The following is a 230,686-nucleotide window of genomic DNA, read 5'->3' as shown; positions in this document are numbered from 1 at the left end:
CCGGCGATGGTGCAGGCGCTTGCGCAGACGCCCGACGGATATCTATGGCTCGGCACCTATGATGGGCTCTACCGCTTCGACGGCGTGAGCTTCGATCCCATTCCCGTAGCCAAGGGGCATCCAGGCGGCTCGATCCCGGTCAGCGCGCTCCTTGTCACGCGCGCCGGCAGATTGTGGGTCGGCTACGCCGGCGGGGCTGGTGTCGAGGTCATGCACCAGGGGCGGCTCGAGCGCGCGGGGATGCCCGGCGCCCCCGGCGAAGTGACCGGGCTGGTCGAGGATCGTGAGGGTGCCATCTGGGTCGTCGGGGGGCGTGGGCGCAAGGCCCTGAAGCGCTACGCCGCTGGCAAGTGGCAGAGCATCAACGAGCGGTGGGGCGTACCCGACGACCAGGCCGTCTCCGCGGTGCTGTCGGCTCAGGACGGGACCGTCTGGCTCGCAACGCAGTCCCAGATCTTCTTCTTGCGTCCCGGAGCGCGGCGCTTCGAGGCGAGCGGGCTCATGATCAGCAACGGTGCCGGTCTCGCCCAGGACCGTGCCGGCCGCATCTGGCTGTCGGATGCGGCGGGGACGCGAGTGCTGCCCGACTTTCCAGGCGGCGCAAAGGCGCCAGCGGGTAGCGCATTGAAGGCCACCGATCGAACGGCGCGGCGGATCAGCTTGCTCTTCGACAGTCATGGCGATCTATGGGGATCGACGTACACCGACGGCGTTTTCCGCATCGATCGGCCTGACGGTGCCACAGCTGGGGCCCCGTCTTATTTTCGGAGCCCCGATGGGCTCACCTCGAACGAAGCGGTGGCACTCCTCGAGGACCGCGAAGGCAACGTCTGGGTCGCGACCGAGTTGGGGCTGGATCAGTTCCGGCGATCCAATATCGAGCGCATCCCCCTGCTCACCAGCGGCTCGGCTGAGAATTTCATGGTCATGCCCGACGAGCGCGGCGACATCTACCTGGCGAACGGGTCTCGCCTCTGGCGCGCGGTGCCCAACGACGAGCCGCGATTCCTGATCGATCTGCAGGACGACATCCAGGCGCTTTGCCGCTCCCGGGGGGGCATCTGGGTGGGGCAGAAGGGTCATGCCGCGCGGATCGAGGATGGCCGGATTACGGCACGGGTTTCGTGGCCGGACGGAAAGTCGGTCTCCAGCTGCGGCGAGGACCGGAGCGGGACATTCTGGCTGGCCAGACAGGCGGGCAATATCCTCTACCGTGACGGTCAGGGCTGGCGGAAGGTCGATCTACCCTCGCGCCGTACGCCGCTCGACATCTTCTTCGACTGGCGAGGCGCCATTGTGGGGTCGCTCAGGAGAAAATCCGTCGTCATTCTCGATGGGCCGCGGACTATCCATCTGTCGGAGGCGGATCTTGGCGTGGCCGGGATCACGACCGTTTTCGGCAATGCGAAGGCGCTGCTCGTCGGTGGCGGTACTGGACTGGCCCGATGGGACGGTCACCGGATCCAGCGTCTCTCGATCTCAGCCCAGCCGTGGCTGCGGGGCGTCCGCGGCATCGTCCAGACCGAGGCCGGCGACACCTGGATGCTCAATAACAAAGGCATCGCCCGGGTCGCCACCGCTGACCTGGACCGCGCCTTCGACCGACCGTCGGCGCCGATCGCGCATGATCTGTTCGACGAACAGGATGGATTCACCAGCCGGACCCAAAATTCCCAGAGCCTGCAGATCGCGCTGGGCGGGGACGATCGGCTCTGGTTCCTGACTCGCCAGGGCATTCTGCGCATGGATCCGAGCCGCCTCGAGCGTAATCAGATCGTGCCGTCGCTGGCGATCCGGTCCGTTGTCGCAGACGGAAAGTCCTATCCGGTGACAGCCGATCTTCGACTCCCACCCGGTACGCGCAACATCGCGATCCAGTATACCGCGCTCAGTCTCGCCATTCCGAGCCGCGTGCGTTTTCGTTATCGCCTGCAAGGGTTGGACAGCGACTGGATCGATCCGGGCCAGCGGCGGCAGGCATTTTACACCAACCTCGCACCGGGCACGTACACCTTCGCCGTCATTGCCGCAAACAACGATGGTGTTTGGAACCGGAAAGGGACGTCGTTCAGGCTCATCGTGCCGCCGACCTTCGTGCAATCGAAGACATTCATCGCGCTGTGCGTCGTCATCGCCCTTCTCTCTCTGTGGCTGCTCTACAGGCTGCGTCTGCACACCATTGCGCAGCGGCTTCGCGTGCGGCTCAGCGAACGCCTTGCCGAACGCGAGCGCGTTGCCCGCGAGATCCATGACACCCTCTTGCAGAGCATCCAGGCGCTCATTCTACGGTTTCAGCTCGCAGTCGATGATATCCCGGCTGAATTTCCCGTCCATCGAAGCCTGGAGAGCACGCTCGACCTTGCCGAAGAGGTTCTCGCGCAGGGGCGCAACCGGATTCGCGACCTGCGGATTACAGAGAGTGCCGACGACCTTGCGCGGATGATCCACGACATCGTCGAGCGCCTGGTATTCCCGCCGACCACCACGGTGCGGATCGTCACATCGGGCGAGGCGGTGTCGCTCAACCTGATCGCGGCCGACGAGATTGCGCGCATTGCCAACGAGGCGATCTTCAACGTCTGGCGCCACGCTCGAGCAACGCAGCTCGTCGTTCGTATCGTGTTTTCGCCGTCGAGGCTGACGGTCACCATTCTGGACGATGGTGTCGGCATCCCACCCGATATCCTGCAAGCCGGCTACCGGACCGGCCATTATGGCCTTCGCGGCATGCAGGAGCGGGCGAAGCGGCTCGATGCGGAGCTGAGCCTTTCCTCGTCCGCGGGAACCGGTACAGAACTAACGCTCACAATCCCCGCGCGGGTAGCTTATGCTGCGCAATCGAGACGATGGTTCCCACTCAGAGCGCGTCGGGGAGAGACTGTTGACTGAACCGATGACCATGGTTGAGCACCCTATCCGGGTGCTGGTGGTGGATGACCACCCCCTGCTCCGGGAAGGTCTCACGGCTACGATCCGCAAGCAGCCGGATATGGACGTCGTCGGCGAGGCGATTGACGGCGTTGCGGCGATCGAACAGTTCAACCTGCTCTCGCCCGATGTGACGTTGATGGACATTCAGATGCCCCAGATGGGCGGGATCGAGGCGATCGAGCGCATCCGGGACATCGATCCCAGCGCTGCAATCGTCGTTCTGACGACCTTCCCCGGCGATAGTCAGGCGATGCGCGCGCTGAAAGCCGGTGCCGCGGGGTATCTGCTCAAGAGTTGTATCCGTAAGGATCTCTCGCAGACCATCAGGGCGGTCCATGCTGGCGAGCGCGCGATCTCGGCAGAGGTCGCCCAAGCGATCGCCGTGCATGCGATGGAAGCGCGGTTGAGCGAACGCGAAGCGAGCATCCTCCGCCTTATCGCAGAAGGGCACCCCAACAAGCAGATCGCCTGGCAGCTCAATCTCGCTCAGGACACCATCAAGGGGCATTTGAAAAACATATTCGCCAAGCTCGACGTGACAGACCGCACGCACGCCGTGGTCGTCGCGGTTCGCCGGGGCTTCATCGATCTCTGAGTTGTCACAGGCGTGATTCCGGCGGCCGGTCTTATTCTTGTGTGCCTATCGCCCGTAACAGCCGACATTCCGCAGTTTTAAGCGGCCCCAAAGGGGCAATCTAGCCAGATGGCGAACATGGACCCAAGGCTAAGGTTGTCACGAAGGTTGCGGATCTGATCCACGTTTGCCACAAACGACAACACCGCCCGTGAGGGCGGCGTTGTAATAGTATAGCGTTTGGTTGTGGGTACCTGCTCGACTTCTGTTGGCCCTACGATGACCGGTTCCGGCGTAAGCTGACATTGCTGGCGCTTCGCCGGAACGGCTTGAGTAGGCTGAGAGCTGCCGCCGGTTAGCTACCGATCAAAATCTGAACCATTGATGGTTCAGATTTTGATCATCAAGTTTGGATCCTTTTGACCCGCAAGTGGACATTCAGGTGCCCTTCCCCGCCTTCCACCTTCGAACATTCGTTCATCTAGTTGGACGGCAGCTTTCCGGCACCCAATTCAGCCGCCTGTGCGACCTAAACTGGTGGTTAGTGGAATGGCAGCTTTCGGGAGGTCGGTTGGCAATAGCCGACATCGCGGGGCTGTCGCGTTCTCGAAAATGACGGTGTTCCGGGAACGACCGACTTTGGTGAGCGGCGGAGGTTCGCTACAAACGCATGGGAAGGTTGAAGCGGGCAAGACGGGGCGCGGGTTCCGTCATGGCCTCCATCCGCGACCAAGGCAGAGCGCCTGCGCGTAGTTCCGCATCATCATGCTGGAATCCTGATCCTAATTGCCGGATAGAGGCCTTCGCTTTGCCGTACATTTTTGCTGTGAAAGCGGGTGGCGTAGGAGAATAGGCCAATGGAATACTCAACCCTGGCCAGCATCGCGTCAATCGACTGGACCGTGCACGTCCTTGGGCCTCGTGCCTCTTGGTCGCCGGCGCTCAGGACCAACGTCTCCACCATCCTGGCCCTTCCCAGCGCGGCTTTTATGGTCTGGGGACCCGACCGAACCTTCTTCAACGATGCCTACATCCCCATCCTTGGTCCTCGAGTACCGCACGCGATGGGAGCGCGTTTGGAGGAGCTTTGGCCTGATGCGTGGCTATCGATCGCCGAGGACTTCGACCGAGCGATGGCAGGCGAAAGCATCTCGTATGCCGATCGCTACGTCCCACTGGCTCGCTACGGCTCGCCGGAAGATACGTGGTGGACGTTCTCCTTCTCGCCCCTGTTCAACGATGATGGAGTCGTTGCAGGCGTTCTATGTCTCACCAACGAAGTAACCGATGCCGTCCGTACGCGGGCCGGTGCCATATTGGACCAGCGCCGGCTCCATGCGGCCGTCAATCTCGCGCGTCTTGGCACCTACACCTGGGATCTCGCCTCCGGCAGCGTGACGATGGACGCACGTAGTCGTGAGATGTGGGGCTTCGATCCCGAAGAAGTTATCGACCAACAAAGGGTGTTCGACCGTATCGACCCGGCAGCGCTCGAAAGCGTGCAGAAGGAGGTCGCCTCTTCGATCGCAACGCATGACGCGCTGCTTGTCGAATATTCGATCACCAGGCCTGGTGGCACGACCCGACGCGTGGTGAGCGGAGGCGAAATCGTCTGTGATCGTCAAGACAATCCAGCGCAGCTCGTCGGCACGTTCGACGATGTGACAGACGAACGCGCCGGCCAACGGGCACTTGAGGAAGCTAACGAGGCGCTAGCCGATGAACTTGCCGAACAGAACGCCGCCCGCGAACGCGCTTGGCGGTACACGCCCGATCTGCTGTCGATCCTCGACCTTGAGACTGGTAAATTCGAGCGTCTAAACCCATCGTGGACGACAACCCTGGGCTGGGACACCTCGGAATTGGAGGGGCGCACCTACGCCGATTTCCTCCACCCCGATGATCTTGCTGTCAGTCAGGCCGCCTTTGACGTTGTTCGGCGCGGGGAGCCATTGCTGCAACTTGAAAACCGTTACCGCACCAAAGACGGCACTTGGCGGCGGATGTCGTGGGTGGCCTATCCTCAAGGCGACAAGCTTTACTCCAGCCGCCGCGATGTAACCGAGACACATGAACAGGCCATAAGGCTGGCTGAACGGACGCGAGAGCGCGACCGCTTATGGCGTAACACGCAAGATCTTCAGGTCGTCATCGATGAGAACGGCATCTTTCAGGCGGTCAATCCAGCTTTCACGGCCGTTCTAGGTTGGGCGCCCGAGGAGGTGATCGGCCGACCGGTATTCGATTTCATCGCGCCTGAAGATCAGGCCATCACCAATGACGCGCTGAGACACGCTCGATCTAGAAGTCTGCCCACAACGGAAAACCGGTACCGTCACAAGGAGGGTGGCTTTCGCTGGATCTCATGGCTCGCGACCCCGGACGCAGGCCTGATCTACGCCAGCGGACGCAACATCACCGCTGAGAAGGAGCATGCTCAGGCGCTGGAGGCGATCGCCGAAACGCTACGCCAAAGCCAGAAAATGGAGGCCGTCGGCCAGCTCACCGGCGGTCTCGCGCACGACTTCAACAACTTGCTCGCCGGCATGCTTGGCAACCTTGAGTTGTTGCAGATGCGCGTGGCCCGTGGTCGTATTGACGACCTCGACCGCTTCATCAACGCCGCGCAGGGCGCCGGTCGCCGGGCGGCCTCGTTGACGCAAAGACTTCTCGCCTTCTCGCGTAGGCAAACGCTCGATCCCCGCCCAACCGACGTGAACCGCCTCATTGCCGAGCTGTAAGAGCTGCTTCACCGAACAGTCGGTGCAACGGTCGACATCGAAGTCGTTCAGGCAGCCGGGCTCTGGACAACCGAGATCGACGCGCCGCAGCTTGAAAACGCTATCATAAACCTATGCGTGAACGGTCGCGACGCCATGCCGGAGGGAGGCAGGCTTACCATCGAGACCGCCAACAAGTGGATGGACGACCGTGCCGGCCGCGAGCGAGATCTGGCACCAGGCCAGTACATCTCGATCTGCGTGACGGACATCGGCACTGGTATGGCGGCAGAGACGATCCAGCGTGCATTCGAACCCTTCTACACGACCAAGCCACTCGGTCAGGGTACAGGCCTTGGGCTCTCCATGATCTACGGCTTTGCGCGCCAGTCGGGTGGGCAGGTCCGCATCTATTCGGAGGTCGGTCAGGGCACGACTGTCTGTATCTACCTACCCCGGTTCCACGGGGATGCGGACGTTGAGCCGGAAAATCTCAGTGCGCTCGCTGCTGAGAGTGCGACTGGACAAACGGTTTTGGTCGTTGAAGACGAGGCGACGATCCGACACGTGATCGACGAGGTGCTAGATGAGCTCGGCTACACCGTGATCGGTGCAGCAGACGGCGCATCGGGCGTCAAAGCGCTCTAATCGGGTGCCAGGATCGAGCTGCTGATCACCGACGTCGGGCTGCCCAACGGCATGAACGGGAGACAGGTCGCTGATGAAGCACGTCGCTTGAGGCCGGGTCTCAAAGTGCTCTTCATCACCGGATTTGCCGAGAATGCCGCAGTTGGTAACGGTCACCTCGAACCAGGCATGGAGCTGCTCACGAAGCCTTTCACGCTAGAGGCTTTGACCACGAAAGTGGCCGAAATGCTAATTCGCTCGGACTAACTACCTAGTTCGCGTGATACTGTGAACAATGGTCTGGCGCTCAACCGCGTCTCGGTTGGGAACCTATAGCTAGACAGTTGCCCGAAAACGGGAAGGACCGCGCTTAATGAATGGCTGTTAACGGGAAGCCTGATCGCTAACCTATACGTCCGGCTGTGGGCGTCAGCGGACTGGCAGCTGTACTGCCTGATAGCTGCCGATCGGCTTTCAGAAACGGTTGGCACGCCAGTAGCGCCCTAACGTCGCGACCTGGTGAAGAACGGAACGGCAGTTTTCGGGAAGACGGGTGTCGATAGCCGCCATTGTGGAGCTGCCGCTTTTCCTCAGAATGGATTGTGAATTAGGAACGGCTACCGCTAACGCCCTACGGACAGCCAGGCTTCGGCCGCATTGGGCATTCTCTGCGCTTATCCTCGGGCCGGCGACTGACGTTCCACTGCAATAAAATCGATCAGCGCTCGCAGTGGCGCAGGCACGAAGCGCCGAGAAAAATAAAGTCTTGGGCCTTCGAAGGAAGGCCACCACTCAGGCAGAACGGGATGAAGCGAGCCGTTTTCGATGTGCGGATCGAGCCAGTTCCTGAAGGTCCCAATAACGCCATGACCCGCACATGCGGCGTCGATCGCGGCAGGTGCGGCATCAACGCCGATGATCAGCCGGCCTGATGGATCGATCGTCATCACCTCAGATCCGCGCTCGAACTCCCATGCGACGAGCGCGCCGCTCGAAAAGCGGAGCCGGATCGCGTCATGGGCGAGCAGGTCACGCGGGCCGAGAGGCGTCGCGTTTCGCGCAAGATAGGAAGGAGAGGCGGCATAGGCCAAAACCTGAACGGGCGGCCCGACCGGCACCGCAATCATGTCTTTGGCGAGATGCTCTCCATACCGAATCCCGGCGTCGCAGCCGGCCGCTACGATATCCACGAGCCGATCTTCCACCACGATCTCGACCCGGACGTGCGGGTGCAGTGTCAGGAAGCGATGGATCAACGGCGGAAGGATATCCACCATGACCGCGCCGGTTACATTCAGCTTGAGAAGACCGCGCACCTCGGCTTGCGAATTTGCGGCGTCCTGAAGCGCTGCCCGAGCCTCGGCAAGGAGCGGCGCGAGCCGCGCGGCCAATGCGCTTCCGGCCTCGGTCGGCATGACGCTGCGCGTCGTCCGGGTGAGAAGCGGAACGCCCAGCTGCAGTTCGATCTCGGCAATCTTCTCGCTTACGGTCGAGGGAGAGAGGCCTAGTTGCTTTGACGCTGCCCGGAAGCCACGCGCCTCCACGACGGAGAGGAACACTTTCAGGTTATCGAGACTCGTCACCTCTGCATTGTTCGCCATGCCGATCAGCGTATCCGATCTTGTGCGGATTATCAAAACCGCCCGAACAGCCGATTGTGCTCCTCAAGACGTAGGGCTCGGGTGGCGCACCGTCGCCGACCGCTGCGCAGGAGCATAGCATGACCGACAGAACCGTCCTCATCACGGGTGCCAACAAGAGCATCGGCTACGAAACCGCGCGACAATTGGGCCAGCAGGGCTTTCGGATCTGGCTCGGCAGCCGCGACGCGGATCGCGGCGGGGCGGCCGCTGAGACCCTCGTCGCCGAGGGGATCAATGTCCGGGCACTGACGCTCGACGTGACCAGTGACGACAGCGTCCGATCCGCGGTTGCCCGCATCGAAGGGGACGACCGCAAACTCGACATTCTGATCAACAATGCCGGCATCCCTGGTCTTCAACCAATTCTACCGAGCGAGCAGCCGCTCAGTGACATCAAGACGATCTACGAAACGAACGTCTTTGCCCCGATCCGGGTGACGCAAGCCTTCCTTCCCCTTCTGAAGGCAGCGACCGATGCCAGCGTTATCATGGTCAGCAGTGGGCTTGGCTCGTTGGGCTGGCTATCGGACCGAAGCAACCCGCACTACGACGTCAACATCCTCGGATACAACAGCTCGAAAACCGCGCTCAACGCGGTGACGGTCGCGTTTGCGAGGGAGCTGGCCGCCTGCGGGATCACGGTAAACGCAGCGGACCCCGGCTATACCGCGACCGACTTCAACGGCCATACCGGATACCGCACGGTTGAGCAGGCAGCGACGGGCATCGTCTGGCTGGCGACCCAGAACGCTCAGGATATGACCGGCCGCTTCTACTTCGAGCAGAACGAGGTGCCTTGGTAAGGTGAGCAGCGCCGGGTCGGCACTCTGCGCTTTCCTCACGAGGTTAGTCAGTTTCAAAGTCTCATCATTTCGCGCTTCCCACCAATCCGACTTTCCCAATAAGGTACCCTTAGCGGGACAGCGGCCCCGCAAATTGGGCGGAGTTGTCCGACAGTGTGGGGCTGCAAAGACCACAAAGCGACGTCGGTCGCCAATGTCAGCTTCCCGAAACCTGCCATTCATTCAAGCGGCAGCAGGTCTTGCCGAAATTTAGCCGCTGCGGACTAGTAGTGCTCACCGATGCAGGCATTGTCGGGTGGGCCACGGAGGTTATCGATGACGGAAAGCGCGCGAGTAGGAATCGAGCAGCAATGGTTGGATCTCACCCGCATACGCCTTCCCAAGCGCGCGATCGAAGCGCAGTGGTCGTTGCGGCTTGATCACTGTTTCCAGCGTATTCTGCTCGACGATGCCTGTGGCGGGTGTTGGTACGACCATATTGTGGGTAGACCCGCTTACGCTAATGCGCCCGACGCGGTGCTGGCCCGTGCGATCGCCACCGGCGAGGCGCTGCTGGCCGGAAAGGCTGACTTAATTGCGCTTAACGCGCAGTCGCTGGCATGGAGGGGAAAGGGCGGTAGATCTGACGGTCGATTCCGGTTTAGCTGAAGTGCCCGCGGAACGAAAAAGGTGTCGAAGGTGCCAGATCACCGCTCTCGATTGCATCGCCTAATCGGCGCAGTACGGGAGGGTTCGGAGGTTAAATGCCAGAACAGAACCGGTCACGAATTAATAGAGGGCTCGCGCTGTTAACGGTAGGGTGGACCGGCGCGCTCGTGGTGTCGGGCTGGAACCCCTTTGATCGTGCGACGTGGTGGATGGAGATCGCGCCCGCCCTCATTGTTCTACCTGTTCTTTGGGCGACGCGTCGGCGCTTCCAGCCGACGAATTTGGCGCTCGCCCTCATCTTTGTGCACGGTCTCGTACTGATTGTGGGCGGCGCCTACACCTATGCGCGGGTGCCGATAGGCATTGACGTTGAGAGCTGGCTTGGTCTTTCGCGAAATCCATACGATCGATTTGGCCACCTAATGCAGGGGTTCGTACCAGCCATCGTCTTGCGCGAGTTGCTCATAAAGCTGGGCGGCATGCCGCCGGGCCGGCTACTCACTACTCTGGTCTTGGCGTGCTGCTTGGCCGTAAGCGCGTCCTACGAGTTGATCGAATTTGCGGCTGCCATGGCGTTAGGTCAGGGCGCAAATGAGTTTCTTGGCGCCCAAGGAGATGCATGGGACACACAATGGGACATGCTAACGTGTCTCATCGGCGCTGGTTTCGCCGCGGTCCTGCTCTCTCGCTTCCACGACAGGCGGTTAGGCCAGCAGATCGCATTACGTTCGGCTGAGTGACTGCCTCATGAGACGTTTAGCGTTCAAAACCGGTGGGACACGCCAGCGAAAACTTCGATATCGGGCACGGCTTGGTTCAGGCCCACATTGGTACCGAGATCAAGCTGCATATTGTGGCTTGGCTGCCAGGATAACGCGACACTGCTCAGAGCCGGCGAGCCACGAACTGTTGGATCGGGATCGTCGTCGCGCATCATCTGGGCACTGACGTCAGCCTTGACTGCCTCACTTAACGAATATTCGATTTCGAGCGCGCTGCCGTACAGGGCATGACGGCCGCGACCGTCATCGTCCACCGCCGCAGCCATGAGCGGGGTAACTTGCAGCGAGACTTTGTCCGACGCGCGGTAGGTGACGGGAAGCTGGAATGCCGCGCCCCAATCCCCGGCGCCGATCGGCCGCCGCCCGACCGGCAGGAGTGCCGTGGCGATGATGGACATTGCCAAGCCCGTGTCGCCTGTTCGTTCGACAATGGAGGTTTTCACGCCGACGGTTGCGTCACCAACGCGGCCGTTGCGCTCGACGCTGCCATCTGCGTGGCGGTCGCGTTCGAAGCCGTAGGGTGTCCAGCCGAGCCGCAGTTCCGTTTTGCCGCCCACACCGTAACGAATTAACGTGTCACCGACGAGGATCGTATCGGCACGCGCGCCGTCGCTCCGTTCGAGCGTCCAGTCGGTAAGCGCGGTCTCGCTCTGGAGTCGACCTGGCGCGGTGACGCACGCGCTTGTGGTAAGCCCCGGGCGCTCACTGCACAGTCGATCGGCATTACTGTCCTCGGCGTCCGCCGCCGCCGCGATGCATGCCACGCCGCAGGCCAGTACCGTCATGAACCCACGCATCTTTCCTCCTTGAACGGCTTGGCGCCAACACATTCGTCGAGGCTATGCTCCCGTAGGTGCGGCTAAAACGAGACCGGGGGCAAGCGCCTCTCAGGCATCTCAGGCATCTCACGCATTGCAGCGATTGCTGGCGGACCGCTTCGATGCGGCACCCCCAACCCATGAGCGGACGCTGAGAAGGCATCTCCCTCCACGACCGCAGGCGGTCATTCATGCCCGTGATGGTGTCCCAAACTTTCGGTCAACGGACATCTAGCGCATCGCATCTGTAGACGCAGTCGCATCGCTGCGCAGCCAAATGCGATTATGGCCGAGATCCAGCAGCACATCGCGTCCGGAGAACGTCTGCCAGCCAAGGACCGGGAGCGAACCCGCCATGTCTCGAATGTGTACCTTCCGCCCAATCGGTTGCGCCGTGCCAATGGTCGTTTGGACCACGGTACCGTCACCGATATGGGCGACGGAAGCGATCGCCGCGGGGAGCATCAACTCTGACTCACTGGAAAAATCGAGGATGCCGGTCTCGCTTGTCAGGCCCGCTACTCTGGTCGGAAGGGTCCAGCTGCCGTCCTTGCGCGGTGTCAGCACGATTGCGGTCAGGCCGCGCGTTGCCCTGGAATATTCCGACCGGAGAAATAGCCGGATCCGCTGATGCTTCAGATCCACATCTATAAGATGATCGAGCATATCGCGGCCGATCCGCAGGTCGATGTCGGCGGGAAGGGAGAGGTCGGATACGATCTTTGCATCGACGCGCATCTCTTCGGCACCAATCCCGATATCGACTTGGCGCCGGCTATGTTTGCTGGACGGCGAAGCCCCCTTGCCTGGCAATTGCAGCTTTCGTGAGAGCCGCGTACTAACGGCCGACACGGTCGCTTGCGGTGACAGCAACGCGCGGACATGCTCGAAATCCACCCGTGCCGTAAACGTCAAAGTGGCAGCGACCAAGATGATCTTGTTGCTGACCCCTCCTACTAGCCCGCCCATTACATACCCCCGTGATTTTCAAGGTTCGTCACACCTCCTCCGACCGCCTGATACAGGGCGACGGTGTCCGACAATCGCAGCGCTCGTGCCTGGATCAGCAAGGCGGTCGATTGAGCGCTTGCGGTCGTGGCATTGAAAACGGTCAGCGTGCCGACCCCGCCGAGCGACAGCTGGCGGCGGGTAAAGGTAAGGTTCTGCGACGCTGCGTCGTTTGCGCGGGTTGCAGCGTCGAGCGCAGCGGCATCGGTGCGAAGCCCGGACAGGCTGTCCGCGACATCTGCGAACGCCTGCAACGCGGCGCTGCGATACTGCGCCTTGGCGCTGTCGAGCGCCGCTTCGGCCGCGCGCTGTTGGCCACGCAGGGCCCCGGCGTGGAAGATCGGTTGCGTCACCCCGCCGAGCAGCGCCCAGAACGGATTCCCGCCTGCAAACAACCCACCGAAATCGAGCGCAGTGCTGCCCCCGGTCGCCGTGAGCAGGATGTTGGGTAGCCGCGCGGCGATTGCGACGCCGAGATCCGCGCCGGCACCGCGCATCTGCGCCTCGGCAGCGCGGACATCGGGACGCGCTGCGACAAGCTGCGCAGGCAAGCCGACGGGGAGCGACGACGGAAGCGTGAGCGCTTCCAGCCGCGGCAACTCGGGCAAGGGTGCGCCGGGCGCGACGCCAAGCAGCGATGCGATTACGGTACGTTGATGGTCGCGCTGCCGCATCAACGTTGGCAGTGCGGCCTCGGCGGTCGAAAGCACGGTCTGCTGCGCGGCGACGTCCGCCGCGCCGATATCGCCCAGCGCCTGCCGGCGTTGCAGCAGTTGCAGGATATCACGGTTGCCCGAAACGCTGTTGGTCGCGGCATCGATCTGGGCAGTGAGCGAGGCGTGCTGGATTACCGATAGCACAAGATTACCGACCACCGTCGTTCGTGCCGCGAGCAGATGATCCTGCGCAACCTCCGCCGCCGCGCGTGCGGAACGGGTGCGATTGCGCTGCAGCCCGAACAGATCGAGCGGATAGGTAACCGAAACCTGTGCAGTGTGCAGCGTGTAAAGGTTCTGGCTCGCGTCGGCGAGCGGGCTCTGCAACGCGTTCGACACGCGGGTCCGCTCGACCTGATAGGAGGCGTCGACCTGCGGCTTGCCGGCGGCAGAAGTCACGACCAACTGCGCACGAGCTTGTCGCAAATTGGCGTCCGCCACCGCCAAGTCATTGTTGGCGGCCAGCGCGCGCGTGACCAATGCGTCGAGCGCGGGGCTCTGGAAGCGCTGCCACCACTGCGCGTCAAGCGCCGTACCCGGCGTGATCGTCTGCGTCGGGCCATGTGTCGGCGCGATCTGTTCGGGCACGACCGCGGGTGCCATTGGCAGCCCGGTGGTGGGATGTTGCGGCCCGAGCGTGCAACCGATCAGGAGCAACGGAGCGGCAAGCGTGACGCGCTTCATGCCGGTTCTCCCAGCGGGATGACGGGATGCAGATGATGTCCGACGTCGCGCCCATGTGCACCGCGATCCTCTGGACCCACATGCCGCGAGAAGCGCCCGATCAGCACTGGCAGCACCAGCAGGATCAGGATCGGCGCAAGCCCCATCCCGCCGACCACGACGAGCGCGAGCGGCTTCTGCACCTGGCTCCCGATTCCCGAAGATACGGCGGCGGGAAGCAGCCCGATCGCAGCGGCGAGGCAAGTCATGACCACCGGACGCAGGCTGGTCTGGACAGTGCCCGCCAGCGCCGCGTCTCGGTCGAATCCCTGGTTGATATGCTGGTTGAAGGTCGTCACCATCAGGATGCCGTCCATCACCGCGATGCCGAACAGCGCCACGAAGCCGATCGCCGCCGAGATACTGAACGCCGTCCCGGTCAGCGCGAGTGCGAGTACGCCGCCGATGATCGCCATCGGGATCACGCTGAAGCTGAGCAGCGTGTCACGCACCGAGGAGAAGTTGGCGTAGAGCAGCACCAGGATCAGCGCGAGGCTGATCGGCACGACCACCTCGAGCCGGTTGACCGCGCTCGTCAGGCTGCCGAGCTCGCCCGCCCATTCGAGGCTGTAGCCGGGCGGAAGCGTGACGTTCCGGGCGATGCGCGCCTGCACCTCGTCCACCGTGCCGCCGAGATCGCGCCCGCGGACGCTGAACTTGATCGGAACGTAGCGTTCCTGATGCTCGCGGTAGATGAAGGAAGCGCCGGTAGTCAGGCGGACCTTGGCGACTTCGGACAACGGCACCTGGATCGACCCGGTGCCGGTCGGTGACGGCGCGCCGATCGTGATCCGGCGCAGCGCATCCAGGCTATCGCGCTGCGCGTCCTTGAGCCGAACGACGATCGGGAAGTGCCGGTCGGTGCCGCGCTCGTACAGGTCGCCGCTGCTTTGCCCGCCGATCGACGCGGCGACCGACGTGTTGATGTCGTCGGGGGTCAGGCCATAGCGCGCCGCCGCGCCGCGATCGATGTCGATCTGCACGGTCGGCTGGCCAAGCGAGTTGGAGATGCCGAGGTCGGCGACGCCACGCACCCTGGCCATCTGGTCGCGGATCTGCTCGGCGATATGCTGGAGCGTCGCGAGGTCGGGGCCGAACACCTTGACCGAATTGGCACCCTTCACGCCGGACGAGGCTTCCTCGACATTGTCCTGGATATATTGCGAGAATTCGAAGTCGACGCCCGGGAAACGCGCCTGCAACCGGTGTTGCAGCTCGGCAGTCAGCGTTTCCTTGGTCACGCCTGCGGGCCATTGGTCGGCGGGCTTGAGCGGGGTGTAGAATTCGGCGTTGAAGAAGCCGGTTGCGTCGGTCCCGTCATCGGGGCGGCCATGCGACGAGATAACCCGCTGGACTTCGGGATAGGCGGCGATCATGTCGCGGATAGCATTGACCGAGGGTTGCCCCGCCTCGAGCGAGATGGAACCCGGCAACGACGCGCGGATGTAGAGATTGCCTTCCTCCAGATGCGGCAGGAATTCGATCCCGAGCGAGCGCATTCCCACCAGCGCTGTGACGAGCAGTAGTGCCGCACCCCCGAGCGTGACGATCCGGTTGGACAAAGCGAAGGCGGCGGCGGGTTCGTAGACCGCGCGGAGCTTGCGCACGACCCAGGTTTCGACCTCGTCGAGCGAGTCCGGGAGGAGCAGCGCGGACAGCACCGGCGACACCGTGAAGGTCGCGACCAGCCCGCCCGCGATAGCGTACGCATAGGTCTTCGCCATCGGGCCGAAGATGTGCCCCTCGACCCCGGTCAGTGTGAACAGCGGGATGAAGCTTGCGATGATGATCGCGGCGGCGAAGAAGATCCCGCGGCTGACTTCGCTCGACCCGTGCATGATCGCGGAGAAGCGGCTCGCCGGGGTGGCGTGGGTATGTCCGCCCTCGATCGCGGCGGACCGTTCGACCATATGGCGGAAGATGTTCTCGACCATGATGACGCTGGCATCCACCACCAGCCCGAAGTCGAGCGCACCGAGCGACAGCAGGTTGGCGGATTCACCCTGCACCGTGAGGATCAACACCGCGAACGCAAGCGCGAACGGGATGGTCAACGCGACGATCACCGCGCTGCGCAAGTTTCCGAGGAACAGCCACTGGAGCACGAAGATCAGCAGGATCCCCTCGACCAGATTGTGCATCACGGTGTGGGTGGTGACACCGATCAGCTCGGACCGGTCGTAGATCCGCTCGAGCTTGACGCCCGGTGGCAGGATGCCGGTCGCGTTGATCGTCTCGACCTCTTTCTGGACCGCGTTGATCGTCGGCATCGATTGCGCGCCGCGCTGCATCAGCACGATGCCCATCACGATGTCGTCGTCAGCGCCCTCGCCCGCGATGCCGAGACGCGGGGCATTGCCGATCCGCAGCGTCGCGACGTCCTTGACCAAAACCGGGTTGCCCGCATTGGTCGCGATGAGCGCGTTGCGGATCGCATCGGTCGACTGGATCAGCCCGACGCCGCGGACGATCGCCGCCTGCGATCCGAAGTTGATCGTCTGCGCGCCGACGTTGCTGTCGCCCTTGCCGATCGCGGCGAGCACCTGTGACACGGTCACGCCGTGCGCGACCATCCGGTCGTTGTCGACCACCACCTCATAGGTGCGCAGCTTGCCGCCCCAGCCGGTCACGTCAGCGACGCCCGGGATTCGCTTGAACCGGCGTTGCAGCACCCAGTCCTGCAGCGTCTTGAGGTCCATCACCGAATAGCCCTTGGGCGCGGAGATGCGGTAGCGGTAGATTTCGCCGATCGGACTGGTTGGGGAGATCTGCGGCTGCGCGCCGCCGGGCAAGACGCCGAGCTGTGACAAGCGGCCGAGCACGCGTTGCTCCGCTTCGCCAAAGGTATAATCGTAGCTGAACTGGATCCGGATATCGGAGAGGCCGAACAGCGAGATCGATCGGACCGCAGTGATATGCGGCACGCCCGCCATCGCGACCTCGATTGGGATCGTGACGTTACGCTCCATCTCCTCGGCCGAGACGCCGTTGCTCTGTGTCAGCACCTCGACCATCGGCGGGACCGGGTCGGGATAGGCCTCGATGTTGAGGTTGTAGAAGGCAATGCCGCCGGCCAGGATAAGCCCGACCAGCAGCATAAGCACGAGGATGCGCTGGCGCAGCGCAAAGCCGACGATGCCGTTCACGTCAGAGCCCCGCTTCGTTCACGAACAAGGCGCCCGACGTGACGATCCGGTCGCCCGCCCTCAGCCCTGCGACGATATGGTCGACACCGTCGGTGCTGTCCGCGACCTGGACGGGGCGAGCGTAAAGATAGCCCTTGGCGCCCGCGATCCATACGACAGCCTTGTCGCCTTCATGGATAACCGCGTCCGACGGGACATAGATTCCGGTCGCCGCACCACTGCGCTTCTCGATCGTGAAGCTTGCGAACATCTGCGGCTTCAGTGCGCCGTCGTCGTTGCGGACGGTCGCGCGGACCGGGAGGCGATGCGTCGCCGGATCGAGTGCCGCGCCGACATTGTCGATCACCGCATCGAACACCCGGCCCGGATAGGCTGGCGTGGTGACGCGTGCATGGTCGCCGACATGGACGCTCGCGGCATCCCCTTCGGCAAGCTGCGCGATCAGCCAGACGCGGCTCGCATCCGCGATCGTCATGATTGGCTTGTCGCCGCCCGCAGTGACGTATTGGCCGGGCGCCACGTCGCGGCTCGCGACGACGCCCGAGACCGGCGCGCGATACACCGTCTGTGCGGAGATCGCATTGCCGCCCGCCTGCAACCCCCGGATTTCGGTCGCGCCCTTACCGAGCAGCGACAGCTTGTCGCGCGTTGCCGCCAGCGCGGCATCCGCCGACCGCAGGGCGGATTGCGCGGTCACCAGGTCGCTTTGCGCCTGACGGTAATCCTTCAGCGCGCCGCCTGCGCTCTGGTAGATCGCGGCCTGCCGGGTCGCGGTATCCTGTGCGATGCGGACCTGCGCGGCAGCGGTCGCGCGCTGAGCGCTTGCGGTGACGAACTGGTCGCGTGCCTCGACGAAATCGGGTGACGCGATCCGCAGCAGGGGTTGCCCGCGCGTCACCTTCTGCCCAGCCTGGACAAACACCGCGGCAACCTGCCCCGAGAAAGGCAGTAAAACGGGTGTGCTGCTGTCCCCGTTGACCGCAATCGTACCGGTCGCCTGGATGCCGCCGGTCACCGTGCCGTCACGGACCGTCTGCAGCTTCATCGCCGCGAGCTGGTCCTTCGTCGGGGCAAAGGATCCGGGCGGGGCGGTCGGTGTCACGGACTCCGCAGGCTTGGTCGCGGCGCGCATGACCGCGACTACAACGAAGAGCAGGACAATGATCAGCGCCGCAATCGCAAGCAGGCGCAATTGTGCGCGTCGGTCCATTTTGGTCGTGGCGGGGAGGCCAATGCCGTGGTCGGTCGTCGCCGTCATCTCAGTCTCGAACTCGTTTGCGAGGCAGGTAGAGGCGGCGCACTAGGCAGCGAGGCTTACAGCAGACTTACAGACCTATTTTTCCGCGGCGCCTTTCTGCAAGAGGGGCTTGAAGCAAGGGGGACCGGCGCGACGATGCGGCTGTTGATGGTAGAAGACGACCGGGAACTGGCCGAAGCGCTGGCAGCGGCGCTCGCGCGGCGCGGGATTTCCAGCGATCATGCCGACACCGCCGCAGACGCGCTACAGATGGCGGCGGCAGCCCAGTATAGCGCGGTCGTACTCGATCTTGGGCTTCCCGACGCGGACGGATTGACGGTCTTGCGCGCTCTTCGCGCGCGACGGGATCCGGTTCCCATCATCGTCCTTACCGCACGCGGCGATACGGCGGCGCGGATTGGCGGACTGGATCACGGTGCTGATGATTATCTTGCGAAGCCGTTCGACGTCGAGGAACTCGTCGCGCGGTTACGGGCAGTCCTGCGCCGTCAGGGCGGGTTCGCAGGCGCCGAACTCACCGTCGGCAACCTTCGTTTCGACTCCACGGCGCGTGCGGTAGACGTCGATGGGCGCGTGCTTCTTCTCTCTGCGCGGGAGCTCGAACTGGTCGACGTGCTTCTAAGACGACCGGGACGCGTCGTGGTAAAGGCGGTAATTGAGGATCAGTTATTCGGCTTGTCCGAGCCGCTCGGGTCCAACGCGATCGAAGTCTACGTCCATCGCCTGCGCCGCAAATTGGAGCATGCTGGCGCGACGATCGTCATCGAGACAATCCGTGGGGTTGGATACATGCTGCGCGCCTCAACGTGAGAATCCGCTGGCCGCGTTCGCTAATCGCGCGAATTCTGCTCCTCGAAGGGGCTGCGATCCTGTTCGCAATGGTCTTCATCCCGCTCCTGACCGCTTCCGTGCTCCAGCAGACCAAGGCTGTGTATCAGGAAAGACTGCTTATTACACAGGCGCAGGACATCGCTGCGGAGGTGACGTCAACGGCCTCTGCTCCCGGTCGCGTACTCCTGCCGCCGGCACTCGAAGCACTGTACGCGGGTACCTATGACGGGCGCGCATTCGCGATCGTCAACGCCGCGGGCCACGCAGTGACTTACAGCCCGCATGCCAACGGCGTGCCGTGGGATGCCGTAAGACGCGGGCGAAGCGAAGAGTCGTTCAGGCGCGGCAGCTACGTAGTGGTCAGCGTCCCAGCGCGGATCGCCGATATGACCTGGTGGATCCTCGTATCGCAGGACGAAACCCGCCCGGGTGCCATCACCGACGACATCACGCGCGGGTTCCTGACCCGGTATCTTGCATTGCTACTGCCGATCCTGTTGCTGCTACCGTTAGTCAACAGCGTGCTGATCGCGCTTCTGGTGCGCACCGTCCGCAAAGTATCGGACCATGCTGCGGCAATCGGTCCGCGAAGCCTGCATGTGCGGCTTGCGGACGCGGGATTGCCGACCGAAGTGCGCCCGCTGGTGCATGCAACCAACAGCCTGATCGAACGGCTGGAACAGAGCTTTACGGCGCAATCAGAGTTTGTCGGTAACGTCGTGCACGAATTGCGCACGCCGCTGGCAACTCTCCGCATCAGGCTCGACGCGGTGTCCGACGACGCCTTGCGCGCGACCTTGTTAGCGCAAGTCGACCGGGTCTCGCACGTCGTTTCCCAATTGCATGATCTCGCGCGCGCCGACGTGATCGAGGAGGAGGACCTGGTTGCCATCGATCTGGTGGCTGTAGCGCGGGACACGTTGACGGACTCTGCGCCGATGATCGCGGCAAGCGGACATCCTGTGACTCTGGACGTGCCGGCCGCGCCCGTATTGGTCCGCGGAAACCGGGTGCTGCTATCGATCGCGCTTTCGAACTTCATCAGCAATGCCGTGCGGCACACCCCGACCGGTACACTGATCGCAATCGCCGTCGATCCTCGAGGTACGGTAAGTGTTACCGATCGCGGACCGGGGGTTACCGTCATGGACCGCAGCTTGCTGACCCAGCGGTTCTGGCGCGCCGATCATCGGCGGTCCGACAGCGCCGGGATTGGCCTCTCCATCGTCCAGCGGATCGTCGCCTTGCACGACGGGTGCCTGGACATTTCCGACGGCCCCGTTGGTGGCACGCGCTTCGCAATGGTCATTCCCCTTGCGCGCCAATAGCGCCGATTGCAGCGGCGGCTGGCAAGGCGAATTGCAGTGTCGCCACGGTCGTGCCGGAGATCCGCGCATAGGCGATCGTGCCTTGTATCTGTTTCGCGAGCAAAACCAGAAGGCTGCGACCACGGCGATCTTTGCCGTCACCGCTGCTGAACCCGACGCCATTGTCGGTAACAATCAACTCGACGCAGTCCGGGCGGAAGGTGTGCCGGTGCAGGTACAGCAAGACTTCGCCGCCTTCCCCGTTAGGAAAAGCGTGTTTGCGGACATTGGTCAGCATTTCGTTTGCAACTAGACCAAGCAGGCTCAACGTGCGGATCGGCAGACGAAGGCTTTCGTCGATATCTGCACGCAACGAAATCGATCCGATACTCAAGGTGGTGAGTTGCAGGTCGCCGCAGAGATCGAGCAAAAACTGCCGGGCTGCGATCGCGTCCTGCGTATCGCGGTCGCGCACTTCGAGACGCTGGTACACGCGTCCCAGAACAACCAATCGGCTACCGATGTCGGTGAGAAGGTCCCGCGCCTCCAGGCTGGTCGCATCGCTCGCCTTGATCGACGCCATCGAGACCAAGATTGACAGATCGTTGGAGAGGCGGTGCGCGAGCTCCGCATGCGCCACGCTTCGCCATTCCGCCGCCTGCCGGCTGGCCGCCACGTCCGCAGCCAGAACCGCGGAAAGCGTATCGCGGCGGGCAACATACCAGGCCATCATTACCCCGGTGGTGATGACACCGATCAACCCGATGGCATGGTCCGGATCGCTGACCGCAAACCCTTCGCCCGGCAAGATCAGGGCAAGCTCAAGCGCGCCGGTTACCACCGCGGCAGCAGTGGGAATACGACCTCCAAGGAATGCCACGATGGCAAAGGCCAGACACGTCATGCCGAACGTCGGGGCAGCGTTGTCGGGTGTGGCAAGCGTGCACCCCACAATCACCGCTGTTTCGAAGAGAATTGCTAGAGCCGTCGCAACGATGATACGTACCAGGCGGGATGCCATAAGGAACCCTTCAAGCTCAGGCGAGATGCAAACACCGCCTTGGAATCATGGTCGCTACCGTCACGCCATCGAGGCCAGATGCGATCGGAGGCTTACATCGACCTTACAACGCGGCTTCCGAGATTGACGGCGACGGCTTGGGGGGGATGATTTTGGACGCGGGTTTGAGCGAGGCAACACGTCGCGCTGCGGTTCGCGGCCGGCATCAAGTCGTTTCTCTCGATGTTCCTGTCACGTCCACCACGAAGATCGGCAATCGATACCCGTATGGCTCCTTCCGCGCATCGGCGCGAAAAAGCTTCTTCCCTAGGCCGCAAGCCAATCGAGGACTACGCACAATTTGGAACAACGTCGTTTGTACGCCATTAACGACGCGCGCCTCTAACCGGTAGAACGCATGATCCGAAATCCCCATGCGACGGTTGACTTCGAGCACCGGCGTATCTGGCCATCAAAAGCGCGCTGACCACCGGCGACAGCTGATTGACACTGGCATGGGCATTCAACGGTACAGGTCTGACGTTCGGGCTTCAGCGGCTGTTTGCCGAGCATGGCGATGTTCACAATGTGCGGATGGTGCAAACCGATCGGCTAACGAGGGAGTCTGGCTTCTACCTCAGCTATTCCGAACGACGGCACCTACCCGCAAGATTGCGCGCTTTACTGATCATAGCGGGTGAACCAAAGCCACTTGGCTAGCGCATACGCATGTTTTCGGTTCTTCAGCTTAGTCGTCGCCGCCGTCGCGTCTTAGATCGCGCCTTTAGTGAGGTGACTGCAAGGGCGGATCGTTGCCATTACGCAACGCGGATGCAGCGTCCGCTTTCACCAATCCACCCCCAAAAGCGGCCATTCCGCTTTCTACCCAATATGACTACACAGCCCCCTGCATAGCTACCTGAACGAACGTTCGGTTACGCCGTTCGCCTCCCGAAAGCGGACGGGCCGCTATCCACCCTCAGCACCCCGACAGCGCCCCCATTAAAGCGCGACCGATGAAGTTGCCGCGCCACCGGCGCCGATTGCACGGACCAAGGACATGGCTCGGTTTAAATTGACCTGTCGCCCGCTACAATTAGGTGCTACAAATGCTACGAAATACCTGATCAGGCCTTTTGCCAGGCTATTGTTTTTATTGGATTATTCCTCACGATGACGCCTCTCGTAGGGGTCACCAGCACTACGCCGAGGCGTGACGCGCGATCATCAGCAGCATCGGCGATCCCGGCATCATAGTGCACGCTGCCGCCCGTGTTAGATCACGGCTTCACCCGCCGCGCCGTCAGCACCTTTACCGGATCCTCCGGCACTTGCCCCTTGAACGCCCCATGCTGCGTGGCGGTCGGGGAAACGGGTGCGTCCATGATGCCGACGATCACGTCCATCCCTTCGACGACGTGGCCGAACGCCGCATAGCCCAGATTGTCCGCGGGCTGCCCCTGCCCCGCATCGAGCGAGCGGGTCTGGTCTCCGACACTGATCGTGAACTCGCTGCGCCCGGTGCCCGGTGCGAGCCGGGCGAGCGAAACCTCGCCGTCGGTGTGGTGGAGGCCGGTCTGCGTCGTGGGCTCGTGCGCGATCGGCGGGAGCAAGCGCTTGGGCTCGCCATTGGCGCCGAACTGGACGAACCCGAAGTGATCCGCAGCCTTGACCGCACGGTAGAATTCCACGCCGTCGAGCTTCTTCTGGTCGACATATTTGAGGAAGTTGGTGGCGGAGATGGGGGCCTTCGTCGTCTCCACTTCGATCACGATCCGGCCCGCGCTCGTGTCCAGCACGACGCGCGGCAACGCCGGGGACGGCGTGGCAACGGGTGCAGGCGCTGCAACCGGCTCCTGCGCCAGAGCGGGGACGGCCAGCGCCAGAAACAGAGCGGACAGACAGACCTTCATCGCATTCCCTTCGATCCCGCAAGACCGTCGGCTATCCCCCTGCAGCCGAAAGCGAAGGGGCGTCGCCTGGCACGGCCAAAATCACCCTAGCCGCGCCCCTTCCCCGGTCAATGCCGGCCGACCTTATCGCGCGAGACCGAAATACCGGCGATCCTTCGCGAGAAGGACGGCCTTGAGCGAAGCGGCGTCGCGCTCCCATCGCCCCCATCCGTCAATTGCCGTTTTGCCGCGAAGGCGGGAATCCAGTGCCAAGCAAGACAACGGCTTACAGTTCGCTCGACTCCTGGACTCCCGCCTGCGCGGGAGAACACCTATGGCTTCGCGGAGACCATGCGGAGGCGGGAATTCGTTGTCGCAACGAATCATCCGCCCAGCCGGCAGGCCGTACGTTCAAACGATCGTCGCGCGGTCCCCCTCCAGCGCAAGCCGGAACGGCACCGCGGGTGTCCCCCCGAAATGACGGCGAGCTTCGTCCACATCGACCGGTTGTGCGACAAGACCGGGGCGGTCGACAAAACTCAGCACGCGCAGGTCGCCCAGCACCAGCCAGCTATACGCCTCTAGCGGAGACTCGGGCGGGTTGCCGCAAACGAGGCCGCTCCCGTTGAGCGGCCGCCACGGCCCCGCGAAGCGATCCGCGACCATCCCGTACAATCCAGTCGGACCCGTGGGACCGTCGCTCGCGAACACCTTTCGCTGGGTGACCCAGAAGCAATAATAAAGTCCGCCGTGGACGACGACGTGCGGGCGCTCGAGTTCGTTGTTGAGCCCGTCCGCGGTGATCAGCGGCGACTGGAGCCGCCATTCCCCCTGCTCGCGCCGCGCGACGCCGACCGCACCGTTCCACGGCGACATGGATTGCGCGAGCGATGCCGCGAACAGCAGATATTCCGCACCGTCGGCAGGATCGCGAAACCAGGCGGGATCACGAAACGCCTTGATCGTCCCAATCTCGCCGCCGCCGGTCATGTCGCGCGCATAGGTCACGCCGTCCGCCACCACCGACTCGATCGGCGTGGTCCAGCCCGACAGATGCGGCATGCCATCCTTGATCGTGAGGTCGGCGCTGGTCTCGAACAGGCGCTGGTCGAAACTGGGTTCCGCTTCGCCGCGGTGCCCCGCGGCGGTGAAGTACAGCGTCACCCGGTCGTGGTCGGGCGAGACGATCGCCGATCCCGACCATTCGCGACTGCCGGGGGCCAGACCATCGGGCAACAGGTCGCCGAGGTCGCGCCACCCGTCCGCGGTTTCATGCATCGCCCGAATCCGCGCGAGCGCATGGCGCGATTCGGGATCGGGAAGCACCGGCGCGGAGAGCAGCATCTGCAAGGCGCCCCCCGCTATGTCCGCGACACTTCCGTCACATTCCTGCACCGGCCAGTAGTCCCACAGGTCGAAACCTGGCAAAATCGGCGCCAAATCGGGCGTAAAACTGCTGGGAACTGTTGCAAATGGCTGGTGCGCGATCGAGGCGACCGCATCGCGGGACCAGATAGTCGTCATAAACTGCTACTCACTGGGGAGGAAGGCCAATCGGCCCGGACGCACACCCGGGCCGTCCGGTTCAGAAGTCGAGCCTGACCGCCGCCGACACGGTCCGCCCGTTGATCGACCGCGCCCGGACGATGCCGTTGGTCGGGATCGACGCTTCCTCCGCTTCTGTAAAGCCCTTGGTATCGAACAGGTTATTCGCATTGATCGAGACCTGAACGCGTTCGACCGGGCGCACGCTGAGGAAGGCGTTGACCTGGGTGAAGCCCGGCAGCTTCAACTGGTTGGTGTCCTGCGCATAGCTCGACGTGGTGCCGATCGCGCTCGCGCCGACCGTGAACAGCCCGGTCGTATATTGCGGGGTCACCTTGTAGACGAACTCCGCCTGCCGCCGCGGACGGTTGCCGATCACCGCGGGGGTGACGTTGTCGCTGATGATCTTCGCCTTAGTGAACGTCCCGTTGGCCGCGAGGCTGAACCCGCCGATGCGATAATTCCCCTCAAGCTCAACACCGTATGCGCGGTAGGTACGGTCGAAGAACGCCTGGCTGGTCGCCTCGAAATTCTGCTCCGCGGTCTTTGCCCAGAAGGCTGTGCCGTACAGGTTCAATCCGGCGTGGCTGTATTTCACCCCGCCTTCCGCCTGCCGGACGAAATCGACCGGACGCGCGCCGGGCTGGAGCCGGCCAGACAGCGGGCTGACGTTGTTCGAATTGAACAGGAACCGGTCCGCATTGGCGCGACCCCCGCGGCTGTAGCGCGCGAAGATCGAGAGGTCGCTCGCCAGGCGATAATTCGCGCCGAACGAATAGGATGCATAGTGGAAGTTGTAATTGACCGGCTGCGGGCTGTTGATCGGCAGGATCGTCGTCTGCGTCTCGGGATAGGAAATCGAGCCGTTGCCATCGACGTCGAAGCTCGCCACCGGACCATCGCCGATGACGAAGCCGCGCGCGCTCCCGGTGTCGTACCGGATGCTGGCATCGACGTTCAGGCCGCCGCCGGTATAGCCGATCGATGCGAACGGCGCGTTGGTGTCGTAATCGACATTGTAGCTGCGACGGCAGCAATTACCGAAATAGGACGCGCCGTACGCGACCAGTCCATTGTCGGTGCGCGACAGGCCGGTTGCGGTCTGCACGTTGAGCAGCGCGGCATTGTTGCCTTGCGCATCAAGCAGATAGGACGACCAGGTCCAGTCGATGTTGATCGTCTGGCGCGACTTGTAGAAGCCCGCCGAGAAGTCGACCGTCCCCGCCCCCGCGGCGAACCGGCGGTTGACGCGCAGGTCGTTGGTGATGTTGTTCAGGCTGTTGAGCTTGGAATTGAACAGCACGACCCCGATCGCGTTCGACGTCGTCGGGTTGGCGTAAAGCTGCCCTGCATTGGGTCCGTTGGCATAGCTCAGGATCGCGCCCGGGCCACCGATCGCATTGGCAAGGTTCTGCGCGGTGTCGACGCTCGCCGGGAACGGCGAGATGAAGCGGCCGGAAATGTCCGAATAGCGGAACTTGTCGCTGACCTTCCACCCGTCGGCGACCTCGAACTCGGTTTCGAAGCCGATCGCTTTAACGACCGGGTGCATCCCGTCGCGAATGTCGTCGACCTCGCGGTTGTTGGCCCCGTCTAGCGTGACCGCGCGGGTGAAATAGATGCTGTGGATCGTGTCGTTATTGGCGCTAAGGCCCGGCAGCGAGGTATATTTCGGGTCGCTGTTGCTCCCCGTCACACGGACCGGGCTCGGCAAATAGGCGATGGCGCGGTCGTCGAGATACTTGACGTTGAGGCGGAAGAAGCCGCGATCGAAGGTCTTTGTGATGTTGCCGCGGATCTGGCCGCCCTTGTTGCCGTCATAGCCCGCACGCCGCGGCCCTTCCCCGACGCGGTAAAAACCGCCGACGTTGAAGCGCAGCGTATCGCTCAGCTTGCCGCCGTAATCGGCGTCGATCCGGTATTCGCCATAATCGAGCCCGACCGTTCCCTGGATCGAGCCGCCCTCCTGCTCGCCGGTCTTGGAGATGAGGTTGATCACGCCGCCGGGCGAGTTGGAGGCGAAGGTCGAGGCCGAGCCGCCGCGAACCGCCTCCACCCGCGCGACGTTGAAGTCCGCACGCAGGAAGATGTCGGTGTTGGCGAAGGCGATGTCGCCATATTCAAGGATCGGCAGGCCGTCTTCCTGGAGTTGCAGGAACTTGGCACCACCCGAGGCGACCGGGAGGCCGCGCACTGCGATGTTGGCATTGCCCTCGCCGCCCGACGATTCCGAGCGAATGCCGGGCAGGCTGCGGAACAGTTCGGCGGCGGAGCGGGGTGCGGCGTTGGCGATCGCGTCGCTGTTGATCGAGCTGACCGAGACCGAACTGTCGAGCCGGTTCTGCCCACGCGCGACCGCGGTAACGATGATGTCGTCGCCGCCCGCTGCGGGGGTATCCGTGGAAGTATCGAGGGCAGTATCGGCGACCGGCTCGGCCGGCGGGCTGGCCGCTGGCGCTTGCTGGGCATAGGCTGGGGCGGCAACCATCAACGCGGTCGTCGCAAGGAAAAGGGTGCGCCCTTTAAACATATCACTCTCCTGGAACAGCATGGCCGTTTGTTCGGCTCGATCCGGACCTATTCCAATCTCGCAAACGATTGCAAGAGGAATTTGCAATCGTTTGCGTCGGCCGCTACAGCGCGTTGCAGGACGGCAACAGTTCGTCGATGGGGAGAGTGAGACGTGACCAGCGTATCGGTCGGCAAGGTACATTTGTCCTTCGCCCGTATCCTGCAGATGAACCTCGGTTTTCTCGGACTGCAATTCAGCTTCGGGCTGCAGCAGAGCAACATGGGGCCGATCTACAGCTACCTCGGCGCGGACGAGGGCAGCATGCCGCTGCTGTGGCTCGCGGGGCCGATGACCGGGCTGATCATCCAGCCGCTGATCGGCGCGATGAGCGATCGCACCCGCACCCGACTCGGGCGGCGCACCCCCTATTTCCTCGTCGGCGCAATCCTGTGCAGCCTTTGCCTCTTTGCGATGCCGTACAGCCGCACGTTGTGGATGGCGGCAAGCCTCCTCTGGGTGCTCGACGCCGCGAACAACGTCACGATGGAGCCGTATCGCGCCTACGTCAGCGACCGGCTCGACGAGACGCAACGCCCGCTCGGTTTCCTGACGCAAAGCGCGTTCACGGGGCTGGCGCAGACATTGTCCTATCTCGCGCCGTCCTTGCTGGTGTGGTGGGGGATCAACAAGGATGCGCTCGACAGCAACGGTATCCCGGAAATCACGCGGATCAGCTTTCTGATCGGCGCGGTGCTATCGATCACCACGATCCTCTGGTCGGTGTGGCGCGTCCCCGAATTGCCGCTGACGCCCGAGGAGGACGCCGCGATCACCGCCGACCCGTTGTCACTGCGGTCGACCCTGGGCGGACTTGCCGCAGCGATCCGCGACATGCCCCCGACGATGCGGCAGCTTGCGGTGGCGATGCTGTTCCAGTGGTTCGGAATGTTCTGCTACTGGCAATATGTCGTGCTCGCGCTCGCGCGTGGCGTCTTCGACACTAGCAACCCGACCAGCGTCGGCTTTCGCGATGCGGGGCTGCTCAACGGGCAGCTTGGCGCGTTCTACAATTTCGTCGCCTGCATCGCGGCGTTTGCGATGGTGCCGTTCGCACGGCGCTTTGGCGCGCGACCGATCCACGCCGTCGCGATGGTCGCGTCGGGTCTGGCGATGATGACGATCGCGTCGACCGGGTCGATCCCGTTGCTCGTGGTCGCGATGGTCGGGATCGGGATCGGCTGGGGCAGCCTGATGGGCAATCCCTATCTGATGCTCGCCAACGCCATCCCGGCTGAGCGGACCGGGGTGTATATGGGCATCTTCAACATGTTCATCGTCATCCCGATGATGGTCGAGATCCTGTTCGTGTGGCTCGCCTATCGTCCGCTGCTGGGGGGTGATCCGCGCAACGTGCTGCTGCTGGGCGGCGGGATGATGCTGGCGGCGGCGGTGGCGACCTGGTTCGTCCGTACGCCGGACCCCCGCCCCGCGCGCGCGTGATCAGGCGGAGGCGCGCAGGATCAGTTCGGGCTGCATCGCGACCGACTCCACGTCTTCGCCTGCGATCCGCCGGAACAACAGGTCGACCATCGTCACCGCGCCGCGTTCGACGTCTTGCCGCACCGTTGTCAGCGGGGGATTGGTGTGCATCGCGATCACCACGTCGTCATACCCCACGACGCCGACGTCCTGCGGCACGCGCTTTCCGCGCCCGGTCAGCGCGCGGAGCGCGCTCATCGCGATGACGTCTGACGCCGCGACGATCCCGTCCGGGGAGGCATGGCTCGCGAGATACTGCTCGATCGCGCTGAACGACGCTTCGCTGGTCAGGTGCACCGGCACCAGCGCCGCCTGCTCGCTTCCTGCCGCCGCCAGCGCCTGCTGGAACCCGGCGTAGCGCGCAGCGAATTCGGGAACGTCGGTGTTGCCGAAGAAGGCCAGCCGCCGCCGCCCTTGCGCAAGCAGATGCTCCGCCGCGATCCGCCCGCCCGCGATATTGTCGGTACCGACGGTAATCTGCGTCTTGTCGCGCATGTCCGCCCCCCACACGACGATCGGGCGATAGCGTTTGGCGACGCGCTCGATCGCGTCGATCTGATTGGACTGCCCCACCACGATCACGCCATCGACGCGTCCGGCATCGACGATCGCGTCGAGCCAACGGTCGTCCTTCGGAATCACCCGTGACAACAACAGGTCGAGACCGCGATCCGCAATGGCATCCGCGAGCGGACCCAGCAGGCTCATGAAGAACGGATCGGACAGATGCTGTTCGGCCTCGTGCCCAAGCGGCAGGACGACGCCGATCGCGCCGGTCCGCCCGAGGCGGAAATTGCGCGCGGCCTGATTGACCTGAAAGCCATGCTCGCTCGCCAGCGCGACGATGCGTTCGCGCGTGGCCTTGGCAATCACGGTGTTCCCGGCAAGCGACCGGGACACGGTGGCGACCGAAACGCCGGCCATTTCGGCAAGTTCGGCGAGAGTAGAGACGGTTGGGGTCACAGGCATTGCTGCCTTGTGCCGTGCGGAAAGCGAAACGCCAACACGTGTTGTTGCGGGCGTCGGACGCTTTCCCGGTTCGGGACTCCCGCCACTGAAATGGTGTCTTGCATTGGCCGGAAGCGAAAGGCTGCCGTCCGCTTCGGCGTGAACCATGGCGGGGAAGCGTTAGCCTCCCCGCCCGTTGGTCAGAAGGTGATGCGACCGCCCATCGACAGCACGACGGCATGCGCGTTTTTCAGCAGGCCGTTGGTGATGATCGGCATCTGTGCCGCCGTGCCGGCATAGGCCGCGGTGTTGCGGTCGATCGTCGTGTCGCTGAAGTCCACGTAGCTCGCCGCCGCGTCGAGCGCGATGTGTGGGGTCAACTGATAGCTGCCGCCCGCCGCATAGGTCCAGCGGTTGGCGTCGGGCACACGCGCATCACGCAAGCCGTCCTGCGTCGGGGTGATCGTGCGTTGCAGACCGGCACGGACCGTCGCCTTGGGGCCGAGCGCATAATCGACGCCGCCCGCGAGGCTCCAGCTGTCCCGGTAATTCTCAGGGATTGCGACGTTGAGCGGTGCGCCGAGCCGGATCGCATCGAACTTGCTCCAGTTATACGCCACGACCTGCGCGTTGAGCGTCAGCGCGTTGGTCGCTTTCAGGCGACCCGCGACCATCACCTGTCCCGGGGTGCGGAACTTCGCCTGCACGTCCGACAGCGACCGGTTCGACGCGGCAAGCGGGCCGGTGAGATTGTAGATGTTGAGCTCGCCAGTCACCGTATGCTCGATGCTCGACTTGTAGCTGATGCCGACAGTGGCAATGTCGTTGTGAAGCTGGACGCCCGCGGTCCAGCCGAAATCCCAGCCCTTGCCCTTCAACGTCTGCGTGCCGTCGGGCAGCGACGCGAGCACGTTGGGGAGTTGGTTGCTGAGGAAGGCATCGGTGAATTCGACGTTGAGCGCGCCACCCACGCGCAGCCAGTCGGTCAGCACGACACCGACCGACGGCTGGATGTCGATCGTACGCAACCGCGTCTTGTCCGCGCTGTAGCGCGTCCAGCTGTTCGCGTCGTAATCGGTGGTGAAGCTGAACGGCGAGGTGACCGCGAGACCGATCGCGATCCGGTCGGTGATCGGATAGGCGATCGCGCCGCTCGGCAGGACGCCACTGTTGATCGGATCGCGCGAGACCGAAGTGCCGCCAACTGGCGCGAACGCCTGTCCCGGGCGGCGGATCAGCGTGCCGTTGTCGATCACGTCGCCCTTGGGCAGGATCGCGGTCGCGCTGACCGCAGCTTCCGCGCTGGTGATGCCGGCGATTGCGGCGGGATTCCACCACAAGGATGCAGGGCCGGTATCGGCGGCTTCACCCGAGAACGCACGGCCGGCCCCGCGCGCAGACTGCGCCTCGAGGTAAAAAGCATCGGCGTGCGCGACACCGGCGAACCCGATTGACGAGACAAGCGCGGTCGCGCCCAGCAGCGGGGCTTTGAAACGAATTGGCATTGGGTAATCCTGTACTGATAAGCGGGGAGGAAAGCGTCAGCGCACTCGCGTCCACGTCTGTGTCTTGCACAGCGGGAAGAAGACGCAGCCGCGCAATTTCAACTGGTTGGCGCCGACGGGCGTGATCTTGCCATTGTAGGTCTTGCCGTCGTCGGCATTGTAGACCTGACCGTTGCTCCACACCCCGTCGGTGTCGGGCTTGAAACCAGTCAGGAACAGCATCCCTTCGATCGGGCGGCTGCGCAGCGTCACATTGGAGTTTCTGGCGTCCTTCATCCCCGGATTGGCGCGGAGCGCATCCGACGTCACGATCCGGCCACAGATCGACGCACCACACCGTGCGATTTCCACGATGGCATTGTGCGTTTCGGTCTTCCAGCGACCGATCACAGTATCGGTAGCCAGCGGTGCTCCGGCGAGCAGCGCGCTGATGATCAGCAGGGACATCCTCTATCCTCTCCAACTTGGCTGTCACCCGGTCGGGTGTACGGCCACGGACGTTTCCGGTTGGACGCCGCATGTGTGCGGTCATCCGTTCCTGTTCGACTCGCGTCTTATGCGCGAGACCGATGCCGTATACGGCATGTCCCTATTCGCCTATAAGGATGAGCAGCGGCGTCAAGGTTTCTTGAGGATTGCGAACAAGATAGACGTCAAACGTGATGTTTCGGCAACGCCGCACGGCCCAACCGAGCGGTCGGCCGATCCGCGTGCAGATGGCGTTTCCCTTATGGTCGCAAATCCGCAACAGTCTGATTCAAGACGCGAAGCGCGCTGCGATCCCCACCGGACCGGTGCGACATCACCCCCTGCGCGTCATCGGAGGAGCGGATTGGACGACCGGCAGGAACTGACGGGAATCAATGCGGTTGCGCGGATGCTGGACATCACGCCGCGGACGTTGCGCTTCTATGAGGACCGCGGGCTGATCACGCCCGGACGAGTGGGTACGATCCGTGTCTATACCAAGCGCGAAATCGCGCGGATGCAGTTGATCCTGCGCGGCAAGCGGCTTGGATTTACGCTCGCAGACATCACCGAATTCCTCGACCTGTACGACGCCGACCCACAGCACGTCGAACAGATGCGCGCGCTGGCGGAACGCTGTCGCGAACGGATCGACCGGCTGGACGCGCAGCGCGAGGCGATCGCCGAGACGCTGGGGGAATTGGAGAAGATAGAGGCGCAGGCGCTCGAACGGATCGCGGGGGCGACGCGCAAGTCGAAGCGCTCGGGTGGATAATGTGCTTCTTCGCATCTGCGATGCCCAGCCGCGGTGCGCGTGCCCTTCACCTGCCCTCGCTTGAACGCATCCCTTCCCCAGCAGGACGGTCGCGCCCCGTGAAGTAGGTTGCAATCGCTGCGATGTCGGCGGGCGGCAGCTTGGCAAGGCTGCGTGATACCGCAGCCATCGGTCCCGCTGCCGTACCGTGATGGTGGCTTTTCCCGGTCGACAGATAGGCGACAAACTCCGCATGCGCCCACGGGGCTTGACGCGTACCGGTCTTACGCAGTGGCGGCGCGGCCCATCCGTCGATTGATCCGCCCGCATAGGCGTGCGCACGTTGCTCCGTACCAAGCATGCCGCGCGGCGTGTGGCACGCGCCGCAGTGACCGAGCCCCTGGGCAAGATAGGCCCCGCGATTCCATTCGGCACCCTGCTTGGCGTCGGGGACGAAGCGTTCGGGCCGGAAGAACAGCAGTTTCCACCCCGCCTGCAACGCCCGGATGTTGAGCGGGAACGGGATCGTCGTGCTCTCTTCCTTGGCGACGACCGGCGGGCGCGTCATGACATAGGCGTACAGCGCGGTCACATCGGCGTCGGTCAGCTTGCTGAAATGATCATAGGGAAACGCGGGGAACAGATGCGCGCCGTCCCGCCGGACACCGCGCCGCATCGCGCGCTCGAATGCCCGCTCCGACCATCCGCCGATGCCGGTCTTGGGATCGGGCGTGATGTTGGTCGAATAGATCGTCCCGAATTGCGTCTTGATCGCGTAACCGCCCGCATAGGGCTGCCCGCCGCGCGCGGTGTGACAGCTCGCGCAATAGCCGGCATTGGCAAGCACCGCTCCCTTGGCAACGAGCGCGGGCGCGAAGCGAGAGACAGGCGGTGGCGGGATCTTGGCGATCGAGGGACGCCACGCGAAGACACCGAATCCGACCGTTGCGAGGACGACGAACGCCACAAGGACAATTACGAAACGTCTCAGCATATTGGCGACGCATCCATCGATATCCCCTTCGCGTGTGGCGTACGCTGGACGATGCATCTACCTGCAACGGACCAACGTCCAGCGATAGATGCCCGTCCTTTCGCGTCGATACGGACAGATTGCGGACCGGGACGTACAAGGATTTGAACGATTGACGACAGTGCATTGGAATACCCAGATAAAGCATGACGCCACTGACGTCGGACCAGTCTCGCCCGACGTGCGATCGTTTTGGGGCGAGCATCGTCAGGACCTCCGCTCGATCGACCAACGGGCGCGTCTGCGGCGACTCCAGCCGCGAACGGGCGTGGATTTTTCGTCCAACGACTATCTCGCCCTGTCGAGGTCGCAGCGATTGCGCGACGCGGTCGGCGCGGCGCTCGCGCGGGGGGTTTCGATCGGATCGGGCGGATCGCGGCTGCTGCGCGGCAACGATCCCGAGCATGAAGCGCTGGAAGCCGAAGCAGCGACGTTCTTCGGGAGCGAGACCGCGCTGTTCTTTGCCAGCGGGTTTGCGGCCAATGCGGCGTTGCTGGCGACCCTCCCGCAGCGGGGAGACCTGGTCGTCCACGACGCGCTGGTGCACGCCAGTGCGCATGAGGGGATGCGGCTCGGCCGCGCCGAAACGCGCTCGGCCGCGCATAACGACGCCGACGCAATCGAGTCGGTCATCGCGCAGTGGCGATCGACCGGCGGCACGGGACGACCATGGATTGCGGTCGAGAGCCTGTACAGCATGGACGGGGACCGCGCGCCGCTCGGCGACCTGCTGGACGTGGCGACGCGGCACGACGGGATACTGCTGATCGACGAAGCGCATGCGACCGGCGTGTTCGGCACCGACGGGCGCGGGCTTGCAGGAATTCTGGAGGGACGCGAGAACGTCGTCACCTTGCGGACGTGCGGCAAGGCGCTCGGTAGCGAAGGCGCATTGCTGTGCGGCCCTGCGATCGCGCGCGATTTCCTCGTCAACCGCGCGCGTGGCTTCATCTTCTCCACCGCCCCCTCTCCGCTCATGGCGAGCGCGGTGCGCGAAGGCTTACGGATGCTGGCCGACGAACCGGAACGGCGCACGCGTCTGGCGGCGTTGATCACACATGCAGAGCGCGTGCTTGCGCCGTGCGGCGTCACGCCGACCGGATCGCAGATCCTGCCGCTGATGATCGGCGACGACGCCGCGACGATGCGCGTGGCGGCAGCGGTCCAGGCGGCCGGGTTCGACATTCGCGGGATACGCCCGCCGACCGTCCCGGCGGGAACCGCACGTCTGCGCATTTCGCTGACGCTCAACGTGGACGAGGCCGACATCGACCGCCTCGCCGAAACCTTGCGGGAGATCCTGCCGTGACTGCCCCGACCTTCATCGTCACCGGGACCGACACCGATGTCGGCAAGACCGTCTTCGCCGCCGCGCTCGCGGGCGCTTTACGGGCGCACTACTGGAAGCCGGTGCAGGCCGGGCTCGACCCGCGCAGCGACGCCGACAGTGTAGCGGCCTTGTCCGGGTTGCCCGCATCGCAGATTCTGCCCGAAGCGTATCGGCTCGCCACGCCGTGCTCGCCGCATCGCGCAGCGGCGATCGACGGGGTGACGATCACGCTCGACCGGCTTGCGCTACCCGACGTCGCAGGGCCGCTGGTGGTCGAGGGTGCGGGCGGCGTGCTGGTGCCGGTCACCCCCGACCTGCTGTTTGCGGATCTGTTCGCGTATTGGGGTCGTCCCGTCGTGCTGGTCGCGCGGACCGGGCTGGGAACGATCAACCACAGCCTGTTGTCGATCGAGGCGCTGCGCGCGCGTGGCGTGGCCATCCATGGGATCGCGTTCATCGGTGATTCCGAACCCGACAGCGAAGCGACGATCGCGCGGATCGGCAAGGTCACGCGGTTGGGGCGGCTTCCGCGGCTCGAAACCCTGGATGCGACCACACTCGCCGCCGCGTTCGCCGAGCAGTTCGATGTGGCGGCGTTCCGGTGAGCGGCTCCCCGATCTGGCACCCGTTCACGCAGCACGGGCTGGGCGAGCCGATCCCGCGCGTTACCCATGCCGAGGGCGCGATCCTCTACACCGAGGATGGACGGCGGATCGTCGATGCGATCTCGTCCTGGTGGGTGACGACGCACGGCCATTGCCACCCGCGCATCATGGCCGCGATCGCCGAGCAGGCGCAGCGGCTCGACCAGATCATCTTCGCGGGCTGGACGCATGAACCTGCAGAGACGCTCGCGCGCGGGCTCGTCGCGATGATGCCGCCTGCGCTCAGTCGCGTGTTCTTCTCGGATTCGGGCTCCACTAGCGTCGAAGTCGCCCTCAAGATGGCGCTCGGCTTCTGGGCCAATCGCGGGACCCCACGCGACCGGATCTTGGTGCTAGAACATAGCTATCACGGCGATACGATCGGCGCGATGTCCGTCGGCGCACGCGGCGTGTTCAATCAGGCGTATGGCGCGCTGCTGTTCGACGTGGGGACGATCCCCTTCCCCGACGCCGGGCACGAACAGGCGACGCTGGACGCGCTGGAAACGGCCTGCCGTCACCATCCCGCCGCGTTCATCGTCGAGCCACTCGTGCTCGGCGCGGGCGGAATGCTGTTCTATCCGGCATGGGTGCTGGCGGAGATGCGCGCGATCTGCGCGCGGTACGACGTGCTCTTCATCGCGGACGAGGTGATGACCGGATGGGGCCGCACCGGCACGCTGCTGGCCTGCGAACAGGCTGGCGTCGTGCCCGATATCCTGTGCCTGTCGAAGGGATTGACCGGCGGCGCGGTACCGCTCGCGGTGACGCTGGCGACCGAGCCGATCTACGACGCACATTTCTCGACCGATCGGTCGAAGATGTTCTTTCACTCGTCGAGCTATACCGCCAACCCGATCGCCTGCGCCGCAGCCAATGCCAATCTCGCGGTATGGCGCGAAGAGCCGGTGCTCGACCGCGTCGCCGGTCTGGCTACACGGCAGGCGGCGAATCTCGCGTCGCTCGCCGACCATCGCAATGTTCGCGGTGCGCGCACGCTGGGGACGATCACCGCCGTCGATCTGGTCGATCCGGCGGGGGGCGGATATCTGTCCAACCTCGGCCCTGCCTTGCTCAAGCGGTTTCGCGATGCGGACCTTCTGCTGCGGCCGCTCGGCAATACGGTGTATGTCATGCCGCCCTATTCGATCGAGCAGGCCGATCTCGACCGGGTCCATACGGCGATCGGCGAGGCGGCGGACGCATTGGGGTTACGCGCCGATTGCTGCGCTAAACTGTTCCCCTTCCGTTCGTTATGACCTATCAGGCGCGCATGGAGCCCCCGCCCCGCAAGATCATCCACGTCGACATGGATGCCTTCTTCGCCTCGGTCGAACAGCGTGACGATCCGTCGCTGCGCGGAAAGCCGATCGCGGTGGGCCATGCCGCCGCACGCGGTGTGGTCGCAGCGGCCAGCTATGAGGCGCGCGTGTTCGGCGTGCGATCCGCGCTGCCATCGGTCACCGCGTTGCGGCGCTGCCCCGATCTGGTGTTCGTGCCGCCGCGCTTCGACGTCTACAAACAGGTCTCGCGACAGATCCAGGCGATCTTCCGCGAGTACACCCCGCTCGTCCAGCCGCTGTCGCTCGACGAGGCGTATCTCGACGTCACCGCGAACCTGCAGGGCCTGCCGACCGCCTGGGCGACCGCCAAGGCGATCCGCGCACGGATCCTGGAGGAGACGGGGCTCACGGCGTCCGCAGGCATTTCGTACAACAAGTTCCTCGCCAAGCTCGCATCCGACCAGCGCAAGCCCAATGGCCAGTTCGCGGTCACGCCCGACATGGGGGCGGCGTGGGTCGAGACCTTGCCGGTCGCGCGCTTCCATGGCGTCGGGCCGGTGACGGCCAAGAAGATGCACGCGCTTGGCATCACGACGGGGGCGGACCTGCGCGCCAAGTCGATCGACTTCCTGCGCGCCCATTTCGGCAATGCCGCCGACTGGTATCACGCGATCGCGCGCGGCGAGGATCAGCGGCCGGTCGATCCGGACCGGATCCGCAAATCCTCCGGCTCGGAAACGACCTTCAACCGCGACCTGCTCGACCCGGTCGAAATCCAGTCGGGGGTGCAGGAGATGGCGGACGACGTGTGGGGCTGGTGCGAAAAGGCGCAGGCCTATGGGCGGACCGTGACGGTGAAGGTCAAATACACCGACTTCCAACAGATCACGCGGAGCCGCACCTACCCGTACGCGATCGACACCGCCGAGAAGCTCAGCGCCGCCAGTCGGGACCTCATTCGCTCGGTCCTGCCGCCGACCAAGGGGATCCGATTGGTCGGCGTGACGGTATCGACCTTCGACACGCTGTCGGACGGTCCCGCCGCGCTACCCTTGTTTGGCGACGACGGCAGCTGATCCCGCTCAGAACAGCCAGTTGCTCCACTGCGCGACCGGGACCCAGTCCTTGTCGTGACGCTGAAACGCGTAGGTCGTGCCCCAATGTTCGATGTTGACCGTGACGAAGCCCAGGTCGTCCGACCAGACCGGGTCCGATACGACGTATTTCAGGTAACATTTGCGCGAAAGCCGCACGAACGGCCACCACCGTGCATCGACTCGCGGCACATTGAAGCCGCCGGGCAAGTCGACCGTCCTCGTTTGCCCGGTGCGGGACTGCACCATGGCGGCGTTGTTCAACCGTTGCTGGTCCAGATAGGCGAGCGTCGGGGTGGTGTTGGTAGGGTCGGGGATATGCGCGGGCTTGTTGACGATCGTATCCTGATAGATTTGCCGCGTCGTCAGCGCAGCACTCGACCGCAGCGGCGCAACCGTGTGCCACGCGAGCGGACGCCGTGATGGCGCTGGGGCAACCGCCATTGTCGCGAAGATCGCGAGCGGCTTGCCGTTGGTGCGATTGTCGACGCAGATCGCGTTGCCGTCGTCGGTCAGGATCTTGAGCGTGGCCCGCACGAGTTTCTGCGAATCGTCATACGGCGGCTGAGGCGTTCCGGCGCATCCGCCGATGCCGAACGCGATTCCGACTGCGATCCCCGCTGAAATCATCGCACGATGCGCGGTGCCAATACGGTGTCGATGCTGCTCAATCACAATCGGGTCGCCGCATATCTAAAGCTCCATTTCGCTACAGACACGCTGCTTTCTCCTCCGAAATCAGCGCATTGGTTGTCGGCTTACGCGAAACGAAACGCGTCCCACAGGGGGAATCGCTGCGATCAAATTTGTCGCAATCGAATACGCAATTGCATATAGGGGAAATATGGCTGAGCAAGTATCCGATTTCAAACGCGGCGAAAACAAGGCCCGCGCGCTTACGGTCGGCGTGTTGAGCGCGACCTTCCTGATCGCAGCGATGGCGCCGCAGAACACGCGTGCGGTGTTTATCACCGACGGCGGTCTGCCCAAGGCGTTTACCGCGACGCTCGCCTCGAACGGCGCCGGAATGCGTAGCGGTATCGGCCCCGGTAGCCTCTCCACGCGGAATGCCAGCTATCTCTCGGGTCTCGCCGACCCGCGCGCGCCCGGCGCCGATCGCGGAACACGCCGGTCGCAGGTGCCACCCGCCGGGTTCGTACTCGGCGCACGCCCATTGCCGCCGGTAGCGCCAGGCGGCGGTGCACCGGGGGCCGTCGGCCCGGTCGCAGAAACCCCCGCGCCGCTACCGCCAGTCGACGTCGCAAGCGTGGGAACCGGTGGCACAGGACCCACCGCCGGAGGCCAACCGTTTGCTCCCGTCATTCAGCAGCCGGGGTCGGGATCGTCGGGCTTCGCGGGCACCACGCCCGGCGGCGGAACACCCGGCACGCCGGGTTCGGGCACGCCCGGGGCGGGAAATTCCGGAACCGGTACCGATACGCCAACGCCTGCGCCGGCCGTACCGGAGCCTTCGACCTGGGTAATGCTGCTCAGCGGGTTCCTGGTGGTGGGGTCTGCGTTGCGGATGGCCCGTCGGACGCGCCGCACGACGATCTTGGCCTAACCCGAACCGCGTTTGGGCCTGGCGGAATCAGTTCAGTTCGAGCTGGTTACCCGAAATCGTGACCGGCCCCAGTTGCGACAGCAAGTCCTGGCCCAGCAACGAAACCTTCAGTCCCCGTCGCACCACCGCCGCATCGACGTCCGCGACGGTGTGGCCTGCAATTGCGACCCGATCGAGCGTGACGCGATCGATCGCCGATGGGCCGGCTGCGGTTTCCATGACGGAATGGCGCGACGTCGCACCGCGCGGCGCACCGACCCGAGCCGCATCGGCCGGGGTCAGCACGATCATTGTAGCGCCGGTATCCAGCAGGAAGCGCACCTTCACTCCGTTGACCCGCCCGATCACGTAGAAAAGCCCGTCGGGTGCGCGGCTGTAGCGATGGTTCAGCGTAGTTGCCGGATCAACCAATGCGCGGGGCGGTGCCGCGGCCACGATGCGTGCCGTACGCGCGGACGGCTTCACTTTGTGGGGGGGCGGGTGCGCACTGAACGACAAACCGACAAACGCCAGCACACCGACCAGGCCGGGCATCGCCAATACTGCCTTGAGTGCCAACATGACACTGCCATGCCCGCATTAGCCTCAACAGCGCGTGACGATCTGTGGTTAGTCCTGCGTTAAGCTCTCTGCCAATGCGGCATCAGCCTTGCGCTCCAGCGCAATCAGGCGGCGGCGGCGGAGCCATTGTACGAGGGCTGCGATGCCAAACAGCAACCCGGCGACCGCAAACTCCGTGATCCAGACCAGATAGGGCCAGCGCATCGACATCGCCGACCGGAACAGCACATAGTGTTTGGGGGTCATGCGGTAGCCGGCATAGCGATACAGGCGAAACAGTTCGCCCGGCAGCGCATCTGCGACCAGAATGCCCTCGCGCGCGCTGGCGGCGGCGGTGTCGGCGGATCCGTCGGTAGGCGCGAGTTCGATAAAATAGCGAATGTACGACGGGTCGGCTGCGGGATCGATCATCGGCGCGAAGCGCACGTTACGCCGCACGAACCACAGATCCTCGTCGAATGCGGACGTGCGCGTATAAATGATATTGCCGCGCAGTTCGGTCAGGCCCTGCGCCGGGACGGCGGGCGACGTCGTGCTCGCCGTCAGGCTTTGCATCGGCCCTTTCGCAGAAGGGAGTAGCAGGAGCATGAACGCGACAATCAGCGCCGCGATGAAACATCCTGCCGCCGTGTACACCAACACGTTGAGAAACCGCGATGCGGAGCGAATTGCACGAAAGAAATCGGGTCTGGCCGACACTGTATCGGTCGCCGGAACCGCAGCAGATGCTGCACGAGGGGATTTGCGGCGACGCCCGGTAAACAGGAATGGCAGCGGTGCGAGCAACAGCACGAACAACAGGAACGTCAACAGCGGGTGATAGACGCCGAATTCATTGAACTGCCATTCCGCGAGCAGCGCGACGACTCCGCGGTACGTACCGGATTGCCAGGTGAAATAGGCAACGACCAAAATGATCCACAACGGCAGCAATACGCGCGATGGATGCCGACGCACCGATTTGAACCGTACGCCCATTCTAAACCCTACTCATTCACGCCAGACGCTCGACGATAGCGCCATACGGCCATTGCGAACCGTGTCAAAACGGGATTGTCGCAATCGGTCCGTGGCTTGACACGGAAATTCGCCGACACCGACGACCGATCTGCGTTCACCAAGAAATGCATATTGCTCCCCGGATCATTCCCCTCGGTGCAATGCCCTGTCCGCTCTGCCGACGAGCGCGATGGCTTTTATGTTATCGCCCATACTGCATATATAACATCATATTGGCTCGTGATGTTGCTGATGTCGAATTAATTTCGTTGAAAGTTCGCAGCGAGCTCAGAAAACAACATCGCAAGTTCAGGGCGTTACCTACCCGCGAATGGTCAGCCGCTTTCACCATGGATTTAGCGAAGATCACAACTCGGCAACCGTCTGGACCGCATCAGAGTGCCGACACTGCCGACACTCTGCTGCACATCCGGCTTATCCTATTGTTGCCGGGGCAGGATCATCCGCCGCGATACGGACCGGCACCGATTTGCTTGCCGGGGTCTTCGACATTTCGTCGTGATGGCTCATCGGGACCAGCACGTTGCATTCGGGATAATAGCCCGCGATCGTTCCGCGCGGGATCTTGTACGCGGTCAGCGTGAGCCCCCCTAGGTGGCGGTCATGGCCGTCATCGACGTCGGTGGTCAGCTTGATCTTCTGGCCGTTGACGAGCCCGGCTGCCGCAATGTCATCGGGGTTCATCAGCAAAACGTCGCGGGTCCCCTCGATCCCGCGAAAACGATCCGAATAGCCGTAAATAGTTGTGTTGAACTGATCGTTCGAACGCATCGTGATCAGCCGGAACCGGCCGGGTGCATCTTTGAACCCGATCGACGTCAGTTCACCCGGCGTGGTGAACTCCGCCTTGCCCGATTCCGTCTTCCACACCCGCTCATGCGCGCCATTGCCGCGGTAGAACCCGCCGGCCTGATACATCCGCTGGTTATAGTCCCGGAAATCGTCAGGATAGGTCGCCTCGATCAGATTGCGGACCAGACTATAATCGGCAGTCCAGGCGTCCCACTTGAGATGCTCGCTCGGCGCAAGGGTCGCCTTGGCGATACCGGTGACGATCGCCAGTTCGCTCATCACCTTGTCCGACACGGGCGTGCGATGCCCGATCGACGCGTTGATCATCGAGAAGCTGTCTTCGGTGGTGATGGTCTGTGGACCGCTCGCTTGATCATCCTCCTCGAAGCGTCCGATGCACGGGAGGATATAGGCGAGCTTGCCAGGGAACAGATGGCTGCGGTTGAGCTTGGTCGACACCATGACGGTCAGGTCCTGAGTCGCCCACGCCTGCTCCATCCGCTTCTGGTCGGGCACCGCACGCACCAGATTGCCGCCGAGCGAAATGAACGCGCGCACCTTGCCCTCGAACAGCGCTTCGCTCGCCTCGACGATGTTCATGCCGTTCTCGGACGGCGGATCGAAGTGAAACAGCGCCTTCAGCTTGTCGACCGGGATCAGCTCGATCTTCTCGGCGATCCCGACGGTGCGCTGCCCCTGGACGTTGCTGTGCCCGCGGACCGGGCAGCACCCTGCCCCCGGTCGCCCGATGTTCCCGCGCAGCAGCAGCAGGTTGACGAGCATCGCGACATTGGTCGCGCCGTGTGCGTGCTGGGTCAGACCCATGCCGTAGACGCCGATGACGTTCTTGGCAGCGATATAGACCCTGGCAGCATCGCGCAGTGCGGCTTCGGTCAGTCCGCTCTCCTGCTCGATCTCGGACCAGGCCACGGTGCGGCAGCGGTCGATGAACGTATCGAAGCCGGTGGTATGTTGCGCGATGAAGGCATGGTCGATGACGTGCGCGGTACCGGCCGACTTCGCCGCGTCATCCGCCTCCACCACGACCTTGCACATCCCCAGCATCGCCGCGATGTCGCCGCCCGCCTTCAACTGGTGATATTGGTCGGAGATCTTGGTCTCCTTGCCCGTCAGCATTGCAGCCGGACTTTGCGGATCGACGAAGGAGACAAGCCCCTGCTCGATGATCGGGTTGAACGTGACGATCTTGGCGCCACGATCCTTCGCGTCCTTGAGCGGGTGGAGGAAGCGTGGGCTGTTGGTCCCCGGGTTCTGGCCGAAGAAGAAGAACGCGTCGGTTTCCGCGAGGTCGTCCCACACGATCGTCCCCACGGGGGAGCCGATCACCTTCTTCAGCGCAACCGATGTGGTCTCGTGGCACATGTTGGAGCTTTGCGGCAGATTGTTGGTGCCATAGACCCGCGCCAGCAGCGCAAAGAGATAGGACGCCTCCAGCCCGGCATGCCCCGACGAATAGAATACCGCACTGTCCGGATCGAGCGGCTTGAGCGCACCCGCGATCCCCGCAAACGCCTCGTCCCAGGTGGTTTCGACATAGCGATCAGTTTCGGCGTCGTAGCGCAGCGGGTGCGTCAGCCGACCGGTCTTCTCCAGATCGTGATCGCGCCAGCTTCGCAATTCGGTGACGCTGTGCGCGGGCTTGGTCCAGAAGTCGGGGCCGCACCGTGCGCTGGTCGATTCCCACAAGGTCGCCTTCGCCCCGTTCTCGCAGAATTCGAACGCGGAGTAGTTCACCGGCTTGGGCCAGGCGCATGACGCGCACATCACGCCCTTCGGCTTGTTCATCTTGGCCATGCTGGCAAGCGCGGGCGGCGTCGCCCAGGTTTCGCCGAAAATGCTCGCGATACCGCGAAGCGAGCCCCACCCGCCCGCCGGTCCCGGCGAGTGCGGCAGATCCTTGGGAAGATCGGAAAGGTCCGAGGGTGTATGCGACATCTGCTTGTCCGACATGATATTTCCCATTGTTCAGCGCGCGTCCTGGTCGTGCGAGACCCAAAACGGGCAAGCGACAGGCATAGAACAGGAAAGCGAGCGGCAACCACCGAGGTTCCGTATCGTCAGGCGCTTTGCGGCTGGGCGGCGGAATCCCGCGATGCTTCCACCCTGGCGTGCCGTGCGTTAGATCGACCAATGCCAAACCCATTCGCTGATCCCACCGGCTTGCCGTCGCACGCAACGTCCCTCCGCCCTGTCCTCGAAACCGTATCGATCGAGGGCGGACGCGAAACTTCCGGTCGCGGGATCGCAGAGGAAGTAGCGGTTGCGATCGAACTCGATGGCGTGGGGTTTGCCGTGATGATGGCGACCCCGCACGATCTGGAAGATTTCGTCGTGGGGTTGTTGCTTGCCGAAGGCGAGATCGCGGGCACCGACGACCTGTCGAGCATCGACGTCGCCGCGCTCGACATCGGGATGATCGTCCGGGTCGACCGGCTGCGACCGGATCCGGTCGCGGTGATGGAGCGGATGCGCCCGCGCACGACCGACTCGGCGTGTGGCCTGTGTGGGCGCGATAGCCTCGACCGGGCGCTCATGCCCTTGCCGCAGGTCACCGCCTGGAGCCTCGCCGATGCGGGGGCGTTGTTCGCGGCGGCGGGTACCCTGCGCGACCACCAGCCGCTCAACCGGGCAACCGGCGCGGTCCATGCGGCTGCGCTGGCGGCACCCGACGGAACGATCCTGCTGGTGCGCGAGGATGTCGGCCGCCACAATGCCTTCGACAAACTGATCGGCGCGATGGCGCGCGGCGGTTTTGGGTGGGACGGCGGGTTCGCACTGCTCAGCTCGCGTTGTTCGTTCGAACTGGTCGACAAGGCCGTGCGCGCCGACTGCCCGTTGCTCGCGACGATCTCCGCGCCGACTTCGCTCGCGCTCGAGCGCGCGGCGGCGGCGGGGCTGACGCTGGCGACGTTGGTGCGATCAGACACGCTGACCTTGCAGCTCTGTCCGGCTTCGGCACCGGGGCTGGTCGCGTGACGTTGCTTGGCGCGGTTCTGGCAGGCGGCGAATCGCGTCGCTTCGGCAGCGACAAGCTGGCGGCACGGCTGGGCGAGCGTACGCTGCTCGACCATGCGATCGCCTGGCTCGCTGCGCGGACCGACGCGGTGGTGGTATGCGGACGCGACGCTGCGGGCACCATGGGGCTAACCGACCTGCCCGCCCCCGGGCTAGGGCCGCTGGGCGGTCTCGCAGCCGCGCTGAATCATGCGCGTCGGCATGGCCATGCGACGGTGCTGACGATCCCGGGCGATACCCCTGACCTTCCGGTGGATCTGGCGGAACGTCTAGCGGAGATCGGCGCGCCCGTCTTCGTGCGCGGCTGCCCCGTCATCGGGCTGTGGCCGTCGTCGTGCGCGGACATGCTGATCGAGCATCTGATGCAGGCGGAAGATCGATCGATGCGCGGATGGGCGCAGACCATCGACGCGCGCGCGCTGACGCTTGCGGATCCGATCCCGAACGTCAATTTCCCGGACGATCTCGCGGCGCTACGGCGTACCGGGCGGTAGCGCCACGGCGATCAGAACCGCAAGGTCGGCACCGGCGTACCCGCCGCAAGCGCCGCCCCCTCGGCCGGACGCATTACCAGCCGATCCGCCGAGGCGAGCATCAACTGCCCCGTTGTCATGCGACGATCAAGGATGCGGACTCCGTAGCCCTCCGTCGCCGCGCAAAGGAACGCCTCGCGCGCTCCCGTCGGCGGAACCGCGGCGAGCAACGGCAGTGGCTCCCACGACAGCGCCGCCCCGACGTCCTCCCCGCCCAGCTGCGCGAGCAGCGGTGCGAGCAGCAACCGTGCGACCGTCATCGCCGCGGTCGGGTTCCCCGGGAGCGCGAGCACCGGTATCCCGCCGATACGTCCGCACCAGGTCGGCCGCCCCGGTCGGATCGCCAATCCGTCGAACCCGAGGTCCAACCCCTGCCCGGCGAGCGCCGCCTTGGCCGCATCCCGTGCGCCGTGTGCGGCGCCGCCGACCAGCACGATGACATCGACACCGTCGCGCATTGCCGCGACCGCCCCGACCAATGCCGCCGAATCTTCCGCGATCCGTACCGTTTCGCATGGCTGCCCGCCCCAGGTCGCAGCGAACAGCAACAGTGCCTCACCAAGCATGTCGGGGACCGCCTTGCTGTCGTTCGCCGCCTGGCCCGCCGCTGCCAGACCGTCGCCGCGGATCAGCACCCCGACCCGCGGCTTGCGCCTGACCGTGACGGTGGCGACGTCCGCGGCCGCCGCCGCGACCAGCGCGCGCGGATCGATCCGACGACCCGCAGCGAGTGCGATCTCCCCGCTTCGCAGATCGGAACCTCGTGCCCGGACGTAGGACCGCTCGGTAACCGCTTCGTCGGACGATACCCATCCGTCCGCGACGATCGCGCGCTCGATCGGCAGAACGCGTACCGCTCCCTGCGGAAGTGGTGCCCCGGTGGCAACGCGAAGTGCTTCGTCTGCCTTGATCGCGGTGTCTGCGTCGTCGTGCGGCTCGACGATCTTCCAACGCGGCGGCGTGCTGCCTATGGTCTCGCTGCCCAGCGCGTAGCCGTCCATCGCGGCTGAATCACGACGGGGCAGGTCGATTCGGGCCCGAATCGGCGTCGCGAGCATGCGTCCACCGGCATTGGCCAACGAAAGTTCTTCGATCCCAAGCGGTTCGACCCAATCAGCGAGATATTTCAGGGCGTCCGCTAAGATCGGCAGAACACGGCGCGAAGCGGATCGCGCGGGATGAACAGAAACGCGCATTGCGATGCAATAGCCGTCAATCGCTCATCCGGCGAGCATTCCTGACCGGGCCTGAACCATCCGTTCGAACACGGTTCACCTGCTATTAACGGAATTTGGGCATGTTTATCGCATATTACGCAAACGGACTGGCCGCAGGTCAGCCGCACATGGTCAATGGGGATTTCGCACATGCAATATCGGTAAGGTTCGGTTACACTATGCACCGTATGGGGGCCTTGCGCCCTACATTGGGTGCGTGCGTAAACCGATCGTCCCTTTCGAGGAACTATGCCGGAATGACATCCCGGGAGGCCCGCAACAACGCTGTTGAAGTTCCCCAACCGACCTATTAATCCAAGCGTCCGCCTGCCCCCAGGGCAGTGCGTGGCGCTGAAGAAAGCTCGCGAAAACAAGCAGTTCGCGAGATTTTTGTTTGTTCCACGCCTTGCTTGCACCGGAGTCTGCGAGAGACATGCTGCAAAAAGCAGACGGCGAAACTGAGTTCCAACGCCTTCATGCCGGGGCGACACCGATTTCCAAACAGACGCGTCGGTTCCAGCTGTACGTGCTGCTGGGCGTGTTCGACTTCGTCGCGATCCTGCTCGCCTTCCTGGCGGCGGGATTGCTGCGTCCCGAACCAACGTTCGGGTCGAACGGCCTGCGGCTGGCAATGCTGGTCGCGCCGATCTACGCGCTCGTCGCGCTGAACGGCAATGCGTACGGCTATCAGGTCCTGCTCAACTGGAAGAAGGGAATGGCCAAGGCGGTCGGCGCGCTAATCTTCGCGATGGCTGCGGTGCTGTTCGTGGCATTCTTCTCGCGCGCCTCGCTGGAATTCTCGCGGATCGTGTTTGCGACCGGGGCAGCCCTTGCCATCGTGCTGGTTGGACTCGGACGCTACAGTTTCAACAGCGTCGTCCGGCGCACTTTGGGCGCGGTGTTGCGCACCGAACTGATCATCCTCGACAATTGCGATCTCCCTCCGCTGGGCGATGCCTGGGTCATCGACGCGGCCGCCTACGGTCTGCGTCCCAACCTGCGCGATCCCAACATGCTCGACCGGCTCGGTACGGCCGTGCGCGGCGCCGATTTCGTATTGGTGTGCTGCGCGATCGAGGACCGCGCCGCCTGGTCGCTGCTGCTCAAAGGCACCGACGTCCAGGGGTTCGTCCTTGCCCCCGAATTCGATGAAGCGGGTGCGAACCGGATCATGCGGTACGAGGGCCAGAGCGTGATGCAGGTCGCGTCGGGTCCGCTCGACGTTCGCAGCCGCGCGATCAAGCGCGCGATGGATCTGGCGGTCACGGTGCCCGCGATCATCGCGCTCTCGCCGCTGCTGTTGACGGTGGCGCTCGCGATCAAGCTCGACAGCAAGGGGCCGATCCTGTTCCACCAGCAGCGGCTCGGCCGGTCGAACCGGTTGTTCTCGGTGTTCAAGTTCCGCTCGATGCACGTCGAGGATTGCGACGCCGACGGAAACCGTTCGATCACCCGCAACGATCGCCGCGTGACGCGTGTCGGCGGGCTGATCCGCGCAGTCAGCATCGATGAACTTCCGCAGTTGTTCAACGTGCTCCGCGGCGAGATGAGCCTGGTGGGCCCACGTCCGCATGCGCTCGGCTCACTTGCCGGCGAACAGCGTTTCTGGGAAGTCGACCAGCGCTACTGGCATCGTCATGCGCTCAAGCCCGGGATCACCGGTCTGGCGCAGGTCCGCGGATTGCGTGGCGAAACGCGCGAGCGCGACGATCTCGTCAAGCGGTTACAGGCGGATCTTGAGTATCTTAATGACTGGTCGCTCGGACGCGACATCGCGATCATGCTCGCGACATTCCGGGTAATCGTGCACGACAAAGCGTATTGAGACATTGTTTCGTTTCCGGACCAACCATCCGGTGTACGAAAAAAACCCGATGTATTCATCGCGGTTATGAGGCTATTTACCGCATGCGCCGTAACTAGCCGAATTGGCAGACGTCCTCCCCGCGCCGGTGACGACGTGGGGATTGGGAGGGAAACACTTGGAAACGCTTTACGATTGGCTGACGTTGGCCATTTTTGCCGGGCTGATCATCCTGTTCCTGCAACGCTCGACCGCCGAAACGCCGAGCGACAAGATGATCCATTATGCCCCCCCCGCGATTGGGTGCGCGGTCGCGAATTACCTTGGAAACCACGAACAGCATGCGCTGGCGGTCATCGCGATTGTCGCGATCCTTGTGTATATCTGGTACGTTCTCAAACCCTTGCAACGCAGCTGACGGTCGTGCGGTGAGGCACTGGGATCCCCTCATGCCGTCACGCCGTGACGATTGCCAAAACCCCATTGTCCTTCTCGGAGTCATCGAGTCGGACCCGTGGCTCCTACCTTGCTCCCGCCGAGGCCCCGTGTGATGTTGACGACGATTACCCCTCCAAAAGTCACGCCACAGTCCCGTGTCTGGACCCCGGCGCTGCTGTTTCTGATCGCCGCGGTGCTGGTTTTCCTTATTCCGACGATGCTTGACGTCGCCCGGGAGAGCTGGAGCACCGAACAGGGCGCGCACGGTCCGCTGGTACTGGCTACCGGGATTTGGCTGGTGCTGCGGGAACGGCACCGGGTCGCGGCGGTGGCCGCTCCGGGCAACGCGCTGATCGCCGCGGTCCTCCTCGTACCGTTGCTCGCGCTATTCACCGTCGCGCGGATCACCTCGGTGATCGAGGTCGAATCGATCGTGATGTACCTGTGCCTGATCGTTGTCTTCTATGCGGTCTACGGCGGTGCGGCGGTGCGCGCGATCTGGTTTCCGCTGGTCTATCTGCTGTTCGTCTTCCCGCCGCCCGACACGTTGTTCGCTGCGCTGACGCAGCCGCTCAAGATCGCCATCTCGCAGTGGTCGGTCGATATCCTGTATCTGCTGGGCTATCCCGTGGCGGGATCCGGTGTGACGATCCAGATCGGGCAATATGAAATGCTGGTGGCGGCCGCTTGCGCTGGCTTGAACTCGCTGATCAGCCTGACTGCGCTGGGGTTGTTCTACACTTATCTGCGGCATAGCTCGAACTGGCGCTACATGCTGCTGCTCGTCGCGTGCATCGTGCCGATCGCGGTGCTGGCGAATCTCGTGCGCGTGCTGATGCTGCTGCTCATCACCTATCACTTCGGTGAAGCGGCCGGACAGGGCTTCTTCCACGAACTGGCGGGTATGACGATGTTCGTTACTGCCTTGCTCGGCATTTTCGTGATCGACTGGATCTTCACGCCGCTGCGCCAGCGCTGGGCACCCGAAGGACACATCGCATGAGCCAATTCATCGCCGACCAGCACCTGCCGCCCGTCGGGCCGTCCAGCCCTGCCCTGCCCCGTCGCCAGGTTCTGGCGGGAGCAGGGTTGCTCGCTGCGGCGGGTGCCGCGCTCGCCTTCAAGCCACGGACGGTCTTGCGCACGCTCGGCACCGCCAAGCTCGATGCGCTGGTTCCGCACGATTTCGCCGGCTGGCATTTCCAGGCGGCCAGCGGTCTGGTGCTGCCGCCCGCCGACCAACTTCGCGACCGGATTTACAGCGAATTGCTCACCCGGGTGTACCAGCACCCCGACGGCGGCATGATGATGCTGCTGATCGCCTATGCCGGCTCGCAGGACGGGACGATCCAGGTTCATCGCCCGGAAGTCTGCTATCCCGCGGGTGGGTTCCGCCTGACCGACATCGAGGATCGCGACGTCAAGCTCGCCCCCGGGGTTGAGGTGCCGACTCGTTTCATCGTCGCAGAGACCGAACTGCGCACCGAACAGATGATCTACTGGACGCGGCTTGGGCATCTGTTCCCCCGCAAATGGTCGGATCAGAAACTCGCGGTGATTGAGGAAAACCTGCGCGGACTCATTCCCGATGGCGTGCTGGTGCGGATCTCGACGATCAATGCCGGCGACGCTCGTGCGAGCCTCGACCATTTCGCCGCCGCCCTGTTCGGCGCGGTCGGCCCCCGGATGAAGTCCGTGCTAATCGGCCCGGCCTGACGCTCACTTCCAGTAAAACGACACTTTCAGACATTTAAAGGGGTACCAAAAATGATGCGCAACAAGACGATGCTGATCACGGGCGCAGGCGCGCTGCTCCTGCTCGTTGGGGGCTGCGAGAAGAAGGTCGGCGGCCAGGTCGTCGCCGTCGTCAATGGCGAGGAAGTCACGCAGCAGGAGGTCAACGCCGAACTGCAGGCCGCAAACATCCCGGCGACCGCCGACAAGAAGGCGGTCATGGCGCAGGTCGTCCAGCAGATCGTCGATCGCAAGCTGCTCGTGCAGAAAGCCAAGGCCGAGGGCCTCGACAAGTCGCCCAACTATCTCGAACAGCTGCGCCGCGGTGAGGATGCGTTGATCATCAACCTGCTGACCACCAAGGCAGCGAAGGGCGTCGCCTTGCCCGACACCGCAGCGGTCGACAAGTTCATCGCCGAGAATCCAACGCTGTTCAGCGAGCGCAAGCGCTACACGCTCGACCAGATCTCGTTCCCGCAGCCGACCGACCAGACGGTGTTGCGTCAGCTCGAGCCTGCGCATTCGCTCGAGGCGGTTGCGGCGACTTTGTCCGCAGCGGGAATCCAGTTCACGCGCGGCAAGGCCGATCTCGACAGCGCGATGCTGCCGCCCCCGGTCGCGGCGAAGATCGCAGCCCTCCCCGCTGGCGAGCCGTTCGTCACGCCGGACAAGGGCCGCATCGTCGCAAGCGTGATCACATCGACCACGCCATCGCCGACGCCGGAAGCCCAGGCGCGCCCTGCGGCACTTGAATTGCTGCGTCGCCAGTCGCTTGGCACCGCTATGCAGAAGCAGCTGGATGCCGCACGTGCGGCCGCCAAGATCACGTATCAGCCGGGCTTCACCCCGCCGAAGACTCCGGCCCCCGGCGCAACCGCAACCGCGCCCTGACCCGTTGCGATCGGGGCCTTCCGAACGAAGGTCCCGGTCCGGTCAGCCCCGCCGCATCAACGTTGCAGCGGATCGCTGGACAGATGGAAGCTCGCGAGCACGGCTTGCGCCCGCGGGCTAATCTGCGCCGAACGCGCCATGTCGCGGAGTACGGTCGACGCTTCGTCGCTCCGCCCGCGGGCGACCAGCATCTTCGCCAGCCGCGCGGCAGCACGCGTTGACGCAGGCGCGACTCGCAAGGCTTCGCGCAAATTGGCTTCCGCCAGTTCGGGCTGGTTCTGCACCAGTAGAATATCGGTCAGCGCGAGACGCGCCGTGATGTTCGTGACGTCGTCGGTCACGAGTTGCCTGCCATCCGACAGGGCACCCTCATAATCATGCATTGCCGCGCGCAGCCGCGCGCGGGTCAGCAGCGCCCGTGGCTGCGACGGATCGACGTCGAGGACATCCTGGACACGGGCCAATGCATCCTGAACGCGGCCCTTCAACCCCACGGAAAACGCCAGCGCGGCCTTTGCGTTGGAATTGCCCGCGTCGGGCTCACCCGTCGGCACGGCATCGCCGAGCACCCGAAGCGCGAGATCGGGTTGACCGATCTCGTTGGCGAATTGCGCGAACGTGGCCTTTATCTCGATCGCATCCTCCTGCCCCCCAAGCAGGATCTGCTGTGTCGACAGGGCATCGCGGCCCGCGTCCAGCCACATCTCGAGAATCTTCGACGCAAGCGCGATGTCCTTGGGGTTCTTTCGCAATACCGGCAGGACGAAGTCGAAGGCCCCGTCGGGACGCCCGGTCTGGTACAACCAGTCCGCATAATCGAGCTGCATCTGCGTATCGGACGGATTGGCGTTGGCGAGGCGCGCGAGTGTCTTCTGATAGCCGTCGGCATTGCTGGTCTTCTGATAGAGATCGCGCAGGAACACGAGGCGCGAGGTGCCGTCACCAGGAGCCTTGAGCGATTCCTCGATCAACGCCGCAGCGGCAGCATTGTCGCCCTTATAGGCCAGCGCTTGGCCCTTCAGGATCAACGCCCCGACGTCGGCGGCATTGGCCCCCAGCACGCGATCCGCGAACACCAGCGCATTCTTCCAGTCGCCGCGTTGCAACGCAGCACCACCCTTCATCGTCAGTGGCAATGGATCATTGAGGTTGATGACGAGCAACTGGTCCGCATAGCGATCGACCTTGTCGGGCTGGCGCACGTTGAGCCCGAGCTGGCACAATTGCCGCAGCGCCTCGATGTTGCCGCGATCGAGCTGATAGACGTTCTCATAGGCGTCGAACGCCCCGGCGAAGTTCTTGGTCGCCAGGCTGATGTGCGCCGATGTCAGCCAATAGTCGCTGACATCGTCGCGAATGCCGAGCGCGGTCTGGATGTTGCGCCGCGCCACCGCGAAATTGCCCTGTTGCAACGCGGCTTCGGCCTCCGCTGCGGCCTGCGCGGCGCGGGTGTCCTTCGACGCACAGCCGCTGACCCCGCCGACTAGAAGAAGCGACGCGGCGAGGGCCGCTGCGAACCGTGCAGGCAAAGGCTTCATTGCGGGAAACGATCCGATAGCGCGTAAGGATGGGACAAGCCGACCGTGCCGGGGGCCGACGCGCATTGTCAATGTCTTCATCTGGGATGGCCGATACGGCTACAGGACAACACGATCCAATATCCGCAGCGTTAAGGCTGCTTTCACCTAGCGTGACATACTGCAGTTGCGCTAGGAACCAAAAAACCGGTCAACAGGGAAATTCATATGATCTTTTCGGTACGAGCCGCACGCCATTGTGCGGCGGTGGGACTTTTGGCGCTCGCGGTCCCGACCGTGGCACAATCCGCACCCAATGCGCCGGCACAGCTGCGCGCGTATCGGATCAACCCGGGCGACGAGATCGAGATCTACGTATGGGGTGAAGAACGCCTCCAGCGGATCGTCAAGGTCCTGCCGGACGGCACCTTCTCCTTCCCGCTGGTTGGGCAGATCGATGCGCTGGGCAAGCTGCCCGCGGATATCGAGACGCTCGTGTCCAAGGGACTGCGTTCGCAATATCGCGACACCGTCCCGCAGGTTACGGTCTCGGTCAAATCGCCGATGGGCTTGCAGTTCAGCGTCGCGGGCAAGGTGAAGGCAGCCGGTGCCTTCACTGCCGGCCGTTACGTCAACGTGCTCGAGGCGCTGGTCATGGCGGGCGGCCCCGCCGACTTCGCCGACGTCGGCAACGTCGCGATCCTGCGCAAGTCGGGAACCGGGCTCAACGTCATCAAGGTTCGCCTGACCGACATCCTGAAGGGCAACCCGAGCGGGCGCGATCTGGCCGGCCTGCCGCAGCTGGAAAGCGGCGACACGGTGATCGTACCGTGAAGACACGTTCCTGTCTCGCGCTGTGCGCGGTAACCCTGGCGGCTCCCGCGTTCGCGCAAACCACCGAAACGCGGTTAAGCGCGGACGTGTCGAGCTCGCTCGGTTATTCGAACAATCCCTTCGCGACGATAGGATCCGATACGGGTGCAGGATTCGTACAGGTCGATATCCGGCCGCAGCTGCGAATCCTGCGCGAACGCAGCGCGTTGACGATCAGCGCCGATGCAAACGTCCAGCAGTATTTCAACCGGTACAACCGGTCGGACAATTACTCCGGCGGCGTCGACTATAATTTCGTGCCTGCGGAATATGTCCGCGGGCATCTGAACGCGAGCGTCCAGAGCTCGCTGATCGGCTCGACCAACGATCTCGCCAACCGGTTCGCCACCGTCCAGCAGCCGGGGACGGTTCCGTCGACCGACATCGGACCGGCGCCGGTCGACCCGATCAACATGCTTCCGGTCAACACCGGGACCGATATCGGCTTGTTCGGCCTCGGCGCACGCCGTCGCACGATCAACGGGGGCGGCGACGTGTCCGCCACGCTGTCGGCGCGTGACGTCGTCACGGGCAGCGCGTTCGTCATCAATTCGAAGTTCTCCAATTCCGGCAGCACCGGCGTGATCGCGTCCGCCCTTGGGGATTATACCGGGTACGGCGGGACGGTCGGCTACAGCCGCCAGATCACGGGCTATGTCCAGGGCGGCCTTCAGGGGTCCGCCGCGAAGTACGACTATGAAATGGTCGGCGGCGACACGACGGTCTATTCGGTTCAGGCGACGACGACCGCGCGGATCAACGAATATTGGACGCTGAACGGCGCGCTCGGCGTGTCGTTCATCAACCGCGAGATCGGTGGTTCCACCGCGGCGCTCTCCGGCAGCCTGGCGATGTGCCGCCGCGGCATCCGCGTTAATTACTGCATCAACGCCAATCGCGCGGTACTGCCGACGGGGGCGATCGGTACGCAGGTGTCGACCTCGGTCGGCGGCAGCTATGCGTACCGCATTACCGAACGCAGCAACATCAATGCGTCGGCAGACTATAGCAAGAACAGCACGCCGAGCGGGGTCGGCGGGATCGTAACGCCAGTTGCGCTGAGCAACGAATATCTGCGCGCTACGATCGGTTACGACCGTCAGCTGCGTCAGCGCCTGCGCTTGATCAGCTCGGTCAACTACCGTAAGATTTTCGGTGGCAGCTTTATTGGTGGCAATGTCATCGGCACCAGCACCAGACGGCCAAGCGACTTTGGCGGATTGATCGGTGTCGCAGTGCGCCTCGGGGATATTCGATGAACGACGAACTCGATCTGGCACAGAGCCAGGAATCGGATACTTCCTCCAATTTCATCGGCAGCCTCCCCGTCATCCTGTGGGAACGGCGCTGGCTGATCATCGTCCCGTTCGTGATCCTGAGCATCGCCGGGATTGCGGCGGCCTTCCTGCTCCCGCGTTCGTATCGGTCGAGCGCGACGTTGCTGGTCGAATCGCAGAACCTGCCGAGCGACACTGCGGCATCGGGCCCCGGCGACACGGTGATCGACCGCCGCATGGCGAAGATCCGGCAACAGATTCTCAGCCGTCCCGATCTCGTTGGCTTGATCCAGGCGAACAACCTGTATGACGCGTCGGCGCGCAACGAACCGCTTTCCAAGCTGGTCGACCGGATGCGCGACGCGACCGCAATCAACGCGATCAATGCGGACGTCAACCGAGGCGGCAACGCCGGGTCGATCGCCTTCTCGCTGACGTTCGACTATCCGACCGCGCCGCAGGCGCAGCTGGTCGCGCAGACCTTCGTCGACCGCCTGCTGAAGCTCGATGCGTCGCAAACTCAGGCGGAGGCGCAGACCAACGCGCGCTTCCTCGAGGACCAGGAGGCCAATCTCCAAGCGCAGGTCAACGGGATCGAGACGCAGATCAACCGCATCACCGGCCAGAATGGCGCGGCGCTCGCGGCATCGAACATCGGCGTGAGCGTGATGGGCGCCGGTAGCGACTTTGAAGGCCAGATCGCCAACCTCCAGCGGCAGAACGCCGAGCTGCAGGCGCAGATGGGCAAGCCCGCGGTCGGTCGCGACCCCAACGTCATCGCCGCCGAGGCGCAACTGGCAGCAGCGCGCGCGCAGTTTTCGGACGATCACCCCGACGTGAAGCTCGCCGAGAGTCGTCTGGCGGCAGCGAAGTCGACCGCTTCGGCGTTCCAGACCAACAGCGTTTCGTCGGTCGTGCAACGCCAGATGGCCGCGAACAACAGCGCGATCGCGCAGTTGCGCAACGCCAAGGCGATGACGGAGAGCCGCGCGACGACGATGGCGGCGGCACAGGCCCGCGGGCCGGTGATCGCGCAACAGGTCGCGCAGTTGCAGTCGCGTGCGGACGTCCTGCGCGCCAATCTCGGGCGGATCCAGACCAACCTGCTTAACGCACGGTCGGTCGTGAAGATCTCGGACGAGCAGCGCGGCGAACGCCTGACGCTGATCGACCCCCCCGTCACGCCGGATACGCCCACCCAGCCCAACCGGCCGATGCTGATCCTCGGCGGCATCTTCGGCGGGCTTGCCGCGGGTATCGGTCTGGCATTGCTGTTCGAGCTGATTGCAAGCCCGATCCGGAGCGTGGGTACGCTGACGCGGCTCACCGGGGTTCCCCCGCTCGCGGTCATTCCGGTGATCTCGAAGAAGAAGGCACGCCGTCGCTCGAGTTCCCCCAAGGCCGCAGCTTAACCAGCGCCTTACCTCTTCGATCTAAGGTATCCTAATGTCGCGTTCCTGGAACTCCTCGACCACCGACGGTCCCGCGCCGGATCTGGTGCTGTCCCCCGACAGCATCGCCGACCCGATTGACCAGTTCGATTCCCCTCGCCGGGGCGTGTTCGGCTTCAACAGCCGTGATCGCCGGTCCCGTCCATTCAACCTGCTTCGGTCGCAGATCGTCAAGATCATGCGCGCCAACCAGTGGAAGGTGATTGGCATCACCTCGGCGACGCCGCGTGTCGGCAAGTCGTTCATGGCGGCTAACCTTGCGGCATCGCTGTCGCGCATTCCGGGGACGCACACGCTGCTGTTCGACCTCGATTTGCGGCGCGGGTCGATCGCGGAAATCTTCGAGATCCCCGAGGGCGTCGGCATCAACACCTTCCTTGCGGGCGAAGTCGACTCGCTTGATGCCGCCTCGCGCGAGATTGCCGGCACCGGACTGACCGTGTTCCCGTCCTTCCCGACCGACCACAGCTCGGCCGAGCTACTCGCAGGCGAACGGTTGCGCACGCTCGTTTCGGCAATGCGCAAGCTGCCCGACGACGTGATCTGCATCTGCGATCTGCCGCCCGCCTTCGCCAACGACGATGCCGCGATCGTCCTGCGCGAGATCGACGCGTATCTGATGATCGTCGAGGAGGGCAAGACGACCGCCCGTCAGGTCAAGGACACGCTCGAGATCCTGCGTCCGGCGCCGTGCATGGGCACCGTGCTCAACCGCTACAAGGGTGGGATCGGCGGCGACGATTATGGCTTCGGTTACGGCACGCAACGCTATTACGACGCTTATTACTCCTGAGTCCGCCGGCTGAGGCCGGTATCGGATCGGGACGTCGGCAACGGGGGACGGTCGTGCGCATTGCCAATCGGATCGACAAAGATCGAGCGTTCGCTTTCCAGCGGGAAATCGGGTGATGGGACCGTTCGACCTGATCGCAGGGCTTGCGCTGGCGCCGATCGCACTGATCGACGGGGCGTTCCTGCTGGAAACCGGTCTCGGGCTGCGCCCCGACCGCAGCCCCCCGCCCCCGGCCCGCGACAAGCAGGTCGTGGTGCTGGTCCCTGCGCATAATGAGGAACGTACGCTCGCCGCGTCGGGTGCCGGGCTGGTTCGGTTGCAAAGCGCGTCCACCCGTGTCGTTCTCATCGCTGACAATTGCAGCGACGCGACCGCTGCAGTGGCGCGCGGCATGGGCCTGGAAGTGATCGAGCGACAGGACGCGGTCCGTCGCGGCAAGGGCTATGCCCTCGCCTTCGGTCGCGACCATATCGCGGCGTCCCCGCCCGACGTTGTCGTCGTGGTGGATGCGGATTGCGAAATTGATCCGGCGGGCCTTGCCCGTCTGACCGACACGGTAATGGCAACCGGTCGTGCGGCGCAGGCGGCCTATCTGTTCCGCCCCGCCCCGTCGGCACCGCCGGTCGTGCAGATTTCGAACTTCGCGTTCTTCGTGAAGAACCGCATTCGTCAGCGTGGGATCCAGCGGCTTGGCGGCGCGGCGATCCTTACCGGGTCGGGTATGGCGTTCCCCTGGGCACCGTACGCCGCGCTCGATCTGGCGACCGGGAACGTCGTCGAGGATCTCGCGATCGGGATCGGACTGATCGAGCTCGGTCAGCCGGCTGGATATTTCGACGGGGCGACGGTCCGTTCCGATTGCAGCAGCGACGACGGGTCGAGCACGCAGCGCGCGCGCTGGGAAGGCGGGTTCCTCGCGATGGCACGGCGGCACGGGCTGGGGCTGCTCGGATCGGGGATCGCGCGCGGCAACTGGGCGCGGTTCTGGATGGGGGTGCACCTATGCGTCCCGCCGCTGTCGATGCTGCTCGCGGCGAACGTGGCGATCACGCTGCTGCTGGCCGTGGCGGCGTTGCTCGGGGTTTCGCTTGTGCCGCTGATCGTGGCGGTGGTCCTGCTGGGGCTGCTCGGCGCGGTCGTGGTGCTGGCGTGGGCCGGCGAAGGGCGGATGCATTTGCACCGTGATGCCGCGGTCCGGCTGCCGCGCTATCTGGTTTGGAAGCTCGCGATGTACGCGCGGTTGTTGACGGGGCGGCAGCGCGTGGCGTGGACGCGGACCGAACGGATCGATCCTTAACCGCACACTACGCTTCCCCGGCGAAGGCCGGGGCCCAGTCGTGATGGCCGAGATAACGACGCGCAGCTTCTCGCAATCTTCTGTTGCGCTACTGGGCCCCGGCCTTCGCCGGGGAAGCGATAGAAGAGAAAAGCGATCGGAGAGAAGAAAGGCTCCTTTCCGTCGCGGATCGGCAGGTCAGGCGCCCGGCTTCGCCATCCATGCAGGCGGCTGATCGATTGGATCGTCCCAACGCGCGACATGCGGTTGCAGATCGGCTTTGCTGGGCAGCATCCCGTGCCGCAACAGGTCGCGCGCTTCGTTCGCGACGGGCAGATGGCTGCCACCCAGCCCGACCGCGCGTCTCACCAGATACAGGCCGTGCCCCGCAACCCAGAACCCGTTCGCCAGCATCGCCCCGGTTCGTCCGTGCGTGCGCGCATACATGCGGCGGCGGGCTTCGTACCAATAGCGCGGTAGCGGCGGCAAGGTCTTTGCGGCCTTGCGCTCGTAATTGACCCCGGTCGACGCGCCGCCGATGTGGCGAACGCGGCTGGCGGGTTCGTGCCGGATCGTCCAGCCTGCTTTGACTAGCCGGAACATCAGCTCGACTTCCTCGAAATAGAGGAAGAAGCCCGTGTCGAACAATCCGGCCTGCTTGAGCGCGGATCCGCGGAACATCGTGCTCGCACCGGTCACCCAATCCGCCTCGCCCGGCTCGGTCACCAGCATCGGCTTGACCCCGAGCATACGGCCAAGCGCATTGACCCGCGACCCGCGGACAAGTTCGCGCAGCGGCGACATGTTGCCGAAGGCGGAGCCGGATTCGCTGCCGTCCGCGTTGAGCAGCAAGCTACCCACCGCAGCGCAGCGGGGATGGTTGTCGAGCACCTTGCGCAATGTCGTCACTGCGCCCGGTTCGACCTCGGTGTCGGGATTGAGCACGTGAAAATAGTCGGGCGCATCGACCGATTGCGACAGGCGCTGGATCGCCTGGTTGTTTGCCCAGCCGAACCCGCCGTTGATCGGCAGCGCGAGCAGCTCGACCCAATCCGACAAGGCGGGATCGGCCACGCCCGCGCGGATTGCTTCAGCGGAGGTGTCGCCCGAACCACCATCGACGATGACGACGCGCAACCCCGGATTATCCGCCCGGTCGGGCATCAGCGCGCGTGCCGCCGCCAGCGCGAGGTCCGGCGTCCGGTAATTGACAATGATGACGGCGACCCTGGTCGCAGCGGCGGCGTCGATCATCGGATTTCCCTCGTGCTGATAATCTTCGCGGGAATGCCGACCGCGACCGCGCCAGCGGGAATGTCCGCCAGCACCACCGCATTCGCGCCGATCGCCGCACGATCGCCAATCCGCACTGCGCCGAGGATCACCGCGCCCGCCCCCACGTCGACTCCCGATCCGAGGATCGGCGCGTCGGCGGGGGCGTCCATACGGCGGATGCCAAGCGTACAATTCTGCCGGATGATGCAATCGTCACCGATCACACTATTGCCGTGGATCACGATCCCGCCCTGATGCTCGATCACGACGCGACGCCCCAGCACGACCGAATACGGTAACTCAATGCCGTAGCCGTTGCGGCAGCGGCGGAACATCAGGCGGTACAACAGGCTGAACGGAATGCGCAGCGGCTTGGGGCGCACCCCCATTCGCCACACGCCGAAACGATGGATCGCGACCGCGCGGAAGCCTGGACGAGTCCAGTCGCGTCCATGCGCCACCCAATCCTCGCGGATTTGCGCCCATAGCGATGTCGGGCCGCTCATCCGCGCGCGGAGCCGCTGTTATATTCGATCAGGTCGGACCGGCGCCCGGTGAGCCGACCGATCTGGAAGCGGGCAAGTCCGATCATCTCGGCAAATTTTCCGATCATCAGGAACACACCCGTCAAGAACGCCTGACGCGGCGGCAGCGTTGCGCGGCGCTTGGCAGCGATCCGCAGCGCCTGCAACGGCCACACCGCTGCGAACGCCAAAGCGGGCAGCAGCCAGACGGGTCCGAACACGATCGCGAACAGCACCATCACCATCACCAGCGCGGGCAGGATTCCGCCCCACAGCACGATGCTGCGACACTGCCGCCGCCAGTCCGGCTCGCGCAAGCCGGGATGCCGGTCCGCGAGCTCGCCGAAGGCATGGCCAGCGCGCTCGGTCCGGCGCCACCATTGCCCGAACCGCAGGATCGCAGCGTCGTGGATCGTCATAGCATGATCGATCCGGTACAGCCGCCACCCGGTCTTGCGCAGGCGAACCGACATGTCGGGATCCTCGCCCGCGATCATTTCCGCGTCATAGCCATGGATCGCGGTCAGCGCGTCGACCCGGACCATCACGTCGCCACCCCCCGCCGCGGCTTCGCCGACGGGGACGTTCCATTCGTCGTCGCAGAATGCGTTGTAGATCGATCGCTCGGGAAAACGCTCGCGACGCCGTCCGAACACCAGCGCGAGTCCAGGGTCGCGCTCCAGCGCATCGCGCGCGGCATCGAGCCAACCCGGCGCGAGTTCGCAGTCGCCGTCGACCATCTGGACATAGACGAGTCCCGAATGGTCCTGCAGTAGCCGCTCAAGCCCGGCATTGCGCGCGCGGGCGGCGGTGAACTTGGGCGGAACCGCGAGCTCGACGACCGCCACGCCCTGCGACCGCGCCCACGCCACGCTGTCGTCGGTCGATCCCGAATCGACATAGACGCGCGCGGCGGTCCCGCTGGTCGAGGCGATGCAGCGCCGCAGCCGCTCGCCCTCATTGCGGCCGATCATCACGACGCCGACCTGCGCGCCCTGCGTCTCGCCGCGCAACTCCGGGCGCGGGTCCGTCAAAGGCGGCATGATTCGATCCATCCTTCGGGCTAGCCCCACGCGGCCCCTGCTTGTCAACCGCATGATGCTGGGCGCTTGACGCCGGGGTCGCCAAGCTGGCACCGGGAGCGCCGTTCATCAGCGGGGGAAATATTGCCGTGACGTCGACGCGACAACCGCCCGCGCAGGACTCTGCCGGGCAAAACCGGTTTCCCAGGACCAACTTCCTCGGCCTCGATTTTGATACGGCAGAGGCCGCCGAGGTCATCGCCTTCCTTGACACGCGACGGGCGGACGATCGCTTCGGCTATGTCGTCACCCCCAACGTCGACCATATGGTCCAGATTGATGCGCAGCCCGAACTGCGCCCGGTCTATCAGGGCGGATTGTTGTGCCTCAACGACAGCCGCGTACTGGCGCGGCTTGCGAAGCTGTACGGGATCGCTCTGACCGTCGTGCCAGGGAGCGACCTGATCGTCGCGCTGTTCGGTTCGGTGCTGAAGGATGGCGACCGGCTCTGCATCGTCGGCGCAAGCGCGCCGTTGGTCGCGCAGTTGCGCGCGCAATATCCGCGCATCACGATCATCCATCACGAACCACCGATGGGGTTGCGCCGCAACGCCGCCGCACGGAAGGCGGCAGTGGACGCGGCCGCCGCGGCGAACGCGCGCTTCACGCTGCTCGCGGTCGGCGCGCCGCAGCAGGAGATCCTGGCGTCCGAAATGGCGGCGGCGGGAACGGTCAAGGGAACGGCCTTCTGCATCGGCGCGGCGGTCGATTTCATCGTCGGAGCGCAGGTGCGCGCACCACGGATCGTCCAGCGGGCGGGGATGGAATGGTTCTGGCGGCTCGCGGGAAGCCCGCGGCGGCTGGGTCGACGCTATCTGGTCGAGGGGCCGAAGATTTTCCGGATCGCTTTGCGCTGGCAACGCGACCGGAAACGGAACGCAAGGGTCTGACGTAGCAGATCCGCGCCGGGGGTGATCCACCCCCGGCGCGGATCCGCCATCAGAACACGAAGTCGTTCGCCAGGATGCCGCTGGTCGACTTCACGGTCAGCACCATGTCGGCGACACCGTCGCCATTGGTGTCGGCGGACACGGTCCAGTCGCTGCCGCTCGCCTGCACGCGCAGCTCGCCTGCCTTCTTGGTGAAGTCCGCGGTGCCGACGAAGCGGAACGCGTCCCGCGTCGTCGTGGCGCTGTTCGCATCGATCGCGCTGAGGTCGATCTTGTCGCCCTGCCCTGCGCCCAGCACTACCGTCGCCGAAGTTGCGACCGTCTTGCCGAGGTCGCCCGGGAGGAAGCGATAGATGTCCGCGCCGGCGCCACCGTCGAGCAAGTCCTTGCCGCCGCCGCCGTACAGGATGTCGTTGCCGGCATCGCCGAACAGCTGGTCGTCCCCGGTGCCGCCGTACAGCGTATCGTTGCCACCACCCCCGCGCAGGGTGTCATTGCCGCCACCGCCACGCAGGATGTTCGCGGCATTGTTGCCAGTGATCGTGTTATTCCCGGCGTTGCCCGTCCCGTTGATCGCCGCATTGCCGTCCAGCCACAGCGTTTCGACATTGTCGGACAGCGTGTAACTGACGGTCGCGCGAACCACGTCATTGGTCCCTTCCCCGGGAAGTTCGATCACCTTGTCGTTGACGTCGTCGACCGTATAGGTGTCGTTCCCCGCGCCGCCGTACATCGTGTCCGCACCGATGCCGCCGTCGAGCACGTCGTCCCCGGCGTTGCCGTACAGCGTGTCGTTCCCAGCACCGCCCCACAGATAGTCGTTGCCCGAACCACCCGTCATGACGTTGGCGCTCGCGGTGCCCATGCCGATGAAGTTGGACGACCCCAGATACCGCAGGTTCTCGACGTTGGTGGACAGCATGTACATCGACAGCGTGGTGTTGACCGTGTCGTTCCCGCCGTTGGCAAGCTCGATCACCTGGTCGGCGTAGTTATCGACGACATAGGTGTCGTCGCCGGCACCACCGTTCATGCTGTCGGCCCCTGCCCCGCCATCGAGATAGTCGTTGCCGTCGCCGCCGAGCAGCGTGTCGTTACCGGCACCGCCGAGCAGCCGGTCATTCCCCGCGCCACCCGACAGCGTGTCGTTGCCAGCCCCACCGGTGATGACGTTGTCGAGCGCATTGCCCGTACCGATGAAGGCGGTGCTGCCGAGATAGGTGAGGTTCTCGAGATTGGCCCCGAGCGTGTAACTGCCGAGCGTGGTGCGAACCTCGTCGATCCCTTCGTTGGCGAGTTCGGTGACGAGGTCGCCCGCAGTGTCGACGACATAGGTGTCGTTGCCAGCCCCGCCGCGCATCGTGTCCGCGCCTCCTTTACCGTCGAGAAAGTCATCACCTTCCCCTCCGTCGAGCACATCCTTCCCCGCTCCGCCGATCAGCGTGTCGTTCCCCGCGCCACCCGACAAGGTGTTGCCGTACGCCCCGCCGGTGATGACGTTGTCGAGCGCATTGCCCGTGCCCGTGAACGCAGCGGCGCCGGCATAGGTCAGGTTCTCGACGTTATCGCCCAGCGCGTAAGTGCCGAGCGTGGTGCGCACCTCATCGACCCCGCCGTCGGCAAGTTCGGTGACGACATCGCCTGCGTCGTCGACGATATAGACATCGTTGCCCGCGCCGCCGATCATCGTGTCGGCGCCCGTGCCACCGTCGAGATAATCGTCGCTGCTACCACCGATCAACCGGTCCTGGCCGGCGCCGCCGCTGAGCGTGTTCTTGCCGTTGCCGCCGACGATCACATTGTCGAGCGCATTGCCCGTTCCGATGAACGCTCCGGTCCCGGCGAAGCCAAGGTTCCGCGTGGTCGCATCCATCGCATATTGGTTGAGCGTGGTTGCAGCATCCAACCGGTCCTTCGAGAAGACCGTATCTTCCTTGACCGGTGCGACGTTCCCCGCCTTGGCCAGCGCGATCAGCGCGTCATACTTGACGCTGCCGGTATCGTAGGTACTGGTCAACGCACCCCACTCGCCCCACTTCGACGGCCAGCCGACGTTGTTGAACGCGTTGATTTCGGTGCCGCCGGCAGCGGCAAAGCCTTCCGCCATCTGCTTGTACAAGTCCGCCATGCGCGGATCGGTGCTGATCTTCTCCAAGAATGCCTGGATCTCCGGCTGGGCCGCCGAAGAATAACGAAACGACGTCGTGCTGACGCCGCCTTCATAGGCTACCAGCTCCAACCCCAACTTCTTCGCGACGGCCGCCTGATACACGCTTTGAGCCTGGACGCGCGCCAGCGATGCCTTGAACGCTTCGATCCCCGAAACAAGTCCAGCTTCGCCGGCTCTTGCCCACGACAACAAATCGGCTTCGCTGACCTTGTCCAGATCAAAATACGTCGTGACCGCATAGTCGTCGAACAGCTTGGAGACATCGCCGACCCGCGCGACGCCCTTCAGGATACCGCCTTCGAGTCCAAGCCATGCGGTCTGGGTCGACAGAACGCTTTCCTGACGGCTCGGTGCATCCGCGAATATCGCCTTCGCGATCGTCGCGATCTGGGCTGAACGATAACCGTAGAACTGCGTGTACCCGTCCCCGACATGCTCGGCGGGATTCTTGGCATCGACGACGCCATCGCCGTTGACATCCTTGCCAAACAGCTTGTTGCCCATCTCCAGCGCATAATGCGCTTGCGAAAACTGCCAGTTCCAGACTTCGTTCGAATACTCGACCTTGACCTGCAGCGACGGATCGAGGTTGTCATGAACATATTGCAGCGTTTTTTTGACGTAATCGTCGTCTGCCTGCGCCGGAATGTTCAGCCACATGTTGTTCTTGGTCTTGTTTGCAAGCGCAACCATCACTTCGATGGGCACGTTGCCTGACCAGGACGCACTATCCAGCGTCCTGCGCGTGTCCCAACCCGTTACCTTGGAATCGTTGGTACCGCTCCAGTCCATAAAGCGCAGCGTCGAGAACGGATCGATCTTTTCGACAAAAGCTGGATTGAAGATTTCGCCAGCATCGAACATCGCCAGTTGATCCTGACGGACGATCTGAATGCTGGTAGGTGGGTTTGCCGAATTGATAGCGTTGATGGTCAGCTGCGCCTGGCTGGTTCCGCTATATCGGAAAGTGATTTCGCCAGGTTTTTGACTGATAATTTGGCTGGAGGAAATCGAAAAATTTGCCTCGCCCTTATAGCGCAAAACGTAGACATCGGGCATCGGAAGCGATGCCGGGTCCAGCTCGATCATAGCGTACATGTGTGCACCACCCGAGGGTATTGCATTCGGATATCCGTTGGCGTCCATCGGCGGAGCGCCCATCGGGGTATATTTACTATCGCGTACCGTCCAGTTACCGATCGTCTTGAAGCGATCGAGGAACGGGAACTGGTTGCTGTAATAGTTCACGCCAGCGAGATTCATGCCAATAGCGGGTGTGTCGGTCATCTTTATTCCCCAACGTCAGTGCTTTGACCATCGTGTTACCGCACGTGACGTATGAGAATCGCTAGCTTCTATAGTTAATTTTGGCGAAACCATATCAGCCTCGTCGTCAGGCCGATTTGCTTGTCGCTGCCCCGCCACTCACGCACTTTCCTCGTCAACCGAATGCCCTTAGGAGAAGGCCTTCGCACCACCCTCGCCGCCGCTGACAGGCAGCCAGTTTCGAGCCAATCATGCTAGCACTCGTCAAGAATTTTGCGTATCTCGAGATTGCCTTGGCGATGGGATGGGCGATATACTTTTACTGCCTGAACAAACAGGGTAATAAAGTAACCGCACATTTCCCGTTCATTGCCGTTACGGCATTCAACGTGGCGTTGTTTTTCAGCCCCAATTACGCCATCGCGCATCTTGCGATATTTCTTATCCCTATCGCTTTGGGTAGGACTAGGAAGACCCTGCTGATGGTCATGGTCGTCGGATGCCTGTGTACGCCAGCTTTGGCCGTGCACCTGAACGCCGCAGGCATCGATCTCTTCTCTTGGACGATGCAGGGAACATTGGGGCTTGGTGGACTGGCCGCCCTGGCAGCCGCAAAACCGGAACGCAACGATGAACCGGGACGGTGGAACATCCCGTTAGCGGCATTCCTGCTTTTGTTGACCGTCATTGCGGTCCGCGGAACTAGCCCGACCAACTGGATCCGCCAAACGCTCGCATTGGTAACGGCCTATGGCGTACCGGTAATGGTCATCGGTCACTGCCTTCGATCCGTGGCGAACCGGCGAACCTTTCTCATCACCCTGGCTGGCGTCGGCAGCATGCTGGCGGTCGTTCTATCGTATGAAGCACGCGTCCATTGGCCGCTCTACTCATCGCTCTATACCAAATTCCAGATCGTGATGTTGGGCTTCACCGTCAAATTCCGTGAAGGCACCATGCGCGCATATGGACCACTCGACGAAGCTACCGGCGCGGGGTTTGCGCTGGTCATCGCTTTTGCGGCCGCGTTGGCTTGTCATCGCGAATTCCGCAGCGGACTCGTGCGATATGCGGTTCCCGCATTGATCGGGCTTGGCATTCTCGCACCGCAGTCGCGCGGGGGGATGATTGGCGCGATCGCCGTCTTGCTGTGTTATGCATTCTATCGCCATGGAACCGCTGGCCTGGCAAAGACGGTCGCGTTCTTGACACCGTTTGCAGCGGTGTACTTTCTGCGGGCATCATCAAAAACTGCGGCGATCACCGATGCGCAGGATACAGCGGACTACCGTCAACAGCTGTTTACCCGCGGCATGCAGGAATTCTGGAAGAGCCCTGTGGTCGGAGACACGATGGACCGCGTCACATCCCGCATGGAGGATATGCGTCAGGGCGAAGGTATCATCGATTTCGTCAATAGCTACCTCTACTTCGGACTCGCGTTGGGGGCGATCGGCGTCCTGTTGTTTTGCATCGTGCTCTATTACCCGGCGGCGAGGCTGTATCTTCAGCGTGCACGACTCAACCGGCACATACCGACAGGTACTTTCGCGGGCTTTGCGTTCGGTTCGCTGATTGCTGCGGGTGTGATGCTGGCCTTCACATCCATTCCGCAACGCCCAATCATCGTAACACTAGTAATCGCCGGAGCGTCGCTCGGATTGCGGCCGCCGCGGCGGAGCTCGCAGCGCACTACGGTCGGCGTCACGACGTCAGGTGATCCGTTGCCAAAGCTCGCTACGGGCCCTGCGCTTCCTAGAAGTAGAGGAATTTGATACAGATCGACATCACAACGATCAGTCCAAGACAGATCGCGTCGACCTTGATGGAGAACAGGCCATCCTTCGCCGCCATGTAGGCAACGTAGGCATATCCTACGAAGGTCGCGACACCGCCCCCGATCAACATCCCGATCGTTCCGCCTGCGTAGAAGCCGGCGACCGTTCCCACGATGCGCGTAACCATGAACACCGCCATCAGATTGGCATGCAGCCGAACCTTGCCAAGCGCCATGAAGGCGCTCTGATATCCCGCCGAGACGATACCGATTGGCCCGGTGACGCACAGCAGTGCCATATAGCCGGCCGCGGCGTGATACCGGTTATCGTAAAGCCCCCAGATCAGCGGCCCGGATGCCAACCCCAATACGAAGAACATCGGTAGCGAACTCAGGAGAATGCGCGTTCGAATTTTTGCGAAAGTGCTCAGGAACCGTTCCTGGCCGTGCACACGCGCTTCCGACAGGGCTGGGAAACCGACAAGATTCTGCACTTGGCTCGCCAGTTCAGCAGGCATCGTCGCGAAGGTCGTCGCAATGCCCAGGATACCAAGCGTCTCGATTGGAATGAGGCCGCCCTGGATTGCGCGAATGCCTTGGCCGCCGAGGTAAGTAACCATTGTCGAGACGAAGATCCAGCGCCCGAAGCTCAGCAAACTGCGTGCTGCAACCGGATCGAGATGAAACCGATGGCGATGCCCCGGCAGCGCCACGAAACCCAGAACGGTGGTAACCAACGCACCTGCAACACCGCCATAGGCAAGCGCCCAAACGGTACCGAGCCACCAGGCGAATAAGGCGGTGATCACCAGCGCCATGAACTGACCAGCAACCTGCACCGACACAAGTGCGCCCAGATGCAAACGCTTCTCCCGCAGCGCCAAGGTCAGGGAGCCGAAACCGTTGATTGCGGCGGTTGAACCCAGGATGCACATTAGAGGAAGGAGGATAGGCTGGCGGTACAGGATCGAGGCCGGCCAGGCGATCAAGCAGCATACGCCCCACAGAACGAAGCCGCGAATGACCTGAACGGTCCATGCCGTATTGAGATAGTGTTCCTTGGCGCCGTGCTCGCTTTGAACGATCGCGGGCTTGATCCCGACGTCGCTGAACATCTGCAATCCAATCAGAATCACGTTTGCCAGCGTCATGAGGCCGAATGCCTCCGGAAACAGCAGCCTCGTCAGAACAAGATTCGAAGCCAATTGCATGACACGTTGCATGCCAAAGCCGGCGACCGCCCACATGCTGGCAAGCGTCGCCCGTTGGCGCAAGGTATCCGCGCTTGAAAAGAATACCGTCAACCGCTTCATGACCATGCAAAATCTCACCGTGATGGATCAACGCTGAACTCGAGGGACGTTACCTAACATTCGCGTCGTCCGCGCCGCGGCCATCCTTGGCGGTAAGTCCGCCAAGGATGGCCAGCGAGGCGGGTCGCGTATATAGCCGCCGAATGCTGATCGATAGACGAAATCTACTGCGATGGTCGGGCGCCGGTATCGGCGCACTGATGTTTGGGTCCTGCGCGCGCGGAGCGCCGCAGGACGCGACGTGGCCGGGACCAGTCGTTCCGCCATCCCAGGTGCCGCAATTGCCCATCGGTATGAACCTGGCACAGGTTTCTGATTACGGAGCAGGCTTCCCCTTTTACAATCTCATGTGGGGCGCGCGGCCATGGATGACCCATAACGCTGGCGGCGGCGGCGAATGGGACACGCATCAGCAGGATGCGTTCGCGTTCGATGCCGACGGCTATCCCCGCGAAGTGCCCGTAAAAGTCAACGGAACGCTGCCGCCGCAATCCATCTATACGCTTCTTCCGAATACACTGAAGCCCGGCAAGTACGTCCTGTTGCACGACGGCGAAGGCGTGTTTGCCGGCGTCATGGGTACGCGAGTAATTAGCCAAGGCCGTGGGCGCGCACTGTTGCAGATGACCCAAAACGGGAAACTGGTCGAGGGATTGTCGATTGAGCGATCGAATTCCGCAAATCCGGTTCGAAACATGCGGATCGTTGCGCTCGCAAATGAAAACGTAGACCTCGCGGCAACGCCGTTCCTGCCGGAATTTCTAGAGTTCTGCCGACCATTCCACGCGTTGCGTTTCATGGACTGGGGAGCGACGAACAATTCGATTGAAGAAGCGTGGGCAAGCCGTCGTTCGCCAACATTTTACACTATGGTTGGTGTGACCGGCAATCCGGACGATACGAATGGCCACGCACCGGACGCGTTTGGACGGAAGTTTTCCGGCGCGGTGGCGCACGAGGTGATGATTGCTTTGGCAAACACCCTGGGAATCGATCCCTGGTTCTGCATCCCCCATCGCGCCACGGACGAATACGTGGCCGAAATGGCCAAGCTCGTGCATGCAAAACTCGACCCCAAATTGACCGCCTACGTCGAGGTTTCCAACGAAATCTGGAACTGGCAGTTCGCCCAGGCCGGCTGGATGCTTCAATCGCGCCGACTTGGCGATATTGTCGAAGCCAAAGGTGGCAAGGCTTGGGACGATTCCGCCAAAACCAAGGGCGCGAACCACCCCGAACGCATTGGAGCGCTCTTCGGTCACGTGTTTGGCATTTGGCAAAACAACTGGCCCGCTGCAGACCGCAAACGGACAGTGCGTATCTGCGCAACGCAGACCGCATGGCTGGACGTCGCGCTTCGAACGATCGACGCGACCATGTCGAATGGCGGCTGCGACGCGGTTGCACAGAGCGGTTATTTCGGACCCCGCACGGAAGAATACGACCGCTGGGCCGCGCGTGGGGCGGCACTGACGGCTGACGATGTCATTAAGGACATGCGGGGCGTGATCGACTTCCAGGCCAAGCCGGGTGTGGCCCTGACCGCCGCGCAACGCGCCCAGAAACTGGGTCTGCGGTACGTCGTCTACGAAGGTGGCCAGCATCTGCAACCGAAGGGCCAGGCCGAACTGCCGTATAATCCGGCATTGGGTGCCGCTCAAACCAAGCCTGAGATGTACGACCTCTACCTCGAAAATTTGCGGGGCCAGGTCCATCTTGGCTGCTCGTTATTCTGTGCCTTCAGCAGTGTGGGCGGACAAGGATCCCGTTACGGGAGCTGGGGTGCCAAGAGCAGCTATGCCGAACCCAATGCGAACGCACCAAAGTACCGGGCATTGCTTGCCGCGAACAAACCGCGCAGCTGATGGAATATGACTTCAGAGCAATGAGGGGATTGCCCTGCATGCGGATTACCATCCTATCGGTCTCGATCGACAACAGTGGGGGCTTTCGCGTCGTCGCGGCGCTAGGGCAGAGGTTGCTGGCTGAAGGCCACGACGTTCGCATCATTGCGCCAAAGCGAGATCGTCCTGATCTCCGGAGAAGGTTGCGCGCTTGGTGGCATCGTCAGGCGCTATGGTCGAAACATCAGCACAGTGACCATCTTGGTACCCTGGCTGACCACACCACCGTTGTACCGCATGGCGCGCCCCTTGTGGCAAACGATCTACCTGATGCAGACCTGATCATTGCCACGTGGTGGGATACGATGAACTGGGTACAGGATTTGCCTGCAGCGAAAGGGATCCCTGTCCATCTCGTGCAGGACTATGAAGTCTGGGGCGGAACGAAGGACGACATTGACCGGGTCCTGCGAACGCCCGGACCAAAAGTTGCCATCTCGAGCTTTTTACACGCGCTCCTGACCAAGCAATTTGGCCAGAAGGACGTCCTGCTTCTCCCAAATGCGGTCGATCATACGCTGTTTCATGCAGACCCGCGTCCCAAGAACACCGTTATGAAAGTCGGCTTTGTCTATTCGCATGACCCGCGGAAAGGGACGGATCTGGTCCTGAAAGCGCTAGAGCGCGTGCGAAACATCCTGCCCGAGCTGCAAGTGATTGCGTTCGGCCATCATCGGCCGGCTGCGTCGCTGCCACTTCCACCTTGGGTTGAGTATACGACGGCCCCTGAGCAGCAGACGATACGTCACATCTACGCGAGTTGCGATGCCTGGCTCTTCGGCAGCCGCCTGGAAGGATTCGGTTTGCCGATCCTCGAAGCGATGGCATGCCGGACGCCTGTGGTGGGCCTCAACGCAGGAGCCGCTGCCGACCTTCTCGGCGATGGTAGCGGAATCCTGCTGGAGAATGAGGATTGGGTCGGCATGGCCGATGCAATCCTGCGCATCGCAGCGATGCCTGATTCCGAATGGCGTGCCCTGTCCGATCGCGCGCATGCCCGCGCCAAACAGCAAAACTGGACCGACGTTGGCGCCGCACTGCGGCAATGGCTCGAGGGCATTGTCGCACGCCCTCGAGCCGCCTGATCACCCCTACCGCTCGCGCAGCGCTGTCTTGCGCGCTTCGTCGATCGGGCTCGTCAGGTAACTGAAGAAGCTGCGATCGCCCGTCACGATGTCGGCGGTGACCATCATGCCCGGGGTCACCGCCACGTCGCGGTCGCCGCGCGCGATACGGGTGCGGTCGAGCGCGACGCGCAAAACATAAACCGGCCCGAGTTTCTCGTCGTCGACCGCATCGGGACTGACCCCCAGCACGTGCCCCTGGATCAGCCCGTAGCGCGTGAACGGGAACGCATCGAGCTTGACGCCGACCTTTTGCCCGACGCTGACGAACCCGGCATCGCGGTTGAGCAGCTTGACCTCGGCGACGAGCTTCCCGTCCCCCGGCACGACCGTCATGATCGGCTTGGCCGCTTCGACGACGCCGCCTTCGGTATGGACCGACAATTGCCCGACCGTCCCCGTGACCGGCGCACGCAGCGCCTGAAGCGTGGCACGCTGCGTCGTCTTGACGAGTTCGTCCTGCCGCAGCCGCATCTCCGCGGTCGACTTGACCAGTTCGTCGAGCAAGGCCGACCGGGCATCCGCGCGCGCCTTGACCGAGTTGCTCGCCGCACCGCCCGCCTGCGCGGTCGCGCGACGGATCGACTGGAGCGCGGAATCCCGGTCGCGGACCTGTGCGATCCGCTGGCGCCGCATCTCGAGCACCTTCATCTTCGATACGAACCCTTTAGCGAGCAATTGCTCGTTCGCCGAAATCTGTTCGTCCAGCAGCGGCAGCGTCTCGGTCAGCTTGGCGACTTCGGCACGCGCCGATCCGATCTCGGCGCTGGCGACCGCATTGCCCGCCTGCTGCGCCTGAATTGACGCGTTGACCTCGGCGAGCTTGGCGCGAGCCAGCGATTCCTGCAGTGCCGCGGTCGCGGGGTCGGTGCCTGCGGGCGCGGCAAAGCGGAAGCCCTTGCCGTCGAGGGCATCGACCACCGCCTGCGTCCGTGCGACTTCGAACGACACGCTATCGAGCGACTTTCGCGCCTGCGCGGCTTCCGCGGTTGAAACGGTCGGGTCGAGCAGCACGAGGACCTGCCCCTTGGTGACGTGATCGCCGTCATGGACCAGGATCCGCCGCACGACCCCCGCTTCCGCCGGCTGGACAAGCTGCACCGCGCCGGTGGGTACGATCCGCCCCTGTGCGGACGCAATGATGTCAGTCCGCCCGAGCGTCAGCCACAGACCGAGCGCGGCGACGCCGGCAAGCAGCACCTTGGCGGTGACGCGCGCGGTCGGCGACACCGGACGCTCGATCACTTCGAGCGCCGCGGGCAGGAACGCCGCGTCGTCAATGCGCAACCGCCCGACGTTCCGGGCCTTTTCCTCGGCGAGCGTGGCGGTGATCATCCGCCAGTTGGTCGTCAGCGCGTTCATGCGGCGATATCCTTCAGGCCCGATTGGCGGCGGTGGAGTTCGGCGTAGCGACCGCCAAGTCGGAGCAGTTCGTCATGCGTGCCGACCTCGACGATCTTGCCCTTTTCGAGCGCGATGATCCGGTTGCAGTCGCGCACCGCGGACAGCCGATGCGCGATCACGACGACGGTGCGCCCCTTGGCGATCGCGCTCAGATTGTTGCGGATGATCTCCTCGCTTTCGGCATCCAGCGCGGAGGTCGCTTCGTCGAGGATCAGGATGCGCGGATCGGTGACGAGCGCGCGCGCGATCGCGATGCGCTGGCGCTGGCCGCCCGAGAGGTTGACGCCGCGCTCGACGATCGGCGTGTCATAGCCCTGCGGCTGTTGCAGGATGAAGCCGTGCGCGCCCGCCAGGTTTGCAGCGCGCATGACGCGGTCGAGCGGCATCGCTGGATTGACCAGCGCGATATTCTCGCGGATCGAGCGGTTGAACAGGATGTTCTCCTGCAGCACCACACCGATCTGGCGGCGCAGCCATGTCGGATCGACTTGCGCGATATCCATCCCGTCGATCAGCACTCGGCCGCTTTCGGCGAGATACAGACGCTGGAGCAGCTTGGTCAGCGTCGACTTGCCCGATCCGGACGAGCCGACGATCCCGATCGACTCCCCCGCCCCGATCTCGAGCGAAATGCCGTCGAGCGCAGGGGGACTGTCGACCGCATAGCGGAAGCGCACCGCGTCAAAGGTGATCGCGCCTTTCATCGCCGGGAGCGTGACGCGGGAGGTCGCCTGCGGCTCGACCGGGTGATTGAGGATGTCGCCCAGTCGCTCGACCGAAATGCGGACTTGCTGAAAATCCTGCCACAGCTGCGCGAGGCGGATCACCGGCCCCGAGACACGCTGTGCGAACATATTGAACGCGACCAGACCACCCAGCGTCAGCGTCCCGCCCATCACCGACTTCGCGCCGAAGAACAGGATCGCCGCGAAGGTCAGCTTGGAGATCAGTTCGACCGCCTGGCTACCGGTGCTGCCGATGTTGGTGACGCGGAGCGACGCGGCGCTGGTGGCGGCGAGCTGTCGCTCCCAGCGATCCTGCCATTGCGGCTCGACCGCGGCGGCCTTGACCGTCTGAATGCCGCTGACGCTCTCCACGAGCAATGCGTTGCTAGCGGCGCCGCGTTCGAATTTCTCCTCGATCCGTTGGCGCAGTGTGCCCGTCACGCTGACCGAGACGATGACATAACCAACCAGGCTGACCGCGACGATCCCGAACAGCGCAGGAGAATAGAGCAGCATCGCGACCATGAAGACCCCGACGAACAGCGGATCGACCAGCACGCTGAGCGACGCGGTTGTCAGGAATTCGCGGATCGTCTCGAGCTGGCGGACACGGGTGACGGTGTCGCCGACGCGGCGCTTCTCGAAATAGCTGAGCGGCAGCGCGAGCAGATGGCGGAACAAGCGTGCGCCCAGCTCGACGTCGATCTTCTGGCTGGTCTCGGCATAGACGCGGCTGCGGATCCAGCCGAACATCGTTTCCCATACCGATACCGCGACAAAGCCGATCGCGAGGACGTTGAGCGTCGTCTGCGCATTGTGCGCCAGCACCTTGTCGATCACGTTTTGAAACAGCAGCGGCGCCGCAAGACCGAGCAAGTTTAGCGCAAACGTGATCAGCAGCACTTCGCCGATCAGGCGGCGGTAGCGGATGATCTGCGGCACGAACCAAGTAAGGTCGAAACGCCCCTTCCCTGCCCCGCGTGCCTCGCGGGTGGTGAGCAGGATCAGCTCGCCGTCCCACAGCGCGTCCAGCGCGGCACGGTCGACCTTCTCGACCTGGCTGCCGGGGCGCTGAATCAGCACGCCGTCCTCGACCAGCCGCCCGATTACGAACCATCCCGACGGGCCGTTGGCGAGCGCCGGGAGCGGCTGGCGTGACAGGCGTCCGGGTTCGACCGTGACGGCCTTGGCCTTGGCACCGTCCTGTCGCCGCGCGAGGCGCACGATGTCGCGCGCGCCGAGCGGATCGGAATGACCGAGTTCGTGCCGCATCTGCGCCGGATCGACCGATACGTTCTGGATTGCGAACAGCAGCGCCAGCGCGCGCGGTCCCGTTTCCGGATCTACCGTTCTCCTGTCTTCCGGGCCAAACGCCTCGGACAGCCGACGCTCGGCGCTTTCGTGCAATTTCATGGATGCGGACCTGACAATCTCGGGATGCCGCAGATGTGCCAGACAATGGTAAAGATTAGGGTAACGACACTTTCCGAAAGGCCCCACCTGCGGATCAAAAAGCGGTTTCCGGCAACGATTTGGGTCGCGATTGCGGAGATCGGGGCTGCCACCGCCAAACCGGTTTTTCGAAAAATGACATATTGGCGTCAAAACCCTTCCGGATTGGATCGGGATATGCCACGATCGATTTAAGGCACACGATTAACGATGCGCCAGCGAACAGACCTTTAGGAGAGTGAGTGAGATCATGATGATGGCCGCCACGCTATCGAACGCAGGACGCGCGACGCCGCGCATCCCCACGGCACGCCCCGCGACGCTGCGGGACGCACAGCGGCAGCCGATCGATATTTTTATCGAGAATTTGTCGGCGGATGGCTTCGGCATGTCGACCACCACGAATTTCGCACGCGGCGAACGCGTCAGCCTGCAACTTGCCGGGATCGAACCCCGAGAGGCACGCGTCGTACGACGGTTGGGTCTGAGTTACGGTTGCGAATTCCTGGCACCGCTCGACATGCGCGAACTGGCGTCGGCGCTGGATGCCGGGACCGTATTGAACGGCCGGTTCTCCTCCGACTCGGAAACCTTGCTGACGGATCGGCATGACGCGCAGGTCTCCAGGCTCGGGCGGATCGCAATCCTGCTATGCGTGAACGTCTTGTTGTGGACTGCTATTGTCTACAGCTTGGAGACATTCCTGTAATATTCACGGAGAAGAACTGCCGACTCTGCACATATTGTGTACGTGTCGCTAATTATTACAGGTCTAACACTTTACTAACTGCACCTTGTTGAATTTGCTCACCTTCCGTTATTGGCATACGTCTTGCGTATGGCCCAAGTGATGTCCCCGGCGCAGTTGCTGCCAGGCTCGAGTTGAGCGTTGGTAGCTGTTCTCGCGCAAGGGATTATCTTAATGGCACGTAAAAGATCGACATACGGAATCGTCAGAGCCGCCATTGGCGCGTCGGCGTTTTTGCTGACAACAGGCGTAGCACATGCCGAAATGGCCACATTCGCAACGTTCACGTCTATCGATCAGGTGAAGAACGTTTCTTTGGTCAATGCGGGCGAAGGTACGATCGGTGCCACGATCTATTCGATAAGCTCCGGCGCGGCGAACGCCCCCGGGGCCGTCAAGGTCCATTTCGGATTCTTGCAAAACGGGTTGAGTACCTCTGTAAGCAACATCATTGCAGACTTCATGTTGGAGGGAAGCATCACAGAACCAGCGGTGTCTACGGTGGGGTCGCTTTTGGTCCAGCCTGTTTTCACGGGAACAATGTCGTTCAAGACCACCACCGCGATCCAGCTGACAAGTCCTTTGTACGAAACCAAAACCTTTGAAGCCGGCGCAAACCTGCTGACAGTCCGTTTTAACGGGGCGATCTTCGGCAGCAATGGCGGCAGCACGGCGAACTTCAACGGGTCGACCGGCGCTGGCGACACCGTCTTTTTCACATCCGACTTTCTGGATTTCAGCCAGGTCACCAAGCGTGACTACGCAACCACGATGAACGCGATTACGCCTGAACTGTTATTGGCTAAAAACGGTAGTTTCGACAGCTTCTTTGCCTCGATCGGCGGCTCATTCTCCTCTGATCCGGCCCCGATATTGGTCAGCACCGTCCCGGAACCAGCAAGCTGGGCGCTGATGCTAACCGGGTTCATGATGCTCGGCGCAGCGCTTCGGCAGGGACGGAAGAACGGCACGTTTAGCGCGACCCAAAAGATCTAAACCCGCGCTTTCAATTGCACGGAAAGATTATTTGAAAAGGTCGGCGTGTCGCAGTTCAAGCTGCGGTGCGCCGGCTTTTCGCCATCCCACTAGCTAGGACACCTGCCTACAACGCGCTTCTTTGATCAACAATGTCTACTACGACTCCTTCGGCATCAACTCCGGTATTTGTTTCAATTACTGGAATCTGTAAATTTATCTTACATCGGCGATTAGGGCATATCTCTATCCTTCTGTATTCCCATATTTGCTTTGGTTGGCACACATCCTGCATAAGTAATAGAGTGCATCCGGCTGCTTCTCGAGCTGGTGAGTACGAGTAGGCTTTGGTTGTTCTCGTGCAAGGATATCGCCACCATGCGACTTGTTACATTTGTGAACCTGGTACCGGCTCTGGGTGCTGCCGCACTGTTGCTGAGTGCTTCGCCAGCCACCGCCGATGTCCTAACATTTGCGACGTTCACCTCGATTTCTCCAATCAAGAACATTCGCTTCGTGAATTCTGGAACCAGTCCCAGCCGCGTCGACGATGCCCAGATCTATACAACGTCGACCGCCACCGCGGACTCCGCGGGCGCGACGAAAGTGTATTTCAGCTTTCTGCAGACAGGCCTGAGCAAGTTCATCAACAACGTCGTTGCCGACTACACGCTGACCGCCGCGGTAGCCAAGGGTGACACGGCCTCAGTCGCCGTGGGATATGTGATCCAGCCGATCGTCACCGGCACCATGACGTTCAAGTCCACTACGCCAATAACCCTCGACAGCCCCTACTTTGCGCCTACGACGTTCGCCGCCGGTGCAAATCTGCTGACGGTTACCTTCAGCACGGGCATGATTGGCAGCAAGAACGGAAGCACGTCCACGTTGAGCGGGTCGACCGAAGGGGGCTCTGTCGTAGAATTCACGTCCGATTTCCTGGATTTCGACGAGGTCAGCAACGCCGACCTGTCGACGACCTTCAGCGCCATGTCGACACTGCTGCAGATTGCATCAACATCGGCCTCGGGCAACAATTCGGTATCGTCGTTCCGGGCGACCGCCGGGGGACAATTTTCCTCCGACCCTGCGCCAATGGTCGTGGGCATCGTTCCGGAGCCGGTAAGCTGGGTGATGATGATCACCGGTTTCACCATGCTTGGAATTGCCATCCGCAAACGCGCCCGAATGGTCCAGCTAGCCCTCTGAGCATATGATCACCGATTGATCGCATTACGTATGGCACGCCCTCGCTTCGACCGAAGCGAGGGCGTTTCGTTTTTGGGCAGCGGGCCGCCACAATTCCCTACGTCAAAGCGGTGACAACGGTGTAGACAGCGGGGGTGTTATTGTTCTGGATCCTGATATCGACCGGCACCGCTTACGCGCTGTTGGCGGCATGGCGCATTTCCCTCGGAACGGGACGAGATCGTGCCCCGACCCTCGTCATCGCGTTCGTCGGCATGGCAGCCTGGGCATATTCCGGCCTCACGCAGAACCTGCTGCTCATCATCGCAGCGCAATTGCTCCGGAACATTGCGTGGTTGGTCTATCTGGCAAATGCGACGCAGCCCTCCGCGGACTCGTCAGAACGTCGCTCGCATAGTGCGACGATCCTGGGCGTCATGGCCGTGCTGGCCGCGGCTTCCGCGGTCATGGGGATCCTCCAGATTCCTGACACGCCAGCCGCGACGACCTGGGCGGTGGTCACCATCGGGTGTCGCCTGATCTTTGCGATCGGCGGGATCATCTATCTCCACAACCTGTACAACGGACTGACCAGCAGCAGCGGGACAGGCTTCCGCCTGATCCTGTTCGCGCTCGGGATGTTGTCCGCCTACGACCTGAATCTCTACACCGTCGGGCTGCTTGGATATCAGGTCGCCGAACCGCTGAGCATCGGACGCCCGGTGCTTGCGCTCCTGCTGGCTCCGCTCTTCCTCGTCGCCGCGCGCCGTCGCGAGCATTGGAAGATCGCTTTGTCGCGCAAGGCGACGTTCCAGTCGCTGTCGCTGGTCGCGATCGGCCTGTACTTCGTCAGCATGTCGATCGTGGCGCGATCCGAAACGGTGTTCGCCGGATCGGCAGGCCCCACCCTCGCGATCGGTGCGGTGCTGGGGCTGTCCGCGATCGGGGCGTTCCTGCTGTTTTCGACCCGTGCGCGTGCGTGGCTCAAGGTCGTCATCATCAAGAACCTGTTCCGCCACCGCTATGATTACCGCGCCGAATGGTTGCGGTTCAGCGCGACAATCTCCGATTCGGGCGGATCGGCGCTCTCGCTTGAGGAACGCGTGGTGAAGGCGGTCGCCGACGTGACCGAGTCGCCTGCCGGCCTGCTGTTGATGACGACCGATCAGCAGACGTTTGACGTTGCCGCCGCATGGTGCTGGGGCCATCGCGCAACGCCGCCCACCGGCCCTATCCTTTTCCCGGAAGCGCAACGCGAGCAACTACAGCAGGGATTGATCGCGACGTTCGCGCAACACGCGCAGCACGACAGCCACCCGCAGGAACCACCCGAGATCGTCGAGACAATCGGCGACGCGTGGGTCGCGGTTCCGCTGATCTGGCTGTCGACGATGATCGGGGTCGTCATCCTCGCAAAACCGCGGCTACAACGCGCGCTCGATTGGGAAGACTTCGACCTGCTGAAGGTAATCGGCCAGCAGGCGGCGGTACATCTGTCCGACGCCCACAAGCAACTGGAACTCGAGGAAGCGCGTCGCTTCGAGGAATTCAATCGCCGATTCGCCTATATCATCCACGATATCAAGAACGTCGTCAGCCAGTTGTCGCTACTCGCCAGCAACGCGCAACAGCATGGCTCCAACCCGAAGTTCCAGGCAGAGATGAGCCGAAGCCTCACCAGCGCGGTGCAAAAGATGAACGTGCTGCTGTCGCGCCTGTCGCCGGATCGCGTGCTCCAATCGGCAACGCCTGAAAGCATCGACGTCGACCGCCTAATCAACACGGTCGTAACGGGGCGCGTCGATCAGCGCTCGCTGTCGATCGGGCCACGCTCGGGCGCGCGCGCGCGGGGTGATCTGGAGAAGCTGAAGCTCGCACTCGATCATCTGGTGCAGAACGCGATCGAGGCAAGCCCAGTGGATCAGCCGGTCGTCGTCTCCGCTACGTCGGTCGGCCCCCACTGCGTGATTACCGTCGCCGACAACGGCGTGGGCATGTCGGCGGACTTCATTCGGAAGGGCTTGTTTAAGCCTTTTGTCTCTACAAAGGGCGGTGGCTTCGGCATCGGCGCTGCGGAAGCGAAAGCGCTGGTTGCGGGCATGGGGGGGACCCTGCGCGTGACCAGCACCGAGGGGCATGGCAGCATCTTCACGATCGAACTTCCGCTCAGCGATGTGCGTGATTAGGTAATGGCGGACATGGTCGACAACATCGAAAAACCAAAACTGCTGATCGTCGAGGACGATCTCGATCTTCAGGCGCAGCTGGAGTGGGCATTCACCGATTACGAGGTGGTGACCGCCGGCGATCGCGCGGCCGCACTGACCGCGCAACGCACCGAGAATCCCGCGGTCATCACGCTGGACCTCGGCCTCCCGCCAGACCCGGACGGCACGTCGGAAGGGTTCGCGACGCTTCGCGAACTGATCGCGCATAACCCCACGGTCAAGGTGATCGTTGCGTCGGGGCACGAAGCGCGTGAAAGCGCGCAGAAGGCGATCGCGCTGGGGGCGTATGATTTCTACTCCAAGCCAATCAACATCACCGACCTCAGCCTGATCGTCGGGCGTGCCTTTCACTTGGCGCAGATCGAGGCAGAGAACCGCCGTCTCGCCGAACAGGCCGATCAACTCGCGAGCGCCGAGGGAATCATCACCGGCGCGCCGCAGATGTTGACGGTGCTCCGTACGATCGAGAAAGTCGCGGATGTCGATGCGTCTGTGATGCTGCTCGGCGCGTCCGGCACCGGCAAGGAGCTGTTGGCCAAGGCGATCCACACCAAGAGCGCGCGCGCGCGTGGGAACTTCGTCGCGATCAATTGCGCCGCGATCCCCGAAACGCTGCTCGAATCCGAACTGTTCGGTCACGAAAAGGGTGCGTTCACCGGCGCCGTCAAGGCGACCGTCGGCAAGATCGAAATGGCGAACGGCGGCACGCTGTTCCTCGACGAAATCGGCGACGTGCCCTTCGCGATGCAGGTCAAGCTGCTCCGCTTCCTGCAGGAGCGCGTGATCGAGCGAGTCGGTGGGCGCAAGCCGATCCCGATCGATGCCCGTGTCGTGACCGCAACGCATCAGGATCTGACGACGCTGATGCAGGAAGGGAAATTCCGCGAGGATTTGTACTTCCGGCTTGCCGAAATGGTCATCCGCATTCCCTCGCTGGCCGAACGACCTGGGGACGCGGTGCTGCTGGCGCGGTTCTTCTTGCGCAAGATGAACACCGGCAAACAGGCGCGGATCAAGGGTTTCGCGCCCGACGCGTTGACCGCGATCAACAACTGGCCGTGGACCGGCAACGTTCGGGAACTGGAGAATCGCATCCGACGCGCGACGATCATGGCGGAGGGATCGATGATCACTGCGCAGGATCTCGATTTCGAGCAGACCAGCCAGACGATGGAACGCACCGAATTGCGCGTGGCCCGCGAACGGGCGGATCGGTCGGCGATTGCGGCGGCGATTGCGCTCAATGACGGCAATCTGTCGGCGGCGGCGCGTGATCTCAATATCTCGCGGCCGATGCTCTACGATCTGCTCAACACCTACGGCATGGCGAAGAACTAGAGAGCGTGACCGCTTCCCTGGCACATGCCGGGGAAGCGGTCATCGGGGGGTCGTGCCGAGCACGACCCTGTCTCTTACCGGCTGGTCAGCTTCGCGCGTTCCAGCATTGGCTGCCACCACGCTTCGTTGGCGAGATACCAGGCAAGCGTATCGGCAAGGCCGCCCGCGAAATCGCGTGCCGGCGTGTAATTGATCTCGGCACGCGCCTTGCGCTCGTCGATCGCATAGCGCCGGTCATGACCCTTGCGATCCTCAACGAAGGTCTTGAGCGTCGCGGTCGCCTCGCCACGTGCGGCGGGCGAATTGGGATAGCGCTCGGCCAGCGACGGGTCGGCAGCGAACGCAGCGTCGACGCTGCGGCAGATCTCGTCGATCACGGTAAGGTTGGGGACTTCTTCCCCGCCACCGATGTTATAGACTTCGCCCGACGTGCCACGCTGCAGCGCGGCCTCGATCCCGCGGCAATGGTCCGACGTATGGAGCCAGTCACGCACGTTCATCCCGTCGCCGTAGATCGGCAGGTTGCGCCCGTTGAGCGCGTTGATCAGGAACAGTGGGATCAGCTTCTCGGGAAACTGGAACGGCCCGTAGTTGTTCGAGCAATTGGTCGTCGTCACGTCCAACCCGAAGGTGTGGTGATAGGCGCGCACCAGATGGTCCGCCCCGGCCTTCGACGCCGAATAGGGGGAATTAGGCGCATAGGGCGTGGTCTCGCTGAACGCGGGATCGTTGGGGCCGAGCGAGCCATAGACTTCATCGGTCGAGACGTTGTGGAAACGATGCGGCACGCCGCTACCGCTGTCGAGCCACACCGTCCGTGCGGCGCGCAGCAGGCTGTGGGTGCCGAGCACGTTGGTCGTGACGAAGGCGTCGGGATCGAGGATCGAGCGATCGACATGGCTTTCGGCCGCAAAGTGCACCACGGTGTCGATCGCGTGGTCGCGCAACAGCGTGGTGACCAGATCGGTGTCGAGAATGTTGCCGTGAACGAAGTCGACCGCGTCGACGCCATCGAGGTTCGCGCGGTTGCCCGCATAAGTCAGCGCATCGAGCACGACGATTGCGTCGTCAGCGTGGTTGGCGCGCCAGTAATGCACGAAGTTCGCGCCGATGAAGCCGGCGCCGCCGGTAACGAGCAGATTAGCCATTTTTCTGGATCTCTTCGATCATGATGTGGAGATTGTCGCGCCACGGCGTCGGCGCACGGTCGAGCGCGGCATAGGTCGCCGAGCAGTCGAGCACCGAATAGGACGGACGCCGGGCGGGCGTCGGATAGTCTGCGGTGGTGATCGGCACGATCGGGACGGGCTTTTCGAGCAATCCGGCGCTCAGCGCCTCTTCCTGAATCGCGACCGCGAAATCGTACCAGCTCGCCTGCCCGCCATCGCTGAAGTGAAACACACCGGTCGCGCCGCGCTCGGCCAGCTGCCACAATGCCGCGGCCAGCGCTGGGGCATAGGTGGGGCAACCGACCTGATCGCCGACGACACGCACTTGCGGGTGCGCCTGCATCAGCCGCAGCATCGTGCGGACGAAATTGGCACCGGCCGGGCCGTACAGCCACGCCGTGCGCACCACGAGCATGTCCGGACCGGCCGCCTGCTCACCCGCCAGCTTGGTGCTGCCATAGACGCCGAGCGGCCCGGTTGCGGCATCGGGCGCATAGGGACTGGTGGCACTGCCGTCGAAAACGAAGTCGGTCGAGACATGAACCAGCTTGGCACCGACCGATCGCGCGGCGGCGGCAAGATACCCGACCGCGTCGCCGTTCACCGCCTGCGCCCGTTCGGCATCGCCTTCGGCCTTGTCGACTGCGGTGTACGCGGCGGCGTTGAAAATCACGTCGGGCGCGACCTGCTCCACATACGCCTGGACCCGCGCGACGTCGGTGATGTCGAGCGCGTCCTGGTCGCACGAGACGATCTCCACCCCCGCGGGGGCCGTCGCGATCAGGCCGTGGCCGAGCTGTCCACCAGCCCCTACGATCAACGCCTTCATGATGCGGCGATCTGGTCGAGGGTCTGTGCGACCTGGTCCTTGGCGGACAACGTGGGTTCGATCCCGTCGAGCGGCCATTCGATGCCGACCTGCGGGTCGTTCCACATCAATGCCTGCTCATCCTTGGGCGAGTAGATGCTGGTGCACTTGTACAGGAAGTCGGTGTTGTCCTCGAGGCTGAGGAAGCCATGGGCCAGACCCGGTCCCACCCAGAACATCCGCTTGTTGGCGGCGCTCAGATGCACCCCGGTCCACTGACCGAATGTGGGAGACCCCTTGCGGATGTCGACCGCGACATCGAACACCGACCCCGCGACCACGCGCACGAGTTTACCCTGCGGATTGGGGTTCTGATAATGCAGGCCGCGCAGGACGCCCTTGGCCGAGCGGCTGTGGTTGTCCTGAACAAAGGTCCAGTCCAGCCCCAGTTCCTTGAAGGTCGCGTCGTTCCAGCTTTCGAGGAAGAAGCCGCGATCGTCGCCGAACACCTTGGGTTCGATGATCAGGACGTCCTTGATCGGCGTTTCGATGACGTTCACCATTGGACATGGTCCTCATCGAGCAGGCCGAGCAGGTAGTCGCCGTAACCACTCTTGCGCAGTTCGCCGCCCAGACGCTCGAGTTGCGGCCGGTCGATGAAGCCCTTGCGCCACGCGATTTCCTCGGGGCAGCAGATCTTGAGGCCCTGACGCTCCTCGATGATGCGGACATAATTGCCTGCGTCGATCAGCGAATTGTGCGTGCCGGTATCAAGCCAGGCATAGCCGCGCCCCATGATCTCGACATTGAGATCGCCCGCATCGAGATACATGCGGTTGAGATCGGTGATCTCGAGCTCGCCGCGGGGCGACGGCTTGAGCTGGTGCGCAAAATCGACGGCGCGCTCATCGTAGAAATACAGGCCGGTGACCGCATAGTTCGACTTGGGGTTCTTCGGCTTTTCCTCCAGGTCGATCGCCGCGCGGGTCTTGGGATCGAACGCGACTACGCCATAGGCAGACGGATCGCGGACATAATATGCGAACACCGTCGCACCGGTCTGACGCGCATGGGCGGCATCGACCAGGTCCGCCAGACCGTGGCCGTAGAAGATGTTGTCGCCGAGCACGAGCGCGGAAGGCTTGCCGTCAACGAACTCGGCGCCGATCAGATAGGCCTGCGCCAAGCCGTTTGGCTCGGGCTGCACTGCGTAGGTGATCGAGATACCGAGACGGCTACCGTCGCCAAGCAAACGCTGGAAAGCGCTTTGCTCGTGCGGCGTCGTGATGATCAAGACGCGTCGGATCCCGGCGAGCATCAGCGTCGACAGCGGGTAATAGATCATCGGCTTGTCGTAGACGGGCATCAACTGCTTTGACGCCGCCTGGGTCAAAGGGTGCAACCGTGTTCCCGACCCGCCTGCCAGGATGATCCCGCATCGTTCAACCGTCATGCTCTATCTCTTATTTCGTGCCCTGGAACGCGTCATTCGAACCATAGGCGTGCCTTTCTGTCGCCTATCCAAGTTAGGCGTCCGTTCCTAGGCGTTATTGACGAGCCGTGCCGTAATAGCCGCGATACCATGCCACAAAGTGTTTGATTCCGGCACGGACGTCCGTTTGCGGGACGTAACCGGTCAATTGCCGGAGAAGCTCCGCATTCGCCCACGTCGCCGGGACGTCGCCGGGTTGCATCGGGAGATAATTGCGCACGGCCGGCTTGCCGACTTCCGCCTCGATCGCGTCGATGAAGTCCTCCAGCCGAACCTTGTCCGAATTGCCGATGTTGACGATCCGGTAGGGCGCGACCGGCGACAGGCTGTCCCCCGGGGCAATGTCCTGCGGGCTGGCTGGGCGGTCGGGCGCCACGTCGATCAGCAACCGGATGCCCCGCGCGAGGTCTTCGACATAGGTGAAATCGCGCCACATATCGCCGTGGTTGTAGACGTCGATCGGCGTGCCCTCGATGATCCCCTTGGTGAATTTGAACAGCGCCATGTCCGGACGTCCCCACGGACCGTAAACCGTGAAGAAGCGGAACATCGTCGTCGGAATGTCCCAGACGTGCGCATAGCTGTGCGCCATCGCCTCGTTCGCCTTCTTGGTGGCGGCATAGATCGTCAGCGGCAGGTCGCTCTTGTCGGTTTCGGCGAAGGGCATCGCTTCGTTCGCGCCGTACACCGACGAGGTCGACGCCATCAGCAGGTGCGACACCTTCAGCGTGCGCGCAACTTCCATGACGTTGAACGTGCCGGTTACATTCGTGTCGACATAGGCACGCGGGTTCTCGAGGCTGTACCGGACCCCTGCCTGCGCCGCGAGGTGGACGATCACGTCCGGCTGCGCACGCTCGGCATAGGCCATCAACCGATCCGCATCGAGAATGTCGAATTCTTCCGCGGAAAAGGCGTTGCTGCGCATCAGATCCGCGTGGCGCGCGTGCTTCAGGCCGACGTCATAGTAATCGGACATCGAATCGACCCCGACGACCTTGAAATCGTCCGCCAGCAGGATCTTGCAAAGATGATATCCGATGAAACCCGCAGAGCCGGTGACCAATATTACCCGCATGACGCCATTCCACCGATCCTTTTCGTCATTCGGTCGACGTGTTGTCGTCCATTGCTGTGTCGCATGGCAGATCGTCTGCGCCAAGCGGCGCATTCTGTACACGCATATGATGTCGTCAGAGTGTTCGCGGTCGCTTGAGCACGATGTACAGCGCGCCCGCGCCGCCATGCCGTGGATGCGCTGCGCGGACCGCGGCAATCGCCGACGAATGGCGCGATCCCGCCAGCCAGTCCCCCGTCGCTGCCCGGATCGCGCCCCGCGCATGCGGACGCTCGCTGGCAGGACGGGGCGGCTTGCCCGTCACCAGCAGGATCGTGCGATCCCCCGCGCGGATCGCCGCTGCGAGCGCCGCATCGAGCATATCATAGGCGCTGGCGAGCGTGTGGCCGTGCAGATCGACCGTGCGATCCGGCGATACCAGACCCCGCGACAATCGCCGGTCCCACGATCCATCCAACGTGTTCGCGACGATCGGCGGCTGAACGCGCGCAGCCCGCGCCACCGCGAGCGGCTTGGTTGGCGATGACGGCTTTGCAACGGGCAAGGCCGTCCGCGAGGCTTTCGGCATCGCGGCGGGCGGCGGCGGAGCCTTGGGTTTGGCGCTGCCCTGCGCCAGCGCAGGCGCGGGCTCGGCCGGGCGGCGGGCGATCGGCCGCACGCCCGCCATGACCCGGACCCACAGTGCGGCTTCGTCAGGGCTGAGGGATCGGTGTCCCATTGGCCCTCTCCTGCGTCAGGCGTGCGACCGTCCCCGTGGGCAACAGCAGGAACGCCGTACCGCGCGCAGACATGCCGCCTGCGGTCGCCTCCGCGTCCGGGCGGGCACCCCAGAAGGTATCGATCCGGTTCGGCCCCTTGATCGCGCCGCCGGTATCCTGCGCGATCCACAGGCGGCTTGCGTCGGCACGGTCCATCGACAGCAGGACGGGTGCCCCCAAGGGCACGAACTTCGGGTCCGCCGCCGCACTGACGCCGCCCGTCACGGCGACGCCAAGCGCCCCTTGCGGTGCGCTCGCCTGTTCGCGGAAGAACACATAGCTCTTGTTCTCGCGCATGATCGCGGTGGCTTCGTCGGGATGTGCATGGAGCCACGCAACGATCCCCTGCATCGACGTCTGGCCCGGCCCGAGTAGCCCGCGCCGCTTCATCAACGCGCCGATTCCGGTGTAATCGCGACCGTTCTGTGAGGTGTATCCGATCCGTACGATCGATCCGTCCGGCATTCGCAACCGGCCCGACCCCTGCACTTGCAAGAAGAACAGCGCCACGGGATCGGCCGCATAAGCGATGATCGCCGCGCGACCGTTGAGCGTGCCCTGCTCGATCGCGGTGCGATCGTCGTAGGGAACGAAGTTGGAGCCGGAGACGCGCCCGCGGATCTTTCGACCCTTGAGCGACTCGCTGAACAGGCTGAGATCGACATCGATGAGATCACCCGGACGGCCGTAGATTGGCACCGCATATCCCGCCATCGGCTGGCGGGACGCGGCGATCTCGGGTTCGTAATAGCCGGTCGCGAACGCCTTGCCGTCGGCGATCTGTACCGCCTCGAAATATTGCGCGAAGAAGGCGCGCGCTGCGCCCGGTGCTACCGCGGGAGCAGCACTGCACGCCGCCTGCCAGTCGGCACCGCGGGTGAGACCCGATGTATCGGTGCGGCGCTGGAGCGATGCGCAAGAGGTACGAAACGCCGCAACCGCGCGAGCGGCATCTTCCTCGCGCAGCGGCAGGCTGGCAAGGGGCGGCCCGAGGACAAATCCTGTCTCGGCGGCATTGCTGCCGGTTTGAACCGCAAGAGACGGGACCGCCGGAATCGGGGTTGCGGGTACCGGACGCGCAACCGGTGCGGGGCGCGATACCGCCGTCGGACGTTCGACCTGGCCGCCGCACGCAGATAACAGCAGCGCCGCGCACACGACCAGCACGCGCGGCGACAGCAATTTTGCCCTTCCCCCCTCAAGCACGACCGTCACGCCTCGTCGGTGTCGGCAAGCTTCCAGTTCGGATCGTTGCTCTTGAGCGTCCGGGTAAACGTCCACACATCGTGCGTATCAACCGCATCGGTCATCGACCCGGCAATCACGACCGACTCGGCGTCGCGCGTGATCGCCACGATGTCCGCATCAAAGCGAACGGTGATGCGCGCGACCTTGCCGTCGAGCGCCGCGTCGGAAATCACGGCCTTCTCGATCGAGACGACCCGGTTCTCGAGGGTGTGGCCCGCTTCCTTACGCTCTGCGATTGCGGCTACGAACGCGTCACGAACCTCGGCCTGGGTGAGCCAGTCGAGCTGCTCTTCGTCCCCCTGCCAATAGGCCTCCAGGATCATCCGGTACGCGGCCTGCGCGCCCTGGAGAAACTGGGCGACGTCGAAATTCGAATCGGCAGCGATGATCGTACGCACTCCCGCTTCGGCCCTGGGTTCAACCAGGCGGCTCGCGGGTTCGCGCGACTCGGCGATCGTCTCGACGGTACGCGGGACCAGGGTCAAAGGCGTCCGATCCTCGGCCGGCTTGGGCAAAGGTTGCTCATGTCCGGTGCGCTTGCCCAGGACACGATACAGTTGGAGCGCCATGAAACCGGCGATCATCGCGAGAATAACTAATAGGAACACGCGGCCTCCGGCGGGTTGGCAGACAGGGATACATAGGCGCAACGCACGAAGGTTTCAAATGATGCGCCACGTGCGCGACAACCGGCGCCCGTTGAACTCGGCTCGCCCCCCTGCTACGCGCGCGGCTTCGACTGCGCCACCCATGGCGATATCTATAGTACGGACATTAAGGACGCGTTGCATGAGCGAGCAGGATGACGGCTTCATCACTTCGACCGGGATTGCCGGCGAGCCTCTCGCCAACGGGGCGGACACAGCCCCCGCCGCAGGGATGATTTCGCAATATATCAAGGACTTCTCCTTCGAGAACCCGAACGCCCCGGCGATCTTCCAGAACCAGACGCCGCCCGCGATCGACGTGCAGTTCAACATCGCGTCGGCACAGGTCGGCGAGGACGTGTACGAGATCGTACTGCGGATCGAAGTGAAGGCGGATTCCGACGGACAGGTCGCATTCCTCGTCGATCTTTCCTACGCCGGGCTGTTCGGCCTGCGCAATTTTCCTGCCGAGCATCTCCAGCCGTTCCTGCTGGCAGAGGCACCGCGGCTCATGTTCCCGTTCGCACGCCGCGTTCTCGCGGATGCGATTCGCGACGGCGGCTTCCCGCCGCTGCTGCTTGAGCCGATCGATTTCAGCGGCATCTTCCTTGCACAGCAGGAAGCCGGCGCGACGGCCAACCCGCTCGGCTCGGCCTGAACCGTTGATCGTCCCCCGGCGTCACGCCGGGGGGCCACCGGGCCGCGCGAACATTTGATCTTGGAAAGCGGCCCGACTCGATGAACCTAACCCGCGCGCTCGGATCGATCGGCAGCCTGACGCTCGCGAGCCGGATCCTCGGCCTCGTCCGCGACTCGCTGTTCGCGCGCTATGTCGGCGCAGGCTTTGCCTCCGACGCGTTCCTCGTCGCCTTCCGCCTCCCCAACCTGTTCCGCGCGCTGTTCGCGGAGGGCGCGTTTTCGGCGGCGTTCATTCCGATGTTCAACCAGAAGGTCGGCGACAAGGCGGGCGACGGGCTGCCCACCGGCCTCGCTTTCGCGCGCGACGTGCTGTCGGTGCTGCTGCCGATCCTGATCGTGATGACCGTCGTGCTCGAACTGGCCGCATGGCCGGTGACGTACGTGCTGTCAGGCGGCGGGTTCAACGACGTCGGCCCCGAACGGTTCGATTTTGCGGTGATGCTGTCGCGGCTGACGATCCCGTATCTGATGCTCATCAGCGTCGTGTCGCTGCTGGGCGGAATCCTCAATTCGCTCCAGAAGTTCTGGGTCAATGCCGCCGCACCGATCCTGCTCAACCTGACGCTGATCGCCGCGCTGCTGCTGTTCCACGCGAGTGACCCGGCGGGCACCGCGCGCAACCAGGCGATCGCGGTGAGCGTATCGGGTGTGTTGCAGCTCGCCTGGCTGATCTGGGCGTGCCGCGCCAACGGCGTCCGCCTCGGGTTCAAGGCACCGCGCCTCACCGCGGACGTGAAGAAGATGCTGTCGCTGATCCTTCCGGCGGCGGCGGGCGCGGGCGCGGTGCAGATCAACCTCGTCGTCTCGACAGCGCTTGCCGCGTCGCTGCTCCCGCATGGCTCGGTCACCTATATCTACCTGGCGGACCGCGTGAATCAGCTTCCGCTCGGGCTGATCGGGATCGGGCTGGGCACGGTGCTGCTCCCGCTGATCTCGCGTCAACTCGCGGCGGGCGAGGATGCGACCGCAATGACGACGCAGAACCGCGGGCTGGAACTGGCGTTGCTCCTCACCCTGCCCGCGACCGTCGCGCTGGTGCTGTGCGGTGCGCCGATCGTCGCCGCGCTGTTCGAGCATGGCAAATACAGTGCGCTCGACACACTCTATACCGCGCAGGCGCTGGCCGCCTTTTCGGTCGGCCTCCCCAGCTACATTCTGGTCAAGGTGCTGACGCCGGGTTTCTACGCGCGGTCGGACACGAAGACGCCGGTGCGCTTCGCGACCATGTCGATGGGGGTGAACCTGCTGCTCAACCTCGCGCTGATCGTTCCGCTCAAGCACATGGGCCCGCCGCTCGCGACCGCGCTCGCGTCCACCTTCAACGTTGCGCTGCTGTATCGCACGCTGCGCCTGCGCGGGCATTTCGAGCCGGACGCGCGGTTGCGGCGGCGCGCATGGCGGCTCGCGCTCGCGGCGCTCGCGATGGGGGTGATCCTGTGGCTGCTGCAGGGGCTGTTCGCGCCTTATACGCATGGCAGCTGGCTGATCCGGACGGGCGCAATGGTCGTGCTGGTCGGCGCTGGCGGGCTGGTCTATGCGATCATGACCTTCGTGCTCGGGGCGTTCAGCCGCGACGATCTATCCTTCCTGCGGCGCAAGCGCGCCTGACCTACGAGACCTTATCATGCGCGTCGTCTCCGGCATCCAGCCAACCGGCAACCTCCACCTCGGCAACTATCTCGGCGCGATCCGGCAGTGGGTCGCGCTGCAGGACTCGATCCCCGCGGGCGACGACTGCCTGTTCTTCCTCGCCGATCTCCACGCCTTGTCGCAGCCGGTAGTCCCTGCAGAACTCGATGCGAACACCACCGAGATGGCGGCGACGCTGCTGGCGTGCGGAATCGATCCGAAGCGCTCGATCCTGTTCAACCAGGCGCGCGTGCCCGCACACAGCGCACTGCACTGGATCCTCGGCGGGACCGCGCGGATGGGGTGGCTCAGCCGGATGACGCAGTGGAAGGACAAGGCGGGCAAGAAAGGCGAAACGCAGAGCGTCGGGCTGTTCACTTATCCGGTGCTCCAGGCCGCCGATGTGCTGCTGTATCAGGCGACGCACGTCCCCGTCGGCGAGGACCAGAAGCAGCATCTGGAACTGGCGCGAGACATCGCGGTCAAGTTCAACACCGATTACGGTGACACCTTCGTCCTGCCGGAGCCGTTGATCTCCAAGGCCGCGCCCCGCATCATGAGCTTGCGCGATGCGACCGCGAAGATGTCCAAGTCCGATCCGTCGGATGCCTCGCGGATCAATCTGGTCGACAGCGACGATCTGATCTCGAGCAAGATCCGCAAGGCCAAGAGCGATGCGGATGCGCTCCCCGGCGAAGTCGCGGGTCTGGCAGACCGTGCCGAGGCGCGTAATCTGGTGACGATCTACGCGGCGCTGGAAGGCTCCACGCCGGACGCGGTGCTCGCGCGCTATGCCGGTCAGGGGTTCGGGGCGTTCAAGCCGGCGCTCGCGGATCTCGCGGTCGCGACGCTTGCGCCGATCCGTGACCGGCTGACCGCCTTGCTCGAGGATCGCGCCGCGGTCGGCGCAGTGCTCACGGACGGAGCGGCCCGCGCCGCGACGCTGGCCGCCCCCACATTGTCGGCGGCACAGCGTGCGGTCGGCTTGCAGGTCTGAAGGCCGCCGCTTCGGGACAGTCCCGAGGCGGCGACACCGTAATCAGACGCGCTTGTTGCCCGGATACGACAGCGTCAGGTCGCTGCCCGCATCGGCCTTGATCTCGCAGCGGCCTTCGAGCGTCAGGCACTCGCCCGCCTTGAACGCGACGCCGTCGACGACGCCCGCGCCGGTCAGCGGCACCAGCCAGCCGGTCAGCCCGGCCGGCAATTCCACCACGTGCTCACCGCCTGCAAAGCGTTCGATCACGAACTTCGGGCCTTCCGCGAGCACGGTACGGTCGGTCCCGTCCTGCGCAGGGGTCGGCAACGGAACGAACGGCACAGGGTCCGAGACCTTCACGCCCTCGTCGAGATGCAGTTCGCGGTCGCTGCCATAATCATACAGGCGATACGTCAGATCGACGTTCTGCTGGATCTCGACCAGCGTGACGCCTGCACCGATCGCGTGGACGGTGCCTGCTTCGGAATAGAAGAAGTCACCCGCCTTGACCGGCTTCCAGTCGAGCAGATGCTCGATCGACCCGTCGAGCGATGCGGCACGGAGCGCCTCGCTGGTCATCGGCTCGAGCGTCCCGAGCGCGATCGTCGAATCAGGTTCGGCCGCCAGGATGATCCACGCCTCGTCCTTGCCGCGCGGATAGCCCGCCGCCTGCGCCGCCGCGTCGTCCGGATGGACCTGCACCGACAATTTTTCGCTCGTGAAAAGATACTTCACGAGAAGGTCGGGTTCGCCGGCGTGCGGGGTCTGGAACCACACCTCCCCGATCTTCTCGCCATCCGCCGGCGGATTGGCAAAACCGGGCCACAAGGTATGGCGACCCCAAGGCTTTTCGACGCGTTTGGTGGCAAGCAGAGTAGCGGTCACGGGATTGTTTCTCCTGAAGGGGGTAATGTCGCAAACGCAGCATTCGGGCGTTGTGATCCGCTCCCGCAATGAAACGATCAAGTGAAAAGCGCCAGCCGGAAGGGTGCTTACGGGAAACCACGGTGAAAAGGATTGTTCGGGGATCGACGCTTCGGCTAAGACCGGCCCCGATGCGTACCCCCCATGCCCGCTCGCCCCTGTTTCGTGCCACAGCGCTCGCGCTGATCGCCGCCAGCGCCTTCACCACCGCAGGCTGCGCGAAGCGTGGCAAGTCCGATATTCCGTATGTCGCGCGCGATGTGGGCACGCTGTACACGACCGCACGGCAGCGGCTCGACAATGGCGATTACAAGATCGCCGCAGCCTTGTTCGACGAAGTCGAGCGCCAGCATCCTTATTCGGTCTGGGCCCGCCGCGCGCAGTTGATGAGCGCGTTCAGCTATTATCTCGCGCATGACTATACCGCGTCGATCCAGTCGGCGCAGCGCTTCCTGTCGGTGCATCCGGGCAACCGCGATGCGCCTTACGCTTATTACCTCGTCTCGCTGGGCTATTACGAGCAGATCAGCGACGTGACCCGTGACCAGAAGATCACGCAGCAGGCGCTCGATGCGCTCGGCGAGCTGATGCGGCGGTATCCGAACAGCAAATATGCCGCTGATGCGCGGCTCAAGGTCGATCTCGTGCGCGATCACCTCGCGGGCAAAGAAATGGAAATCGGGCGGTTCTACGAACGGCGCGGGCTGTGGCTCGCGGCGAACGGACGGTTCCGCCACGTCGTCGACGATTACCAGACCACCACCCACGTCCCCGAGGCGCTGATGCGGCTGACCGAGACGTCGCTCGCGCTCGGCGTGCCGGACGAAGCGCGCAAGGCCGCCGCCGTCCTCGGCGCCAACTATCCGGGCACGACCTGGTATCAGCGCGCGTACAAGCTGTCGGAGGAGCATCCCCCGGTCGCGGTCGCGGCGATCCCGACCGGCCAGCAGATCGTCCCGCTGACCAGCGCTTTGAGCATCCCGACCAAGTCCAAGGACATCGAACGCGACACGCGCGCGGCACCGGCTACCAACGGGTCGCGCACCAACCCGGGCAACCCCAATCCGGGCCAGTAACCGACGTGCCGTCCGCTCGCCCCGATCGGGCCCGTCGGGATTGCGCACAAAGAACAATTCCAGAACGGCGCGGGATAGGCTAGAGGCGACGGCACGATGCTGATCTCGCTGGCCATTCGCGACGTTGTTCTGATCGAAGCGCTCGACTTGCACTTCGTCGCAGGGCTTGGTGTGCTCACCGGGGAAACCGGTGCGGGCAAGTCCATCCTGCTCGACGCGCTGGGGCTCGCGCTCGGCGGGCGCGGCGAGGCGGGGCTGGTGCGACAGGGCGCCACCCAGGCAGTCGTCACCGCGACCTTCGACACGCCCGCCCCCGACGGCGCGATTGCGGCGCTGCTCGCCGAGAATGGCTTCGATACCGAACCCGGCGAGCCGTTGATGATCCGGCGCATCGTCAAGGCGGACGGCGGAAGCCGCGCCTTTGTCAACGATCAGCCCGCGTCGGCGGGTCTGCTGCGCGAGATGGCGCAACATCTGGTCGAGATCCACGGCCAGCATGATGACCGCGGCCTGCTCAACGCGCGCGGGCACCGTGCCTTGCTCGACGCGTTCGGGCGAGTCGACGCCAGTCCCGCGGCGGGTGCGTACAAGGCCTGGCGCGCCGCCGAGGGTGCGCTCGCGACCGCGCACGCGACGATCGAAAGCGCCGCGCGCGACCGCGAATGGCTCGAGCACAGCGTCGCCGAATTGCGTGCGCTCGCGCCAGAAGCGGGTGAGGAAGAGGCGCTCGCCGAACGCCGCCGGTCGATGCAACGGTCCGAAAAGATCGCCGCCGACTTGTCCGCGATCGAACAGTGGCTCGAAGGCTCGGATGGCGGATTGGCGCAACTCCGCCAGGCCGCGCGCGTGCTGGAACGAGTCGCGGAGGATCACGAGTCGCTCGCCGAGGCACTCGCCGCGATTGATCGTGCGGTGATCGAGGGCGCGGTTGCCGAGGAGCAGTTGCGCATCGCGAAGACCGATCTGTGGTTCGATCCGTCCGCACTCGAGGATGACGAGACGCGACTGTTCGAATTGCGCGGCATGGCACGCAAGCATCGCGTCCAGCCCGACGATCTCGCCAGCCTCGCCGCCGAGCTCGAAGCCAAGCTCGCCGCGCTCGACGCGGGCGAGGAAGGCATTGCCGCGCTGGAACGCAAGCTCGCCACCGCGCGCGCCGACTTCGATCGCGCCGCCACGCAATTGACCAAGGCGCGGACAGTCGCCGCCGAACGACTCGACGCGGCGGTGCGCGGCGAACTCGCGCCGCTCAAGCTCGACGCGGCGCGCTTCCGCACCGTCGTCGCGCCTGCACCCGCCGATGCGTGGTCGTCCGCGGGCAAGGACCGGGTCGAGTTCGAGATCTCGACCAATCCGGGTGCGCCATTCGCGCCGCTCGTCAAGATCGCCAGCGGCGGCGAACTGTCGCGCTTCATCCTCGCGCTCAAGGTCGCGCTGGCCGAACAGGGCAGTGCGGCGACGATGATCTTCGACGAAATCGACCGCGGCGTCGGCGGCGCGGTCGCCAGTGCGATCGGCGACCGGCTCGCGCGCCTCGCAGGCGGCACGCAGGTGCTCGTCGTGACGCACAGCCCGCAGGTCGCCGCGCGCGGCGCCCAGCATCTGCTGATCGCCAAGCGGCACGACGGTATCGTCACGCGCACCGGCGTTACGCCGCTCGACGACACTGACCGCCGTGAGGAAATCGCGCGAATGCTGTCCGGCGCGGAGATCACGCCCGAAGCGCGCGCACAGGCGGACCGATTGCTGGAAAGCGTTTAGCGCGAGCAAGACGGTCGTTTGCCGGAGGACGCCACCAAACCCAACCGGCAGGGTACGCCCCCCCACACGTCGTCAGAACGGAATCGTCACCGTCATCATGACGCGCTTGTCGTTGAGGCGGCCCGGTGCCGTATACACATTCGCCCGCGCGCCGTTGCCAAGATCGACCCCGACCCCGGGCCCACCCACCTTTGCATAGCGCTCAGGCAAAGGTCTCAGTCGGTATTGCTCGGCGGCACCACGCTTGCCACACACAACGATGTCACTTCCCGGGGCATCGGTGGGACACGCCGCGGGGCGCCATGGCGGTGGCAGTTCGACGCTCTTGTGCGAATCCGCGGGCGGGGCGGACGGTACCGCCAGTTGCAACACGGCAAGGATCGGCAGGATCATAAACCGTTCTCCACGCGGCGAATTGTGCCGAGGCTATGGTAGAATACAGCCCTGCACAATCACCCGTGCTGCAAATACCGCGACAACCCCGTAATAACCTGCTAGACAACCCAAATCGCGCGACACCGCTCCCAAGCATCGCGCGGCTGAGAGACGTCCCGCGCTCCCGCTTGTACCTCCCGGACGCGTCGCGTGTTTCTCGAATTATCCTTTTCAGGTCAGCCTGTCCGCAGCGGTTTTTCCGCGCGCGGCTGATCAAACGCCATCGGATGCGCCGGCCGGGGCCGGACGTCGCATTCGTCTTCGATCTCGGCCCCATCCGGATGCTGCCCAAAAGGGGTACCGTCCGGGCTTAAGGAATACGTTATGGCTATCGGCACAGTTAAGTTCTTCAACGCCGACAAGGGTTATGGTTTCATCGCGCCTGAGGGCGGCGGTGGTGATGCGTTCGTCCACATCAGCGCAGTGGAAGCTGCCGGCATGGCGACGCTCGATCGCGATCAGCGCGTTTCGTACGAGCTGGAAGAAGATCGTCGCGGCAAGGTCTCGGCTGTAAAGCTCGCCCAGGCCTGATCGGTTCACGATCCGGGGGTGTCGCCGTCATGGCGGCACCCTTGCTCGCTTCCCCCGGCGAGCGCGTTTCTTTCATGCGTGGAGACATCCTACGAACACCACCGCCCTGTTCTATCGTGATCGCGCCATCCAGGCCGAAACCGATGCAGCGTCCGCGACGCTCGACAATGTCCGCAGCCGCTGGCTTCGCGCTGCCAAGGCCTGGCACGAAATGGCCACCCGCGCCGAAAAGACCGCGGAACGCCGTTCGACCAACGAAGAGGCCAAGCACCTCGCCGAAATGGACGCCAGCGAAGACGATTAGCTTGATGTCCGGCACGGCCCTCCGCTAGCGCAGGGCCATGCCCGCCACGCCTCCCCTTCCCGCCTCCGACACCCCCAACTCCGAAAACGACGCCGCTGCTGAACTCGCGCACCTCGCCGCTGAGATCGCCCGTCACAACGCCCTCTATCACACGCAGGACGCGCCCGAAATTTCGGATGCCGCCTATGACGCGCTGGTCCGCCGCAATGCCGCGCTGGAAGCCGCCTTCCCGCATCTGGTCCGCAGCGACTCGCCCAATACGCAAGTCGGTGCCGCCCCCGCCGCGCATCTCGCCAAGGTCGCGCACGCGCGCGCGATGACCAGCCTCGATAACGCTTTTACCGACGAGGACGTGGCGGATTTCGTCGGGCGTGTTCGCCGGTTTCTCGCCCTTCCCGCGGAAACGCCGGTCGACCTCACTGCCGAACCCAAAATCGACGGCCTGTCCTGCTCGCTGCGCTACGAACGCGGTCAACTCGTCAAGGCATTGACGCGCGGCGATGGTCAGGTCGGCGAGGACGTCACCGCCAACGTCCGCCACATCCCCGACATCCCCGATACGCTGCCCGAGGGAGCGTCCGATGTGTTCGAGGTGCGCGGCGAAGTGTACATGGCGAAAGCCGATTTTGCCGCGCTCAATGCCCGCCTGCTCGCCGAGGCCCAAGTCACGGGCAAGGAAGCCCGCCAGTTCGCCAATCCCCGTAATGCCGCCGCCGGTTCGCTGCGCCAGAAGGACGCCGCCGTCACCGCGACGCGCCCCTTGCGCTTCTTCGCCTGGGGCTGGGGAGAAACGAGCGCGCTTCCCGGCGACACGCAGGCGGAGATCGTCGAGGCGATCCGCAGTTGGGGCTTTCCGATCGCCGAAGGCTTTGCGCATGCGACGACGACCGACGCCGCGCTCGCCGTCTATCGCGGTATCGAACACCGTCGTGCCGACCTGCCGTTCGACATCGACGGCGTGGTCTACAAGCTCGACCGCCTTGACTGGCAGTCGCGCCTTGGCACCGTCGGCCGCACCCCACGCTGGGCGATCGCGCACAAATTCCCTGCCGAACGCGCCGAGACGACGCTGACCGCAATCGACATCCAGGTCGGGCGCACTGGCGCACTTACCCCGGTGGCACGGCTCGCGCCCGTCACGGTCGGCGGGGTCGTCGTCACCAATGCGACGCTCCACAATGCCGACGAGATCGAGCGGCTCGGCGCGCGGGTCGGCGACCGGGTCGTGTTGCAGCGCGCCGGCGACGTCATCCCGCAGATCGTCGAGGTGCTGACGCGCGACGAGGAGCGCCCCGCCTTTGCCTTCCCGTCGGCCTGCCCCGAATGCGGCTCGCTCGCCGAACGCGGCGAGGGCGAAGTCGTCGTGCGCTGCACCGGCGGCCTCATCTGCCCCGCGCAGCGCGTCGAACGGCTGATCCACTTCGTCTCGCGCCATGCGTTCGACATCAGCGGACTCGGGCTGGTGCGGATCGAGGAGTTCTTCCGCGACGGGCTGATCGCCTCCCCCGCCGACATCTTCCGCCTCCACACCCACCGCGCGGCACTGATCACGCGCGAGCGCATGTCCGAACTCGTCGTCGACAAGCTGATCGCCGCGATCGACCTGCGCCGCGAGATCGGGCTCGATCGCTTCCTGTTCGCGCTCGGCATTCGCCATGTCGGCGAGATCACCGCGCGCGACCTTGCCCGGCGTTATGTGTCCGCCCGCGGATTCGCGGCAATGGTGCGCAGCGCGCTCCGCGTCCGCCGTGCAACGAAGCCTGTCCTCGGCGAGACGGACGCCAAGTTCGTGCTCCGTCGCGGCAAGACGCTCGCCGCCGCGATCGAGACCGCCGGCATCGGCCCCGAAGTTGCCGACGCGCTGCTCGAATTCTTCGCCGAGCAGCACAATCGCGCGGTCGTCGCGGCGTTGCTGCGCGAAGTGAAGCCGCTCGACGTCGTCCACCAGACCCGCGAGTCGCCGGTCACCGGCAAGACCGTGGTCTTCACCGGCAGCCTCGAAACGATGAGTCGCGATGAGGCCAAGGCTCAGGCCGAGGCGCTCGGCGCGCGGGTTTCAGGATCGGTTTCGGCCAAGACCGACCTCGTCGTGGCGGGTCCGGGGGCCGGATCCAAACTGAAGAAAGCAGCCGATCTAGGCATTTCCGTGATCGACGAGGCGGCCTGGGCGGAGATCGTCGCAACCTCGGTGTGATGCTATTTTGCAACGCACCATGAACGGATTGTCATTCGCCGATAAGTTCCATTGCTAGTGTCATCCAACCGAAATATTTCACGTGCAGTGGCTCGGCCAGACGATGCGGACAGGGGAATCAAGCCCGCCGGGATCGCTGTTTTTCGAGATCCTGTAGGGGGACCCCAATGCGACACAATCTGCTCCTTGGCGCGGCCGTAGCGGCGCTGATCATTCCTGCTGCCGCAAGTGCGCAGGAAACCACCGCAACGATTCGCGGTGTCGTTACCGCCGCCGGTGTTCCGGTACCGAATGCCAGCGTCGAGATCGTCGACGTCGCTTCCGGCACGCGGTCGACCACCACGACCAGCGCCGATGGCAGCTACAATGCCAGCGGCCTGCGTGCCGGTGGCCCGTTCACGGTTTCGGTCACCGCGGCCGGCTACTCGACCGCACAGGTTACCGACGTCAACACGATCGTCGCCCAGGCCTATGACCTGCCGATCGAGCTCGCTGCCGCAACGTCGGAAGGCGGTCCCGACATCGTCGTCACCGCGTCCAGCCTGCCGCGCGCCCGCACCATCTCGCAGGGTCCCGCGACCGTGCTCAACGCGCGCCAGATCGCCAACATCGCGACCGTCAACCGCGACATCCGCGACCTGATGCGTCGCGATCCGTTCGCGCGCCTCGACGACAGCCCCTCGGGCGGCCGCTCGGTGTCGTTCGCTGGCCAGAACGCCCGCTTCAACCGCTTCTCGGTCGACGGCGTCGCGGTCACCGACAACTTCGGCCTCAACAGCGATGGCCTCCCCAGCCGCCGTTCGCCGATCCCGCTCGACGCGATCGGCCAGTTCCAGGCGCAGGTCGCTCCCTATGATGTCCGCCAGGGCAACTTCCAGGGCGGCGCGATCAACATCGTGCTCAAGAGCGGCACCAACAACTTCCACGGCACGGGTTTCTACGCGCTGTCGGGCGACGATTTCGTCGGCAACCGCACCAAGGACATCAAGGTCGCGATCCCGAGCTTCAAGGTCGAGAACTACGGCGCCGAGCTGAGCGGCCCGATCATCAAGGACAAGCTGTTCTTCATGGTCGCAGGTGAGCGGCTGCGCGGTGGTCGTCCGATCACCGAAGGCACGATCGAGAATAACGCCGGCAACCCCGTCCAGGGCCTGAGCCAGGCAACCGTCGACAACATCTCGGCGATCGCCAAGAGCGTCTACAATTACGACACCGGCGGCGTGCAGCGGAACCTCGGCGACAAGGACGACCGCGTCGTCGCCAAGATCGATGCGAACATCACCGACGATCAGCGCCTGTCGCTGACCTACACCTACGCCAATGACGCGATCAACCTGCTCAACAACACGTTCATCAACTCGGCGACCGGCAGCCCCGGCCTCGGTCTCGCGTCGAACGCCTATATCCAGGGCAACCGCCTGCACACCGGCGTCGCACAGCTGAACTCGACCTGGTCGGACAGCTTCTCGACCGAAGTCCGTGCGTTCTACAAGAACTACACGCGGATCCAGGAGCCGTTGCTCGGCCGCGGCTTCGCGCAGTTCCGTGTCTGCACCAACCCGACCAACACGCAGGCCGGCAACAACATCACCGGGTGCGACGGCAATGCGCCGGTCGTCTCGTTCGGTCCGGACAGCTCGCGCCAGACCAACGCGCTGCGCACCGAGACGTGGGGCGGCCTGGTCCAGACGCGCCTGACGCTCAACAACCACGACCTGCGCCTGTATACCGAAGTCCAGGACGTTTCGGTGTTCAACTCCTTCCTGCAGAACAGCGCAGGCAACTATTACTTCGACTCGATCGCGGACTTCACCAACCGCCAGGCGAACCAGTTCGCCTACGGCAATGCGGTTCCGTCGCTCGTGCCGGAAGATGCCGCCGCCAAGTTCCGCTACCAGAGCATGAACTTCGGCATCATGGACGCGTGGAAGATCACCCCGACGCTGAACCTCAGCTACGGCATGCGCTATGACCTCTATTCGATGCACAGCACGCCTGCGCTCAACCCCAACTATCTGGCACGCTACGCCAATGGCGCGGTCGTCAACGGCGAGCGCAAGACGATCGGTGCGAACACCGCCAACATCTCGGGCTTCGGTCTCTTCCAGCCGCGCGTCGGCTTCGACTGGAAGCCGTTCGATCGCCTGAGCATCCGTGGCGGCGGCGGCATCTTCGGCGGCGGCACCCCCGACGTCTATGTGTCGAACAGCTTCTCCAACACCGGCATCCTGACCAACTCGATCAGCGTCGCTCGCGCGGTCAACGCCAACGGCTGTACCGTTCTGGCAAGTGCAGCGCAGTGCAACGCGGCGCTCAACGGCGTGACGGGCACGAGCATCCCCGGCGCGGTCAACGGCTATCTCGCCGGCACCAACGCGGCGCCAGCGTCGACCACCAACGCGCTCGATCCGAACTTCAAGATCCCGTCGCAGTGGCGCGCAACGCTCAGCACCGAATACACCGCCAACCTCGGACCGCTGGGTGACAACTGGACGCTCGGTGCGGACTTCCTGTACTCGAAGGTTCGCAACCAGGTGTATTTCACCGACATCCGCTCGCAGCCGATCGCCGGATCGCTGACCCCGGATGGCCGCCAGCGCTACCAGAACATCCTCGGCGGGGCGAACGCGTTCACCGACACCAACACCGACATCCTGCTGACCAACACCAAGAAGGGCCGGTCGTACATCGCGGTCGCGCGCCTCGACAAGACGTTCGACTTTGGGCTCAACGTCAACGGCAGCTTCACCTATCAGGACGTCAAGGACGCCGCGCCGGCAACCTCGTCGACTGCTGGTTCGAACTACAGCAACGGTGCGTTCGTCGATCCGAACAACGTCGCCTACGGCATCTCGAACGATCAGGTTAAGTACTTCTTCAAGTACAGCCTGACCTACGATCATGCCTTCTTCGGCGACTATAAGACGACCTTCGCGCTGTTCGGTGAATCGCGCATCGGCCATCCGTACAGCTACACGTTCCAGGACTTCGGCGGCACGCGCTCGGCGGTGTTCGGGACGACGGGTGTCAGCTCGGGCACGGGTGCCGGCGGCAACCGCTACCTGATGTACGTGCCGACGGTGAACGATCCCCTGGTGTCGTACAGCAACGCCGCGACGCGCAACGCGGTCAACGCGTTCATCGACGCCTCGGGTCTCGGCAAGTATCGCGGCCAGGTCGCGCCGCGCAACGCCTTCCACTCCAAGTGGTTCACGCGTCTCGATCTCCATCTGGCGCAGGAACTGCCGACCTATGTCGGCAAGTCCCGCATCACGCTGTTCGCGGACATCGAGAACTTCACCAACTTCCTCAACCCGAAGTGGGGCCAGACCCGCGAATACACCTTCCCGTACAACGCTGCCGTGGTTCGCGTGCAGTGCCTGACCACCGCCGGCAACGCCGACGGCGCGGGCACGGTCGCGGCGAATGCCGGCCAGGCGTGCGCGCAGTATCGCTACTCGCCGACCGGCGGTGGTGCGAACTTCACGCAGCCGACCGACCAGGTTTACACCAACCAGTCGCTCTACTCGATCCGCATCGGCGCGCGCTTCACCTTCTAAGCGCCGCGGAAAGCTTCCTAGACACCTGGCCGTCACTTCCTCGGGAGTGGCGGCCATTTTTTTTGGGAGGAAGGTTCGGTTGCGGTTGGTGCCCTACCCACCCCCGTTCGTCCTGAGCGAAGTCGAAGGACCAGCGCTGCGACAAGGGCTTCGACTTCGCTCAGCCCGAACGGAGGTTGCACACGCTCGCTACGCCCCCGCCCCGACTCCCGCCTCAGCCGCCGCCTTCGCGTAAATCGAGTTGATCGGCCGCGAGAACACCCGCCCGACCATCGGCTCGAAGAACGCAAGCGGCGCACTCTCGAACGCCGGGTCGAACGCCGCCTGGTCGTATTTTTCGCAGAATTCCGCGCACGCCTCAAAATGCGGGTGCCCGCGATACGCCTCGCGCAAGTCGCGATCCGCACCGATGTAGTGGAAGAAATAATAGCCCTGGAAAACGCCATGCGTGTTGGCGATCCAGTGGAGTTCCTCCGACACGAACGGCCGCAGCATGGCGGCGGCGATTTCGGGATGGTTATACGTCCCCAGCGTGTCGCCGATGTCGTGCAGCAACGCCATCACGACATACGCCTCGTCGCGTCCGTCGAGATGCGCCCGCGTCGCGGTCTGCAGCGAATGCTCGAGCCGATCGACCGGAAACCCGCCATAATCGCCGTCAAGCAACTTGAGATGCGTCAGCACGCGCCCCGGCAAGGTCTTTGCGAAATCGCCGAAATGCGCACCGATGATGCGCCAGTCGGCCTGGGTGCCGTGCTCCATCGCAGTGAACTGCGCACGGTCGGGCATGTCGTTCATGGCAACCTCTCCACTCTGCCCGGCCGCATCGTGACGTGCGGCTCGGCAAGCCGCGATCATAGCGCGCTTTGCGCTTCCCGCCAGTGCGGGCTAGAACGCGCGCCATGCCGCTGACCACCAAGCCCACCCTCTTCTCGCGGCCGTTCTTCGAGGACAAGAGCCGCGCCTTCTGGACGCTGCAGGCGGCCGGCTGGACCGGCTATCTCATCCTGCGCGGTGTCTCGAGCGTCTCGAACGCGAGCGAGCTGTCGGTCATCATCCCGGTCGTGATCGAATCGATCGTCGGCTACAGCATCACGCTGCTGCTCTCGACGTTGTACCAGATGTACCGCCGCCAGCCGCGGCTCGCGATGGCGCTGCTGACGATCGTCACGCTCGCGGTCGCGACGTTGCTTTATTCGGTGCTCGACGCTTTCTCCTTCTCGTTCATCAAGCTGTCGACGCCCGGGCTGACGGTCAGCCTTGTGCTCGGCACGATCTTCCTCAACTTCACCGTGCTCGCCGGCTGGACCGCGCTGTATTTCGGGATCAACTTCTACCTGATCGTCGAGGAACAGATCGACCAGCTCGCCACGTTGGAGAACACTGCGTCCTCGGCACAGCTCGCGATGCTGCGCTATCAGCTCAACCCGCATTTCCTGTTCAACACGCTCAACTCGATCTCGACGCTGGTGCTGCTCAAGGAAACCGAGCGCGCCAATGCGATGCTCGGGCGGCTGTCGTCGTTCCTGCGCTACACGCTCGCCAACGAGCCGACCGCGCACGTCACGGTCCAGCAGGAGTTCGAGACGCTCAAACTCTATCTCGAAATCGAGAAAATGCGCTTCGAGGAACGCCTCCGCACCGAGTTCGAGGTCGACCCGCGCGCTGCACGCGCCAGGCTGCCGTCGCTGCTGTTGCAACCACTGGTCGAGAATGCGATCAAATACGCGGTGACGCCGCAGGAAGACGGTGCCGACATCCGTGTCAGCGCGCGGCTCAACGGGGATCGGGTGCAGATCGTCGTATCCGACACCGGTCCCGGCTTGAACGAAGCGAAGGCGCGGACGAGCGTTTCCCAGAGCCAGCCCCTTTCCACTGGGGTCGGGCTTGCCAATATCAGGGAGAGACTGGCCCAAGCGTACGGGCCGGATCACAAGTTCGAGACACGATCGATCCCGGGGGGCGGATTCGGGGTCGAAATTGAAATCCCGTTCCAGCTCGAGGAACCGAAGAAAGAGGCCGCATGACGATCCGAACCATCCTCGTCGATGACGAGAAACTCGCCACCCAGGGGCTTCAGCTCCGCCTCCAGGCGCATGAAGACATCGAGATCATCGACACCTGCCAGAACGGCCGCGAGGCGATCCGCAGTATCAAGACCCACAAGCCCGACCTGGTTTTCCTCGACATTCAGATGCCCGGGTTTGACGGCTTCTCGGTCGTCCAGGGATTGATGGAGGTCGAGCCCCCGCTGTTCGTCTTCGTCACCGCTTATTCCGACCACGCGCTGAAGGCGTTCGAGACGGATGCCGTGGATTATCTGATGAAGCCGGTCGAGGAGAGCCGCCTCGCCGACACGCTCGACCGTGTCCGCCAGCGCCTGTCCGAGAAGCGCGGCGCGGTCGAGGTCGACCGCCTCAAGGAAGTGATCGCCGAGATCGCGCCCGATTCGGTCGAGAATCTCACCGACGGCGGCGAACAGGTTTCGTCCAACCGCTTCGAGAAGCTCATCAACATCAAGGATCGCGGGCAGATCTTCCGCGTCGACGTCGACACGATCGAGCGGATCGATGCCGCGGGCGATTACATGTGCATCTACACCGGCGACAACACGCTGATCCTGCGCGAGACGATGAAGGATCTCGAGAAGCGCCTCGATCCGCGCCGGTTCCAGCGCGTGCATCGCTCGACGATCGTAAACCTCGATCTGGTCAAGGAAGTGAAGCCGCACACCAATGGCGAATGCTTCCTGGTGCTCCAGTCGAACGCACAGGTGAAGGTGTCGCGCAGCTATCGCGATGTCGTGGCGCGTTTCGTTCACTAACCCGAAACTCCCCTCCCCTTCAGGGGAGGGGCTGGGGGTGGGGCAGTCCAGATCACAAACGTTGGTTTTGCTGAACTGCCCCACCCCAACCCCTCCCCTGAAGGGGAGGGGCTAACGAAGAAGACTCAGCCCTCTGCGGTATCGCCGCCGTCAGCCGGCCGCTCGAACCACGCCTCGACCTCGCCCGAAAGCTTGAGCGTCAACGGCTGCCCGTGACGGTCGACCTTCTTGCCCAGTGCAACGCGGATCCACCCCTCGGAGCGGCAATATTCCTCGACGTCGGTGCGCTCGGCACCCTTGAAGCGGATGCCGATCCCGCGGGCGAGCTTGTCCTCGTCGAAGAACGGGCTGCGCGGGTTGGAGGAGAGGCGGTCGGGGGGGAGATCGGTGTCGGTCATGATGCTCGCGCTCATGACGCAAAACGCAACAATAGGCCAGACACGAAAACGGCGCGGACCGAGGTCCGCGCCGCCGTGTCGCCGGTCAGGCGTCCGTCACGATCAATCGCAGACGCGGACCCGGACATAATCGTCATAATAGCGGTCATAACGCCGCTCGATCCAGCACCGGCCCCAGTCGCGCTGAGAGCGATAGGCGTAATAGCCGTCGTTGGGATAATAGCCGTGGCTGCGGTAATAGCCGTCATCGTAATAGGGCTGATAGCCGCGCTGACGATAATAGTCGTCGCGGTACCGGTCGTTGCGGTTGGACGTCAGCGCCGCGCCAAGTGCGAGGCCGGCAATCCCGGCAACGACTGCAGTGCCCGCGCCATTGTTATAGCCGCGATAGCCACCGCGATACCCGCCGTTATAGCCACCGCCATATCCGCCGTGCCAGCCACCGCCACGCCAACGCTGCGCATCCGCCGGGGCCGATACCGTCAGCGCGGTCGCCGCCAGCGCGAGGCCGAGACCGGCTTTCTTCATCAAGCTGTTCATGTCCAATCTCCTCAATCCTGCAGGCCCTGTTGTTCGTCGAACGCATGGAGGGCTAGCGTGTTGCAGGATATGCGCTTGCCCGTCTGAACTGGCCCGGAATATGCCGTTTAGCGCGCATTCAGTTTGGACCCTGGCCAAAGGCAGGACCTTTCACCCTCTCATGCTCCCACGCGGGCGCGAGCGCAGGAGTCGCACCAGCGGAGCCTCTGGGCGACCCCCGGCGTTTCCGATACAGTCGTTCGTGAAACGGAGTCCCGGATGTTCGTCGATTTCCAGAATGGCTGGCCGCCACCCGAGCCGTGGGAGCCAAAGCCCAAGCCCCCGCGCATGACCAAACGCGCCGAAACGCTGACCACCTGGATCATCGGCTTCAATCTCGCGATGCTGGTGATCGGCCCGCTCGCTGGCGTGACATTGTTCGATGCGCTGCGCGTGCTTTGGCACGGCTAAACTGCGGTCCGTTCGCGAACTTTTCCCAACGGGGCTGCCACGGACCGCGCAACTGCGACCGCGAAACCGCAATGCGCTTTGCGAAAAAGGTGCACCTGCCCACCGTTATGGCAGGTGCACATCATGGTTTCTCAATTCGGCTTGCCGACGGTTCAAACGTAAGGATTGCGCCAAACCTGCACGCCGTCGACAATGGCCATGCCTTCTACAGTCGGCACTTCTGGACGCCAGATCGAAATCGTCGGCTTTTCGTTCTCAAGGGCCCAGCCAGCCTTATGGAAGATATCCATGACGATGCCGTCCTGAACACGGCTGTGTGTACCGATGACGACCCGGTGTACCCGCCGCGTCATCTCCGTGATACCGGCACGGCATACGTCGCCTTCGTGGCCTTGGATATCGATATGGACAAGATCCCACCGGCTTTCGCGTTGCAGTAAGCCGTTGATGCCGACGACCGGCACTTCCACGACTTGGCCGAGCATCGTTCCGAGATAACTGCTGCCATCCGCTTCCATCGGCCGCCCGCCGTACGTACCACCCGGATCATCATGGACCGGCCAATAGATTACGCCGTCCTCTGCGCCCACTGCGCTGTGAATAACGGTGTATTCGGCTTCGGGAATATCATTGTCGCGCATGTTGATATGGGCAAATTCGACATGGCCGACATCGCCTTCAACCCCGTAAACGTGAATATCCGAAATGGCCTGTTGGCGGGCTGCAAGACATGTGATCGCCATCCATGGGCCATAGCCGGCGCCCAATTCAAGCAGTCGAAACTGGCCATCTGCCTCGGCAACCGATCGCAATGTACCGATCCACTCCGCGGTTTCGCCCTGTGTACTGCCAACCGGTTGAGGCAATCCCTCGACTGCGCCATCGAATGGCAGAAGCGGCGTCTGCAGATCACACCGCGTACGGGCGCCAAGAAAATTCGTGACGAAACCTGGCCGACCTTCTCCGACGTAGCGATGAAATCTTTCAAACACAGCTAGATCCGACGGAGCATAGCCGGTAACGATATGATGCTCATGCACGATTTCGGAAAATTGTGGTCGTACCTCAACGGCGTCTGGTTGACGGCTTTGCTTGAATTCTGGGCTGTCCATCATGTGACGGCCAAGGGCGAAAAGGTCACCAAAGTCGATATGGTATGATATCGCCGCTTCGTCCTCCGGCATGCGCTGTAATATGAGTTGGTAGGCGGAAATAACTTGATCTCGCGTCAGCATCATATCGCTCCCTATATGGGGCTCTTAGTCGCCGTGTATTTTTGTACAAGATCAGTATGTCCGCGTAATAACGTGGAATCATCAATTTTGAAGAATATTCCGGTTCCGGTTTAGAAAAATTTTGCCTTGCGATAACTAACGGGCGTTACGGCCAAAAGAGGTTTCTATCGCTTTATTGGCGTCCTTGCGTATTGAAACGTCGTCATCGACCCGCGTGAAGGCGGCCTCGATCGGCCAATGTTCGGCGCCGCTGGATGACGCTCAAACCGGACACGCTACTGCGCCACCTAATGACGACCAACCGGGTCCTTACCCCTGGGTTGTAACCCCAGGGGCAACGAAGCCCGACGTTCAGAACCCGAACGACAGCCGCGCATAGCCGAACTGCCCCGGCAGATCATACGTCGTCGGGTCGAAGTTCGCGCTCTGGCAGGTGAAGCACTGCGGCGGTTCTTTGTTGAAGACGTTGTTGACCCCGACCGTCAGGCGCCAGCGATTGTCCATGAACGCCGGCGACACGTAGACCTGCACGTCGCCGTAGAAGGTCGCACCCATCGTGTGGATGCCGTCACGCTCGTCGACCTTGCTGATGTACCGTCCGGTGAACGACGCGCCATAGCCCAGCGTCGACCAATCGAGCGTCGCGTTGAACTTGAAGCGCGGGTAGGCCTGATCCGGGCTGCCGCGCTCGGTTCCGGCATATTCCTGGACCGGTGCGGCAAGATCGGCGGGCGGCAGGATGTTGTACTTGAGCAGATAGGCAGCGTTGACGGTCAAGCCGACGGTCCCGCCCTGTACGTCCTTCGATCGGAACAGGAACGTTCCGTCAAGCCCTTCGGTCTCGATCCCGTTGAGGTTGAGCAACCGTCCGTTGATCCCCCCGACCTGGCCCGACGGCGTCCGGCGAACCGCGGCGCAGCTGACCGGGTCGGCGTTGAACGCGCAGCGCGTCAGCGTCAGCGTCGCCGGCACTGAATCGATCGCGTTCTTCAGGTCGATCTTGTAGTAATTGACCTCGAGGCTGAGCGCGCGCGCGAACCCGCGTGCCCAGGACGGGCTGTAGACCCCGCCCGCGGTCCAGGTCTTGGAGGTTTCGGGGCGCAACGCGGTGTTGCCTTGCGAGAAAACGCCGAGCTGCCCGCCGGTCGGTTCGGCATAACTGCCGTTCGCGGGAACGCCGTTGGCGATGCAGTTCGCGCGGACGGTCGGGTTAGTCTGGAACGATCCCCCCGCCGCGCTGGTGCACGGATCGTCGATCGTCGCATCGAAGCGCGAGGGACCGGCATAGAGTTCGCCGATGCTCGGCGCGCGCAGGCTTTCCGCGAACCCGCCGCGCAGCAGCACGTCGGCAACCGGCTTCCACAGCCCCGAGGCGGTGAACGTCGTGTTGCTCCCGAACGACGAATAGTTCGAATGCCGGACCGCGCCGTCGACTTCGAGCCGGTTGAAGAACGGCACGTCCTTCAGGATCGGCACGCGCAACTCGCCGTAGATTTCATCGACGTTGAACCCGCCCGCTGCCGGGCTGGTCGGGACGTCCGCACCAAGCCCCGCGACGATGATCGGGTCGGGATCGTAGCTCGCATATTGGTCACGATGTTCGTAGCCGAACGCCACGCCGACCGCACCCGCGGGCAGATCGAACAGTTCACCCGAAACGTTGGCGGTGAAGTCCCACAATTGCTGCAGGCTCTTGTCGCGCTGATCGAACGTCACGTAGCGCAGCATTTCCGGGGTCACCGACCCCGCCCCGCCGATCGTCGCGCCGCCGAAGATGTTGAACGGCACGCACGCCCCCGTGCAATTGGCGACCGGCCCGAGCGCGCGCGCCAGGTTCGCCGCATTGACGTTGCCGGTGAACAATTGGTGCGCGTCGTTGAGGCCGTAGACGCCGTTGACGTCCCAATACCATTTGTGATCGCCGACATGGAACGACCCGTCGAACCCGGCAGTCGCCGAGAAGGTATCGACATCCTGCGTGAACACGCGCTGCCCGCCTTCGACGAAGCGGCGGCGGATCGTCGAGTAATTGGCAGGCGTCCCGTCGGCCCCCGACGACAGCGTCACGCCGAACGGATTATACGGATTGGTCGCATCGATCGAGATGGTGTCGAGCAGATTGCCGTTGCCCGCATCCGGCCCGACGAACAGCGGCAGGAACGCCGCCTGTGTCTGCGAGTGACGATGCGTGTAGATCAGCTTGGTGCGAAAATTGACGTTGTCCGACAGCGCCTGCTTGAAGTTCAGGAACGCGCCATAGCGTTCGGACGGCGTCAGCAGATAGTTGAACGGTGCGAAGTTCCAGCTGTCGGTCGCAGAGGAATAGTTCTTGAAGTCGGTCGGGAACACGCTGTTGCGGCCGATCACGGGCGCGCGGAGCGTATAGCTGCCGCCCAGCACGTCATAGCGTCCGCTCGGCGTTGCGCTCGAGCAGCCCCCTGCGGCGCAGCTCGTGCCCCCCGGCGTCGGCCATTGCGAGATCGCACGGTCCGCCGTGCTCACCCCGCCCTGCCGCGTGTAATTGCCGCCGAACACGACCGACGTGCCGCTGGCCTTGTTCTGGATGCCGTAGCTCGCCTCGTAATTCTGCGTGTGGCCGTCGCCCTGGCGGTAGGTGCCATATTGCGCAGAGGCCTTGAGCCCGACCTGCGATTGTTTGGTGATGATGTTGACGACGCCGGCGACCGCGTCCGACCCGTAGAGCGGGGATGCGCCCGACTGGAGCACTTCGATCCGCTCGATCATGTTGGTCGGCAGCGTGTTGAGATCGACCGATGCGGGAATGCCACCCGCTGCCGATCCGTTGACGAAGCGCAGGCCGTCGACCAGCACCAGCGTGCGCTTGGCGGCGAGATAGCGCAGGTCGATTTCCGCCGAGCCCGAGCTGACGCCCGTACCGTCGGGCGGCCCGCCGACGTTACCCGCATTGTTGACCTTGGTGTTGAGCCCGCCCGCCGCACTCGGCAGCCGCTGGAGCACGTCGGCGACCGAGGTCAGCCCGGTCCGCGCGATCGAGGTCTGGTCGACCGTGACGACCGGCTTGTCGGAATCGAGCGGGCTGCGGCGGATGCGCGATCCGGTTACGACGATGTCGACATCGCCCGATGCGGACTCCTCCGGCGTGGCGACCTGCGCCTGCACCGGTACCGCCGCCAATAACGCAACGAGCACCGACGCGCTCGTTCCCCACATCCTGTTCAATCCGGTTTTGCGCACGATGATTGTTTCCCCCTTTGATGCGTCCGAGACATCATTCCCTCGTCTCGTATACGATTTTGCAACTATGTTTCGTAACGTGACAAGCGGGATCGCATTGCGCTGCAACATTTCCGAAACACCTGTGCCCAAAAGGATACAGTCGACGGATAATCCTATCATCCGAAAGGATGGTGCCGAATCGGAAGTTATGTTAACTTACGTCACTTATGAGAATCTTAGGGGGGAGGACTGAGCGAACGGAGTGTTTCGATGCGTATCCATGACGAAGTCGCTCGGCTCGATGCCCTGCGAGCGCTGAACCTGCTAGACACGCCGATCAGCGAGAGCTTCGACCGCATCACGCGGATGGCGGCGCAGATCTTCGGACTGCCGATCGCAGCGATCTCGCTCACCGATACCGATCGCCAGTGGTTCAAGTCGCGCGTCGGCGTCGATCACCAGTCGATCCCGCGCGCCGGCGCCCCTTGCGCGGCAGTCGCCGAAACCGCCAGCGCGGTCGTCATCTCCGATCTGGTCGCCGACCCGGAGTATATCGACACCCCGCTCTTCCATCAGGGCATCCGCTTCTACGCCGGCGCACCGCTGGTGACGAGCGACGGATATGGCCTCGGCGCGCTCTGCGTGCTCGGCAGCGAGCCGCGCGACACTACCCCTGAGGAAGTCGCGGCGCTCACCGATCTTGCGGCGATGGTGATGGCGCAGATCGAACTGCAACATGCGTTCGGCCGGATCGACCCGATCAGCAACCTCCCCAACCGCACGCAATTCCTCGAGGATCTCGACGATCTCGCGCGCGAACATCCGGGCGAGCTGCGCTTTGCGGTGCTGGTCGATATCGCACGGTCCGAACAGGTCGGGAGCCTGATTCGCGTGATGGGCACCACTTCGTTCGACGAGTTCATCCGCTCGGCCGGGCAGACGATCGTCGATTTCATCGGGCCGGACCGTCAGGCCTATCACGTCGGCGAAACCCAGTTCGCGCTGGTGTCGGAAGCGGGCCATTCGCTCGACAGCTACAAGACGACGCTCGCTGCCGGGATGCGCGCGACGACGCGCGGGTCGACGCTGCGCTACGTGACGACGCCGATCGCGGGGGTGGTGCCGTTCCGCCTCGGCCAGATGCGGTCGCGCGACGTCCTGCGTGCGGCGCATAGCGCGGCGCAGGATGCACGCGGCAGCGATGGCGCGATCGGCATCTATTCCGCCGCAATGGATCGCCCGCACCTGCGCAATTTCGACCTGCTGCGCGCCTTTGGCGAGGCGCTCGAACAGCCCGGGCAGCTTCGCCTCGCCTATCAGCCGCGGATCGATCTTGTCACGGGCCGGTGCGTCGCGGCCGAGGCGCTGTTGCGCTGGGAGCATCCCGAGCTTGGCAGCGTGTCCCCCGGTGAATTCATGCCGGTGATCGAGAACACCCCGCTCGCGCGCGACACCACCGCTTTGGTGTTCGATACCGCGCTCGCGCAGATCCGCGAATGGCACCTGTCCGGGCTGCGCATTCCGATCGCGATCAACATCTCGGCGGCGAATCTCGAGGAGGAGGATTTTGCGATCAACCTCGAGCTCGCGCTGCTCAAGCATCGCGTCCCCGCGCAGATGGTCGAGCTCGAACTCACCGAAAGCGCGGTGATGGAGGACAGCGGGCGCGCGATCGACCGGCTGGAGGCGATCCGCGCGCTCGGTGTCCGCATCGCGATCGACGATTTCGGGACCGGCCATAGCAGCCTGTCCTATCTCCAGCGGCTCCCCGTGCAGATCGTCAAGATCGACCAGTCGTTCATCCGCGGCATGGCGGGCGGCGACGAACGCGACCGCATCCTGGTCCGCACGATGATCACGCTCGCGCATCAGCTCGGGCTGCGCGTGGTCGCCGAAGGGGTCGAGAGCGCCGCGGTCGACGCAGCGCTTGTCGCGCTCGGTTGCGAGGAAGCGCAGGGCTTCTTCTACGCGCGCCCGCTGGACGCGTCGGCATTCGCGAGCTGGTACGACCGGTTCAACACCGGCCACCCGACGATCGCACCGACGGCCCCGCGCGCGGTCGCCTGACCACCGACGGCTGTCCTAGGCACCGCCCCTCCCCGCTGATCCCCGGCCCCGTCCGGCGCGATCGCGGTCGGGAACCCCGGCACGACGCCGGTTCGCCGACCTCGCGCGGACCGAACGCAACAGGATCGGACAGGCGATTCACCCGGCCGAGTCTTCCGGCGCCACCGCCCCCGGCAGTTCGGGCAGCTCCACCCCGGCACAGGACCAGGGCAGTTCGTCCAGGAATCGCGGGTCCATCCCCACGTCCGCGCCCAGCCCTTCCTCGTAATATTCCGCATCGCCGAACGCGTCCGCGGGATTGTCCGCATGGCTCGGCTCGAACTGCCCCCAATGCTGTTCATCGCGCCACCCGACCTTGACCAGCCCCGGCCGTCCGTCGTCGAGCGCCTGCGCGATCGCATCGTCCCCGCCGGCCTTGAGCCGCGCATCGCCTTCGCGCCGCCGCGCCGCACAGGCCTCGACCGCTTCCGCGATCGCCGCGGCCGCGGTCGCGTCGAGCGTCACCCCGGCGAAGTCGTGGAGCGCCGCCGCCAGCGCATCCTGCCGCTCGGCCCGCTCGGTCGCGCCGGTGTCGTGCGGTTCGCCCGCATCGCCTTCCACAGCCGCCACGAGCTGCCCGCGCGCATCCCGCCCCCGCCCATTCCGCCCAGGCCCAACGCGCCCGCGCGTCACCGTCCGCACCGTGGCGGAGGCCTGCGCGACCGCGGTCCCTTCCGCATCCGCATTCCCCGTACGTGCGCCCGCCATCGCGGCGGCGCTGTAATAAGCGATGGTGGTGCGGCGCCCCTCGGCGTCATGGCCATAATGGCGCAGGCAGAACATCAGCAGCGCGTCATTGGTCTTGCGGCGATAGCCCATCAGCCGCCCGCCGACGAACACCGGCACCTGATACCCCTCGATCGCGCGTTCGAATGCAATGTCCTTCAGCCGCTGCAACCCGAAATCGAGCGCGGCATCCCACGCCCGGCGGAATTCCTCCGCGCCGGGCGCGCGGCGCAGCGTGTAGCAATTGGCCTGCGCCATGTTGACCATCGCGGCGGCGCGGCTGACGCAGCCGGTATCGGCGAGCGCCTCGATGAACGCCTTCTGCCGCTCGGGAGTCCAGCCATCATGCCGGTATTTGCGCGGCACGGGCGCGAAATCGGGAAGATCCGGCCGATCGCTGCGCGCGACGGGGGTGCGGTTCTGCATGGCGCTGCCTCCTGTTGGGGTGGTGGCGTGCAGGGTAGGCAAAGTGGGGGCGTGTAGGACAGGGGTTTGTGCTGGGTTTGTTCTTAGCAGTTCGTTGCGGCACGGTAAGCTAGTAAAATGGATTTAGAAGAGCGCCGGCCCAAGCGGAATGTGAGCGTCGTACGCAAGATTGTCCTCTATTTCCACGCGTACGCGATACAGCCCATCGTCAAAGGCGTGGTTATAGATCCAACGACCTTGCGGGGGGGCGGCTTGCAAATCAGAGTTGTCGAACCGTACAATAAATGGCCCTCCCGCTTGCCATACTTGGATCGAGACTTTTACGCCGCGACGATCAGCGCGGGGATTGAGCGAGAACGTTACCCCCTCCCGCGTCATGCCGATCTCCTGCACGAAGCTGTATCGCTTCTCCGAAACTTTAAGTGCGTCGGAAACGTGGCAGCGCGCAGCCCAGTGCGACCGACGGTTACCCAGTAAGTTGAGGAGGGTATCGCGCTCCGGCTCCGACCGAAAGAAGACTGCTTTTAAGCAATGCTCGAGATCGAGCGGCGATTGTGGCAGTACCTCGGCGCAGCGGTGGTAGATGATGCTCTCGTCACCCCCCATTGGCCCTTCGTGATAGACTTTATCAAAAGGTATCGCCGCAAAATATGCTTCATCATCACTAGGTATAGCGTCTGCACGTTGCATATTACGATCGCAAAATTGCGTATTGGGCATGGTCAGAATGCGCTGCGCGTCGAGGATAAACATTACTAGTACTGGAGCATGGGTCTCATCACCGAACCGACATTCCCCTGATTTACGAATACCTTCTATATGGTACTGCGTTGGGGTTTTGGGACGAAAGTAAAGCCGCACTCGCTCATGTGCATGTAAACGCGCAGCGTTAACTTCGCGTGCCGCGATATCGCGAGGCTGCAGGTTTTCAGGGTCGTTTCGTGACCGCAGCATACCGGAAGTGAGAATTGCCGCGGCATTTTCTAATGGGGCGTGATGAAATAAGCATTCCGGCCAATAGCGCCGATGGTTATACCAAGGTTGATTAAGCTGACCCTGCCAATAATTGATGTGCGTGGCTACGAACGGTTCGCTTAGTGCCATCCGAAGGCCGTCTGTCCTAGCAGGGGCGCCACAGGCGACAAGCTCTGCGAACCCGGTACGCGTTCAATAGCTAGTTCAGGAGAGTTGGCACCCCGCCGCTGAATTTCGATCGGCCTAATTCCAGGGATGAGACTGAGCAGGCTAACCATTTGGCTACCAGCGTCTCTTGCTGTCCAAGCGGCGAGTTCGCGTGTCACCACTCCCGACTGAAGTTCGAGCCATACTCCCCGTAAGGCTTCCTCCTCGAACTGCCAATGCGCACCGTCTGCCTCAATCTCAAGCGCATCCGGCCCGGTCATCGCCGCCCGGAACGGCACATTATTATCAAGCTCAACCAGTTGATCACCGCCTATGTCGACAATCTGGTGCAACGACTGGAGAAAGCCTTCGAAAGAAGGGGCCGCCGAACCTGTACGGCGCACTGCATTAGCTATCGTCTCGAGATGCTCAGGCAGCCCGATATCCTTAGTGTAATCATGAATATACACTTTGATAGCTAGTTTGCCGAGGTAATGCTCCATTATTGGCTGCACCTCTTCCCAATCGAGATTGCCGTTGCCGCAACCAAGCTTGGGGAAGGAAACCTCCGTAATCCCTTGTGATTCGTAGGCTGCGACGAACTTTCCGAGCCCCTCTTCGATCCATTCAATTTTAGACGGGTTGCGCCAGTGAACCTTCGTAGGAAAGTTGAGAACCCAGTTATGCGAGCCGCGCCATAGCCAAAGCTTTCCCGGCTCAAGCTGGTTCTGCTCACAAATGCGTTTGTAAGCTGCGAACATTTGAGGTTCGCGCTGCTTAAACCCTTCTGCAAGCCCTTTGCCCATCACGCCAACGCAGTTCACGGTATTAACTAGCGTTTGGGCGCTGGATTCAAACAGACTGGTACGACGGTAGATTAGCATAAAGTTCCGGGCCAATCGCGGCGAGGGATGTCGGTTTTCTTTCGAACCATCCTACCGCACTAGAGAACATATCGTGAACCGATCATACCTGCGATCGGGTTCGTTGTCCAGCATGGCAGGAAGCGTCTGGGTGGACGCACACGTCCCAGAGATGCGTTTGTATTTCCCCTGCACGGAGTGACCACATAGCAATCGTCAGGTTCGGCAAAGACAAAAAAGGCCGGGTGCTTTCGCACCCGGCCTCCATTCTAGCCCCTAAAGACCCGCAACGTCAGCTGCTCAGCTTCGCCCGCGATGCGCGCTTGCGCTCGTTCGCATCCAGGAAGCGCTTGCGCAGACGGATCGACTTCGGCGTCACCTCGACCATCTCGTCATCGTCGATATACGCGATCGCCTGCTCCAGCGTCGCGCGCTTCGGCGGGGTCAGGCGGACCTGGTCGTCCTTGCCGCCGCTCGCGCGGAAGTTGGTCAGCGCCTTGGTCTTCATCGGGTTGACCTCGAGGTCGTCCGGCTTGGCGTTCTCGCCGACGATCATGCCCTCGTACAGCGCCTCGCCGTGGCCGACGAACAGGATGCCGCGCTCTTCGAGCGGACCCAGTGCGTAGTTATTGGCTTCGCCCGACCCGTTCGAGATGAGCACGCCGTTCTTGCGGCCCTCGATGTTGCCCTTGAACGGGCCATAACGCTCGAACAGGCGGTTCATGATGCCGGTGCCGCGCGTGTCCGACAGGAACTCGCCGTGGTACCCGATCATCCCGCGCGACGGGGCGGAGAAGGTGATGCGCGTCTTGCCGCCGGTCGAAGGCCGCATGTCGGTCATCTCGGCCTTGCGCAGGTTCATCTTCTCGACGACCGTGCCCGAATATTCCTCGTCGACGTCGATGATGACGGTCTCGTACGGCTCGGTCTTCTTGCCGTCCTCGTCCTCGTTGAACAGCACGCGCGGGCGACTGATGCCGAGCTCGAAGCCCTCGCGGCGCATCGTCTCGATCAGCACGCCGAGCTGGAGTTCGCCGCGCCCTGCGACTTCGAAGCTATCCTTGTCGGAAGCCTCGGTCACCTTCACCGCGACGTTGCTCTCGGCTTCGCGGAACAGGCGCTCGCGGATCATGCGGCTGGTTACCTTGCTGCCTTCACGGCCCGCCATCGGCGAATCGTTGACCGCAAAGCGCATCGACAGCGTGGGCGGATCGATCGGCTGCGCGTGGAGCGGCTCGGTCACGCTGGTGTCGGCGATCGTGTCGGCAACCGTTGCCACCGAAAGACCGGCGAGGCTGATGATGTCGCCGGCCTTGGCTTCGTCGACCGGCACGCGGTCGAGCCCGCGGAACGACATGATCTTGGAGGCGCGGCCGGTCTCGATGATCTTGCCGTCGTTGTCGAGTGCGTGGATCGGCTGGTTGACCTTGACCACGCCCGAGTTGACGCGACCGGTCAAAATACGACCCAAAAAGGGGTCACGATCGAGCAAAGTGACTAGAAACGTGAACGGAACGCCTGCAACTTCGACCTTGGGCGGGGGCACATGCGCTACAATCGTCTCGAACATCGGGATCAGCGTGCCTTCGCGCGCGTCCATGTCGGTCGAGGCATAGCCGTTGCGGCCCGATGCGTAGAGCACGGGGAAATCGAGCTGTTCGTCGTTGGCGTCGAGCGACACGAACAGGTCGAACACTTCGTCGAGCACTTCCTGGATGCGCGCGTCGTTACGATCGACCTTGTTGACGACGACGATCGGTTTCAGGCCGAGTGCCAGTGCCTTGCCGGTGACGAACTTGGTCTGCGGCATCGCGCCTTCCGACGAATCGACCAGCAGGACGACGCCGTCGACCATGCTGAGGATGCGCTCGACTTCGCCGCCGAAATCGGCGTGGCCGGGCGTATCGACGATGTTGATGCGGATGCTTTCGCTCTCACCGGGCGGAGTCCAGTCGACCGAGGTCGGCTTGGCGAGAATGGTGATGCCACGCTCTTTTTCCAAGTCATTGGAATCCATAGCTCTTTCTTCAATCCGCTGGTTGTCGCGGAAGGTGCCGGATTGGCGGAAGAGCTGGTCGACCAAGGTCGTTTTGCCATGATCGACGTGTGCGATGATGGCCACATTGCGGAGGCTCATGGGTGTCTCGTTGCTAAAATCGGGAAAAGGATCGCGTGCCCCTAGCGGAAAGCGTGCGTTGCAACAAGGGCGGGGTCGAAACGAACGCGGGCCGGGCGGCGCGTGCGCCCCCCGGCCCGATGCCCCTGTAGGGTGGGCCCCTGTAGGGTAGGCTGTGTTTCAGATCCGCTTGAGCCGGCGGCGAACCACCGGCGGGACCCAGTCGTCGAGGAAATGCTTGCTCCGGATCCGCCAGTCGACCTGATCGGTCGATTGCGGGCGCACCTGGAACGCGGTGGTCCGCTTGGGGACGCGATCGAGCCCGCCTTCCACCGCCTTGTAATAATAGAGCGCCATCGACCGGCGCGACAGTTCCGGCGGGCACATCACTGGGTCCGGCTGGCCGTGGTAGCTGTCGAGCGTGGTCGTGAACACGACCGCACGCCCGAGCACCGGCAACACGCTGACCTCACGCGTCTTCATGCTCTTGTCCCACAGTTCGAGATTGCCGCCGTAGCTCTCCTCCCAGTTTTCGTTAAGATAGATCAGCAGATTAAGCTGGCGCACGACATTGAGCCGGACATGCTGGTTGAAATCGGCGTGAACCCCCAGATGGCCGCCACGCTTTGTCTCGTGCAGCCCGCCGCCGACGAACGACGGATCGACGATCAGCCCGCTGATCCCGGTCATCTCCTCCAGAAAGCCGACAAACGCGTCGCTGTTGAACGCGCTGAACAGGCTGTGCGTAAGGGGCCCACCCCATTCGCTCGGCGGATACTGGTACTTCAACCGCTCCTGCGAACGGTCGAAATACGTCTTGCCCTCCGATTTGGGGAACTCGGACAAGACCTTGCGCAACAAGTCTGGGCTCAGGAAGTCGTCCATGACGATACTTGGAAACGGGCTGGCCGATACATATCGCTCATGCAGCGACTTCCCGACCGAACGGCACTTCTCTTCGTCGAAAAGTACCACATCCGATTCGATCGTAGGATCAAGTACCGCCATAAAACGCCCCCGTTTATTGTGGAGGAAGTTTACCCTATTCGAATGATGCCAGCAATATATCGTTACGGTACCGGGGCGCCTATTTGGGTAACTAAGCCAGGCACTGACCCCATTACTTAGAAACGCCCGCTGAGTTCCACCCCGTAGACTTGGGGTTCGCCGCGAATGTAGGTCGGTATCCCGAACCCACCCCCGGTATTCCCCGCATCGATCAGATATTTGCGGTTGAGCAGATTCCGCGCGAACCCGCCGATCGCATATTTGCCGTTCTCCAGTTCGATGCCGGCGCGGATATTGACCAGCGCATAGGCGCCCTGGCTGATCGCCGCACTGTTGGGCAGCTCGAAGAACTGGCTGCTCTGATAGGTGACGGACGGCGTGGCGTAGAGCGTCATCGTCTGCACCGGCACGCGGATCGTCGCGCCGCCCGAGGCGGTATATTGCGGCTGCAACCGGAAGCGCGCGCCCGAATAGACGCCGTAGCTGGCGTTCTTGGCGATCTTGCCGTCGACATAGGCAAAGTTGCCGAACAGCTGGACGAAGCGGCCGAGCTTGAGGTTGCCCTCCGCCTCGACACCCGGGCTGCGCGCCTTGCCAGCGCTTTGCGTGGTGGTGATGCCGTTGTTGGTCACCGACACCTGGAAGCCGTTATAGTCCTGATAGAACGCGCCGAGCGACCCGGTGAACGGGCCGATCTTGCCCTTGATCCCGCCCTCGTAATTCCACACGACTTCTTCGGGGACGATCTGCAGGTTGGGAACGACCTGCCCGCCCACGCTCGCCGCGGCAAGCTGAACGACCGGCGAGCGGCGACCCTTGCTGACCGTCGCATAGAGGTTGATCGCATCGGTCACGCGGTACAGCAGATTGGCGCGCGGCAGGATCGCGGAAAAGCTTCGCACCGCGTTGAAGATCGTGCCATTGGTGTTGGCGGTCCCGAGCAAGCTGCTGCGCACCCCCAGCCCCGCGAGGATCACCGAATTTGGCTGGACCGAGCTGTAGCCCGACTTGCGCTGCTCGATCAGCACGCGCGCACCGGCGGTGATCTCGAGCTTCGGGCTCGGGATCCACGTGCCGTCGGCGAACATGGAATAGGTCGTGTTGGTGCCGTAGTTGGTGAACACCGACTGATACGGGATTTGCGTCGCCGCCCCGCGCGTCAGCACTGCGGTCGCGCGTGCCGCGGTCACCGTGCCGTTGGGCGCAACGCAGCCCGACACCCCGTTCGCCGCAAGCGCGGCGCGGACGCCGGCATAGGCCGACGACACCGAACAGCCGAGATACGTGCCTTCTTCGGTCGAGAAGGGAACACGTTGCAGATTGTTCTCGAACAGCGCGTTCCAGCCGAACGACGCGTGATAGGTGTCGCCGGTGAAGTTAAAGCGGCCTTCATGGCTCCACTGGTCGCCGCGCGCTTCCTCGCCGAATTCAAGGTACCAGGCGGGGCCGCCGTCGGCATCGAACACTTCGTTGCTGTTGAACTTGCGATAGCCGTTGACGGTGGTGAAGCTGACGCCCGGCGACAGCTGATAGGTCACGGTCAGATTGGCATCATAGACATCGCGCTTGAGCCCGAGCTTGCGCGCACCGAGCACCGTCTCGCTGTACGGCGAGCCCGACAGCTCGGCGTAGGCATAGTCGCCGCCATTGCCCCCGGTGGGTGCCAGTGCGCGCGAGCGGAAGGCGGTGCCGGGGTTGCGCTGGCCGTCATAGCTCAGCACCAGATTGGCGGTCAGCCGGTCGGTCGGTGCCCAGCGCAGCGACCCGCGAATACCGCGCTGGTCCTGCCCGTTGAGATCGTCCTGGTCGACCTTGCCCTGGTTCTGGTTGGCGACCTTGGGGTCGCCCGCGATATTGCGGACGAAACCGTCGTGATGCTTGTACGCAAACGCCAGTCGCCCGGCGAGCGTATCGTTGCCGAAGTTGACGAAGCCGGACACCTGCCCGCGATTGTAATTGCCGTACGATCCGATCAGCTGGCCGGACGTTCCGGCGCGTGCCGGGGCGGAGATCATGTTGACTGCGCCGACTGCGGATGCCGTGCCGAACAGCGTCGCCTGCGGCCCCTTGACCACTTCGATCCGCTCCAGATCGTACAGATCCTGATACGCGCCGCGCGTCCGCGAGATGTCCACGCCGTTATAGTAAAGCGAGACGCGCGCGCCCTGTTGCGACGATCCGCTGTCCGAGGTGATCCCGCGGATGACGAAGCCCGGATTGTTGGCGCTCTGCTCCTGGATCCGCAGCCCCGGAATGTAGAGCGCAACCTCGGCGAGCGAATTCACCCCCAGTTCCGCCATCCGCGCGCCGGTCACGGCACTGACGGTCATCGGAACGTCCTGGATGCGCTGCTCGCGCTTCTGCGCGGTGACGACGATGTCGCCGCCCCCGACCGCCTGAGCGTCGGGCTGGGCCGCGGGCGCGGCGAGAGCCTGGGCGAGCGCCGCCGACGAACAGCAACCGAGCAACGCCGCAGATGCCGCGAACGTGATGAACTTACGCATGATATTGATTCCCCTTATGCGGCGCTGCGGTATGCGGGAGGTGTTGCGATACGGAGACGAAGACGTTGCACTTCCGTTACAGTTGACCGGTTTCGTGTGTAGTGTTGCGTTAATACACTTGAAGCGCCGGGGGATCGGCGGCATTTATCAGCGACGCGTAAGTGGGAGATTGACGATGGCGACGACTGCACCGACCGATACGGATGCCGCAGCGTCCGGGCTGGTCCTGACGCCGCCCGATCCCGTTCCCGTGCTCGCGCCCGAAAAGGCCGTCGGCCTGGTACCGATCGAAGACGGTGTCCGCAGCAAATTGCAGGACAAGGTCGCGGGCTTTGTCGACGATCTCGTCGCGCAGGACGTCAATTCCCCCGAATTCGGCAAGCGTGTCGATGCGATCGCCGCGATCGGCCAGAAGGAAATCCGCGCCGCCGCCGAGCAGTCCAACCGCTTCCTCGACCGTCCGGTCAAGGCGATGGACGGTGAGACCGGGGTGGGTGCGGACCTGACCGAGCTTCGCCGCACGATCGAAAAGCTCGACCCTTCGACCAACAGCAAGCTGATCTCGAGCCGGGGCATCATGTCCAAGCTGTTCGGCGGCAGCATCAACACCTATTTCGACAAATACCGCTCCTCGCAGTCGCACATCTCGGCGATCCTCAAGACGCTCGCGCGCGGTAAGGACGAGCTGCTGATGGACAATGCCGCGATCGATACCGAGCGCAGCAACCTGTGGACCGCAATGGGCCGCCTCGAGCAGATGATCGTGCTGTCTAAGGAAATGGACGCGCGGCTTGAGGACAAGGCGAACGACCTCGACCATAGCGATCCCGCCAAGGCAAAGGCGATCCGCGAGAGCGCGCTGTTCTACGTCCGCCAGCGCACGCAGGATCTGCTGACGCAGATGGCGGTGACGGTGCAGGGCTATCTCGCGCTCGACCTCGTCAAGAAGAACAACGTCGAGCTGATCAAGGGCGTCGATCGCGCCTCGACCACCACCGTATCCGCGCTGCGGACTGCGGTGACGGTCGCGCAGGCACTCGCCAACCAGCGGCTCGTGCTCGACCAGATCACCGCGCTCAACACGACCACCGCAAACATCATCGATGCGACCGGCAAGCTGCTCAAGTCGCAGACCGCGACGATCCACGAACAGGCCGCCGCCTCGACCATCCCGGTCGAGACGCTCCAGCGCGCGTTCCAGAACATCTACGACACGATGGACGCGATCGACTCGTTCAAGCTCAAGGCGCTGGACTCGATGAAGACTACGGTCGGCACACTGTCGAACGAAGTCGAGAAGTCGAAGGGCTATATCGCCCGCGCCGAGGGTGCCGCGCAGAACCGGCTGTCTGGCCCCGGCGACACGTTCAAGCTGGAAGCGGAGTGATCCGATGACCGACGTCGATCGCCAGGTCGCACGCGCGGGGCAAGTGCTGGACCGGACGCGGGCGGAGCGCGCAGCGCAGCGCGGGCGGCGGCGCGCGGCGACGAGCCTCGCGCGGCGCGTGGGCTATGCCGCGGCGGCCGATCTCGCGATCCTGGTCGCCGCGATGACGATCGGCTGGTTCGTCCCGATCGGCATGGGCGGCGCCCTGATAGTGGTCGCGCTGATGGCGGTCGTCACCGCGACGTTGCTGTTCGCCAGCCTGACGCCGAAGGTCCGGGTCGAACAGTTGCACGCGGTGCCGCTCAAGGCGCTGCCGCAAATGACCGAGCAATGGCTCGAGACGCAACGCGCGCTGCTGCCCGCCCCTGCGCAGACGCTGGTCGACGGCATCGGCGTCCGGCTCGAAGCGCTCGCACCGCAGTTGCAGACGCTCGACGAGCAACAGCCCGCCGCGACCGAAGTCCGCAAGCTGGTTGGCGAGCAACTCCCCGAGCTGTTGCGCGATTATGCCAAGGTTCCCGCGGCGCTCCGCACGGTCGAACGCAACGGTCGCTCCCCCGATGCGCAGCTTGCCGATGGCCTTCGCCTGATCGACGAGGAAATCGGGCAAATGTCCGCGCAACTGGCGCAGGGCGATCTCGACTTGCTCGAGACCCGCGGGCGTTTCCTCGAAATCAAATATCGCGACTGATCCCACGGATCGTCGCAGGGCAAAAAAATACCGCCGTCCCGATTGGGACGGCGGTATCTCTACCCGAAGGTATGACGCTTAGGCGTAGGTGACCTTGGTCGACGAACGCTTGTACGAGCGCAGGCCGAAACCGATCATGCCGAAGCCCATGAGCATCATGCCCCAGGTTGCGGGCTCAGGAACTGCCGAGACCGAGAAGGTGTACGAGCCACCGTTGTCACGGTAGTTGTCGTCGGCAACGCCGAACGACAGAACGCTTGCGTTCGCCTGCGACAGGCCCGTGTTCAGCACGAAGCTGTAGGTGTTGTTCGCGCTGTACGCCGGAACCATGCCGTCGAGGATCGAGTTCGCAACAGCCTGGTTGCGCGTTGCGCCGGTCGAAGCGAACGAACCCGCGGTGTAGGCCAGCTGGTACAGACCCGAGTTGCGAGCCTGCGAAACCGTCTGGTAGAACGCGTCGTTGACGGTGTTGCCGTTCGAGAAGCCGGTGCCGCTGACGGTCACGCGAACCTGACCGAAGTAGGTGCCCGTGGTGGTCGCGCCGGTCGGCGTGTTGAAGGCGGCGGTGAGGTTCTCGGCAGCGAATGCCGGAGCAGCCGTTGCAAGCAGCGCGACCGCTGCTGCGCTCAGAATTTTCTTCATACTCGGTACCCTTATCCTATTGCTGGTCCAGTTGGACACGCAAACAAGGTTAACAAGTTTCGTGCCAAGCCCAGAAATGCGCGCTTTTCGGCGCTGCAGTGCAGCAGAATGTCAGGGATCCGCGGCGTTCGCTCCCGCAAATCCGGCATTTCGCCGGGGATGAAATAGCGCTCATGATCCCATGTCGTCCCGATCCGGGAATATCGTGTACGCGCTGTAAGGGAAAGCGACACCGTTAATAGATCTGAATAATATCAATGTATAAATATCGCTTCTTGGCAGAACACTACGTCCATCTCGGGCGGCACCGAGCACATGACCGATAGATTTATTGGAGGTCACGCGGGCGCTTTGCCGACATCCGACCAGGAAACGCGTATGCGGCATGGAGCCGAAACCCTGACACCATGCACCAACGCCGTGACTTGGTCGCGCCGCTCACCGCACTTACCACATGCTCGGCCAAGCCGTCGATTGCAGCTACTGTAACGCTAGCCTTCCGCGCGCTTCACGTTGCATTGCTGCACCCGTTCGGCTATGCGCACGCCCTTCCAACGAGACATCGATGGATTTTGCGGGAGGCGGCTCTTTATCGAGGCGTCGCTTGGACCGCTAAACTTGAACCGGGCCAAGGTGTTTCGATGCCTTGCCCCCTGACAGAGTGAGACCGCCTTATGGCAAAGAAGATTACAGGCTACATCAAGCTTCAGGTGCCGGCCGGCAAGGCCAACCCGTCGCCCCCGATCGGTCCTGCGCTGGGTCAGCGCGGCGTTAACATCATGGAATTCTGCAAGGCGTTCAACGCGTCGACCGGTGACCAGGAAGTCGGCACGCCGCTCCCCACCGTCATCACCGTCTATGCCGACCGCAGCTTCTCGTTCGAGACCAAGACGCCGCCCGCGACGTTCCTGATCAAGAAGGCCGCTGGCCTCAAGTCGGGCTCGAAGGAGCCGGGCAAGACGGTTGCCGGCAAGATCAAGCGCTCGCAGCTTTCGGAAATCGCGACTGCGAAGATGAAGGATCTCAACGCCAACGATATCGACGCGGCAACCCGCATCATCGAAGGCTCCGCCCGCGCAATGGGCCTCGAAGTGGTGGAGGGCTGAGATCATGGCAAAGCTGACCAAGAAGGCAAAGACGCTCGGTTCCGCAATCAACAGCGAGAAGCTGTACGGCGTCGACGAAGCAATCGCGCTGGCCAAGACCCACGCAACGTCCAAGTTCGACGAGACGATCGAAGTCGCGCTCAACCTCGGCGTCGATCCGCGTCACGCGGACCAGATGGTCCGCGGTGTCGTCACGCTGCCCAAGGGCACCGGCAAGACGGTTCGCGTCGGCGTGTTCGCCAAGGGTGCCAAGGCTGACGAAGCCCGCGCCGCTGGTGCAGACGTCGTCGGTGCGGAAGACCTGATGGAAATCGTCCAGGGTGGCACGATCGATTTCGATCGCTGCATCGCGACCCCGGACATGATGGGCGTCGTCGGTCGCCTCGGTAAGGTGCTCGGTCCCAAGGGCCTGATGCCGAACCCGAAGCTCGGCACGGTCACGATGAACGTCGCTGAAGCGGTCAAGGCAGCCAAGGGCGGCCAGATCGAATATCGCGTCGAGAAGGCCGGGATCATCCACTCGGGCATCGGCAAGGCATCGTTCACCAACGAGGACCTGCGCGCGAACTTCGACGCACTGGTCGACGCGGTGGTCAAGGCCAAGCCGTCGGGCGCCAAGGGCAAGTATGTCCGCAAGGTCGCCGTCAGCTCGACGATGGGCGCAGGTATCAAGGTCGACACTGCCGAGGTTTCGGCGGCGTAAGCCTGATCTGCTACTGAACTGCGAAAGGGCCGGGGGAAACCCCGGCCCTTTTTGCATGGCCCCGCATCGGCAAATGCCGCCCCCTTTCGACGACCAGCGGTCGCGGGTTTAGCGCCCTGCCTGACAGCGGCGGGGTTGCAACAACACAACGGCTAAATGGTAAAAGCGGGCTTCGTTTCGATGCCCTGCACTCCTCAACCTGACATTGGCCAGGGAGGCGTTCACGGGAAGCGGACCACGCTCCCGGATCTATGCCGCATCAGGGCATTCGCACGTCACCTCGACGGCCTGTGCCGCCCTCCCAGCCAAGGCGGGGAAGACGGCACCGTCGGTGGCGGATATCAGTAAACGCGCTTCTTCGGCTTGATGTACTCGACGTCGTCGGTGAGCGTGAAGTCGTGGACCGGGCGATAGCCGATCTCGACCTTGCCCGCCTTGCCGCCCCATCCCGCGAAGGTCGCGGTGGTGTGCTTCATCCAGTTCGCGTCGTCGCGGTCGGGATAATCCTCGTTGACGTGCGCGCCGCGCGATTCCTGCCGGTTGGCAGCGCTTTCCATCGTCACGACCGCCTGCGCGAGCAGATTGTCGAGCTCGAGCGTCTCGACCAGATCGGTGTTCCAGATCAGCGAGCGATCGGTGACGCTGACGTCCTGCAGGCGGGCGTAGGTCGACGCGATCTTGGTCTGCCCCTCGCCGAGCAGCGCATTGTCGCGGAACACCGCGCAATGCTTCTGCATCGTGCGCTGCATCTCGGTCCGGATCTGCGCGGTGGGCGAACTGCCCTTGGCGTTGCGGAACGTGTCGAGACGACCGAGCGCCATCTCTTCCGACCCCTTGGGGAGCGGATTGTGCGGCGTGTTCGGCTTGAGCGTCTCCTTGAGCCGAAGCCCGGTCGCACGACCGAACACGACCAGATCGATCAGCGAGTTGGAGCCGAGGCGGTTCGCGCCGTGGACCGAAACACACGCCGCTTCACCGACCGCGAACAGGCCGGGGACGACCGAGTCAGGGTTGCCGTCGCGCAGGTTGACGACTTCGCCGTGATAGTTGGTCGGGATGCCACCCATGTTGTAATGGACGGTCGGCGTCACTGGCAGCGGCTGGCGCGTCAGGTCGACGTTGGCGAAGATCTTGCCCGTCTCGGTGATGCCCGGAAGCCGCTCTGCCAACACCTTGGGATCGATGTGATCGAGGTGGAGGAAGATGTGGTCCTTATGCTCGCCGACACCGCGGCCTTCACGCATCTCCAGCGCCATCGACCGCGACACGACGTCGCGCGACGCAAGGTCCTTCGCCGACGGAGCATAACGCTCCATGAAGCGCTCGCCCTCGGAGTTGGTGAGATACCCGCCCTCGCCGCGCGCACCCTCGGTGATCAGGACGCCTGCGCCGTAGATGCCGGTCGGGTGGAACTGGACGAACTCCATGTCCTGCAGCGGCAGACCAGCGCGCAGTACCATCGCATTGCCGTCGCCAGTGCAGGTGTGCGCCGAGGTCGCCGAGAAGTAGCAGCGGCCATAGCCACCCGTCGCCAGCACGACCGTGTGCGCACGGAACCGATGGATCGACCCGTCGTCCATGCACAGCGCGATCACGCCGCGGCAGACGCCGTCTTCCATGATCAGGTCGAGCGCGAAATACTCGACATAGAAGTCCGAATTATACTTGAGGCTCTGCTGGTACAGCGCGTGAAGCATCGCGTGGCCGGTACGGTCGGCAGCGGCAGCGGTGCGCTGGACCGGAGGTCCCTCACCCATGTTCTGCATGTGCCCGCCGAACGGACGCTGGTAGATCGTCCCGTCCTCGTTACGGCTGAACGGCACGCCGGCATGTTCCAGCTCGTACACCGCAGCCGGTGCTTCGCGGACCATATATTCGATCGCGTCCTGGTCCCCGAGCCAGTCGGAGCCCTTGACGGTGTCGTACATGTGCCACGACCAATGGTCGGGCGAGTTGTTGCCGAGGCTCGCCGCGATGCCGCCCTGCGCGGCAACCGTGTGGCTGCGCGTCGGGAACACCTTGGTAATGCACGCGGTCTTCAGGCCGCTTTCCGCGATCCCCATGGTCGCGCGCAGGCCGGAGCCGCCCGCGCCCACGACGACGGCGTCATAGGTATGGTCGATGATCTTATATGCCTCAGGCATGCGGCACTCCGGTGGTAGCGGTGAAGGCGACCTTGAGGATCGCGAAAATGGCGATGCTGGCGGTCACGACAGTGAAGAAGTTGAGCGCGACCATTGCGATGACGCGGCTTTCTTCATGCTGGTAATCCTCGATCACCACCTGCAGCCCGAGCCGGAAGTGGTAGAAGACCGAGGCGATCAGCAGCACCATCGGGATGGCAGCCCAGCTCGACGACAGCCAGGTGTGGACGGTGTCGTAATCATAAGCGGGCAACCGCAGGATCGCGATGAAGAACCACAGCATCAGGAACAGGTTGGACGCGGCGGTCAGCCGTTGCTGCCACCAGTGATGCGCGCCTTCCTTGGCGCTGCCGAGACCGCGGACGCGGCCGAGTTCGGTGCGATAAGCCATTATTTGAACCCCAGGATATAGACCCACACGACCAGCGTTGCGGCAACCGAGAAGATCATCGTCGCCATAGCACCGGTCTTGTTGCGCTTGAGTTCATAGCCTGCGCCCGCATCCATCACGAAGTGCCGGATGCCGGTTGCCATATGCTGGAAGAACGACAGCGTCAGCCCGATCCCGACGATGTAGCCAAGCGCGCCCCCGGCGAATTCGCCGAACACGTGATGGAACGTGGCGTAGCTTTCCGCCCCGCCCGAAATCGCCGCCAGCCACCATACCATGACGAGCGTGCCGACGGTTGCCATGCCGCTGCCGGTGACGCGATGAAGGATCGAGACCGTCATATGCGGTCCCCATTTCCAGATGCTCAAGTGCGGGCTCAGCGGTCGAGCGCGTTTGGTCGTGGGTGTCGTGCTGGCCAAGGCGGCGTGTCCTCATCAATTGCAGGGTCGATTGCGGATCGAATGCGGGTTGGTGCCCTCTTAATCCGACGAGCCGATGATGCAAGGATTCTGGCTGATACCGCAGATGCATCCGCTGCAATCATCCGTAATGCCGGTTACGCCGCGTTAACCAGGGAGAGGTAGTCAAGCGAAGGGCGTTTCGCGCGCCGGCCATGCCACAGACGGAGCGTCAACCTTGAACCCCCATGAATTGCCCGCCCCCGGTGCCGTTGCCGCGACGATCGACCTCCGCGCCCGCCTCAGCGCGTTCGACTTCGACCACAGCCTCGAGGCCGCTGCGCGCGACGTCTGGACGATCCTCGAACCCGATGCGGGGGAAATCGCGCTTGCCTTCTGGGGCCAGTGGCGGCGTGCCGGTCTGGGCGAAAGCAATTGGCAGCCTCATGAAGAGGCCAAGATCGTCGAACTGGGAGTCGCCTATCTGCGCAACCGGTTCTGCGACGTCAGCGGGCGCGCGTGGGTCGAATCGATGGAGCGCTCGGTTGCGGCGGGCTACGCCGCGGGTGTTTCGACGATGGCCTTGTTGTCGATGACCTGCGCCAGCGATCGCGCCGCCCTCACCATCCTGTTCAATCGTCTTGAGACCAGCGACCCACGCCTGCCGACGTTCATCGACACCGTGCTCCGGCTGACGGGACTCGAAAGCGAGATTACCGTCGAGATCTACAACGCCTTTCGCGCCCATAGCGCCGCAGACGAACGGGAGCGGCTTGCCACCGAATTTCGCGAGGGAATCGCGCTTACGGTCGAGCAGGCGACGCAGGAATCGGAAGTGCTGCGCGGCCAGTCCGTCCGCACGTCGATGTCGGCACGCGGCATGCTCGGCAAGACCAGCGAAGTCGCTGCGGCCGCGGAACAGTCCGCCGTCGCGATGCGGGAAGCCGCACAGACCGCCGCGGGCCTGATTCGCGCGATCGAAGATGCACGCACCGAAGTCGAAGCCGCCGCGGAGATCGCGAATCGCGCATCGACCCAGGCCGGCGCCGCAGTCGGCATGTCAGAAACGCTGAGCGATCATGCCAAATCGATCGAATCAATCCTCGGACTGATTCGCGACATCGCGGGGCAAACCAACCTGCTCGCGCTCAACGCCACGATCGAAGCGGCACGTGCCGGCGACGCCGGGCGCGGCTTTGCGGTGGTGGCGCAGGAAGTGAAGAGCCTCGCCAGCCAGACCGCGCGCGCGACCGACGACATCGCCGCCAAGATCGCCGCGATCCAGTCCGCCACGCGCTCCACCGTCGAGACCAACGCGTCGATCAAGTCGACCGTCACCGAAGTTCAGGAAAGCGCCAATCGCATTCGCCATGCGATGGAAGCGCAGGCGCAGACCGTCACCGCGATCACTGCGGCGGTCGACGAGACCGCCCTCGCCGCGGATTCGATGTCGAACACGATCACCGCGATCCGCGAGGATACCGAAACCGTCGCTTCCGAGATCGATCGCGTCGGTCGTGGGTTTGATTCGCTCGATCACAAGCTCGGCGCGCTCAAGAACAGCGCCGGCGAGTTCGTCGCGAAGGTCGCCGCGTAACGCGGCCAATCAGATATAGCGTAGGTCAGGGAGTCAGCCGGAATGGCCAATCAAGTGGGCGGGTGGAGCGGGGAGAACCGATCCACCGCCGAGCGCGTCGCGGATTACGATTGGGACAATACGCTCCTGGCGGCCGGGGCGGAAATCGCAGAGCTCATCGCCGGCAACGAAGTGTCGATCTCTCAGACGTTCTGGAAGCATTATCTCGCGCTGCCGATGTCGGCGCACATCCGCCCGATGTTCGACGAAGCCTATCTTGCTGCAAGTGTCGCCGACAGCGCACGGTACACTATCGCGAAATACTCGGCACCACATGGCGACGAATGGGCACAGATGGCGACCCATCACGTCGCGCGCTCGCAGAAGGCGGGCATCCCGTTGCAGGCGTTGCTGGCGTCATTGAGCTTCGCGCACAGCTGCACGCTCGGCCTGATCGAAGCCAAGCTCGGCACGGGCTCGCCCCGCTTCCGCGCGCTGGCGGATGCGGTGCAGCGGCTGGCACTGGTCGAGGCCGACATCATGGCGTCGCACCTGGGAACGCACGATGCCCAGCGCAGCCGCGCCGAACGTCGTGATCGATCGGCGCATTTCAGCGAAACGATCGCGACATCGATCGAAGGCACCGCGGCGCTCGGCAATCGTCTGCGGGTGCAGGCGCAGGGGGCGGCCTATTCGACCCGTGGGATGACCAGCAAGACGAGCGAGGTCGCCGCCGCCGCCGAACAATCCGCCACCGCGATGCGCGAGGCCGCGCAGACAGCCGCCGGGCTGATCCGTGCAATCGAGCGGGCGCGCACCGAAGTCGAGGCGGCGACCGCGATCGCGACTCGCGCCTCGACCCAGGCAGGGACCGCGGTATGCATGTCGGAAACGCTCAGCGACCATGCCAAGTCAATCGAATCGATCCTCGGGCTGATCCGTGACATCGCGGGACAGACAAACCTGCTCGCCCTCAACGCGACGATCGAGGCCGCGCGCGCGTGCGATACCGGACGCGGCTTTGCGGTCGTCGCGCAGGAAGTCAAAAGCCTCGCCAGTCAGACCGCGCGGGCGACCGACGACATTGCGGCGAAAATCGCTGCGATCCAGTCCGCGACACGGTCGACCGTCGAAACCAACGCGTCGATCAAGGCGACCGTCGGCGAAGTCCAGGAAAGCGCGAACCGCATCCGCGATGCGATGGCGGCGCAGGCGCAGACGGTGACCGCGATCACCGCGGCCGTCGACGAGACCGCACTCGCCGCCGATTCGATGTCGCATACGATCGTCGCGATCCGCGAGGACACCGATCACATCGCCGGAGAGATCGACACGCTCGAACGTGAATTCGGCAAGGTGGACGATCAGTTGAACGTGTTGAAGCGTGCGGCCGACACTTTTTCGGCCAGCGTGGCGGCCTGACGCGAGGGTTGGTTCGCGCACCTGTCCCGGATAAGGCTGGCGAATGACCAACATTCTCCTCACCGGTTCATCGCGCGGGATCGGTGCCGCGATCGCGGCAAAGCTCGACCGGCCGGATGTCGCGCTCATCGGGCATGGCACGCGCAGCGGCATTCCGGCGGACTTTTCCGATCCCGCGGCACCGCGCGCCCTTTGGGACGCGGCGCTCGAGCGGCTTGGCGGCACGATCGACGTGCTGATCAACAACGCTGGCGTATTCGATGCCAATCCGATCGATCGCGATGATGACGCATGGGTCGCCGAATGGGACCGCACGATGCGTATCAACCTCACCGCTTCCGCCGAATTGTGCCGACTGGCGGTGCTCCACTGGCAGGGCCGCGGCGTCGGGGGGCGGATCGTCAACATCGCAAGCCGGGCGGCCTATCGCGGCGATTCGCCCGCGCACTGGCATTACGCCGCGTCGAAGGCGGGCATGGTCGCGATGACCAAGAGCATCGCACGCGGCTATGCCGGCCAGGAGATCCTGGCGTTCGCGGTGTGCCCGGGGTTCACGATGACCGGCATGGCAGAAGACTATCTGTCGAGCCGCGGTGGCGACAAGCTGCTCGCGGACATTCCGCTCGGGCGCGTCGCGATGCCCGACGAGATCGCGGACGTCGCGCGTTTCCTCGCGCTGGAAGCACCCGCGTCGATGACGGGCGCGGTGATCGACGTGAACGGCGCGAGCTACGTACGGTAGCAGCGAAACGACGTTATCGTGGTCCCTGCGCGAACGGGCCGATCATCGTGCCGACGAATCCGCCCGCCTTGTTGGTGCTGAGGTTGGTCGCATCGACGTCGGGCGCGAGCGTAACCCACTGCTTGCCCACCGCATAAGCAAGATCGTACCGTCCCCCGCGCGCGGCGATCCGCAGGCGCACCGGTCCACTCGCCGACACCGCCCGCTCCGCGACCGTCACGCCGGTGCGTGGTTCGTCCTTGCCTGCGCGGCGGGCGGCGCGGACGAAGGTCTTGCCGTCGTGCCGCGTCAGCGCGATCGTCAGGAAATAGGCGTCGTTCTGGACCGCAGCGAGCCCTGCCATCGCCCCCTCCTCCGGCGCGAACCGAACCGAGGTCGTCACGCTGGCGACCGCATGTTCCTGGCGACGCGCGACGAAAGCAGGCTTGCCGAAGTCGCCGATCCCGTCGGCGCGCGGATCGAGCAGTAACTCGCGTCCGGCCAGACGATACGGGGCACCCCGCATCGTCATCCATTCCAGCCCGAGCCGTGGCCCGACGAAGTCGGTGCGGACCGAATACGTCCCCGTAAACGGGGTGGTTCCTGCAACCGCCATCGGCAACGGCGCGCGCACCACATAGGGCACGTTCTGGCCCTTGGGCAGGATCACCGGCCAGCCGTTCGACCAGTCGACCGGGAGCAGGAACGTCTCACGCCCAATATTGTAATAGTCCTTCGCATAGGGCCGCGTTCCTAGGAAGATCGACCACCAGCGTCCGTCTGGAAGCTGCACCAGATCGGCATGTCCGGTCGCGCTGATGGGGTTGGGCCGCGTGGCGGGCTGGTTGCGCTGCGACAAGACCGGATTGATGTCCTTCGGTGCAGGGACATAGGGCCCCGTGACCGAGTCGGAGCGGAACACGACCTGGCTGTGGTTGACGCTGGTGCCGCCTTCTGCGGCCAGCAAATAATAGGTGTTCTTGACGCGGTAGATATGCGGCCCTTCGATCCACACCGGCTTGGCCGACAGGTCCACCCCGCCGTTGACGACCATCTCGGGGTTGCCCATCATCTTGAGCGCGACCGGATCGAACTGTTCGATCCACAGCGCGCGGTGGCCGTCATACGTCGACCCACCGACTGGCTCGCGGTTGTTGATCATCCACGCCTTGCCGTCGGTATCGAAGAAAAGAGACGGATCGATCCCCTCGACCGTGGGCAGGAAGACAGGATCCGACCACGGCCCCGCCGGGTTGGTCGCGGTGATGACGAAATTGCCGCCGCACTGCACGCAGGTGTTGACGATGTAGAACCGCCCGGCGTGATAATTGATCGCGGGGGCAAACACGCCCTCGGACATGCCGCGCCCGGTGAAGTCGAGCTGGCCCGGCCGGTCGATCGCATTGCCGATCTGCCGCCAGTGGACGAGGTCACGGCTGTGGAACACCGGGATGCCGGGGAACCACGAGAAGGTCGAGTTGACGAGATAATAGTCCGCCCCGACCCGCACGATGCTCGGATCGGGATGATAGCCCGCGAGGATCGGATTGCGGTAGCTGCCTACAGGCACCGCCGCGCCGTCGGTGCCCTGATACTCGACCCAGCCGAACCGCGCAGGCCCCGCAGCATTCGCGCCAGCGGCACACAGCATCGTCGCCGCCGCCAGCGCGAGACGCACGGCACGGGTCGTCGTCGAAATCGGTCGGGACATGGCAGCATCCTCAGTCTCGCCTTGCGAATGGCGTCTCCAAACCCTATTATGTCTGAGTTATTAGGGAAGGGCTTTTCGTGATCGATGGAGCAATTTTGATCGGGACTGACGTTCGTCAGGCCGATACGCGGTTTACCGCAATCAACCCCGCGACCGGAGAAACGCTCGAGCCGAACTTCTCGGCCGCCGGTCCCGACGCAGTCGCCGAAGCCGCCGCACTCGCGGAAGAGGCATTCCCGGTCTATTCGACGACCGACCTCAATACGCGCGCCGCATTTCTCGAGGCGATCGCCGAAGCGATCCTCGCGATCGGCGACGACCTGATCGTTCGCGCGATGAGCGAGAGCGGCCTCCCCCGCCCCCGTCTCGAAGGCGAGCGCGGTCGTACCGTCGGCCAGCTTCGCATGTTCGCGCAGATGGTCCGCCAGGGCGATTTCCTCGACGCGACGATCGACCCCGCCCTCCCCGACCGCGCACCGTTGCCGCGTCCGGACCTGCGCCGCATCAACGTCGCGGTCGGACCCGTCGCGGTGTTCGGCGCGTCCAACTTCCCGCTCGCTTTCTCGGTTGCCGGCGGCGACACCGCATCGGCGCTGGCTGCTGGCTGCCCGGTGATCGTCAAAGGTCATCCGGCGCATCCCGGCACCGGCGAACTCGTCGCGCGCGCGATTGCGTCGGCGGTCCAGTCGAGCGGACTGCCCGCGGGCGTCTTCTCCTATCTGCCCGGTGACACGAACGCATTGGGCGGCGCGCTTGTCGCGGATCCGCGCGTCAAGGCGGTCGGCTTCACCGGTTCGCGCGGCGGTGGCCTCGCGCTGATGAAGATCGCGGCCGAGCGCGACGAACCGATCCCGGTCTATGCCGAGATGTCGAGCATCAACCCGGTGATCCTGTTCCCCGCCGCGCTCGCCGCGCGCGCGAAGGAACTGGGTGCCGCTTACGTCCAGTCGCTGACGATGGGCGCAGGCCAGTTCTGCACCAACCCGGGCCTCGTAATCGCGGTCGAAGGTCCTGATCTGGATACGTTCGTCGCCGCTGCGGGCGAAGCCCTGACGGGCAGCGCGGCGCTGACGATGCTCACGCCCGGGATCCACGAAGCCTATGAAAAGGGCGTCGAGGCCCTCAGCGGGCATACCGCGGTGCGCACCGTCGCCCGCGGCATCGCCAACACCGGCCCCAACCAGGCGATCGGCGCCGTGTTCGAGACCGACGCGGCGAGCTTCCTTGCAGACCGCGCGCTCGGGCATGAAGTGTTCGGCTCGTCGTCGGTCGTCGTGCGCTGCAAGGATCTGGCCGAAGTCGGCCATGTCATCGCTTCGCTCGAAGGCCAGCTGACCGCCACCGTCCAGATCGACGAGGGCGATGCCGAGGCAGCAGCCGGGATCGTCCCGATCATCGCCGGACGCGTCGGTCGCATTCTCGCGAACGGCTGGCCGACGGGTGTCGAAGTGAGCCATGCGATGGTTCACGGCGGCCCCTTCCCCGCCACCAGCGACGGGCGCACGACCTCGGTCGGCACGCTCGCCATCTATCGCTTCCTGCGCCCGGTCTCGTACCAGAACCTGCCTCAGGCGATGCTGCCCGTCGCTCTCCGCGACGGTAACCCGTGGGACATCGCGCGCCGCGTCGACGGCGTGCGGGAAGCGTCCGCACGATGATCGCGTCGCTCGTCCAGTTCGATGATGGTGCGCGCGGCGTCGCGGCAATGACCTCCGATGGCGCGCGTCGCGTCATCGGGGTGTCGACCGTGCTCGAACTCGCCGAACTCGCGGTCCAGTCCGAAATCGGGCTGGCGGCACTGGCGGAAACGCGGCTCGGTGATCCGGTCGATCTGGCGAGCGTGCGGTTGCTCGTCCCGATCGACCATGCCGATGACGCGCATCTCGTCGTCACCGGCACCGGGCTGACGCATCTGGGGTCGGCCGAGGGCCGCGACCAGATGCATCGCAAGGCGGCGGAAAACCCGGACCCGACCGATTCGATGAAGATGTTCCTGATGGGCGTCGACGGCGGCAAGCCCGAAGCGGGGACCGAGGGTGTCCAGCCCGAGTGGTTCTACAAGGGCGACGGCGCGATCCTCGCGGCGCAGGGCGAACCGTTGACCATGCCCAGCTTCGCGCTGGACGGCGGCGAGGAACCCGAGATCGCGGGGATCTATCTGATCGACGCGAATGGCGCGCCGGTTCGGATCGGGTTCGCGCTCGGTAACGAGTTCTCGGATCACATCACCGAACGCGGCAACTATCTGTGGCTCGCGCATTCCAAGCTGCGTCCGGCGGCACTCGGCCCCGAACTGCTGCTCGGCGATCTGCCCGCGGACGTGCGCGGCACCAGCCGGATCGTCCGCGACGGCGCGACCGTCTGGGAAAAGCCGTTCCTGTCGGGCGAGGCGAACATGTCGCACAGCATTGCCAACCTCGAACATCACCACTTCAAATATGCCGGCTTCCGCCGTCCGGGCGACGTCCACGTCCACTTCTTCGGGACCGCGACGCTGTCGTTCAGCGAAGGGTTCCAGACCCAGCCGGGCGACGTGTTCGAAATCGAAGCCGCACCGTTCACGATGCCCGTGCGCAACCCGCTCGCGGTTGAAGACGACGCGGTGCCGCAGGTCCGCTCGCTATAACTGCCTGCCGCTCCCGGACCGCGGCGCGCCCTTTCAGGACCGTGTCGATGCGCGAGGGAGCGGCATGATGGGCGACGACGACCGCCTGTTCGCCCCGCGCATCCACGGGATCATCGCGCATGACATCGGCGTCGAGATCGTCAGCGGAATCCGCCAGCCGGGCGCAGTGTTCGGCGGCGAGATCGAAGCGAGCGAGGCGCTTGGCGTGTCGCGCACCGCCTACCGCGAGGCGATCCGTATCCTCGCCGCCAAAGGGCTGGTCGAGAGCCGCCCGAAAGCCGGAACCCGTGTTACCCCGCGCAGCCGCTGGAATTTGCTCGACGTCGACGTGCTGGCGTGGACGTTCGAGGGCGAGCCCAACGCCGACTTCATCATCGACCTGTTCGAACTGCGCGGCGTGATCGAACCCGCCGCCGCAGCCTTTGCCGCACGTCGTCGGAGCGAGGCGGATCTGGCGGAGTTGCGCGAGGGGATCGAGGCGATGCGGCTATACGGGCTCAAGGACACGCGCGGGCAGACCGCGGACCAGCGCTTCCACCGCGCGATCCTCGCCGCCGCGCGCAACGAACCGCTCGCGGCGCTTGCGAATAGCGTGGGGGCGGCGGTGCGCTGGACGACGACCTTCAAGCAACGCAAACACGCGCTGCCGCGTGATCCGTTGCCGGATCACGAACGGGTGCATGACGCGATCGTCGCTGGGGATGCGGTAGCGGCACATCGTGCGATGGTGGAGCTGTTGCGGCTCGCGCTCGGCGATATGGGGTTGGCGGAGCGGGACTAGGGGGCTGCTCGAACGCGCGACCGCACGTGGAGAATGCCCTGACCTTACCCAAAACATAAGCGCTTCCCCGGCGAAGGCCGGGGCCCAGAAGCAATGGCCGTAGTTGCTCGCGCGCAACTGCCCGTTACCACGACCTCGGCGACTGGGCCCCGGCCTTCGCCGGGGAAGCGCTTGGTTGTGCTGAAGCTCGCCCCCCGCACGACGGGCGTAGGCTAGCGATTAAGAGCAAGCGACTGCAAGTCGTGGTTAGCGCCGCCCGCCCTGCCCTGACCTAAATCTAAGACGCTTCCCCGGCGAAGGCCGGGGCCCAGGAGCGATGGCCGTAGTTGATTGAGCGCATCTGCCCGTTACCTCGACCTTCGCGACTGGGCCCCGGCCTTCGCCGGGGAAGCGCCTTGGATCGCCAGCGGAGAAGCGGGGACTTCCGAGCGGTGGAAGTCCCCAGCTCCGATCAGTGGTTATCCCGCGGCAACCCGCGCGTCTGGGCGATGCGCTGGTACGCCTCGGCGCCTTCGAGGATCGCGCCCGTGCCAAGCTGGCCGACCACCGAACGCTGCATTTCCTGCCAAGGCGTCTGCGATGCCGGATAGGCATAGCCGCCAGCCGCCTTCAGCGCCTCGCGCCGTGCCGCGATCTCGGCATCGTCGATCAGCACGTCGGCAGTGCCGCGGTTGAGGTCGATCCGCACGCGGTCCCCAGTGCGCAGCAACGCAAGCGTGCCGCCGGCAGCGGCCTCAGGCGAAGCGTTGAGGATCGACGGGCTGCCGCTCGTCCCCGACTGGCGACCGTCGCCGATGCATGGCAGCGCGTGGACGCCGTCGAGGATCAGATGCGCTGGCGGGCGCATGTTGACGACTTCGGCAGCACCCGGATAGCCGATCGGCCCCGCGCCGCGCATTACCAGCAGCGTTTCCGCCGTGATCCCGGTGGCGGGATCGTCGATCAGCCGGTGATATTCCTCTGGCCCGTCGAACACCACGACCGGCCCCTCGAACGCATCGAGATCGCCCGGGGTCGACAGATAGCGCTCGCGGAATTCGGGCGAGATCACGCTCGTCTTCATCACCGCATTCTCGAACAGATTGCCCGACAGCACGACGAAGCCCGCCGCCTCCATCAACGGAGTCGCGAACGGACGGATCACCTTCTCGTCCTCGATCGCCACGCCGCGGCAATTCTCGCCCATCGTCTTGCCGTTGACGGTCATCGCGTCCTCAAGGATCAACCCCTGGTCGATCAGCTGCGACACGACCGCCGGAACGCCGCCCGCGCGGTAGAAATCCTCGCCGAGATATTCGCCGGCAGGCTGCAGGTTGACGAGCAAAGGAATGTCGAGGCCATGTTCCTGCCACGTCTCGACCGGGACATCGACGCCGATGTGGCGCGAGATGGCGGTGAGATGGATCGGCGCATTGGTCGATCCACCGATCGCCGAATTGACGCGAATCGCGTTGAGGAACGCCTCGCGGGTCATGATGTCCGACGGCTTGAGATCCTCGGCGACCATCTCGACGATGCGCTTGCCGGTCAGATAGGCGACTTCCTGGCGGTCACGATACGGCGCGGGGATCGCGGCCGAACCGGGCAACGACATGCCGAGCGCCTCGCACAGCGAGTTCATCGTCGTGGCGGTGCCCATCGTGTTGCAGTAACCGGTCGACGGTGCCGACGAGGCAACGAGACGGATGAATTCGGCGTGATCGATCTCGCCAGCCGCGAGCAGCTCGCGCGCCTTCCACACGATCGTGCCCGAACCGGTGCGCTCGCCCTTGTGCCAGCCGTTGAGCATCGGCCCGACCGACAAGGCGATCGCCGGGATGTTCACGGTCGCCGCCGCCATCAGGCAGGCGGGCGTGGTCTTGTCGCAGCCGATCGTCAGCACGACGCCGTCGAGCGGATAGCCGTACAGCGTCTCGACCAGGCCAAGATACGCAAGGTTGCGGTCGAGCCCGGCGGTCGGGCGCTTGCCGGTTTCCTGGATCGGATGGACCGGGAATTCGAGCGCGATGCCGCCGGCTTCGCGAATGCCTTCGCGCAGCCGCTCGGCGAGCACGAGATGGTGACGGTTGCACGGGCTCAGGTCGGAGCCCGTCTGGGCGATGCCGATGATCGGCTTGCCCGACTGCAGCTCGGCAAGGCTCAACCCGAAGTTGAGATACCGCTCCAGATACAGCGCGGTCATATCAATGTTGTCGGGATTATCGAACCACGCACGGCTGCGGAGCTGGGGAGGTGTGGACTCAGACATTTTCGGGAACTCCGCGTTTGACGCTATCCAGATCGGGATATACTCAGACATTTATAAGATCAATGAGGATGCGTGCCCATGGCAATAACACCCACCCGGCAATCGGCGCTGACGGACGCGCCACCGGAGGGCGGCGTTCGCCCCTCCTACGTCAGCGCGCTGGTGCTGCTCGGCACGCTGTTCTTCATGTGGGGGTTCATCACCGTCATCAACAACACGCTGCTGCCGCATCTGCGCAGCGTGTTCGAGTTGAGCTATACGCAGACCACGCTGATCGAAAGCGTCTGGTTCATCGCCTATTTCTTCGCGTCGATCCCGTCGGCGAAGCTGATCGAACGGATCGGCTACAAGAAGTCGCTCGTCGTCGGTCTGCTCATCATGGCAGCGGGCGCGGTCGGCATGACGGTGGCGGCGAGCATCCCGTCCTATGGCGTCACGCTCGTCATGCTGTTCGTGATCGCGAGCGGGATTACGCTGCTTCAGGTCGCGGCCAACCCCTATGTCGCGGTGATCGGCTCGCCTGAAACCGCGTCGGCGCGGCTCAACCTCGTCCAGGCGCTCAACTCGGCGGGAACGATGCTTGCGCCGCTGTTCGGCGCGTATCTGATCCTCGGGCGCTCGACCAGCGGCACCGCCAAGTCGGGCACCGTCTTCACCCAGGCGGAGCGGCTTGCCGATGCGCAGTCGGTGGTGCTGCCCTATGTGCTCGTGGCGATCGTACTCGTGATCCTCGCGGTCGTGATCGCGCGGTTCCCGTTGCCTGCGATGGGCACTTCGACCAGCCGGATGGCGAAGGCCGACCGCAAGAACCATTCGCTGTGGAAGCACCGCAACCTCGTGTTCGGCATCCCCGCGATCTTCATCTACCTGATCGCCGAGATCGGCGTCGCCAATCTGTTCGTCAATTTCGTCAGCCAGCCACAGATCGCGGACCTGACGCATGAGCAGGCCGGGCGCTATCTCACCTTCCTGTGGGGCTTCATGATGATCGGCCGTTTCCTCGGCTCGTTCATCATGCAGAAGATTCCTGCCGAAACCGTGCTTGCGGCCTTCTCAATCGGTGCGTTCGTCGTGATGCTCGTCACCGTCTTCACGACCGGACCGCTCGCGATGTGGGCGCTGATCCTCGTCGGGCTGTTCCACTCGATCATGTTCCCGACGATCTTCACGCTCGGCATCAAGGGCCTTGGCCCGTTGACCGAGGAAGGATCGGGGCTGCTGATCATGGCGATCGCCGGCGGCGCGCTTGTCGTCGTGCAGGGTCAGATTGCGGACGCCTACGGGTTGCAGACGTCGTTCCTGCTGACCGCGGCGTGCGAACTGTACATTCTGTTCTACGCCCTGTGGGGCAGCAAGGCGACCGAGATCGCAGCGGTACCGGGCCAGCCGCTGGAGGAGTGACGAAGGTTTAGCGCCCCGTCGCGACCAAAACAAAACCCGCCGTGCGCCAAGCGCACGGCGGGTTTTTTACGTTCTGGAACAACCCCCGCGTACGGGGGAGCGCTCCCGCTAGAACCCCTTCTTCACCGTCACGAAGAACTGCCGCGGCGCGCCCGCCAGCAGCGTCTGGTTGTCGCCGCTCTTGCCGAAGCCGTTCGACCCTATCGTCGCGATATAGCCGAGATCGGTCAGGTTGGTGACGCTCCCCTCGATCCCCAGCCCGTCGAGCACGCCGTCGCCGCGGAAGGTATAGCCGATCGTCGCATCGACCAGCACGCGGCCCGGAACCGACTGGTCGTTGAGATAGGTGAAGTAGCGCTTCGACATATAGTTCGCGCCGACCCGCGCGAGGAACTGGCCGTCGTCATAGACCGCCTCGCCCTTCAGCATATGCTCGGGATTGTCGGGGACGGTCTTGCCCTTGGTCGCGGTGTCGATCTGCCCGATCGAGCCGACCGCGGTGCTGATGACGTTGTCGCGATATTCCGCCTTGCCGTAGGAATAGGACGCATACAGCGACACCGCGGGCACCACCTTGTACGTGCCGGTCACCTCGACGCCGTAGTTGCGGACCGAACCGACGTTCTGCAGCGTCGTCGGGTTGCCCGCGCCACCGGTGCCGTTCGCCAGCGACAGCAGACGGTTCGAGAAGTCGACATAATAGCCCGCGATCGACGCCTGGAACCCGTTCATCCGGAAGCGCCCGCCGACTTCATAGCTGTCCGACCGCTCGGGCTTGAGCGAATTGCGAATGAGGTCGAGTCCCGCCTGCGTCGTCGCGAACGGCGACCCGCCGACCGCTGCGGATGTGAACGCGCGCATATTCTGCGTGAAGGTCGCGAACAGTTCGGTCTGCCCGCCGATCCGGTACAAGGCGCCGACCTGCGGCAGGAACCAGTCCTTCGCCTCGATCCGCCCGGCAGCGAGCGTGCCAACGATCGCCTTGGCACGGTTGACGACCTGCAGGCCCTTCCACCCGCCCGACAGCGTCAGGTCGCCGAGCGTCAGCTTGTCCGAGAGGTAGTACATCAGCGTCTCGGTGTTGAACTTGGCATCGAACTGCGTGAAGAACGGGTTGCTCTTGAACTCGAGCGACGAGAGCGATGCGGTTGCCTGGTTGGCGAGGCCATAGAAACGGCGCGCATTCTCGAAATCGTTCGACTCGTACCAGCCACCGATCTCAAGATGGTTGGGCCCGGTGTCGACCGCGACATGGCCGAGTACGCCGCCACGGTGGATGTCATATTCGGTCGTGCGCACCGACAGCGCAGCGCCACCCGGCGTCGGGGTGTACGGCAGGTACCACAGGCCCTGACCGTGGTTGTTGTGATAATAGCCGGTCAGCTTGAGCGAAACCTGGTCGGTCAGGCGGCCATCGAACGTCGCGCCCGCGAGATAATCCTTCCGCAAGCCCGCCGCATCGAAATAGACGTCGTCGACGGTCTTGTACGGCGCGGGAAAGGTCGTGCCCGCCGTCGGATAGGGCAGCGGTTGGCCGGCGGCGGTGTTCTGGTTGGCGTAGACCTGCGCCAGCCGCGTCGCGAGCGGGAAGTCGTTCGAGATGTTGTCGAGATCGTAGCCGAACCGCTTGATCAGATCGAGGCTGAGATCCTGGTAATCCTGCTCGCGGCGATCCGAATAGTCGAAAAAGGCTGAGATCGAGCCGCGGTCGCCAAGATCCTGCAGGAGCTTGGCGTTGACCTGATGCTGGCGCTGTTCGCCGAAGCCCTTCCACTTGTCGGTCTTGAGATAGCCGTAGCTGATATAGCCCTTGAGCCCCTGCCCGGTGATGTCCCCGCTCTCGAGCCGGACGAAGCCGCGATAGGTCTCGTTGCTGCCATAGGTGCCCGACGCGACGATCCCCATCTTGTCCGAGGGCTTGAGCGACGTGAATTCGATCGTCCCGCCGAGGTTGCTGCTTGATGCGGTGCCGAGCGCGCCTGCGCCTTGTGCGACCGCGGCGACGCCGAGATTCTCCGAGATGATCGCGCGGCTGATGTGGAGGCCGTTGGAATTGCCGTAGCTCATGTCGCCGAGCGGAATGCCGTCGAGCGTGAAGCCGAGCTGGTTCTGGTTGAACCCGCGCAGCGTGATCCGCGACGACCATTCATACGCACCGAACGCGTCGGCGGCCTGATAATTGACACCGGGAAGCTTGGCGATTGCCTTGAGCGGGGTCGAGCCGGGGGTAAGGCGTTCGATATCGAGGTTGCTGACGGTCTGCACCTGCCGCGCCTGGCCAAAGCCGAGCACGACGATGTCGGCTTCTTCGGTGGCGGGCGTTTCGGTCGCTGCCGTGTCGACGGGCTGGGGTTCGGGCGACGGAGCGGTCTGGGCCAGCGCGCTGGTCGAAACGAAGGCGAGCATCATCGAACCCGCGAGCAGGTGGAAACGAAGCGTCATGCTGGAAACTCCCTGATGGGCCGGTTGTCGACCTCAGGTTGCCGCATGACGACTTTGTGTTGCGCGGCTATGACCGTTTCGGGTCTATTCCGCGTCGGTTGGTTAACGCCCGGCGGCGGGCGTCAGTGCAAGACCGCTGCGGCGGGGGCGTGGAAAATGCGCGGCTGACGGGGGTTCTGAAAGAAGCCCCTCCCCTTCAGGGGAGGGGTTGGGGGTGGGGCAGACCAGCAGAACCAAGCTCTCTGCGAGGCACTTCCCCACCCCAACCGCTCCCCTGAAGGGGAGGGGCTTAGAAAGGCCCTCACACATCTCAGCAACCATTTGGTTGGAGGAACAACGGTGCAATGGAGTAGATCGCTCTTCGTATCGAGCAGCCTGCAACACAGATCGCGCGGGATACAACGCCTACCCCCCGTAAGCCCCCACCTTCGCCAACACAGCCCGCGCCTGTTTCAAATGCGGAATGTCCAGCATCCGCCCATCAAGCCCGACCGTCCCCGCGCCCCCAGCCGCATCGAACGCCGCAACGACCCGCTCGGCGAACGCGACTTCCTCGGCATCCGGCAAATAGCTCTCGTTGATCGCCGCCACCTGCGCCGGATGAATCGCCAGCCGCCCGGTAAACCCCTCCGCCCGCGACGCGCGCGAGGACGCACGCAACCCCGCCTCGTCGCGGAAATCGACGTACAGCGTGTCGACCGCCTGCACCCCCGCCGCCTTCGCGCCGAGCAACGTCAGCGTCCGCACCGTGCGATAGGTCAGCGCCCATCCCCCCGCCGGATCGAGATTGGTCGACGCGCCCAAGGCCGCCGCCAGATCCTCCGCGCCCCACGTCAGCCCCGCCAACCGCGCCGCGGGCATCTTGGCATAATCCCCCAGCGTGAACGGCGCAGCGGCGGTTTCGGTCGCGACCGGCAGGATCGCGATCGATCCAGCGGCCAGCCCCGCCTGCGCCTCGAGCGCGTCGAGATAGAAGGACAGTTGCGCGATATCGGCAGGACCCACGCATTTGGGAAGCATCACGCCATCGGGTGCCGCCGCCACCACCGCGACCAGATCGTCGAGCACCATCCCGCTGTCGAGCGGGTTGATCCGCACCCACAACTCGCTGGTCCGCGCCTTCTGCGGCCGATCCGCCAACAACGCCGAGACGAGATCCCGCCCGCGCGCCTTGTTCTCTGGCGCAACCGAATCCTCAAGATCGAAGATCAGCGCATCCGCGCCGGTACTGTCCGCCTTGGCAAGCTTCTTCTCGCTGTCGCCGGGGATGAACAGCCAGGAGCGCAGGTCGATCATGCGGCGTCTCCCGCCGGGGTCTTGCGCTGCAATCCGGTGCGCTTGCACGTCGCGACCAGTTCGCCCCGCTGGTTGAACGCGCGGTGGACGAAGGTGACGATCCCGGCGTCGGGGCGCGAGCGGGACTCGCGCAAATCGACCACCTCGGTCTCGATCCGCAGCGTATCGCCGATGAAGACGGGGGCGGGAAAGCGCACTTCGTCCCACCCGAGATTGGCGACCGCCGTGCCAAGCGTCGTGTCGCCGACCGACACGCCGACCATCAGCCCAAGCGTGAAGGTCGAGTTGACGATGATCCGCCCGTAGTCGGTGTCCTTCATATATTCGGCATCGAGGTGGAGCTGCGCGGGGTTGTGCGTCAGCGTCGAGAACAGCAGATTATCGGTCTCGGTCACGGTGCGTCGGATCGCATGCGCGAAGGTCTGGCCGACTTCCAACTGCTCGAACCACAATCCCGCCATCGCCTGCCGCTCCCGATTACCGCCCTGTGCCGGGCCTGCTGTGTTGCAGGACCGGCCATACCAGCGATTTTCGGAAGGGCTAGGGCGCGATGGCCTTTCCCCAAACCGTTCGGGGAGAAGGGGCGCTTACCCCAGAGCCGCGATGAACGCGCGCGCGTTCGCGCCAACCTGCTCGGCGGTCGCGCCGACCGAATAGAGCGCACCGCCAAGGCCGAACCCGGCGGCACCCGCCGCGGTCCACGGCGCCATCCCCTCGGGCGTAATCCCGCCGACCGGCAGCACGCGCACGGTCTTGGGGAGCACCGCGCGCATCGCCTTCAAAATCTTCGGGCTCGCCGCCTCAGCGGGGAACAGCTTGAGCGCGGTCGCGCCGGTTTCGAGCGCGAGGAACGCTTCGCTCGGCGTCGCGATGCCCGGCAGCGACACCAGCCCGGCGGCAGCCGTCGCCGCGATCACGCGCGGGTTCATATTGGGGGAAATCACCATGGTCCCGCCCGCCGCCTGCACCGCGGCAACGCCGTCGACATCGAGCACCGTGCCCGCACCGATGATCGCGCGGCCTTCGAACCGCTTCGCCAGCCGCGCGACGCTGTCGAGCGGGTCGGGCGAGTTCATCGGCACTTCCAGCAGCGTGAAGCCTGCAGCGACGAGTTCCTCGCCGATCGCCTCGACTTCGTCGGGGCGGACCCCGCGCAGGATCGCAACCAGTGGGCAGCGCGCGAAGGCGGCGTCGAAATCGGAAACCATGGTCATGCGATCATTCTCCAAGCGCGCGTGCGAGCGCGATGATACCGGCGGCGAAGGCGGCGTGGCTGTCGACGATATGCGGCGTGCCGCCATTCGCCTCGACCGCAATGGCGTACAGGCCGCCAAGCGACGGGTCGGACAGGATATGGACATCCCCAGCGCCCTTTTCGAGCCGCACCGCGACGTCGCTGCCGATCAGCAGCCCGCTCGCATAGGATGCGGCATCGGCATCGTCGCGCTGTCCCAGCAGCTTGCTCGCGCGAATGCCGAACAGCGCGGCGGACAGGTCGCGCCGCTTGCCCGCCTCGACGCCCTCGCGGAACGCCGCACCCGGCGTGACGTCGCCAACGAGCTGAGTCGACAGCAACCCGTGGCCGCGCACCAGCGCGAACAGCTCGCCGGTCATCGCGGTGGTGAAATCGACCACCACGCCCGCTTCCATCCGCGCCCATTTGCAATGCGTTCCGGGCTGACACAGCAGGCCATCGCGCGGCACCAGCCCCGCCTCGACCGCGCCGAGCAACTGAATCTCTTCCCCGCGCATCACGTCCGCACGCTCATCGACCAGCACTGACAGCCCCGGGACGATCGCGGTGCGATCATCGATCCAGCCGAGCCCGCGCGCGAGCGCCTCGAACCCGGCGGGGGTCGCGACATAGGGCACGTCGCGCCAGCCGATCGTCGAGCCGACCATCCCCGCCAGCAGCATCGGCAAATCCCCGAAGCGCGCACGAATGTCGGCGACTTCCGCCGGGAATCCCTCCTTGTCGATCGCGGTCACGCCGCGCGCATCGCGATCCGTAGCCACGACCTGCCCGGCTTCGATCCGGTAAACCCGCCGATTGGTGGTGCCCCAATCGACTGCGAGGAAGGCATCATTGAACAGCGACGATACGGGCATGGTCAACGCTTGGTCTCCTTCGCGCCAGGGTGCCACCGACCGCAGACGGTGGTTGCACGCTCAGGGCGGTATTTATCTGACTTATTCGCCGTGTCCACCCGCTCAAGCGGTTGCGGGTGGTGACAGCATCGTCGCAAACCGCCAGAAAGGCGGCTTATGGTTCAGCAAGCCCCCCCGCCGACGCGCAACCTTACCTACCGTCTGCTCGACACGATCGGCCTCGCGATCGTCACCGGCCAATATGAGACGCAGCCCTTTCCGACCGAAGCGCAGCTCGCGCAGACGCACGGCGTCAGCCGGTCGGTGACGCGCGAAGCGGTCAAGATGCTCACCGCCAAGGGCCTGCTCAGCGCACGTCCGCGCCAGGGCACGATCGTCCGCCCGTCCGAGACGTGGAACCTGTTCGATACCGATGTCCTGCGGTGGATGCTCGAACGGACCTTCTCGGTCGATCTGCTCCGTCAGTTCAGCCAGTTGCGGATCGCGATCGAGCCCGAAGCGGCGGCGCTGGCAGCGCAGTTCGGCGGCGCGGAGGACCTGGTCGACATTGATGCCGGGCTAGAGCGGATGATCGCCGCCGACCGGGATGCGGACGATCCGCTCGATGCGGACATCGCATTCCACATCGCGATCCTGAAAGCATCGCGCAATCCGTTCTACGGGCAGTTCCGCGACGTCGTCGCCACGGCCTTGCGTACCTCGATCCGCTTCACCAACCGGATCAAGGGACGCAACGCGAGCATCGCTGACCATTCCGCCGTCCGCGACGCGATCTTCGCCCGGAATCCGGAAGCCGCGCGCGCGGCGATGCGCCACCTGATTGGCGACGTGATCGAGCTGATCGACCGGGTCGACGCTGTCGGAGACCTGTCTGCGGCTTGATGCCGCCGCCGCAGCGCCATAAGGGCGCTGCAATAATATTACAAAAGACGAGAGCCGCTATGACTGACCCCGCCCAGCCGCGCGATGGCGTGATCCGTCTCGGCATTGTCGGCATCGGCAAGATCGCGCGGGATCAGCACGTTCCGGCCATCCTTGCCGATCCGCGCTACGCGCTGGTCGCGACGGCCGACCCGCATGGCAGGCTCGACGGTGTCGCCGCTTATCCCGACCTTGCCGCGATGATGGCCGGACTGCCCGATCTCGACGCGGTCGCGATCTGCACGCCGCCTGCCTACCGGCCCGCCATCGCGATGGCCGCGATCAATGCCGGACTTGCGGTCCTGCTCGAAAAGCCGACCGCGACTACGCTGGCGGAGGCTGAGGGAATCGTGGCGCATGCCGCCGGCGCGGACGTTTCGTTGATGGCGACATGGCATTCGCGCGAAGCCGCCGCGGTCGCCGAGGCGCGCGCCTGGATCGCGGAACGCGACGTTTCGGCGGTGCAGATCACCTGGAAGGAAGACATTCGTCGCTGGCATCCGGGGCAGGAATGGATCCTTGCGGAGGATGGGTTCGGCGTGTTCGATCCGGGGATCAACGCGTTGTCGATCCTGACCTTCCTCCTGCCCCGACCGGTTCGCGTCGAAACCGCCCGGATCGCGATCCCCGAAGGTCGCGGCGCGGCGATCGCCGCCACGCTCGCGATGGCGGCGGGGGACACGCGGATCACGGCCGATTTCGACTTCCTGCAAACCGGCCCGCAAAGCTGGGACATACGGATCGACACCGATCGTGGCAGCGTGTCGCTCAGCGATGGCGGAGCAACGATCGCGATTGACGGCGAAGCACCGCGCACGGCAGCGAACATCGAATATCCCGCGCTCTATGAGCGCTTTGCGAAGCTGGTGGCGGCGGGCGAGTCCGAGGTCGATCTGTCGCCCTTGCGGCTGGTCGCGGACGCCCTGCGCATCGCAGAGCGCACGACGGTTGCGCCGTTCGCGTTCTGAGTAAGGGCGCTACCCTGGACTCCCGTTTTCGCCTGGCCTCTGCGAAAGTTGGGTAACGGAGGCGTCATTTGCTGCCTTCCTGCGAAGGCGAGGGTGCCAAAAAACCGTCCGTCATCCTGAACTTGTTTCAGGATCCAGCCCTCGCAAGTCCGCACTATGCCTGTTGCGCGGTGGATGCTGAAACAAGTTCAGCATGACGGCAGATTTTGGGGCGCGGGGTGATGATCAAACCGCCGAATGCCTTGATGCCGAGGTCTCGCACAGCCGGTAAAACGGATCTGGCACACCCTACCGTCGCACGGCCGACACGTCAGCTTCGGTCCACCCGCCCCCCATCGCCTGATACAGCGCGACATAGGACGTCAACCGGTCCGCATTCGCCTGAACCAGCGCAAGCTCGGCGGTCAGCAACCCGCGTTGCGTATCGAGCTGGTCGAGATACGAAGAATATCCCGCACGATACCGGTTCGATGCGTTGCGCAGCGCCGCCGCATAGGCGTCGCGCTGCCCACGGATCGCGACCGCCTGTTCGCCCGAGCGCTGGACCCCGGCGAGACTGTCGTCGACTTCACGGAAAGCGGTAAGCGCGGAGCGGCGATAGCTGAATGCTGCCTGGTCGCGCCGCGCGGCGTTCACATCGACATTGGCACGAAGCCGCCCGCCGTCGAACAGCGGGGACAGCACGCTACCGCCGATCGAGAAGATCCCGACCGGATCGGCGAGTGCGGTCGACAGGATCACCCCCGAAGACCCGGTCAGCGCGATGTTGGGCAGCAACGCCGCACGCGCACTGTCAAGGCTGCGGTCCGCCGCGACCAGCGTCTGTTCGGCTTGGAACAGGTCGGGCCGGCGTCGCAGCAGATCGGCGGGCAGCCCGTCCGGGATCGGCGGCGGCACCAGCGCGGTCAAAGCCGCACCCCGCTGGATCGCGCGGGGGGTATCCCCCAGCAACAGGCTGAGCGCATCCTCCTGCCGTGTGATCGCCAGCTGCGCCTGCGGGATCAGCTGTTCCGTCGCGCGATACTCGCCTTCCGCCTGATGCAGTTCGAGATTGGAGGTATAGCCCGTCTCCGCACGCCGCCGCGCAATGCGGAGCGCATCGCCCCGCGCGGCGAGCGTATCGCGCGCGACCGCCAGCCGCGCATCGAGCGCGCGCAGCGTGATGTACCCGCTCGCGACGCTGCTGGCGATGGCGAGCCGGACGACGTCGCGCGCGCCCTCGCTCGCCAGCAATTGCGCGCGTGCCGCGGCGCTCGCGTTGCGCAGACGCCCGAACAGGTCGGGATCGTAGCTGGCGGTCAGCGATGGCTGCGCCGTCAGGTTGGTGCTCGCGACCCCGAACGCGTTGAGCGCACGTGCATCGGTCGTCGGCAAACCCGCGCTAAGCGTCGGCGACAGTTGCGCGCGCGCCAGCCGCTCTGCGGCGCGCGCCTCGTCGACGCGGCCCGCCGCGATCCCGAGATCGGGACTGTTGGCGAGCGCCTGGCCGATCAGTTGCGTGAGTACCGGATCGCCGAACGCGTTCCACCATTGCGCGCGGACCGGCGACCCGGGGCCGAGCGCGGTGCGCCATGCGGGGGGTGCAACGATCGCGGTGGCGGCGGGCGCTTCCGGCCGCGGCCCCACGCATCCCGCGACCATCATCCCCGCCGCGAGGACGCCCAGTCCGCGTCTCATCGGATTTGCGGCCCCGAAGACGTATCGATCCGCGTCTGCACCGACATCCCCGGCCGCAACCGTGCCGCAAGCGGCTGGCCTGGATCGATCTTGATCCGCACTGCGATGCGTTGCGGCACCTTGGTGAAGTTGCCCGTCGCATTGTCCGCCTTGAGGACCGCGAATTCGGACCCCGCCGCAGGGGACAGTCGCTCGACGTGGCCCGTCAGGCGCGCATTGGCGAGACCGTCAACGGTGAAGCTGGCCGGCTGCCCGACCGCCATCCGCGCGGTCTGCGCTTCCTTGTAATTGGCGATCACCCAGGTCTCGGGCGGCACGAGGAACATCAGCTGCGAACCCGCGGTGACATATTGCCCCACCCGCACGCCGACCTCGCTCAGCCGGCCGCTCTCGGGCGCGCGCACCACCGTATTGTTGAAGTCGATCTGCGCGAGCCGCTGCGCCGCTTCCGCGCCGCTGACGCCGGCCTGCTGACCGCCGCGCCCGACCTCGACCGTGCGAATGTCCTGCCGGGCGATTTCGCGCGCAGCCTTCGCCTGGAGCACCCCCGCCTGTGCCTGTCGCAGCGCCGCCAGCGTCTGGTCGCGTTCACGCAGCGACACCGAACCGTCGGTGACGAGGTCGTTGACGCGGTTCATGTCGGCGCGCGCACGCAGCAACTGCGCGTTGGCATTGGCGACTGCCGCGTCCTGTGCCTGCAGGCTGGCGGCGCGCGCGCGTGCGGTCTGCTGGCTGTTCGCGAGCGTCGCCTCCTGACCCGCGACCTGCGCCTTCGCCTGGTCGACCCGCTGGCGGTAGATCCGGTCGTCGATCCGCACGAGCGGCTGCCCCTGCGTCACGCTTGCGAAGTCGCGCACCAGCACCGCGGTGACATACCCGCTGACCTGCGGGCTGATGACGGTAGTGCGCCCGCGGACATAGGCGTTGTCGGTCGCCTGGTTCGCGGTCGCAAACGGCGGCAGACGCCAGGCATACAGCACCGCGCCGATCCCGATCGCGGACAACAGGATCGCGACGATCAGCGCGCTGCGCGACGGGCGCGGCGGCCGCCAACCCGATCCGACCGGCGCGGCGGGGGCAGCGGGTGCAGCGGGTGCGGCGGCGGCGGCGGCGGCGGCGTTTTCGGCCGCGCGGGCTTCGGTCACGGGGGTGGCCGCGACGGGGCTCTGCGGCGGTTGGCGCGTATCGGTCATGCGGAAGCCTTGGCAAGCGCCGCGCGACGTTCGCGCCTCGTGCGGCGGATCAGAAGAAAAGCGAGATAGGCGGTGGTCAGCGCGGCGAGGATCGCCACCAACCGGAACGTGTCGTCATAGGCAAGCACATTGGCCTCGCGCGTCGCGGTCTGCGAAAGCAAGGCACCGCCTTCGGCAGATCGCAGCGTCGGATCGCTGACGACGCGTCCGACCGCGCCGCCCCCTGCCGCGATGCGCGCGGCGACGATCGGATCGGTCGGGTCGATCGCCTGGACGATCGCCGCGCTATGCGCCTTTTCAGAGATCGTCTGATAGGTGCCCAGCAACGCCGCTCCCCCAAGTCCGCCGATCGCATTGACCATGCCGAACAACGCCAGGAAGCTGATGATGTGCCCCGCGCCTTCCTTGAGCGCACGCGTCATCCCGAACAGCAGCGATGGCCCGAGGAAGAAGGTGCCCGCGAACGCGATCACCGCCTGCGTGACATACAGTTGCGCCGGACGCGTCAGGCTGGTCGACAGCGAGTCGACATAGGCCGCGACAGCGACCAGCCCGATCGCGAGCATCACCGGATGCGTCAGCCGGTTGACGTCGAGCGTCACCGCGCTCGCGATCACGCCAGCGATCGACGCGACGAAGATGATCGCGAACAGCGTCCCGAACTGGTCGTTGTTTTGCCCGAGCACCGTCAACAGCCCGACCGCGGCATAGGTCTGTTCGGACAGCACGAGTCGCGCCATCAAAGTGACGATCGTGAAGCGCACAATATCCGCGCTGCCCAGCCAGCGCGTGTTGAGCAGCGGATTGGCGCGGCCGTGTTCGATCACCAGCGCCGCCGCGAACAACGGGATCGCCACGACCAGCGACCAGCCGATCCACGGCGCCTCGAACCACCACACCAGCCGCCCCTGCCCCAGCACCGCGGACAGCAGCGCGATCGCGACCGCGAACAGCGTGAAGGTCACGAAATCGAGCGGTTCGAACGCCTGCTTCCGCTCGGTCGGCGGCAAGCGCAACAGGCTCACCGCGACCAGCGACAACAGTGCCAGCCCGAATTCGAACAGATACAACGCCCGCCATTGCGACATCGCCAGCAGCTCGGGCGAAAACAGCCGCGCGAGCGGGGTCGCGCATTGCGGAATCCCGATGCCCACGACCAGCGCGCGCAACCGCCATTTGGTCGGCAGCGCCTGCATCATGTAATAAAGGCTGAGCGAGCTGAGCGATGCCCCCGCCATCCCGCTCGCCGCGCGCACCGCGATCGCCGACCAGAAGCCGTGGACGAACAGATGCGCGAACGCGAGCAGCACGTACAGGCCGAGGAAAATGATCGTGAACGGCCGCAGCCCATATTGCTGGCGGAATTTGATCAGCAGCAGGTTCACCGATGCGTTGGTCATCACGTACACCGTCGGCAACCACGCGATCTCGGTCGGATCGAACCCGAGCGACCCCTGCAACGTCATCGTATTGACCGAAATCAGCGCGGTCCCCAGCCCCCCGGTCAGCCCGACCAGGATCGCGATCGCGCCGTACGCCAGACGGACGATCTGTGCGTGCTCGGGCGACGCCGGCGAACCCGGCAGTGCGGGACGCTCGTGCGGCGCGAAGGTCCAGTTCTCCTCGGTCAGGAAACGACGGATTCGACTGGTGGCCATGCCACTCCCCTACGCGCCTCACCCGGACCGGATCAATCCATCCATGATGGTGATATGCGGTTCCTGCGTCTCGCAGAATCTGCCCGAGCCCGCGCGAACAAAAAGAGTATCGAACCCCGTATCTCTTGATGCATATCAGCCCATGATTTCGACGAGGTCGTTACGACCCCGATGAAAGGGGAGAGTGTGTGGCGGATTGTCCTACCGGCGTGGCCGGCCTTGACGATATTCTGGGCGGAGGCCTTCAACGCGGGCGTCTGATCCTGCTCGAAGGCAGTCCCGGCACCGGCAAGACCACCATCTCGACCCAGTTCCTGCTCCAGGGTGCCGAGGCTGGCGAACGCGTCCTCTACATCACGCTGTCCGAAACCGACGAGGAGCTGCGCGAGGGCGCGGAATCGCATGGCTGGACCTTCCCGCCATCCTTCACGGTGTTCGAACTGGTCCCGCCCGAAAGCCTGCTCGACGAAGACCATCAGCAAAGCCTGCTCTATTCGTCCGACCTGGAACTGGGCGAGACGACCAAGCGGATCTTCGAGATTTTCGAGCAGATCAAGCCATCGCGAGTCGTGCTCGACAGCCTGTCCGAAATCCGCCTGCTCGCGCAAAGTTCGCTGCGCTATCGGCGTCAGATCCTCGCGCTCAAACATTATTTCGCGCGGCATGACGCGACCGTGCTGATGCTCGACGACCTCACCGCGGACATGCTGGACCGGACGGTCCATTCGGTCGCCCATGCGGTGATCCGGCTCGAGGAACTGTCCCCCAATTACGGCGCCGAACGGCGCCGCCTGCGCGTCCTCAAATATCGCGGGCGGCGCTATCGTGGCGGGTACCATGATCTCGTCATCGACACCGGCGGGATCCGCGTCTTCCCGCGGCTCGTATCGGCGGAACATCGCGGCAGCTTCTCGCGTGAGAGCATTCCGGTGGGGGATGCAGCGTTCGACGGGCTGATCGGCGGCGGCTTCGAACGCGGCGCGAGCACGCTGATCCTCGGCCCCGCAGGCACCGGCAAATCGCTGCTGACGTTGAGCTTCGTCAAGGCCGCAATCGAACGCGGCGAGAATGCGGCGATGTTCGTGTTCGACGAAGAACTGGGGCTGCTGTTCAGCCGCGCGCTGGGGCTCGGGATCGATCTGCAGGCAATGGTCGAGTCCGAGCAGCTCGTCATCGAACAGATCGACGCGGCGGAACTGTCGCCCGGCGAGTTCTCGGAACGTGTGCGGATTTGCGTCGAACGCTACAAGGCGCGCACCGTCGTGATCGATAGCCTCAACGGCTATCAGGCGGCGATGCCGGAGGAGCAGGCGCTGATCCTGCACATGCACGAATTGCTGCAATATCTGAATCGGCAAGGCGTCATGACGTTCCTGACGGTCGCGCAACATGGCCTGGTCGGCGACATGAAATCCCCGGTCGACGTGACCTATCTTGCGGACACCGTGATCCTGCTGCGATATTTCGAAGCGACCGGGCGGGTCCGACGCGCGATCTCGGTCGTTAAGAAGCGGATGGGAAACCATGAGGATACGATCCGCGAATTCACGATCGGTCAGACAGGCATCACGCTCGGACACCCGTTGACGGCTTTCCAGGGTATCTTGCGCGGGGTTCCGGCGTTGATCGGCGAAGACGATGCACTCCTGCTGGACTAACATGGGCTTGAATTCTTCTTGAACCGCACGCTCGCCGAAGGCGCCATCATCCTTGCACCGCGCGGTCGCGACGCGGTGATTGCGCGTGCGATGCTGCAAGAAGGGCAACTGGGTGCGGAAATCGCGCCGGACCTGCCATCGCTGGTCGCGGCGATCGCGCAAGGTTGCGGGTTCGCCGTCCTGACCGAAGAAGCGTTGCGGGGCGCGGACCTGCGCGACCTGACCAGCGTCCTCGCGCAACAGGCGGAATGGTCGGACCTGCCGTTCATCGTGCTGACCGAACGCGGCGGCGGGCTCGAACGCAATCCGGGCGCGGTGCGGCTGCTGGAGGCGCTTGGCAACGTCACCTTCCTCGAACGACCGTTCCACCCGACGACGCTGCTGTCACTCGCACGCGCGGCAAGGCGCGCACGGCTCCGGCAATATGACGCGCGCAACCGCCTGGAGGACATCCACGCGGGGCAGCAACGGCTCAAGCTCGCGATTGCGGCGGGTGGCCTGGGGGCGTGGACGCTCGACATGACGACCTCGTCGCTCCACGTCGAACCCGATACCAAGGCGCAATTCGGTCGCGCTGCGGACGAACCGTTCGATTATGACGACCTGCTCGCGGCGATCCACCCCGACGATCGCGACGATACCGTCGCCGGGATCAAGCGCGCGCTGGCGGACGGAGCCGATTACCGCGCCGAAGTGCGCTGCCTCTGGCGCGACGGATCGCTGCACTGGCTTCAGGTCGATGGCCGGGTCGAGCGCGACCCCGTCGGACGGCCGCAGCGCGTCGTCGGCGTGTCGCACGAAATCACCGATCGCCGCGTGATCGAACTGCGCCAGCGCGCGCTGCTGTCGCTCAGTGACCGGCTGCGCGAAGCCCCCGATACCGCCGCCATGTCGTTCGAGGCGGCGGCGATCCTCGGCAACACGCTCAGCGTCAGTCGCGCAGGCTATGGCGTCATCGATCCGGTTGCGGAGACGATCACGATCGAACGCGACTGGTGCATGCCGGGCGTACCGACGCTCGCAGGCGTGCTGCGCTTCCGCGACTATGGCTCGTATATCGAGGATCTGAAACGCGGCGACGTGGTGACTTTTGCGGACGCCCGCACCGATCCCCGTACCGCCGGCAATGCCGACGCGCTCGAAGCGATCGATGCGCTCGCCGTCGTCAACCTGCCGCTGGTGGAACGCGGGCGGTTCTCGGCGCTGCTGTACCTCAACAACAGGGCGCCGCGGGTCTGGTCGGACGATGACCTCATCTTCGTCCGTGACGTGGCAGACCGCACGCAGGCGGCGATCGAACGGCGGCGCGCCGAGGATGCCCTCGCCGCACTGGCGGAAACGCTCGAGCGCCAGGTCGCCGAACGCACCCGCGAGCGCGACCGGACCTGGCAGAATTCGCAGGACATGCTCGTGATCCTCTCCGACGAGGGGATCATCCTGTCGATCAATCCTGCCTGGACCGACGTCCTCGGGTGGACGGCGGACGAAATCGTCGGGCGCAGCCATCTGGCGTTCGGGCACCCGGACGAATCCGCCACCAACGCCGTCGCGTTTGAGGAAACGCTGAACGCGACGCTTCGGCAATATGAGAACCGCTATCGCCACAAGGACGGCAGCTACCGCTGGATCGCTTGGGTCGCGACGCTTGAGGGCGGTCGGGTCTATGCGAGCGGACGCCATATCACCGTCGAGCGCGAAGCCCGCGCCGATCTCGAGACCGCGCAGGAACAGTTGCGCCAGGCGCAGAAGATGGAAGCCGTGGGTCAGTTGACCGGCGGTCTAGCGCATGATTTCAACAATCTGCTGACCGCGATTTCGGGCAGCCTTGAACTGATCCAGGCACGGATCAAGCAGGGGCGCATCAACGACGTCGACCGCTACATCGGCATGGCGCAACAGGGTGCCAAACGCGCGGCCGCGCTGACCCACCGCCTGCTGGCCTTCTCGCGTCGGCAGACGCTCGACCCGCGGCCGACCGACATCGATCGCCTGATCGCGAGTTTCGAGGATCTGCTGCAACGCGCGGTCGGCCCCGCGATCGAGATCAGGGTGGTCCGCGACGAGACATTATGGACGACTCTGATCGATCCGAACCAGCTCGAGAACGCTGTCCTCAATCTCTGCATCAACGCGCGCGATGCGATGCCCGAAGGCGGTCGGATCACGGTCGAGACCGGCAACGTCGCGCTCGACGCCGCCGCGGCGCGCAGCCGCGACATGGCGGCAGGCCAGTATATCGTGCTGAGCGTCACCGACACCGGATCGGGCATGTCCCCCGAGACGATCGCGCGCGCGTTCGATCCGTTCTTCACGACCAAGCCATTGGGTGAAGGTACCGGCCTCGGGCTGTCGATGATCTACGGGTTCGTCCACCAATCGGGCGGACAGGTGCGGATCACGTCCGAAGTCGGGCATGGCACGACGATGCAGCTGTTCTTCCCGCGGTCGCACGGAGTCGCGGCGGCGGATCCGGAGATCGTGGTCGCGGTCGATATGGCGGCACCGTCGATCGCAAAGACCGTCCTGGTGGTGGACGACGAACCCGACGTTCGGGCGCTGGTGGTCGATACACTGACCGATCTCGGGCACCACGTGTTGCAGGCGGGTGACGGCCCGAGCGCGCTGGACGTGCTGGCGTCGGGCGACGCGATCGATTTGATGATTACCGATGTTGGCCTGCCCAAAGGCATGAACGGACGCCAATTGGCAGATGCCGCAAGAGTCGCACGCCCCGATCTGAAGATCTTGTTCATCACCGGCTATGCAGAGAATGCAGCGGTTGGGAATGGACATCTCGATCCGGGGATGCATATTCTTACCAAACCGTTCGCGATGGACGTCTTGTCCGCAAGAATACAGCAGCTCGTCGCAGCGTAGATACATAATTTGGAGTAGTTCAAAGGGTAGTCTGTCGCGCGCATTGCGTCATGACCCGTTTCCTTGATACCCACGGTACTTGCCGTGGGGGCAAGGGTTATCGACGCGCGAGGGTTGGCCATGGGTCGGGCAATGACGTGTAACGAATTTGCGGGGCACGTCGGCACGACATTCTCGCTGGGCGTGCCGCGCGTCGGCATCATGCCGCTGACGCTGGTGGAGGCGTCGCGCCGTCGGGGGGGCGAAGGCGGGCGTGTACCCTTTTCGCTGGTCTTCCGCAGCTCGTCGGACGAAACCTGGCCGCACTCGACCTATCAGATGACACATCCGGTAATGGGCCGGATCGACATCGTCCTGGCACCGTTTCGCCGCGTCGAGAATGGTGTGGATTACGTCGCGACGTTCGACTGATCGGGCGATCATCAAACCCGCCGCTTTTCGCATGGCGGCAAGGCAACCGAAGGCGCTGCGTCGCGTTGCCCCGCCATGACGCCTAAACCGATCAGCTTCTTCATCCATCACCAGGGTCGCGGCCACGCCAATCGCGCGATGGCGATCATCCGCGAACTCCCCCCGGAGCGTCCGGTGAGCGTCCTGTGTGCGCGGCCCGAACTGTTCGACGGGTTCGACCGGCCGATCGACATTGTCCCGCTGCCCAACATGATCGGCGCGCCGGTCCCCTCCCCCGGGCTGTTCGCGCAGCCGACGCCCGAGATCATGCACTGCGTTCCGCTCGGCGTCGCGAAGACGCGGGGCACGATGCGGACGATCCTCGATCATCTCGACGATGTCGATCCCGCATTGTTCGTCGTCGACGTTTCCGCCGAGATCGCGATGCTCGCGCGGATCGCGAGTGTTCCCGCGATCAGCCTGCGAATGCATGGCGACCGGCTCGATCCGGGGCATCTGGGGGCGTATCAGGCAAGCGTCGGGCTGCTCGCCCCGTTCGATCGGACGTTGGAACAGGACGACACGCCAGACTGGGTGCGTGCGGCGACGTGCTACACCGGCGGACTGTGCACAACGGTCGACGCGATTCCGTCGCGCGAGGCCGCGCGGGCGAAGCTCGGGCTCGACCCGACACAGGAAATCATCGTCGTGCTGACCGGCGGCGGCGGGGCGGGAACACCCTATGCGCCGCTGACGATGGCGGCGCGCGCAGTGCCCAATGCATCGTGGCTGGTGCTCGGGCCGACCCACCGCGAGGGGCATGAGACCGATTTCGGCAACCTGCGCGAACTGGGCTGGGTCGCGGGCGTGACCGATTACATCGCCGCTGCGGACGTGGTCATCGCCTCCGCGGGGGACAATACCGTGCACGAGATCGCGCGTGTCGGGCGACCCTATGTCTGCGCCCCCGAATGGCGCTATTTCGCCGAACAGACGCGCAAGGCCGAACGGCTCGCCGAGGTCGGCGCTGCGGTGATGTTACGCGAATGGCCGGGCGCGCTCGCCCCGTGGCGCAAAATCCTCGATGCCGCGAAGGCGCTCGACCCGGCGGCGCTCGCAGCGCTGTACGACGCAGATGCCGCCCGCAAGGCGGCGACCTATCTTGAGGGCATGGCGGTGGATCTGTGGTCGGCGGAGGCACCGGTAGCGCCGGTTGCAGCGCAGGCCGCAGGGAATGACGCCCCGCCGCTCATGTCGGCGGCCTGAGCGCCGCCGACCGTCAACTGAACAGCGCGGTCGCGTCCAGCGTCGCGTCGATCTCGTCCCGGGTCGGCGCGCGCACTACGGTCAGCGCGGTGTCGTCGATCACAATCAGGCCGCGCTCCGCGAACTGGCCCAGCCAGTAATCCATGCACCACCGCCCCCAAGTCGCATGGAACAGCCGCGCGTTGCGCAGGATCGCGTCGAAATGCTGGAGCGGCGGGATATGGATCGGGTGATGCTGGTGATACGCCCGCGCACCGCCAACCCACGCCATCGTCACGCCAGCGCGTTCCAGCCGCGCTGCGAAGTCGGTCTCTTCGCCGCCATAGCCGATGTAGCGTTCGTCCATCCCGCCCGCGCGCCGCCAGTCGGCGGCGGACAATGCAAAGGATAGCCCCCACAACTCGCCGTGGCTCGGTGTGGCACGAATTTCATCCTCGGCCAGTTCCGGTTTCGCGGGATGCCGCACCCCGACGCGGTCTAGCGCCTCATCGTCGAGCCGTTCGACCCCGCCCGGCGGCAGATACAGAACATCGCCCAGCCGCACCCCCGCTGCATCCGCGGTTGCGGCATAGCGTTCGACCAGCCCCGCCGCCGGAATGCAATCGACGTCGAGCAGGATCAACTGCTCCCCCCGCGCCGCCTCGGCGGCACGGTTGCGCGCCGCCGCAAGCGGCATCGGGTCCCCCGGCACCAGCACCGACCGCACCGGAAAGCGCGTTTCGGGTAGGGGTGACGGCGCTTCCTGCATCCACGCGATGACGAGTTCGTCGGGCAAGCGCTTCTGGCGATTAAGACCCGCGATCAGATTGGCGAGATGCGACGACCGCCCGCGGACGATCGTCAGGACACTGATGCTCACGCGCGCTTGGCGGTCTTGCGGAAGTGCGCGACGCCTTCCAGGATTCCGTGTGCATGCGAACCGCGCGCGACGTAACAGCGGCTGAGGTCCTTCCGCTCGGCGAGCCCGTCGGAATGGTTGCCGACGATGATCGCGTTGGGGACCGAGCGCAGCATCTCGATATCGTTGCCGCTGTCGCCCGCAACGACCACCTGCCCCGCCGCCAGCCCGAGCGCCTGGCGGACATGCTCGACCGCGGTCCCCTTGGACGCCGCGAACGGCAGCACGTCGAGATAGCGCCCGTGGCTCTGGATGATCGTGCACGCCAGCCCGTGTCGATCGAGCAACGCGCGCAGCCGCCGCCCCGCATCGGGATCACCCTGGATCATGTAACTGAGCTTCGCGCGGCGCTGTTCGAGCGGGCTTTGTGGGGTCAGCCCGCCTTCGCGCGCGATGACCCCGGCGATCGCCTCACGGTCCCAGCCCGCAGCGACCTTCTCGTCCCACGCGATGTCGCGCGCATAGACCCCGCCCGGACGGCGGTGATAGATTTCAGAACCCACCGAGGAGATGACGATCGCGGGCAACGGCGCGTGATGCTGTGCCAGCACCGCCATCGCGCTGTGGAAACTGCGCCCCGTCGCGACCGCGAAAACCAGCGCGCGCTCGTCGCCATGCCATTGCCGGAACGCCGACAGCGCGTCCGCGCAGCCGAGCAGCGTGCCGTCGATATCGGACACGAGCAGGTTCTGCGGAATCGTGTCACGATCCGGTTGCGCCATCGGCGCGGCAACGACTTCGGCGAGCAGATCGGCGTAGATCGCGACATGTGCGTCCCAGTCATACGTCCGCATCGCCGTCCGTCCGCCGGCCGCATAGCGATCATACAGCGCGTCATCGGCAAGGATCGCGAGCAGGGCATCCGAAATCGCTTCCGGCGCGCGCGGATCGACGAGCAATCCGTTGCCGCAGGTCTCGACGATATCGTTCGGCCCGCCGCTGTCGGTCGCCACCACCGGCAGCCCCGCCGCCGCCGCCTCGAGCAGCGTCAGGCCGAACGGCTCGTTGAGCGCAGGATTGGCGAACACCCCCCGCCGCTCCCGCGCATAGGCATAGACTGCGGGAATGTCGCACGGTCGATGCGTCTTGGGATAGGCGACCTTGCCGTACAGATCGTACCGGTCGATCAGGATCAGCAGTTCGGCCAGATTGTCGCGCACTTCGGGTTCGAGCGTGCGCAGATCGTCGCGAGTCCCCGCGACGATCACCAGGTTCGCCGCCGCCTGCAACGCGGGCGAACGCCCGTACGCCTCGACCAGTCCTGCGAGGTTCTTCTTGGTTACGGGACGCGCGATCGCCAGGATGGTCGGCTTCGACGGATCGGTCAGAAAACGAGCGATCGCTGCGTCGATCGCCGGATCGGGCATGGCGTTCGCAAAGTCCTTCACGTCGCTACCCGGCGCGATGATGCGGATACGGCCCGGGTCATAGGCGTCGTACAACGCATATTGCAGCTCGGCCTCGTCGCGCGACGACGCAATGATCGCCGATGCGCCCGCAATCGCGCGGTCCTCGATCGCGATGCGCTGCTCCAGCCCGTCGAGCTCGCGACACGGCTTGTCGAACGCCGCGCGCTTCACATGGCCGAGCGAATGCGCGGTGAAGACATAGGGGATTCCCAACCGGTCCTTGATCGCGGCGGCCAGCGCCCCTGCATCGGCATAATGCGCGTGGATGACGTCGGGCCAGCGATCGAGCGCACTGATGTGCGCGACCGCCGCCTCGACCATGCTGTCATGCTGCGTCCACAGTTGTTCCTTGGCGAGATAGCCCGAGTCCACGCTGCGCAGCCGCACGATCCGCGTGTGATCGTCGATCGTCTCGATACACTGATCGTAACATTCGCCATGGACCGGATCGACGAAAGCGCGCGTCAGGATCTCGATCCGATCGATCGCCGGATGCGCGTCGCTCGCGCGCACCAGATCGAGCACGTAGCGGATGTGCCCGCCGGTATCAGCCGTCATGCCGTATTCCACATCGTGCCCCCGAAGGCAGCCCTGAAGTGCGATGTGGAGTACGAACATTGTTACCGTTCATTCTGGAGACAGAAAGATGGAACTGACTCACATTCATCGCAGTTCCGAAACGATGTACGGGAATTTAATTGATCCAGAGCAAGTATCCCCCCAGCTGCAGGTTGGTTTGCTGACGTGGGCGCTACCGCCCGAGAAAAGCGGGCTGTCCCGTGCGGCGCTGGAAATTGCCCATGCGGCGGCCGAAGCCGGTGCCAATGTCCGCGTGTTCACGCTGGATCGCAGCGGACGGGACCGCGACGGAGAACTCGAGATCATCGGGTGCGCCCCCCGCGGAGCGCTTGCCACGTTGCGGCGCACGGCGGCGCTGGGGCATCTCGCCGCGCCGCTCGCGTTCCGCGCGGCGGTCATCGCGGAGCATCGGAAACGGCGCTTCGACGTGATCGAGGCGACCAACTGGTATGCCCCCGGTGCCGCCATCGCCGCGCGACGGACGATACCGCTCGTCACGCGCAACTCCACGCCCGCCGCGATCACATTATCGCAGGAGCCGACGCTGCGTAACCGGGTCGACCGTGCGGGCGCGATCCTGATCGAACGGCTGTCGGCGCAGTGGAGTGCCGGGCTGATCTCGAACACCACGGCGCATGGCGACACCATCGCGGACCTGTACCGCGTGCCCCACCCCGGCTCCCATCACGCGGTGATCGGGCTGAGTTTGCCACAGGTCATCACCGAACGTGGGCAGAACGCCGCCTATCCGGGCGACGGCGGAACGGTCGAGCTGCTGTTCGTCGGGCGAAACGAGCCGCGCAAGGGGTTCGATGCATTGCTGGAGGCGATGACGATCCTTGCGACCGAGCACGCGACCGGGCGCCTGCCGGCGTTCCGGCTGACCCTGGTCGGCGCGCAGGAAGAAGACGTCGCTGCACTCCCAGCGCACGCGCGCGAAAGGCTCCGCCTGTTCCACCGCGTCGACGAGACCCGCTTGCACGATCTGTTCGCGGCGGCGCATGTCGTCGTCGCCCCGTCGCGCTACGAGAGTTTCGGCCTCGTCTATCAGGAGGCAATGATGTTCGGCCGCCCCGTCGTCGCCTGCGCCGAGGATGCAAGCGCGCGGCTGTTCGTCGGGGACAGCGGCGCAGGGATCCTCGCGACGACCTGCACCGGAGCGGACGTCGCCGCCGCGCTGCGCCCGCTGATCGAAGATCCAGCGCTGCGCATACGCTATGCCGCCGCTGGCCGCGCCGCGTCCGGCCAGTTCACGCGCCGCACGCTTGGGGAACAGACGCTCGCGGCCTATCGATCCGCGATCGTGTCGAACGGGCGCAACAAACGGGTTTCGTCCTCGGGCCGCGCGCCGTCGGCGGACATCGCGGCATAGGTCCGCGTTCGCGCTCGAACACGGACCGCATCGAGCCGATGCTCGATCACCCCTGACAGCGCGAGCGACGTCTGCGCGAACGGGACGACCGGGCGTTCGTGGACGTTCCCCGCAAAGCGCACGGCGCTTCGGTTGAGCCGGTACTGGATGTCGGGAAACAGCGCCGACTGAGCGCCATCGACGAGGTTGCACCGCGCGAGCCCCAACGACTCCAGCCCGTCGCCGTCCGCAGCCGCGACCAGCCACCCGAGACTGTCACGCAAGACCGCGTCGGGCCGCTCGTCGCTGTCCAGTTGCAAAACCCACCCTTCCCCGGCCAGCGCCTGCACGCGGTTGCGTTGTGCGGCGAAATCCCCGGCCAGCGGGTGCGCATGAAGCTCGACGCCGGGAAACGCATCGCCCCAGGGTGCAGCGTCGGGTGCATCGATCAGCACGATCCGTCGTGCGAACTCGGGAAGCGCCGCGACCAGCGCCGCCGCATCGGCGCATTCTTCGGGCCGGGTGATGATCCCGAGCGTGATCGCATGGTTGCGCGGCACAGCTGGACCCGCGCGATCGTGGTCCAGCACATAGCCGAACCGCCACGCCGCATTGCGCCACCCTTCCGCAGTCAGTGCCCAGCGATCGTTCGGAGCACCACATGCCAGACCTTCGCCGAGACGATGCAGCATCGCCGCGCGAACCCCGTCGAGCGGAACACCCGCATCGACCTGAAGCCCGCAATGCGTGCATTCCTCCCCACCGATTCGCGCGTGCCAGTCGGGGTTGGCGCACACCGGGCACCGCAGCCGTGCGACGTGCCGCGACGTCATCCGCGCGCCCGCGCGATCTGCGCCGCGTACAGGTCGACATAATCGCGCGCCATCCGATCGGCGGTGAAGCGCTGCTCGAACACGCGCCGGATCGCGCTGCGGTCGAGCATGGCGGCTTTGGCGACCGCTTCCGCTGCTTCCGCCTCGCTGGAGACGATGAAGCCGGTGACGCCCGGCTCGACGATTTCGCGCACGCTGCCCTTGTCCCACGCGATCACCGGCGTCCCGCACGCCATCGCCTCGATCATCACCAGCCCGAACGGCTCGGGCCAGTCGATCGGGAACAGCAGCGCCACCGCATTGCCCAGCAGGTCCTGCTTCGCCGCATCGTCCAGTTCGCCGACGTGGACGATCGCGTCCCCCAGCGCTGGCGCAACGTGCTTCGCGAAATAGGTCGGGTTGCCGACATCGACCGCACCCGCAAGCCGCAGCGGCATCCCCACCGCCTGCGCGATCGCGATCGCGCGGTCGGGGCGTTTCTGGTCGGTCATCCGCCCGATGAACGCAAGATAGCCGCCTGCCCCGTCGCCGATCCGATAGCGGTCGTGTGCGATGCCGTGGTGCACGATCCCGGCAAGGTTCGCCAACGGCAAGGCGGACGCCTGCGCCGCCGAGATTGCCGCCACCGGCAGGTCGGTGAAATGCCCGAAGAACAGTTCGCGGTCGCATTCGTCGAGCCGCCAGTGGACCGTCGTGATGCTCCGCGACCGCGCCGCGCCGAGTACGGCTGCGTGGGCGAATTCGCCGTGGCAATGGACGATATCGAATTGGCCAAGCCGCTCGGCGAGCAACCCCAATTGCATCGCCTCCAGCGCAGCCGGCACCCCCGGCGCGACATCCCCGCGCGCGTGTTTCAGCGCGGCAAGGCTCGGTCCGGCGGACACCAGCGTCGCGGAAGTCCGGCTGTCGGACGGCGCGAACAGCGTGACGTCATGCCCGTGCTCGACGAGCGCTTCGGTCAGGTCGTACACGATCCGCTCGGTCCCGCCCGATCCGTTCGGCGGGGTCGGGAAGATCACCGGGGCGACCTGTGCGATCCGCAGGCGTTGCGTGGTTGGTCCGTCGGTCATGATCCCCCTTTGGACGAGGCGTGATCCCCGACGGGAGGCTGGACGAATGCAGGTGGCGGTCGGTTCCCCGTGTCAATCGCGCGGGATACCGGGGGTGCGCAACCGATCTGCCTCCTCGTCCTTTATGATGAGGTCGGCATCCTAAGCGTGCATCGTCCGTTTGCGCGCTCCGACACCTTTGAAAGGCAAGCACAATGTCCATCGACGTCATTTACAAGACCAAGGCCACCGCAACCGGCGGTCGCGACGGTTCCGCACGCTCGGACGATGGGTCGGTCGACGTCAAGCTGGTCGTTCCCAAGGAGATGGGCGGCCCCGGCGGCGTCGGCGCCAACCCCGAGAAGCTGTTCGCGGCAGGCTATTCCGCCTGCTTCCTCGGCGCGATGAAGGCGGTTTCGGGCAAGGTCGGAGTCAAGGTCCCCGCCGATGCGACCGTAACCGCCGAGGTCGGGTTCGGTCCGCGTTCGGAAGGTGGCTACGGCATTACCGCCGACCTGACGATCACGCTCCCCGGCGTCGACAAGGCCGAGGCCGAGAAGCTCGCGCACGCGGCGCATGAGGTCTGCCCCTATTCCAACGCGACGCGCAACAACGTCGACGTCGGGCTTACTATCGCCTGACCTGACGGACGCGCCGATGGTCTTGACCCCGATAAACCGAACCTGAACGGGACGGTTCAGTCGATCGCCATTATCCCACTGATAACAGGCGAAAGATCAAGACATCGGCGCGGACGGCCGGGCACCGGGTGGGCAACCTTCACACTCTTTGCCCAACCGGCCCATTCTGCGGCCAACCCTTCGACCATCGGAGTTTGCGTGATGACCGTCCCGTTGCGCATATCGGAGCCCACCCGCCCGCGACGCCGTTCGTGAGCCTCGCGACGGGTGTAACCTGGGGCATTTGCGCGGCCTCTACCGCCGGCGTCATCACGCGGCCGTTCCGCTGGCCCGAAGCGATCTGGGCAATGCTGGGGGCGGCGTTGCTGCTCGTGTTCGGGCTGCTCCCGTTCTCCGCCGCGCTCGGCGCGATCGGCAAGGGCACGGACGTCTATCTGTTCCTGATCGGGATGATGCTGCTCAGCGAAACCTGCCGCCGCCACGGCCTGTTTGACTGGGTCGCCGCGACGGCGGTCAATCATGCTCACGGCTCACGCCCGCGCCTGTTCCTGCTCGTCTACGCGACCGGGATCGTCACCACGACGTTCCTGTCCAATGACGCGACCGCGGTTGTCCTGACCCCGGCCGTCTACGCCGCCGCGCGCAAGGCCGAGGCGGACCCACTGCCGCTGCTGTTCGCCTGCGCATTGATCGCGAACGCGGCGAGCTTCGTGCTGCCGATCTCCAACCCCGCCAACCTCGTGCTGTACGGCGGGCACATGCCCCCGCTCGGGCAGTGGTTCGCGTCGTTCGCGCTGCCCTCGCTGGCCGCGATCGTCGTGACGTTCCTAATCCTGCGCTACGTCGAACGCGCGCGGATCGTCGGTGACTGCCAGTCCGAGGTCGATCGCACCCCGCTGTCGACCGGAGGCAAGATCGCACTGGGCGGGATCGTCGCAACCGCCTCCGCGCTGCTGCTGGCATCCGCCTTCGACATCGAGCTCGGCCTGCCGACCTGCATCGCCGGGGTCGCGACGACGCTGGTGGTCGCGCTGGCGACGCGGAGCTCCCCCGTTGCTGTGGCGCGCGACGTCTCGTGGAGCGTCCTGCCGCTCGTCGCCGGGCTGTTCGTGCTGGTCGAGGCGCTCGATCATACCGGCGTGATCCGGCATGTCGCCGAGGCGCTCCGTACCGCCTCCGCCGACCCGGCGCGCGGTGCGCTCACCGCGGGCACGCTGCTCGCGTTCGGATCGAACCTCATCAACAACCTGCCCGCCGGATTGATCGCGAGCAGCGCCGTGCTTCAGGCGCACCCGCCGCAGATGGTGGTGGATGCACTGCTGATCGGGGTCGATCTCGGCCCGAACCTGTCGATCACCGGGTCGCTCGCCACGATCCTGTGGCTTCAGGCGATCCGGCGCGAAGGCGAAGACGTCGGGTTCTGGCGCTTCCTCAAGGTCGGTGCGGTGACGATGATCCCCGCCCTCGCCGCCGCCCTCGCCGCGCGCATCGCGCTCGGCTGACGTCCACTAACCGACCGCCCCCTCTCTCAAGCCCCGCGAGACCCCATCATGGCCACTGCCTTCGCTTCTGCCGCATCCGGCGGCTCGACACCGCGGCGCTCCAAACCGGGCAGCACGCTCGACGCGCTCAACTTCTTCCTCGCCGATGTCCGCGACGGGCTCGGGCCGTATCTTGCGATCTATCTCGTCGCGGTTCGCGGACCGGCGCATGGCTGGAACGAGGCGACCGTCGGGCTGGTGCTGACGATCGCGGGGATCGTCGGCCTGCTCGCACAAACGCCTGCGGGCGGCCTGATCGACCGCAGCAAGAACAAGCCGCGGATCGTGATGATCGCGGCATTGCTGGTGACGCTGAGCAGCCTATCGCTGCCGATCGTATCCGGCTTCACCGCGGTGACGGTGACGCAATCGATCGCCGCGGTGGCGGGTGCCGTGTTCGCGCCCGCCATTTCGGCGATCACGCTCGGCCTCGTCGGCCCCAAGCTGTTCGCCAAGCGCGTCGCGCGCAACGAAGCCTTCAACCACGCAGGCAATGCGGTGTCCGCCGCGCTTGCGGGCGTGCTGGCGTGGAAGTTCGGCCCGGTCGTGGTGTTCTGGCTGATGGCAGGCCTGACCGTCGCGAGCATCGCGACGACCTTCCGCATCCGGAACGACGACATCGACAATGCGGTCGCGCGCGGGCTCGATTGCGAGCCCGAGGAAGGCTGCGAGGAACCGAGCGGCTGGAAGGTGCTGGTCGAGAACCGCCCGCTGATGCTGTTCGCGGTGATCGCCTTCCTGTTCCACCTGTCGAATGCCGCGATGCTGACCTCGGTCAGCCAGTTGCTCGCCAAGACCGTAGGCAAGGACCAGGCGACCTCGCTGACCGCCGCGTGCATCGTCGCCGCGCAGCTCGTGATGGTGCCGGTTGCGATCCTCGTCGGGCGCAGCACCGAACGGTTCGGGACCAAGCCCATTTTCCTGCTCGCCTTCGCCTTCCTCGCCGCCCGCGGCGCGCTCTACACCGTGTCGAACGATCCCTATTGGCTGGTCGGCGTGCAGGCGCTCGACGGCGTTGGGGCAGGCATCTTCGGGGCATTGTTCCCGGTGGTGATCGCCGACCTGACCGAAGGCAGCGGACGCTTCAACGTCAGCCAGGGCGCGGTCGCGACGACACAGGGGCTGGGCGCGGCGCTATCCGCGTCGCTCGCGGGCGCGATCATCGTCTGGGCGGGGTATAGCGTAAGCTTCCTGACGCTCGCGGCGATCGCGGCGGCTGGGTTTACGCTCTATCTGGTGGCGATGCCCGAGACGAAGAAGGCGAAGCAATAGCCACGGCGCCGATCAGTCGATGCGGATCCCGGTGCTCAACACCTCGAGCACCGCATCGACCTTCGGGCTGAGCTGGCGACTGCGCTGCCAGACCAGATGGAGCGGCAGCCCTTCGGTCGCCTGATCCGGCAGGACTTCCACCAGCTCTCCCCGCGCGAGTTCATCCGCGATCAGCCAGGTCGCGAGTTGCGCGATCCCGAACCCCGCCTTGACCGCCTCGACCTGCGCCTCCGCACTGCCGAGCACGATCCGCGGCTCCATCGTGCGGTGTTCCACCCCGCCCGTGCCGTCGGCGAACCGCCACGCGATCGTGCTGCCATCCGCGCGACCGTAGAGGATGCAATCGCGCGCCATCACCTCCTCGACCGTCCGGGGCACGCCATACCGCGCAAGATAAGCGGGTGACGCACAGACGATCACGCGCTCCGTCCCGAGATAGCGATGCCCCAGCGCATCCGGCCATGCCGCCACCGTGCCGATCCGCACCGCAACGTCGATCCCTTCTTCGACGATATCGACCAGCCGATCGGTAAAGGTGATGTGCGGCCGCACGTTCGGATTACGCTCGGCAAAGCCGAGCAGCAGCGGCATCGCGCGCATCCGCCCGAACGCGATCGGCACGTCGACCTTGATCCGCCCGACCACTTCGGACCGATGCGACGCCAGCACCGCCTCCGCCTCGACCAGTTCCGCCAGCACGCGGACGCACGTTTCGTAAAACGCCGCCCCCGCCTCGGTCAGCGTCAGCCGCCGCGTGGTCCGGTCGAACAAGCGACTACCAAGACGGCTCTCGAGCCGCGCCATCGCCTTGCTGATTGCGGAACTCGACAGATTGAGCCGCTTGCCCGCGGTGGTGAAACTGCCCGCATCCGCCGCGGTGACAAAGGCCTCGATGCCCTTCAGGCGTTCCGACGGGATCATGGCGCGCTCACGATTAGGGAATTTTGGTCACAAGTTAGGCGAATTCTTACCGCGTGACGAGACGTTCCGTCATCCTACATCGGGCAGATCCGCTGGAGAATGCCCGATGCCGTCTGCCACTATCCCTACCGCCCATGCCGGGGCACCCCCGCAAACGCGCGGCAACGGCCTTGCCGTGCTGTTGCTCGCCATCTCGGCATTCGTGATCGTCACGACCGAGTTCATCATCGTCGGACTGTTGCCGGGGCTCGCGCGCGATCTCGACATCTCGGTCGCGGCGGCCGGGCAGCTGGTCACGCTGTTCGCGTTCACCGTGATGCTGGCGGGGCCGTTCCTCACTGCGATGCTGTCGCATTTCGAACGCAAGCGGCTGTTCGTCGTGATCCTGCTGATCTTCGCAGGGGCCAATGCGCTCGCCGCGGCGGCACCCAATATCTGGATCCTCGGATTCGCGCGCTTTCTCCCGGCGCTCGCGCTCCCCGTCTTCTGGGGCACCGCAAGTGAAACCGCAGGGACGCTGGCTGGCCCGGAGCGATCGGGCAAGGCGGTCGCGAACGTCTATCTCGGGATCTCGGGCGCGATGGTGCTCGGCATTCCGCTCGGCACGCTCGCCTCGGATGCGTTCGGCTGGCGCGGGACGTTCTGGGGCCTGTCGGGGCTGTCGTTGCTGATGGGCGTCCTGCTGTTCTTCGTCATGCCGACGCTCGCCCGCCCTGCCCGCGTCCGGCTCGCCGAGCAGGCAAAGATCCTCAAGGACCCGTATTTCCTCGGCAACGTCGTGCTGTCGGTGGTTGTCTTCACCGCGATGTTCACCGCCTACACCTATCTCGCGGATACGCTGCAGCAGATCGCGCATATTCCCGCGGGTCAGGTCGGCTGGTGGCTGATGGGGTTCGGCATCGTCGGACTCGGCGGCAATTGGCTCGGCGGGCAGTTCGTTGGCAAGGGGCCGCTGCTGGTGACCGCAATCGCCTCGCTGGTGCTCGCGGTCGGGATCGCGGCGACGACCCTGTTCGCCGGGTCGCCGGTCTGGCTCGGTGTCGCGCTCGCGGTCTGGGGCGTCGCCAATACCGCGCTCTACCCGATCTGCCAGGTCCGCGTGATGCAGTCGGCGAGCCATGCACAGGCGCTGGCGGGCACGCTCAACGTGTCGATGGCGAATGCCGGGATCGGGCTCGGCGCGATCATCGGCGGGGCGATCATCCTGCACCTTGGCTTGCCGAGCGTCGGCTATGTCGCTGCGGCGATCGCCGTGCTGGCGGTGGTGCTGACCCCGCTGGTCGCGCGACTGAAGCGCGGCTGAAGCGTTAGGCCTCCTTCTTCCTCCCCTCCCTGAAAGGGAGGGGATCGAGGGGTGGGTCGGCCCGATCATCTGACGGACGGCCAGCCTCACACCGACCCACCCCCAGCCCCTCCCTTCCAGGGAGGGGAGCAAAATCCGAACTCTTGCAGATCAAAGGAGCATCCGAATGCCCAAGGTATCCACCGATCACGACTACGCCGCCCGCGATGAGAGCATCGCGATCAACACCTACACCACCGTCCTGCGCCGCCCGCGCGTGCCGCACGAGCTGTTCGCGACCTATTGGCGCGACGTCCACGGCCCGTTGTGCTCGCGCGTTCCGGGGCTTGGCTGGTACGTCCAGACCCATTTCGACCGCGCGCAGGACGCGCATCTGTGGCCATCCGTGGAAGGGATCACCCCCTTCCCCGATTACGAACTCGATGGCGGCGTGGAAATCGGGTTCGCCTCCGCCGAGGATCAGACGACGTTCAACGATGCCAGTTCGATCCTGTTCGCAGACGAGCAGAACATGTTCGCCGCGACGGTCGCTTATGCGCTTCCGAAAGGATCGCGCACGCTCGTCGACCGCATTCCCGACCCGATCCCCAATGCGGATGACGGGTTTGACCGGATCCACGTCCACCTCGGCGCAGCGACCGACGATATCGGCGCGTTCGGAACGTTCCTGACCGATTTCGCGGAGAAGCTGGCGGCGCAACCAGCGGTGCTCAAGGTCAGGCTGCACCTGCCCGAACGCTACGACAATGCGAACCCCGCGCCGCCCGCACCCAATGTCGATCATCTCGTTCCGCCCGAACGCGCCGCGATTGGCATCCTGGAACTCGCGTTCGAGACCCCGCTCACTCGCCGTGCGTTCCTTGAAAGCGATGCGTTCGCGGCGATCGCGCAAGGGCAGCAGCAGCATGTCCGCCACGCCAGCGCCTTCGCGGTCAGCGGGGTCTACACCTACGTCCGTGACAAGACGCTGACGCTCGCCGGACTGCGCGGCAGCCGCCCGGCGCAACTGATCGAACGGCTCGGCGCGAACAACCAGGCCGCCGACGACGTTCGCCAGCTGATCCTGACCGGCCAACTCTGAACGGGTCGCAGCCCTCCGACCCATTCGGGACGAAGGGCCGCAGCAATCAGGCGGCGCGTGCCTCGACCCGCGGCAGGAACAGATAGCCGCGGTTGCGCACCGTGCGGATGATCTCGTCGCCGCCGTTGATCGCCAGCTTGCGCCGCAAGCGGCTGACATGGACGTCGATCGTACGGTCGTTGCAGCTGGGCACGTCGCGTCCGGTCAGATCCGCCAGATCCTCGCGCGAATGGACGATCTGCGGATCGCGCAGGAAGATCGCGAGCATCCGATATTCGGTTTCGGTAACGGCGACGATCACCCCGTCGGGTGCGGTGAGCTTGCGGCGACGCGCATCGAAACTCCAGCCGGCGAACGCATAACAATCGGTCGGTGCAGCGCCGGCGTTGCCGATCCCGGTCGTCGTCCCGCGTGCCGCGGTCGATGCGCGACGCCGCAGGACCGAGCGGATCCGCGCCATGATCTCGCGCGGGCTCGACGGTTTGAGGATATAGTCGTCGGCGCCCATTTCCAATGCGACGATCCGGTCGATCTCGCTCGAGATCGCCGAGAACATGATAATCCCCGGGCCATCCTCGACATGCATCAGCGACCGCAGGATCGACAGCCCGTCCTCGCCCGGCATCATGATGTCGAGCACGATCAGGTCGCAGTCGCGGCGGTCCAGCCGGTCGCGCAACGCCGCACCATTCGCCACCGCCTCCGCCCCGAAACCGTTGTCGACCAGGAATTCGGTCAGCAGTTCGCGCACGCCGGGATCGTCGTCGACGATCACGATCCTTGCGCCCGTGGCGGCGGGAATGGCAGCATTGGCGACGCCGGACGACATCGTGTCGCCGCTGGTATGGAATGTCATGGTCATGCGACTCCTGAAGGAAAGATGCTGCGGCGACGAACTGCAGCCTGTCCTTGGCGTGCATTCTTTTCCGGCTTGTTTCCCGCGATGTCCGCGCCGTTACAAAAGTGTGGCCCGGCGGCATCACCTGATAGGGGTGATCCGCGGATCGGACATACCGCGGACACATCGCAATCGCATCGCACCGCGATGACTACGGCTCTGCAGACCTCCCCATCGCCGCGTGACGCGCCTACGTTGCTGGTGGTCGACGACGACCACACCATCCGCACGTTGCTGACCGAAAGCCTCAGCCGCCACGGCTACCGCGTCGAAACCGCCTCGAACGCGCAGGAGATGGACGTCGTGCTCGCGCGGCACCCGGTGTCGCTGGTGCTGCTCGACATCATGATGCCGGGTGAGGACGGCATTTCCGCGTGTCGCCGGATCGCGCTGCGCGGTGGGCCGCCGATCGTCTTCCTCAGTGCGCTGGGGGACGAACCCGACCGAATCCTCGGGCTCGAAATGGGGGCGAGCCATTATCTGACCAAGCCGTGCAGCGCGCGCGAGATCCTCGCGACCGTCCGCGCCGCTTTGCGGGCACGGGACGAAATCGCCGCAGAACCGCGCTATTACTGCTTCCTCGACTGGCGGGTCGATTTCGCCGCGCGCGAGTTGCTCGACGGTAGCGGAATGCTGGTCGACCTGACCGACGGCGAATTCTCGGTCCTGCGCGCCTTCGTCAAGCGCCCGCGCCGCGTGCTGACGCGCGACATCCTGCTGGAGGACGCGCGCGGCCCGGATAGCGACGCCTATGACCGCGCGATCGACGTCCAGGTCAGCCGCCTGCGCCGCAAACTCCGCGCGCGCGACGACGAGATCATCCGCACGATCCGCAACGAAGGCTATTTCTTCGTGCCATCGGTGACGCGCGCATGACCGTCCGTGCCGCGGCAGACCCGCTTCCCTACCCCGCCACCACGCCTGCGAACGCCCAAAAGTCCTGGCCGCTGTTCCTGCGCATCTTCACGATGATGCTGGCGACCGTGCTGCTCGTGCAGATCCTCAATTTCGGCGCGTTCCTGCTGATGCCGCCGCCATCGCCGACGATCTTCACGACCAGCCGGATCGCCGCGGTCGCGCGGAGCGGGCGCGATGCCAGCGGGTTGTTGACGGTGCGCATCGCGGATGCGCCGACCATCGCCGTGTCCAACCCGCGCGACCTGGCACTGGCGCGCGCGATCGCGTTCGATCTGCGGTTGCCGATCGGATCGGTCGTCGTCCATTCGGGGCAACACAAGGGCCCGACGATCATCGGTGCCTTCCGCCCGCCGATCCCCGCCGGCATGGTCAGCCCCCGGCTGCGCCAGCGTCGCGCGATGGACGATGCGTTGTTCGGCGATTTCACGGTATCGGTTCGCCATCCCGATGGCGGCTGGCGCAGGATCGAGCCGGTCGAGCGCCTGCTCCGGCCGTGGCGGTTGCGCTTTATCCTGTGGTTCGTGCTCGCGGTTCTGGGGATCGCGCCGCTTGCGTGGTGGGTCTCGCGCCGGATCGCCAAGCCAATCGCCTTGTTTGCGGGCGCGGCCGACCGGCTCGGGCGCGATCCGCGCGCCGCACCGCTGACGCTGTCCGGCCCGCCCGAAATCACCGAGGCCGCCGCCGCGTTCAACCAGATGCAGGAACGGCTCAATCGCTATGTCGAGGATCGCACCACGCTGATCGCGGCGGTCGCGCACGATTTGCGAACGCCGCTGATGCGCCTGTCGCTGCGGCTCGAAAAGGCCCCCGATGAGATCCGGCTCGCGGGCGAGGAGGACATTCGCGAAATGAGCGACCGCATCGGCGCCGCAATGGCGTTCGTCCGCGAAATGACGCGGCATGTCCGGCGGCAACGGCTCGACCTGCGCTCGCTCGCCGAAAGCGTCACCACCGACGCGGCCGATGCGGGGGGCGACGTGACGCTGCTACCCGGTCCTGCGATCGGGATCGACGGGGACGCTCCGTCGCTCAAGGCGGTGCTGACCAATCTGGTGAGCAATGCGGTGAACTATGCGGGGAATGCGCAAGTCTCGCTCAGCGCCGGCAAGGGCGTCGCGATCATCGAAGTCCGCGATACCGGCCCGGGCATGGCCCCCGCCGATCTCGCCCGCGCGTTCGAACCCTTCTTCCGTGCCGAACGATCGCGCAACCGCGACACCGGCGGCACCGGGCTCGGGCTCGCCAGCGTCCGCGCCGTGGCACGCGCGCATGGCGGCGACGCGACGATCGAGAATCACCCGGACGGCGGGCTGCTCGCGCGCGTCACGCTGCCGGTGTGAGCCCGTTCCCCTGCGCGTGGCAGGGGAACCGGGTGGATCAGGGGACGAAGCGCCACCAGTTGTGCGCGGCGAACAGCACGATCCGCAGCATCACTGGAACGTCGCCCCGCCCGCCAGCATCTTGGACGCGCTGATCCCCTGCTGTTCGAGGAACTGGTTGAGCCCGGTGACGAGTTCGAGCGCCGCGGTCGTGGTCAACGCGACGCGACCGACGACCACGCGTTCCATCGCGGGTTGCGGACGGCTATGGTCGCACCGCGCGCTCTCCAGCGTCAGGACGATCACGCCCTGCATATTGGCGATTCCGGAATAGCCGGTCGCGAAGATTTCGGGCGCGAACGGATTGTCGACATAGGGCGGCTCCTCGACCTTGGGTTCGGGAACGATCGGGCTCTTGATGGCAACGTACATGGCAGGCCTTTCAAACGCGCGCGCCGGATGGGGGAAACGGTGCGCGAGCCCGTTGGTGCGCCGCGCGAATGTCTGCCGCGTGTCCCGCGCTTGACCGCGCCGACACAGTTGCCGCCGCGCCCCCGGCCAGGGTTGCGCGACATGACGAGGTATGCCCGCACCGACGCATCGCGTGGCGCAGACGTCACATGCGAAAATCCGCCGGACACATGCGCTCCCTAGCTCGCGAAGCTGGTTGGAGATGCAGTAATGATATTGGTGTTGGGCGTAGGCCCGATCGTTTTCGCGTCCGCCGTCGCATCGGGTACGGCGCCCCCCCAGACTGTTCCCGCCCCCATTGCCGCCCCCGCTACGCCCCCCGCCGCGTCCCACACGATCCGGTCGATCCGCGTCGACGGCGTGCAGCGGGTCGAGCCCGAGACCGTGCTCTCCTACACCAAGCTGCGGACGGGCCAGTCCTTCACCAATGAGACGCTCGATCAGGCGATCAAGGACCTCTACGCGAGCGACCTGTTCGCCGACGTGTCGATCGCGGGCGCGGAAACCGGCGACATCGTGCTGCGCATCCGCGAGAATCCGGTGATCAACCGCATCATCTTCGAGGGCAACAAGCGGCTCAAGGAAGACAAGATCCGCAAGGAAGTGAAACTCGCCCCGCGCCAGATCTTCACGCGCGCCGCGGTCCGCCAGGACATCGCGCGGATCATCGAGCTCTACCGCCGCCAGGGCCGCTTCGCCGCGTCGGTCGACCCCAAGATGGTCAACCTCGACCAGAACCGCGTCGACGTCATCTTCGAAGTCAGCGAAGGCCCCAAATCCAAGGTCCGCCAGATCAACATCCTCGGCAACGCGCATTTCTCGGACGGCAAGCTGCGCGAACAGATGGCCACCAAGGAAGCGCGGCTCAAGACGATGCTGAGCTCCAACACCAGCTACGATCAGGACCGCATGGCCTATGACCAGCAAAAGCTCCGCCAATTCTACCTGACCGAGGGCTATGCCGACTTCAAGGTCACCTCCGCGGTCGCCGAGCTGACCCCCGACAAGCGCGATTTCATCATCACCTATGTCGTCGAGGAGGGAAAACGCTACAAGTTCGGCGACGTGACGGTCGACAGCGACATCCGCGATTTCGACAACACAAAACTCGCCGCGAGCCTCGGGATCACCAAGGGCAGCTGGTACAACGCCAAGCAGGTCGAAACCGCGGTCGACTCGCTGAGCGAGGCGGCGGGCACGTTCGGCTATGCCTTTGTCGACGTCAGCCCCGATTTCCAGCGCGACAAGGACACGCTGACGATGGGGATCAATTTCCACGTCGCCGAGGCCAAACGCAGCTATGTCGAGCGGATCGACGTCAACGGCAACACCCAGACCAAGGACAAGGTCGTCCGCCGCGAGATCCGGCTTGCCGAAGGCGATGCGTTCAGCAGCTTCCAGGTCAAGCGATCGCAGGACCGGATCAACTCGCTCGGCTATTTCCAGGACAAGTTCGAGATCAAGCAGACGCAGGGCTCCGCCCCCGACCGCGTCGTGCTGACCGCCGACGTGCAGGAAAAATCGACCGGCGAACTGTCGCTCTCCGCGGGCTATTCGAGCCTCGAGAAATTCATCATCCAGGCGTCGATCAAGCAGCGCAATTTCCGCGGCATGGGGCAGGAACTGCGCGCCAGCGTGAGCTACTCGACCTATTCCAAGTCGGTCGAGCTGGGGTTCACCGAACCGTATCTGTTCGACAGCAACGTCGCGCTCGGCGGCGACATCTTCCGCCGCGATTACCGGTCGTACAACACCGTCGGCGACACCAACACGACGACCTACAAACAGGTCTCGACCGGGTTCCAGATCCGCGCGGCGGTCCCGCTCAGCGAATATTGGAGCGGCGCGGCGCGCTACGGGCTCAGCTACGACCAGGTCTCGCTCGACCAGGCGACCTATTACACCAACGGCAGTTGCGACGTCGCGCTCGCGGGATCGTATCTGTGCGACGCGATCGGCAACCGCTGGACCTCGTCGGTCGGCTATTCGCTGATCCGCGATTCGCTCAACAGCCGGCTCAACCCGACCAAGGGGTCGCGCCTGTCGATCAGCCAGGATTTCGCAGGGCTCGGCGGCGACACGCATTATCTCCGCTCGACCATCGTCGCGTCCAAATTCTGGGGGCTGGGGGCCGGTTTCGTGCTCAACGCGCAGGCCGAGGGCGGGCATATCCAGGGGATCGGGCAGGACGTGCGGCTGACCGACCGCTTCTTCCTCGGCGATCCGCAGATCCGCGGGTTCGACATCCGCGGCGTCGGCCCGCGCGTGACGCGCGCTTATTACGATACGTCGACCGTCCCCGCGACGCTGACGGCGACGAGCAACAACACGACCGAGGCGCTCGGCGGCAACACCTATTATCGCGGGCGGCTCGAGCTGCAATTGCCGCTCGGCGCAGGCGCGCGCGAACTCGGGCTGCGGCCGTCGATCTACGCCGACATCGGCGCGGTGTTCGGCGGCAAGACGCCTACGCTCGCGGATAGCTGCGCCGCCGCGATCATCGCCGGGGTCGCCTGCACCGGGGCGACGCGGCAATATACCGACAGCAACGGCGCGCCGCTGTATCTCGATTCATCGGGCGCGAGCACGACGACCAACACCGGCACGCCTTACACCTATGCGCTGAGCGCCTACCGCGAGACCTATTCGGGCAACAGCCCCCGCCCCCGCGTGTCGGTCGGCGTGGGGGTCAACTGGAACTCGCCGTTCGGCCCCTTGCGGATCGATCTGGCGAAGGCGCTGATCAAGCAGAAGGGGGATGACACCAAGCTGGTGACGTTCAACGTGGGGGGGCAGTTCTGAGGGTGGTTGGGGTGCTGGCGGGAGCTGGCAAGGTGTCTGTGGCGTAGGAGGGGCAACGTTGATCCGTGTGTTCGGGACAGGAACCGCGAACGAATGAACGAATGCGGACTGCTCGCGTAAAGCCCGATGGCGGCAGCCGACATGGCGGCGCCTCCTTTACTGACAACGATTGAGTGTTCGGAAAGAGCACTCGTTCTCGAATGGCGAATAGTGGGACGAAGCCGTCGTTCGCACCCTAGGCGTCGACGGTCGGCTTCTGGCGGCAGCAGACATTCGAAGGACTTTCAGCATTCCTTATCGGAAGGAGTAGACCTGGCCACTACGGTCCTGAACGTTCCAGGCAGGCGACGGTGATGAGCTGCCTTCGTTAGGCGCTGCATCTTCTTCGGCTGAACGGGTCCGCTCCGACCCATGGGCGGGAGGGATGGCGCGATAGGTGGCCGACGTCTAGCGTCGTAAAGGCATTAGCAGGGGTCAGATGGGAATGACGAAGGAATACGAGGCGCTGGCGGATACGAGCGAGGTTCGCCTTCTTGAGATGATAGGCGAGGCGGCGCTCGAGGGGCCCGACGGTGCGGAATACGCCGCCGCCGGCGCTGGACTGGGTGCGCGACAGCCCAGAGGCGAGCGCCTCCGCGCCGCCGCCGACGCGTGGCTGGCACGGAACCGCGACGCGCTGCACGACGCGGTGTGCGGCAACGTCGTGGTCCGCAAGCTGTTCTCGGCGGAACCGGGCGCCACCGTAGAGATCGCGCGCGCGGTCGGCGACGCTGTGGCATCGCTGCACCTGCTCGTCCCGGTGCCCACGATCGCAATGCTGGTCGCTCGCAAGGGGCTCGACTGGATCTGCGGCCCGCAGCCCTGATCAGCGGCAGGCGGCGAGCAACTCTTCCAGCTGCTCGTGAAGCGTTGCCGACGCGTTGACCATCAGCTCCTGGGCCCTGTCGTCGATCACGGGGATTAACGAGCGCTGTACCTTGCCGTCCGCGAGGAAGACACTGGGGATCGCGAGCGGGCCGGCCGACGTGCCGATCGCCGACATCCGCTGGAAGTCCAGCACGCCGCCCGAGGGGCGGAGCTGCCTGACGTTGCCCGCGCCGGCGGCGACGCACTGCAGGTAGACATCGACGAGCCGGGGCATGTCCGGCAGCGTGGGCAGCGCCAGCCGACGTTCGGCGCCGTCCATCACCGCGTTCTCGGTCGGCAGTCCTGCACCGCGTAACCCTGCGGCCAGCCATGCGTCATCGTCTCCGTCGAAGCGCGGCGCGGCCACGGCGATGGCCGCGAAGAGGAAGCCGGGATCGAGCCGTTCCATTAACCGGGTGATCCGGGCGACGGCGTCGGGCGAACCAGGCGCCCCCCGAGCGAACCGGGCCGGCGGGCCGGGGTCCAGTTCGAGACCCTGCGTAAAGTTGAGCGCCACGCCCGCGGCCCTCGCCGCCAGTCGGTAGGCGTCGATAGGGTCGCTCGCGCCGGACCGTGAGGCCACCATGTGCGCGGGAGCCGAATATAAGGTCAGCTCGTGGTCGTAGAACATTTCCTGCTGGCGCCCGTTGAACCGTCGCCATTCAGGACTCTCCTCACCCTTCGCTGCCACCTGCCGCGCGTCGTGGTCGAGTTCCGCGAAGACCGCGCGGGTCTCGAACAGGGCCGCCTCGGTAAGCGGTTGCCGGGAAACCATGACGGCCTGATCCTCGTCGGTAAACCTGACGAAGATGATCGGATCCCTCTCGTCGGACCGCCCTGCCATGTCGAAACCGGCCCCGATGCTCGTCCCCCAGCTCCAGCGCGGCCGGTCGCCGCCGGCTGGCCGGTACCCCTTGCGCACCTCGGTGAAGTATTCGCGCCGGTAGAACCGGCGCTGCCGGTCATGGTAGTCGAGCATCGAGGGGAGACCGGCGACGTCGCCCTCCAGCTTGTCGGCGAGCCCGTCGAGAGCGCGCATCAGCGCATCAAGCAGCTCGCGGCCGACGACGGTCGACATGTGGTCGACCGAATGCTGGTATTCATGGACCAAGATCGGCAGGCGCTCCGCAGTCCACGCGAGGCAGTAGGCATCGTCGCCGGCGCTTGCCGGGTTGAAAACGTCCGCCTTCATGTGGACAGCCAGATCGTGCGGCGAGTAATAGGCACGCGGCGACACGTTCGGAAAGTAGCGGGCATCGAGACTGCGAGGCTTGTCCATGACTCTGCCTTAGCGCCGTCACTGAATGGCCGCCACCGGCGCGATAATCGACGAGAGGATACCCTTATTCGTCGCCCTGAGCCGAAAAGCCGGGGGACAATCTCTACCTTGATGTTGCCCCCAACGTGCTTGGCGGTCTTCCTGACCGCCTTCTCCACCATCACGTCGACCATGGCGACTACGTTCGTCTCCGTCATCAGCATGCGGGGGACGAGCGCCGCCATTCAACCAATGCTTTCAAGCCTCTGCTGCCAGCCGCCTTCCCGCAGACTTGCAATCTGAGCCGCCCGCCGTCGTCGAGGGCGAGCTCGTAGCCGCGGTCCCGCAGCGTGTCCCAGACATGCGCCGGTTTGAACATGGTGAGTTTCTGGCCCTCTCTTGGCTGCCACATTCATGCGCGTCCGCAAATTGAAGAGCTGGGGCTTCCGCGCCCACAATGCAGAGGGGGATGGCGGAATGGATGCGGGCGAACCGGCGCCCGCCGGCGGCCCCGACGAAGTGAAACCCGCGTTTACGCATCGGCCGCGCACGCGCTATATTGCCCCAAACTAAGGGATTGAAACGGACGATGGGCGCGAAGGCTAGATTCAAGGAACTTGGCGAGGCTTACCTTGCTGCGGTCGAGGGCGCCATCGGCTGCCGCGTCGATGCAGACTATGCAAACAAGACCTTTCAACTCGCCGACCTCGCCGCGACGATGCACCGGTTTTACGAAGAGTGGGCGCCGACAGCAGAAGGCCTCGCGACCGGCACTCTTGTAGGCGTAGGTTCGATGCCCGCCGGACCGGGCGATCTGCATTCCGCACGCGAGATAAAGCCGAAGCTCCGCGACGCATGCGTAGACGAGCCCGGCGTCTACTTCATCATCCAGCCCAACATGCCGAAGCGTATCCGATCGCTACTGATGTTCGCCGACGCTATCCTGTTCTGGGATCCGCTGGAAAATTCGTTCCGCCAGCATGGCGTTGACAGCGAGATCGTTGCCAGTGCGCTCAATAATATACGCAAGCTCCGCCCGCTGATCGCAGAAGGGCTCGTCGTGCCAGCCCAGCTCGCCCGCGCTCGCGAGTTCGGAAACGTGCCGACGGTCGCGACGCATTTCGAGGACGCGCTGGCCTGGCAGTCAGCGCTCGGCAAGGACGGCTTCGAGAGCCGCACCTTGGCCATCGGTCCGGGGAGCTTCCAGCTCACCGTGCCCGAGGAAGAAGGCTTCATGGCTATAGCGGGACTGCGGGGACACTCCGAGAACAAGCTGGCCAGCCTGCTTCTACCGGACGTCGTCGTACCGTTGATGGACTACTCCTCGCTCGGCGACTACCAAAACTTCTGTGAGAGCCTCGACGCGACCATAGCGCCGCACGACTTGAAGTATGTCCACGAGAGCCTGGCGTTCGAAAGCGGCTTTCTCATCGATCCCGACAAGATCGACAACACTATGTTGTTAGAGCTGCGCGATCGGGACTCGATCTTCCACGCGCTGCGCCAGACGATCGTCGATGCCGTCCAAGAATACGAGACCCAGCTGGCCGGGGGGCAAGGCGCGACGTTTGTCCGAATATTCAACGAGCAGTTGAAGAATGCCTTCCGCGACCTCAAAGAGAAGGCAATCGTTTCGAACACGTGGAAGGAGTTCGTGGACGAATCTCGCACCTTCAGCGGCAAGGTGCTTGCCAAGGTCGCGACGGCGCCTCTCACCGGCAAAGCGCTTGCCGCCGACATGTTAGAGGCGGCGACGTCGAACGGCGTGACGTCGGCGGGCGCGCTCATGGCAGCATCGTTTAAGACGTACACCCGCTATCGCAACACGAAGATCCTGATGGATTTTGCTGGGGCCATCCGCGACAATCAGCCAGCGCCGCCGCCAATCTCTATATAGGTCCAAGCCTAGGAAGCGCGTCGCTACCAGACTTCTTCGCGCTGAGTGAATGGCAGGTGCTGGCAGACACTGCCGTTAAAAACTCGACGGGCGAACGACGCATCTTGGTCGAAAGCCGCCCTCCCCCCGCCACACATTGCCTACACGCAACGCACCCGTCACAATGATCCGCCAAATGATGGCCCAGCCATACCACCGCCCGCCAGCGGGTAGTGGCAACGGCCCGTACCGCGTCCCGCCCTTTCGCTGACCGGAGCACCGCCATGCCCACCATCACCACCACCGACGGAACCGAGATCTTCTACAAGGACTGGGGCCCGCGCGATGCGGCGGTCGTCATGTTCCACCACGGCTGGCCGCTCAGTTCGGACGACTGGGACGCGCAGATGATGTTCTTCCTAGACCACGGCTACCGCGTGATCGCGCACGACCGCCGCGGGCACGGTCGGTCGAGCCAGGCCGCGACCGGGCATGACATGGACGGCTATGTCGCCGACGTCGTCGCGCTGACCGACTCGCTCGATCTGCAAAACGCAGTCCACATCGGCCATTCGACCGGCGGCGGCGAAGTCGCCCGCTATGTCGCGCAGGCCAAGCCCGGGCGCGTCGCCAAGGCGGTCCTCATCAGCGCGGTCGCGCCGATCATGGTGCAGACCGAGACCAACCCGGACGGCATTCCGCTCGCGGTGTTCGACGGGCTGCGCGTCCAGACCGCGACCAACCGTGCGCAATTCTTCTACGACTTCACGCTCCCCTTCTTCGGCTACAATCGCGAGGGCGCGGAGATCAAGGAAGCGGTCCGGCTCAACTGGTGGCGTCAGGGGATGATGGGCAGCATCCTGGCGCACACCCAGGGGATCAAGGCGTTTTCGGAAACCGACTTCACCGCGGACCTCGAAGCGATCGCGGTGCCGACGCTGGTGATGCATGGCGAGGACGATCAGGTCGTGCCGTTCGCCACCACCGGCAAACTGTCGGCGGAGATCGTGGCGGGCGCGGTGCTTAAATCCTATCCGGGTTATCCGCACGGGATGCCGACGACCAATGCGGACCAGATCAACGCGGATCTGCTGGCCTTCATCCTGGGCTGACACATGGTGCATCGTTCGCGCTTAAAAGGGTGTCGAACACGCTCCGTTCATGCGTAAAACGGTGTCGAGAACGCCCCGTTTATGCTGGAAACGGGGCGTTTCCGCGGCGTATCGCTGGACGTTTGAACGCTAATGCCTATATACCGCTCGGTATGAATAGCGTGTGTTCCATCTCGGCCCCGAAAGGCAGGCCCCGCGAGTTCGACATCGACGACGCGCTCGGCAAGGCGTTGCTGGTGTTCTGGCGCAACGGCTACGAAGCCGCGTCGATGACCGAGCTGACCTTGGCGATGGGGATCACCAAGCCCAGCCTCTATGCCGCGTTCGGCAATAAGGAAGCCTTGTTCAACAAGGCGTTGGACCTCTACGAGCGCGAGAAACTGGCGTATATGACCTCCGCGCTCGATGCGCCGACCGCGCGCGGCGTGGCCGAACGGCTGCTCAACGGTGCGCTCGAAATGCAGTCGAGCACGTGCGATCCCAAGGGGTGTCTCGGCGTGATCAGCACCGCCACCTGTGGCGCGGAAGCCGAGTCGATCAAGGCCGCCGTCGTCAAGCGCCGCGCCTCGTCCGAGGCCGCGCTGATCCTGCGGTTCGAGCAGGCACAGGCGGCGGGCGAGTTTCCCGAGGGCATGACCCCGGCGGCACTGACCCGCTATCTCTTTGCGATTCTTCAGGGATTGATGCTCCAGGCGGGCTCCGGCGCGACCTGTGCGGAGCTGACCGAACTGGTCGCGACGAGCATGGCGGTCTGGCCGACCAAATAGCATTCTCTCCACCGTTGCGATAATTATTCGGAACGGTATAGAATGCAGTTGACGCACCGGCTTACCCCTTTATATACCGACTGGTATTGAAGCCGGGTCCTAGCGTGGATGCGGTGCCGGCAAAGGGGTTTCCGCCCATGATCCACCAAACCAGCTGATCCGGCTCGCGCATCGCGAGTCCGTTATCTTTCAAAGTCTTAACCGTCCGACGGCACGTGATACCACGTTGCCGGGCGGTCATCCGCGCCTTGCGCCGTGTGCAACGTTGACGATCTTTCGTCCGCGAAGGCCGGCGTGTGTCCTGCAAAGACCCAACAGGGGGAATTTCCATGGCCTATTACGACATCAACCACCCGTTCGCCGCACCCGTCGCCACTCGCACCCAGACCGCATCGGCAGCCGCCTGCGCCGCGCCGGCTACCATCCCGGCCTCGGGTTTCTCCGCGCTCGAATGGAGCGTCATCGCGATCGCCCAACGCGATACGCTGCGCAGCCTCGGCACCCCCGGCCGCATGTCGCGCGCGCTCGGCACCGTGTTCGGACTCGGCACCCAGTCGCGGCTCGCCGATCCCAAGCTTGAGGCGCTGCGCCGCGCCGCGGTCTACGCTCGCCACCGCGGCTATGCGATGCCCGTCACTGAGATTAACAACTTCCACGAGAACGGCTTCTCCGAAGCGCAGATGGAGACGCTCGTCACCAGCGTCACCGGAATGCGCGTCGGCCAGAGCAGCCGGAGAGCCTCCGCATGAACATGATCGCCCCCATAGATACGGCCGCCGCCAATGAAGCCACGGCCCCGCCCCCGCCAAAACGCTGGACGCGGTGGCAAAAGCGCGGTGCCATACTGATCCCGGTGGCGATAGCCGGGGTCGTCGGCGTCAAGCTGTTCGATCATTCGGACGCGGTCGCCGCAGCCCCGCCCCCGGCCGCGGTCACCGTAGCCACCCCGCTGGTTCGCCAGGTCAGCGAATGGGACGATTATGTCGGCCGCTTCGCCCCGAGCCGCTCGGTCGAGGTGCGCCCCCGCGTTGCGGGTGAAGTGACGGGCGTCCATTTCCACGACGGCGATATCGTACGCCCGGGGCAGTTGCTGTTCACGATCGACACGCGCCCCTTCGCTGCTGCGCTCGCCGAAGCACGCGCCAACGAAGCGAGCGCGCAAAGCGCGCTAACGCTCGCGCGCACCGATCTCGGTCGTGCGACGCGGCTGATCGACGACGAAGCGGTCTCCGCGGGCGAAGTCGATGCGCTGCGGGGCAAATTGCAAGCCGCGCAGGCCGGGCTCGCCGCCGCGCAGGCGCGCGTCCGGGCGCGCGCGCTCGACGTGTCGTTCACGCAAATCCGCGCGCCGATCGGCGGGCGCATCTCGGATCGCAAGGTCGATGCGGGCAATCAGGTCGCGGGCGGCGAAGGCACCGGCGGCACCGTGCTGACGACGATCAACGCGCTCGACCCGATCTACTTCACCTTCGACGGGTCCGAGGCGCTGTACCTCAAGACCCAGCGCGCGCGCCAACCAGGGGCCGCCGCCCCCGCGGTCGAGATCCAGTTGCAGGACGAGACTGCGCATCGCTGGAAGGGCAAGCTCGACTTCACCGACAACGGCCTCGACACGCATTCGGGGACGATCCGCGGGCGCGCGGTGCTGCCCAACCCGGGGCTGTTCCTGACGCCGGGGATGTTCGGCAACATGCGACTCGCCAGCGCTGGGACCAAACCTGCGCTGCTCGTCCCCGACGATGCGGTGCAGACCGATCAGGCGCGCAAGGTGCTGCTGACGGTCGGGCCCGACAATGTCGTCACCGCCAAGCCGGTCGTCGTCGGTGCGGTGGTCGATGGGATGCGGGTGATCCGGTCTGGCGTCGGCCCCAAGGACCGGATCATCATCAAGGGCACGCAAATGGCGATGCCGGGGTCCAAGGTCGCGCCAACGTTGGGCAAGATCGCGGTGTCGACCGAAGCGGCGGCACCAACGGCGCAGCCGATCGCAGGCGAAGCGACGCTGACCAGATAACCGCCTTCTTCCCCGGCGAAGGCCGAGGCCCAGTCGGGACACACTCTCGGCTCCCATCACTGCCGTTCCACAACTGGGCCCCGGCCTCCGCCGGGGAAGGTCGGGTCGTGGGCGCCGTCCAAGGACACGCATCATGCGCTTTTCGCGCTTCTTCATCACCCGGCCGATCTTCGCCGGGGTCATCGCGGTGGTCATCACCATCGTCGGGCTGATCGCGTACATGGGGCTCCCCGTGTCGCAATATCCCGACATCGTCCCTCCCACCGTCACCGTCACCGCGGTCTATCCCGGCGCGTCCGCCGAGACGGTCGCCGAGACGGTGGCCGCGCCGATCGAGCAGGAAATCAACGGCGTCGACAACATGCTGTACCAGTCGTCGCAATCGACTGGCGACGGCAAGGTGACGATCACCGTCACCTTCAAGATCGGCACCAACCTCGATGCGGCACAGGTGCTGGTGCAGAACCGCGTCGCGGTCGCCGTCCCGCGCCTGCCCGAGGACGTGCAACGATTGGGCGTGGTGACGCGCAAGACCAGCCCCGACTTCCTGATGGTCGTGAACCTCGTCTCGCCCGACAACTCGCTCGATCGCGGCTACATCTCCAATTACGCGCTGACGCAGGTCCGCGACCGCCTCAGCCGCATCGACGGCGTGGGTGACGTGCAACTGTTCGGCGCGCGCGACTATTCGATGCGCGTGTGGATCGACCCCGGCCGCGCCGCCGCGCTCGACCTGACCGCGGGCGAGATCGTCGCCGCCCTCCGTGCCCAGAACGTCCAGGTCGCCGCCGGCACGCTCGGCCAGCCGCCTTACGCCACGGGCAACGCATTCCAGCTCAACGTCGAGACGCAGGGCCGCCTCACCGACCCCAAGCAGTTCGCCGATGTGGTGATCCGCACCGACACGGATGGCCGTCAGGTCAAGGTCTCCGACGTCGCGCGCGTCGAGCTCGGCGCGCAGGATTATGGCGCGAACACCTATCTCAGCGGCAAACCGACCGTCATCGCCGCGGTCTTCCAGCGCCCCGGCTCGAACGCGCTCGCCGCCGCGCAAGCGGTGTCGGCCGAGATGGAGACGATGTCCAAGAAGTTCCCCAAGGGCCTCGCCTACCGCGTTATCTACAACCCGACCGAGTTCATCGCCCAGTCGATCGACGCGGTGAAGCACACGCTGATCGAGGCGATGGTGCTGGTGGTGCTCGTCATCCTCGTCTTCCTGCAGAAATGGCGTGCGGCGATCATCCCGATCGTCGCGATCCCGGTCTCGCTGATCGGCACCTTCGCGGTGCTCGCGGCGGTCGGCTACTCGCTCAACAACCTGTCGCTGTTCGGGCTGGTGCTCGCAATCGGGATCGTCGTCGATGATGCGATCGTCGTGGTCGAGAATGTCGAGCGCAACCTCGAGGCGGGGCTCTCCCCGCTCGAGGCGGCGCGCAAGTCGATGGACGAAGTGTCGGGCGCGCTCGTCGCGATCGTGCTGGTGTTGTGCGCGGTGTTCATCCCGACCGTGTTCCTGACCGGGCTTTCGGGCGCCTTCTACCGCCAGTTCGCGGTGACGATCTCGACCGCGACGATCATCTCGCTGCTGCTCTCGCTGACCTTGTCGCCAGCACTCGCGGCAATGCTGCTCAAGCCACACACCGATGCGCATTCGGGCGGTCGCCTCACCCGGCTCGTCCGGCGCGCGGGCGACGGCTTCAACCGCGGGTTCGAGCGGATGAGCACGGCCTATGGCCGCCTCACCTTCCGGCTCGTCAGCGCACCGCGCAAGATGATGCTCGTCTATGGCGGCCTCATCGCGCTCACCGCCTTCGTCTTCACGGTGACGCCCGCAGGCTTCGTCCCCGCGCAGGACCAGGGCTATTTCCTGACCGTGATCCAGCTCCCGCCCGGCTCCTCGGTCGAGCGGACCGATGCGGTGATGCAGAAGGTCGCCAAGCGCATCCTGCCGCTCGCAGGCGTCAAGGGCGCGGTGATGCTCGCGGGCTTCGACGGCCCGTCGCAGACGCTCGCCCCCAACAGCGCCGCCGCCTACATCCCGCTCAAGAGCTTTGAGGAGCGGAAGAAACTCGGCGTCACCTTCGCCGGGATCATGGCCGAGGCGCAAAAGGCGACCGCCGACATCAACGAGGCGCGGTTGCTGATCGTCCCGCCACCGCTGATCCAAGGGATCGGCTCGGCGGGCGGCTATCGCCTGATGGTCCAGGACCAGCAGGGGCACGGCTATCTGGAGATGGGCAAGACCGCCTATGATCTGATCGGCAAGGCCAACCAGACCAACGGCCTCGCGCAGGTCTACACCTTCTTCGACACCGCCACGCCGCGCATCTTCGCGGATGTCGATCGGACCAAGGCGAACATGCTCGGCGTGCCCCCGGAGCGCGTGTTCGAGGCGTTGCAGGTCTATCTCGGCTCGGCGTTCGTCAACGACTTCAACCTGCTGGGCCGCACCTACCGCGTCACCGCGCAGGCCGACTCGCCGTTCCGCAACACGACGGCGGACATCGCCAACCTCAAGACGCGCTCGAACACCGGGCAGATGGTCCCGATCGGGTCGGTCTCGACCTTCCGCGACAAGACCGGGCCGTATCGCGTCGTGCGCTACAACCTGTTCCCCGCGGTCGAAGTGGATGGCGACACCGCCAAGGGCTCGTCCTCGGGCCAGTCGCTGGTCGCGATGGAGAAGCTCGCCGATACTGCCTTGCCGACCGGCTATGCGCATGAATGGACCGGCATCGCCTATCAGCAGAAGTCGGCGGGGAGCACCGCCGCGGCGGTCTTCGGCATGGCGGTGGTGTTCGTCTTCCTCGTGCTCGCCGCGCAATATGAGAGCCTGACGCTGCCGCTCGCGATCATCCTGATCGTGCCGATGTGTCTGCTCGCCGCGATGACCGGGGTGAATCTGCGCGGCATGGACAATAACGTCCTTACGCAGATCGGGCTCGTCGTGCTGATCGCATTGGCCGCCAAGAACGCGATCCTCGTGGTCGAGTTCGCCAAGCAGGCCGAGGAAGAGGATGGCCTCACGCCGATCGAGGCCGCGGTCCGCGCCGCGACCGACCGTCTGCGCCCGATCCTGATGACGAGCTTCGCGTTCATCCTTGGCGCGGTGCCGCTGGTGATCGCCGAGGGGGCTGGCGCGGAGTTGCGCCAGGCGCTCGGCACCGCGGTGTTCTTCGGGATGATCGGCGTGACCGGCTTCGGGTTGCTGTTCACTCCCACCTTCTACGTCGTCGCGCGTGCGCTGGCGCAGCGGTTCGAACGCCGCCACCCGACCCCGGTGCCCGCCGCACCAAATGGCCCCGTAGCGCCGCATGCGCTGCAGCCAGCCGAATAGGACCGCTTATGAAAACCCTCCTGCTCACCGGCCTCTCCGCGCTCGCGCTCTCCGCCTGCGCCGCTGGCCCCAACTATGTCGCCCCCCCGGCCCCACCGTCTGCCGCCGCGCCGTTCGTCTCGACGAGCGCCGCGACGGTCACGGCCCCCGCCGACCAGAACTGGTGGCGGATGTACCGTGACCCGGTCCTCGACGGTCTCGTCGCGGATGCGCTCGCGGCAAACACCGACCTGCGCGTCGCGGTCGCGCGGCTCGATAGCGCGCGCGCGTCGCTGCGCGGCGCAAAGACCGACCGCGAACCGCAGATCAACGCAGGCGCGAGCGGCAATTACGCCCGCACCTCGCAATTGCAGAACCTCCCCGGGTTCGACCGCGAGCGTGCCACGTACGACGTCGGGCTCGACGTCAGCTACGAAGTCGACCTGTCGGGGAGCGTTCGTCGCAATGTCGAAGCCGCGCGCGGTGATGTCGGCGCGGCGCAGGCGGATGCCGATGCGGTCCGCGTCTCGATCGTCGCGGCGACGACGCGCGCTTATGTCGACGCCGCCTCTTCGGCGGAGCGGCTTGGCGTTGCACGCCGCATCGTCGATCTACTCGACAAATCCAGCACCCTGACCGGCAAGCGCGTCGACGCGGGCCGCGCGTCGCGGCTCGATGCGGTGCGGATCGCCGCTTTGCGCAGTCAGCGCGCCGCGCTCATCCCGCAGATAGAAGCCGAGCGGCAAGCCGCGCTGTTCCGCCTCGCCACGCTGACCGGTCGCACCCCGCAGGACCTCCCCGCCGCCGCCGGCGCGCGCACCACTACCCCGCGGATCGACCAGCCGATCCCGGTCGGCGACGGCGCGGCGCTGCTCGCGCGCCGCCCCGACGTCCGCGCCGCCGAACGCCGCCTCGCCGCCGCCACCGCGCGGATCGGGGTGCAAACGTCGCAGCTCTATCCGCAGATCTCGCTCGGCGGTTCGATCGGCTCGACCGCGCTGACAGTGGGCGACATCTTCACCGGCGGCCCGGTGCGCTGGCTGGTCGGTCCCTTGCTCAACTGGACGCTCAACCAGTCCGCCGCACGCGCGCGGATCGCGGGCGCGCAGGCGGACACGCGCGGCGCGCTCGCCAGTTTCGACGGCAGCATCCTCACCGCACTCGAGGAAACCGAGACCGCGCTCTCCAATTACGCGCGCGAACTCGATCGCCGCACGCACTTGCAGGCCGCGCGCGACAGTGCGGAGACGGCGGCGCGGATCACGCGCGCGCGGCAACGCGAGGGGACGATCGATTTTCTCGAGGTGTTGGACGCCGAACGGACCTTTGCGGACAGCGAGGCCGACCTTGCCACCGCGGATGCGCGTATTGCCGATGCACAGGTTGACGTCTTCCGTGCGCTTGGGGGCGGCTGGCAGCGACAGCAAAGTCAGCGATCGGTGGGCCCATGAGCGCGTACGATGGACCTGCCGCGGGGCTGAGAGGGAGCGACCCTGGGTTCGGCCCTGACGCGTGATTGTACTGAGGCTGCTGGAATTGCGGTCAGCACGGCAAAGACGAAGGCGATCAGCGTACCGAAATCGACGGAGGTCGCGCTTCCGGCGAATGGCAACAGGCTCACCAGCAGCGTGCGTTTGGCACCGCCGATCAAAAGCCGATCCGGGAAATTTGCACGTCCGACCGGCTGGAACACGGCATTCAGGACAAACAATCCGAACAATGCGCATCCGATCACACCCGTCCCGCACGCCAGTGCCACGAACCAGCTCGATGCACGGGTGGAGCCCACGCCGAGGCCAAAGCCTCCGGTGGCGCGCAATCCCTCCAGGCTGACGGTGTTCCAGTACAGTCGCTCCTCGAAGGAACTCGTCGAAGCCTTGCGCACCACCGCGGCGTCAAACACCTTCGCGAGCTGTGCCGCCACGTCTGGCAATACGGTCAGCACAAGTCCTGCTGCAACGGCCAGACCGATCAGGACGCCGAGATTGCCGCGGAGTCGGCTCGCCGCAACGCCACTTTGGCCGCGCAGGAGCAGTATGACGATGTCGAACACCATGATGACCAGAAACGCAATGAGGCCCGCGATCGCGCCCGACGACGTCGACAAGGCTGCCATGAGCAGACACGACCACCCTGCCAAACCGGCAAGCCAGCGCCACCGCAGATCCAGGGTTTCCGCCGGACGCATGAAGGTGATGAGCGACCCGAACGACAGGGCGACGTAGCCGAACGCGGAGGCCTCGGGCTGCAACCCGACGACACGCCGTACGCCCGCCATGTCGGCATTGCTGAGCAACGCGTAGCTTGCGGTACGCAATGCACTGAGCGCGGCGCTGCCATATGTCGCCATGTCGGTGATCCCGGAGACAACCACCGCCGCACCACCGATGATGAGGGCTTTTCGAAACAGCCGCCGCCCGTCCTCCTTAGACAACAGCAGGAACGTGGCCAGCGTCATCAAACACGAGTTCACCAGATAAAGAGCTTGCGTGATGTTGCCGGCACCAGGTGCGAGCGGCTTAAACTGCTGGACGTTCAGCTCTATCGTGGGCGCCCCGGCGAATACGATTGGCGCGATGCCTGTAACCACAAGCGCATAGAACAGGAACGCCATCAGCAAGCCGAGGTGACGCACATTCAACGTCGCATCGACGATGTCGGCAGTGTCTGACTTCAAGATCAGGCGGACGATCACGACGGATGACAGGACGGTGACCGGAAGGAACGTGACGCCACCGCTGATCTCAAGCGGCACCACGGCCAAGGTTCCAAAACTTATGCTGATCACCATTCCATAGACAATGACGCGCAATGATAGCCATATGGAAGCGATCGCAAACGACCAGAACAGTGCCAGTATCATCTTGCCGCTGCCATTCTCTTAGACATGGGGTTTGCATAGCCGATGAACGTCTTGCTGAACATGCCAAGTCAATCTCGCGACCAACCCAGCGGGGTCGGCCGTATCGGACTGGAGATTGCGCACCATCTTCTGAAGCGCAGCCTCCACCACTATTCTTTACGATCGCAGTTCAAGATAACCGATCTCAATGACGATTTTCGCGCACTGAAAACCGTGGTTACGGTCGGTAAGGTTCGTCAATATGCCAGGGACATCGTGCAATCGTCACTGACCGCGGCGTTCAATTCCACCTTTCGATCAAACGACTTGATCGTCAACATGGATCCGCTTGGGGTGTTCGCAGGAGGGCGTGCGCGAATCACGATCGTCCATGACCTGTACTTCGCGACAATGCCCACGCTGTACAGCCGGTTCGGCGTGATCAAGGCGTGGCTGATCCATCATGTCGTTCTGGGCCGAAGCATCCGCATTGTTACGGTTTCGCAGTCCACGGCGAATGATATCAAACGACATTTCCCGCACCTTGCAGCACGGGTCCGGGTCATCCTGTCCAATTCTCCAATGCGGGCGGTGCCCGATCCCGCTTGGTTGAGCGAATGGACCAACCGATGCTTCGTTCTGGCGGTGGCCAACGTCACACCCAACAAGAATCTTGAAACACTGGGCGAGGCCTTTTGTCGTGTCGCGGCGAATCATCCCGACCTGCTGCTGGTTCACGTCGGCAGCGATGCTGCGGAGCGTTTGGCTGGGGTCATGGCGCATCACGGGTTTGGCGACCGATTGGTTCGTCCGCGCGGCATCTCCGACTCCGGGCTTGCCGGGCTGTACCAGTCTGCGCGCTGTCTCGTGACGCCGTCCCTGTACGAGGGTTTCTGCCTGCCATTGCTGGAAGGGCAACGGTATGGCTGTCCCGTCCTGTTCGCCGATGCGCCTGGCACGGCAGAAATCGGCGGCATCGGCGGTTTGCGGTTCGACCCGCTGGACGTATCCGTGTTGTCGCGGTTGCTCGACCGGGTGATCCAAAAGCCAACGCTACGGTCCGTCATGCGTGCACGCGGATTTCGCAATGCAACCCGCTTCTCCTGGGAAAGGGCGGCGGCGGAATATGAGGCGGTTTTCGCCGAGGCACTGTCCGAGATGCGTGTCGGCCCACGATAGTGCAGTCGCCTGGCCTACAGGTTCAAGATCCTCGATGGGTGCAGCGTGCCGCCGATCAGATCGCGCAATGCGATCAGATTACCTTTCAGACGTCCTGCACGATCGATCCATGGTTCCGGAAACCATGACCGGATCAGGTTCTTGGCCATGTGGCGCACCACGAACCGGATCATCGCGCCCCGCCGCAGCGTTCCTTTGCGACAAAGATAAATCGGGTTTGCCACCTGCGAATACCCCAGCCTGACGCCGCTCGTTCGTCCGTGCTTGACCCCCTGGTGCACCCCCGCAAACGCATTGGTGTAGGCGATCAGGCCACGTCCCATCATCTGACATCCGAAATCGACATCCTCCAGCCAACCGTACAATGGTAGCTGCTCATCGAACCGCAGGTCACCGATCGCGCTTGCCCGATACGCCATGTTGCAGCCATACAATCCCCCCGAATGGGGGCGAAGCCAGATCGCGTCGGGTTTCGTGCATTCATACGCCTGAACCGCCGCAAGGGCGGCGTCGTACGGCACACCTGGCCCGCCAATACCATCCAGCAGCAGTTTCCCGGACACCGCCACCAGTTGCACGTTCGCCCGGAACAGTTCGACAATTTCTGCTACCACTGTGCGGGAAGCGACATAATCGTCATCGAAGAATGCCACGATGTCGACGCGATCGATCAGCCGATCGAGGGCTGCATTCCGCTGGACCGGAAGCCCCCTGGGTGAGAAAATGACTTCACACGCAACCGGCCAGTCGTCCAGCGACGGCAGATCGTCAGTCCCCGTGACCGCAAGGCACATCAGATCGGGCGGTAGCGTTTGTACTGCCAGACGCTCTTTCCATTGACGTATCTCGCATGGTCGCCCCGTACTTGCTATGACGATCGCTAGTGATGGGTGTCTTGTAGCGAGCACGATAGAGTGAGACTCCAGTCCGCCTCGATCTATGCCGCATCTTGGATTTACGGTCCAGCCATTCGACCGTTATTTGCCAAATCACCAGTTCATTGACGCAGACCGGAGTAGACGCCGTCTTGTTAACCGCTGATCAAACGTTCGGCTTCACGAGCGAGACGACCGAGCGCCGTCAGATCGGGCGCTTCTTCCCGGGGAACCGTGTCGATGACGCATAACGCCCCGAGCGCATATCCCGCGCGATTGACCAGTGGAATGCCCGCATAGAAGCGGACGAACGGCGCATGCCTGACCGTCGAGATTTGCGCGTATCGCTCGTCCGCCCGGGCGTCGAGGATCACGAGCGGTTCGCCAGGACGGAGGATGACCCTGCTGCAAATCGACGCGGAACGGGGCGTTTCGGTGATGTCTAAGCCGTGCCCCGCCGCGATCCACTGACGGTTGCGATCGATGATCGAGACGGATGCGATCGGAGTCCGTGCAACGGCAGCGGCCTGATTGACGATCCGCTTGAGTTCCACCTCGCGTTCGGTCGTCGTTTGCCGGGCGGCATCGACTGCGATCTGGCGCCGTTGTTCCAGAACTGCCTCGTCCGCGGTCGCCCAATGCTGCATCACTTCTCGCTTCCGTACATCGGTTCCGATCCCTTACCCCTGCCGTCGCAATCCTTATCGAACTCTTTACATCGTGGCGTTTGTGGGGCGACGCCGCCCCGAGTTTCCAAGAGATACGGGCGACGACCGTCAAAGACGTCATTCTCCCGTCATTTCAGGCAGTAATTGCGTCGACCTGTTCGATGAACGCCGCCATTCGGATCGTTTTCGTGACGAAAACGTCCGCTCCCGCCGACCGGCACGACTCCTCGTCCTGGCGACTGCTGAGAACAGTGACCGCCATGACCGGGATGTGCTTCGTGAGCGGGCTCGCCTTGAGCTGACGGATGATGTCGCGCCCGTCGACATAGGGCAACCGGATGTCGGTGATGATCGCGTCGGGCTGGCTGGCGACGGCTTCGAGATATGCCATCCGTTCGTCGGCCACCAATACGGATTTGTGCCCGGCATTTTCCAGCCACGCAGCGAATAATTTGCGATGAAGCATGTTATCTTCGATCACCAAGACCGTCTTCGTCATACCCACCTTTTATGTCGCATTCTTCCCTACCGGATAGGGAAGAAGGGCACCCGTGTCCAAGATTCGGTAATAACCCATTAGTCACAAAGTTCCCGTGGGATACCGGATGCGCGCTCCCGTGCCAGCTACCCCGGCCGAGCGGGCGATCGGCTGGCCCCCAATCGCCCAGATAGTTCCGGTTTCCGTCGCACCGCGCGCCTGCTAAGCACTTGCTGTGGATAACGCGAAGCTTCTTCCGGCAGCCAGTGAGCGCGACGCCGCGCCGGATACCGAATTGCCCGCGCGGCAACCCCGCGGCAAGGGACGCCGGTTGCGCGGCGCCATCGCGCACAAGCTCGGCGTGGCGATTCTTTCAGGGGAATTCGCGCCGGGGCAGACCTTGTCGAGCGAGGTCGTCTTCGCCGAATCGCTCGACGTGTCGCGCAGTGCCTACCGCGAGGGTATCCAGGTGCTGATCGCCAAGGGGCTGGTGGAAAGCCGCCCCAAAGCCGGCACGCGCGTATTGCCCCGCGAACGCTGGAACCTGCTCGACCCCGATGTGCTTGCCTGGGCGTTTGCGGGCGAACCCGACCCGCAACTGGTGCGCAGCCTGTTCGAGCTGCGGGCGATCATCGAACCTGCCGCGGCGGGGCTGGCCGCGACGAATCGGGATCGCACCGACCTGAAACAGATGAAGGAAGCGCTCGCGGCGATGCGCCGCCATTCGCTCGCGACCGATCTCGGCCGCGCAGCGGACCGACAGTTTCACGACGCGATCCTGCGCGCGACGCGCAACGACGCGCTGGGCGTACTGAGCGCATCGATCGGCGCGGCCGTCAGCTGGACAACGCAGTTCAAGCAACGGTTGCGGGCATTGCCGCGCAACCCGATTCCGGATCACGTGCTGGTCTATGACGCGATCGTGGCGTCCGACGCCGCGGGCGCCAGCGCGGCGATGCGGCGACTGGTCGACCTTGCGCTTGAGGATACGCAAAGCGCGATGGCCAGCTGACCGCGCTGTGTCAGCACCACTGTGCCGCCGGTTCGGTCAGCGTACGGCCCTGGTCACGAGGTTCTTGCCGAAGAACGGAATTACATGATCCTGGAACCGCACGGCGACATCGCTGACGTGCGTCCCGGGATAGATTTCAAAGCTGTTCACGATCCCGTAGCGGTCCATTGCGGCATGAAGCTTGACGGCATCATCCTTCAAACCGTCCTGATCCCCGACATCCATCGCGATCGCACGATATTGCCGCAGATTGCCGATGTATTGGTCGACGAAGGCTAGCGGTGCGTTCGCGGCCCAGCGCGCCAGCACATCGGGTTGCACGACACCGTTCTTCGTCGGCAGATCAAAATAGAAGGGCGGGTTCTTGGGGTTGGGCGACCAGGCAGCGGCGGTGGCGAACTGCGCGCGTCCGCCGAATGGCAGCGCAGCCGCAGCCTCCCGCGTCTGCACCGCTTCGAGTGCTGCACCGGCCTTTGCATCAAATTGTCCCGCATCGCGTGCAGACAGGCAGCACGGGCTCATCATGTAGATGGCGCCGAACATATCGGGGTGACGCATCCCGATCCGGGTCGTGCCATACCCACCCATCGAATGCCCAGCCAGACCCCGGCTGCGCCGGTCTGCCATCGTCCGATATTTCGAGTCGATCGCGCGAATCAGGTCGCGCGCGATGAACGTCTCGAAATCCCCCGTGGTCGACGCGCTGGAATACATCGACCCGTTATGGACGGTCTTGGAATCGGGGATGACCACGATCATTTCCGGGGCACCCTTGGCGAATGCGCCCTCGATCGTCTGCGGCACGTGGATCTCGCCGATCCACTGCTCCGCCCCGATCGAATAGCCGTGCAGGGCGTAGAGCACGGGATAGCGTCGCGTCGGACTGGCGGCGTAGCTCGGCGGCAATACCACGATGACGTCGCGGTCCGCGGCATTGCCCTCGAGATTACCGACGATCGTCGGCGCATGGATCTTGATCCGCTCCATCGTGACCGGGCGGGCCCCTGCGACGGGCGGGGGAACGTGGGTGGGTACCTGCGCGGCACCGGGCGCGGCAACAGCCGTCAGCAGCACGAGCGCACAGGCGGCTCCGATCGTACGTCCACGCCAAAGCTGCGCCACTTTTCGACGATCGTTCCGCATAACCATCCCCTCCGCGCGCTTTGCGCCCCCTGCCGCAGCGTTCGCGCGGCAGTATCTTGTCCGTCTATTCGATCGTCCCGTCAAACGCTGAAGCGTTGATCCGGAAGCGCGCCCTCAACCGCCCCGCAGCGTCTTCATCACCCACGTACGGATCCTGCCGTAATTGCCGCCGCCCAGCGCCCCGAGAATGCCATGCTGCGCGTCTGGCAAATGCGCGAGCGGATGCCCATTCGGACGAAAGACGTAATGATCGAAGAACGCACGCCACGCCGCGCGTTCAGCGGGCGGACGCTCGGCGATCGCGATCATCGACAGCAACATCGCCGTATAGGGAGCATCGGGCCCGGCGGCGAAGCCATCCCACCAGTAATTGACCAGCATGTTGAACGGGGCAGTCGCCTCGACCGAATGCCACCATAATTTGGGCATGTACAAGGCATCGCCCGGCGCGAGATCCACGACCATCGCGCGCCCCCGCGCGGCGGGGAAATCGGGATAGCGTGGGTCATCGGTGTCAGCGCCGGCCGCAAGACTGATCGGTTGCCCCGCCATCGTATGGTCGATCGGGCCGACATACAGGTTTCCGATCGCGTCGGGCGGATAGAGCGTGAAACGGCGGGTTCCCGCGACGACGCACGCGAGATTGTCGAACGTATCGTAATGACAGGCGACCGACGATGCCGTCCCCAGCCAGATTCGCGGACGGGCCGTGGCCGGTACGATCGCCACGGTGTTGTCGGCTGCAAAGCCCGGAAGATAGGCATCGGTCGGGAGCGACCCGAGATAGACAGACTCGGTTCCTGGTGCATCCGCGGCGGCGACGATTCGGGCGAGCGCATCCCCGAACCGAAGGCTTTCCCGAGTGAAGTTGAAGCCCGCCAGATCCTTCCCATAGGTATAGCGGCCCGCAATTGTGGGGTCTCCTACGAATGCCTCGGCAGTCCGCCCGGCATCGAGCCGTGCGAGATAGGCGACCAAGGCCGCGCGCGACTGTCCGGACGCTTGCGTTGCCGGCCAGTCGCGACACAGGCCCCGCAGGACGACCGGCATGCCGGGGCGGGCAACGTCGCGAACGAACGCGTCGAGATCCCCTACGCTCGCGCCATCGACGTCGCGAACCGCTAGCTGCGCGCCCGTCATCCGGCGGCGACCCGATCATTGCGCAACCGCGCCAGGCGTCGGATGTGCTGCAGCGAGGCGATCACGCTGTAGACGCGCTCCAGGTCGCCCGAGCGGAACAGCTCCAGCACGACGCCATCGTCCAGCTCGGCGAGCGCGTCGCGGCTTATGGTGTACAAGCCTTCGACACTCAGCCGCTCGCCGTCGTCGAAACTGAACGACAGATCGATCGGTTCGACCAGCTTGAGCGACAGCAGACGCGCGATGAACGCATTAGTCCGTGTAACACCGGCATGGAGCTGCCCCAGCGCCCTTTGGACCGAACGTAGCGCCGGGGTAGCGTCACCATCGGTTTCGAACACCGGCGAACCACCCCCAACGGCGAAGCGCGAATGCTCCGGATCGATCGCGATCGCGTCTTCAGCGATATAGAACCCTTCGCGCACAACGTCATGCAGACGACTTGCCAGCTCGCCATCGGGCTCGTCACGAACAAGGTTCTCCCCGGGCTTGAGCCCGAGCATGGCACCAGCATAGAAGTCGCCGGTTTCCGCATTCTTGCAAAACAGGATGGGAAAGTGTGCGCCAGCCGACTCGATCTCGTCGAGAACGACTTGCACGAAATGCCGGTCACCCGACGTCGGTGCGGCCATTTGGAGTGTGGCGTGGGTATGAATGTTCAATACTTCCAACGTCGCCATGCCAGTCACTCTCTCCGCTTGCCCCGTCGTTGCAGGATACCTTGCGCCGGATACCGCGCCGAAGCCTTCTCGCAAAGCTGCAATACCCATTTATCCAATACACCGACAAAACGCTTGCATCCCCAAAGTGGTAGCGATACCACCCCCATCGACACAATGGTCAAGTGAACGACCGAGGTCCACGCGATTCTATCGGCAAACCGCCTGGCGGGCCGGCAGAGCAGCGCGAATAACCGATGAGAAAAATCTCATAAAGGAGGGGATCGATGAAGCATTTTACCCAGCACGACGGCTCCAGTTTCGCGACGCGCCAGCGCCGAAAAGGACTCCTCGTCGGAGCAACCAGCTTGGTTGCGCTCACACTCGCGGCACCAGCGCTTGCACAGACCGCTGACGCGCAAAATGCGCAGACGAACCAGCCCGCCCCCGTCCAGCCGGCCGTTGCAGCCCCCGCCGGCACCGTGACTGCCAGCGAAGCCGGCACCCCGCAGGATCAGGCAACCCAGCCCGCGATCGGCAACACGGCGGGTGCCGAAGGTGAGGACATCATCGTCACCGGCCTGCGCGGATCGCTCCAGCGCAACCTCGACATCAAGCGCAACGCCACCGGCGTGGTCGACGCGATCTCGGCCGAAGACATCGGCAAATTCCCCGATTCGAACGTCGCGGCATCGCTTCAGCGTCTTCCCGGCGTGTCGATCCAGCGTTCTGGTGCGCGTGGCGAGCCAACCGGCATTACCGTCCGCGGCTTCGGTGGCGATTTCAACACCACCCTGTACGATGGCCGTCGCATCGCTTCATCTGCTGCGTCTCCCGGCGGGGGCGCTCCGGCCAGTCGCCAGATCGATTTCTCGACCGTGGGCTCCGATTTCATCGGCGGGCTAAGCGTGCTCAAGACGCCCGACGTGACGCTGTCGTCCAACTCGATCGGCGCTACCGTCAACATCGAGTTCCCCAAGCCGTTCGACCACCCTGGCTTCCGCATGGCGGCAAGCGGCTCGGGTTCGATCCAGGACCGTTCGGGCAAGGTCGTCCCGACCGCGGGTCTGTTGCTCAGCAACACCTTCGCCAACGATACGCTCGGCGTGCTCGCCGACGTGATCTACACGCGCCGCGACACGACCAGCAACCGCGTCTCGGTCTCGGGCTGGGCCGGCGGTTTCTACGCGCCGTGCCAGCTCGCCGGATCGACCGCCACGACCTGCGCACCGTCGACCGACGTGTCGGCGACTGCCGCCAATCGTGCGAACATCACCGGCTGGTTCCCGCAGCAATATGTGATCAGCCAGGAAAGCACCAAGGACGAGCGCGTCGACGGTCGTATCGCGCTGCAGTGGCATCCTTCCGAGTCGGTGATGGTCACCGTCGACGACAATTTCTCGCGTCAGGAAATCGTTACCAACGTCCCCGCGCTCGGTGTGTGGTTCAACCAGGGTGCGCTGCGTAACGTCACACTCGACGGCAACGGCACTGCGGTCAACTTCAGCCAGCCGAACGGCTCGCCGACCGACTTCACCGCAGCGCTCAACACGCAGGTGATTCAGACCAACCAGCTTGGCGGCAACGTCAAGTGGGACGTATCGGACAATTTCTCGCTCAACGGTGACGTTGCCTGGGCAAAGAGCTGGCTCAACCCGGACGGTGATACGATCGGCAGCCAGAACGGTGATATCGGTTATGGCGGCGCGCAGGCGAACAGCGCAGGCGTGTCGATCAACGGCAGCAGCAACAGCAGCTTCCCGTCTCTCACGCAGACCGGTCCGCAGGGCAATGCTGCCAATTTCCTCAACCAGGGGATCATCGGCTCGCACGTCGTCGTCAACCAGACGCAGAACAACACGGACGATCTCAAGCAGGGACGTCTGACCGCGACGTGGAAGCAGGACGATCTGACGATCAAGTTCGGCGGCCAATATTACGAAGACAAGTTCAATCTGAGCAACAAGAGCACGTTCACCAACAACTTCTGGCAGGCCTATGCCGGCTACGGCGGACCGTCCGGCCAAGGTTCGGGAATTTCGCCGCTGCCCTCCAGCCTGTACCAGGGCACCGTCAACCTCGGCAGCAACTTCATCCCCGGCTTCAAGGGAACGCTGCCGTCCTCGCTGATCGTTTTCAGCCCGGTCGCCTATCAGAACTATTTGAGCAGCCTTGGCAACCCGCAGGCGACGCGCGTGCCGGGCTTCAACTATCCGACTAACACCACCGATGGTTTGAACGGTTTCACCGGGTCGTTCGACCAGCAGGTCGATCCCAACAGCGTCCAGCAGATCACCGAGAAAACCTGGTCGCTGTACATGAACGTGGCGTTCCAGACCGAAGTGGCGGGGATGCCGTTCCACTTCGCGGCAGGTGTCCGCAACGAGAACACGCACCTGACCTCGGTCGGTCAGGGTCGTCTGCCCACCTCGATCACGACCAGCACCGCGGATCCGACGTTGCTAAACGTCGCGTTCGGCACGATCTCGCCAATCAGCGCGCGCAGCAACTATTCGTATCTGCTGCCGTCGATCGATACGAAGCTGGAAATCACAGACAAGCTGCAGGTGCGTTTCGATGCGTCGCGCACGCTGACGCGACCGGGCCTAAGCAACCTCAACCCGGTGCTCGCGGTCGGCGTCGGCCAGCGTGTCGGTGCATTGACCGGCAGCGGCGGCAACCCGAACCTCAAGCCATATCTCGCGGACAATTTCGACGTCGCGGCGGAATGGTATTATCAGCGCAACTCGTACCTCTCGGTCGATTTCTTCCTGAAGAACGTCAGCAACTTCATCGTTGGCGGCGTGACTCGGCAGGCAATCAACGGCGTGATCGATCCGACGACCGGCTCGCTCGCCAACTTCGCGGTGTCGCAGCAGGTCAACGGACCCGACGCGACGGTCCGCGGCGTCGAGCTGGCGTGGCAGCAGGTGTTCGGCAGCTCGGGCTTCGGGTTCAATGCGAACGCGACGTTCGTCGGCACCAACAAGCCGTATGATCCGACCAACATCTCGCAGACCGGCTTCGCCGTTACGGGCCTCGCCAACTCCGCGAACTTCGTCGGTTTCTACGACAAGAAGGGCTTCCAGTTCCGCACCGCGGTCAACTGGCGCGACAAGTATCTGCTCCAGTTCGGCCAGAACCAGAACACCAGCAACTTCGGGGCCGAGCCGACCTTCGTCAATTCGAGCCTGCAGGTCGACCTGTCGACCAGCTACGATATCAACAAGCACTTCAGCGTGTTTGGTGAGGCGATCAACGTCAACAACAACCAGCAGAGCACGCATGGCCGCTTCGCGAACCAGCTGCTCGACGTGTACGATTACGGCCGCCGCTTCGTGGCCGGGGCCCGCTACCGCTTCTGATGTTCCTCCCCTGGGGGGCGCCGTATCGGCGCCCCCTTTTTTTTGCCCCCCAATCTTTGGTAACCGGTTGCCATGCAGACCGTCCGCAACATCGTGATCGTCGGCGGCGGCACCGCCGGCTGGCTGACCGCAGGGATCATCGCCGCGCGCCATCAGGGCCGGATGCCGGCTGGCTTCACGGTAACACTGGTCGAATCCCCCAACACCCCGATCATCGGCGTCGGCGAAGGCACCTGGCCCACGCTCCGCTCAACGCTGTCCAAGATGGGCGTGTCGGAAAGCGACTTCTTCCGCGAATGCAACGCCTCGTTCAAACAGGGCGCACGCTTCGCGCGCTGGACCACCGGCGAACCCGATGAGGGCTATTACCATCCGCTGATGCTGCCGCAGGGCTTCACCCGCGTGAACCTCGCCGAGCATTGGATCGCGGATCCCAAGGGCCAGAGCTTTTGCGACATGGTGTCGCCGCAGGGCCTGTTGTGCGACGACGGGCTGGCCCCGAAGACGATCGCGACCCCCGAATTCGAGGCGGTCGCCAATTACGCTTACCACCTCGACGCGGGAAAATTCGCGGGCTTCCTTCAGCGGCATTGCTGCGAAAAGCTCGGCGTGCGCCATGTCCTCGCGGACGTACAACATGCAACCCAGGCCGAGAATGGCGACATCCTCAGCGTCGTCACCGAACAGGCGGGCGAGATCCCCGGCGACCTGTTCATCGACTGCACTGGCTTTGCCGCGCTGCTGATCGGCAAGACGCTGGGTGTCCCGTTCAAGAGCTGCGCCGATACGCTGTTCTGCGACACCGCGCTGGCGGTGCAATTGCCGCACGAGGACCCCGACGGGCCGATCGCGTCGCACACCATCTCGACCGCGCAATCCTCGGGCTGGATCTGGGACATCGGTTTGCCGACGCGGCGCGGGGTCGGGCATGTTTTCTCCAGCAGCCATATCTCGGACGATGCCGCCGAACAGGAACTGCGCGCCTATCTCGGCCCCGCGGGCAAGGACCTGCCGGTTCGCAAGCTCGCGATCCGCGCGGGGCATCGCGAGACCTTCTGGAAGAACAATTGCGTCGCGGTCGGGCTTGCGGCGGGGTTCCTCGAACCGCTCGAGGCATCCGCGATCGTGCTGATCGAGCTGTCGGCGAAGCTGATCGCCGAGCAAATGCCGGTGTGCCGCGAAGTGATGGACATCATCGCCGCACGCTTCAATGCGACGACCCACTATCGCTGGGGTCGGATCATCGACTTCCTCAAGCTGCATTATGTCCTGACCAAGCGTACCGACAGCGACTTCTGGCGTGACAATGTCCGGCCTGAGTCGATCCCCGACCGGCTCCGCGACCTGCTGACGCTGTGGCAATACCAGCCGCCGTGGTTCCACGACGAGTTCGACCGGGTCGAGGAAGTCTTCCCCGCCGCCAGCTATCAATATGTGCTGTACGGCATGGGCTTCCAGACCCAGGTCGAGCGCGCAGCGATCGCGGGCGATACGCGCATCGCCGATCAGGCGCGCCGCGAGGCGGCAACGCAGACCGCGCGGATGCGCCAGGGCCTGCCGCGGCACCGCGACCTGATCCGCAAGATCGTCGAGCGGGGGCTTCCGACAATCTGACCTGTCCTTCGACCCGGGTCCGTCATCCCCTGCCCCGGTGCGCGCGCCAACGCGCGGCGCGACTGGCTCAGCTTGCTGCCTTAGCCGTAGCCACGCTACGGCTGCAGCTCGACCAGCACGACGCCCTGGCGCGGGATGCGCAGGTCAATGCCCGCCGCGGTCATTGCGATCGGTTCCGCAACCAGCCGCGACGCCGCCTTCAGCTTTGCGACCTGATCCGCGGTCGGTTTCGCCGGGCTGCCAAGGTCCTGCCACGCACCGAACGCATTGGCGTGAGTCGCATCGACCCGCCACAGGCGCGCCGTCTGCCCGTGCTTGCCACCAAGTGCGACATGCACCGCCGCGTCAGGCCCCGGCACGTCGTCGTCGTGATAGTTCCACAACAGGATCGCAACCTTCCCGGCCCGGTCACGCGTCGCCAGCGCGCCGACGTCTGGCGCGCCGCGAACGCCGTTCTGTACGATCGTATCCAGCGCGATCTCGCCGTCGCTGGTCGCCGCGACCTGATCGTCACCGAGCTTCGCGAACAGGCGAAACACGTTAAGCACCGCGAGATCGACACCGTTGCTGGCAAGCTGACGATAGCCCGCGAACCACGGTTGCCCGACGAACGTGTACGACCACGACAACGCCCCCTCCAGCGTCACCCCGCGCCGCCGCGCCAGGGTCCACAACCGAGTGTAACTCGCGGCGGTGTAGCTCGCGTAAAGCGGACCGTTGCGATAGGCGTTCGCGGGACCGGGGCATGCCGCGCACCCCTCAGGGTCATTCTCGCCGATGATGATCGGTTTGCGCGCGAGTGCCGGGATGGCGGCGATCTTGGCGAACCCGGCATCCGCAGTCTTCAACTGGTTGGCGATCCCCATCCGGACATGCCCGTCGACCACGCTCGGCTGCCCCTTGGCGTGGAAGGAGAGGAAGTCGGTCAGCGTGCCGACCTTGCCGGTCGCATAGTTCTTCCCCGTCGTCACATGCGTGAGGAAATCGTCCATGAACGCATCGCCCGACCCGGCGACGTCGGGCCCGCCGACCCGCGCGGTCGGCAATGCGCGCCGGACCGCGTCGATCGCGACATCGTGCATCCGGTAGAATTCCTGCGGCTTGCCCGACCAGTAGAAATCGAGATTGGCTTCGTTCCAGACCTCGAAATACCAGCGCTCGACCTCGGCGCGCCCGTAGCGCGCGACATTGTGGCGGGTCCATTGATAGACCAGCTCGCCCCATTTGGCATAATCGTTGGGCGGGTACGACCAGCCCGCGGTGATCCCCTTATAGTCGTTGCCCGGCTTCCACGCGCGGCGATACGGCACGCCCTTGGGGGCCGCCGACAGGGCCTCGGGCATGAAGCCGATCTCGAGATAGGGGCGCACGCCGCGGGCACGATACGTGTCGATGATGCCGTCGACGATATGCCAGTCGTAGACGGGCTTGCCGTTCTTCTCGGTATAGACGTTCGTGCTGCCCCATTTGAAATCGGCCGTCCCATCGCCGGTCGTCAGCAGGTTGTGCGCGCGGAAATAGACCGCATCGGGCTTCAGCTTCCCGAGTTCGGTGAGCAGGGCGGCACCATCGGGCGCGGTCGCGTAGTTGGGCTCGTCCGCCCCGAAGAAACGCCAGATCGGCGGAAGCGGTGCGACAATCCGGTCTGGATCGACGCGAACCGTCACAGGAATTGGCGGCAGTTCGGCGGATGGAGCGGCGGTTGCCGGCCCGCTCGACAGCAACACTGCGCTCGCCTCGACTGCAAAGCTGCTCAACCGCATCGTTATCTCCCTGTCGCACGGTCACGCTCTTTTGTGCGTGTCCGTCCGGGAGAGCGCTAACACGGAACCTGCGAAGTCAAAACGGCTTGTCTCGAAGGATCTGGCTTAACTGTTTGCCGCAACGGCCACTTCGATCGCGCCAGGGGCGATCCTGGCCGTCACCGGCGTGCAGGCGAGGACTTCGCCATCGATCGAAATGCGCTGCGGCGGGTCGATCGTCACCTTGAAACACTCGCCGACGAAATCGCGGCTGCACGCATCCTTGTCCCGCAGCTTGAAGAATTTGGCATACCAGTCCTTCGCGAGCGCGACCTTGCTCTGCCCGACCACCGCCTGCAGCAGCAGTTTGCGCGAGCCGACGTCCGCCGTATCCGACAGCGCAACCCCGCCGTGATGCCGCCCGTTGAGGATCCGCAATTCGGTCGCCCACAGCGTTTGCGATTGCGTGCCGTCGTCGATCGTCAGCCGAAACGCCCGGAACCGCACCGAACATTTGAGCGCCCACATCAGATAACCGGCGCGCCCGGCATAGCGCTTGAGCTTGTGCGGCACGGTTTCGCCGATCATCGTCGACAGCCCTATCGAAGCGCCGTTCACGAAGTAATCGTCGTCGATCATGCCCAGATCGACCCGCCGCCGTTGGCCATTGGCGATCACGTCGATCGCGCCGTCCAGATCCAGCGGCAGATGCAGCGACCGCGCGAAGCTGTTCGCTGTGCCGAGCGGGAGCACGGCGAAGACGCAATCCTTCCCCACCACCTCGTCGACGACGCCCGAAAGCGACCCGTCCCCACCGCCGACGATCACCATCGGTGCGCCGCTGGCGACGACGGTGCGCATCGTTGCTTCCATCTCGTCGGGATCCTTGACCGCATGGCAGGCGGTGAGGATCACGCCTGCAGCCACCAGCTTATCCCGCGCGGTCTCGAACAAATCCTGGCCCTTGCGCGAATGCGCGTTGATGATCAGCGCAGCTTCGCGCGGCAGGGGCTTTGTTTCCATTTCGCAACAACACATGAACTGCGCGGTTGCTCCGGCATCGTGCAGTTAAACCGATCACGCCTTCCGCACGGCACGGTTGACCGGCGCAACCGCAATCGTCAGGCGGACGATCATGCCACGCCCGCTCGAGAACCCGGCAATCGACCGCAGCCAGAACCGCCCCGGCGCGGCGCAGTTCTTGGTGTTCGGCGCGGGCGATTTCGCCTGCAATCTCTACTGGCAGAGCGTCTCGCTGTACCTGCTGTTCTTCTACACCGACGTGCTCGGCGTGTCGGCAGCGCTCGGCGGGACGCTCTATATGGCCGGTGCGTTGTGGGACGGGATCGCGGACCTGCTTGTTGGGATTGCGGCGCAACGGCCAGGGGTGCGGTATCGGCGGTTCATCGCCTGGGGTGCGGCGCCGTTGGGGGTCGCGTTCGTGCTGCTCTATTCCACCCCGGACCTGAGCGGCGCGTGGCTGGCGGGGGTGATCGGTGCGACGCAGATCCTGTTCCGGACGCTCTACGCGCTGGTCAACGTGCCGTATGCGGCCTGGACCGCGCGGTTCAGTCCGGACAGTCGCGATCGGACGATGCTGGCGGGGGTGCGGATGCTGTTCGGGACGATCGCGGCGCTGGTCGTGACGATGGGGACGCCGTGGATCGCGCTGCGCGTGACGGGCGATGCGACGAGTCAGGCTGGGTTCGCGAGCGCGGCGATCGTTTACGGCGTCGTTGGTGCTGGGCTGTTGCTGGCGCTCGCCCGTAGCGCACGGGAAGCTTTGCCGGCGGCGACGTCCCGGGCGCAGGCGCCGCTGTTGACGGGCCTGCGGTTGCTGCTCGCCAATCGGGCGTTCGTCACGCTCAATCTGGCGGCGATGGTCGCGGGGCTGGCGGCGGCGGTGCTGACGCAATCGGTGCTCTATTATTTCAAGCACGTCGCGGGGCAGCCCGCGCAGGGGCCGCAGACGCTTGCGCTGATGGCGGTCGCGGGGACGATCGCGGTGCCCGTGTGGTTGCTCGTCACGCGCTGGATCGGGTTGCGCGGGGTCTGGTTCGCGGCAGTCGCCTGGGGGCTCCTGTGCCTGGCGCTGTTCGGCCTTGCGCCCGGTGGGGTGGCGACGATCGCGGTGCTCGCCTTGCTGCAGGCGGCGTTTACCGGGTTCAATCTGGTGTTCTGGTCTATGCTGCCCAACACGGTCGAATATGGCGAAGATCGCACAGGCGCGCGGGTGGAGGCGCTGGCGTTCGGGGTCGCGGCCTCGTGGCAGAAGATCGGGCTCGCCGCAGCGGCGGGAGGACTTGGCTTGTTTTACAGACACATAGGCTATGTCGCGGGCGCAACCCAAAGCGCGGCCACCGCCGCGGGAATCCGCGACCTGATGCTCTATGCTTGTTCGGCGGGGTTGGTGGCGTCGGCGCTGGTGATGCTGGGCAATCCGCTCAAGCGCGGGGTCCATGCCGCGCTGGTCGAGGATCTGGCACGCCGCGCCGACGTCTGAGGATCAGGCCGCAACCAGCTCGAAGGAGGCGCTTACCCCTTCCGCCTGCGCCGAGGGGGCGACCCACAGGCGGAACTGGCCCGGCTCGACGGTCGGCTTGAGGTCGAGCCCGATGAACTGCAGGTCACTGCGCTTGAGCGTGAACACCACCTCCTGTCGCGCGCCCGCAGCGAGGCGGACCCGGCGAAACGCCTTCAATTCGCGCACCGGGCGCGTGATGCTGGCCGCAACGTCATGAATATAAAGCTGAACGACTTCCTCCGCCGCGCGCGTGCCGCTGTTGGTGATCGTCGCACGGACGTCGAGCGTTCCGTCCCACGGCAGCTTGCCGTCGCCCAATTGCAGGCCAGAATAGCCGATCTTGCCGTAGGTCAGCCCGTGCCCGAACGCGAAGCGCGCGGCGTTGGGAACCTCGCGATAGTGCGCTTTATAGTCGACCCGCGGCCCGTCAGGGTTGGGACGACCAGTCGATTTGTGCGCATAATGGTACGGTTCCTGCCCGGTTGCATACGGAAAACTGACGGGTAGACGCGCGGATGGCCCGACGATTCCGAACAATATGTCCGCGATCGCCGGGCCGGATTGCGACCCGAGGAACCACGTTACCAGGATCGCGGGCGCATCGAGCACCGCACCCGACAAGGCCAGCGCGCGCCCGTTGCGCAAAGCGACGACGATCGGCTTGCCCGTCGCCGCAACCGCCGCAGCCAGCGCCAATTGCGCCGCCGGGACGATGATATCGGCACGCGATTGCGCCTCGCCCGACATGTTTTGCGCCTCGCCAACCGCAAGAATGACGATATCGGCGGCATTTGCAGCCGCCACTGCCGCCTCGATCCCACCGGGAAGCGGCGCGTCGACCCCGGATCCGTCGGTGGCGGTGACCGAGGCGGGGTCGGCGACCAGCGCGCGAACCCCGGTCAGCAGGTCGACCGCTTCCTTGTCCGATCCGTAGACGTTCCACGGGCCGATCAGTTCGCGCTGGCCTTGCGCGAATGGACCGATCAACGCGATCCGCTTGCTCGAACGCGGCAGCGGCAACAGGTCGCCGTCGTTCTTGAGCAGCACGATCGAGCGCCGCCCCGCATCGCGTGCGAGCGCGAGATGCGCCTTGGTCCGCACGCGGGTGCGTTCGCGCTTGGGGTCGATCCGGCGGAACGGATCGTCGAACAGGCCGAGCGCCTGCTTGGCAAGCAACACCCGCCGCACCGCCTGGTCGAGCCGCGCCATCGGCACCGCGCCCGATGCCACCAGCGCGGGCAGATGATCGCGGTAGAAGTTGCTTTGCATGCTCATGTCGACACCCGCCATGAACGCCAGCCGGGTCGCATCGCGGGCATCGGCGGCAAAGCCGTGCGCGATCAATTCCTCGTCGCCGGTGTAATCCGACACGACCAGTCCGCCGAAGCCCCATTCCTTGCGCAAGACCGTATCGAGCAGCCACGGGTTGGCGGTGGCGGGAACGCCCGAGATTTCGTTGAACGACGCCATCGTCGATCCCACGCCAGCGCCGAACGCCGCCTGAAACGGCGGGAAATACACGGCGCGCAGCGTCCGTTCGGACACGTCGACCGAATTATAGTCGAGCCCCGCCTCGGCAGCACCGTAGGCCGCGAAGTGCTTGGCGCAGGCCATCACCGCGTCGTCGGCGGTGAGCCCCTTGGTCCCCTGGAACCCGCGGACTCGCGCGGCGGCCATCATCCGGCCGAGGAATACGTCCTCGCCCGCACCTTCGACCGCCCGTCCCCAGCGCTGATCGCGTGCGATGTCGACCATAGGGGCAAAGGTCCAGTCGATCCCGGCGGCGGACGCCTCGACCGCGGCGGCGCGCGCGGTCTGTTCGGCGAGATCGGGGTCGAAGCTTCCTGCTTCGGCCAGCGGGACGGGGAAGACGGTGCGGAAGCCGTGGATGACGTCGGCGGCGAAGATCAGCGGGATTTTGAGCCGCGCCTCGCGTATCGCGACGGTCTGCATCCGCTGCGCCATGTCGGTGCCGTGGCCGTTGAACACGCCACCGAGCTGGCCTGCGCGCACTTCGCCGAGTTGCGCATCGAACGTCGCACCAGCCTTGGTCGGGTTAAGCGCGTTCGCGGCACCACCTGCCCAGGCGGCGGCGTTGAGCGTCAATTGCCCCGCTTTCTCCGCGACCGTCATCCGCGCGAGCAGCGACTCGATCATCGGAGACGCCGCCATCGCGTCGACTCCTGCCAACAGAGCGCGGGCGGGACTCGCCGCCCAGGCCGTCACAGCCCCTGCCCCCAGTAGCATTGCGCGGCGTGAAATGCCCGACGATTCCATTGCTTAACCTCCTGTTGGGGGGACCTTCCGCCGCCCTGCCCGTGCCCCGAAACGCCCGGTCTTGAACACGGTTAATGAATGATGTAACCGGTTACATCAAGCAGGGAGATCGGCAGGGCCACTGTCCCAGTCGGCGGAATGTGACGCGGGGGAGCATCCTCCGCATCGCTCAAAAGGAAGGGTGTTCTCGAACAATGGCGCATGCCACGATCCGCGATGTTGCGCGCGAAGCCGACGTATCGGTCGCGAGCGTGTCGCGTGCGCTGAACGGGCACAGCAACGTCCGGCCCGAACTGCGCCGCCATGTCGAAACGGTTGCCGCCGCGCTCGGGTACGTGCCCCACGCCGGCGCGCGCAACCTCAGCATGGCGCGCGCGAATGCGATCGGCGTGGTCCTCCCCGACCTGCACGGCGAGTTCTTTTCGGAAACGCTGCGCGGGATGGACCGCGCCGCGTCCGAACGCGGGCTGCACCTGTTGCTGTCGAACCTGCACGACGGCGACCGCGCGGTCGGGATGCTCCACACGATGCGCGGGCGGGTCGACGGGCTGATCATCATGGCGCCGCATATCGACCCCGCGCTGTTGCTGGCCGGTATCCCGCCGAACATCCCCGCGGTGCTGGTCAATTGCGCTGCGCCGGGGAAGGATCGCCCGACGTTGCAGGTCGACAATGTCGCGGGTGCGCGCACGATGACCGAGCATCTGATCGCGACCGGGCGGCGTGCGATCGTCCATCTGTCCGGACCGGAGAGCAATGCCGAGGCGCGCGAGCGTATCGCCGGATACCGCACCGCGATGGATGCCGCCGGGCTGCCGCAGCGGATCATCGAGGGCGACTTCATGCAGGAGACCGGCGCCGCGCTGACGCCGCAGATCCTGCACGACCACCCCGACGCCGACGCGATCTTTGCCGCCAATGACATGATGGCGATCGGCGCGATGATCGCGCTTCGCGCGGCGGGCGTCGACGTGCCCGGGCGGATCGCGCTCGCCGGGTTCGACGACATTCCGCTGTCCCGCCTGATCTCGCCTTCGCTCACCACGATGCACGTCGACATCGCCGGGATCGGGGAGCGCGCGGTCGCGCGGCTGACCGAAGCGATCGCAGGATCAAAGGATCACCAGCTCGAGATGTCGTTGCCCGAGCTGATGGTGCGAGAAACGACACAAAAAAAAGCCCGCGTAAGTCGGGCGTAGTTCAGGGAACACGAGTATGAGTATGCGTAACCAGAAGTATCTCCGGCTGTTGCTCGCAAGCGCAGCCGTCTCCGCCGCGAGCGTTGCCGCGGTTCCCGCCTTTGCGCAGACCAGCACCGCCGCGATCCGCGGGCAGGTCACCGATGCGGCAGGCTCCCCCGTCGCGGGCGCGAGCGTGGCGGCGGTCAGCAGCGACACGAACCAGACGGTCCGCGCGACCACCGACGCCACCGGCAATTACAGCCTCAACGGCCTGCGTCCCGGATCGTATCAGGTCACCTCGACCGCGACCGACGGGCAGACCGCGACCCAGCTCATCACCGTCGCGATCGGCCAGACCGCCTCGCTCGACGCAACCGTCGCGCCCCCCGGCGCGACGCCGGATGCGGCAGGCGGCAGCGGGAAGGACATCGTCGTCACCGGCAGCCGCCTGACCGAGACGCGCACCAGCGAAATCGCGACCAACGTCAGCCAGGCGCAGATCCGCTCCCTGCCGCAGACCGACCGCAACTTCCTGTCGTTCGCAGCGCTTGCGCCGGGCGTGAAGTATAATGACGGCGAGACCGGCAAAGGGATCCAGTCGGGCGCGTCGACCGCGAGCCAGGTCAACGTGTTCATCGACGGCGTCAGCCTGAAGAACAAGCTGAGCGAAGGCGGCATCGCCGGGCAGCAGAACAGCCGCGGCAACCCGTTCGGGCAGCTCGCCGTGCAGGAATTCCGCGTGCTGACGCAGAATTACAAGGCAGAGTATGAGCAGGCCGGGTCCGCGATCATCACCGCGGTGACCAAGTCGGGCACCAACGAGTTCCACGGCGAAGTGTTCGGCCAGTACACCGGCAAGGGCCTGTCCGAGACGTCGTTCATCGACAAGCGCGACGGCAACCCCAAGCCCGATTTCACGCGCAAGCAATATGGCGTCGCGCTCGGCGGCCCGATCATCAAGGATCGCCTGTTCTTTTTCGGCACGTACGAGGGCAACGACCAGAACCGCGCACTCAACGTTAAAAGCACGGGTTCGGCGGATGCGGTCAACGAATTCAATCAGGTTTCGGGCCGCCGGCTCTCCGACTTCGAGGCTCCGTTCATCAGCCCGTTCCGCGGCGATTTCTACTTCGGCAAGCTGACGCTGACCCCGGACGATCGCCAGACCTTCGACGCGTCGTTCAGCCGCCGCCAGGAAACCGACATCCAGAATTTCGGCGGCAACGTGTCGTTCGAGAACGCCGAGAACAAGCGCAACACGATCGACACCTATCAGTTCAAATGGGCGTATAAGGGCGATAAGTTCGTCAACGAATTCAACGCCAACTATCTGTCCTATACGTTCAACCCGACATCGCTCAATCCCGATCTTCCGACCTATGACTATAGCGGCGTGATCATTTTCGGCGGCAAGGATTCGACCCGCAAGCAGGTACAGCAAAGCTATACGCTGCGCGACGACTTCACCTATTCGGGGATCGACAGCCACACGTTCAAGGTCGGCGGCCGGGTCGAGATCACCGACATCACGTTCGACAACCGCCTGTTCGTCCAGCCGCGCTACTCCTTCCTGCGCGAGCCGCAGAACAACCTCAACTTCACCTTCCCGGGCGAAGCGCGGCTTGGCCTCGGCAACGGGCTGATCCAGGGATCGAACACGCAGATCGGCCTGTACGCGCAGGACGATTGGGACATCACCGGGCGGCTGCAGCTCAATCTCGGCGTGCGCTGGGATTATGAGACGAACGCGGTCAACAACGACTATGTCACGCCCGTCGCGGCGGCGGCGGCGTTGCGGTCGTTGCCGTCGACGTCCTACTTCAATCCCGAGAATTACATCTCGACCGGGACCAACCGCAAGCCGTTCGCCGGGGCCATCGCGCCGCGCGTCGGCTTCTCGTGGGACATCAAGGGCGACCGCACGACCGTGATCTTCGGCGGGTTCGGGCGCTATTACGATCGCAACAACTTCAACAACACCGTCGACGAGCTGTCGCGCTCGATCAATCCGGTCGGGATCTTCCGCTTCTCGGCGGACGGCCAACCGCGCAACGGCTTGCCGACGATCCAGTGGAATCCCGCTTATGGCACGCGGGAGGGCCTGCTCGCGCTGCGCGCGGCGTCGACCAGCGCGGGGGCACCGGAGCTGTTCGCGGTCCAGAATAACGCCAAGCCCCCGGTCAACGACCAGCTCAGCTTCGGCGTTCGCCAGCGGATCGGGGTGTTCGAGGCGTCGGTGACGGGGTCGTACCAGCGCGGGCGCAACGGCTACACCAACATCTTCGCGACCCGCAACAACGGCGGGTTCGGTACGTGCTGCAACACGTCGTCGCTTACCCAGTTCGGCTTCTCCAACGCGCTGATCGGGTTCGACGGGCTCGACACGCGCTACAAGGCGGTGTTCGTCACGCTCGACAAGAATTACACCAAGACCTCGGGCTGGGGCCTCAACATCGCCTATACGCTGTCGAAGGGCGAGCAGAACGGCGGCGACCTGTTCAGCCTCGATCAGGTCACGCCGGACGCCTATGGCTGGCGCCCGCGCGACGGCGACGAACGGCACCGTGTCGTGGTGTCGGGGATCGTCGACCTGCCGCTCGGCTTCCAGTTCGCCACGCTCACCACGCTCGGCAGCGGGCAGGCGTTCCGCGTGACCGACGGGACCAACGGCTCGACCTCGGGCTTCAACGATTTCAGCGCGCGCTACCCGCAGAAGAACTGCATCGGCATGTTCGCCTTTTGCGAGGTCAATGTGACGCTGTCGAAGAAGATTCCGGTGTTTGGCAAGGATACGCTCGAGGCTGCGGTCGATGTGTTGAACGCGTTCAACAACAACAACTTCTCGGGCTTCGACGGGTTCTTCAACAACACCGTCAACCCCGCCACGGGCCGTGTCACCGACACGCTCGACCCGGCGCGGATCGGCACGTCGCTGCTGACGCTGCCGCGGCGGATTCAGTTCCGGCTCGGGTATCGCTTCTAAGGCATCCCTGCCGAGCGGACGGCGTCGCAGCGCCGTCCGCTTCTTTTTTGTCCGAATGTGTTGCGTGAGGCTCACCCGATGATCGACCGGCGGCATTTCCTCGGCTCCGGTGGGCTGGCGCTCGTCGGTCTGGCGAGCGGCGGGATCGCCGCGCCGCGGCAGCGCGTGCGGCCCAAAGCGGTGATCGCCCCGCAGGAGCCGCTGATCGGCGACCTGCAACGCCGCACCTTCCAGTATTTCTGGGACACGACCGACGCCGCGACCGGGCTCGCGCCCGATCGCTGGCCGACGCCGTCCTTCGCGAGCATCGCGGCGACGGGCTTTGCGCTGACCGCTTATCCGATCGGGGTGGTCAACGGCTGGATCACCCGCGACCAGGCGCGCGCGCGGACGCTCGCCACGCTGCGCTTCTTCGCCAATGCACCGCAGGGTCCCGCTCCCAGCGGCACCGCGGGGCACAAGGGGTTCTTCTACCACTTCCTCGACATGCAGAGCGGAACGCGCTTCCGCCAGACCGAGCTGTCGACGATCGACACCGCGTTGCTGCTCGGCGGGGTGCTGTTCGCGCAGAGCTGGTTCGACAGCGACCATCCGGGCGAAGCGCAGATTCGGGCGCTCGCCGAGCAGATCTACGCCGCGGTCGACTGGACGTGGTTCACCCCGCGCGCACCGTTCGTGTCGATGGGGTGGCACCCCGAACGCGGCTACATCCCGAGCGACTGGGACATCTACAATGAATCGCTGATGATGTACCTGCTCGCGCTCGGATCGCCGACGCACCCGCTGCCGGCCGACACGTGGAACGCGTGGACCGACCGCTTCGCGCCGTCGTGGAGCGATCGCTGGGGCGAGCCGCACCTCGCCTTCCCGCCGATGTTCGGGCATCAGTATAGCCAGACCTGGGTTGACTTCCGCGGCATCCGCGACCGCTTCATCGCGACCAAGGGCATCGATTATTTCGAGAACAGCCGCCGCGCGACCTATGGCCAGCGTGCCTATGCGATCGCCAATCCGGGCAAGTTCGCGGGCTATGGCGCGGACTGCTGGGGGCTGACCGCGTGCGATGGGCCGGGCGACTTCAAGCTGACGGTCGACGACGTTCCCCGCAGCTTCTTCAGTTACTCGGCGCGCGGCCCCGATGACCGCGACGACGGCACGATCGCGCCGACCGCTGCGCTCGGGTCGATCGCGTTCGCGCCCGAAATCGTCCTGCCCGCTGCGGCGGCGATGCACGAGCGTTATGGTCGCAGCATTTACCAGCGATACGGCTTCATCGACTCGTTCAACCCGACGCTGACCACGGCGCGGCAGGACATGCGCCACGGGCATGTCGATCCCGGAATCGGCTGGGTCGACCGCGACTATATCGGGATCGATCAGGGGCCGATCGTCGCGATGATCGAAAACCGGCGGACCGGGCTGATCTGGCGGACGATGCACCGCAACCCGCATCTCCGGCGCGGACTCCAGCGGGCGGGGTTCACCGAGGGATGGCTCGCCTGAACGGAGCATTACGAAAGCGTTTCTCAACCGCGCGCGACCTTTCGGTTCGGCGCAAATCGTCAGCATTTTGGCGCACGCCTATTGCCCATCCCCCGCGTGGGAATAGCCTCTGACATCCAAGCAGCGTACGAGTCGGCCGCCACGCGACGGTCGATCGATACGTCGCGAGTGACAGGAGAGCGGTCATGGGCCTCGACGCCACGGAACATGCGGGAGAGCCACGCGCCATTCTGGTAAGCGTGGCAGGCGACCCGCCGACGCAGGGCGGGATCGAACAGGTGATGCTGGACCTCGCCAAATTCCACAACGGTCGCTGGGCTTTGCAACTGGACGCGGCGTTCGCGCACCGCAAGACGCCGGTGGTGATTCTGGCGCAGGGGCTGGCGTGTCTCGCCGTATCCTGGTGGGCGCAACTGTCGCCGCGCAGCTATCTGCGCTCCGTGCGGGGCGCAGTATTCGAATCCCCTTTGTCGGTGGATTTCCCGTATGTCGCGGCGGCGGCGAGCTTTCGGACCGGCCCGACCTACCGCCTGCCCTTCCCCTCGGTGGTCGTCAGCGACGCGTCGTTCCAGATCGAGCAGGTTCTCGCGCTGGCCGACAAATGGGGCAGCCAGTTCGTCGCGCAGCCCTCAGACCTCGACGCGGACCATACCAACCGCCACGCCTCCTCGGACGGCGCCGCTGCGTTGCTGGCCCATGCCGGCTTGCTCGACCGTGCCGATACCGAATTGCAAGGACGCGCGAAGGGGCTCGGGCTGCGCTCGCTTCCCGCAGACGGCAGGGGGTGACATGATCCCGCCGTTCGGAGCCGCCACGTGCAAGGCAATCCTCGCAAGCGGTTGATTGACAGCGGGTTTAACCTCACCCACACATTGTTCGATGCCCGCCTTGCCGCAGTCCACCCCCCTGGCGCTGCCGCCGGAATATGATCGCTTCGTCGAGGAGCAGATTGCCTCCGGTGCTTACCGCGATGCCGATGACGTCCTCGTGGCGGCAATGGCGTTGTTGCGGGCACGCGAGACGGCGAAACAGTCCGCCAGCCCGCATCCGCAATGGCCGCATGACGGTGGCACCTGCGGCAGCATCCTGCGCGCCCGCGACTGGAGCAAGACCGCGCTTGGCCCGATCGAGGATTGGCCGCCCGAACTGCGCACGACCGTCACCAACATCCTGCATTCTCCCGTCGCGAAGGTCCTGATGTGGGGGCCCGACCACGTCATGCTGTACAACGATCCCTATCGCGCGATTGCAGGGGATCGTCACCCGGCGGCGTTCGGGATGCCGGTGGCCACCGCCTTCCCCGACGTGTGGGACTGGAACCGTCCGATCCTCGAGGCCGGCTATCGCGGCGAACGTATGTCGCACCGCGACCAACCGATCGTGTTCGACCGCCCCGACGGGCAGGAAACGATGGTCCTCGACATGTTCTATACCCCCGTTCACGATGCAGAGGGTCGCGTCGGCGGGATCATGTGCACGATGGTCGACAACAGTGCGCGGGTCGATGCCGAGCGCCTCGTTGCGGCGACGGCGGCGGAGTTGCGCCGGATCACCGATGCGGTGCCGATGCTCGTCGCTTATGTCGATCGCGACCAGATCTACCGCTTCGCCAACGGCTGCTACCGCGACTGGCTCGACATCGATCCCGACACAATGGTGGGAGAAACCGTCGAAACGGTGCTCGGTCCGGATCTGTACGAACAGCGCCGTCCGTCGATCGAGCGTGCGCTGGCCGGCGAGCGTTTGTTCTCCGAAGCGATGCTGCAGCACCGCGACGGATCGTTCCGGCGCAGCGAGATCCGCTATATTCCGCATGTCGACCCCGACGGATCGATTCCCGGAGTCCATATCCTTGCGATCGACATTGAGGATCGCGCCCAGCGCGAAGACGCTCTGGCGATCAGTAACGGCCGGTTTCGCACCGCGATGGACGCGATCCACGGCGTTCTTTGGACCAACAGCCCTGACGGACGGATGACCGGCGAACAGCCGGGCTGGGCTGCGCTGACCGGTCAGTCGACCGAAGCGTATCAGGACTATGGCTGGGCCGACGCGCTCCACCCGGACGATGTCACGCCGACCACACAGGCGTGGCGCGCTGCGCTCGCGGCCAAGGCGATGTTCGTGCACGAGCATCGCGTGCGGCATCATTCGGGCCAGTGGCGCAATTTCGTGGTGCGTGCGCTGCCGCTGCTCGACGATGCGGGCGAGATCCGCGAATGGGTCGGCGTCCATACCGACATCACGCACCAGCGCGCCGCCGAGGCGGCGCTGCGCGAACAGGCCGAGAAGCTCGCACGCGAGGCGCTCCACCGTCGCCGCGCCGAGGATCAGTTGCGCGTGCTCAACGAGGAACTGGAAGCGCGCGTGATCGCGGAGATCGACGAACGCCGCCAGGCCGAAGCAAAGCTTGCGCAATCACAGAAGATGGAGACCGTCGGCAAGCTGACCGGCGGCGTAGCGCACGACTTCAACAATCTGCTCCAGGTCGTGTCGGGCAATCTGCAACTGCTGGCAAAGGACATCGCGGGCAACGACCGGGCCGAGCGGCGTGTCGCCAATGCGATGGCGGGTGTCTCGCGCGGTGCGAAGCTCGCCGCGCAATTGCTCGCGTTCGGCCGGCGGCAGGCGCTCGAGCCCAAGGTCGTCAACGTGACTCGCTTCGTGCGCGCGATGGACGACATGTTGCGTCGCGCGATCGGCGAGGGGATCGAAGTCGAGACGATCGTCGCCGGGGGCCTGTGGAACACCTTCATCGATCCGGCACAGGTCGAGAACGCCTTGCTCAACCTGGCGATCAACGCGCGCGACGCGATGGAAGGCCAGGGCAAGCTCACGATCGAACTCGGCAATGCGCATCTCGATGACGACTATGCCAAAGCGCATGATGACATCACACCGGGCCAATATGTCATGCTGGCGGTATCGGATACGGGAAGCGGGATGCCGCCCGAAGTGATCGACAAGGTGTTCGAGCCGTTCTTCTCGACCAAGAGCGAAGGCAAGGGTTCGGGGCTTGGCCTGTCGATGGTGTACGGGTTCGTCAAGCAATCGGGCGGCCACGTGAAGATCTATTCGGAGGTGGGCGAGGGCACCACGATCAAGCTGTATCTTCCGCGCGCGATGCAGTCCGAGGACATCGAGGTAGCGACGGTGATCGGGCCGATCGTCGGGGGCAGCGAAACCGTACTGGTCGTCGAGGACGATACGGAGGTGCGCAACACCGTGGTCGAGATGCTGTCCGACCTGGGCTATCGCGTGCTCAAGGCGGTTGATGCGGCGAGCGGGCTCAGCGTGATCGAAAGCGGGATCCTGATCGACGTGCTGTTCACCGACGTGGTGATGCCCGGTACGCTGAAAAGCCCCGAGCTGGCGCGCAAGGCGCGCGAGCGGCTGCCCGACATCGCGGTGCTGTTCACATCGGGCTATACCGAGAATTCGATCGTCCACGGCGGCAAGCTGGATGCCGGGATCGAACTGCTGTCGAAACCCTATAGCCGCGAGGCGCTCGCGCGGAAGTTCAACCATGTTCTCGCCAACCAGCGGCAGCGCAAGGAAAACCGCGCTGCGATGGGTGATGTGGGCAGTTCGGTTGCCACCATCGCGGAACGCGTGACGCGCCGTACCATCCTGCTGGTCGAGGACGACGATCTGATCCGCATGAGCAGTGCCGAAATGCTGCAAGCCAGTGGCTTCGCCGTGATCGACGCCGCCAGCGCCGAGGAGGCGATCACGGCAATCTCGACCTTGCCGATCGACGTGCTGATCACCGACGTCAATTTGCCGGGAATGTCGGGCCCCGATCTCGCACGGACGGCGCGCGCCCAACGTCCCCAGCTCGGGATCGTGTTCGCCAGCGGCGACCTGACCGCGGTCGCGACGGACGTGCCTGCGGTGCAGCTTCCCAAGCCGTATCGACCGACGCATCTGATCGCCTCGGTCGAGCGTGCGCTCGCAATTGCCGAAGCTGCGACGACTTCGGACTGACTCCCCCGACGAATTACGCGGCGCAGGGGCGAAGTCCCTCTGTGATTCGCGCGATGTGCGATACACACACGCAAAAAGCGGAGGAGATGATTGATGAAAAGCCTGTTCCCCCTTGGTGCGGCCACCGCGCTTGTCGTAGCCGCCCCCTTCTCCGTCGCCATCGGTGCCGCCCAACCGACCGCGCCGACGGTAACGATCGACAGCGGGGCGATCCGCGGCACGCTGACCGACGGCGTCGCAAGCTGGAAGGGGGTTCCCTTCGCCGCCGCACCGGTCGGCCCGTTGCGCTGGCGGGCACCGCAACCCGTGGCGGCATGGCGGACGGTGCGCGACGCCACGACCTATGCGCATGATTGCATGCAGGTCCCCTTCCCCAGCGACGCAGCCCCGCTCGGCACGCAGCCCGCGGAGGATTGCCTGTACGCAAACGTCTGGAAACCGGCGCAGGCGCGCGGCAAGCTGCCGGTGATCGTGTGGATCTACGGTGGCGGCTTCGTCAACGGCGGGGCGTCGCCGCCGACCTATGCGGGGGCCAATGTCGCGAAACAGGGCGTCGTGTTCGTCAGCTTCAACTACCGCGTCGGGCGGTTCGGTACCTTCGCGCATCCGCAACTCACCAAGCAGAACCCCGATGGCGGGATGCTCGGCAATTACGGTTTCATGGATCAGATCGCCGCGCTGAAATGGGTCCAGCGCAACGTCGCGGCGTTCGGCGGTGATCCGGCCAACGTCACCATCATCGGCGAAAGCGCGGGCGGCATGTCGGTCCACGCGCTGGTGACCTCGCCGCTGGCGAAGGGATTGGTGGCGAAGGCGATCGTGATGTCGGGCGGTGCGGGCATGACCGCCCCGGATGCGACGCTCGCCTCGGCAGAACAGATCGGCGTCAATTTCGCGGCTGCGCACGGTGTGGCGGCGGGCGATGCCGACGCGATCGGCAAGTTGCGGGCGCTGACCGCGGAGCAGGTCACCGACGGGCTGAGCATGATGCAATTGTTCCGCCCCGCCCCCGGGCCGAAGACCTTTACCGGCCCGGTCGTCGACGGCACCGTCCAGGTCGATATGGGCAAGGCCTATGCCAGCGGCGCGTTTGCGCATGTGCCGATGATGATCGGTGCAACCAGCGCCGACATGGGGGGCAAGACCGGGTTCATGATCGGCGGTGCGCGCAGCGCGGCGATCGCGGTGTCGGGCAAAGGCGTGCCGGTGTACGCCTACCGCTTCTCCTATGTCGCCAATTCGGTCGACCGCCCCGGTGCGGACCACGCATCGGACATTCCGTTCTTCTTCGACAATGCCGGGGTCAAATACGGCCCCGCGACGACGCCGCGCGACGCCGCGATGGGCAAGACGATCAGCGCCTATATCGTCAACTTCGCGAAGACGGGGAATCCCAACGCGGCGGGGCTGCCGGTGTGGCCGGCGTACCGGCATGACAGCGACGCGCTGATGGACTTTTCGGCGGCGGGCACCGCGCAGCCGCAGAAGGACCCGTGGGGTGCGGAGATCGAGGCGGCGGCGGCCAAGCCCGGTTCGGGCAACTAGGGATTACGCCTGCCGTCGTCCTGCGCCTGTGTCTGCGGCGTCCAGCGCAGAAAGGCGTGGGTCGCAAAGCGCGACGGCTTCCGACCGAAGCCGGCGCGCGCATACAGGCGGATCGCCGCGGAATTGTCGATCTCGACATGCAGCCCCACCGCATCCGCCGCCCCTGCTTCCGCCGCCTGCTGGATCCAGCGGACCAGCGCGGTTCCACGTCCACAGCCGCGTTCCGCCGGAAGGAGCGACAGTTCGATCAGGTGCCATTCGCTTTCGCTGCGGTCGAGCGACAGCCGGCCGATTGGGATCCACGCTCCGCCCTCGTCGATGCGATCGACCACCCAATAGTCGGCGGCGGGGTGCGCGCGCCGGTAGTGCGCCTGTTGCAACCGGAACTGATCCGCAATGAACGCGTCTTTTTGCCGTCGCGACCACAGGCAGCCGCGCAGCTCGGGCGCGCGGACGCTACCGTATAGCGCCAGCAGGAAGGGATGATCGGCGCGCCGCACGGCGCGTAGCCGCACATCGCCGGAAGGACTTGCGTCCGGTGCGGGCGACGGGTGCATCGGAACGGTTGTCCGGGCGCGGGTCACGCGGTTGCGGGCCGACAACCATGTCCGTTGTCGTTCCATCCGCTTCTGAACACCCAGATTCTGCGGCACGAAGCGGTCGGACCGTCCTGTCCCGTCCGGAGGATATGATCGAATGCGCCTGGTGAAACCCGAAGACTTCCAACCCTGGGTGGGCCGCCGGGTCCGGGTCGATACCGCGCCTGCTCCGGTCGACCTGCTGCTCGTGCGGATCGAGCGGATGCCGCCGATCGTGGGCGCGGATTTCTGCGAGCCCTTTTCGATACTGTTCGAAGGATCATGGTTGGTGCTGCTGCTGGATGCGACCTACTGGTTCGACTGCGGCCGCGGCGGTCCGCATCCCTTCCACGTGACGCAGCTTATCCCGCAGGGGCGGACGCGACGGTATCAGGCGATCTTCACCTGATCAGGGTTGTTCGGGCCAGATCCCCACGCAGGCGATGATCGTGGTCACCGCCAGAAACGGCGGCATCGTCGCAAATGGTGCAGATGCGCCGGCCGACGCGACCGTTACCGCTCCCCCGCCGGCGGTGACGCTGCCCTGCACACCGGAAAGATTGACCGGGACCGCGCCCGGCTGCGTTGCGCTCGCCGCAGGGACGTACAGAACCGGCTGGGTATCCGTCTCGGCCGCCGAGCCAAGAAAACAGCCGTCCGTCGGGATCGCGATTTCCTGCGCCGCGGGAACCCCCGCAACGGCGGTCAACGTGCCGTGGAAAGCGCCGTTGGAGGTCGGGGTGAACGTCGCATTATGCGTATGCATAGGCAGTTGCGAGATACTGAGCGCAACGCCCTCAACACCGCCCGCCCCCCCCGGCAAGCGCGGGGTGAGTCCCGGCCCCGAGCCAGTCCCGATGAACGTCCGCCCGCGCGCGTCCGGGAGGCAAAAGGTGCTGTTCTGCGTGCCGCCGAAGGTGTTCCCAAGCAATGCGTACAGCGCCTGGTTCTGGCTTATCTGAAGCGGTGCCCCGTTGCAGGTGAGCCAGTTGACCGGCGCATACCGAAACCCGACCTGCATGATTTGTCCAATAAACGGATCCATAACCCCTCCTCATTCCGTTTACATAATACGCATCATGTACTGATCGATCCAATCGAGTTACGTCGCTTATGGAGCATAGTCGGGTTTGACCATCCCTGGCATTTTTAATGATTTTTAACGCTATAAATCATGTGTTCTGTCACTTTACTTCATTTGTAGTACAGCCTGAAGCATCAATTATGGTTCAGTTTATTATTAAATCCTTCGATTTTTAAAAATTAATCGAAATATCCTAACCTGACGACAGAACAGTTCGATTGATCATCTAGCCAAGGGGGGGCGCGGATGCGGGGGGGTGTCGGGCTTCAGTTTCCCAGACTCGCGGTCGACGGACCGTCGCGCGTCCTCCGTGCCGTTCTGGCAGCGGCGGCGGCGGTCGCCTTGCTGCACCCTGCCGCGGCCATGGCGCAGAGTAGCGGATGCTCGGCGGTCAACGCCCGCTTGCTGGATTTCAACGCGGTCCTCGTGGGCCCCAACGCGAACCAGCCGGGGACGACGAGCGGCTACCGCGGGACTTCGGGCGCGCTTTCGATGATGCGGACGACCACGTCCTATACGGACAATGTCATTGGTTCGACCGGGTTCGTGCCCGACGACACAACGACGTACAGCTTCACGACGGGGGATCGTCTAGAATTCACCGCAGACGTCTCCGCGATCAGCGTCCTGGATCCTGCCCGCATCCGGTTCCGCGCCGGATTGAGCACTGGAGGCGGAGCGTATCAAGCCATCCCGGCGCGCGCCAACGTCACGACGACGGGTACGTTCACCGGCTATTACGAGATTCCGAGCGGCTTGCGCGCGATCGCCATGACGATCGATAACCCGAACGGCAACAACGTCACCACGCGTATCTCCGTCCTCTGCATCCCCTTCGTCGACCCCGGCGTGTCGCTCGGCGTGACGATGGCGCACAGCGGTTCCCCGGCGCAGAACGGAACGGTCGACTATACGATTACCCCCAGCGCGAACGGGAACGCTACCGGGACCAATCTGACGCTCACCTTCACCTTGCCGACCGGACTGAGCTTCGTGTCCGGCACCGGATTGGGCTGGAGCTGCACGTCGACACGGTGTAGCTACACCAATACGATCGGTGCGGGCGGCACCGGCAACCCGCTGACGCTGCGCGCCAATGTCGCAATTTCCGCGAGCACCAGCCTAACCCCGAGCGTCTCGCTGTCGGGTGGCAACGCAGGGAGCGCCGCCACCGCGAGCGACCCGACCACGATCACGCAGGTCGCCGCAACGGTGACGGTTGCCGGGGGCAATTCCCAGAGCGCCGCAACCGGCACCGCTTTCGCCACCCCGCTGAGCGTCACGGTGCGCGATGCGGGGAGCGTGGTGATCCCCAACGCTACGGTCACCTTCACCGCGCCCGCGACGGGCGCCAGCGGGAGCTTCAGCAACACGAGCAACACGATCGCGGTCACCGCCTCCGGCACGGGCGTCGCCAGTTCGGGGACGTTCACCGCGAATGCGACCGCCGGGGCCTATTCGGTCTCCGCCGCTGCAGGGGCGGCGTCCGCTACCTTCGCGCTGACCAACACCGCTGCGACCGCGGTTCCGACGGTCACCGGCATCGCTCCGGCATCGGGCCCGCTGACGGGCGGCGGGTCGGTGGTCATTACCGGCACCGGTCTGACCGGCGCGACCGCGGTCTCCTTCGGATCGACCGCCGCCACCGGCTTCACCGTCGACAGCGCGACGCAGATCACCGCCACCGCCCCCGCCGCGAGCGCGGGCGTGGTGGACGTGACGGTCACCACCCCCGGCGGCACCAGCGCGACGAACGCCTCCACCCAGTTCACCTACGCACAGCCCCCCGCCGCGCCGACGATCACCGCGACGCCGCCCACACTGTCGAACAGCGCGAGCGCAACCTTCCAGTTCACGCTCGCCAGCGGAACCGCAGAATGCGCGATCGACAATGGCAGCTACGCCGCATGCACCAGCCCGGTGACGCTGACCGGCCTGTCCGCCGGCGCGCATATCTTCCAGATCCGCGCGGTCAACGGCGGGCAGACCAGTTCGGCTGCGTCACACAGTTGGACGGTCGACGCCAATCCCCCCGCAGCGCCCGTCGTCAGCACGCCCGCCAATGGATCGAACCGCCCAGTCTCGCTGCGCAGCGTCACCGGGACGGCGGAAGCCGCGAGCACGGTCACGGTCTATCTCGACGGCACCCCGGACGGGACCGCGACGACCGACGGGTCGGGGAACTGGACGCACACGCTGACGACGCTGACCGCAGGTTCGCACAGCCTCAAGGCGCGCGCTGCCGATGCCGCGGGCAATAGCTCGCCCGATTCCACGACCAGCAGTTTCACCGCGGTTGCGGTGCTCGCCGCAGCCCAGGCCACCCCAAGCGTGACCGCGGTCATCAACACCGCGATCACCACGGTCCAGCCGGTGACCGTCAGCGGCGGACTTGCGCCGATCTCTTACGCGCTCAGCGGCGGCACCTTGCCCAGCGGGTTGGCGTTCGACACCACCACAGGCCAGCTTTCGGGCACGCCCACGACAACGCTCGCGGCAACGACCTTTACCGTCACCGCAACCGATGCCCTTTCGCAGACCGCTGCGCGGACGTTCAGTCTGAGTGTCGGCAATGCCAGCCAGACGATCGCCTTCACCTCGACCGCCCCGGTCGCCGCAGTCATCGGCGGGGCGAGCTATACGCCGAGCGCGACCGCGACATCGAGCCTGACTGTCGCCTTCACGATCGATCCTGCGAGCAACAGCGTCTGCACCATCGCCGCTGGCGTCGTCAGTTTTACCGGTGCCGGGACATGCCGGATCAACGCCGACCAGCCGGGCAACGCCAGTTACGCCGCGGCAACGCAAGTCCAGCAAAGCTTTACGGTGAGCGCGGCGAGTCAGACGATCGGCTTTACGTCGACCGCGCCGGTCGCGGCGGTTGTGGGCGGGGCGACCTATACGCCGAGCGCAACCGCGACATCGGGCCTAACCGTCGCCTTCACCATTGATCCGGCGAGCAACAGCGTCTGCACCATCGCCGCTGGCATCGTCAGCTTTACCGGTGCCGGGACATGCCGGATCAACGCCGACCAGCCGGGCAACGCGAGTTACGCCGCGGCAACGCAGGCCCAACAGAGCTTCGCCGTTAGCGCGGCGAGTCAGACGATCGCCTTTACCTCGACCGCGCCGGTCGCCGCGGTCGTCGGCGGGGCGACCTATACGCCCAACGCGACCGCCACATCGAGCCTGACCGTCGCCTTCACGATCGATCCCACGAGCAACGCCATCTGCACCATCGCCGCTGGCGTCGTCAGTTTCACCGGTACGGGAACCTGCCGGATCAATGCCGACCAGCCGGGCAACGCCAGTTACGCCGCGGCCACACAAGTCCAGCAGAGCTTCGCCGTTAGCGCGGGAAGCCAGACGATCGCCTTTACCTCGACCGCGCCAGTCGCCGCGGTGGTCGGCGGGGCGACCTATACGCCAAGCGCGACCGCGACATCGGCGCTGACCGTTGCGTTCACGATCGATACGGCGAGCAACAGCGTCTGCGCCATCGCCGCTGGCGTCGTCAGTTTCACCGGTGCGGGAACATGCCGGATCAGCGCCGACCAGCCGGGCAACGCCAGTTATGCAGCGGCAACGCAAGTCCAGCAAAGCTTCGCCGTTAGCGCGGGAAGCCAGACGATCGCCTTTACCTCGACCGCGCCGGTCGCTGCGGTTGTCGGCGGGGCGACCTATACGCCAAGCGCGACCGCGACATCGAGCCTGACCGTTGCCTTCACGATCGATCCGGCGAGCAACAGCGTCTGCACCATCGCCACTGGCGTCGTCAGTTTCACCGGTGCCGGGACATGCCGGATCAACGCCGACCAGCCGGGCAACGCCAGTTACGCCGCAGCGACGCAAGTCCAGCAGAGCTTCGCCGTTAGCGCGGGAAGCCAGGCGATCGGCTTTACCTCCACCGCGCCGGTCGCCGCGGTGGTCGGCGGGGCGACCTATACGCCGAGCGCGACCGCGACATCGAGCCTGACCGTCGCCTTCACGATCGATCCGGCGAGCAACAGCGTCTGCACCATCGCCGCTGGCGTCGTCAGTTTCACCGGTGCGGGAACATGCCGGATCAACGCTGACCAACTCGGCAACGCCAGTTATGCCGCAGCAACGCAGGTCCAGCAGAGCTTCACGGTAAGCGCGACGAGTCAGACAATCAGCTTTACCTCGGTCGCGCCGGTCGCTGCGGTCGTTGGCGGGGCGACCTATACGCCCAGCGCGACCGCGACATCGAGCCTGACTGTCGCCTTCACGATCGATCCGGCGAGCAACAGCGTCTGCACCATCGCCGCTGGCGTCGTCAGTTTCACCGGTGCGGGAAC

176 protein-coding genes and 2 pseudogenes (1 of these 178 only partly in view) are annotated in these 230,686 nt (G+C 64.6%); 96 read left to right on the top strand and 82 right to left on the bottom strand.

Annotated features, from left to right (window positions below; all coding sequences use genetic code 11):
• The 4 genes and pseudogenes from AC3WJR_RS02310 to AC3WJR_RS02295 form a co-directional block, all read left to right on the top strand.
• On the top strand, window positions 1–2,889 hold the 3' portion of the coding sequence (locus tag AC3WJR_RS02310; protein WP_492721935.1) for a sensor histidine kinase. It extends 126 nt beyond the left edge of the window; the window shows 2,889 of its 3,015 coding nt (coding positions 127–3,015); its start codon lies off the left edge, out of view; it ends in the stop codon at window positions 2,887–2,889.
• The gene (locus tag AC3WJR_RS02305; RefSeq protein ID WP_492721933.1) at window positions 2,882–3,526 is read left to right on the top strand and encodes a response regulator; all 645 of its coding nucleotides are present in this window, start codon (window positions 2,882–2,884) and stop codon (window positions 3,524–3,526) included. The genes AC3WJR_RS02310 and AC3WJR_RS02305 overlap by 8 nt, the downstream gene beginning before the upstream one ends.
• 836 nt (window positions 3,527–4,362) lie before the next feature.
• Window positions 4,363–5,520: pseudogene (locus AC3WJR_RS02300) on the top strand (PAS domain-containing protein); the annotation flags it as partial.
• 42 nt (window positions 5,521–5,562) lie between these two features.
• Window positions 5,563–7,119: pseudogene (locus tag AC3WJR_RS02295) on the top strand (ATP-binding protein); the annotation flags it as partial.
• Between the two features lie 407 nt (window positions 7,120–7,526).
• Here the strand turns inward: AC3WJR_RS02295 and AC3WJR_RS02290 are convergent.
• Window positions 7,527–8,453, bottom strand: coding sequence for a LysR family transcriptional regulator (locus AC3WJR_RS02290; protein ID WP_492721931.1), 927 nt, complete (start codon window positions 8,451–8,453; stop codon window positions 7,527–7,529).
• 119 nt (window positions 8,454–8,572) lie between these two features.
• On the opposite strand from AC3WJR_RS02290, the gene AC3WJR_RS02285 reads away from it, so the two are divergent.
• The 3 genes from AC3WJR_RS02285 (at window position 8,573) to AC3WJR_RS02275 (ending at window position 10,686) form a co-directional block, all read left to right on the top strand.
• Window positions 8,573–9,298 carry an SDR family oxidoreductase gene (locus AC3WJR_RS02285; RefSeq protein ID WP_492721930.1) on the top strand — a complete coding sequence of 242 codons (726 nt, stop codon included), beginning with the start codon at window positions 8,573–8,575 and terminating at the stop codon, window positions 9,296–9,298.
• Between the two features lie 315 nt (window positions 9,299–9,613).
• On the top strand, window positions 9,614–9,946 hold the full coding sequence (locus tag AC3WJR_RS02280; protein WP_492721928.1) for a GCN5-related N-acetyltransferase: 333 nt from the start codon (window positions 9,614–9,616) through the stop codon (window positions 9,944–9,946).
• Between the two features lie 95 nt (window positions 9,947–10,041).
• Window positions 10,042–10,686, top strand: a complete 645-nt coding sequence (locus AC3WJR_RS02275; RefSeq protein ID WP_492721927.1) for a DUF2238 domain-containing protein — start codon at window positions 10,042–10,044, stop codon at window positions 10,684–10,686.
• Window positions 10,687–10,709: 23 nt separating this feature from the next.
• Here the strand turns inward: AC3WJR_RS02275 and AC3WJR_RS02270 are convergent, their stop codons facing one another.
• The 5 genes from AC3WJR_RS02270 to AC3WJR_RS02250 all read right to left on the bottom strand — a co-directional run bounded on the left by AC3WJR_RS02270 (window position 10,710) and on the right by AC3WJR_RS02250 (window position 18,397).
• Window positions 10,710–11,525, bottom strand: a complete 816-nt coding sequence (locus AC3WJR_RS02270) for a transporter (RefSeq protein WP_492721926.1) — start codon at window positions 11,523–11,525, stop codon at window positions 10,710–10,712.
• Between the two features lie 252 nt (window positions 11,526–11,777).
• Window positions 11,778–12,515: a hypothetical protein gene (locus tag AC3WJR_RS02265; RefSeq protein WP_492721924.1), complete on the bottom strand. Its 738-nt coding sequence runs from the start codon at window positions 12,513–12,515 to the stop codon at window positions 11,778–11,780.
• Window positions 12,515–13,954: an efflux transporter outer membrane subunit gene (locus AC3WJR_RS02260; RefSeq protein WP_492721922.1), complete on the bottom strand. Its 1,440-nt coding sequence runs from the start codon at window positions 13,952–13,954 to the stop codon at window positions 12,515–12,517. Before AC3WJR_RS02260 ends, AC3WJR_RS02265 begins: the two co-directional genes overlap by 1 nt.
• Window positions 13,951–17,139, bottom strand: coding sequence for an efflux RND transporter permease subunit (locus tag AC3WJR_RS02255; protein ID WP_492721920.1), 3,189 nt, complete (start codon window positions 17,137–17,139; stop codon window positions 13,951–13,953). The genes AC3WJR_RS02260 and AC3WJR_RS02255 overlap by 4 nt, the downstream gene beginning before the upstream one ends.
• Before the next feature lies 1 nt (window position 17,140).
• Complete coding sequence (locus AC3WJR_RS02250; RefSeq protein ID WP_492721919.1) at window positions 17,141–18,397, bottom strand: efflux RND transporter periplasmic adaptor subunit; 1,257 nt, start codon at window positions 18,395–18,397, stop codon at window positions 17,141–17,143.
• Between the two features lie 135 nt (window positions 18,398–18,532).
• On the opposite strand from AC3WJR_RS02250, the gene AC3WJR_RS02245 reads away from it, so the two are divergent.
• Window positions 18,533–19,207: a response regulator gene (locus AC3WJR_RS02245; protein WP_492721917.1), complete on the top strand. Its 675-nt coding sequence runs from the start codon at window positions 18,533–18,535 to the stop codon at window positions 19,205–19,207.
• A gap of 68 nt (window positions 19,208–19,275) precedes the next feature.
• Window positions 19,276–20,556, top strand: coding sequence for a sensor histidine kinase (locus AC3WJR_RS02240; protein ID WP_492721915.1), 1,281 nt, complete (start codon window positions 19,276–19,278; stop codon window positions 20,554–20,556).
• Here AC3WJR_RS02240 and AC3WJR_RS02235 read toward each other — a convergent pair.
• The 4 genes from AC3WJR_RS02235 to AC3WJR_RS02220 form a co-directional block, all read right to left on the bottom strand.
• Window positions 20,534–21,556 carry a sensor histidine kinase gene (locus AC3WJR_RS02235; protein WP_492721914.1) on the bottom strand — a complete coding sequence of 341 codons (1,023 nt, stop codon included), beginning with the start codon at window positions 21,554–21,556 and terminating at the stop codon, window positions 20,534–20,536. The genes AC3WJR_RS02240 and AC3WJR_RS02235 overlap by 23 nt on opposite strands.
• A gap of 1,259 nt (window positions 21,557–22,815) precedes the next feature.
• Window positions 22,816–23,448: a peptidylprolyl isomerase gene (locus AC3WJR_RS02230; RefSeq protein WP_492721910.1), complete on the bottom strand. Its 633-nt coding sequence runs from the start codon at window positions 23,446–23,448 to the stop codon at window positions 22,816–22,818.
• 390 nt (window positions 23,449–23,838) lie between these two features.
• Window positions 23,839–24,951, bottom strand: coding sequence for a glycoside hydrolase family 68 protein (locus AC3WJR_RS02225; protein WP_492721908.1), 1,113 nt, complete (start codon window positions 24,949–24,951; stop codon window positions 23,839–23,841).
• 61 nt (window positions 24,952–25,012) lie between these two features.
• Window positions 25,013–27,502 carry a TonB-dependent receptor domain-containing protein gene (locus tag AC3WJR_RS02220; RefSeq protein ID WP_492721904.1) on the bottom strand — a complete coding sequence of 830 codons (2,490 nt, stop codon included), beginning with the start codon at window positions 27,500–27,502 and terminating at the stop codon, window positions 25,013–25,015.
• A gap of 153 nt (window positions 27,503–27,655) precedes the next feature.
• On the opposite strand from AC3WJR_RS02220, the gene AC3WJR_RS02215 reads away from it, so the two are divergent.
• On the top strand, window positions 27,656–28,984 hold the full coding sequence (locus tag AC3WJR_RS02215) for an MFS transporter (RefSeq protein WP_492721901.1): 1,329 nt from the start codon (window positions 27,656–27,658) through the stop codon (window positions 28,982–28,984).
• Here AC3WJR_RS02215 and AC3WJR_RS02210 read toward each other — a convergent pair whose 3' ends face one another.
• From AC3WJR_RS02210 to AC3WJR_RS02200, 3 genes are all read right to left on the bottom strand, one after another.
• Window positions 28,985–29,992 carry a LacI family DNA-binding transcriptional regulator gene (locus tag AC3WJR_RS02210; RefSeq protein WP_492721898.1) on the bottom strand — a complete coding sequence of 336 codons (1,008 nt, stop codon included), beginning with the start codon at window positions 29,990–29,992 and terminating at the stop codon, window positions 28,985–28,987.
• 179 nt (window positions 29,993–30,171) lie between these two features.
• Complete coding sequence (locus AC3WJR_RS02205) at window positions 30,172–31,476, bottom strand: OmpP1/FadL family transporter (protein WP_492721896.1); 1,305 nt, start codon at window positions 31,474–31,476, stop codon at window positions 30,172–30,174.
• Window positions 31,477–31,512: 36 nt separating this feature from the next.
• Window positions 31,513–31,923 carry a DUF2147 domain-containing protein gene (locus AC3WJR_RS02200; protein WP_492721893.1) on the bottom strand — a complete coding sequence of 137 codons (411 nt, stop codon included), beginning with the start codon at window positions 31,921–31,923 and terminating at the stop codon, window positions 31,513–31,515.
• Window positions 31,924–32,308: 385 nt separating this feature from the next.
• On the opposite strand from AC3WJR_RS02200, the gene AC3WJR_RS02195 reads away from it, so the two are divergent.
• Window positions 32,309–32,719, top strand: coding sequence for a MerR family transcriptional regulator (locus tag AC3WJR_RS02195; RefSeq protein WP_492721892.1), 411 nt, complete (start codon window positions 32,309–32,311; stop codon window positions 32,717–32,719).
• 46 nt (window positions 32,720–32,765) lie between these two features.
• On the opposite strand, the gene AC3WJR_RS02190 is transcribed toward AC3WJR_RS02195, so the two are convergent.
• Window positions 32,766–33,692 carry a cytochrome c gene (locus AC3WJR_RS02190; protein WP_492721890.1) on the bottom strand — a complete coding sequence of 309 codons (927 nt, stop codon included), beginning with the start codon at window positions 33,690–33,692 and terminating at the stop codon, window positions 32,766–32,768.
• Between the two features lie 220 nt (window positions 33,693–33,912).
• On the opposite strand from AC3WJR_RS02190, the gene AC3WJR_RS02185 reads away from it, so the two are divergent.
• From AC3WJR_RS02185 to dinB, 4 genes are read left to right on the top strand one after another with little or no spacing between them, the layout of a single operon-like run.
• Window positions 33,913–35,040: an 8-amino-7-oxononanoate synthase gene (locus AC3WJR_RS02185; protein WP_492724118.1), complete on the top strand. Its 1,128-nt coding sequence runs from the start codon at window positions 33,913–33,915 to the stop codon at window positions 35,038–35,040.
• Window positions 35,037–35,666 (top strand): dethiobiotin synthase, encoded by a 630-nt coding sequence (gene bioD, locus AC3WJR_RS02180; RefSeq protein ID WP_492721888.1) that lies wholly within the window; start codon window positions 35,037–35,039, stop codon window positions 35,664–35,666. The genes AC3WJR_RS02185 and bioD overlap by 4 nt, the downstream gene beginning before the upstream one ends.
• Window positions 35,663–36,964, top strand: a complete 1,302-nt coding sequence (locus AC3WJR_RS02175; protein ID WP_492721886.1) for an adenosylmethionine--8-amino-7-oxononanoate transaminase — start codon at window positions 35,663–35,665, stop codon at window positions 36,962–36,964. The genes bioD and AC3WJR_RS02175 overlap by 4 nt, the downstream gene beginning before the upstream one ends.
• A gap of 14 nt (window positions 36,965–36,978) precedes the next feature.
• Window positions 36,979–38,064, top strand: a complete 1,086-nt coding sequence (gene dinB / locus AC3WJR_RS02170; RefSeq protein WP_492721884.1) for a DNA polymerase IV — start codon at window positions 36,979–36,981, stop codon at window positions 38,062–38,064.
• 6 nt (window positions 38,065–38,070) lie between these two features.
• Here the strand turns inward: dinB and AC3WJR_RS02165 are convergent, their stop codons facing one another.
• Window positions 38,071–38,757, bottom strand: a complete 687-nt coding sequence (locus AC3WJR_RS02165) for a hypothetical protein (protein ID WP_492721882.1) — start codon at window positions 38,755–38,757, stop codon at window positions 38,071–38,073.
• A 169-nt stretch (window positions 38,758–38,926) separates the two neighbouring features.
• Here AC3WJR_RS02165 and AC3WJR_RS02160 point away from each other — a divergent pair, with 169 nt between their 5' ends.
• Window positions 38,927–39,646: a PEPxxWA-CTERM sorting domain-containing protein gene (locus tag AC3WJR_RS02160; protein ID WP_492721881.1), complete on the top strand. Its 720-nt coding sequence runs from the start codon at window positions 38,927–38,929 to the stop codon at window positions 39,644–39,646.
• 27 nt (window positions 39,647–39,673) lie between these two features.
• Here AC3WJR_RS02160 and AC3WJR_RS02155 read toward each other — a convergent pair whose 3' ends face one another.
• From AC3WJR_RS02155 to AC3WJR_RS02145, 3 genes are all read right to left on the bottom strand, one after another.
• On the bottom strand, window positions 39,674–40,207 hold the full coding sequence (locus AC3WJR_RS02155; protein WP_354279582.1) for a retropepsin-like aspartic protease family protein: 534 nt from the start codon (window positions 40,205–40,207) through the stop codon (window positions 39,674–39,676).
• Window positions 40,208–40,255: 48 nt separating this feature from the next.
• Window positions 40,256–41,185, bottom strand: a complete 930-nt coding sequence (locus AC3WJR_RS02150; RefSeq protein WP_492721878.1) for a hypothetical protein — start codon at window positions 41,183–41,185, stop codon at window positions 40,256–40,258.
• Between the two features lie 456 nt (window positions 41,186–41,641).
• A complete protein-coding gene (locus AC3WJR_RS02145) occupies window positions 41,642–43,990 on the bottom strand; it encodes an FdhF/YdeP family oxidoreductase (RefSeq protein ID WP_492721876.1) in 2,349 nt (782 codons plus the stop codon).
• A 180-nt stretch (window positions 43,991–44,170) separates the two neighbouring features.
• Here AC3WJR_RS02145 and fdhD point away from each other — a divergent pair, with 180 nt between their 5' ends.
• Window positions 44,171–45,016: a formate dehydrogenase accessory sulfurtransferase FdhD gene (fdhD, locus tag AC3WJR_RS02140; protein ID WP_492721874.1), complete on the top strand. Its 846-nt coding sequence runs from the start codon at window positions 44,171–44,173 to the stop codon at window positions 45,014–45,016.
• Window positions 45,013–45,549: a molybdenum cofactor guanylyltransferase gene (gene mobA, locus AC3WJR_RS02135; protein ID WP_492721872.1), complete on the top strand. Its 537-nt coding sequence runs from the start codon at window positions 45,013–45,015 to the stop codon at window positions 45,547–45,549. Before fdhD ends, mobA begins: the two co-directional genes overlap by 4 nt.
• Window positions 45,550–45,560: 11 nt before the next feature.
• Here mobA and AC3WJR_RS02130 read toward each other — a convergent pair whose 3' ends face one another.
• A complete protein-coding gene (locus AC3WJR_RS02130) occupies window positions 45,561–46,784 on the bottom strand; it encodes a molybdopterin molybdotransferase MoeA (RefSeq protein ID WP_492721870.1) in 1,224 nt (407 codons plus the stop codon).
• A 454-nt stretch (window positions 46,785–47,238) separates the two neighbouring features.
• Here AC3WJR_RS02130 and AC3WJR_RS02125 point away from each other — a divergent pair, with 454 nt between their 5' ends.
• The 5 genes from AC3WJR_RS02125 (at window position 47,239) to AC3WJR_RS02105 (ending at window position 51,672) form a co-directional block, all read left to right on the top strand.
• Window positions 47,239–48,630 carry a sugar transferase gene (locus AC3WJR_RS02125; RefSeq protein WP_492721868.1) on the top strand — a complete coding sequence of 464 codons (1,392 nt, stop codon included), beginning with the start codon at window positions 47,239–47,241 and terminating at the stop codon, window positions 48,628–48,630.
• A 157-nt stretch (window positions 48,631–48,787) separates the two neighbouring features.
• Window positions 48,788–49,027 (top strand): XrtV sorting system accessory protein, encoded by a 240-nt coding sequence (locus AC3WJR_RS02120; RefSeq protein WP_354279570.1) that lies wholly within the window; start codon window positions 48,788–48,790, stop codon window positions 49,025–49,027.
• 132 nt (window positions 49,028–49,159) lie between these two features.
• On the top strand, window positions 49,160–50,050 hold the full coding sequence (gene xrtV, locus AC3WJR_RS02115) for an exosortase V (RefSeq protein WP_492721866.1): 891 nt from the start codon (window positions 49,160–49,162) through the stop codon (window positions 50,048–50,050).
• Complete coding sequence (epsI, locus tag AC3WJR_RS02110) at window positions 50,047–50,763, top strand: exosortase-associated protein EpsI, V-type (RefSeq protein ID WP_354279566.1); 717 nt, start codon at window positions 50,047–50,049, stop codon at window positions 50,761–50,763. Before xrtV ends, epsI begins: the two co-directional genes overlap by 4 nt.
• Before the next feature lie 51 nt (window positions 50,764–50,814).
• Window positions 50,815–51,672 (top strand): peptidyl-prolyl cis-trans isomerase, encoded by an 858-nt coding sequence (locus tag AC3WJR_RS02105; protein ID WP_354279564.1) that lies wholly within the window; start codon window positions 50,815–50,817, stop codon window positions 51,670–51,672.
• A gap of 56 nt (window positions 51,673–51,728) precedes the next feature.
• On the opposite strand, the gene AC3WJR_RS02100 is transcribed toward AC3WJR_RS02105, so the two are convergent.
• Window positions 51,729–53,210 (bottom strand): tetratricopeptide repeat protein, encoded by a 1,482-nt coding sequence (locus AC3WJR_RS02100; RefSeq protein WP_492721864.1) that lies wholly within the window; start codon window positions 53,208–53,210, stop codon window positions 51,729–51,731.
• Between the two features lie 207 nt (window positions 53,211–53,417).
• On the opposite strand from AC3WJR_RS02100, the gene AC3WJR_RS02095 reads away from it, so the two are divergent.
• The 5 genes from AC3WJR_RS02095 to AC3WJR_RS02075 all read left to right on the top strand — a co-directional run bounded on the left by AC3WJR_RS02095 (window position 53,418) and on the right by AC3WJR_RS02075 (window position 58,880).
• A complete protein-coding gene (locus tag AC3WJR_RS02095; RefSeq protein WP_354279561.1) occupies window positions 53,418–54,023 on the top strand; it encodes a polysaccharide biosynthesis/export family protein in 606 nt (201 codons plus the stop codon).
• On the top strand, window positions 54,020–55,321 hold the full coding sequence (locus tag AC3WJR_RS02090; protein ID WP_492721862.1) for a hypothetical protein: 1,302 nt from the start codon (window positions 54,020–54,022) through the stop codon (window positions 55,319–55,321). Before AC3WJR_RS02095 ends, AC3WJR_RS02090 begins: the two co-directional genes overlap by 4 nt.
• Window positions 55,318–56,751: a GumC family protein gene (locus AC3WJR_RS02085; RefSeq protein ID WP_354279558.1), complete on the top strand. Its 1,434-nt coding sequence runs from the start codon at window positions 55,318–55,320 to the stop codon at window positions 56,749–56,751. The genes AC3WJR_RS02090 and AC3WJR_RS02085 overlap by 4 nt, the downstream gene beginning before the upstream one ends.
• 34 nt (window positions 56,752–56,785) lie before the next feature.
• On the top strand, window positions 56,786–57,583 hold the full coding sequence (locus AC3WJR_RS02080; RefSeq protein ID WP_354279556.1) for a CpsD/CapB family tyrosine-protein kinase: 798 nt from the start codon (window positions 56,786–56,788) through the stop codon (window positions 57,581–57,583).
• A gap of 115 nt (window positions 57,584–57,698) precedes the next feature.
• The gene (locus AC3WJR_RS02075) at window positions 57,699–58,880 is read left to right on the top strand and encodes a glycosyltransferase family 2 protein (RefSeq protein ID WP_492721859.1); all 1,182 of its coding nucleotides are present in this window, start codon (window positions 57,699–57,701) and stop codon (window positions 58,878–58,880) included.
• A 177-nt stretch (window positions 58,881–59,057) separates the two neighbouring features.
• On the opposite strand, the gene AC3WJR_RS02070 is transcribed toward AC3WJR_RS02075, so the two are convergent.
• From AC3WJR_RS02070 to AC3WJR_RS02060, 3 genes are read right to left on the bottom strand one after another with little or no spacing between them, the layout of a single operon-like run.
• Entirely contained in the window at window positions 59,058–60,113 is a 1,056-nt protein-coding gene (locus AC3WJR_RS02070) for a glycosyltransferase (protein WP_492721857.1), read from the bottom strand.
• The gene (locus AC3WJR_RS02065) at window positions 60,110–60,640 is read right to left on the bottom strand and encodes a serine O-acetyltransferase (protein ID WP_354279550.1); all 531 of its coding nucleotides are present in this window, start codon (window positions 60,638–60,640) and stop codon (window positions 60,110–60,112) included. Before AC3WJR_RS02065 ends, AC3WJR_RS02070 begins: the two co-directional genes overlap by 4 nt.
• The gene (locus AC3WJR_RS02060) at window positions 60,637–61,701 is read right to left on the bottom strand and encodes a glycosyltransferase family 2 protein (protein ID WP_492721855.1); all 1,065 of its coding nucleotides are present in this window, start codon (window positions 61,699–61,701) and stop codon (window positions 60,637–60,639) included. Before AC3WJR_RS02060 ends, AC3WJR_RS02065 begins: the two co-directional genes overlap by 4 nt.
• Before the next feature lie 128 nt (window positions 61,702–61,829).
• On the opposite strand from AC3WJR_RS02060, the gene AC3WJR_RS02055 reads away from it, so the two are divergent.
• Window positions 61,830–62,630, top strand: coding sequence for a WecB/TagA/CpsF family glycosyltransferase (locus AC3WJR_RS02055; RefSeq protein ID WP_492721853.1), 801 nt, complete (start codon window positions 61,830–61,832; stop codon window positions 62,628–62,630).
• Window positions 62,631–62,679: 49 nt separating this feature from the next.
• On the opposite strand, the gene AC3WJR_RS02050 is transcribed toward AC3WJR_RS02055, so the two are convergent.
• Entirely contained in the window at window positions 62,680–66,087 is a 3,408-nt protein-coding gene (locus AC3WJR_RS02050; RefSeq protein WP_492721851.1) for a calcium-binding protein, read from the bottom strand.
• A gap of 230 nt (window positions 66,088–66,317) precedes the next feature.
• Between AC3WJR_RS02050 and AC3WJR_RS02045 the strand changes: the two genes are divergently transcribed.
• Complete coding sequence (locus AC3WJR_RS02045) at window positions 66,318–67,841, top strand: O-antigen ligase family protein (RefSeq protein ID WP_492721849.1); 1,524 nt, start codon at window positions 66,318–66,320, stop codon at window positions 67,839–67,841.
• On the opposite strand, the gene AC3WJR_RS02040 is transcribed toward AC3WJR_RS02045, so the two are convergent.
• Complete coding sequence (locus AC3WJR_RS02040) at window positions 67,822–69,156, bottom strand: oligosaccharide flippase family protein (protein ID WP_492721847.1); 1,335 nt, start codon at window positions 69,154–69,156, stop codon at window positions 67,822–67,824. The genes AC3WJR_RS02045 and AC3WJR_RS02040 overlap by 20 nt on opposite strands.
• A 143-nt stretch (window positions 69,157–69,299) precedes the next feature.
• Here AC3WJR_RS02040 and AC3WJR_RS02035 point away from each other — a divergent pair, with 143 nt between their 5' ends.
• Both AC3WJR_RS02035 and AC3WJR_RS02030 read left to right on the top strand, forming a co-directional pair.
• Entirely contained in the window at window positions 69,300–71,021 is a 1,722-nt protein-coding gene (locus AC3WJR_RS02035) for a hypothetical protein (protein WP_492721845.1), read from the top strand.
• Window positions 71,022–71,059: 38 nt separating this feature from the next.
• Window positions 71,060–72,145, top strand: a complete 1,086-nt coding sequence (locus AC3WJR_RS02030) for a glycosyltransferase family 4 protein (protein WP_354279538.1) — start codon at window positions 71,060–71,062, stop codon at window positions 72,143–72,145.
• Window positions 72,146–72,151: 6 nt separating this feature from the next.
• Here AC3WJR_RS02030 and AC3WJR_RS02025 read toward each other — a convergent pair whose 3' ends face one another.
• Window positions 72,152–73,546 carry an HlyD family type I secretion periplasmic adaptor subunit gene (locus AC3WJR_RS02025; protein ID WP_492721842.1) on the bottom strand — a complete coding sequence of 465 codons (1,395 nt, stop codon included), beginning with the start codon at window positions 73,544–73,546 and terminating at the stop codon, window positions 72,152–72,154.
• Complete coding sequence (locus AC3WJR_RS02020) at window positions 73,543–75,726, bottom strand: type I secretion system permease/ATPase (RefSeq protein WP_492721840.1); 2,184 nt, start codon at window positions 75,724–75,726, stop codon at window positions 73,543–73,545. The genes AC3WJR_RS02025 and AC3WJR_RS02020 overlap by 4 nt, the downstream gene beginning before the upstream one ends.
• 289 nt (window positions 75,727–76,015) lie before the next feature.
• Here AC3WJR_RS02020 and AC3WJR_RS02015 point away from each other — a divergent pair, with 289 nt between their 5' ends.
• The 5 genes from AC3WJR_RS02015 to prsR all read left to right on the top strand — a co-directional run bounded on the left by AC3WJR_RS02015 (window position 76,016) and on the right by prsR (window position 82,242).
• Window positions 76,016–76,474, top strand: a complete 459-nt coding sequence (locus AC3WJR_RS02015; protein ID WP_492721836.1) for a PilZ domain-containing protein — start codon at window positions 76,016–76,018, stop codon at window positions 76,472–76,474.
• Between the two features lie 213 nt (window positions 76,475–76,687).
• Window positions 76,688–77,509 carry a PEPxxWA-CTERM sorting domain-containing protein gene (locus AC3WJR_RS02010; RefSeq protein WP_492721834.1) on the top strand — a complete coding sequence of 274 codons (822 nt, stop codon included), beginning with the start codon at window positions 76,688–76,690 and terminating at the stop codon, window positions 77,507–77,509.
• A 357-nt stretch (window positions 77,510–77,866) separates the two neighbouring features.
• Window positions 77,867–78,697 carry a PEPxxWA-CTERM sorting domain-containing protein gene (locus AC3WJR_RS02005; RefSeq protein ID WP_492721832.1) on the top strand — a complete coding sequence of 277 codons (831 nt, stop codon included), beginning with the start codon at window positions 77,867–77,869 and terminating at the stop codon, window positions 78,695–78,697.
• 134 nt (window positions 78,698–78,831) lie between these two features.
• Window positions 78,832–80,862 (top strand): XrtA/PEP-CTERM system histidine kinase PrsK, encoded by a 2,031-nt coding sequence (prsK, locus tag AC3WJR_RS02000; protein ID WP_492721830.1) that lies wholly within the window; start codon window positions 78,832–78,834, stop codon window positions 80,860–80,862.
• A gap of 12 nt (window positions 80,863–80,874) precedes the next feature.
• Window positions 80,875–82,242, top strand: coding sequence for a PEP-CTERM-box response regulator transcription factor (gene prsR / locus AC3WJR_RS01995; RefSeq protein WP_354280555.1), 1,368 nt, complete (start codon window positions 80,875–80,877; stop codon window positions 82,240–82,242).
• A gap of 74 nt (window positions 82,243–82,316) precedes the next feature.
• Here prsR and rfbB read toward each other — a convergent pair whose 3' ends face one another.
• The 8 genes from rfbB to AC3WJR_RS01955 all read right to left on the bottom strand — a co-directional run bounded on the left by rfbB (window position 82,317) and on the right by AC3WJR_RS01955 (window position 89,403).
• Window positions 82,317–83,390 carry a dTDP-glucose 4,6-dehydratase gene (gene rfbB, locus AC3WJR_RS01990; protein ID WP_492721828.1) on the bottom strand — a complete coding sequence of 358 codons (1,074 nt, stop codon included), beginning with the start codon at window positions 83,388–83,390 and terminating at the stop codon, window positions 82,317–82,319.
• Entirely contained in the window at window positions 83,383–84,240 is an 858-nt protein-coding gene (rfbD, locus tag AC3WJR_RS01985) for a dTDP-4-dehydrorhamnose reductase (protein WP_492721826.1), read from the bottom strand. The genes rfbB and rfbD overlap by 8 nt, the downstream gene beginning before the upstream one ends.
• Window positions 84,237–84,782: a dTDP-4-dehydrorhamnose 3,5-epimerase gene (rfbC, locus tag AC3WJR_RS01980; RefSeq protein WP_492721823.1), complete on the bottom strand. Its 546-nt coding sequence runs from the start codon at window positions 84,780–84,782 to the stop codon at window positions 84,237–84,239. The genes rfbD and rfbC overlap by 4 nt, the downstream gene beginning before the upstream one ends.
• Window positions 84,776–85,672, bottom strand: coding sequence for a glucose-1-phosphate thymidylyltransferase RfbA (rfbA, locus tag AC3WJR_RS01975; RefSeq protein ID WP_492721822.1), 897 nt, complete (start codon window positions 85,670–85,672; stop codon window positions 84,776–84,778). Before rfbA ends, rfbC begins: the two co-directional genes overlap by 7 nt.
• Before the next feature lie 94 nt (window positions 85,673–85,766).
• Window positions 85,767–86,789 (bottom strand): SDR family NAD(P)-dependent oxidoreductase, encoded by a 1,023-nt coding sequence (locus AC3WJR_RS01970; protein WP_492721820.1) that lies wholly within the window; start codon window positions 86,787–86,789, stop codon window positions 85,767–85,769.
• 115 nt (window positions 86,790–86,904) lie between these two features.
• Complete coding sequence (locus AC3WJR_RS01965) at window positions 86,905–87,507, bottom strand: Smr/MutS family protein (RefSeq protein ID WP_492721818.1); 603 nt, start codon at window positions 87,505–87,507, stop codon at window positions 86,905–86,907.
• Window positions 87,482–88,690 (bottom strand): murein transglycosylase A, encoded by a 1,209-nt coding sequence (gene mltA / locus AC3WJR_RS01960; RefSeq protein WP_492724116.1) that lies wholly within the window; start codon window positions 88,688–88,690, stop codon window positions 87,482–87,484. The genes AC3WJR_RS01965 and mltA overlap by 26 nt, the downstream gene beginning before the upstream one ends.
• Before the next feature lie 68 nt (window positions 88,691–88,758).
• On the bottom strand, window positions 88,759–89,403 hold the full coding sequence (locus tag AC3WJR_RS01955) for a Tim44/TimA family putative adaptor protein (RefSeq protein WP_492721816.1): 645 nt from the start codon (window positions 89,401–89,403) through the stop codon (window positions 88,759–88,761).
• 181 nt (window positions 89,404–89,584) lie between these two features.
• On the opposite strand from AC3WJR_RS01955, the gene secB reads away from it, so the two are divergent.
• The 3 genes from secB to trpS all read left to right on the top strand — a co-directional run bounded on the left by secB (window position 89,585) and on the right by trpS (window position 92,767).
• Window positions 89,585–90,100 carry a protein-export chaperone SecB gene (secB, locus tag AC3WJR_RS01950; protein WP_492721814.1) on the top strand — a complete coding sequence of 172 codons (516 nt, stop codon included), beginning with the start codon at window positions 89,585–89,587 and terminating at the stop codon, window positions 90,098–90,100.
• Window positions 90,101–90,180: 80 nt separating this feature from the next.
• Window positions 90,181–91,749, top strand: a complete 1,569-nt coding sequence (gene murJ / locus AC3WJR_RS01945) for a murein biosynthesis integral membrane protein MurJ (RefSeq protein WP_492721812.1) — start codon at window positions 90,181–90,183, stop codon at window positions 91,747–91,749.
• A gap of 16 nt (window positions 91,750–91,765) precedes the next feature.
• Window positions 91,766–92,767, top strand: coding sequence for a tryptophan--tRNA ligase (gene trpS / locus AC3WJR_RS01940; RefSeq protein ID WP_492721811.1), 1,002 nt, complete (start codon window positions 91,766–91,768; stop codon window positions 92,765–92,767).
• Between the two features lie 42 nt (window positions 92,768–92,809).
• On the opposite strand, the gene AC3WJR_RS01935 is transcribed toward trpS, so the two are convergent.
• Complete coding sequence (locus AC3WJR_RS01935; protein WP_492721809.1) at window positions 92,810–93,634, bottom strand: class I mannose-6-phosphate isomerase; 825 nt, start codon at window positions 93,632–93,634, stop codon at window positions 92,810–92,812.
• 170 nt (window positions 93,635–93,804) lie between these two features.
• Here AC3WJR_RS01935 and AC3WJR_RS01930 point away from each other — a divergent pair, with 170 nt between their 5' ends.
• Complete coding sequence (locus AC3WJR_RS01930; protein WP_354279502.1) at window positions 93,805–94,749, top strand: outer membrane protein assembly factor BamD; 945 nt, start codon at window positions 93,805–93,807, stop codon at window positions 94,747–94,749.
• A 96-nt stretch (window positions 94,750–94,845) separates the two neighbouring features.
• Window positions 94,846–96,510, top strand: a complete 1,665-nt coding sequence (recN, locus tag AC3WJR_RS01925; RefSeq protein ID WP_492721807.1) for a DNA repair protein RecN — start codon at window positions 94,846–94,848, stop codon at window positions 96,508–96,510.
• 72 nt (window positions 96,511–96,582) lie between these two features.
• Here the strand turns inward: recN and AC3WJR_RS01920 are convergent, their stop codons facing one another.
• Window positions 96,583–96,903, bottom strand: coding sequence for a hypothetical protein (locus tag AC3WJR_RS01920; RefSeq protein WP_492721806.1), 321 nt, complete (start codon window positions 96,901–96,903; stop codon window positions 96,583–96,585).
• Between the two features lie 366 nt (window positions 96,904–97,269).
• On the opposite strand from AC3WJR_RS01920, the gene AC3WJR_RS01915 reads away from it, so the two are divergent.
• The 3 genes from AC3WJR_RS01915 (at window position 97,270) to AC3WJR_RS01905 (ending at window position 103,534) form a co-directional block, all read left to right on the top strand.
• Entirely contained in the window at window positions 97,270–97,476 is a 207-nt protein-coding gene (locus AC3WJR_RS01915) for a cold-shock protein (RefSeq protein WP_010164742.1), read from the top strand.
• Between the two features lie 341 nt (window positions 97,477–97,817).
• The gene (gene ligA / locus AC3WJR_RS01910) at window positions 97,818–99,974 is read left to right on the top strand and encodes an NAD-dependent DNA ligase LigA (RefSeq protein ID WP_492721805.1); all 2,157 of its coding nucleotides are present in this window, start codon (window positions 97,818–97,820) and stop codon (window positions 99,972–99,974) included.
• 167 nt (window positions 99,975–100,141) lie between these two features.
• Window positions 100,142–103,534, top strand: a complete 3,393-nt coding sequence (locus tag AC3WJR_RS01905; RefSeq protein ID WP_492721803.1) for a TonB-dependent receptor — start codon at window positions 100,142–100,144, stop codon at window positions 103,532–103,534.
• Window positions 103,535–103,723: 189 nt separating this feature from the next.
• Here AC3WJR_RS01905 and AC3WJR_RS01900 read toward each other — a convergent pair whose 3' ends face one another.
• Entirely contained in the window at window positions 103,724–104,323 is a 600-nt protein-coding gene (locus AC3WJR_RS01900; protein ID WP_492724114.1) for an HD domain-containing protein, read from the bottom strand.
• Window positions 104,324–104,436: 113 nt separating this feature from the next.
• Between AC3WJR_RS01900 and AC3WJR_RS01895 the strand changes: the two genes are divergently transcribed.
• Window positions 104,437–105,561, top strand: coding sequence for a sensor histidine kinase (locus AC3WJR_RS01895; protein ID WP_354279490.1), 1,125 nt, complete (start codon window positions 104,437–104,439; stop codon window positions 105,559–105,561).
• Window positions 105,558–106,358: a LytR/AlgR family response regulator transcription factor gene (locus AC3WJR_RS01890; protein ID WP_354279488.1), complete on the top strand. Its 801-nt coding sequence runs from the start codon at window positions 105,558–105,560 to the stop codon at window positions 106,356–106,358. The genes AC3WJR_RS01895 and AC3WJR_RS01890 overlap by 4 nt, the downstream gene beginning before the upstream one ends.
• Window positions 106,359–106,483: 125 nt before the next feature.
• Here the strand turns inward: AC3WJR_RS01890 and AC3WJR_RS01885 are convergent, their stop codons facing one another.
• Both AC3WJR_RS01885 and AC3WJR_RS01880 read right to left on the bottom strand, forming a co-directional pair.
• A complete protein-coding gene (locus tag AC3WJR_RS01885; protein WP_492721801.1) occupies window positions 106,484–106,771 on the bottom strand; it encodes a DUF3297 family protein in 288 nt (95 codons plus the stop codon).
• Window positions 106,772–106,858: 87 nt separating this feature from the next.
• Window positions 106,859–107,296: a hypothetical protein gene (locus AC3WJR_RS01880; RefSeq protein ID WP_492721799.1), complete on the bottom strand. Its 438-nt coding sequence runs from the start codon at window positions 107,294–107,296 to the stop codon at window positions 106,859–106,861.
• 258 nt (window positions 107,297–107,554) lie between these two features.
• Here AC3WJR_RS01880 and AC3WJR_RS01875 point away from each other — a divergent pair, with 258 nt between their 5' ends.
• A complete protein-coding gene (locus tag AC3WJR_RS01875) occupies window positions 107,555–107,746 on the top strand; it encodes a hypothetical protein (RefSeq protein WP_492721797.1) in 192 nt (63 codons plus the stop codon).
• A gap of 152 nt (window positions 107,747–107,898) precedes the next feature.
• On the opposite strand, the gene AC3WJR_RS01870 is transcribed toward AC3WJR_RS01875, so the two are convergent.
• Complete coding sequence (locus AC3WJR_RS01870; RefSeq protein ID WP_492721796.1) at window positions 107,899–108,984, bottom strand: FkbM family methyltransferase; 1,086 nt, start codon at window positions 108,982–108,984, stop codon at window positions 107,899–107,901.
• Window positions 108,985–109,332: 348 nt separating this feature from the next.
• Window positions 109,333–112,173 (bottom strand): TonB-dependent receptor domain-containing protein, encoded by a 2,841-nt coding sequence (locus AC3WJR_RS01865; protein ID WP_492721794.1) that lies wholly within the window; start codon window positions 112,171–112,173, stop codon window positions 109,333–109,335.
• 276 nt (window positions 112,174–112,449) lie between these two features.
• On the opposite strand from AC3WJR_RS01865, the gene AC3WJR_RS01860 reads away from it, so the two are divergent.
• Window positions 112,450–114,246, top strand: a complete 1,797-nt coding sequence (locus tag AC3WJR_RS01860) for a putative bifunctional diguanylate cyclase/phosphodiesterase (protein ID WP_492721792.1) — start codon at window positions 112,450–112,452, stop codon at window positions 114,244–114,246.
• 138 nt (window positions 114,247–114,384) lie between these two features.
• On the opposite strand, the gene AC3WJR_RS01855 is transcribed toward AC3WJR_RS01860, so the two are convergent.
• From AC3WJR_RS01855 to AC3WJR_RS01830, 6 genes are all read right to left on the bottom strand, one after another.
• Window positions 114,385–115,437 carry a hypothetical protein gene (locus tag AC3WJR_RS01855; RefSeq protein ID WP_492721791.1) on the bottom strand — a complete coding sequence of 351 codons (1,053 nt, stop codon included), beginning with the start codon at window positions 115,435–115,437 and terminating at the stop codon, window positions 114,385–114,387.
• A 123-nt stretch (window positions 115,438–115,560) separates the two neighbouring features.
• Entirely contained in the window at window positions 115,561–116,541 is a 981-nt protein-coding gene (locus AC3WJR_RS01850; protein ID WP_492721789.1) for a DarT ssDNA thymidine ADP-ribosyltransferase family protein, read from the bottom strand.
• Window positions 116,532–117,443 (bottom strand): macro domain-containing protein, encoded by a 912-nt coding sequence (locus AC3WJR_RS01845; protein ID WP_492721788.1) that lies wholly within the window; start codon window positions 117,441–117,443, stop codon window positions 116,532–116,534. The genes AC3WJR_RS01850 and AC3WJR_RS01845 overlap by 10 nt, the downstream gene beginning before the upstream one ends.
• Before the next feature lie 271 nt (window positions 117,444–117,714).
• Window positions 117,715–119,559: a translational GTPase TypA gene (gene typA, locus AC3WJR_RS01840; RefSeq protein WP_492721786.1), complete on the bottom strand. Its 1,845-nt coding sequence runs from the start codon at window positions 119,557–119,559 to the stop codon at window positions 117,715–117,717.
• Window positions 119,560–119,718: 159 nt separating this feature from the next.
• Window positions 119,719–120,423 (bottom strand): 2OG-Fe(II) oxygenase, encoded by a 705-nt coding sequence (locus AC3WJR_RS01835; RefSeq protein WP_492721784.1) that lies wholly within the window; start codon window positions 120,421–120,423, stop codon window positions 119,719–119,721.
• 239 nt (window positions 120,424–120,662) lie between these two features.
• Window positions 120,663–123,050 (bottom strand): TonB-dependent receptor, encoded by a 2,388-nt coding sequence (locus AC3WJR_RS01830; protein ID WP_492721782.1) that lies wholly within the window; start codon window positions 123,048–123,050, stop codon window positions 120,663–120,665.
• Window positions 123,051–123,225: 175 nt separating this feature from the next.
• On the opposite strand from AC3WJR_RS01830, the gene AC3WJR_RS01825 reads away from it, so the two are divergent.
• Window positions 123,226–124,437 (top strand): toxic anion resistance protein, encoded by a 1,212-nt coding sequence (locus AC3WJR_RS01825; protein WP_131526825.1) that lies wholly within the window; start codon window positions 123,226–123,228, stop codon window positions 124,435–124,437.
• A 4-nt stretch (window positions 124,438–124,441) separates the two neighbouring features.
• Entirely contained in the window at window positions 124,442–125,128 is a 687-nt protein-coding gene (locus AC3WJR_RS01820) for a hypothetical protein (RefSeq protein ID WP_492721780.1), read from the top strand.
• Between the two features lie 78 nt (window positions 125,129–125,206).
• On the opposite strand, the gene AC3WJR_RS01815 is transcribed toward AC3WJR_RS01820, so the two are convergent.
• Window positions 125,207–125,770, bottom strand: a complete 564-nt coding sequence (locus AC3WJR_RS01815) for a PEPxxWA-CTERM sorting domain-containing protein (protein ID WP_354284919.1) — start codon at window positions 125,768–125,770, stop codon at window positions 125,207–125,209.
• Between the two features lie 674 nt (window positions 125,771–126,444).
• Between AC3WJR_RS01815 and rplK the strand changes: the two genes are divergently transcribed.
• Together rplK and rplA are read left to right on the top strand one after the other, a co-directional pair.
• On the top strand, window positions 126,445–126,876 hold the full coding sequence (gene rplK, locus AC3WJR_RS01810; protein WP_010160412.1) for a 50S ribosomal protein L11: 432 nt from the start codon (window positions 126,445–126,447) through the stop codon (window positions 126,874–126,876).
• Window positions 126,877–126,880: 4 nt separating this feature from the next.
• Window positions 126,881–127,579, top strand: a complete 699-nt coding sequence (gene rplA, locus AC3WJR_RS01805; RefSeq protein WP_242139452.1) for a 50S ribosomal protein L1 — start codon at window positions 126,881–126,883, stop codon at window positions 127,577–127,579.
• A gap of 341 nt (window positions 127,580–127,920) precedes the next feature.
• On the opposite strand, the gene sdhA is transcribed toward rplA, so the two are convergent.
• From sdhA to sdhC, 3 genes are read right to left on the bottom strand one after another with little or no spacing between them, the layout of a single operon-like run.
• Entirely contained in the window at window positions 127,921–129,723 is a 1,803-nt protein-coding gene (sdhA, locus tag AC3WJR_RS01800) for a succinate dehydrogenase flavoprotein subunit (protein ID WP_492721777.1), read from the bottom strand.
• Window positions 129,716–130,114: a succinate dehydrogenase, hydrophobic membrane anchor protein gene (gene sdhD / locus AC3WJR_RS01795; protein WP_354284914.1), complete on the bottom strand. Its 399-nt coding sequence runs from the start codon at window positions 130,112–130,114 to the stop codon at window positions 129,716–129,718. Before sdhD ends, sdhA begins: the two co-directional genes overlap by 8 nt.
• Window positions 130,114–130,533, bottom strand: coding sequence for a succinate dehydrogenase, cytochrome b556 subunit (sdhC, locus tag AC3WJR_RS01790; protein WP_354284912.1), 420 nt, complete (start codon window positions 130,531–130,533; stop codon window positions 130,114–130,116). The genes sdhD and sdhC overlap by 1 nt, the downstream gene beginning before the upstream one ends.
• 232 nt (window positions 130,534–130,765) lie before the next feature.
• Between sdhC and AC3WJR_RS01785 the strand changes: the two genes are divergently transcribed.
• Genes AC3WJR_RS01785 through AC3WJR_RS01775 form a run of 3 tightly spaced genes read left to right on the top strand, consistent with a single transcriptional unit; the run spans window position 130,766 to window position 134,252 of the window.
• Window positions 130,766–132,109 carry a methyl-accepting chemotaxis protein gene (locus tag AC3WJR_RS01785; protein ID WP_492724111.1) on the top strand — a complete coding sequence of 448 codons (1,344 nt, stop codon included), beginning with the start codon at window positions 130,766–130,768 and terminating at the stop codon, window positions 132,107–132,109.
• A 42-nt stretch (window positions 132,110–132,151) separates the two neighbouring features.
• Window positions 132,152–133,510, top strand: coding sequence for a methyl-accepting chemotaxis protein (locus AC3WJR_RS01780; RefSeq protein ID WP_492721775.1), 1,359 nt, complete (start codon window positions 132,152–132,154; stop codon window positions 133,508–133,510).
• Between the two features lie 43 nt (window positions 133,511–133,553).
• Window positions 133,554–134,252: an SDR family NAD(P)-dependent oxidoreductase gene (locus AC3WJR_RS01775; RefSeq protein WP_354284908.1), complete on the top strand. Its 699-nt coding sequence runs from the start codon at window positions 133,554–133,556 to the stop codon at window positions 134,250–134,252.
• A 13-nt stretch (window positions 134,253–134,265) separates the two neighbouring features.
• On the opposite strand, the gene AC3WJR_RS01770 is transcribed toward AC3WJR_RS01775, so the two are convergent.
• Window positions 134,266–135,942: a glycoside hydrolase family 43 protein gene (locus AC3WJR_RS01770; RefSeq protein WP_492721774.1), complete on the bottom strand. Its 1,677-nt coding sequence runs from the start codon at window positions 135,940–135,942 to the stop codon at window positions 134,266–134,268.
• 77 nt (window positions 135,943–136,019) lie between these two features.
• Between AC3WJR_RS01770 and AC3WJR_RS01765 the strand changes: the two genes are divergently transcribed.
• The 3 genes from AC3WJR_RS01765 (at window position 136,020) to AC3WJR_RS01755 (ending at window position 139,349) form a co-directional block, all read left to right on the top strand.
• Entirely contained in the window at window positions 136,020–137,600 is a 1,581-nt protein-coding gene (locus tag AC3WJR_RS01765; protein WP_492721772.1) for an aldehyde dehydrogenase (NADP(+)), read from the top strand.
• A complete protein-coding gene (gene araD1, locus AC3WJR_RS01760) occupies window positions 137,597–138,568 on the top strand; it encodes an AraD1 family protein (RefSeq protein WP_492721771.1) in 972 nt (323 codons plus the stop codon). The genes AC3WJR_RS01765 and araD1 overlap by 4 nt, the downstream gene beginning before the upstream one ends.
• Before the next feature lie 64 nt (window positions 138,569–138,632).
• Window positions 138,633–139,349 carry a FadR/GntR family transcriptional regulator gene (locus AC3WJR_RS01755; protein WP_492721770.1) on the top strand — a complete coding sequence of 239 codons (717 nt, stop codon included), beginning with the start codon at window positions 138,633–138,635 and terminating at the stop codon, window positions 139,347–139,349.
• Window positions 139,350–139,800: 451 nt separating this feature from the next.
• On the opposite strand, the gene AC3WJR_RS01750 is transcribed toward AC3WJR_RS01755, so the two are convergent.
• Window positions 139,801–141,597, bottom strand: a complete 1,797-nt coding sequence (locus AC3WJR_RS01750; protein WP_492721768.1) for an IlvD/Edd family dehydratase — start codon at window positions 141,595–141,597, stop codon at window positions 139,801–139,803.
• 78 nt (window positions 141,598–141,675) lie between these two features.
• On the opposite strand from AC3WJR_RS01750, the gene AC3WJR_RS01745 reads away from it, so the two are divergent.
• The gene (locus AC3WJR_RS01745) at window positions 141,676–142,998 is read left to right on the top strand and encodes a sugar MFS transporter (RefSeq protein WP_492721767.1); all 1,323 of its coding nucleotides are present in this window, start codon (window positions 141,676–141,678) and stop codon (window positions 142,996–142,998) included.
• 108 nt (window positions 142,999–143,106) lie between these two features.
• Here the strand turns inward: AC3WJR_RS01745 and AC3WJR_RS01740 are convergent, their stop codons facing one another.
• From AC3WJR_RS01740 to AC3WJR_RS01720, 5 genes are all read right to left on the bottom strand, one after another.
• Window positions 143,107–145,404 carry a TonB-dependent receptor domain-containing protein gene (locus tag AC3WJR_RS01740; RefSeq protein ID WP_492724109.1) on the bottom strand — a complete coding sequence of 766 codons (2,298 nt, stop codon included), beginning with the start codon at window positions 145,402–145,404 and terminating at the stop codon, window positions 143,107–143,109.
• A 441-nt stretch (window positions 145,405–145,845) separates the two neighbouring features.
• Window positions 145,846–146,736 carry an HpcH/HpaI aldolase/citrate lyase family protein gene (locus AC3WJR_RS01735; RefSeq protein WP_492721765.1) on the bottom strand — a complete coding sequence of 297 codons (891 nt, stop codon included), beginning with the start codon at window positions 146,734–146,736 and terminating at the stop codon, window positions 145,846–145,848.
• Window positions 146,733–147,197 (bottom strand): MaoC family dehydratase, encoded by a 465-nt coding sequence (locus AC3WJR_RS01730; RefSeq protein WP_492721762.1) that lies wholly within the window; start codon window positions 147,195–147,197, stop codon window positions 146,733–146,735. The genes AC3WJR_RS01735 and AC3WJR_RS01730 overlap by 4 nt, the downstream gene beginning before the upstream one ends.
• 126 nt (window positions 147,198–147,323) lie before the next feature.
• A complete protein-coding gene (locus AC3WJR_RS01725) occupies window positions 147,324–147,950 on the bottom strand; it encodes a 2-dehydro-3-deoxy-6-phosphogalactonate aldolase (RefSeq protein WP_492721760.1) in 627 nt (208 codons plus the stop codon).
• 4 nt (window positions 147,951–147,954) lie between these two features.
• Complete coding sequence (locus AC3WJR_RS01720; RefSeq protein WP_492724106.1) at window positions 147,955–148,845, bottom strand: 2-dehydro-3-deoxygalactonokinase; 891 nt, start codon at window positions 148,843–148,845, stop codon at window positions 147,955–147,957.
• 156 nt (window positions 148,846–149,001) lie between these two features.
• Here AC3WJR_RS01720 and AC3WJR_RS01715 point away from each other — a divergent pair, with 156 nt between their 5' ends.
• On the top strand, window positions 149,002–149,727 hold the full coding sequence (locus tag AC3WJR_RS01715; RefSeq protein ID WP_492721758.1) for a FadR/GntR family transcriptional regulator: 726 nt from the start codon (window positions 149,002–149,004) through the stop codon (window positions 149,725–149,727).
• Between the two features lie 59 nt (window positions 149,728–149,786).
• Window positions 149,787–150,734 carry a Gfo/Idh/MocA family protein gene (locus tag AC3WJR_RS01710; RefSeq protein ID WP_492721756.1) on the top strand — a complete coding sequence of 316 codons (948 nt, stop codon included), beginning with the start codon at window positions 149,787–149,789 and terminating at the stop codon, window positions 150,732–150,734.
• A gap of 288 nt (window positions 150,735–151,022) precedes the next feature.
• Here the strand turns inward: AC3WJR_RS01710 and AC3WJR_RS01705 are convergent, their stop codons facing one another.
• From AC3WJR_RS01705 to AC3WJR_RS01695, 3 genes are read right to left on the bottom strand one after another with little or no spacing between them, the layout of a single operon-like run.
• Window positions 151,023–152,411, bottom strand: coding sequence for an efflux transporter outer membrane subunit (locus AC3WJR_RS01705; protein ID WP_492721753.1), 1,389 nt, complete (start codon window positions 152,409–152,411; stop codon window positions 151,023–151,025).
• Window positions 152,408–153,604, bottom strand: a complete 1,197-nt coding sequence (locus AC3WJR_RS01700) for an HlyD family secretion protein (protein ID WP_492721749.1) — start codon at window positions 153,602–153,604, stop codon at window positions 152,408–152,410. The genes AC3WJR_RS01705 and AC3WJR_RS01700 overlap by 4 nt, the downstream gene beginning before the upstream one ends.
• Window positions 153,601–155,262, bottom strand: coding sequence for an MFS transporter (locus AC3WJR_RS01695; RefSeq protein WP_492721747.1), 1,662 nt, complete (start codon window positions 155,260–155,262; stop codon window positions 153,601–153,603). Before AC3WJR_RS01695 ends, AC3WJR_RS01700 begins: the two co-directional genes overlap by 4 nt.
• Window positions 155,263–155,471: 209 nt before the next feature.
• Here AC3WJR_RS01695 and AC3WJR_RS01690 point away from each other — a divergent pair, with 209 nt between their 5' ends.
• The 4 genes from AC3WJR_RS01690 (at window position 155,472) to AC3WJR_RS01675 (ending at window position 161,453) form a co-directional block, all read left to right on the top strand.
• Entirely contained in the window at window positions 155,472–156,920 is a 1,449-nt protein-coding gene (locus tag AC3WJR_RS01690; protein WP_354284851.1) for an ATPase domain-containing protein, read from the top strand.
• An 18-nt stretch (window positions 156,921–156,938) separates the two neighbouring features.
• Complete coding sequence (locus tag AC3WJR_RS01685; RefSeq protein WP_354284616.1) at window positions 156,939–159,797, top strand: PAS domain-containing protein; 2,859 nt, start codon at window positions 156,939–156,941, stop codon at window positions 159,795–159,797.
• A gap of 132 nt (window positions 159,798–159,929) precedes the next feature.
• Window positions 159,930–160,208, top strand: coding sequence for a DUF6916 family protein (locus tag AC3WJR_RS01680; protein WP_354284617.1), 279 nt, complete (start codon window positions 159,930–159,932; stop codon window positions 160,206–160,208).
• Between the two features lie 75 nt (window positions 160,209–160,283).
• Window positions 160,284–161,453 carry a glycosyltransferase gene (locus AC3WJR_RS01675; RefSeq protein WP_492721744.1) on the top strand — a complete coding sequence of 390 codons (1,170 nt, stop codon included), beginning with the start codon at window positions 160,284–160,286 and terminating at the stop codon, window positions 161,451–161,453.
• Between the two features lie 13 nt (window positions 161,454–161,466).
• Here AC3WJR_RS01675 and AC3WJR_RS01670 read toward each other — a convergent pair whose 3' ends face one another.
• Complete coding sequence (locus AC3WJR_RS01670; RefSeq protein ID WP_492721742.1) at window positions 161,467–162,312, bottom strand: glycosyltransferase family 2 protein; 846 nt, start codon at window positions 162,310–162,312, stop codon at window positions 161,467–161,469.
• The gene (locus AC3WJR_RS01665) at window positions 162,309–164,378 is read right to left on the bottom strand and encodes an HAD-IIB family hydrolase (protein WP_492721740.1); all 2,070 of its coding nucleotides are present in this window, start codon (window positions 164,376–164,378) and stop codon (window positions 162,309–162,311) included. Before AC3WJR_RS01665 ends, AC3WJR_RS01670 begins: the two co-directional genes overlap by 4 nt.
• A 28-nt stretch (window positions 164,379–164,406) precedes the next feature.
• Between AC3WJR_RS01665 and AC3WJR_RS01660 the strand changes: the two genes are divergently transcribed.
• Window positions 164,407–165,711, top strand: a complete 1,305-nt coding sequence (locus tag AC3WJR_RS01660) for a glycosyltransferase family 4 protein (RefSeq protein ID WP_492721738.1) — start codon at window positions 164,407–164,409, stop codon at window positions 165,709–165,711.
• Here AC3WJR_RS01660 and AC3WJR_RS01655 read toward each other — a convergent pair.
• Together AC3WJR_RS01655 and AC3WJR_RS01650 are read right to left on the bottom strand one after the other, a co-directional pair.
• Window positions 165,627–166,523 carry a glycosyltransferase family protein gene (locus AC3WJR_RS01655; RefSeq protein ID WP_492721736.1) on the bottom strand — a complete coding sequence of 299 codons (897 nt, stop codon included), beginning with the start codon at window positions 166,521–166,523 and terminating at the stop codon, window positions 165,627–165,629. The two genes, AC3WJR_RS01660 and AC3WJR_RS01655, sit on opposite strands and share 85 nt — an antisense overlap.
• Window positions 166,520–167,593, bottom strand: coding sequence for a glycosyltransferase family 4 protein (locus tag AC3WJR_RS01650; protein ID WP_492721734.1), 1,074 nt, complete (start codon window positions 167,591–167,593; stop codon window positions 166,520–166,522). The genes AC3WJR_RS01655 and AC3WJR_RS01650 overlap by 4 nt, the downstream gene beginning before the upstream one ends.
• A 194-nt stretch (window positions 167,594–167,787) precedes the next feature.
• Between AC3WJR_RS01650 and AC3WJR_RS01645 the strand changes: the two genes are divergently transcribed.
• The 3 genes from AC3WJR_RS01645 to AC3WJR_RS01635 all read left to right on the top strand — a co-directional run bounded on the left by AC3WJR_RS01645 (window position 167,788) and on the right by AC3WJR_RS01635 (window position 171,026).
• Window positions 167,788–168,213 carry an organic hydroperoxide resistance protein gene (locus AC3WJR_RS01645; RefSeq protein WP_492721732.1) on the top strand — a complete coding sequence of 142 codons (426 nt, stop codon included), beginning with the start codon at window positions 167,788–167,790 and terminating at the stop codon, window positions 168,211–168,213.
• Between the two features lie 251 nt (window positions 168,214–168,464).
• The gene (locus tag AC3WJR_RS01640) at window positions 168,465–169,715 is read left to right on the top strand and encodes an arsenic transporter (RefSeq protein ID WP_492721730.1); all 1,251 of its coding nucleotides are present in this window, start codon (window positions 168,465–168,467) and stop codon (window positions 169,713–169,715) included.
• 48 nt (window positions 169,716–169,763) lie between these two features.
• Window positions 169,764–171,026, top strand: coding sequence for an MFS transporter (locus AC3WJR_RS01635; RefSeq protein WP_492721728.1), 1,263 nt, complete (start codon window positions 169,764–169,766; stop codon window positions 171,024–171,026).
• Between the two features lie 12 nt (window positions 171,027–171,038).
• On the opposite strand, the gene AC3WJR_RS01630 is transcribed toward AC3WJR_RS01635, so the two are convergent.
• Window positions 171,039–171,947, bottom strand: coding sequence for a LysR family transcriptional regulator (locus AC3WJR_RS01630; RefSeq protein WP_492721726.1), 909 nt, complete (start codon window positions 171,945–171,947; stop codon window positions 171,039–171,041).
• Between the two features lie 106 nt (window positions 171,948–172,053).
• On the opposite strand from AC3WJR_RS01630, the gene AC3WJR_RS01625 reads away from it, so the two are divergent.
• Complete coding sequence (locus AC3WJR_RS01625) at window positions 172,054–173,250, top strand: MFS transporter (protein ID WP_492721724.1); 1,197 nt, start codon at window positions 172,054–172,056, stop codon at window positions 173,248–173,250.
• 166 nt (window positions 173,251–173,416) lie between these two features.
• The gene (locus AC3WJR_RS01620) at window positions 173,417–174,331 is read left to right on the top strand and encodes an EthD domain-containing protein (protein WP_492721722.1); all 915 of its coding nucleotides are present in this window, start codon (window positions 173,417–173,419) and stop codon (window positions 174,329–174,331) included.
• Between the two features lie 46 nt (window positions 174,332–174,377).
• Here AC3WJR_RS01620 and AC3WJR_RS01615 read toward each other — a convergent pair whose 3' ends face one another.
• Window positions 174,378–175,193 carry a response regulator gene (locus AC3WJR_RS01615; protein WP_492721720.1) on the bottom strand — a complete coding sequence of 272 codons (816 nt, stop codon included), beginning with the start codon at window positions 175,191–175,193 and terminating at the stop codon, window positions 174,378–174,380.
• A gap of 183 nt (window positions 175,194–175,376) precedes the next feature.
• On the opposite strand from AC3WJR_RS01615, the gene AC3WJR_RS01610 reads away from it, so the two are divergent.
• On the top strand, window positions 175,377–176,105 hold the full coding sequence (locus AC3WJR_RS01610; protein ID WP_492721718.1) for a response regulator: 729 nt from the start codon (window positions 175,377–175,379) through the stop codon (window positions 176,103–176,105).
• Window positions 176,102–177,487: an ATP-binding protein gene (locus AC3WJR_RS01605; RefSeq protein WP_492721716.1), complete on the top strand. Its 1,386-nt coding sequence runs from the start codon at window positions 176,102–176,104 to the stop codon at window positions 177,485–177,487. Before AC3WJR_RS01610 ends, AC3WJR_RS01605 begins: the two co-directional genes overlap by 4 nt.
• Window positions 177,488–177,577: 90 nt before the next feature.
• Here AC3WJR_RS01605 and AC3WJR_RS01600 read toward each other — a convergent pair whose 3' ends face one another.
• Entirely contained in the window at window positions 177,578–177,898 is a 321-nt protein-coding gene (locus AC3WJR_RS01600) for a hypothetical protein (RefSeq protein WP_492721714.1), read from the bottom strand.
• Window positions 177,899–178,147: 249 nt separating this feature from the next.
• Here AC3WJR_RS01600 and bamA point away from each other — a divergent pair, with 249 nt between their 5' ends.
• Together bamA and AC3WJR_RS01590 are read left to right on the top strand one after the other, a co-directional pair.
• A complete protein-coding gene (gene bamA, locus AC3WJR_RS01595; RefSeq protein ID WP_492721712.1) occupies window positions 178,148–180,739 on the top strand; it encodes an outer membrane protein assembly factor BamA in 2,592 nt (863 codons plus the stop codon).
• A gap of 484 nt (window positions 180,740–181,223) precedes the next feature.
• Complete coding sequence (locus AC3WJR_RS01590) at window positions 181,224–181,604, top strand: hypothetical protein (protein WP_492721710.1); 381 nt, start codon at window positions 181,224–181,226, stop codon at window positions 181,602–181,604.
• Here AC3WJR_RS01590 and AC3WJR_RS01585 read toward each other — a convergent pair whose 3' ends face one another.
• Window positions 181,605–182,924 (bottom strand): hypothetical protein, encoded by a 1,320-nt coding sequence (locus AC3WJR_RS01585; protein WP_492721708.1) that lies wholly within the window; start codon window positions 182,922–182,924, stop codon window positions 181,605–181,607.
• 556 nt (window positions 182,925–183,480) lie between these two features.
• On the opposite strand from AC3WJR_RS01585, the gene AC3WJR_RS01580 reads away from it, so the two are divergent.
• The 7 genes from AC3WJR_RS01580 to AC3WJR_RS01550 all read left to right on the top strand — a co-directional run bounded on the left by AC3WJR_RS01580 (window position 183,481) and on the right by AC3WJR_RS01550 (window position 193,439).
• Window positions 183,481–184,800: a hypothetical protein gene (locus AC3WJR_RS01580; protein ID WP_492721706.1), complete on the top strand. Its 1,320-nt coding sequence runs from the start codon at window positions 183,481–183,483 to the stop codon at window positions 184,798–184,800.
• Between the two features lie 263 nt (window positions 184,801–185,063).
• Window positions 185,064–185,891, top strand: a complete 828-nt coding sequence (locus AC3WJR_RS01575; RefSeq protein WP_492721704.1) for an alpha/beta fold hydrolase — start codon at window positions 185,064–185,066, stop codon at window positions 185,889–185,891.
• Between the two features lie 152 nt (window positions 185,892–186,043).
• Window positions 186,044–186,658 (top strand): TetR/AcrR family transcriptional regulator, encoded by a 615-nt coding sequence (locus AC3WJR_RS01570; RefSeq protein ID WP_492721703.1) that lies wholly within the window; start codon window positions 186,044–186,046, stop codon window positions 186,656–186,658.
• Window positions 186,659–186,987: 329 nt separating this feature from the next.
• Complete coding sequence (locus AC3WJR_RS01565) at window positions 186,988–187,407, top strand: hypothetical protein (RefSeq protein WP_492721701.1); 420 nt, start codon at window positions 186,988–186,990, stop codon at window positions 187,405–187,407.
• Window positions 187,404–188,672, top strand: a complete 1,269-nt coding sequence (locus tag AC3WJR_RS01560; protein WP_492721700.1) for an efflux RND transporter periplasmic adaptor subunit — start codon at window positions 187,404–187,406, stop codon at window positions 188,670–188,672. The genes AC3WJR_RS01565 and AC3WJR_RS01560 overlap by 4 nt, the downstream gene beginning before the upstream one ends.
• Window positions 188,673–188,805: 133 nt before the next feature.
• Window positions 188,806–192,009 (top strand): efflux RND transporter permease subunit, encoded by a 3,204-nt coding sequence (locus AC3WJR_RS01555; RefSeq protein ID WP_492721699.1) that lies wholly within the window; start codon window positions 188,806–188,808, stop codon window positions 192,007–192,009.
• 8 nt (window positions 192,010–192,017) lie between these two features.
• Complete coding sequence (locus AC3WJR_RS01550; protein ID WP_492721697.1) at window positions 192,018–193,439, top strand: efflux transporter outer membrane subunit; 1,422 nt, start codon at window positions 192,018–192,020, stop codon at window positions 193,437–193,439.
• Here the strand turns inward: AC3WJR_RS01550 and AC3WJR_RS01545 are convergent.
• Window positions 193,418–194,851, bottom strand: coding sequence for a hypothetical protein (locus AC3WJR_RS01545; RefSeq protein ID WP_492721695.1), 1,434 nt, complete (start codon window positions 194,849–194,851; stop codon window positions 193,418–193,420). The two genes, AC3WJR_RS01550 and AC3WJR_RS01545, sit on opposite strands and share 22 nt — an antisense overlap.
• 42 nt (window positions 194,852–194,893) lie before the next feature.
• Here AC3WJR_RS01545 and AC3WJR_RS01540 point away from each other — a divergent pair, with 42 nt between their 5' ends.
• The gene (locus tag AC3WJR_RS01540; protein WP_492721694.1) at window positions 194,894–196,009 is read left to right on the top strand and encodes a glycosyltransferase family 4 protein; all 1,116 of its coding nucleotides are present in this window, start codon (window positions 194,894–194,896) and stop codon (window positions 196,007–196,009) included.
• 14 nt (window positions 196,010–196,023) lie between these two features.
• Here AC3WJR_RS01540 and AC3WJR_RS01535 read toward each other — a convergent pair whose 3' ends face one another.
• From AC3WJR_RS01535 to AC3WJR_RS01525, 3 genes are all read right to left on the bottom strand, one after another.
• Window positions 196,024–196,803 carry a glycosyltransferase family 2 protein gene (locus AC3WJR_RS01535; RefSeq protein ID WP_492721693.1) on the bottom strand — a complete coding sequence of 260 codons (780 nt, stop codon included), beginning with the start codon at window positions 196,801–196,803 and terminating at the stop codon, window positions 196,024–196,026.
• Between the two features lie 236 nt (window positions 196,804–197,039).
• Window positions 197,040–197,531 carry a GAF domain-containing protein gene (locus AC3WJR_RS01530; protein WP_492721691.1) on the bottom strand — a complete coding sequence of 164 codons (492 nt, stop codon included), beginning with the start codon at window positions 197,529–197,531 and terminating at the stop codon, window positions 197,040–197,042.
• Window positions 197,532–197,685: 154 nt separating this feature from the next.
• Window positions 197,686–198,051, bottom strand: coding sequence for a response regulator (locus AC3WJR_RS01525; RefSeq protein ID WP_354284666.1), 366 nt, complete (start codon window positions 198,049–198,051; stop codon window positions 197,686–197,688).
• Between the two features lie 274 nt (window positions 198,052–198,325).
• Between AC3WJR_RS01525 and AC3WJR_RS01520 the strand changes: the two genes are divergently transcribed.
• Entirely contained in the window at window positions 198,326–199,042 is a 717-nt protein-coding gene (locus AC3WJR_RS01520) for a FadR/GntR family transcriptional regulator (protein WP_354284855.1), read from the top strand.
• A 36-nt stretch (window positions 199,043–199,078) separates the two neighbouring features.
• On the opposite strand, the gene AC3WJR_RS01515 is transcribed toward AC3WJR_RS01520, so the two are convergent.
• From AC3WJR_RS01515 to AC3WJR_RS01505, 3 genes are all read right to left on the bottom strand, one after another.
• A complete protein-coding gene (locus AC3WJR_RS01515) occupies window positions 199,079–200,164 on the bottom strand; it encodes an alpha/beta hydrolase (protein WP_492721690.1) in 1,086 nt (361 codons plus the stop codon).
• Between the two features lie 135 nt (window positions 200,165–200,299).
• Window positions 200,300–201,325 (bottom strand): cupin-like domain-containing protein, encoded by a 1,026-nt coding sequence (locus AC3WJR_RS01510; protein WP_492721688.1) that lies wholly within the window; start codon window positions 201,323–201,325, stop codon window positions 200,300–200,302.
• Window positions 201,322–202,005: a SapC family protein gene (locus AC3WJR_RS01505; RefSeq protein WP_492721686.1), complete on the bottom strand. Its 684-nt coding sequence runs from the start codon at window positions 202,003–202,005 to the stop codon at window positions 201,322–201,324. The genes AC3WJR_RS01510 and AC3WJR_RS01505 overlap by 4 nt, the downstream gene beginning before the upstream one ends.
• A gap of 266 nt (window positions 202,006–202,271) precedes the next feature.
• Between AC3WJR_RS01505 and AC3WJR_RS01500 the strand changes: the two genes are divergently transcribed.
• On the top strand, window positions 202,272–205,349 hold the full coding sequence (locus tag AC3WJR_RS01500; protein WP_492721684.1) for a TonB-dependent receptor: 3,078 nt from the start codon (window positions 202,272–202,274) through the stop codon (window positions 205,347–205,349).
• Between the two features lie 72 nt (window positions 205,350–205,421).
• Window positions 205,422–206,963 (top strand): tryptophan halogenase family protein, encoded by a 1,542-nt coding sequence (locus tag AC3WJR_RS01495; protein ID WP_492721683.1) that lies wholly within the window; start codon window positions 205,422–205,424, stop codon window positions 206,961–206,963.
• 95 nt (window positions 206,964–207,058) lie between these two features.
• Here the strand turns inward: AC3WJR_RS01495 and AC3WJR_RS01490 are convergent, their stop codons facing one another.
• On the bottom strand, window positions 207,059–208,726 hold the full coding sequence (locus AC3WJR_RS01490) for a GH39 family glycosyl hydrolase (protein ID WP_492721681.1): 1,668 nt from the start codon (window positions 208,724–208,726) through the stop codon (window positions 207,059–207,061).
• 105 nt (window positions 208,727–208,831) lie between these two features.
• On the bottom strand, window positions 208,832–209,728 hold the full coding sequence (locus tag AC3WJR_RS01485; RefSeq protein ID WP_492721680.1) for a diacylglycerol/lipid kinase family protein: 897 nt from the start codon (window positions 209,726–209,728) through the stop codon (window positions 208,832–208,834).
• Between the two features lie 112 nt (window positions 209,729–209,840).
• Between AC3WJR_RS01485 and AC3WJR_RS01480 the strand changes: the two genes are divergently transcribed.
• Entirely contained in the window at window positions 209,841–211,208 is a 1,368-nt protein-coding gene (locus AC3WJR_RS01480; RefSeq protein WP_492721679.1) for an MFS transporter, read from the top strand.
• Between the two features lie 3 nt (window positions 211,209–211,211).
• Here AC3WJR_RS01480 and AC3WJR_RS01475 read toward each other — a convergent pair whose 3' ends face one another.
• Entirely contained in the window at window positions 211,212–213,506 is a 2,295-nt protein-coding gene (locus AC3WJR_RS01475; protein ID WP_492721677.1) for a glycoside hydrolase family 3 N-terminal domain-containing protein, read from the bottom strand.
• 194 nt (window positions 213,507–213,700) lie between these two features.
• On the opposite strand from AC3WJR_RS01475, the gene AC3WJR_RS01470 reads away from it, so the two are divergent.
• From AC3WJR_RS01470 to AC3WJR_RS01445, 6 genes are all read left to right on the top strand, one after another.
• A complete protein-coding gene (locus AC3WJR_RS01470) occupies window positions 213,701–214,705 on the top strand; it encodes a LacI family DNA-binding transcriptional regulator (protein ID WP_492721674.1) in 1,005 nt (334 codons plus the stop codon).
• A 22-nt stretch (window positions 214,706–214,727) separates the two neighbouring features.
• Window positions 214,728–217,670: a TonB-dependent receptor gene (locus AC3WJR_RS01465; RefSeq protein ID WP_492724103.1), complete on the top strand. Its 2,943-nt coding sequence runs from the start codon at window positions 214,728–214,730 to the stop codon at window positions 217,668–217,670.
• A 78-nt stretch (window positions 217,671–217,748) separates the two neighbouring features.
• Window positions 217,749–219,173, top strand: a complete 1,425-nt coding sequence (locus AC3WJR_RS01460; protein ID WP_492721672.1) for a glucoamylase family protein — start codon at window positions 217,749–217,751, stop codon at window positions 219,171–219,173.
• Window positions 219,174–219,358: 185 nt separating this feature from the next.
• Window positions 219,359–219,961, top strand: coding sequence for an alpha/beta hydrolase (locus tag AC3WJR_RS01455; protein ID WP_492721670.1), 603 nt, complete (start codon window positions 219,359–219,361; stop codon window positions 219,959–219,961).
• A 91-nt stretch (window positions 219,962–220,052) separates the two neighbouring features.
• Window positions 220,053–223,160 (top strand): PAS domain-containing protein, encoded by a 3,108-nt coding sequence (locus tag AC3WJR_RS01450; RefSeq protein ID WP_492721667.1) that lies wholly within the window; start codon window positions 220,053–220,055, stop codon window positions 223,158–223,160.
• Between the two features lie 93 nt (window positions 223,161–223,253).
• Entirely contained in the window at window positions 223,254–224,705 is a 1,452-nt protein-coding gene (locus AC3WJR_RS01445) for a carboxylesterase/lipase family protein (protein WP_492721664.1), read from the top strand.
• Here AC3WJR_RS01445 and AC3WJR_RS01440 read toward each other — a convergent pair.
• The gene (locus AC3WJR_RS01440; RefSeq protein ID WP_492721662.1) at window positions 224,702–225,262 is read right to left on the bottom strand and encodes a GNAT family N-acetyltransferase; all 561 of its coding nucleotides are present in this window, start codon (window positions 225,260–225,262) and stop codon (window positions 224,702–224,704) included. The genes AC3WJR_RS01445 and AC3WJR_RS01440 overlap by 4 nt on opposite strands.
• Before the next feature lie 139 nt (window positions 225,263–225,401).
• Between AC3WJR_RS01440 and AC3WJR_RS01435 the strand changes: the two genes are divergently transcribed.
• Entirely contained in the window at window positions 225,402–225,692 is a 291-nt protein-coding gene (locus AC3WJR_RS01435) for a DUF6916 family protein (RefSeq protein WP_492721659.1), read from the top strand.
• On the opposite strand, the gene AC3WJR_RS01430 is transcribed toward AC3WJR_RS01435, so the two are convergent.
• Entirely contained in the window at window positions 225,693–226,328 is a 636-nt protein-coding gene (locus tag AC3WJR_RS01430) for a phage tail protein (protein ID WP_492721658.1), read from the bottom strand.
• Window positions 226,329–226,613: 285 nt separating this feature from the next.
• Here AC3WJR_RS01430 and AC3WJR_RS01425 point away from each other — a divergent pair.
• A partial coding sequence (locus AC3WJR_RS01425) for a beta strand repeat-containing protein (RefSeq protein WP_492721657.1) occupies window positions 226,614–230,686 on the top strand: 4,073 nt, incomplete at its 3' end.

The sequence above is a fragment of the Sphingomonas sp. FW306-05-A genome (assembly GCF_058782275.1).
Note: the sequence above shows the minus strand (reverse complement) of the source record. Positions and strands in the feature narration are given on the sequence as shown.

Coding starts and splice junctions, on each gene's coding strand:
- AC3WJR_RS02210 (WP_492721898.1), bottom strand. CDS start 29,992: ATGCCTGTGACCCCAACCGTCTCTACTCTCGCCGAACTTGCCGAAATG.
- AC3WJR_RS01890 (WP_354279488.1), top strand. CDS start 105,558: ATGACGATCCGAACCATCCTCGTCGATGACGAGAAACTCGCCACCCAG.
- AC3WJR_RS01695 (WP_492721747.1), bottom strand. CDS start 155,262: ATGGCCACCAGTCGAATCCGTCGTTTCCTGACCGAGGAGAACTGGACC.
- AC3WJR_RS01560 (WP_492721700.1), top strand. CDS start 187,404: ATGAACATGATCGCCCCCATAGATACGGCCGCCGCCAATGAAGCCACG.
- AC3WJR_RS01610 (WP_492721718.1), top strand. CDS start 175,377: ATGACTACGGCTCTGCAGACCTCCCCATCGCCGCGTGACGCGCCTACG.
- AC3WJR_RS01665 (WP_492721740.1), bottom strand. CDS start 164,378: ATGTTCGTACTCCACATCGCACTTCAGGGCTGCCTTCGGGGGCACGAT.
- AC3WJR_RS01555 (WP_492721699.1), top strand. CDS start 188,806: ATGCGCTTTTCGCGCTTCTTCATCACCCGGCCGATCTTCGCCGGGGTC.
- AC3WJR_RS01480 (WP_492721679.1), top strand. CDS start 209,841: ATGCCACGCCCGCTCGAGAACCCGGCAATCGACCGCAGCCAGAACCGC.
- AC3WJR_RS01660 (WP_492721738.1), top strand. CDS start 164,407: ATGGAACTGACTCACATTCATCGCAGTTCCGAAACGATGTACGGGAAT.
- AC3WJR_RS02105 (WP_354279564.1), top strand. CDS start 50,815: ATGATGCGCAACAAGACGATGCTGATCACGGGCGCAGGCGCGCTGCTC.
- murJ (WP_492721812.1), top strand. CDS start 90,181: ATGAACCTAACCCGCGCGCTCGGATCGATCGGCAGCCTGACGCTCGCG.
- AC3WJR_RS01545 (WP_492721695.1), bottom strand. CDS start 194,851: ATGATACTGGCACTGTTCTGGTCGTTTGCGATCGCTTCCATATGGCTA.
- AC3WJR_RS01630 (WP_492721726.1), bottom strand. CDS start 171,947: ATGATCCCGTCGGAACGCCTGAAGGGCATCGAGGCCTTTGTCACCGCG.
- AC3WJR_RS01780 (WP_492721775.1), top strand. CDS start 132,152: ATGGCCAATCAAGTGGGCGGGTGGAGCGGGGAGAACCGATCCACCGCC.
- AC3WJR_RS01550 (WP_492721697.1), top strand. CDS start 192,018: ATGAAAACCCTCCTGCTCACCGGCCTCTCCGCGCTCGCGCTCTCCGCC.
- epsI (WP_354279566.1), top strand. CDS start 50,047: ATGAGCCAATTCATCGCCGACCAGCACCTGCCGCCCGTCGGGCCGTCC.
- AC3WJR_RS02275 (WP_492721927.1), top strand. CDS start 10,042: ATGCCAGAACAGAACCGGTCACGAATTAATAGAGGGCTCGCGCTGTTA.
- xrtV (WP_492721866.1), top strand. CDS start 49,160: ATGTTGACGACGATTACCCCTCCAAAAGTCACGCCACAGTCCCGTGTC.
- AC3WJR_RS01815 (WP_354284919.1), bottom strand. CDS start 125,770: ATGAAGAAAATTCTGAGCGCAGCAGCGGTCGCGCTGCTTGCAACGGCT.
- rplK (WP_010160412.1), top strand. CDS start 126,445: ATGGCAAAGAAGATTACAGGCTACATCAAGCTTCAGGTGCCGGCCGGC.
- AC3WJR_RS01605 (WP_492721716.1), top strand. CDS start 176,102: ATGACCGTCCGTGCCGCGGCAGACCCGCTTCCCTACCCCGCCACCACG.
- AC3WJR_RS02230 (WP_492721910.1), bottom strand. CDS start 23,448: ATGAAGGTCTGTCTGTCCGCTCTGTTTCTGGCGCTGGCCGTCCCCGCT.
- AC3WJR_RS01915 (WP_010164742.1), top strand. CDS start 97,270: ATGGCTATCGGCACAGTTAAGTTCTTCAACGCCGACAAGGGTTATGGT.
- bamA (WP_492721712.1), top strand. CDS start 178,148: ATGATATTGGTGTTGGGCGTAGGCCCGATCGTTTTCGCGTCCGCCGTC.
- AC3WJR_RS02030 (WP_354279538.1), top strand. CDS start 71,060: ATGCGGATTACCATCCTATCGGTCTCGATCGACAACAGTGGGGGCTTT.
- AC3WJR_RS02075 (WP_492721859.1), top strand. CDS start 57,699: ATGGGACCGTTCGACCTGATCGCAGGGCTTGCGCTGGCGCCGATCGCA.
- AC3WJR_RS02035 (WP_492721845.1), top strand. CDS start 69,300: ATGCTGATCGATAGACGAAATCTACTGCGATGGTCGGGCGCCGGTATC.
- AC3WJR_RS02235 (WP_492721914.1), bottom strand. CDS start 21,556: ATGGCATCCCGCCTGGTACGTATCATCGTTGCGACGGCTCTAGCAATT.
- AC3WJR_RS01755 (WP_492721770.1), top strand. CDS start 138,633: ATGATGGGCGACGACGACCGCCTGTTCGCCCCGCGCATCCACGGGATC.
- AC3WJR_RS01865 (WP_492721794.1), bottom strand. CDS start 112,173: ATGTGGGGAACGAGCGCGTCGGTGCTCGTTGCGTTATTGGCGGCGGTA.
- AC3WJR_RS01900 (WP_492724114.1), bottom strand. CDS start 104,323: ATGCCCGACCGTGCGCAGTTCACTGCGATGGAGCACGGCACCCAGGCC.
- AC3WJR_RS01875 (WP_492721797.1), top strand. CDS start 107,555: ATGTTCGTCGATTTCCAGAATGGCTGGCCGCCACCCGAGCCGTGGGAG.
- AC3WJR_RS01885 (WP_492721801.1), bottom strand. CDS start 106,771: ATGAGCGCGAGCATCATGACCGACACCGATCTCCCCCCCGACCGCCTC.
- AC3WJR_RS01930 (WP_354279502.1), top strand. CDS start 93,805: ATGCGTACCCCCCATGCCCGCTCGCCCCTGTTTCGTGCCACAGCGCTC.
- AC3WJR_RS01825 (WP_131526825.1), top strand. CDS start 123,226: ATGGCGACGACTGCACCGACCGATACGGATGCCGCAGCGTCCGGGCTG.
- AC3WJR_RS01575 (WP_492721704.1), top strand. CDS start 185,064: ATGCCCACCATCACCACCACCGACGGAACCGAGATCTTCTACAAGGAC.
- AC3WJR_RS02280 (WP_492721928.1), top strand. CDS start 9,614: ATGACGGAAAGCGCGCGAGTAGGAATCGAGCAGCAATGGTTGGATCTC.
- AC3WJR_RS01615 (WP_492721720.1), bottom strand. CDS start 175,193: ATGACCATGACATTCCATACCAGCGGCGACACGATGTCGTCCGGCGTC.
- AC3WJR_RS01750 (WP_492721768.1), bottom strand. CDS start 141,597: ATGTCTGAGTCCACACCTCCCCAGCTCCGCAGCCGTGCGTGGTTCGAT.
- AC3WJR_RS01485 (WP_492721680.1), bottom strand. CDS start 209,728: ATGGAAACAAAGCCCCTGCCGCGCGAAGCTGCGCTGATCATCAACGCG.
- AC3WJR_RS02010 (WP_492721834.1), top strand. CDS start 76,688: ATGGCACGTAAAAGATCGACATACGGAATCGTCAGAGCCGCCATTGGC.
- AC3WJR_RS01565 (WP_492721701.1), top strand. CDS start 186,988: ATGGCCTATTACGACATCAACCACCCGTTCGCCGCACCCGTCGCCACT.
- AC3WJR_RS02240 (WP_492721915.1), top strand. CDS start 19,276: ATGGTCTTCATCCCGCTCCTGACCGCTTCCGTGCTCCAGCAGACCAAG.
- AC3WJR_RS01830 (WP_492721782.1), bottom strand. CDS start 123,050: ATGCGTAAGTTCATCACGTTCGCGGCATCTGCGGCGTTGCTCGGTTGC.
- AC3WJR_RS01835 (WP_492721784.1), bottom strand. CDS start 120,423: ATGGACGACTTCCTGAGCCCAGACTTGTTGCGCAAGGTCTTGTCCGAG.
- ligA (WP_492721805.1), top strand. CDS start 97,818: ATGCCCGCCACGCCTCCCCTTCCCGCCTCCGACACCCCCAACTCCGAA.
- AC3WJR_RS02130 (WP_492721870.1), bottom strand. CDS start 46,784: ATGCGCGTTTCTGTTCATCCCGCGCGATCCGCTTCGCGCCGTGTTCTG.
- AC3WJR_RS01730 (WP_492721762.1), bottom strand. CDS start 147,197: ATGGCGGGATTGTGGTTCGAGCAGTTGGAAGTCGGCCAGACCTTCGCG.
- AC3WJR_RS02070 (WP_492721857.1), bottom strand. CDS start 60,113: ATGATCGACGCCGCCGCTGCGACCAGGGTCGCCGTCATCATTGTCAAT.
- AC3WJR_RS02205 (WP_492721896.1), bottom strand. CDS start 31,476: ATGCCAATTCGTTTCAAAGCCCCGCTGCTGGGCGCGACCGCGCTTGTC.
- AC3WJR_RS01705 (WP_492721753.1), bottom strand. CDS start 152,411: ATGAGACGCGGACTGGGCGTCCTCGCGGCGGGGATGATGGTCGCGGGA.
- sdhD (WP_354284914.1), bottom strand. CDS start 130,114: ATGGCTTATCGCACCGAACTCGGCCGCGTCCGCGGTCTCGGCAGCGCC.
- AC3WJR_RS01870 (WP_492721796.1), bottom strand. CDS start 108,984: ATGATGCTGACGCGAGATCAAGTTATTTCCGCCTACCAACTCATATTA.
- AC3WJR_RS01880 (WP_492721799.1), bottom strand. CDS start 107,296: ATGAACAGCTTGATGAAGAAAGCCGGTCTCGGCCTCGCGCTGGCGGCG.
- AC3WJR_RS02260 (WP_492721922.1), bottom strand. CDS start 13,954: ATGAAGCGCGTCACGCTTGCCGCTCCGTTGCTCCTGATCGGTTGCACG.
- araD1 (WP_492721771.1), top strand. CDS start 137,597: ATGATCGCGTCGCTCGTCCAGTTCGATGATGGTGCGCGCGGCGTCGCG.
- AC3WJR_RS02160 (WP_492721881.1), top strand. CDS start 38,927: ATGGCTGAGCAAGTATCCGATTTCAAACGCGGCGAAAACAAGGCCCGC.
- AC3WJR_RS01600 (WP_492721714.1), bottom strand. CDS start 177,898: ATGTACGTTGCCATCAAGAGCCCGATCGTTCCCGAACCCAAGGTCGAG.
- AC3WJR_RS01570 (WP_492721703.1), top strand. CDS start 186,044: ATGAATAGCGTGTGTTCCATCTCGGCCCCGAAAGGCAGGCCCCGCGAG.
- AC3WJR_RS01675 (WP_492721744.1), top strand. CDS start 160,284: ATGACGCCTAAACCGATCAGCTTCTTCATCCATCACCAGGGTCGCGGC.
- AC3WJR_RS01430 (WP_492721658.1), bottom strand. CDS start 226,328: ATGGATCCGTTTATTGGACAAATCATGCAGGTCGGGTTTCGGTATGCG.
- AC3WJR_RS01775 (WP_354284908.1), top strand. CDS start 133,554: ATGACCAACATTCTCCTCACCGGTTCATCGCGCGGGATCGGTGCCGCG.
- AC3WJR_RS01470 (WP_492721674.1), top strand. CDS start 213,701: ATGGCGCATGCCACGATCCGCGATGTTGCGCGCGAAGCCGACGTATCG.
- AC3WJR_RS01715 (WP_492721758.1), top strand. CDS start 149,002: ATGGTTCAGCAAGCCCCCCCGCCGACGCGCAACCTTACCTACCGTCTG.
- AC3WJR_RS01510 (WP_492721688.1), bottom strand. CDS start 201,325: ATGACGGGCGCGCAGCTAGCGGTTCGCGACGTCGATGGCGCGAGCGTA.
- AC3WJR_RS01450 (WP_492721667.1), top strand. CDS start 220,053: ATGCCCGCCTTGCCGCAGTCCACCCCCCTGGCGCTGCCGCCGGAATAT.
- AC3WJR_RS01855 (WP_492721791.1), bottom strand. CDS start 115,437: ATGCAGAACCGCACCCCCGTCGCGCGCAGCGATCGGCCGGATCTTCCC.
- AC3WJR_RS02285 (WP_492721930.1), top strand. CDS start 8,573: ATGACCGACAGAACCGTCCTCATCACGGGTGCCAACAAGAGCATCGGC.
- AC3WJR_RS01745 (WP_492721767.1), top strand. CDS start 141,676: ATGGCAATAACACCCACCCGGCAATCGGCGCTGACGGACGCGCCACCG.
- AC3WJR_RS01965 (WP_492721818.1), bottom strand. CDS start 87,507: ATGGGACACCGATCCCTCAGCCCTGACGAAGCCGCACTGTGGGTCCGG.
- AC3WJR_RS02060 (WP_492721855.1), bottom strand. CDS start 61,701: ATGCCGCCTTTGACGGACCCGCGCCCGGAGTTGCGCGGCGAGACGCAG.
- AC3WJR_RS01905 (WP_492721803.1), top strand. CDS start 100,142: ATGCGACACAATCTGCTCCTTGGCGCGGCCGTAGCGGCGCTGATCATT.
- rfbB (WP_492721828.1), bottom strand. CDS start 83,390: ATGGCTAATCTGCTCGTTACCGGCGGCGCCGGCTTCATCGGCGCGAAC.
- typA (WP_492721786.1), bottom strand. CDS start 119,559: ATGAGCCTCCGCAATGTGGCCATCATCGCACACGTCGATCATGGCAAA.
- AC3WJR_RS02095 (WP_354279561.1), top strand. CDS start 53,418: ATGATCTTTTCGGTACGAGCCGCACGCCATTGTGCGGCGGTGGGACTT.
- trpS (WP_492721811.1), top strand. CDS start 91,766: ATGCGCGTCGTCTCCGGCATCCAGCCAACCGGCAACCTCCACCTCGGC.
- AC3WJR_RS01445 (WP_492721664.1), top strand. CDS start 223,254: ATGAAAAGCCTGTTCCCCCTTGGTGCGGCCACCGCGCTTGTCGTAGCC.
- AC3WJR_RS01920 (WP_492721806.1), bottom strand. CDS start 96,903: ATGATCCTGCCGATCCTTGCCGTGTTGCAACTGGCGGTACCGTCCGCC.
- AC3WJR_RS02200 (WP_492721893.1), bottom strand. CDS start 31,923: ATGTCCCTGCTGATCATCAGCGCGCTGCTCGCCGGAGCACCGCTGGCT.
- AC3WJR_RS02065 (WP_354279550.1), bottom strand. CDS start 60,640: ATGAGCGGCCCGACATCGCTATGGGCGCAAATCCGCGAGGATTGGGTG.
- AC3WJR_RS02250 (WP_492721919.1), bottom strand. CDS start 18,397: ATGACGGCGACGACCGACCACGGCATTGGCCTCCCCGCCACGACCAAA.
- AC3WJR_RS02155 (WP_354279582.1), bottom strand. CDS start 40,207: ATGTTGGCACTCAAGGCAGTATTGGCGATGCCCGGCCTGGTCGGTGTG.
- AC3WJR_RS02080 (WP_354279556.1), top strand. CDS start 56,786: ATGTCGCGTTCCTGGAACTCCTCGACCACCGACGGTCCCGCGCCGGAT.
- AC3WJR_RS02190 (WP_492721890.1), bottom strand. CDS start 33,692: ATGCTGAGACGTTTCGTAATTGTCCTTGTGGCGTTCGTCGTCCTCGCA.
- AC3WJR_RS01440 (WP_492721662.1), bottom strand. CDS start 225,262: ATGCACCCGTCGCCCGCACCGGACGCAAGTCCTTCCGGCGATGTGCGG.
- sdhA (WP_492721777.1), bottom strand. CDS start 129,723: ATGCCTGAGGCATATAAGATCATCGACCATACCTATGACGCCGTCGTC.
- prsR (WP_354280555.1), top strand. CDS start 80,875: ATGGTCGACAACATCGAAAAACCAAAACTGCTGATCGTCGAGGACGAT.
- rfbA (WP_492721822.1), bottom strand. CDS start 85,672: ATGACGGTTGAACGATGCGGGATCATCCTGGCAGGCGGGTCGGGAACA.
- AC3WJR_RS02005 (WP_492721832.1), top strand. CDS start 77,867: ATGCGACTTGTTACATTTGTGAACCTGGTACCGGCTCTGGGTGCTGCC.
- AC3WJR_RS01475 (WP_492721677.1), bottom strand. CDS start 213,506: ATGGAATCGTCGGGCATTTCACGCCGCGCAATGCTACTGGGGGCAGGG.
- AC3WJR_RS01460 (WP_492721672.1), top strand. CDS start 217,749: ATGATCGACCGGCGGCATTTCCTCGGCTCCGGTGGGCTGGCGCTCGTC.
- AC3WJR_RS01585 (WP_492721708.1), bottom strand. CDS start 182,924: ATGGACAAGCCTCGCAGTCTCGATGCCCGCTACTTTCCGAACGTGTCG.
- AC3WJR_RS01770 (WP_492721774.1), bottom strand. CDS start 135,942: ATGTCCCGACCGATTTCGACGACGACCCGTGCCGTGCGTCTCGCGCTG.
- AC3WJR_RS01710 (WP_492721756.1), top strand. CDS start 149,787: ATGACTGACCCCGCCCAGCCGCGCGATGGCGTGATCCGTCTCGGCATT.
- AC3WJR_RS01465 (WP_492724103.1), top strand. CDS start 214,728: ATGCGTAACCAGAAGTATCTCCGGCTGTTGCTCGCAAGCGCAGCCGTC.
- AC3WJR_RS01620 (WP_492721722.1), top strand. CDS start 173,417: ATGCCCAAGGTATCCACCGATCACGACTACGCCGCCCGCGATGAGAGC.
- AC3WJR_RS02085 (WP_354279558.1), top strand. CDS start 55,318: ATGAACGACGAACTCGATCTGGCACAGAGCCAGGAATCGGATACTTCC.
- AC3WJR_RS01435 (WP_492721659.1), top strand. CDS start 225,402: ATGCGCCTGGTGAAACCCGAAGACTTCCAACCCTGGGTGGGCCGCCGG.
- AC3WJR_RS01725 (WP_492721760.1), bottom strand. CDS start 147,950: ATGACCATGGTTTCCGATTTCGACGCCGCCTTCGCGCGCTGCCCACTG.
- AC3WJR_RS02050 (WP_492721851.1), bottom strand. CDS start 66,087: ATGACCGACACACCCGCTATTGGCATGAATCTCGCTGGCGTGAACTAT.
- dinB (WP_492721884.1), top strand. CDS start 36,979: ATGGAGCCCCCGCCCCGCAAGATCATCCACGTCGACATGGATGCCTTC.
- AC3WJR_RS01680 (WP_354284617.1), top strand. CDS start 159,930: ATGACGTGTAACGAATTTGCGGGGCACGTCGGCACGACATTCTCGCTG.
- AC3WJR_RS01495 (WP_492721683.1), top strand. CDS start 205,422: ATGCAGACCGTCCGCAACATCGTGATCGTCGGCGGCGGCACCGCCGGC.
- rplA (WP_242139452.1), top strand. CDS start 126,881: ATGGCAAAGCTGACCAAGAAGGCAAAGACGCTCGGTTCCGCAATCAAC.
- AC3WJR_RS02290 (WP_492721931.1), bottom strand. CDS start 8,453: ATGGCGAACAATGCAGAGGTGACGAGTCTCGATAACCTGAAAGTGTTC.
- AC3WJR_RS02025 (WP_492721842.1), bottom strand. CDS start 73,546: ATGAACGCGCTGACGACCAACTGGCGGATGATCACCGCCACGCTCGCC.
- AC3WJR_RS01490 (WP_492721681.1), bottom strand. CDS start 208,726: ATGCGGTTGAGCAGCTTTGCAGTCGAGGCGAGCGCAGTGTTGCTGTCG.
- AC3WJR_RS01530 (WP_492721691.1), bottom strand. CDS start 197,531: ATGCAGCATTGGGCGACCGCGGACGAGGCAGTTCTGGAACAACGGCGC.
- AC3WJR_RS01735 (WP_492721765.1), bottom strand. CDS start 146,736: ATGATCGACCTGCGCTCCTGGCTGTTCATCCCCGGCGACAGCGAGAAG.
- AC3WJR_RS02020 (WP_492721840.1), bottom strand. CDS start 75,726: ATGAAATTGCACGAAAGCGCCGAGCGTCGGCTGTCCGAGGCGTTTGGC.
- AC3WJR_RS02270 (WP_492721926.1), bottom strand. CDS start 11,525: ATGCGTGGGTTCATGACGGTACTGGCCTGCGGCGTGGCATGCATCGCG.
- AC3WJR_RS02100 (WP_492721864.1), bottom strand. CDS start 53,210: ATGAAGCCTTTGCCTGCACGGTTCGCAGCGGCCCTCGCCGCGTCGCTT.
- AC3WJR_RS01525 (WP_354284666.1), bottom strand. CDS start 198,051: ATGACGAAGACGGTCTTGGTGATCGAAGATAACATGCTTCATCGCAAA.
- AC3WJR_RS01895 (WP_354279490.1), top strand. CDS start 104,437: ATGCCGCTGACCACCAAGCCCACCCTCTTCTCGCGGCCGTTCTTCGAG.
- AC3WJR_RS01970 (WP_492721820.1), bottom strand. CDS start 86,789: ATGCGGGTAATATTGGTCACCGGCTCTGCGGGTTTCATCGGATATCAT.
- AC3WJR_RS01850 (WP_492721789.1), bottom strand. CDS start 116,541: ATGGCACTAAGCGAACCGTTCGTAGCCACGCACATCAATTATTGGCAG.
- AC3WJR_RS01820 (WP_492721780.1), top strand. CDS start 124,442: ATGACCGACGTCGATCGCCAGGTCGCACGCGCGGGGCAAGTGCTGGAC.
- AC3WJR_RS02150 (WP_492721878.1), bottom strand. CDS start 41,185: ATGGGCGTACGGTTCAAATCGGTGCGTCGGCATCCATCGCGCGTATTG.
- AC3WJR_RS01700 (WP_492721749.1), bottom strand. CDS start 153,604: ATGACCGATACGCGCCAACCGCCGCAGAGCCCCGTCGCGGCCACCCCC.
- AC3WJR_RS02125 (WP_492721868.1), top strand. CDS start 47,239: ATGCTGCAAAAAGCAGACGGCGAAACTGAGTTCCAACGCCTTCATGCC.
- AC3WJR_RS02220 (WP_492721904.1), bottom strand. CDS start 27,502: ATGTTTAAAGGGCGCACCCTTTTCCTTGCGACGACCGCGTTGATGGTT.
- AC3WJR_RS01500 (WP_492721684.1), top strand. CDS start 202,272: ATGAAGCATTTTACCCAGCACGACGGCTCCAGTTTCGCGACGCGCCAG.
- AC3WJR_RS01455 (WP_492721670.1), top strand. CDS start 219,359: ATGGGCCTCGACGCCACGGAACATGCGGGAGAGCCACGCGCCATTCTG.
- rfbC (WP_492721823.1), bottom strand. CDS start 84,782: ATGGTGAACGTCATCGAAACGCCGATCAAGGACGTCCTGATCATCGAA.
- AC3WJR_RS01540 (WP_492721694.1), top strand. CDS start 194,894: ATGAACGTCTTGCTGAACATGCCAAGTCAATCTCGCGACCAACCCAGC.
- AC3WJR_RS02265 (WP_492721924.1), bottom strand. CDS start 12,515: ATGGGCGGGCTAGTAGGAGGGGTCAGCAACAAGATCATCTTGGTCGCT.
- AC3WJR_RS01740 (WP_492724109.1), bottom strand. CDS start 145,404: ATGCTCGCCTTCGTTTCGACCAGCGCGCTGGCCCAGACCGCTCCGTCG.
- rfbD (WP_492721826.1), bottom strand. CDS start 84,240: ATGAAGGCGTTGATCGTAGGGGCTGGTGGACAGCTCGGCCACGGCCTG.
- fdhD (WP_492721874.1), top strand. CDS start 44,171: ATGCCAAACCCATTCGCTGATCCCACCGGCTTGCCGTCGCACGCAACG.
- AC3WJR_RS02145 (WP_492721876.1), bottom strand. CDS start 43,990: ATGTCGGACAAGCAGATGTCGCATACACCCTCGGACCTTTCCGATCTT.
- AC3WJR_RS01505 (WP_492721686.1), bottom strand. CDS start 202,005: ATGGCGACGTTGGAAGTATTGAACATTCATACCCACGCCACACTCCAA.
- AC3WJR_RS01625 (WP_492721724.1), top strand. CDS start 172,054: ATGCCGTCTGCCACTATCCCTACCGCCCATGCCGGGGCACCCCCGCAA.
- AC3WJR_RS02225 (WP_492721908.1), bottom strand. CDS start 24,951: ATGACGACTATCTGGTCCCGCGATGCGGTCGCCTCGATCGCGCACCAG.
- secB (WP_492721814.1), top strand. CDS start 89,585: ATGAGCGAGCAGGATGACGGCTTCATCACTTCGACCGGGATTGCCGGC.
- AC3WJR_RS01645 (WP_492721732.1), top strand. CDS start 167,788: ATGTCCATCGACGTCATTTACAAGACCAAGGCCACCGCAACCGGCGGT.
- AC3WJR_RS01655 (WP_492721736.1), bottom strand. CDS start 166,523: ATGACGTCGCGGCACGTCGCACGGCTGCGGTGCCCGGTGTGCGCCAAC.
- AC3WJR_RS02045 (WP_492721849.1), top strand. CDS start 66,318: ATGCTAGCACTCGTCAAGAATTTTGCGTATCTCGAGATTGCCTTGGCG.
- AC3WJR_RS01535 (WP_492721693.1), bottom strand. CDS start 196,803: ATGTGCCTTGCGGTCACGGGGACTGACGATCTGCCGTCGCTGGACGAC.
- AC3WJR_RS01845 (WP_492721788.1), bottom strand. CDS start 117,443: ATGCTAATCTACCGTCGTACCAGTCTGTTTGAATCCAGCGCCCAAACG.
- AC3WJR_RS01635 (WP_492721728.1), top strand. CDS start 169,764: ATGGCCACTGCCTTCGCTTCTGCCGCATCCGGCGGCTCGACACCGCGG.
- AC3WJR_RS01720 (WP_492724106.1), bottom strand. CDS start 148,845: ATGCCCGTATCGTCGCTGTTCAATGATGCCTTCCTCGCAGTCGATTGG.
- AC3WJR_RS02015 (WP_492721836.1), top strand. CDS start 76,016: ATGATGATGGCCGCCACGCTATCGAACGCAGGACGCGCGACGCCGCGC.
- AC3WJR_RS01650 (WP_492721734.1), bottom strand. CDS start 167,593: ATGACCGACGGACCAACCACGCAACGCCTGCGGATCGCACAGGTCGCC.
- AC3WJR_RS01860 (WP_492721792.1), top strand. CDS start 112,450: ATGCGTATCCATGACGAAGTCGCTCGGCTCGATGCCCTGCGAGCGCTG.
- AC3WJR_RS02245 (WP_492721917.1), top strand. CDS start 18,533: ATGCGGCTGTTGATGGTAGAAGACGACCGGGAACTGGCCGAAGCGCTG.
- AC3WJR_RS01590 (WP_492721710.1), top strand. CDS start 181,224: ATGACGAAGGAATACGAGGCGCTGGCGGATACGAGCGAGGTTCGCCTT.
- AC3WJR_RS02040 (WP_492721847.1), bottom strand. CDS start 69,156: ATGAAGCGGTTGACGGTATTCTTTTCAAGCGCGGATACCTTGCGCCAA.
- recN (WP_492721807.1), top strand. CDS start 94,846: ATGCTGATCTCGCTGGCCATTCGCGACGTTGTTCTGATCGAAGCGCTC.